Here is a 222,434-nt window from a genome sequence, read left to right as displayed (position 1 = left end):
GTCGGCCAGGCCGTCGACGAAGGGCTTGATCGGACCCTCGCCGCCGTTGTCGGCCACGAAGGCATCGATGTCAGCGAACCAGCTCATGATCGCGCGGCCGCCCTGCGACGGCAGTTTGCGGCCGACGAGGTCCAGCGCCTGGATGCCGTTGGTGCCCTCGTAGATCATGGTGATCCGCGCATCGCGCAGATACTGGCTGGCCTGGAAATGCTCGGTGTAGCCGGAGCCGCCGTGCACCTGCATGCCCAGCGAGGCGACGTGGAAACCTTTGTCGGTCAGATAGGCTTTCAGCACGGGGGTCAGCAGACCCATGTAGTCCTTGGCCTTCTGGGCCGTGGCCTCGTCGGCGGATTTCTCCAGGTCGGCCTGGAGCGCGGTCCACAGAATGAAGGCCTGGCCACCTTCCACGAAGGCCTTGGCCTCCAGCAGCATGCGGCGGACGTCCGGATGGACCATGATCGAGTCAGCCGGGCCGTCGGGGTTCTTGGGTCCCGTCAGGCTGCGGCCCTGGAGACGGTCGTGGGCGAACTCCACGGCGGCCTGATAGGCGGCGGCGCCGATGGCCAGACCCTGAAGGCCGGTGCCGAGGCGGGCCTCGTTCATGACCACGAACATGTTGTTCATGCCCCGGCCCTCTTCGCCGATCAGCCAGCCCGTGGCGTCGTCGTAGGACATGACGCAGGTGGCGTTGCCGTGGATGCCCATCTTGTGCTCGAGGCCGGCGCACTGGACGCCGTTGCGCTCGCCGATCGACCCGTCGTCGCCGACCATGAACTTGGGCACGAGGAACAGCGACAGGCCCTTGATGCCGGCCGGAGCGCCTTCGACGCGGGCCAGGACGGTGTGGATGATGTTGTCGGCGAAGTCGTGCTCGCCGGCCGAAATCCAGATCTTCTGGCCGGTGATCCTGTAGGTCCCGTCGCCCTGGGGCACGGCCTTGGTCCGCACCATGCCCAGGTCGGTGCCGCACTGGGGCTCCGTCAGGTTCATGGTCCCGCCCCACTCGCCGGTGGCCATCTTCGGCAGGTATTTGGCTTTCAGCTCGTCCGAGGCGTTGGCGTGGATGCCGGCGTAGGCGCCAGCCGTCAGGCCCGGATACATGGAGAAGGCGGCCGAGGCGCCGGCGGTGAACTGGCCGAACGCCATGCCGACGACAGCGGGCATGCCCTGACCGCCGTAAGCGGGATCAGCCGACAGGGCGGGCCAACCGGCCGCGACCATGGCCTGATAGGCTTCCTTCCAGCCCTTCGGGCCGGTGACGACGCCATTGTCCCAGTGGCAGCCTTCCTTGTCGCCCGAGTGGTTGATCGGGGCGATCACTTCCTCGGCGAACTTCGCGCCTTCTTCCAGGATCTGGCCGACCAGGTCCGAGGAGATGTCCTCGAAGCCCGGCTGGTTCGTATAGCGGTCGATCTCCAGAACTTCGTTCAGGATGAAGGTCAGGTCGCGGACAGGCGCCTTGTAGGCCATGGGGTCAGGCTCTCAGCTTGAACGGATGATGGGCGTGTTGGTCGAGGTGCTGGCGCAGCACCGAGGCATATTCCTCGGCGCCGGGCAGAAGGTCGGGGCGCTGTTCGGACAGGCGGGATTCCATCGCCGCGCAGGCTTCCTCGGCCATCTCGATTGCGGCGTCGAGGTCTTCGCGCTGCTGCTTCAGGGTCTCGATCTGGGCGCGGTGGCGCGCCAGGGCGATGGCCATCTGATGGGTGTTGCCGTCGTTGCGATCATACAGATCCAGCATCTCCTGGATCTCGGTCAGGGTGAAACCGATGCGGCGGCCCCGCAGGATCAGTTTCAGCCGGGCGCGGTCGCGGGCGTCGTAAACCCGGGTCTGACCCTTGCGGGCCGGCGTCAGGAGACCCTTGTCCTCATAGAAACGCAGGGCGCGCGCAGTCGCGCCGAACTCCCGGCAGAGCTGGCGGATCGAATAGGTGCGATGATCGTCGGCGGTCGCCATGTCGACTGACATAGCTCAAACTTGACGCGCACGTAAAGGGAAGCTTTTCAGGACCAATGACCCGCAAACACGTCAACAAGGGCGCAGCGCCCGACAAGCGCGATTTGCCGCAGAAGACCTGCGTCTCCTGCGGCAAGCCGTTCGTGTGGCGGGCGAAGTGGGCCCGCGACTGGGGTCAGGTGAAGTTCTGTTCCGAGCGTTGTCGGCGGGCGGGGATCAGCGCCGGCCCAGCAGGACCGGGATCGTGATGGCCAGCAGGGCGAGGTTGGTCAGGGCCAGGCCGATGGCGAAGCTGAAGGCGTGCACCGAGAGCATGACGACTTCCAGCGCGGTCAGGCCGGCGGCCGAGATCAGCAGGGGCCAGCGGCCGAGCTTCCAGGACAGCAGCGGAGCCAGCATGCCGAGCGCCAGGACGACCTCGACGATGCCGACGCCGCGCACGAGGTTCTCCGAGACCAGGGCCGGCCAGTTCATCAGTGCGACCAGGTTGTCGAGCGGCTCGGTCAGCTTGGCGTAGCCCGCGGCGAAGAAGAACATCGCCGCCCAGCCCTGGAGCGTCCAGAGCGCAAGGTTGCGATACCCGGCGACCGCGCGAGCGCGGGCGGCGGAGACGGGGGCGGCGGCCGGGGTGAAGGTCGTGGACATCGGTTCGTTCGTTTCGTCGGGGAGGACGGGTGAATTGGTAACAGTGACTAGATCAGATCGAACTTCGGGTTCCGCAAGAGGTCGCAAACCACACCGTAACCGAAGGTGATGAAGAAGCTGTGCCGCAGCTACGGGGCAGTAGCGTGGCCGTATTCATACAAGTCGGTAATCCCCGGAGGACCACCGCCTTGGTGAGAGATATGGCAGAGCTCGCCTGCGATGTCATCAATCGTGGACATCAATTGATGACATCAAGTGATGACTTATTGTTTCGCGTGGCCGAAATGCCGCTATGACGGGATTCCGACGTCTTTGAATCAGATCGCCCCGGCGCGAGGGCCGGGGCGATTTTTCTTCAGTCTTCCTCGCCTTCGCCGGGCGGCTGAGGCCCCGGCGTATTGGCCAGCAACTGGCCGGGCTGGCAGTTCAGTTCGCGACACAGGGCGTCAAGGGTGGAGAAGCGGATGGCGCGCGCCTTGCCCGTCTTCAGGATGGAGAGGTTGGCGATGGTCACTCCGACCCGATCGCTGAGTTCCGTCAGCGACATGCGGCGTTCGACGAGCATCTGATCCAGTTGCACAATGATGGCCATTGGGCGCGCCTCAGACCGTCATCTGCTGGTCGTCGCGCATGGCCGAGCCCTGACGGAAGATCTCGGCGAGCATGAAGACGATCAGGATGCCCAGCCAGGCGCCGAGATCGACCGAATAGTCGAGGTCGTCGATGATTCCCTTCGGCACGGTCCAGGCGAGGATGAAGGCGCTGATCTGCACGCCGATCAGACCGACGCCGACGCCCTGCAGCCGCCCGACGTTGGCGCGCTCGAAGGCGTCGCCGTGATTCACGGCGAGGAACATCCGGCGCAGGCGGTTGAGGATCCACCAGGTGCTGAGCGTGGCGATGAACGCGGCGAGGAAGGTGGCGCGCTCATTGAGCATGAGCGTGCGCCAACCCGGTTCGTTGTCCGCGAGGCCGTCGATGAACCCGGCTCCGAAGTCGGGCGCGACCAGCGACGCCAGCAGCATCGCGCCCGTCGCGACGACGGCGAAGGTCACGAACACGTTCACGAACCCCAGCACCCAGCGCAGGGCGCTGGCGACAGAGCGACGACCGATGAGCTTCACTTGACTACCTCCCCGCCGCGATCTGCGGCCATGTCGATAGTCGATATGGGTTCATTGATTATCGATCAAGAGCATTCTCGATAAACGATATGAAACTTTCGTAAGGTTCAGGCGCGAGCGGCGCGGGTCGCTTCAAGCCGGGCCAGTTTGTCGTGCAGGGGCGACCAGTCGTCGGCGCCATCGATGGCGGCCCAGAGCGTTTCGACCTCCTCGATCAGCATTTCTTCCGGATCAGGGCGGGCGAAGACGGACTGCTCCAGCCGTTCGGGCCGGTCGGGCTCGTGCTCGAACAGGGCGAAGCGGAAGGCGTCGAAGGCTTCGCCCTGCCATTCGTTCGCGCGGGGACCGGCGAGGGCTCGGGCCGAGGACGAGAAGCCGGCGAACCAGTCATGGAACAGGGGCTCCCAGCGGATCGCTTCTCCCTTCTCACGCAGCAGCGCCAGGGTCGTGTCGAGCAGCCGCTGGTCGGCGGCTTCGCCGAGGCTCTTCACGCCCAGACGGTCGAGGAAGGCGGCGCGCAGTTCGCGGATATAGGCGGGGCCGAAGCCGTTGAGCGCCTCGGTCAGGGGCTCCGCCTCGGCGACCAGTTTGAGACAGCCTGCCAGCTGGGTCAGGTTCCAGAACACCGCCTCCGGCTGGCGTGCGAAAGCGTAGAGGCCGGTGGAGTCGAAATAGGCGGCGGTGAAGCCGGGCTCGTAGGAGGGCAGCCAGCGCCAAGGGCCATAGTCGAAGCTCTCGCCCGTGACGTTCAGATTGTCGGTGTTGAGGACGCCGTGAACGAAGCCGGCGGCGATCCAGCGGGCGGTCAGCCGGGCCGAGGCCATCACGATGGCGGCGAGCAGGCCGGGCGCGTCTCCGGGCGCGACGGCCGGGTGATAGAGGGCGCGGACATGCTCGACCAGGGTCTCGATCTGGTCGGCGCGGCCGAAGAAGGCGGCGCGCTGGAAGGTTCCGAAACGGACATGGCTGTGCTGCAGCCGGACGAGGACGGCCGAGCGGGTCGGGGAGGGTTCGTCGCCGCGCTCGAGTTGTTCCCCGGTCTCGATCAACGACAGGGCGCGACTGGTGGGGACGCCCTGCGCTTCCAGCATGGCGGCGGCCAGGACCTCGCGGACGCCACCCTTGAGCGTGAGGCGGCCGTCGCCTGAACGGGACCAGGGCGTCGTGCCTGAGCCCTTCGTGCCGAGATCAAGCAACCGACCGTCGTCCGCCCTGATCTGCGCCGCCAGGAAGCCGCGTCCATCGCCGAGGTCGGGGTTGTAGGTTCGGAACTGGTGCCCGTGATAGCGCATGGCGATCGGTCCGGGCTGGCCGGGGAGGGGCTGGAAGCGTCCGAAGTGGGCGATCCATTCGGCGTCGGTCAGGCTGTCGAGTCCCACGGTCGCGGCCGCGCGGTCGTTGCGGACGCGCAGGATCGTCTCGGGAAAGTCGGCGGAACGGACGGCGTCGCCATACGCCTCCCCCAGATCGGAGAAGCGGGGTTCGGGGCGATAGGCGGGACCGACGGGCATGAAGGCCAGATGCAGCCTGCAAAGCCGAGGCGCAACCGGGCGCGGACCGGAAACGGTTGCCGCCAGCGCCGTCACGGCTATTCTACACCGCAGAGATCAGGCCCTTGCGGCCAGGCTGGCGTCGCCCACCCCTGCGAAGGCGGGAGCGACGAACCCGGTCCGGCGTCCGTCGATAACCGGACGCCACGGAACAGACCCTTCCAGACCGGAGGCCGCCGTGGCGCGCAAATTGACTCTCGATTTCCTCAAGACCGAGGCCGCCTCGGGCGCCGCGCTCGGGCTGGCCGCCGTCGCCGCCCTGATCGTCGCCAACTCCCCCCTGTCGGAGGCCTATTTCTACTGGCTGAAGAGCGAGCACCTGTTTCAGGCCGGGCCGCTGCAGCTGGAACTGTCCGTCTCGGAGTGGATCAAGGAAGGCCTGATGGCCATCTTCTTCCTCGTGGTCGGGCTGGAGATCAAATACGAGATTCGCCAGGGCGAGTTGAGCGATCCCAGGAAGCTGGTGACCCCGGTCGTTGCCGCCCTGGGCGGGATGCTGGCGCCCGCCGGCGTCTATCTGCTGTTTTCCGGCTCCCTGGGAGGCCCGCATCAGGGCTGGCCCATTCCGCTGGCCACGGATATCGCCTTTGCACTCGCTGTCTTCGCCCTGGTGGGCAAGGGGCTGCCGTCATCGCTTCGGGTCTTCCTGCTCACGTTGGCCATCGTAGATGACCTCGGCGCGATCGCCCTGATCGCCGTTCTGTTCAGCACCGGCGTGGACTGGATGCTGGTTGGCGTGGCCGGAGCACTGCTGCTGGCGGGTTCAGTGATGTCCTTGCGCCGGATTCCCGCTCCGTTCTGGGTCCTCGGCTTCGCCCTCGTCTGGTGGCTGAGCGTAAAGGCCGGGCTCAGCACATCGCTTGCGGCCGTCGCCTTCGCCGCCATCGTGCCGGTGTCCCCGCGCGCCGACGATCAGCAGAGTCCGCTGAAGGAAGCGATGCACGACCTGCATCCCTATGTGGCCTACCTGGTCCTTCCGCTGTTCGCCTTCGCCAAGGCCGGGGTGTCATTCGCGGGGCTGTCGCTCGACCAGATGCTGGCGCCGCTCGTCCTCGGCATCGCCGCAGGCCTGTTTGTCGGCAAGCAGATCGGCGTCATGGGCGCCGCCTGGCTGGTTACCGCGCTGAAACTGGGCGCTCGCCCGAGTGGGGCCAGCTGGCTGCAAGTCTATGGCGTCTCTCTTCTTTGCGGAGTCGGTTTCACCATGAGCCTGTTCATCGGCGCACTGGCGTTTCCAGGCGCGGTGGACTCCCCTCAGCAGGTGGAGGTCAAGCTGGGCGTGATCCTGGGCTCGGTGCTTTCGGCCGTATTGGGCGGCATCGTTCTCTCCATCGCATCCGGCCGTTCGCGAGATTCCAAGGCTTCTTCCGGGCCGATTACTGAATCTTGAGGCGCGAATATTGACCTAAGGTCATCGCATTCTGTCGCTTTCGCGTCACACAGGGCGCTGTCGCAAGGCTGAAACATGGCGTGAGCACAGGCTCTGGCTTGTCCCAAAGTGCGGCTTGCCCTACGCAAAACCTACAAGAATCCGACGCTCCGCAAGAAGGGCGCGGGTTGGGAATCAGGAAACGCCGCGATGCTCTCCAAGAGGAGGCGTCGGGCCATGAGCCGGGAGCCGTCCATGCGTCTTACTCAAATTCTTCGTTGCACTGCGTCCGTCGCCGTCGTCGGCGCCGTCGCCTTCGGCTTTGCCGGGACCGCTTCGGCCCAAGATGGCCAGGCCTCCTCGGTCGACGACATCATCGTCACGGCCCAGAAGCGCGAGCAGAGCCTCCAGGACGTGCCGATCGTGGTCACCTCCCTGTCGGCCGAGGCGCTGGAAGACGCCGGCGTCAAGGACATCAAGGATCTGCAGATCCTGACCCCCGGCCTGACCGTCACATCGACGACCTCGGAAGCCTCGACCACCGCCCGTATCCGCGGCGTCGGCACCGTCGGCGACAACCCCGGTCTGGAAAGCTCGGTCGGCGTCGTGATCGACGGCGTTTATCGCTCGCGCAACGGCGTCGGCTTCGGCGACATCGGCGAACTGAGCCGCATCGAAGTTCTGAAGGGTCCCCAAGGCACGCTGTTCGGCAAGAACACCTCGGCCGGCGTCATCAACATCATTACTGAGGCTCCGTCGTTCACGCCGGGCTACAATGCCGAGTTTACGGCCGGCAACTACGGCGATCTGGGCGTCTCCGGATCGATCACCGGCCCGATCAGCGACCAGGTCGCCATGCGCCTGTACGCCGCCCGTCGCGTGCGCGACGGCTTCTACAATGTCGACACCGGCGATGGCCCGCGCGTCGAGACCGACGACGCGAACCGGGACTTCTACACGGTGCGCGGCCAGCTGCTTTTCCTGCCGAACGACTCGGCCTCGATCCGCATCATCGCCGACTACACCAGCCGCGATGAATACTGCTGCACCGGCGTCCAGGTCCGCACCGGCCCGACCTATCCGTTCATCGACGGCGCCTCGGTCGGCACCGGTCAGCGTCCGCCTGCCGCCGGCTTCGGCTTCCTGCCCTTCTCGCGCAACGCCTTCACCAACCGTGCGACCAGTCAGGAGATCGAAGACAAGGGCCTTTCGGCCGAAGCCAACATCGATATCGATGCCTGGAACGCCACCTTCACCTCGATCACCTCGTGGCGCGACTGGGGCGTTCAGAACGGTCAGGACGCCGACTTCACCGGCGCTGACATCGCCTACCGTCTGAACGACGGCCAGTTCGGCGCCCAGGTCGACAACCTGACCCAGGAATTCCGCCTGGCTGGCGCCACGGACAACCTCGACTGGCTGGTCGGCTTCTTCGCCACCCGCGAGAACGTCGACCGTCAGGACAGCTTCTTCCTGGGCGCCGACTACGCTCCGGTCCTGTCGCTTCAACTGACGGCGCCGTTCGCCGCCCTGGGCATTCCGACCAGCGGCACGTCGATCGGCTGCTTCACCCGCGCCGGCCAGACGGTTCTGCAGATGCAGCAGTGCCTTGGCACGTCGGGCGCCCTGTTCGGCAACGGCCCGACGCCGGGCGCCGGTCAGGCTCTGGCCGACAGGTACGAGCAGACCTCTGACTCGGTCGCCATCTTCACCAACAACAGCTGGCAGGTCACCGACCAGTTCGATGTGACCCTGGGCCTGCGCTACACCTACGACAAGAAGTCGCTGGACGGCGTGCAGACCAACGTCGGCACGTCTTCGGCCACCTGCGCCGGCGCCCTGGGCAACTTCACGACCCTGGCGACCCTGGCCGGCAACGGTAATGCGGCCGCTGGTCAGGCCGCGGCCGGCGGCATCACCGCCCGCCTGTGCCTGCCCTGGACCAACCCGTTCTTCGCCAACCGCGCCGTCAGCGAGAGCGTCAATGACGGCACCCTCAGCGGCACGATCAAGGCGGCCTACCGCCTGAACGAATCCGTGATGGTCTATGGCTCGTTCGCGCGCGGCTACAAGAGCTTCGGCTATAATCAGGACCGCGTGCAGGGAACGGTTCCGCCGACCCCGCAAGCCTCGCTGTTCTTCCCGTCGGAAGACGTCGACAGCTACGAACTGGGCATCAAGTCCACCCTGTTCGATCGGTCCATGCTGCTGAACGTCACCTACTTCGACCAGCGGTTCGAGAACTTCCAGCTCAACACCTTCCTCGGCACCGCCTTCGTGGTGGAGTCGATCCCCGAGCTGACCTCGCGCGGCGTCGATGCCGACTTCATGTGGTTCACCCCGGTCGAGGGTCTGACCCTCACGGGCGGCGTGACCTACACCCAGGCCGAGTACGGCAGCTTCGTCGCCGCCAACCTGGCCAACCCGGCCAACTTCCCGGGTCTGTCGCTGCTGCCGGGCGCCACCCCGTCGTTCGCGCCGGAATGGTCCTACGTCGGCGCCATCAACTTCAACCGGTCGCTCGGCAATGGCCTGGCCATGGGCTTCAGCCTGCAAGGCAAGTACATGACCGAGTACAACACCGGCTCCGACCTGCTGCCCTTCAAGATGCAGGAAGGCTTCGGCACCGTGAACGGCCGTATCTCCATCGGTTCGGAAGACGAGCGCTGGACGCTGGAGGCCTGGGCCCAGAACCTGACTGACGAAGAGTATGTCCAGGTCGCCTACAACGGCTTCCTGCAAGGCAGCGGCTTCCAGACCACGGTGCAGCCGAACGGAACCTTCTACAGCCCGGCCGGCGACACGCAGACGATCGACGCCTTCCTCGGCGCCCCGCGCACCTTCGGCGCGACGCTCCGCCTCAAGTACTGATCCCGGCGACATCCGGAACGACCAGGCCGGCCGGGGGCAACCCCGGCCGGCTTTTTCTTGGGTGGATTCCGTCGGCCGTGGGTGATGACCCCTGACGGGAGCTGGACGCCGTTCGTGCGGTCTGCTCGTCCCGGGGCCCGGTCGACCCAAAGACAGGATCGGCTATCGGACGCCCTTGGCTTTGCGCCGCGCAGGCCGGGGAGCGCCTTCAGTTCCGGCTCTCGCAAGCGGCCAGCGGGAGCCCACGCCTTCCGGCGTCCGTCGCCTGGAAGCCCTTACAGGCCGCCCACGGATCGCGGTCGCGCCGCTGCGGAGTGTTGCAGGGGCTGCCGCAGCGTGTCCGGCTCCCGGCCGATCGCGCTGCGGTCGCGCCGCCGACTATTCGGCGGGTGCGGTCTCGCCACCATGGGTCTGGTGCTGGCCCGCGAACATCCCGCCCATCCGGCGCCGGATCCAGCCCGAAATGTCGTCCACGATGGTGAAGATCGGCGGGATGAACAGCAGGGACAGGAAGGTCGAGGAGATCAGCCCGCCCACGACCGCGATGGCCATCGGCTGACGGAACTCGACGTCCGCGCCCCAGCCGACGGCGACCGGGATCATGCCGGCGCCCATGGCGAAGGTGGTCATCAGGATCGGGCGCGCGCGCTTGTGCGCCGCGTCCATGATCGCGTCGATCCGCTTCATGCCCTCCTGCTCGGCGATGACGATATAGTCGACCAGCAGGATGGAGTTCTTGGCCGCGATCCCCATCAGCATCAGCACCCCGATCAGGGACGAGATGGAGAAGCTGGACCCGCCGATCATCAGCGCCACGAAGGCACCGCCGATGGCGAGCGGCAGGGAGGCCATGATGGTGACCGGATAGGCGAAGCTGCGGAACAGCAGAACCAGAACGGCGTACATCAGAAGGATGCCGGTCATGAAGGCGATGGCGAACCCGTTGATCATCTCGGTGATGAACTCCTGGTCGCCTGCGGGAACCTGGCGGACGCCTTCGGGCAGGTTCTGAACCGAAGGCAGTTTCTGCACCAGCACGCCGGCCTCGCCCGAACGAATGCCGTCCAGTTCCGCCGTAATCGAGGCGATCCGCGAACGGTCCTGACGAAGCACCTGCGAAGGACCGGCGCCGAACTGGATGTCGGCGACGGCGCTCAGCGGCACCGCCCCGCCGGTGGCCGTCGGAACCCGGAGGTTCTCGATCACCGACAGGTCCTCGCGGGCGTCGCGGGTCAGGCGCAGACGGATCGGCACCTGACGGTCGCCGAGATTGTATTTCGGCAGGTTCTGATCGACGTCGCCGATGGTGGCGACGCGCACGGCCTGAGAGATGGCGCTGGTCGAGACGCCCATCAGGGCGGCCTGATCGGGACGCGGGGTGACCAGGATCTCGGGCCGGGCGATCGAGGCCGTGTTGACCACATTGGCCAGACCCGGAACGGTCCGCATCTCGGCCTCGACCTGGCGCGCTGCGGCCTGCAGGGCCTCGCCGCTGTCGCTCAGGATGGAGAAGGTGTAGCTGGTGCCGTCCGATGGTCCGCCGCCCTGATTGGCGATGCCGGCGCCGATACGGGCGCCCGGAATGTTCTTCCAGCTGTCGACCATGGCGCGAGCGAACTCCTGCTGGCTCAGGTCGCGGTCACCCTTGGGCAGCAGGTCGGCATAGAGGTTGGCCTGGTTGACCTCCTGGCCGCCGACGGAGGCGTAGACCGAGATCACTTCCGGCCGCGCGCGCAGGTCGCGGGTCAGGCGCTGAACGATGGCGTCGGTCTGGGCCAGGGTCGCGCCCGGCGGCAGTTCGACGGAGAATCCGGCCCGGGCGACGTCGCCCGAGGGCTGGAACTCGAAAGGCACCCGGGGCGCGATCAACAGGGCTGTGGCGAGGAAAAGGGCCGTGCCGATGCCGAAGACCTTCCAGCGGTTCTTCAGGCTCCAGCTCAGCGACTTGAGGTAACCGGCCATCCAGAAGGGATCGCGGTCCTCATGCTTCTGGTGCTTGAGCAGATAGGCGGCCATCAGGGGCGTGAGCGTTCGCGCCACGACGAGGGAGAAGGCCACCGAGACGCAGGCGGCCAGGGCGAAGGCCTTGAAGAACTGGCCGATGATGCCCGGCATGAAGCCGACCGGCGCGAAGACTGCGATAATGGTCGCGGTGGTCGCCACGACCGCCAGGCCGATCTCGTCGGCGGCTTCCATCGAGGCGTTGTAGGGCGACTTCCCGTCCCGCATGTGCCGGACGATGTTCTCGATCTCCACGATGGCGTCGTCGACGAGGATGCCGATGGTCAGGGACAGGGCCAGCAGGCTGACCACGTTCAGCGACTGCCCCATCGGTCCCAGCACGGCGAAGGCGGGGATCAGCGACAACGGCATGGCCATGGCGGTGATGAAGGTCGCCCGCCAGTCGCGCAGGAAGATGAAGACCACGATCACGGCCAGAACGGCGCCCAGCAGCAGGGCTTCCAGCGAGGCGATGTAGCTTTCCTCGATCTGTTCGACGCTGGCGGTGACCTGCTGGATCTCAAGCTCGGGATGGTCCTCGTCGATCTTTGCAACGGCCTCGCGCACCTTTTCGGCGATGCGGACTTCCGAGGCGGTGCGAGAGCGCAGGAAGTTGAAGGTGATGGCTTCCTGGCCGTTGTAGCGGGCGAGGCGACGCGGCTCCGACCAGTGGTCCTCCACCGTGCCGAGATCACCCAGCCGCACAGTGCGACCGCCGCCCAGCGGCACCAGGGTCTCGCGCAGGCCATCGATCGAGGTCGCGGCCCCCAGGGTGCGGATTGACCGTTCGGAGCCGGAAATGGTGACCCGTCCGCCCGGCTGGTCGGAGTTCACGCCGGTCAGGGACTGGCTGACAGCCGCCGCCGTCAGGCCATAGGAGGCCAGACGATCGGGATCCAGCGCGACGGCGATCTCGCGATCCACGCCGCCCGAGCGGTTCACCTCGCCGACGCCCTTGATGGCCAGCAGGGTGCGGCTGATGTCGTTGTCGACGAACCAGCTGATCTCTTCCGGCGTCATGGTCGACGAACGGACGACCCAGGTGATCAGGGCGTCGCCGGTGATGTCGATGCGCTGGACGCCCGGCTCCTGCATGTCCTGCGGCAGGTCAGCACGCAGGCCGCTCATCGCGTTGCGGACGTCGTTAGTGGCGCGCTCGGTATCGGTGCCCAGCTCGAACTCGATGGTCGTCGAGGAGACGCCGTCCATGACCTGGGAGTTGATGTGGCGCACGCCCGACAGGCCGGAGAGGGAGTCCTCGATCAGCCGGGTGACCTGAACCTCCATCTCGCTGGGCGCCGCGCCTGGCCGCACGGCCGTGACCGCCACCAGCGGGAAGTCGATGTCCGGATTGTTGTTGATCCGCATGTTGTTGAAGCTGAGCAGACCGGCGATGGTCAGCAGCGTGAACAGCAGGATGATCGGGATCGGGTTCTTGATCGACCAGGAGGAGATGTTCTTCATGGTCAGGCTCTAGCGCGCGGCCGGAGCAGCGGCAGGTGAGGTCGCGGGAGCCGCGGCGGCGGGAGCGCGCGCGGCGACGACGTTGACCCGATCCCCGTCGCCGAGGAAGCCGGCGCCGTCGACCACGACCTGGGCGCCGGCGTTCAGCCCGGTGACCGAAGTGCGCTCCGCGGCCCGGGACAGCACCGTCACCTGCTGGAAGCGGACGTGGTTGTTGGTCATCAGGACGTACACGCCCGCCCGGTTCTCGCGGTACAGGACAGCGGCCGTAGGCACCGTGATCGTGGGCTGGGCGCCGACGTCGATCTCGGCCCTGGCGAACATGCCGGGGCGGAAGCCGCCGCTACCCGACAGGGCGATGCGAGCCGTGCCGAGCCGGTTTGCGGCGTCGACCTCGGGCGTCACGATACGGACGCGGCCGGTCGTCTGGCCAATCTGATCGGAGGAAATGGTCGCGGTCTGACCCGCACGAATGAGGGCCAGTTCGGTCTCCGGAATCTGGGCGTCCAGCTCGAGGCGACCGTCACGGACCATGCGGAACATTTCGGTCCCGGCCTGGACGATCTGGCCGCGGGTCACACTGCGGCTGATGATCAGCCCGGCGACCGGCGCCCGCAGGGTGGCCTGCGACAGCCGGGTCTGGGTCTCGGACAGGGAGGCGCGCGCCGACGCGAGGTTGGCGGTCGAGGCGCGCTGATTGGCCAGGGCCGTATCCAGCGACGCCTGGCTCAGGAAGCCGCGCTCCTTCAGCTCCTGCGAGCGGGCGAGAGCGGCGTCATCGCGGGACAGGTTGGCCTCGGCGGTCTGGACGCCCGCCTGTTGCTGGCGCAGCTGGGCGCGCAGCAGGGCGTCGTTCAACTGGACCAGCGGCTGGCCCTGACGGACGTAGGTTCCCTCGTCGACATAGACGGCCGTGGCGACCAGGCCGCCGGTTTCTGCGCCGACCGGCACCTCTTCCCAGGCCGAGACGCTGCCCGAGGCCGTGATGATGCGGGGTAGGCTGGTCAGGGCGGCGGGCGCGACGGTGACGGTCGGTCCGGAGGCGGCGGGCGCATCGGACGTCTCACCCTTCTTCTCCTCGCCTCCGCCCCCGCAGGCGGCGATGGTCAGGCCCAGCCCGAGGACGAGCGCGAGGGCGGAGGCGCGGAGAAGGCGGGTCGAGGACGTGGGGGCCACGGAGCGATCCTGTATGTCTGGGCGGCGAAGCGGCGCCGGCAGGGGAGGTCAACCGGCGATGACATATCCGCCGAGCGGGGCCTCATACCGCGTTCAGGCCTCACCCTCAAACGGCAAGCGCGGCCATTACTACGAAGTAATCCGCGCCGAACGCCGGTGCGACAGGGATGTGAGGCCTGCTGCGTTGGCGCTGACGCGCCACCCATGCTAACCGCGCCGCACCATGACGACGCCCCCCATCGAACGCATCCGAAACTTCTCAGTGGTCGCCCACATCGACCATGGCAAATCGACCCTGTCGGATCGCCTGATCCAGGTGACCGGAGGTCTGACTGCGCGCGAGATGTCGGCGCAGGTTCTCGATAATATGGACATCGAGAAAGAGCGGGGGATCACGATCAAGGCGCAGACGGTGCGTCTGAACTACAAGGCCCGGGACGGGCTGGAGTATGTCCTGAACCTGATGGACACGCCGGGGCATGTGGACTTCGCCTATGAGGTCTCGCGTAGCCTGGCCGCATGCGAGGGATCGCTGCTGGTCGTCGACGCCAGTCAGGGAGTCGAGGCCCAGACCCTGGCCAATGTCTATCAGGCCATCGACAACAACCACGAAATCGTCCCGGTCCTGAACAAGATCGACCTGCCGGCGGCGGAGCCGGAGCGGGTTCGCCAGCAGATCGAGGACGTCATCGGGATTGATGCGAGCGATGCGGTGCTGTGCTCGGCCAAGTCCGGCATCGGCATCGAGGACGTGCTGGAAGCCATCGTCACCCGCCTGCCGGCGCCCAAGGGCGACCCGGACGCGCCGCTGAAGGCCCTGCTGGTCGACGCCTGGTACGACCCCTATCTGGGCGTCGTCGTGCTGGTCCGCGTCTTCGACGGCACCCTGAAGGCCGGGATGCGCGTCAAGATGATGCAGAACGGCTCGACCCACCTGATCGACCGGGTCGGCGTCTTCCTGCCCAAGAACACCCCGGTCGAGAGCCTCGGCCCCGGCGAGGTCGGCTTCATCACCGCCCAGATCAAGGAAGTCGCCCACGCGGCCGTCGGCGACACCATCACCGACGAACGCAAGCCCACGGCCGAGCCGCTGAAGGGGTTCAAGGAGGTCCAGTCGGTGGTCTTCTGCGGCCTGTTCCCGGTCGACGCCGCCGACTTCGAGGACCTGCGCGCCGCCATCGGCCGGCTGCGGCTGAACGACGCTTCCTTCACCTTCGAGATGGAATCCAGCGCCGCCCTCGGCTTCGGCTTCCGCTGCGGCTTCCTGGGTCTGCTGCATCTGGAGATCATCCAGGAGCGCCTCTCCCGCGAGTTCAACCTCGACCTGATCGCGACGGCGCCCTCGGTGGTCTACAAGATCGGCCTGCGCGACGGGCGCGAGATCGACCTGCACAACCCCGCCGACCTGCCCGACGTGATGCAGATCGAGACGATCTCGGAGCCGTGGATCAAGGCCACCATCCTGACCCCCGACGAATACCTCGGCAGCGTCATCAAGCTGTGTCAGGACCGGCGCGGCTCACAGGTCGAACTGTCCTACGTCGGGTCGCGGGCTCTGGTGGTCTATGAGCTGCCGCTGAACGAGGTCGTGTTCGACTTCTACGACCGGCTGAAGTCGATCTCGAAGGGCTATGCCTCGTTCGACTACGAGATCACGGACTACAAGGTCGGCGATCTGGTCAAGATGAGCATCCTGGTCAATGCCGAGCCCGTCGACGCCCTGTCGATGCTGGTCCACCGCGCCCGCGCCGAGACGCGCGGCCGGGGCATGGTCGAGAAGATGAAGGAGCTGATCCCGCCCCACATGTTCGTCATCCCGATCCAGGCCGCCATCGGCGGCAAGATCATCGCGCGGGAAACCGTGCGGGCGCTGCGCAAGGACGTGACGTCGAAATGCTACGGCGGCGACGCGACCCGCAAGAAGAAGCTGCTGGAGAAGCAGAAGGCCGGCAAGAAGCGCATGCGCCAGTTCGGCAAGGTCGAGATCCCGCAGGAGGCGTTCATCGCCGCGCTGAAGATGGACGAGGATTGAGGGCTTCTTGGTGCGCTAGCGCTCGGCGCGCGGCGCCTCGCTGCTTGAGCGCGGTTTGGTGCGGTAGTGCTTCATGGCGCGAGCGCGGCCTCAGCGGCGGCGATCAGGGCCGGTAGTCGGTCCGCCTCAGAAGGCATGGACCGCGTCACGCTCGGCGCTGGGCCGGACGTGGGGCCTCAGCGCCTTGCGTTCCGAGACGTCGACCTTGATGGGGAACAGATCGCTGATGAAATGCGTGATGCCCACATAGTCCCAAAGACCGACCTCGGCCGCCGGGTCGAGCTCGACCATGATGTCGATGTCGCTGTCGGGGCCGGCCTCGCCGCGGGAGAGGGATCCGAACAGCGCCGCGTGGGCCACGCCCTTCAGACGCAGCGCCGCCTCATTGGCGCGCAGGACGGCGATGACAGCGTCGCGGGTCATGGCCGGAGAATAGTGCGGAAAGGTCCGGGTGGCGAGTGCGCGGCCATCGGCAGCAAGATCATCGCGAGGTCGCCCGGTTCGGTCTCAAGGCGAGATGTGCCAGGATATGGGCATGAGCGACCTGCTGTCCCGCATCAGCATCCGTCCCGAAACCTGTGGCGGGCGCCCCTGCATCCGGGGCCTGCGGACGCCTGTCAGCGACGTGTTAGGCATGCTGGCGGCGGGCGGAACCCCGGCCTCCATTCTGGAATACCACCCCGATCTGCAGGCCGAGGACATCTCGGCCTGTCTGGCCTATGCGGCGCGCAAGGTCGATCACGCAGTCATCCTCGCCGCGTGAGGATCAGAAGGCCGGCACGACGCGGGTGCGCCAGTTCGGCAAGGTCGAGATTCCGCAGGAGGCCTTGATCGCTGCGCTGAAGATGGTCGGGGACTGAGCGCTACATGCCTGCGCGCCGACGAAGGACTGCGGCATCTGTCTTGGGAGCATTCCTTAGATCGCCCAAGAAGTAGGTGCGCTTCTTCGAGCCGGCGTAGCCGTCTGGGCCGAAAGCTGTGGGATCAATCCAAATTGACCCGGCGTGTTTCGGGTTGAGAAGACGGTCAGAGAGGTTATCAAATAGCTCAAAATGCTCGGCTAATTCTTTCATTCGCGCGCCGTGTCGACCAATTACGCAGTTATAATACAGAACTAGGAGCTCCTGATTTGATAGTTGAGCTCTGTATAGCTGGAGATAAGGTCTATCTTTATCACTATCTTTGATGAAGCGAAGCGTATTGTAAACTATACGGAAATAGTGAGCCAGTTCAGGTTGGTGTTCTTTGTATAGTTCTTGGTAAGATAGGGCTATCAGTGCGGCATCTGGCTTTGTGGTTCCAAAGCGTTCTCTTTTTTGACGGTATAATCGTCTGAGTTTGCTGTAAAAAATCCTGAAGCAGTCTCGCCCTTGTCCTGTTGATTTCGAAATCGGGTCTGTGGCCCTCATCTCCGAGACAACTTCTCCATGCAGTGACATAAGCTGAAAAAAGGATGCTTCAAATCGCTGCGCCTTTTGGGTATCGTGCTGATCGGTAAGCGCTTTGGCAGATTTCTTAAATTGTGCGTTGCTGGCCCCAAGTTCCTTCTGCTGAAGGACTATTGTTAGAAGTAGCGCGATGAAGGCGAGAAAAGTTAGAACCGGATTCAACACCCCGCCCATGAAGTCTCCGAACTCGCCCATGGTGGCTCTGGTCGGCGGAGATATTTGATCCGGTCCAAATAGAGCGAACAAGTCCGGAATTGCGCTAGCCATAAGCGCCCCGAGGATCACGGTGGCGGCAATGGCTAGCAGCAAGTCTAGCGTTCTGGCCGTCTTCTGCGCCGTCTGTTCGGATATACGTTCGAAGATGGAAGGCAGCTTCATGATTCGCGTCCGAGTTGCTGCGGCAGCGTCGCAGATTTCGCTCGGCCTGCAACGGCCCGCGTGGTGATCGACTGTCTTTCAATCCCCGCCGGCTGTGAATGTATGCCTTACATTCGCGCAAGTGGCGTTCATCGTCGCGCTGAATATGGACGAGGACCAAGTAGGGCTAGTTGCGATTGAGCCGATCAGCCTCTCTGGCGAACGCACTCCGGGCAACCAGCGATTAAAATGACGCCCGCCAAGTGTCCGCGGTCAGCCGGACAACTCCTTCAAGTGGCGGCTTGATGCAGAATAGGCCAGGTGCCTTGTCCAGATCATGCAGTCTGTAGAGCCGCCAAATATCAGGCTCCTCTTCGCAAACCGCTCGCTCTGTCCGGGTTAGAAAGAATGGGGTGGTCTTGGAGCCATTGGTCGTTTTGACCTCGATTTTCCGCCGCTCCCCATCGGGGCTGAAGCTAAGGATGTCGTAGCCGACGCCATCACCCTTTTCCTGTGAGGTCCACTCGACCTTTTCCGCGAACTTGGAGCCGGCCTCCGTGAGGAGCCTTTTTTCGCGGTGATAGACGAGCTTCTCGCCAAGATAGCCAAGGCGGCGGTTCTGATAGTCTCGCTCAGCGTGATTGTACTTGCGGGCAATGCGCTCCATCGCTGCTTTCGGCGGAGCGGGCGGCGGCCCCAATGGCGGCGGAGAGTCCTCTGCTAACGGCGCGTCTATGTCGATGAGTTTTGCTGCAACAGTGTCATCAAGCCATTCGGGATGGCGATCTAGGTAGCGCTGAACCGCATCGGCGAGCGGGATTTGGAAATGATCGTTAGGCGCGAAGCCTTCCATCCATTCCATGTCGAGTCCCTCGAGCACCCCCGAGATGTTCATCCGCTTCCGCTCGATGGATCCCTTGGTTCTTCCTGTGAGGGTCTGGAGTTCCCGGTTTCGTTCGAGGCGGTTGATCTTTTCGCCTGCCGAAAGCCTGCCAAACATATCGAAGTAGTCGGCGACGATCAGGTCGTTCTGCCAGTCGGTCCAATCGATGCGAGGTTCCGGCGCAGTCGTCATTCAGGCTCTCCGTGCCAGCAACGGCCGAGGCTAGCCTGTAAGCGGCTCACAACGGAAGGTTCTTGCTAAACATCCAGATGGTCGCTGCGACCTGGCCGATGAAACAGAGAACCAACGCAGCGATCAAGAGACCTTCCACCAAATCCCGCTTCATCTCAGTTCATCGATCCACAGAAGGATTATGCAACCTATCCTGGCATTTTCTTAGGCGCTATGGGGCAACTTGCGCTTCGCTGCGGATTCGCCGCAGCGCGCTAGGGACGTGACGGCGTGGCATTTGACGGAATCGGAGGGCGGGGCTCGGGCATGCGGGTCCTCGTCGCTTGTGAATACAGCGGCACGGTCCGCAACGCGTTTCTGGCGCTGGGCCACGACGCTTGGTCGTGTGACCTCCTGCCGAGCGAGGACGGGTCGAACCGCCACATAATCGGCGATGCGCGGGACCTATTGAACGACGGCTGGGACCTGCTGATGGTCGCACACCCGCCTTGCACGCGGCTGTGCAATTCGGGCGTGCGTTGGCTGACCGCGCCGCCGCGCGGCAAGACCATTGAGGACATGTGGGCGGAGTTGGATGAAGGGGCGGCGTTGTTCTCCGACTTCTGGAACGCCCCTATTGATCGCGTAGCGATCGAGAATCCGGTGATGCACAAGCATGCCAAGGCTCGGATCGTGAACTTTGAAGAGTTCGCGCAAAGCATTCAGCCTTGGCAGTTCGGTCACGGTGAAACGAAGCGGACCTGTCTCTGGCTCAGAAACCTTCCGCCGCTGACACCGACAGACATCGTTGAAGGTCGTGCGCCTCGGGTTCACCACATGCCCCCGTCGCCGGATCGGTGGAAGGAGCGGTCGCGGTTCTTCCCCGGTATCGCGAAGGCGATGGCGGAGCAGTGGGGGTCAGTCGGCTGAGGGCGAGGCTGCGGCAGTCCCCCTCCACCGCTTCGCGGTCCCCCTCCCCCAAGGGGGGAGGATCCTCATACCCATCAACACATCCCCCGATTTCGCCTTACCGATCAAAGGCCGGGATTATTTAGGGGCTTTATCCGCGCATACCCTCGCCGCGCCCGCACACTGTCGGCATGACCAGAGCCCGTGCAGAAGCCCCCGCAACCCATTTCCGTCTGAAGCCCGAGACCTGGGAGATCATCGCCGAGGAGTACAAGAACGGGGCGATGGCCAGGGATCTGGGGGCCAAGTGGAAGGTCTCGCCGACGACCATCTATCGCTATGCCTGCCGGGACGGCTGGACCAAGAAGTCGATGGGCGACGCGCGGGCGCGGGCCCATGCGCGGATGGTCGAGGAGGAGGAGGCGGCGCACCGGTCGCTGAACCCCGTGGGGTCGCGGGCGCTGAAGGCCCTGTTCGTTCCGGCGCCCGTCGACGATCCCGATTCCTCGGATCCGGCGGCGCTGGCGAAGGCGGCGATCCTGGCCTCGGGCCGGGCGATGAAGGGGCGGCTGTGGTCCGAGGCCAGGGCTCTGGCCGGGCTGGCGGAAAGCTATGGCCGGCTGGCGGACCGGGCGACGGCGGTGGGGATGACCGCCTATAACGTGCCGCTGAGGGTGGTGGCCGAGGTGCTGGACGATGCGGGCGGGACGGTGTCCGACCGGCTGAGGATCGGTCCCAACGATGTCTATGATCCCGATCTGCCGGTGAAGACCCTGTGGCGCGACCGGCGGCTGAAAGTCGAGGAGAGGGTCATCGCAGGACAGGCGGCGGGCCTGTCCGAAGACGAGGCCTGGACCCGGGCGCTGGCGCAGGAGCCGCCGCCCGGACGGCGGAAGCGAAGCTGACGCGCCGCCGCGACGCGGGGGGACGCGCCGGCGGGCATGAGGATTTCCGCAAGCCGCTTGCCCCGGGGCGGGGCCGGGGCCTAGTCTGGATTGTGGCCGAAAAGCGCTGCGGCGGGAATGAGCGGGCGTGAGGCTGGTGTTCGGTATCCTTGCGGCCCTGATGACGGGTCTGATCGCCGGACAGGCTCTCGCCCAGACTCCCGCAGCCCGGACTCCGGGCGGATCACCCCCGATCTTCCAGCCCGGCGCGCCCGGACAGCCGTCGCGGATCGTGACGCCGGAACAGGCGATGGCCCTGGGGCGGACGACCTTCACCGAGGCGGACGCCGGCTTCATGCAGCATATGATCGTCCATCACGCCCAGGCGGTGGAGATGGTCGAACTGCTGGACACGCGCGGGTCGGACCGGCGGGTGAAACTGCTGGGGCGTCGCATCGCCCTGAGCCAGGAGGCCGAGATGGCCGTGATGCGCGGGTGGCTGCAGGAGCGCGGCCGGCCCGTGGAGATGCCGGGCATGGGTCATGCCGGGATGGATCATTCGGCGATGGGGCACGGGGGGCATGCGGGCATGAGCCACGGGCCGGATCCCGACGACACGCCGGTGATGGCCGGGATGCTGACGCCGCGCCAGATGCGGACGCTGGCGGCGGCGAGCGGGACGGACTTCGACCGGCTGTTCCTGGCCGGGATGATCCAGCATCATCAGGGAGCGATCGACATGGTCGGCGCCCTGATGCAGACGCCCGACGCCGCACAGGACACCCTGTTGTCCGACTTCACCAATGCGGTCGTCGCCGATCAGTCGACCGAGATCCTGCGCATGCAGTCCCTGTCCGCCGAACTCTGAACCCGTCGCATTTCATCCTTCGAACGAGGCCCGCCATGACCGTCCGTCGCACCCTGCTTTCCTCCGTCGCCGCATTGGGTCTGTTGCTTGGTGCGACCGTCGCCGCGGCGCAGGAGTCGTCGGCGGGAGGGGCGGTCCAGGTCATCGGGACCGACGCGCGCTCCGGCCTGTCGGCCGGGTTCGACAACGCCGGACAGGCGGCGGTGGGCCTGTCGTTGGTCAGCCACACGCCGCATCCGCCGGGGTTCGGCACGAGCGAGACGATGTTCTCGCCGCCGAAGACCGACGAGGAGCGGGCCGCGGCGCGTGAGGCGAGGCGGGCGAACCCGAACCTCAGCAGGCTGGGCATGGCCAACTCCGACCTGGCGATGTCGAATGGCCGGCTGTTCGTCGGCAACTTCAACGGCTTCAACGCCTATGACGTCTCGGGCGACGCGCCCCGGCTGGTGATGTCTGTGGTCTGCCCGGGCGGTCAGGGCGACGTCTCGGTCAAGGGCGACCTGCTGTTCATGTCGGTCGAGGAGAACCGCGGGCGGCTGGACTGCAGCGGCGCCGGCAATGAGGGCGAGGTCAGCGCCGAACGGTTCCGCGGCGTGCGTATCTTCGACATCTCTGACCTGAACAATCCGCGCCAGATCGCGGCGGTCCAGACCTGCCGCGGGTCGCACACCCATACGCTGGTTCCGGATCCGTCGGACCCGAACGTCCTGTATGTCTACGGCCAGGGCACGGCCGACGTGCGCGAGACGGGCGAGCTGGACATCTGCACCGACGGCGAGCCGGACGAGAACCCGGAGACGGCCCTGTTCTCGATCGACGTGATCAAGGTGCCTCTGGATCATCCGGAGAACGCGGAACTGGTGAACCGGCCGCGCATCTTCGCCGATGCGACCACCGGCCGGGTCGCAGGCCTGTGGCGCGGCGGACGGGCCGGCATCGCCACCCAGGACACGGCCCAGACCAACCAGTGCCATGACATCACCGTCTATCCCGAGATCGGGCTGGCGGGCGGCGCCTGCAGCGGCAACGGCATCCTGCTGGACATCACCGACCCGGTGAACCCGCGCCGGACCTCGGACATCTTCGATCCGGACATGGCCTACTGGCACTCGGCGACGTTCAACAACGCCGGCGACAAGGTGGTCTTTACCGACGAGTGGGGCGGCGGCATCGGCGCGCGCTGCCGGGCCGAGGATCCGGCCACCTGGGGCGCCAATATGATCGCCACCATCGCCGACCGCACCCTGACCGGCCGCAGCTTCCACAAGCTGCCGACGGCGCAGGGGGCGACCGAGAACTGCGTGGCCCACAACGGCAACATCATCCCCGTCCCGGGCCGCGATCTGATGGTCCAGTCCTGGTACCAGGGCGGGGTCTCGATCATGGACTTCACCGACCCGGCCCACGCCGTCGAGATCGCCTATTTCGACCGGGGCCCGATCAGCGCCGAGCGGCTGTACGTCGGCGGGTCGTGGTCGGCCTACTGGTTCAACGGGCGCATCTATTCCAGCGAGATCGCGCGCGGGCTGGACGTGCTGAAGCTGCTGCCGTCGGACCAGCTGTCGGCGGCGGAGATCGCGGCGGCCGAGGCCATCATGGCGGAGGAGATCAATCCGCAGACCCAGACGAAGATCGAATGGGCCGACAGCCCGGACGTGGCGGCCTCCTACGTCGATCAGCTGGCCCGCACCGACGCGATCGAGGACGGCGTCGAGGCGCGTGTCCGCACCGTGATCGCGGGCTGGCGCTCGGGGTCTGCCGACAAGGCGGCGGCGGGCGAACTGGCGACGGCTATGGCGACGGCTCCGGACGGCGCGACCGATGCCACGAAGGCGCGAATGGCCTCGCTGGCGGCCCTGCTGCAGCGGCTGGCGGGCTAGGCATCGTCAGGGTTCGGACAATCGGGCGGCGGGAGCGATCCCGCCGCCTTTTTGCCTGGTCCGATCATAACCGCAGTCAATCCTCAGCATCAGTTTAATCGACTTAATCTCACGGCCGCGCTCTGTTACCCATTGGACATCCAACTCGGACCCTGATCGGAGAAGAACGATGCCCATGGACGGAAACGACCTCGTCGAGCCCACCACCCAGTGCCCGCTGCGCCACGGCGTGCGGTTCCACACCAGCTTCGGCGGCCGCTCTAACCGCGACTGGTGGCCGAACCAGCTGAACCTGAAGATCCTGTCCCAGCATTCGTCGCTGACCAGCCCGTTCGCGCCGACCTTCAAATACAGCGACGAGGTCACCAAACTGGACATCGAGGCGCTGAAGGCCGATCTGCGGGCGCTGCAGACGGACAGCCAGGACTGGTGGCCAGCCGACTACGGCCACTATGGGCCGTTCTTCGTGCGCATGGCCTGGCACTCGGCCGGCACCTATCGCACGGGCGACGGTCGCGGCGGATCGGGCTCGGGCACGCAAAGGTTCGCGCCGCTGAACTCCTGGCCTGACAACGGCAACCTCGACAAGGCGCGCCGCCTGCTGTGGCCGATCAAGCAGAAATACGGCAACCAGGTCAGCTGGGCCGACCTGATGATCCTGGCCGCCGACGTCGGCATGGAGACGATGGGCTTCGAGACCTTCGGCTTCGGCTTCGGCCGCGAGGACGTGTGGGAGCCGTCGGAGGACGTGCACTGGGGCGCCGAGGACACCTGGCTGGCCGACGACCGTTACCAGGGCGAGCGCGAACTCGACAAGCCTCTGGCCGCTGTCCAGATGGGGCTGATCTACGTCAATCCGGAAGGGCCGAACGGCAAGGCTGACCCGCTGGCCTCGGCCCGCGACATCCGCGAGACCTTCGCCCGGATGGCGATGAACGACGAGGAGACCGTCGCCCTGATCGCCGGGGGCCATACCTTCGGCAAGGCCCATGGCGCGGGCGATGCGAAGCATGTCGGCGTCGAGCCGGAAGGCGCCGGCATCCTGGAACAGGGCTTCGGCTGGAAGAACAGCTGGGAAAGCGGCAAGGGCGTTCACACCATCACCTCGGGTCTGGAAGGCGCCTGGACGCCCAACCCGATCCAGTGGGACAACGGCTATTTCGACACCCTGTTCGGCCACGAGTGGGAGCTGACCAGGAGCCCCGCCGGCGCCCAGCAATGGCGGCCGGTAGACCGCGCCGCCGATACCCTGGTGCCCGACGCCCATGACCCGTCGCGCCGTCATGCGCCGATGATGGCGACCACCGACATCGCCCTGCGCACAGACCCCGCCTATCTGGCAATCTCAAAGCGGTTCCATGCCAACCCCGAACAGTTCCGCGATGCCTTCGCGCGCGCCTGGTTCAAGCTGACCCACCGCGACATGGGGCCGAAGGAACGCTATCTCGGCCCGCTCGTCCCGCAGGAGGAACTGCTGTGGCAGGACCCGATCCCGGCGGTCGATCATCCGCTGATCGATGCGGCGGACGTCGGCGTGCTGAAGGAGAAGATCCTGTCGTCGGGGCTCAGCGTCACCGAACTGGTGGCGACGGCCTGGGCCTCGGCCTCGACCTTCCGGGGTTCGGACAAGCGGGGCGGCGCCAACGGCGCGCGCATTCGGCTCGAGCCGCAACGCAACTGGCCGGTCAACCAGCCGGCGCAGCTTTCGAAGGTGCTGGCCGTGCTGGAAGGCATCCGGTCCGACTTCAACGCGACCGGCAAGACGGTGTCGCTGGCCGACCTGATCGTGCTGGCCGGTTCGGTCGGGGTGCAGCAGGCGGCCCGGGCGGCGGGCCATGACGTCGAGGTCCCGTTCATCCCGGGCCGGGCGGACGCCTCGCAGGAACAGACCGACGTCGAATCCTTCGCCGTGCTGGAGCCCGAGGCCGACGCCTTCCGAAACTATCAGCGCGGCCAGTTCACCCTGACCGCCGAGGAGATGATGATCGACCGTGCCCAGCTGCTGACCCTGACGGCGCCGGAGATGACCGTGCTGTGGGGCGGGCTGCGGGCGCTGAACGCCAACACCGACGGCGTCCAGCACGGGGTCTTCACCAAACGCCCCGGCCAGCTGACCAACGACGTCTTCGTCAACCTGCTCGACATGGGCACGGTCTGGACCGCGACGTCCGACGAGGAGGTCCAGTTCGAGGGCCGCGACCGGGCGACCGGCGAGCTGAAGTGGACGGCGACCCGCGTCGATCTGGTGTTCGGTTCGAACTCGCAGCTGCGGGCACTGGCCGAGGTCTATGGCCAGTCCGACAATGCCGGGAAGTTCGTGACGGACTTCGTGGCGGCCTGGACCAAGCTGATGAACGCGGACCGCTTCGACCTGGTCTGACGTCGGCGTGAGATGACCGGGCGCGGCTGGACACGGCCGCGCCCGGTTTCAATTCCGGATCCGCTCAGCGCGCGCCGGTGAGGTCCGACCAGCGCCATTGGCTCTGCCCGAGGGCGAGGCGCGGGCTGTCGGCGCCGTCGGCGAGGGTCAGCAGGACGAGGCCGCGCATCGACTGGCTGCGGCATTCGCGTGGGGCGAAGGCGATGGCCACCGCTATGGCCTGACGCAGGCCGGCGAGGCCGCGGCCTTCCTCGCCCGGGTTCATGACCCAGTCGCCGTCCCAGACCAGCAGGGCGCGCCGGGAGGCCGGCAGGGACCGGTGGGCGCGAGCGGCGGCCGCGACCACGCCGGGGTTGTCGCGGAGCGCATCCTGCACCCGCCGGATCATGTCGCAGCGGCCGGCGCCCGAGCCCGTGCCACCCCCGCCGCCCGGCGTTCCGGTTCCATCCGCGCCCGAGCCCGTACCGGCGGTGGCCGCGCCGGCGAGCTGGGCCTGGGTCAGGCCGGCGGGGGGAGGCGCGGGCGCCGGCCCGGGCGGTGCGGCGGCCACGGGCAGGGGCTCGACCTCGGGCGGGGCGGGACGAGGGGTCCGCGGCGCTGCGGGCGGGCGGGGTCTCGGCGGGGTCGGCGCCACGGTCGCCGGAGCGGGCGGTTCGGCGGCCTGTGAGAGCTCGGCGGGGCCCGGCGGCGGGTCGGGTTCGGCGACCGGAAGGGGCGGCGGCGGAGGGGTCAGGGAGACGATGACCGGCTCTGGCGGGGGCTCGACGGAAAAAATCGTCGGCTCGGGCGCGACCGTCAGGAAGGCCGCGAGAAGGCCGATGTGGAGCGCCGTGCTGACCGCCACGCCGGGCAGCCAGGCCCGTTTCGACCGCCGCGTCGCAGCGGTTTGCGAGGACGGTTTTTGCGTTTGGCTCTCGGCGGTTGGAGGCAACGAAGGGCCTGAAAAGGCGACGCGTCGGGCGCCGGACAGGCCCCCAGAGACCACCCGGCCGCGTCAGGAACGTGGCCGCGGAACGGCCCCGCTCCGCCCCATTCCTTACGGTTACGCTGCCGGAATCATGCCCCATGCCGGTCATGCCAAGGCCTTCCCGCCTCGTCCACATCGCCCGGCGCGACGTTCGGAAGTGGCGCACCGGCCCCTCAGGAGATCGCCTTGATCCAGTCCCCCCTCGCTTCGATGACCCTTTCCCTCCCGCGCGCCAACCTGCGCCCCGTCCTTCTGACCGGCGCCGTCCTTGCCGCCGGCCTGCTTGCCAGCGGCTGTGTCGCGACCCGCGGCTTCGTCCGCGAGGAGGTCGCCGTGGTCGACCAGCGGGTCACCGCCACCGACACCCGGCTGGGCGTTGTCGAAGGTACGGCCAACGACGCCCTGCAGCGCGCCACGGCGGCGCAGCAGCTGGCCGAGGGCAAGTTCATGTACGAGGTCGTCCTGTCGGATGACTCGGTGAAATTCCCGTCCGACCGCGACGCCCTGTCGCCCGAGGCCGAGGCTCGTCTGACCGAGCTGGCGACCCGGCTGAAGGCCGAGAACGTCAACGTCTACCTGGAGATCCAGGGCCATACCGACGCCGCAGGCCCCGAGGCCTATAACGACCAGTTGGGCGCCGCGCGGGCCGAGGCCGTCCGTCGCTCCCTCAGCCGCCAGGGCATCGCCCTGAACCGCATGGCCACCATCAGCTACGGTGAAGAGGCGCCCGTCGCCGACAACACCACCCCCGAAGGTCGCGCCCAGAACCGGCGCGTGGCCATCGTGGTCCTGAGCTAGGCCTTACCGGCGCGGAAGGCGGCGACGGCGTCGACGGCGCCCCGGACCGAGGTCTCGATCCCGGCCCAGTCGCCCGCCTTCACCGCCGCGTCGGTGACGAGCTTCGAACCCATGCCCGCCGCCACGATCCCGGCGCCGAACCATTTCGCGATGGAGCCGGCGTCGGGGTCAACGCCGCCGGTCGGCATGATCTTCGTCCAGGGCATGGGCCCCAGAACCGCCTTGACGAAGTCCGGCCCGCCGACCGAGGCGCCGGGGAACAGTTTGATGATGTCGCAGCCCAGGGCATGGGCCTCGGTGATGTCGCGCACCGACCCGCAGCCGGGGAAATACGCCACCATCCGCCGGTTGCAGACCGTCGCCACCTCGGGAACCAGCGCCGGCGAGACTACGAACCGCGCCGCGCGGTTCAGATACAGGGCCGCGGTCCCGGCATCGAGCACCGAGCCGATGCCCAGGACGATGTGCGGATCCGTCCGGCCCAGTTCCATGGCGATCTCGGCGAACAGGTCGACGGCGAAGTCGCCCCGGTTGGTGAACTCGATCACCGGCGCCCCGCCGCGCGCGCAGGCCCGGATCACGTTCATCGCGACCTCGGGGTCGGGATTGTAGAAGACCGGGCAGACGCCCTGGGCTTCGAGGGCTTTCAGGACGGAAACGCGGTCGATCGGCATGGGTCTGGCTCCGGGGTCTGGCTTGGGATCGCGGATCGCGGGGCCTTCCGTCAAGCCACTTCGGGTTTCAGGGGTCGGTGGGGCGGGGCGGCGTTGAATCCGTTCGCGGATGCAGACGATGTGTTGATGGGGTTAGGCCTCAAGCCCTCTCCCGGCGGGAGAGGGCTTGAGGCTCGGCAAGCCTAGCGAGCGGCAGCGCGCCGGCTTCTAAACCTTCACCTCCACCACACTCCCCCCCGCCCGGAACTTCGCCGACATCTCGGCCATGCCGGCCTCGGCGTCCTCCAGCGACCCGCCCGCGTCGTTCTGCGCCGCCGCATCCCGGCGGATGTCCTGGCTGATCTTCATCGAGCAGAATTTCGGGCCGCACATGGAGCAGAAGTGGGCGGTCTTGTGGGCCTCCTTGGGCAGGGTGGCGTCGTGGTATTTGCGGGCGGTCTCGGGGTCGAGGCCGAGGTTGAACTGGTCCTCCCAGCGGAACTCGAACCTCGCGCGTGACAAAGCATCATCATGCAGGCGGGCGGCGGGGTGGCCCTTGGCGAGGTCGGCGGCGTGGGCGGCGATCTTGTAGGTGATGACGCCGTCCTTGACGTCCTGACGGTCGGGCAGGCCCAGATGCTCCTTGGGCGTGACGTAGCAGAGCATGGCCGTGCCGAACCAGCCGATCATGGCCGCCCCGATGGCGCTGGTGATGTGGTCGTAGCCGGGGGCGATGTCGGTGGTCAGCGGCCCGAGCGTATAGAAGGGCGCCTCGTGGCAGTGTTTCAGCTGCTCATCCATATTGGCCTTGATCTTGTGCATCGGCACGTGGCCGGGGCCCTCGATCATGACCTGACAGCCCCTGGCCCAGGCGATCTTCGTCAGTTCGCCGAGGGTGCGGAGTTCGGCGAACTGGGCCTCGTCATTGGCGTCGGCGATGGAGCCGGGACGCAGGCCGTCGCCGAGGGAGAAGGAGACATCGTAGGCCCGCATGATGTCGCAGATGTCCTCGAAATGCTCGTAGAGGAAGCTCTCGCGGTGATGGCTGAGGCACCATTTGGCCATGATGGAGCCGCCGCGTGAGACGATGCCGGTGACGCGTTTGGCCGTCATGGGGATGAAGGGCAGGCGGACGCCCGCGTGGATGGTGAAATAGTCGACGCCCTGTTCGGCCTGTTCGATCAGGGTGTCGCGATAGACCTCCCAGGTCAGGTCCTCGGCGACGCCGTTCACCTTCTCCAGCGCCTGGTAGATGGGGACGGTGCCGATGGGGACGCTGGAGTTGCGGATGATCCAGTCGCGGATGTTGTGGATGTTGCGGCCCGTCGACAGGTCCATGACGTTGTCGGCGCCCCAGCGGGTGGCCCAGACCAGTTTGTCGACCTCGTCGTCCACTGACGAGAGGACGGCCGAGTTGCCGATGTTGGCGTTGATCTTCACCAGGAAGTTGCGGCCGATGATCATCGGCTCGACCTCGGGGTGGTTGATGTTGTGCGGGATGATGGCGCGGCCGCGGGCGATCTCCTGACGCACGAACTCGGGGGTGACGAAGTCGGGGATGCTGGCGCCGAAGTCCTCGCCGTCACGGATGCAGGGGGCGGACTGTTCGCGGCGCAGGTTCTCGCGGATGGCGACATATTCCATCTCGGGCGTGATGATCCCGGCCTTGGCGTATTCGTACTGGGTGACGGGGCGGCCCTCGACGCCCTTGAACACCTTGTGGTTCGACACGTCGAAGCGGGGGGCGAGGTGGCGGCCGGAGGCGTGGCCGTTGTCCTCGGGCTTGACCTCGCGCGGGTTGAGGACGGGCGCGATGTCGCCGCGATCCAGCTGCCAGCTGGATTTGACCAGGGGCAGGCCGCGCTTGATGTCGATGGTCACGGTCGGGTCGGTGTAGGGGCCGGAGGAGTCGTAGATCGTCACCGGCGGCTCGTTGGCGCTGGGGTGGACGGCGACTTCGCGGAAGGGGACGCGGATGTCGGGGTAGAGTTCGCCGGCGACATAGACCTTGCGGGAGCCTGCGCGCTCGCCGGTGGGGATGGTGCCGGTCTCGCGCATGACCTCTTCACGAGCGTCCTTCAGCGCGAGCTCGACGTTGGGCTCGTGGGGTTGCTCGGCGGGGGTGACGTGAACGTTCATGGCGGCCTCTGTGGTTTCAGAGGGTCGCGCCGACGCCGGGCGTGATCGCTCTTCTGTCCGTGCATCCCGGCGAAGGCCGGGATCCAGGACCGCGCCCCGATCGGTCGAGACCGGGTCCGTGATCTGGACCCCGGCCTGCGCCGGGGTGCACGGATGGAAAAGACATTCCCATCCCTTCGCCGGCATGACCCGGATCAGGTTCGGCCGGTCAGGCGCTTACGCCTATCTCAGCGGCTCAGGCGCCGCCCCCGGGAGAACGCGGCGACGATAGGCCGATGGCCGGCGGCGGGCAATCCTCGGGCTCGCGGGCGGGTGAAGGGGCTTCGATGCGGGCGACTGTGTCGGGAATCGGACGTTTCCGGGTTGATATCGGCTGTTTACGGCTCGGATACAGGTCGAGGCGCACAGGTTGCAGAAGATCTGTGGAGTGAGTGATGCCGCACCTTGAACGCCTGCTCTACGCCAGCACGGCCACAGGACGGACCGACAGCCTGTTGAACATGGCGACGATCCTTGGCGAGTCGCAGCGCAACAACGCGCGCGACGGCCTGACCGGGGCGCTCGCGGCCCACGACGGCCGGTTCATCCAGGTCATCGAGGGGACGTCCGGGGCGCTGGACGCCCTGCTGCGGCGGCTGGCGCCCGATCCCCGGCACCGGGACATCGTCATTCTGGATCGGCGGCCGATCGCCGAGCGGCGTTTCACGGACTGGACGATGGCCAGTTCGCGCATCGGGCCGGAGACGGCCCCGGTGCTGGAGCGACTGATGGCGACGCCGGATGAGTCGGCGGCCGGGATCGTCGCCCTGATGCACGAAGCGCTCGAGGTCGGTCAGTCGCGCGCCGCCTGAGGCTTCGCACGGAAGGCGGGGCGCGATAGGAGAGGGACGAACCCGAAAGGCCGTCCCCATGCATCTCGCCCGTTTCCCTCGCGTGCGCCTCGCCCATCTGCCGACGCCGCTGGAGCCCGCGCCCGGCCTGTCGCAGGCGCTGGGCATCGACCTGTGGATCAAGCGCGACGACTGCACGGGGCTGGCCGGCGGCGGCAACAAGACGCGCAAGCTCGAGTTCCTGCTGGGCGACGCCTTCGAGCAGGATGCGGATACGCTGGTGACCCAGGGCGCCGTGCAGTCGAACCATGTGCGCCAGACGGCCGCCGCCGCCGCGACCATGGGGCTGAAGTGCGAGGTCATCCTCGAGGAGCGGACCGGGTCGAAGGCGGTCGATTATACGCGTAACGGCAACGTCCTGATGGACCGGCTGTTCGGCGCGGTCATTCGCTCCGTACCCGGAGGATCGGACATGCCGGCCGAGCTGGAGAAGACGGCGGCCGAGATCCGGGCGCGCGGCGGAAAGCCCTATGTCATCCCCGGCGGCGGCTCGAATCCGGTCGGGGCGCTGGGCTATGTCGACTGCGCGCGCGAGATCGTGATCCAGGCCGACGAACTGGATCTGGCCATCGACCGGATCGTGACGGCGACGGGCAGCGCCGGGACCCATGCGGGTCTGGTCGCCGGTCTGGCCGTGCTGGGGGCCGATATTCCGGTGCTGGGCATCGGGGTGCGGGCGCCGAAGGAGAAACAGGAAGCCAATGTCCTGAAGCTGGCGAAGGAGACCGCCGCCCTGCTGGGGCATCCGGACCGGGTGACCGACGACATGGTGGTGGCCGACTGCGACTATGTCGGGGAGGGCTACGGCCTGATCGACCAGGGCGTGGCCGACGCCCTGATGCTGGCGGCGCGGACAGACGGGCTGGTTCTGGACCCCGTCTATTCGGCCAAGGCGATGAAGGGGCTGATCGCGCTCGCGAAGGCGGGCCGGTTCGAGGGCGAACGGATCGTCTTCCTGCACACCGGCGGGGCGCAGGGGATGTTCGGCTATCAGGGCGAGCTGGAGCCGATGTTCGGATGAGCAAGGTTCTGGGCGTTCTCGGCGGGATGGGTCCCGCCGCGACGGTGGCCTTTCTGGCGCGGGTGCAGGCGCTGACGCCGGCGGAGGGGGATGCGGATCACATCCGGGTCGTGATGGACATGAACCCCCAGGTGCCGGACCGGAACACGCGGCCGGGCGAGGCCGAGGCCGAGCTGGGGCGGATGGCGATGCGGCTGAAGGCGGCGGGGGCCGAGGTGCTGGCCATGCCGTGCAACACGGCGCATGCGCAGAAGCCGGGGATCGTGGCGGCGGGCCTGCCCTTCATCGACATGATCGCGGCGACGGTGGCGGCGGCGAAGGGATATGACGCGCGCTCTATCGGCATCCTGGCGACGCCGGGTGGAGAGGCGCTGTACGTCGCGGCGCTGACGGCGGCCGGGGTGAAGCCGGTGGTTCTGCAGGGCGACGACCGCGCCGCCTTCATGGCCTGCGTCTATGGCGTGAAGCGGGGCGACGTGAGTGTGGACAATCGTGCGGCCATGGCGCGACTGGCCGAGGCGCTCAACGTCGCGGGCGCCGATGCGGTGATTGCCGGGTGTACGGAGGTTCCGCTGTTGCTCGACGCGCCCGATGTCTCTGTTCCGCTTGTGGATTCAGCAGAGGTCCTAGCCGAAGCCTGTGTCAGGGCCTGTATCGACTGATCCGATACATGATCCGGTCGCGGATCAGCTGTAATCGCCTTGTATTGTGCGACTTGTTCGCAATATAAAACGGCAATATTTCGGACACGAACTCCACAAGCACGGTCGCTACCGCTGCGCCCCAGACATTCCGGGGAGCACACCATGTCCGAGATCCACCTGACCGGCCGCCATGACGACGGCGACATCGAGCTGAACACCTCGTCCAACCCGACCTTCGGTTCGATCCTGGTAGAGCGCCAGTCGCGCCGCGGCGTCATGGGCGGCATGGCCTCGGTCGCCGCCCTGTTCGGCCTGGCCGGCTGCGATATCGGTGACACCCCGACGACGGACTCCACGGTGTCTGCCGGAGCCTCCGGCGCGACGACCTCGGGCAAGACGGTCACCCTGACCGGTTCTTCGACGGGCGCGACAGGCGTGCTGTGGACGCAGGTGTCGGGGCCGACCGTAACCCTTACGAACGCCAACTCCACCACGGCCACCTTCACCGCACCGAGCGTGGCCGCCGCCACGCCGCTCGTGTTCGCGTTCAACTCTTCCGGTGCGAACAGCGTCGTCTCGATCGCCCAGACGACCGTGACGGTCAGCCCGGCGGTGCTCGGATTCAACGCCGTCGCCAAGAACCTGCTGGACGTCGTCACCGTGCCGGCCGGCTATTCGGTCTCGGTCCTGTATCGCCTGGGCGATCCGATCAACGCGACGACCCCCGCCTATGCCAACAACGGCACCGACACGAACTTTGCTGGCCGTGCGGGCGATCACCACGACGCCCTGTATTTCTTCGGCCTGGGCGCGACGACCGGTCTGCGCGACGACAACTCTTCGGCGCGCGGCCTTCTGGCCATGAACCACGAGAACATCACGGCCGCCTATCTGCACCCGAACGGTCCGACCTCGGTCGGCGGCGTCCGCCCCGAAGCCGAGGCCATCAAGGAGATCGAGGCCCACGGCGTGGCCGTGATCGAGGTCCTGAAGGGGACGTCGGGCTGGAACTACGTCCAGAACTCGACCTTCAACCGCCGCATCACCCCGAACACGCCGATGGACATTCGCGGCCCGGCGCGCGGCGACGCGCAGATGCGCACCGTCTTCTCGCCGACGGGCGTGGCGGGTCGCGGCACCGTCAACAACTGCGCCAACGGCTACACGCCCTGGGGCTCCTACCTGACCTGCGAAGAGAACTGGGCCGGCTATTTCCGTCGTTCGTCCACGGACAATGCGGCGCGGACCGCGAAGGAAGTCGTCGCCCTGAACCGGTACGGCGTGTCGCAGGGCGCGGGCGGCGCCAACGGCTGGGCCTCGGTGGTTCCAACCGTTCCCGGTTCGACCGTCTTCGCCAAGTGGAACGCCTCGGCCACCGGCTCTGGCGCGACGGCGGACTTCCGCAATGAACCGAACCAGTACGGCTGGGTGGTCGAGATCGACCCCTATGACGCCGCCTCGACGCCGAGGAAGCGCACGGCGCTGGGCCGCATGGGCCACGAGGGCGCCTGGCCCGCAAACTTCGTCGCCGGCCGTCGTCCGGTCTTCTACATGGGCGACGATTCGCGCGGCGAGTATTTCTACAAGTTCGTCTCGGCCACCCCCTGGGTCGCCGCCGACGCGCAGAGCGCCGACCGCCTCGCGATCGGCGACAAGTATCTGGACAACGGCACCCTCTACGTCGCCCGTTATGACGCGACGGGCCGGGGCGTCTGGTTGCCGCTGATCTTCGGCACGGGCGCAGTCACGGCCGCCAACCCGACCTATGCCTTCGCCAACCAGGCCGACGTCCTGATCAACGCCCGCCTCGCCGCCGACGCCGTCGGCGCGACCAAGATGGACCGTCCCGAATGGGCCGCCGTCAATCCGGTCAATGGCGAGGTCTACCTGACCCTGACCAACACCAACGCAGGCAGCCGCCCGCTCAACGCCACGGACGCCGCCAATCCGCGCCACTACAACGACCCGCGCGGCGCCACCAACACGGCCCAGTTCGGCAATCCGAACGGCCACATCATCCGTCTGCGCGAGACGGGCGACAATCCTGAGGCGACCACCTTCCAGTGGGACATCTACGCCTTCGGCGCCGACTCGGACCTGAACGCGGCCAACATCAACCTGTCGGGCCTCGACGCGACCAACGACTTCTCGTCGCCGGACGGCCTGTGGTTCGGCCGGCCGCAGAACGCCTCCGGCCTGGTCAATCCGCTGCTGTGGATCCAGACCGACGACGGCGCCCTGACCGACAAGACCAACTGCATGATGCTGGTCGCCCAGCCGGGCAACGTCGGCGACGGCGGCGCGCGGACGATCACCAACACGGACGCGACCGGCGCCACCCGCACCCAGTCGACTTTCGTCGGCAAGGCTCCGGGAATGTCGCTGCGTCGTTTCCTGGTCGGACCGAAGGAATGCGAACTGACCGGCATCGACTCGACGCCGGACGGCAAGACCATCTTCGTCAACATCCAGCACCCGGGCGAGAACGGCTCGGCGACGACGCCGTCCTCGTTCTGGCCCGCAAGCCAGACCGGCGGCACGGGCTCGCGCCCGCGCTCGGCGACGATCGTGATCACCAAGGACGACGGCGGCGTGGTCGGCCTGTAGGACCAGCCTTTCCAACCGGATGAGGGGGCGCGCCGGAGACGGCGCGCCCCTTTTTCGTTGCGGGGATGCGCGAGCGGTCGCATTCAGGGAGGGTGAAAAGACAGGGCTTGATCATTGATTGCGACCCGGGCGTGGACGACGCCGTCGGGTTGCTGCTGGCCTTCGCCTCGCCGGAGCTGGAGTTGCTGGCCGTCACGACGGTGGGCGGAAACGTGCCGGTCGAAAAGACGACGCGGAACGCCCGGATCATCCGGCAGGTGTCGGGGCGGGACGAGGTGCCCGTGTATGCGGGGGCGGCGCGGCCGCTGAGGCGCGAACCGGCGGGGGCGGGCGAGTTCCACGGGGCCGAGGGGCTTGGCGATCTGGAGGCCGTCGATCCGGATGCTCCGGCGGCGGAGGGTTCGGCGGTCGACGCCATCGTGCGGATCGTCATGGAGGCGCCGCCGAAGTCGGTGGCCTTGGCCGTCATGGGGCCGATGACCAATGTCGCCCTGGCCCTGAGGGCCGAGCCGCGTCTGGCCGAACGGCTGGGGCCGGTGGTGGTCATGGGCGGTGCGCGGTCGGAGGGCGGCAATATCACCGCCTCGGCGGAGTTCAACATCTGGGCCGATCCGGACGCGGCGGCGGAGGTCTTCGCCAGCGCTTGCGAGATGGTTGTGTTCGGGCTGGACGCCACGCATCAGGTGCGCGGGACCGAGGAACGGATCCGGGCGCTGGAAGCGGTGGGCAACGGGCCGGCGCTGACAGCGGCGTCGATGGTGCGGTTCTCGCAGCGGATCGAGCGGGACATCGTCGGCTGGGACGCAGCCCCCCTGCATGATCCGTGTACGGTAGCGTGGCTGTTGAAGCCCGAACTGTTCCGGCTGCAACCCTGCCGGATCGAGGTCGAGACCGACAGCGAACTGACTCGCGGCCATACGGCGGTGGATTTCCGGGTCGATCCGGCGAGCGCGCGGCATCTGTGGGCCGTCGAGGCGGATGGGCAGGGGGTGTTCGACCTGATCACCGAACGGTTGGGGGCGACTCGATGAACATCACCGTGGTCGGATCGATCAACCTGGATCTGGTGGCCTCGGCGCCGGCCTTGCCGGCGGCGGGGGAGACGGTGACGGGGGCGACCCTGGCGCGGCATCCGGGCGGCAAGGGCGCGAACCAGGCGCTGGCGGCCGAGAAGCTGGGCGCCGAGGTCAATCTGATCGGGCGGGTCGGAGACGACGCCATGGCGCAGGAGGCCCTCGCGTTGATGGAGGGTTTCGGGGTCGATCTGTCGGGGGTCGTGGTCGATATCGCGGCTCCGACGGGGGTGGCCCTGATCGCGGTCGATCCGATGGGTGAGAACCAGATCGTGGTGGCGGCAGGGGCGAACCATCTGGTGACGCCGGAACAGCTGCCGGCGCGGATCGAAAGCCCGCTGATCGTGCAGCTGGAACTGCCCATCGAGACGGTGGAGGCGGCGGTGGGCCGGGCGGTCGGGTTCGTCTGCGCCAATCTGGCGCCCGCCCAGCCGGTGTCGGAGGCGCTGCTGAAACGCTGCGACCTGATCGTGGTCAACGAAGTCGAGGCGGCCTTCTACGGCGACCTGCTGCACCGTGGCGGGGGTCGGGTGGTGATCACCCAGGGCGCGCGGGGGGCCGAGATGTATCACCGGGGCGTCAAGATGGCCTGGGCCACGCCGCCCGCCGTGACGGCAATCGATGCGACGGGGGCGGGCGACGCCTTTGTGGGCGCTATCGTCGTGGCGCTGCTGGACGGGATGGAGCCGAAGGACGCCCTGACCTTCGCCTGCGCCGCCGGAGCGCTGGCGGCGACGCGGGCCGGGGCCCAGCCGTCGCTGCCGACACGCGACGAGGTCGAGGCGCTGCTGGGGCGCGCCTAGCGCTTCGTCAGGCCGTTGGAGAACCAGGCCATGTAGAGGCGAAACAGCCAGCCGCCCGGCCGGGTTCCGTCGCGGACGTTGAGGATGGCGCGGCGACCCCGGCCCTTGAACTGTTTGACGACCACGCGACCGAACTCTTCCGTAAACTGACGGTACGGGAAGTGTCGGGGCCGACGATGGTTCCTGTGTCGGCCGCCGTACCCTGTCAGCCCGGCGCGCCCATGAAGTCGCGCTTGCCGATCGGCACGCCTGCGCCGCGCAGCAGGTCGTAGGCGGTCGTCAGGTGGAAGTAGAAGTTCGGCATGGCGAAGCCGGTGGCATAGGGCTGGCCCAGGAACTTCATCTCGCCGCCGGGGAAGGTCAGGGTGACTTCCTTGCCCTCCTGGCCATCGACCTTGTCGCGCGGGACCGAGGTCAGATACGCGAGGGTGTCGGCAATCCGCTGCTGCAGTTCGGCGATGGTCGTCTCACTGTCGTCGTTGACCGGGGCGGCGACGCCGGACAGGCGGGCGACGCAGAGCTTGGGGCTGTCGCAGGCGGTCTGAACCTGTTTCACCAAGGGGTTCATGTCGTCGATGATGCGCAGCGACAGGTACGATTCAGGATCGACGCCTGTCGCCTTCGCATGGGCGACGGCCTTGTCGAGCAGGCCGGACAGGGCGCGCAGGCCGCGCGAGAAGGGCGGGACGGTCAGGTCGTAGAGTTCGGTCGCCATAGGTGGGTTTCCTTTGAGAACTTTGGGTCGCTCCAGCCCTGCCTTAGCCGATTGTCACGCCTTGGCGAAACAGCCCTTCGAGGCCTAGGGTTAATTCGCCGTCGGGGGGACGGTGAGTGAGAGACGACCCTATGATCCGCACCCTGTCCGTCGTCGCCATCGCGCTGACCCTTGCGGCCTGCCAGCCGTCCGGCCAGGGCGAAACCGGGACGTCCGGCCAGGCGACCCTGCCCTCGGGCGACGCCATGCCGGCGACCTGGGACTGGCATTTCACGCCGCACGGCGGGACCGGCGAACTGGACTTCGGCGACGGCGACTGGGCCGAGGGGGTCAGCGTGTTCGGGATGTCGTGTCTGCCGGAAACGAAAACGGTGCAGATGAACTGGGGCTTTGAGGAGGAGGCGGTGCTGACCTCCGGCACGGCGACCGGGACCTTCCGACCCTCGACGTCCGTGCCGACCGACCATCCGGTGCTGACCGCGTTGAAATCCAGCGGCGCGATCGACGTTGGACTGAGCGGGGCCGACATGCGGCTGGTCGCCAAGGATGCAGGCAAGTCCGAGATCACCGACTTCTTCGACTACTGCGACAAGGGTATCAACCCGATGTTTTCGCCCGAGGCGATGGCCGCGGCCGAGGCCGAGGAGGCCAGGGCTGCGGCTGCGGCTGCGGCTGCGCCGACCGCCGACGCGACGCCCGCCACAGGAGCGGCGGCTCCTTCCCCGGACGCTGCAGCCGCGCCCAAGACCTAGAAGGTCACCACCAGCCGGACGACCTCTCCGGCGTGGAGACGGTCGAAGCCTGCGTTGATGTCGTCGAGTGCGATGGTCCCGCTCATCAGCCGGTCCACCGGCAGGCGGCCTTGACGATAGAGGGCGACGTAGCGGGGGATGTCGCGGCTGGGCACGCAGGTCCCGATATAGGAGCCCTTCAGGGTGCGCTCCTCGCCGACCAGCGACACGACATTGACCGGAAGGGCGGCGTCGGGCGGCGGCAGGCCGGCGGTGATGGTCGTGCCGCCGCGACGGGTCATCTTCCACGCGGCCTCGAGGGCGCGGACCGAGCCTGCCATCTCGAACACGAAGTCGGCGCCGCCGTTGGTCAGGGCACGGACTTGGTCGACCGCGTCGGGGTCCGAGGCGTTGACGGTCTGGACGGCCCCCAGGGTGCGGGCGAGGGCCAGCTTGTCCTCGGACAGGTCGACGGCGATGACGGGCGAGGCGCCCGAGGCGAGGGCGCCCAGCACGCTGGCCAGACCGACGCCGCCGAGGCCGACGATCGCCGCGCTCTGGCCCGCCTTGATCCGGGCCGTGTTCACGACCGCGCCGACGCCGGTCAGGACCGCGCAGCCGAACAGGGCGGCCTCCTCGAATGACAGGGCCGCATCGATCTTCACGAGCGAACGGCGGGAGACGATGGCGTGGTCTGCGAAGGCGGAGCAGCCGAGGTGGTGGTTCAGGGTCTCCTCGTTGTGATGGATGCGCTTGCCGCCGGTCAGGAGTTCGCCCTTGCCGTTGGCGGCGGCGCCGGGCTCGCACAGGGCGGGGCGACCCTCTGCACACGGATTGCAGTGGCCGCAGGAGGGCATGAACACCATGGCGACGTGGTCGCCGACGGCCAGGTCTGTGACGCCTTGGCCGAGTTCCTCGACGACGCCGGCGGCCTCGTGGCCCAGGGCCATGGGCATGGGCCGGGGGCGGTCCCCGTTGATGACGCTGAGGTCGGAATGGCAGAGGCCCGCCGCCTTGATGGCGACGCGGACTTCTCCCGGGCCGGGCGGGTCGAGGGTCACGGTCTCGATCGAGAGCGGACGGCTGTCGGCATAGGGGCGGGCGGCGCCCATGGCGCGCAGGACGGCGGCGCGGGTGGTGGTCCGGGTCATGAGCAGCCTCGTCGGAAACGCGCAGGTGACCTTCGATAGGCGCTTGACGCGACGGAGGCCAAGCCCGAGCGTCTTATCAGGATCGGCGATCAAGCCGGCGCTGCGAGGGACGAAATCAGAATGCCGAAACGCGACGAGGGGCCGCTGGCCGACCGGGCGACCTACAAGGCCTACCACACGGTCTCGACGCGCTGGGCGGACAACGACCAGTACGGCCACATCAACAACGCCAAATTCTACGAGTTCGTCGACTCGGCGGTGAACGCCCACCTGATCATCGGCGGGGCGCTGAAAGAATCGATCGGCCTCGTGGTCGATTCAGGCTGCCGCTACACCTCGTCCCTGGCCTTCCCGGACGTCATCGAGGTCGGGATCAAGGTCGACCATATCGGAACGTCGAGCGTGAAATACGGATTCGCCGTCTTCCGCCGGGGTGTGGCCGAGCCGGCCGCCATCGGCCATTTCGTGCACGTCTATGTCGACGCCGAAACGCGCCGGCCCAAGCCTTTGCCGGCGGTGCTGAGGGGTGTGGTCGAGAACCTGAAGGCGGGGTGACCCCTCAGTCCTCGTCCATATAGCCGAGCAGGGCCAGGGCGCCGACGGCGGTGAGAACGCCGATGGCGAAGGCGGCGACGATGGAACCGGTGGCGACGGCGGTCGAGACGGTCACCGGACGGCTTTCGTACCATTCGACGATGTCGGCGTCGTCGAGGTCATCCTCGAGATAGGCGTCGGCGTCGTGCAGGGGATTGTCTGACATGGTCAAGCTCCGTCGGTGGCTGGTCTAATCCCCGGCAGGGTCGCCGGTTCCGGCGACCGATTGGTGACAGATCAACGCGGGCGGGCTAGACGGCCCGAACCCACGCACGGACCGCGCTCAAGCAGCGAGATCCGCGCTCAAGTAGCGAGCGACCGCGTCGCGAGCGATAGCGCCCTTCAAGAGACAAACATGGCCGGCCATTCCAAGTTCAAGAACATCATGCACCGCAAGGGTCGCGCCGATGCGGTGCGCTCCAAACTGTTCTCCAAGCTGTCGCGCGACATCACGGTGGCGGCCAAGTCGGGCATGCCCGACCCGGCCCTGAACCCGCGCCTGCGCCTGGCAATCAACAACGCCAAGGCCGAGAGCCTGCCCAAGGACGTAATCCAGCGGGCCATCAACAAGGCCGCCGGCGGAGACGTCGATACGATGGAAGAGGTCCGCTACGAGGGCCGGGGCCCCGGCGGCGTCGGCATCATTGTCGAGGCCCTGACGGACAACCGGAACCGCGCCAACTCCAACATCGGCACGGCGTTCAAGAAGAACGGCGGGGCGCTGGGCGAGATGAACTCGGTCGCCTTCATGTGGGACAAGGTCGGCAAGATCACCTACCCCGCCGAGGCCGGCACCGAGGACGCCGTCATGGAGGCCGCCATCGAGGCGGGCGCCCAGGACGTCGAATCCGATCTGGTGAAGCCGGACATCTATGAGGATGCGCCGGGGCACGTGATCTGGACCGCCTTCGAGGACCTGAACGAAGTGGCCGAGGCCATGTCGAAAATCCTGGGAGACGCCAAATCCACCGCCATCGTCTGGAAGCCCCAGACGGAGGTGCCGGTCACCGGCGACGCGGTCGGCACGCTGATGAAGCTGCTGGACGCGCTGGACGCCGAGGACGACGTCTCGATGGTTTATTCCAACGAGGACATCTCCGACGCGGACATGGCGAAGTTCGCAGGCTGAGCGACGGATCGCCCACAGGAGCGGGACCGTACAGTATCGACTCGTCCGCCGACGCCCATTAATCTTTCTGAACGGGAAGGGTGGACGGCTCGATTCGAGCCCGCCGATGTCAGGCTCCATCCGTCCGTCTACGGGGGCGTTATGACGATGTTGTCCAGGATCGACCGGGTTCTGTCGCGGAATGGCAAGGGCAGCCAGACCGGCGCCTCGGCCGAGGAGCGCGAGAACGGCGACGCCGCCGGCGTGATCGGCGAGCGCTTTGAAACCATTCAGGACAGCCTCGATCAGCTGACCGACATGGCGCGCCGGTTCGGGACGTTCGAGAGCCTGCTGGGCCAACTTCGTGAGCCGCTTGAGGCCGAGTTCAAGTCGCGGCGGGACAGCCATGTCGAACTGATCAACCTGCGCGCCGCGAACATCGATTCGGGCGGACGGCTGGACGACCTGACCGCCGAGGCGCGCCGTCTGGCCGACGCCCTGGCCGAGAGCGAGGCGCGCGCCGACGAGCTTTCCGCAAAACTGGGTGAACAGACTGCGGCCTCGCAGGAGGCGCGCGTCGAAACTGATCGCCTGCGCAGCGAGTTGTCGATCGCCACCGGGAAGATCGAGGCCCTTGAAGCCACCGACCGGGCGTCGGCACAGCGCATCAAGGAGCTGGAGCAGGACCAGGAGGCTCTGCGCACCCAGCTGAAGCAGGCCGAGGCGCTCAGGACCGAGTCCGAGAGCGGCCGCGCCCAGATCCAGCGCGACCACGCCCTGGCGTCGGAAGAAAACACGGTCCTGCGTCGCCGCGTGGACGAAATCTCGGCCGAGATCGCCGCCCTCGCCCGCGCTTCGGCGGCCAGCGAAGGCCAGCTGGCGACCGAACGCGCCCGCGCGGCCTCGGAACAGAGTGAATCGGCCCGGAGCCTGCGCGCGCTGGAGAACCAGACCGAGACGGCGCGGGCGGAGATCGCCTCCCTGACCTCGCGGCTCGACACGGCCACGGCCCGCGCCAACGGGCTTGAGGTGCTGAATACAGAACAGGCCTCGCGCCTGAGCGAACTGCAGGCCGGATCGCACGGGTCGGAGCGCAAGGCCGAACAGCTGCAGATCAGCCTGGACCGCGCCATGGAGCGGATCCGGGGTCTGGAGGCCGAGACCGAGGACACGCGTCAGCGTCTCGCTGGAATGGAAGTGGCCCGTCTGGCCGCCGTCGATCGCGCCGAGACCTTGGCCAAGGCCGCCTCGACGCACGAGAAGGCGATCGCCCGCGCCGAGGACCGGATGCTGAAGATCCAGGCCAAGCTGACCGCCGTGCAGGACGAGCATCAGGCGAAGGTCCAGGCCGCCAGCCAGCAGGCTTCGGCCCTGCGCGCCGAGCTGGAAGGCGTCCGCGCCGAGGCCGCGATGTCGGCGGCGGCGCTGGAGGCTGCGCGTCGCGAGCGCGGCGGTCGGCCCGCGCCGGTCGAGAGCGGGTCGGTCCAGCCCATCGTCGCCTGAGTTTGGCGACCGTCAGGGGCGGTGGTAGCATCGTCCCATGACCGTGCACGTGACCATCGAGATGGATGAGGCCGTGAAGGCGAAGCTGGATGCCGTCTCGACGTCTCGGGGGCTGCCGTCCGGCGATCTTCTCGTGGAAGCCGCTGAACGTATTGCTCGCGAGCATGACGCCCTGGAAACCGCGATCGCAGAGGCCGAAGCTTCACTGGAGGCCGGCAAAGGCAGTTCACACGATGATGTGGTCGCGCGACTGCATGCCCGGCGAATCCTTTGGACGAGTGCGGCTTGAGGCTGATCTGGACGCCGGAAGCGGAAGCTGATCTGGAAGAGGGCGTCACCTACATCGCACGGGACAATGTCTCCGCCGCCATCGCGACCGAGGACCGCGTGCTGGAGGCAGTGAATGGTCTGCGTGACTTTCCGAACAAGGGGCGGGCTCGTCCGGACGGAAGGCGAGAGTTGATCGTCACGGGAACGCCCTTCTTGCTGATCTACCGGACCGAGCCTGAAAGCATTCTGGTTTTGCGGGTCTGGCACATGAGCCGCGAACCCTTCTGAGCCCGCGCGAGTCGTTCGCACGGAACCTGCGGGGGCAGCAGGCGTATCGAGGCTTCACCATTCGCGCCGGAGCCGCCCCATGGACATCACCCAGTTGATCCTCGACGACCACGCCGAGCAACGGCGGCTGTTCTCGATCATCGAGCAGATCGATCCGAAGGACACGGAGGCGCTGACGGCGGTCTGGTCGCGGCTGAAGGCCTTCCTGGACGTCCACGCCGAGGCCGAGGAGCGGTTCTTCTATCCGGAACTGCTGAAGCTGGGCGAGGGCGCCAATGACGCCGAGGACGGCACGGTCGAGGGCGAGACCGAGGACGCCATCGAGGACCACAACAAGCTGCGCGACGCGGTCAAGGCGGTCGAGAAATACCCTGTCGGCACCGGCGCCTGGATCGAGGCGGTGGGCAAGGCGAACGTCGTCAACTCCAAACATATGGGCGAGGAGGAACGGCAGGGGCTGACCGACTTCCGCCGCCATGCGCCGCTGGCGACGCGGCACGCGCTGGCCGTGAAGTTCGCGGCCTTCGAGGCCGATCACATCACGGGTGTGAAGCCGGTCAACAAGGATCCCGACGCCTATATCGAGGCCAATGGCTGAGCCGGCTCAGTCCTGCATGGCGTAGCGTTTGACGATCTCGAACAGGAAGTCGCGGCCCTCGTAGAGGGAGCGGACGCGGATGCGTTCGTTGAGGCCGTGGGCGCCGCCGCCGTCGGGGTCGCCAAACATGCCGGTGACGCCATAGGTCGGGATGCCCGCGGCATTGGTGAAGCGGCCGTCCGTCGCGCCTGTGGTCATGGTCGGCAGGATCGGCACGTTCGGCCACATCTCGCCCGCGACCTCGCGGATCGGGCCCATGATGGCGTCCGACAGCACCGGCGGGGGCGCGGTCGGGCTGGGGCGGCCCACCGGGGTGATGGAAATGGCGGCGTCAGCCATCAGCCGGGTCAGTTGGACCTGAGTCTCCGCCACCGTGTGGCCGGGCAGGATGCGGCAGTTGATGTTGGCTGTGACCTTCTGGGGCTGGGCGTTGGGGGCGTGGCCTCCGTCGATCAGGGTCGGGATGCAGGTGGTGCGCAGGGTCGCGTTCCACGACGGATTGGCGGCCGAGATGCGCGCCGCGGCCTCGGCGTCCGGGGTGCTGCCTGAGGTCAGGGCGCGCATGTCGGCGGCGTGCTGCGGCTGGGTGTCGGCGAGGGCTGCGAAGTAGGCGCGGGTGACCGGGTTCAGCTCCAGCGGAAAGTCATAAGCGCCGACGCGGGCGAGACCGGCCGCCATCGCGACGATGGCGTTGTCCTTCCTCGGACGAGACGAGTGGCCGCCGGGGTTGGTCAGCTCCAGCGTATAGTCCTGATAGATCTTCTCGCCCGCCTGGACGGCGAGGGCGACGCGATTGCCCTGATCGTCCAGCAGGCCGCCGGCGCCCTCGTTGAGAGCGAAGCCGGCCTGGAGGGTTTCGGGGTGTTCGGCCAGCAGCCATTCGACGCCGTTGTGGACGTCGGCGGTCTCCTCGCCGCAGGTCAGGGCGATCCTGATGTCGCGGGTCGGGGTGAAGCCCTCGGCCTTGAGGCGGACCAGGGTGTCGACCCAGACGGCGGCCTGGGCTTTGTCGTCGGAGGAACCGCGCGCGTAGAAATAGCCGCCTTCCTCGATCAGGGTGAAGGGGTCGCGGGTCCAGTCAGACGGGTTGGCCTCGACCACGTCGATGTGGGCCAGCAGCAGGAGGGCCGGGGCCGAGGCGTCGGAGCCGTGCAGGGTGGCGACGAGGTTACCGTCCTTTGGCCGATCCGCAGGGGCGAGGACGCGGACGTCGGCGGCGGGATAGCCGGCGGCGGTCAGGCGGGCGCCCATCCGCTCGGCGGCCAGGGTGCAACTGCCTTCGGACAGGGTGGTGTTGGTCTCGACCAGTTCCTCGTAGAGGGCGCGGAAGGCGAGCTGGTCGGGGCGGGGCGCCGGCGTGGTCTGGGCCTTCGATGAGGTCGCGATGGCGATGGCCACGCCGAAGACGACGGCGATGACGCCGACGCCGATCAGCATCCGCTGGCGGCTCTTGCGGACGGCTGCGTAGACCGGCTCGTCAAGGTAGTAGAAGCCGGCCTGGGCCTGACGGATGGCGTTCTGGCGGAGCAGGCCGCGCAGGGCGAGCCGGGCCAGGTTCCTGTCGGGGGCCAGGGGAATGGCCTTGTCGGGCGAGAAGGCTTCGGCGGCTTTCAGGGCCTCGATCATCCGGCGCTCGGCCTGCATCCTCTGGGCCGCGATGACGGCGCCCGCGCTGTTGCTCATGGACCGATCCCTTTGTTCGGCGTCCAAACTAGCGCGAAGCATGAGGCTTGTCCCGCTCCGGATCGTGCCGGGACTTGCCGACGCCGATGCTTGGGGACTAGCGTGAAGATTCGTCAGTTCCCGGAGCGTATTTTGGCATTCGATGTGAATCTTCTTTGGCCCGTTCTGGCGGCCATGACGGCCGGCGGGCTGATCGGGGTGGAGCGGACCTATCACGGTCATCCGGCCGGGTTTCGCACCCATATTCTCGTCTGTCTGACCTCCTGCCTGCTGATGCTGGCGGCCATGCATCAGTCGACCTGGGCTTTCACGGCCTTGCCGGGGCAGACGGTGGTGATCGACCCGACGCGGATGTCGCACGGACTGCTGACCGGCATCGGTTTCCTTTGCGCAGGCGTGATCTTCCGGGAAGGCTTCTCGGTTCATGGGCTGACGACGGCGGCGTCGCTGTGGGTCACCTCGGCGATCGGGGTGCTGTTCGGGGTCGGGATGCTGAACTTGGCGCTGCTGGGGGCCGGGGCGACCCTGGGGGTGCTGGGGATCCTGCGCGTGCTGGACGCGAGGCTGCCGCATGTCGGGGTGATGGACGTGACCCTGCACTGGAAGCGTGGCGAGGCCCCCAGCGGCGTGGACGTGCGCGAACTGCTGCGCATCAGGGGGGTGAAGGTCGTGCGTCTGGGCCATGTCATGAGCCACGACGGCGCGATCCATGAGCATCATCTCAAGGTGAAGGGGCATGTGCCGATCGACATCGACGGCCTGGTGACCCAGCTCAGCGCCGAGGACGGCCTGGCGGGCTTCTCGATCCTGCCGCGCGAGGAGTGACGGCGGTCATTGTCCGTCAACCTTGTTTGAGGCATGACTGGAACGAATGACGAACGTTATGATTCAGAACGGGCCGACCCGAATCCTGGGGCTGGACCCCGGCCTGCGCCGCACCGGATGGGGCGTGGTCGTGGCCGAGGGGTCGCGTCTGCGCTGGGTCGCGCACGGGGTGGTCGCGCCGCCGGAAACGTTGGCCCTGTCCGAACGGCTGTTGTGGCTGCTGGAGAAGGTGGGCGAGGTCTGCGCCGCCCATGACTGTGACGAGGCGGCGATCGAGGAGGTTTTCGTCAATGTGAACCCGTCCTCGACCCTGAAGCTGGGGCATGCGCGGGCGGCGGTGATGCTGGCCCCGGCGCGGGCCGGGCTGTCGGTCGCGGAATATTCGCCAAACCTGATCAAGAAGGCGGTGGTCGGCTCGGGCCATGCCGACAAGGGGCAGATCGCCTTCATGGTGAAGCGGCTGCTGCCGGCGTGTGGCGAGGTGAAGGCGGATGCGGCCGATGCGCTGGCCGTGGCCATCACCCATGCGCAGCTGCGCAAGCGGGCCCTGCTGGAGGCCGTGGCATGATCGGACGTCTCAGAGGCGTGCTGGCAGAGGTCGAGGAGGGGCATTGCCTGATCGACTGCGCGGGGGTGGGCTATGTGGTGGCGTGCGGGGCGCGGACCCTCGGGCGGCTGCCGGCGCCGGGGGACGAGGCGACGGTGCATGTGCATTCGCAGTGGAGCGAAGACGCGGGGCCGCGACTTTACGGCTTCCTGACACGGGACGAGCGGCGGGCGTTCACGACCCTTCTGGCTATTCAGGGGGTGGGACCGAAGGCGGCGCTGTCGGTGCTGGACGTGCTGCCGCCGGGCGAACTGGCGAGCGCCGTGGCGCGGGACGACAAGGCGGCGGTGGGCCGGGCCAACGGCGTGGGGCCGAAGCTGGCGCTGCGGATCGTCACCGAGCTGAAGGGCAAGTCGCTGGGCGATGTGTCGTTCACGCCGTCGGCGGCGGGCGTCCATGCCGAGGTCATCGCGCCGGTTCCGAGCGTGACGGGCGAGGCCGTGTCGGCGTTGCTGGGTCTGGGCATGGCCGAGGTGAATGCGCGGCGGGCCGTGGATCATGCGCTGATCCGGCTGGGTGAGGATGCCGAACTGTCGGCCGTGATCCGGGCGGCGTTGCAGGAGCTGGGGCGGTGACCGACGACCGCATCATTTCCCCCGAGCCCGCCCCCGGCGAAACCTATGACCGCGCGTTGCGGCCGCAGACCCTGTCGGAGTTCGTCGGGCAGGAGCAGGCCAAGGGCAATCTGAAGGTCTTCATCGACGCGGCGCGGGGGCGGAACGAGGCGCTGGACCACGTGCTGCTGTTCGGACCTCCGGGGCTGGGCAAGACGACGCTGGCGCAGATCGTGGCGCGGGAGCTGGGCGTGGGTTTCCGGGCGACCTCGGGACCGATCCTGGCCAAGGCGGGGGATCTGGCCGCCATCCTGACCAATCTCGAACCGCGCGACGTCCTGTTCATCGACGAGATCCACCGGCTGGCCCCGACGGTGGAGGAGATCCTCTATCCGGCGATGGAGGACCATGTGCTGGACCTGATTATCGGCGAGGGGCCTTCTGCCCGCTCGGTGCGGATCGATCTGGCGCCCTTCACCCTGGTCGGGGCCACGACGCGGGCGGGTTTGCTGGCGACGCCGCTACGGGACCGGTTCGGGATTCCGCTCAGGCTGGAATTCTACACCCCCGACGAACTGGTACGGGTCATCACCGGGGCGGCGCGCAAGATGGGGGCGGCGATCAACGATGAGGGGGCGCGGGAGATCGCGTCGCGGGCGCGGGGCACGCCGCGCGTGGCCGGGCGGTTGCTGCGCCGGGTGCGGGATTTCGCCGAGGCCGAGGGCGCGGCGGTGATCGACAGGCTGGCAGCCGCTCGAGCACTCAGTCGCCTTGAGATCGACGAGGTCGGGCTGGATTCCAACGACAGGCGGTTCCTGAAGGCCCTCATCGAAAACTACGGCGGCGGGCCGGTCGGGATGGATACGCTGGCGGCCGCGATCGCCGAGGCGCGCGACGCGGTCGAGGACGTGATCGAGCCCTATCTGCTGCAACAGGGGTTCATCCAGCGGACGCCGCGCGGGCGGATGGCCTGTGCAAAGGCCTATGCGCACCTGGGCCTGACCGAGCCGCCGAAGATCGTGACACAGGCCGGCGATCTGTTCGGGGATCGCTGAGCTTCACCTGATCGCCAAAGCCGGTCATGCTGGCGGCGATGGCGCGCAACCGTTTCACCGTCAGAACCCTGGTTCCCGTGCTGGGGATCGCTGTCCTCATTCTGGGGGGGCTGAGTGCGTGGGTGTTCGTCCGTGAGCGGGCGGCGCGATCCGCCGAGACGCCTTTTGCGAGGGCTGAACGACAGGTGCGCGAGCAGCGGGGACCCGACTGGGAGGTTCGCTACGTCGAGGCCGGCGCCGAGCCGGCGGTGTGCGGCTATGCGGCCCCGCGCAATCGCCGCGGCGGCGCGACCCATGAGCCGGTGGCTTTCGTTTCGCGCATCGGCCGTATCCTGTTCGCCGACGAGCCGCTGCCGACCGAGTTCCGCGACCTGACGGAACAGTTCTGTCCCGCCTTCGCCCGTTCGCCCCGGCCGCCCGTCTGATGACCCATCCCGACGCTCCCACCGCAGGCCGTTTCGAAGGCCGGGCGCACCTGTTGCCGGTGCGGGTCTATTACGAGGACACCGACTTCACCGGGGTGGTCTATCACGCCAACTACGTCCGCTATTTCGAGCGCGGGCGGTCGGACTTCCTGAGACTGGCGGGCATCGGCCATGCGCAGCTGCTGGAGATCGATCCGCCGCTGGCCTTCGTGGTGGCCGAGATGACGCTGCATTTCGTCAAGCCCGCGCGGATCGACGACGCGCTTGTGGTGCGCACGACCTATGACGCGGTGAAGGGGGTGCGGCTGCTGATCTCCCAGGTCATCGAGCGGGACGGCGAGGCGCTGTGCCGGGCCGATGTCACCGCCGTCTGCATCCATCTGGACGGCCGGCCCCGTCGACCGACCAAGGCCCTGGTCGAGGCGGTGACACCCTGGCTGGCCAGCGACTGACGGATTGGTAACTTGCTGGAACCCCCGGCGCGGCTAGACTCGCGCGCCGTATCGTCAGGAATGGACGGCCGGCCAATCCGCCCCTAGGCCATAGAACCGCCACGCCGCGTGGCTCGATAGACTTCGACTATTCTTCCAGGACCTGCCCATGACCGTCGCCGCCACCGCCGCTGAAGTCTCGATGCTGAACCCGGTGACGCTGTTCATGACCGCCGACTGGGTGGTGAAGAGCGTGATGGTCGGTCTGGCCGTCGCCTCGGTGTGGTCGTGGACGGTCATCATCGACAAGGCGTTCCGCTTCACCGCCCTGAACAATCAGGCCAACGCCTTCGAAAAGGCTATCGCCTCGGGGCGGTCGCTGGAGGATGTGGCGGCCCAAGCCGGGCCGGAGCCGGCGCACGCCCTGCCGCGCATGCTGGTCATCGCCCTGTCGGACTGGCGCGAGACCCGTCGCAAGGGCCCGCTGACCGACACCGAAGGCAATATGCTTATTTCGCGGATCGACCGCAGCCTCGACTCCCTGATTGCGCGCGAGGGTCAGCGCATCGAAGAGGGTCTGGGCGTGCTGTCGGTGGTCGCCACGGCGTCTCCCTTCATCGGCCTGTTCGGCACGGTCTGGGGTATCATGAACGCCTTCGGACGGATCGCCGCGGCGGGGAACACCAATCTGACGACTGTGGCGCCGGCCATCGCCGAGGCCCTGTTCGCCACGGCCGTGGGTCTGGCGGCGGCCATCCCGGCCTATATCGCCTACAACAAGTTCTCGATCGACGCGGGCAAGTTCACCGGCCGTCTGGAAAGTTTCGCCGACGACCTGCAGGCCGCCGTGGCGCGCCGTCTGGGCGGAGGATCGGCCCCGGTCGCTCCGCCGCCCCCGCCGCCGGCTCCGTCCTCGGACCTGAACTTCCGCCGGAGCGTCTGAGCCATGGCGATGGGTGGAGGCGGGGGCGGAGGCCACGTCCGGGGTCGACGCCGCGCCCGGAAACGGCCGCTGAGCGAGATCAACGTCACCCCCCTGGTGGACGTGATGCTGGTGCTGCTGATCATCTTCATGATCTCGGCGCCGCTGCTGACCGTGGGCGTTCCGGTGGAACTGCCCAAGACCGAGGCCAGCGCGGTCGAGACCGACAAGCCGCCGGTGACGGTGTCGATCGACCGCGAGGGCGCGATCTTCGTCCAGCGCGACGAGACGGCCTATGACGCCCTGACGGACCGGGTGGCCGAGGCTGCCGAGGGCGCCGACCGTGAGGATCTGTCGATCTTCGTGCGGGCCGACGGGCGCGCGCCCTATCAGGCCGTGGCGCGGGTGATGGCGCGGCTGTCGGCGGCGGGCTTCACCAAGCTGAACCTGATCACGGACACGGCGGAAGCCGCCCCGGCCTCCTCATCTCAAGAGCCCGAGGCCTGAGCGCGTGACGAAGTCGCGGCCATCCCCGGCGATCCTCGGCGCGATCCTGGTGCATGCCGCCGTCGCGGCGATGTTCCTGATCCGCTGGCCCGAAAGCGAGGCCGAGATCATGCCGACCGTGTCGTCGGTGCCTGTGTCGATCATCTCCTCGGCGGTGGTCGAGGCGGCCGCACCCGACAATCCGTCGGAAGAGCTGGTGACGGAAGAGGCCGCGACGGCGCCCGTCGAAACGCCGCCTGAACCAGTCCCGCCGGCGCCCACGCCGCCGGCTCCGACACCGCGTCCCACGCCGACGCCGACCCCAAGGCCAACCCCGCCCCGGCCAACGCCGCCGAGGCCGACGCCTCCGCGCCCGACGCCGCCTCGCCCGGCGCCGGCCCAGCCGCAGCCGTCGCTGGATCTCGACGCGCTCGCGGGGCCGCGTCGCCCCGCGCCGACGCCGGGACCGCGTCCGGCCACCGGCCAGCAGGGACGGGGACAGGCGGCCCAGGCGACCGGGCCGCAGCTGACCGCCATCTTCAACCAGGTCTATCCGAACTGGACCCTGCCCTGCGATATCCCCGGCGCGAACCAGCTGCGGATCGAGATGGACCTGACGCTGTCGGCGGACGGGCGGATCACGGCCGGGCCGACGCTGCGCAATGCGCGCTCCGACGCCGTCTATCGCGCGGCGGCTGACGGTGCGTTGAGGGCGATTCGCCAGACGGCGCCCTTTGACGTGCCCGCAGGCTTCCCGGGCGGCGCGTACCGGCCGACGTTCAACACCGAACGGGCCTGCCGGAACCGTTGAGGCGAGCCCTGACGATCCCTGACGGCCCGCCCGGCAAAGGTTGCCGTCCCGAAAGTCGCCCCATTCGCCGCCATGCTGGCGTTTGTCACACGGTCTGGCGATAAGGACCGGGACATCTCGCTACGCCTTGAGGAGACACCGATGCGTCTGAACCTGCTTCTGAGCACCGTGGCCGCCATCGGCATCGCCGCGACCTCGATGGCGCAGGCCCAGTCGGCGCGCGATCTGAACGGTCCCTCGCGCCAGCAGACCCAAGCCCAGCCGGCCCAGACGGGCGAACCGATCGAGGTCGAGATCGACCAGGGCGTGCTGCGGCCGTTCCAGATCGCCGTCGCCCCGTTCAGCGGCCAGAACGGAACCTCGATCGCCGAGGTCCTGTCGGGCGACCTGCGCCGCTCGGGCTTCTTCGAGCCGATCAATCCGGCCAGCTTCATCGAGACCAATCTGAGCCTGGCCAATGCGCCGAACTTCCCGCAGTGGACCCAGATCGGGGCCCAGGCGGTGCTGTACGGCTCGGTCACGCCGCGTCCGGACGGCCGGAACGACTTCGGCTTCCGACTGTATGACCCGTACCGTCAGTGCCAGCTGGTCAGCTACAACTTCACCGCCACGCCCGAGCAATGGCGCCGGATCGCGCACAAGATCGCCGACGTCGTCTACGCCCGGATGACCGGCGAGACCGGCATCTTCGACACCCGCATCATCTATGTCGCCGAGAGCGGGACCGAGCTGAACCGCCTGAGCCGCCTCGCGATCGTGGATCAGGACGGCTACAACCCCGTCTTCCTGACCGACGGCTCGGAGATCATCCTGACGCCGCGCTTCTCGTCCAACTCGGACGAGATCACCTATATGGCGCTGGGCGAGGACTACTCGCGCATCTACCTCTACAACCTGACCACGGGCCGTCGCGAAAGCCTGGGCGAGTTCGACGGGCAAGCCTTTGCGCCGCGCTATTCGCCGGATGGGTCGAAGGTCGCCTTCTCGATCATCCGGGGCGGCAACACCGACGTCTATGTGATGAACCTGAGGACGCGGCAGCTGTCGCGCCTGACCTCGGATCCCGGCATCGACACCTCGCCGTCGTTTTCGCCCGACGCCTCGCGCATCGTGTTCAACTCCGACCGGACGGGGACGCCGCGCCTCTACGTCATGAATGCCGACGGCTCGAACCAGCGGCCGATCTCGCGGGGCGGCGGCAGCTATACGGCCCCGGCCTGGAGCCCGCGTGGCGACCTGATCGCCTTCACCAAGTCCGGCGGCGGCCAGTTCGGCATCGGGGTGATGGGGGTCGACGGCTCCGGCGAGCGGATGCTGTCGCGCTCCTATTTCGAGGAAGGCCCGTCCTGGGCGCCCAACGGCCGGTACCTGATGTTCTCGCGCCAGACGCGCGGCGGGAACACCAATCTGTGGATGGTCGACCTGTCGGGCCGCGTCATCGCCCAGTCGGGCTATCAGGGCCGGGGTTCGGACCCCGCCTGGTCGCCCCTGCTGGACGAAAGCCCCAACAATCTCGGCGTCGGTCAGGGGGCCGACAGCTGCTCTTCGTAAACAGCCGTTCGGGGGACCCGCCCGAACAACAGTGCGTTATCGCCGGAGACGGCACAGACAAAAGCCACGGTTTGCGACCTATGCTCAAGCTTCGCAGGACCGCCAGGATCAAGGAGACGACCCGATGATGACCGTATCCACACTGAACAAGCTGGCCGTGGTCGGTCTTGTCGCCCTGTCCATGGCCGCCTGCGCCCCGCGCCGCCCGGTGACGGGCGTGGCAGACGGATCGACCGGCGGTCCGGCGATCGACAACCCCGCCTATCCCGGCCCGGGCAATGGCGGCATCGAGGGCGGCAATATGGGCGCCGGCGCTCCGGGCTCGGAACAGGACTTCGTCGTCAACGTCGGCGACCGGATCTATTTCGACCTGGATTCCTTCTCGGTCAGCCCCGAAGCCTATCCTCGCCTGGACGCCCAGGCGGCCTGGCTGGCGCGCTATCCGGGCGTCACCGTTCGCATCGAGGGCAATGCCGACGAACGCGGCACCCGCGAATACAATCTGGCCCTCGGCGCCCGCCGCGCCGAATCGATCCGCAACTATCTGATCGAGCGCGGCGTCTCGGCCGGACGCATCGACACGATCAGCTTCGGCAAGGAACGCCCGATCGCCGTGGGCTCCAACGAGGACTCCTGGGCCCGCAACCGCAACGGCCACACGGCGATCGCCTCGGGCGCCCAATAGGTCAAGGGCGCTACCGCTCGCGACACGGTCGCTTGCTGCCTGAGCGTGGTCGGTCTGTGATTTTGGGAGGGCGTTCGCTGTGGCGGACGCCCTTTCCTTTTGACCGGCTTGGCGCCGCACTGCACATAGGGCCGACGCAGCGCCGGAGGGGGCCATGGTGGATATCGATGCGGCGGGCGGTCTGGCGACCGGCGGCCTGATCGCGGGAGCGGTCGAAAAGCCGACGGGCAAGGCCGGCGAGCACCACGCCGACGCCTGCAGCGACTGCGGCGAGCCGACGACCGGGAATTTCTGCGCCAACTGCGGCCAGCCGACCCATGTGCACCGCAGCCTGCTGCACCTCGGCGAAGAGGTGCTGCACGGCGTCATGCATTTCGACGCCCGCATCTGGCGCACCCTGCCGCTGCTGATCGCCAATCCCGGCAGGCTGACGCGCGAGTGGATCGAGGGCAAGCGGACCCGCTACGTCTCGCCGCTGGCCATCTTCCTGTTCACCGTCTTCCTGATGTTCTTCCTCCTGAGCTTCGGCGCCGGATCGGCCGCGATCCAGATGCCCTCGCTTGATGAGAGGATCGCGGCCTCTCGGGAAGGCGTGGCAGAGGCCCGGGCCGAACTGGCGAAGGCTGAGGCGCAGGTCGCCGCCGACACCCCGGGCGCGGGCGGAATGGTCATCGGCCTGCGGGCTGCGGTCGAGGGCGCCGAGGGCAGCCTGCGCGCCCTGGAGGAGGCCAAGGCCGCCGGCCCGCGCGCGGACGGACTGTCTCCGGGCAGCTGGCAAGCCGGTCTCGCGGACGCGGCGCACGATGGAAACATCACGGTCGGGCTAGGCGACAAGAAGATGCAGGAGAAGGTGATTCACAAGCTCGCGAACCCCGACTTCGCCGTCTATAAAATCCAGCAGACGGCCTATAAATTCGCCTTCCTGCTCGTGCCGCTGTCGATCCCCTTCGTGTGGCTGCTGTTCGTCTGGAAGCGGGGCTTCACCTGGTACGATCATGGGGTGTTCGTGCTTTACTCCCTGACCTTCATGTCCATCCTGACCATGGTGGTCATGGGGCTGGGGCGGCTGGATGGGTGGTTCGCCGGGACGGTGGGCAGCCTGCTTTGCCTTTCGGTGCCCGTGCACATGTTCGCCCAGTTGAAGGGAACCTACGGCCTGTCGGTTTTCTCGGCGCTGTGGCGGACCGTCTTCCTGCTGATCTTCTGCACCATTGCGATCTCGCTGTTTGTCACGGCGATCATATTGCTGGGACTGACCGGCTAGGATCGTTCGGACGACGCGGCGGCCTTGCGGCGGCCTCAAAACGATGAAAGCTGTAGCGTCATGAAGAGCCCATTCTCGTTCCGGAACATCGCGCTCGCCGCCGTCGGCCTCGGCCTGATCGGCGGCGCGGTCATCGCCCAGACCCAGCCCCTGCCCGCCATCCAGTGGGATGTGCGCCGGCTGGACAATCTGGACCGCAACGTCCGCCGGCTGGAGCGCGCCCTGATCCAGCGCAACAATCAGGTCGGCGAGCCTCTGCTGGTCGAATCCGATCCCGAACTGATCGCATTGCAGGGCCGGGTGTCACAGATGGATCGCCGGCTGCAGGACATGGAGCAGACCGTCCAGCGGGTGAATGCGGACCTGGAGCGGCTGACCTTCCAGCTGGACGAGAGCGAACGCGACAACGCCGCCCTTCGCACCCGACTGACGGACGCGGACAACCGCGTCGAACGGCTGGAGAACGCTGCTGAAGCGGCCCGGCGCGCTGCCGAGGAAGCCGCTGAGGAGGCCGCGCGCGGACCGCGCTCGCCGACCGGGGACGCCGTCTCCGATCTGGCCGCCGCGCGCGCCCTGACCGATCCTGCCGCGTCGCGCGCCGCGCTCGAGGCCGTGACGATCAACTGGCCCGACACGCCGTCCGGCAAGGAAGCCGTCTGGCGTATCGGCGACATGATCCGCGCCACGGGAGACCAGGCCGGCGCCGTGCAGCAGTATGCGACCGCCCTGTCCGGCTGGCCGACCCTGCCGTGGGCGGGAGAGGTGACGCTGAAGCTCGCGCGCGGGCTGGAGGCGACGAACCGGGACGCCCAGGCCTGTGCGGCCCTGAGCGAATACGTCCGTCGTTATGAGCGCACCTCGACGCCGGCCCTGCGCGCCATAGCCGCCGACACGCGGACCCGGGCGGCCTGCCGCTGAGCCCCGCCGACGCGGCCGGGCTGGAAGGCCGGGTCGCGGCGCGGCTGGAGACACGGCTTCAGAAGGGCGTCGATCATCCTGTAGCGCTGGCCCTGTCCGGCGGCGGGGATTCCATGGCGCTGCTGGCGATCGCGGCCGTGTGGGCGAAGCGCGTCGGGCGACGGGTGCTGGCGATCACTGTCGATCATCGGCTCAACCCGGACAGTGGGGACTGGAGCCGGCGCTGCGAGGCGGCGGCGCGAGCGGTCGGGGCGGACTGGATCGAGCGACGCTGGGAAGAGGAGAAGCCGGCCACAGGCCTGCCCGCCGCGGCGCGCCGGGCGCGGCATGGTCTGATCGCGGATGCGGCGCGGGACGCGGGGGCGAAGGTGGTGCTGTTCGCCCACACCGCCGACGACATCGCCGAGAGCGACTGGATGCGGGAGCGGGGTTCGACACTGGGGCGGCTGAGGGAATGGTCGCCCAGTCCGGCCTGGCCAGAGGGGCGGGGGCTGATGTTGCTGCGGCCGATGCTGGAGGAGCGGCGTGAGGGGTTGCGGGGCTGGCTGCGTGAGGTCGGGCGGGACTGGATCGAGGATCCGGGGAATGCTGGGTTCGGCCGGGGCGCGGCGCGCAAGGCGTTGGCCCCTCTCCCGTCGGGAGAGGGCTTGAGGCTCGCAGAGCGTAGCGATGCGTCCAGCCGAAAGGGTGAGGGGTCAAGCCTTCACCGGTTGGCGCCAACCCCTCACCCTTTCGCGCAAGAACGACGGCAAGCCGCCGTGCGCTCAAGCCCTCTCCCTCTGGGAGAGGGTTTTGAGATGGATAGGTCGATCCACTCAGCTGAACTGGCGGCGGTGCTGCTATGCGCCTCGGGGACCGAAACGCCGCCGCGCGGGGATCGGCTCGAGAGGCTGGCGGAACGACTGAAAGAGGGCGAGGACTTCACGGCCACCCTTGCCGGCGCGCGGATCGAGGCGCGCGGCGCAACGGTCCTCATCGGCCGGGAGGCGGGAGAGCTGCGCCGCCATGCCGCCGCCGACATCGCGCTTCAGCCCGGCGTGCCCGCCGTCTGGGACGGCCGCTATGAGATCACCGCTCGCGAGCCTGGCTTGTCAGTGACGGCGGCATTGGGTCGCCTCAACACCCTCCCGAAGGCGGATCGCGCCATCGTGAACAGGGTTCCGGCCTGGGCGCGCGCGGCCCTGCCGGTCCTGATCCGGGACGGCTCGGATGCCCCGGTTCTTGCATGGAGGGCGGCGGAGGTTCGCGCACTTGCACCGCGCCGTCTGGTGCTCGCGCTTGCCGAGGCCTTGGGCGAAACGACGCAGGAAAGCGACCTCATGGGAACCATCCATGGCGAAACGCCGCCGCCTGACCTATTTTGACGACAACGACATAACATCTGCCGGCCCCCGCGGTCGGCGACGAGGATTTCAGACCGATGAACCTGCGTAACCTGGCGATCTGGGGCGTGATCATACTGGGCCTTCTGGCCGTCTATGCCGCCATCAGCCAGAACGGCGGCGCGACGCTGCCCGGACAAGCCGCCGGAGCCCAGGCTCGGCCGGTGACGATCAGCTATTCCGAGCTCAACGACCGTGTCGCGGCCGGCGAGGTCAAGTCGGTGGTTATCTCGGGCGATCAGGTCACCGGGGTCTACAAGAACGACAGCCGCTTCACCGCCGTCGTGCCGATTTCGGACAATCAGCTGGCCGCCCGTCTGGACGCCGCAGGCGTCGATGTGGGCGCCAAGACGATCCGGCAGTCGATCTGGATGAACGCCCTGCTGGGCCTCTTGCCGATCCTGCTGCTGGTCGGCGTCTGGATCTTCTTCATGCGCCAGATGCAGGGCGGGGCGCGCGGGGCCATGGGCTTCGGCAAGTCCAAGGCCAAGCTGTTGACCGAGCACAAGGGCCGCAAGACCTTCGACGACGTCGCCGGCGTGGACGAGGCCAAGGAGGAGCTGCAGGAGGTCGTCGACTTCCTCAAGGACCCGGCCAAGTTCCAGCGTCTGGGCGGCAAGATCCCCAAGGGCGCCCTGCTGGTGGGCCCTCCGGGTACAGGTAAAACCCTGCTGGCCCGCGCCGTCGCGGGCGAGGCGGGCGTGCCCTTCTTCTCCATCTCGGGCTCCGACTTCGTCGAGATGTTCGTCGGCGTCGGCGCGTCGCGGGTCCGCGACATGTTCGAACAGGCCAAGAAGAACGCCCCCTGCATCATCTTCATCGATGAGATCGACGCCGTCGGTCGTCACCGCGGGGCGGGCCTCGGCGGCGGCAATGACGAGCGCGAGCAGACGCTGAACCAGCTGCTGGTCGAGATGGACGGGTTCGAGGCCAATGAGGGCATCATCCTGATCGCCGCCACCAACCGTCCCGACGTTCTGGACCCGGCCCTGCTGCGTCCCGGCCGCTTCGACCGTCAGGTCGTGGTGCCGAACCCCGACGTCGCCGGGCGTGAGCGTATTCTCCGCGTGCACATGAAGGACGTGCCCCTGGCCGCCGACGTGAACACCAAGACCATCGCGCGCGGCACGCCGGGCTTCTCCGGCGCCGACCTGGCCAATCTGGTCAACGAGGCGGCCCTGATGGCGGCCCGCAAGGACCGTCGCATGGTCACCCAGCGCGACTTTGAGGACGCCAAGGACAAGGTCATGATGGGCGCCGAGCGCAAATCCATGGCCATGAACGAGGAAGAACGCCGCCTGACCGCCTATCACGAGGGCGGCCACGCCATCGTGGCGATGAACGTCAAGATGGCCGACCCGGTGCACAAGGCGACCATCGTCCCGCGCGGACAGGCCCTGGGCATGGTGATGCAGCTGCCGGAAGGCGACCGCTATTCGATGAAGTACCAGCAGATGATCGACCGGATCGCCATCATGGCCGGCGGCCGCGTGGCTGAGGAGATCATCTTCGGCAAGGAAAACATCACCTCCGGAGCGTCCTCGGACATCCAGCAGGCGACCAAGCTGGCCCGCCGCATGGTGACGCAATGGGGCTTCTCCGACGTTCTGGGCACGGTGGCCTATGGCGAGAACGAGCAGGAGGTCTTCCTGGGACACTCGGTCGCGCGCAGCCAGAACATCTCGGAAGAGACCGCCCGCACGATCGACGCCGAGGTCCGCAAGCTGGTCACCTCCGGGTGGGACGAGGCGCGCCAGATCCTGACCGACAAGGCCGCGGATCTGGAGACCCTGGCCCAGGCCCTGCTCGAGTACGAGACCCTGTCGGGTGAGGAGATCAAGGATCTGCTGGAGAAGGGCGCCGCGCCGAACCGCGACGAGAACAACTTCCCCAATGCCGGTCCGTCGGTGTCCGTCCCGGTCACCCCCGTGTCGGACGGCGTCAGCGTCGTGGCGGCGGACCAGCACCCGACCGTCCACTGAGGCGATCGCGCTTCGAACTCAACAAAGGCCCCGTCGGCGACGACGGGGCCTTTTCCTTGGGCGGCGCGTCGCAAACCGTACCAAAAGTGTCCAGTGGACGATGCGCGTTCGATCGGCGACAGGCTGAAGGGTTAACGCGGCGGGGGCCGTCCGGGATTGGCGCACGAGGAGCATGTTCGGTTCGGCCGCATCGGCGGTTGGGGCGGACGGCGCCGGTCGATGGCCAGCTCCCGGCCTGTCCTGCCGGTGAAGCCTTCTCCAGCCCGAACGGACCCTCTGATGGCCCTGAAATCTTTCGCTGTTTCCGCCGTTCTGGCAGCCGTTCTCGCCCCGACCGCCGCGCTGGCCGATCCAGTGCTCTGGACTCTCAGCGGCGTGAACTTCAACGACGGTGGAGCCGCCAGCGGCTCGTTCGTCTATGACGAGGACACCGCTACCTATTCGGCCATCAACATCACCACGACAGCGGGAACGATCCATCCCGGAGCGGTCTATGTGCAACGCCACACCGGTACCTTCCTGGTCGCCAACGCCTCGGTAGCCTACTTCGATAGCGCCGGTGGAACGGGCGGTGGGCTGCCTATTGCGCTCTTGCAGACGGCTTCACCGCGCACCGATGCCGGTGGGACCCTGACGCTGGTGCAGGCCAATTCCGAAGCGATCTGTGCGGGAGCCGACTGCTCCGGGCCCGCCACCAGCGTGAGGCGGATCACGGCCGGCTCCCTGATCGGCGGCGCTGTGACTCCCGTCCCGACGATGACGGAATGGGCCATGATCCTGCTCGGCCTGCTGCTGGCCGGCGGAGCGGCGGTGACGATCCAGCGGCGACACCCGACCGTCCCCTAAGCCTGCCGCAACCCGTCCGGATTTCCATGGCAGGGCGATTCCCGACGAACAAGTTTGCAATTCAAACAAGTCTGTGAGAAATGAACCCCGAACGAGGGGAGAACCATCATGACCACCGACATCGACCGGCCCGAACGCCTGCACGGACTGGACGCTTTGAGAGCGGGAGCCCTGCTGCTGGGCGTCGTCCTGCACGCCACCCTCGCCTTCTTTCCGGAGCAGATCTGGATCGTCGCCGACGACAGCAGATCGATCGGCGCGGCCGGGCTGTTCTTCGCCATCCACCTGTTCCGGATGACGGCCTTCTTCCTGATCGCCGGCCTGTTCGCCCATATGATGCTGGCGCGCCGGGGGTGGCTGGGCTTCGCGAAGGATCGAATCATGCGGATCACGGGGCCGCTGGCGGCCTTCTGGTTCCCGGTCATGGTCGGCATCGTCGGGTCCCTGATCTGGACCGCGCACATGAACGGCCTGATCGTGCCGGGCGCGCCGCCGCCCCCGCCGCCGACCTATGACTGGACCAACTTCCCGCTGACCCACCTGTGGTTCCTCTATGTGCTGACGATCTTCTATGCGGCGGTTCTGATCCTGCGCGCGCCGTTCGCGATGCTCGACAGGGACGGCGGCTGGGGCCGAATCGTAGACAAGCTCACAGGCGCCCTGATCGGGCCGTGGACTCCGGCCCTGCTGGCCGCGCCCCTGGCCCTGGCCCTGTATCTGGACCCGAAATGGATCGCCTTCTTCGCCGTGCCGACGCCGGATGCGGGAGTGGTTCCGCACACCGCATCGCTGGTCGGGTTCGGCCTGGCGTTCGGCCTGGGCTTCCTGATTGACCGTCGGCGCGACCTGCTGAACCGGATCGCCGCCTGGACGCCCTTGTTCCTGGCCGTCGCTGTGGTCTCCGGCGTCGCCGCCTGGAGCCTGTCGGGCGGACCGAAGATCACCCCCATGGTCGAACTGACGGACGAGAAGGCGATCGCGGCGGCGGTGACGGCGCTGGCGGTCTACAGCTCCGCCTTCACGGCGATGGGTCTGTGCCTGCGCTTCCTGTCGGGACACAGCGCCATCCGCCGGTACCTCGCCGACGCCTCCTACTGGGTCTACATCCTGCACCTGCCGCTGGTGATGCTGGCCCAGGTCTGGGTCCAGGACTGGGCCGGGCCGTGGTGGCTCAAGCTGGCGGGCGTGTCGCTGGGCGTCTTCGCGGTCTGCCTGGTCACCTATGAGTTGCTGGTCCGGCATACGGTCATGGGCAAATGGCTCAACGGACGGCGCGTGCCGTGGCGCGGGACGCCGACGGCCGCGACCGTTCCCGCCGAATAGCTTGCCCCCGAAGCTTGCCAAGACCGACCGGCTCGTCCACCCCGGACGGGCCGGTCGCAGATGAGAATCGCCCCCATGCCCGCCAAGCCCGCCAGCCCCGCCAAGCCGTCCGCGCCTCGATCGGCTGAGGCCGATCTGGCCTTCCTGCGCTCGATCGTCGAGGGCGGAGGCAAGCCGTCGATCACCCTGGCCATCTGCTATCTGGCGGGCGGGCTGCTTTATGGCCTTCAGTGCCTGTTCCACATCGGCCAGATGGTCGGGCTGATCCGCTGGCCGGCTCTGGCGAACCTGACCTTCGTCATCGGCGTCACCGTGGCGGTATGCGGCTTCATCACCTGGGCGGCGATCCGCGACATGCGGGAGGCCGGGGGCGGCAACCACGGGCCGCTGGCGACGCGGACGCTGAACGCCGCCTTCTCCAGCGCCGGCATGGTCAACCTGGCCATGATCATCATCTTCGGCGTCGGGGCGTGGCGGGACGGCGATTTCGCCCTCTGGTTCTACTACCCGGCGGTGGTGTTCGGGCTGCAGGCGGCGGCCTGGCTGGTCGCCTGGGGTCTGAAGAAGAAGGTCTGGATGCTGGCGACCTCGGCCGGGGGTTGGTTGACGGCGGTCGCCCTGGGTCTGCTGATCCGTCAGCCGGATCAGTATCTCTACGTCTGCACGGTCGCCCTGTTCCTGCTGTTCGCCCTGCCGGGCTGGATCATGCTGCGCGAAGCCCGGGCAAAGGCCGCCTGACCCATGGCTCTGGGCGATCTGGGCAAGATCGACGAGGTCATCCACGGTCGCATGCGGCTGGGGATCATGGTCTATCTGGCCGATGTCGAGACCGCCGACTTCACCGAGCTGAAGACCGTTCTCGAGGCGACCCAGGGCAATCTGTCGGTCCATCTGAAGAAGCTGGAAGAGGCGGGCCATGTCGCCATCGACAAGAGCTTCCAGAACAACAAGCCGTTGACCCGCGTGACCCTCACGCCCTCTGGCCGAAAGGCGTTCGTCGCCTATCTTGAGGCCTTGGGCGGACTGATCGGAAAGAGGGACTGATGGCGCCGATGGTCGTCGATCCGAAGCGGGTGCGCGAGTTTCCGCACGCCGACGACTTCCACGACTGGCTGAAGTCACACCACGCCGGCGAGCCGGAGGTCTGGATCCGCGTATTCAAGGTCGGATCGGGCACACCCAGCGTCAGCTGGAAGGAGGCCATCCCGGTCGCCCTCGCCTGGGGCTGGATCGACGGGGTGAGGAAGAGCCTCGACGAGGTCAGCTTCCTGCAACGGTTCACGCCGCGCGGGCCCAAGAGCAGCTGGAGCGAGATCAATGTCGCCCACGCCGAGCGGATGATCGTCGACGGGACGATGCAGGCGTCGGGCCTGAAGCACGTCGAGGCGGCGAAGGCGGACGGGCGGTGGGAGAAGACCTATCGGGTCAGCGGCGCCGAGATCCCCGAGGATCTGCAGGCCGCGATCGACGCGGAGCCCGAGGCGAAGGCGCTGCTCGAGACCCTGACCTCCCAGAACCGTTTCGCCCTGATCCACCGGACCAACGCCCTGAAAACCGAGGCGGGGCGCAGGAAGAAGATAGGGGACCTGGTCGCCATGCTGAAACGGGGCGAGACCTTCTATCCGCAGAAGCGCGCATGAGGGCCGTCGTGCGTCCACGGGTGATGGGCATCCTGAATGTGACGCCGGACAGTTTCTCCGACGGCGGGATGCATGCCTCTGTCGAGGCGGGGCTGGCGCAGGCGATGCGGCTGATCGGGGACGGGGCGGACATCCTCGACATCGGCGGGGAGTCGACGCGGCCGGGGGCGGAACCCGTCGATGTCCACGAGGAGATCGCGCGGACCGCGCCCGTCATTGCGGCCGTGCATGCGCGCTGGAACGGGCCGATCAGCATCGACACGATGAAGCCCGAGGTGGCGAGGGCCGCCGTGGCGGCGGGAGCGACGATCTGGAACGACGTCACCGCGCTGACCTTCGCCCCCGATGCGCCGGAGGCGGCGGCCGAACTGGGCTGCGAGGTCGTCCTGATGCATATGCTGGGCGAGCCGCGCAGCATGCAGGTGGAGCCGCGCTATCAGGATGTGGTCGCCGAGGTGCGCGACTATCTGGCCAGCCGGGCCGAGGCAGCGATGGCGGCGGGGGTGTTGCGCGAGCGGATCACGCTCGATCCGGGCATCGGCTTCGGCAAGACGATCGAGCACAATCTGGCGCTGATCGCCGGGCTGGGGACGCTGGCGGAGCTGGGATATCCCGTGCTGCTGGGGGCCAGCCGGAAACGGATGATCCGCAACATCGACCCCTCGGCGACCGAGGCGGGGGACCGTCTGGGCGGCTCGATCGCCCTGGCGCTTGAGGCGGCACGGCGCGGGGCGGCCATCGTCCGCGTCCACGACGTGCGCGAGACGGTGCAGGCGCTTGCGGTTCAGGAGGCGGTTATTTCCGCCGACCAAACTGATCAGAATACAGCCAACAAGATCGCCAGACCGACCAACCTGACCAACGGCTGAAGACGGTCATTCTCGCCGGTCGCGGGTAGCGCAAAAGAGACGGCTTGCCGATCGCGGCGCGGCGCCGCATCCAGCGGCATGACATCGACCGAGACCCAAGCGCGTGGGCGCGTCCTGATCATCGCCGGCTCGGATTCCGGCGGCGGCGCGGGCATCCAGGCGGATATCAAGTCGGTGACCGCGATGGGCGGTTATGCGGCCACGGCGATCACCGCGATCACGGTGCAGAACACGCTCGGCGTCCACGGGGTGCACCCCCTGCCGCTCGACCTGATCGAGGCTCAGGCGCGGGCGGTGCTGGACGATATCGGCGCCGACGCGATCAAGACCGGCATGCTGGGCTCGGTCGCGGTTGTGGAGCGTGTCGCGGCCATTCTGGACACGTCGCGCGCGCCGGCCGTGGTCGATCCGGTCATGGTGGCCAAGGGCGGGGCGGCGCTACTGGACGACGACGCGGTGCAGGCGGTGCGGACCCTGATGATCCCTCGCGCGGCCCTGCTGACGCCCAATGCGCCGGAGGCCGAGGCTTTGACGGGGATCGCGGTGGAGGATCTGGACGGGCAGCGTCGGGCGGGGGCGGCCCTGCTGGAACTGGGGGCCCGGGCTGTATTGATGAAGGGCGGTCATGTGCCGGGCGCGACGGTGATCGACCTGCTGGTCACGTCTTCGGGCGAGACCCTGCTGGAGGGGCCGCGCATCGAGACGACCTCGACGCACGGCACCGGCTGCACGCTTGCCAGCGCCATCGCGGCCGGGCTGGCGCTGGGCCATCCTCTGGAGGTCGCGGTGGCGGAGGCCTGGGCCTATGTGTCCGAGGCGATCCGGCGCGCTCCCGGCCTGGGTCATGGGCACGGACCGCTGGATCACGGCTGGCCGCTGAAGGATGCGCGATGAGCGACCTCGAGGCGCGGCTGGTCGAGATCGTCAGGGCGGACACCGACCTGATGCATGTGCTGACCACGGTGCGCGGGCTGGACCTGCCGGATTGGCGAGTGTTCTCGGGCGCGGTCTATCAGTCGGTGTGGAACGCGGTGACGGGGCGGCCGGTCGGCTATGGCCGCAAGGATTTCGACCTCGGCTATTTCGACCCGGACACCTCATGGGACGCCGAGGACGTGGTGATCAAACGGGTGGCGGCGGCGTTTGAAGAGCCGTTCCGGACGGACGTCGAGGTGCGCAACCAGGCGCGGGTGCATCTGTGGTTCATGGATCGTTTCGGCGAGGACTACGAAGCGCTGCCGGACACCGATGCAGCCCTCGCGCGGTTCGTGGCGCCGGCTTTCGCAATCGGCGTGCGACTGGAGCCCGACGATACGATCAGCGTCGCCGCGCCCTTCGGGCTTCACGACGTGTTCGACATGGTCATCCGGCCCAACCCGAACCGGCCGTTGGCGAAGGGCTGGGACAAGGTCGTCGCCAGCGCCCGCTCGCGCTGGCCAGAGCTTCAGGTCGTGGGCGGCGGCGACAGCACCGGATAGATGTCGCGGTCGACCCACTCCATATGGCGCAGAGGGTCGGCGGCCTCGAAGCCGTATTGCGAATAGAGCCCGTGGGCGTCGGCGGTGGCGAGGCCCCAGCGGCGCAGACCCTGAAGCCGGACGTCGGCGAGGATGTCCTGCATCAGCTGTTTGCCCAGTCCCCGACCGCGCGCCTTGTCGTCGACGAAGACATCGCACAGCCAGGCGAAAGTGGCCTGGTCCGTGACGACCCGGGCGAAGGCGAGCAGGTCTCCGTCCTCGACCAGACCAAAGCAGAGCGACCCGGCGCAGGCGCGCGAGAAGGTCTCCCACGGGATCCGGGCGCCCCAGTAGCTTTCCTCGGCGATCCAGCGCCACGCCGTCCGCAGTTGGGCCTCGTCGAACTCGGTGGTCAGGGCGGCGGTCATCGCGGGTCCGGCTGGTCTGGAGCCAAGTCGTAGCTTAAGCCGTCGGCCATGCGCCAGTGGACCGTCGACGCCTTCGCCGAACGCCCGTTCATGGGCAACCCCGCCGCCGTGCTCCAGCCGCTGGACGCCTGGCCGGACGCCGGGTGGATGCAGTCGCTGGCGGCGGAGAACAATCATTCGGAGACGGCCTTCCTGAGAAAGACGGCGAGTCGCTCGCGGTTCGACCTGCGCTGGTTCACGCCCTCGACCGAGGTCTCCCTGTGCGGCCACGCCACCCTGGCGGCGGCCCATGTGCTGTGGCGCGAACTGGGGGTGGAGGCGCGCCGGCTGACTTTCGACACCGCGTCGGGTCCGCTGACCGTCGATCGGTTCGGCGAGGGGTATGAGATGGACTTTCCCGCCGACCCGCTGACACGGGTCGAGACGCCGAAGGGGCTGGCGGAGGCCCTGGGCGCCGAGCCGCTTGAGGTGTGGGCCAGTCGATATCTGATTGCGATCATGGCGGATGCGGCCACGGTGCGAGGCCTGACGCCGGATATCCCCGCGCTGATGGCGTTCGGGGACGGCGCGATGGAGAGGGGGCAGGTGATCGCCGCGGCCCTGTCGGACAAGAATGACGGAGGAGGGGGCGTCGATGTCGTGGACCGCTTCTTCGGGCCCGGCTGCGGGATCGCCGAGGATCCGGCGACCGGCTCGGCCAGGTGCGGTCTGGCGCCGTTGTTCGCGATGAAGCGCGACCGGACGAACGTCACCTTCGAACAGGCCTTTCCCGGCCGGGGCGCGCGGTTCGAGACCGAGCTGGCCGACGACCGGGTGCTGATCCGGGGGCGCGCGGTCACGGTGATGGGATCTGTGCTGAGGTTCTGACGAACGGAAGGGCGCGACCCTCGCGGATCGCGCCCTCCATTCAGTCAGTCACCGAAAAACCTAGTGGCGACGGTTGTCGCGGTCGCGGCGTTCCTCGCGGATCGAGGCCGATAGGCGGTCGAAGCGGCGGTCGAGATCGGACCGCTCCCAGGCCGTCAGGCCGCCACGACGGTAGCTGACTTCCAGACGAAGCAGGGCGTTGAACTCCGAGCGGACGCGGGTCGCTTCACGACGGCTAAGCTGACCGTTGCGGACGCCCTGGTCGATCCGGCGGTCCAGATTGGCCTGGCGGACGTTGATCGACTGCCAGCCGCCGTAGGTCTGGCTGTAGCCACGGTCGTCGTGACGGTCCTGGCCACGGTTGTAGGACTGGGCCGCGGCCGGGAGGGCGACGGCGGAGACCGACGCCAGGACAAGGGCGGGAACGAGCATCTTCTTCATCATCGGATCACTCCACTTTTAATCTCCACAACCGGACTGGCTGCGTTGACCTGATGAAAGCTGATTGCCGCTGAGCCGATCCTGAACGGCCCGGGTCAGGTTCCATTCATCCGCTGCGAGAGGCCCGTTTCCCCCAAGGTTAAACGTCCCTAAGCTGCACGTTCAGCCGCCGTTCAGAGCGCCGGCCTCATAAGACGCCCCATGACCCGCCTGTCCGTCCTTCTCCTGTCCGTCCTGATCGCCGCAGCGCCGCTGAGCGCCGCGAACGCGCAGGACCGCGGCAATCGTGGCAATGGTGATCGCGGCAACTCTGAATTCCAGCGTGAGCCGCGTCGCATCTCCGAGGCGGAGGCGCAGGGGATCGCCCAGTCACGCGCCCGCGGAGCCCGTTTCGTCGGGTCGCTGGGCCTGCGCGGCAACAGCTATGTCTTCCGCTTCGAGCGCGACGGTCAGATCATCGATATCTCCGTCGATTCGCGCGGCTGACGGATACGAAGGACCACACCATGCGAGTTCTCCTGGTCGAAGACGACGCCGACCTGTCGCGCCAGCTGAAACAGGCGCTGGGTGATGCCGGCTATGCCGTGGATCACGCGGCCGATGGCGAGGAGGCCCATTTCCTGGGCGATACCGAACCCTACGATGTCGTTGTGCTGGATCTCGGCCTGCCCAAGATCGACGGCGTGTCGGTGCTGGAACGCTGGCGCCGGGACGGCAAGGCGACGCCGGTCCTGATCCTGACGGCGCGCGGCGCCTGGTCGGACAAGGTGTCGGGCTTCGACGCCGGCGCCGACGACTATCTGACCAAGCCCTTCCATACCGAGGAGTTGCTGGCGCGCCTGCGGGCCCTGCTGCGACGTTCGGCGGGGATCGCCTCGGCGACCCTGGCGTGCGGCGGGCTCAGGCTGGATCCGCGCGCGGCCCGGGCGACGGTCAACGGCGAGCCCCTGCGGCTGACGTCGCTGGAGTACCGGCTGCTGCACTACATGATGATGCACCAGGGCCGGGTCATCAGCCGCACCGAGCTGGTCGAGCACCTGTACGACCAGGACTTCGACCGCGACTCGAACACCATCGAGGTCTTCATCGGCCGCCTGCGCAAGAAGGTCGGGTCCGACCGGATCGAGACTGTGCGCGGCCTGGGCTATCGTCTGACGCCTCTGGCCGGCGAGTCCGAAGCCGCGTGAGCGACGACGCACCAGCGCTTCAGCCTGTGACGAAACCGTCCTGGGGGCGCTGGTTCGGCCGGCCGGGGCGCAGTCTGACGCGCCGCCTAATCTGGCTGGCCTCGGCCTGGATCGTGGTCGCCCTGATGCTGACGGGCTGGATGCTGACGAGCCAGTATGAGGAGAGCGCGTTCCGGCGTCTGGGCAACTCCCTGGGCGGGGTCATCGACGACGTCGTCATCGCCAGCGTCATGACCCCCGAAGGCCTGCAGGTCGCCGAGATCAAGGATGCGCCCACCTTGCGCGGCCTGTCGGGCAAATACTGGATGGTGGGCGAGGTCGATTCCGAGGGCGGGTTCTTCGTGCTGGCGAAATCCCCGTCGCTGTCGGGCGAGAGCCTCTATGTCGACCCCGAATTGCCGGGGCGGCTGCAGGCGGCGATGGGTTCCACCCTCAGCTACAATGATCCCGGCATCCTGCCCGGCGGCGCCCAGCCGCTGCGGATCGCGGCCAGCATGAAGTCGCTCAACGGCCGTCCGCTGGTCTTCATGGCCGGCATCGACCGGTCCGAGATCGACATGGACACGCGCCAGTTCGCGACCTTCACCTGGACGGCCTTGCTGATCCTCGGCATCGGCCTGGTCATCGCCGTCTTCCTGCAGGTCCAGATCGGTCTGCGGCCCCTGTTCGATCTGCGGGTCGAGATCGCCAATGTGCGCAAGGGCAAGGCGGCGCGGATCGAGAAGGCCTATCCGACCGAGATCCAGCCCCTTGCCGAACAGGTCAACCGGCTGCTCGATCACAATCAGGAGGTGGTGGAGCGCCAGCGGACCCACGTCGGCAACCTGGCCCACGCCCTGAAGACGCCCCTATCCGTGATGCTGGCCGAGGCCGGCACCGATCAGGGGCAACTGGCTGACATCGTCCGACGCCAGTCCGAGGTGATGAAGGGGCAGGTCGATCACCACCTGCGCCGCGCCCGCGCCGCCGCCCGCGCGGCCCACGGTCTGGGCGAGAAGACGCCGGTGGGCGAGGTCGTCGACGAACTGGCGGTCATGCTGGAGCGGGTGTTCCAGTCGAAGGATGTGGAGATCGACTGGCGCGCGCCCGACGATCTGGCCTTCCTGGGCGAGCGTCAGGACCTGCAGGAGATCCTCGGCAATCTGATGGAGAACGCCTGCAAATGGTCGAAGCGGCGGGTGCGGGTCTCGGCCGGCGCCTCGGGCCTGGGCCAGATGATCGCCGTGATCGAGGACGACGGACCGGGCGTGCCGGCCGATCAGCGCGAGGGTATGCTGAAACGAGGCGCGCGTCTGGATGAGGATGCGCCGGGATCGGGGCTGGGTCTGGCGATCGTCGATGACCTGACCCGGGCTTACGGCGGACGGTTGACGCTGGCGGCCAGCGACCTCGGCGGGCTGAAGGCCGTGCTGGAACTGCCGGCTGCGGAAGCGTGAGAAGAATTGGGGGCTGTCCCTCCGCTTCCTGATTCTTAACCACCTGCCTTCACTGTGATTTCCGGCCGCCGTTCCGCGGTCGACGGAGTGTGGCATGGCCGAGCTATCGGTCGCGCAGCGTGCAGTGCTCGCCCAGATGCTGGAGCGGGTGCCCGACCGCGTGTTGAAAACTCTTTCGGGCGCCGTCGCCCAGATGCCCGGAGAGCGCGCGGCCGCGCTCAGCATCATGCTGGCCGACGAGACCATCGACCGCCGCCGCCGCGCCATCGCGTTCGCCCCCCTGCTGCCGATGTTCCAGCGTCGTCCCGACGGCGTCGAATCGCTGACCTTCCCGGCCGGCGTCCTGCCCCGACTGTGGAAGGCCGCGTCGAGCAAGGAGCCCGAACTGCTGCTCGTGCTCGACGACTATCGTCCGATCGAGGAGAATCCGAAGATGCGGGCGGTCGCCGACCGCATCTGTGTCGCGGCCGCCGCTGTGGTGCGTGACGAGCCCGACCTCGTCTGGCCGTCGAACGGCGGCGACGAGACGACCCGCATCAGGGGGCTGGATGAACTGGCCCTGTGCTTCGATCTGGCGGCCATGGCCCGGCGCGGCCTGCTCAACCTGCCCGACCTGATCCTGCGGCCGACCGGCGACCAGCTGGCGGAGCTGCGCCTGTTGATCCGCGACTGCGCCGAGATCACCGCCGACGGCGGACCGCGCATGCTGGAGATCATGTTCGCCCACCTGGGCGACGCCTCCCTGATCCTGCGGCTTGTGGTGCATTCGTCCAAGGCGTCGGCCAAGGAAGGCTTCCTGTCGGAATCGGAGATGGCCGGGTTCGTCAATCGCCTGATCGCCGAGGTCGAGGCGCGGGTGACGCGCATCGCCTCGCACAAGCCGGGGGCCAAGGCGGACCCCGGGCCTGGTCTGCGCGCCGACATCGCCTGGTGCGCCGAAACACTCGGCGAGCTCGACATCACCCTGCAGCTCGATCCCGAAGGGACCTGGGGCAAGCAGGCGCGAGAGGCGCGCGAGAGAATCAACAAGAGCCTGTCCGGCACCCTGCGGTCGCTGGACAAGACGATGGACAGGCTGATGCCGTCCAAGGCCGTCAAGACCGCCGGGCGGATGACGAAACAGGCGCCCGATCTGGACGCAGAGGCCGCGTCTCTGGAGGCGGTGCAGGCGGCGGTCCTGCAGCTGACCCTGCTGGGCGCCCTGCGGACCGCGGCCCAGGTGTTCGGTTGCGAAACGCTGAGGTCGCAGCTGGTGCAGTCGGTGACCGAGCGGATCACCTCCTGGGTCGACATGGTCATCGAGGCCGTGAACGCGGGCGAGGCCCCCGACCAGCGCAAGTCGCTGGCCATGGTCGAGACCCTGGCCAAATGCCTGCTCGTGATCGAGGCGACCGACGCGGCCCGCACCGTTCGACGCCGGGCCGGCGCGGCAGGCGCCCGCGCGTCGCTCGACGAGGAGCGCTCGCCCCGGGCCGCCTGATCGGCTAAACGGCGCGGATGATCGTTTTCTGGACTCTGGCCGGTCTCGCCACGGCGCTGGCCGGATTGCTGATGCTGAGCCTGGCAAGGCGCGGCGCCGACCGCGAGCAGCCCGTGTCGGACACGGGCGCGGCCGAGCTGGCCGAGCTGGATCGCCTGAAATCGCGCGGCCTGCTGGACGAGGACGCCTGGGCCGCCGCACGGGCCGAGGCCGGACGTCGTCTGCTGGCGACCAGCCAGCCGGACGCCGCGCCCCGCGTCGGCGGACGGGACCGGACGATCGTGCTGGCCGGACTGGTCGGAGCGGTCGCGGCGACACTGGGCCTGTATTTCGTCTTCGGCGCTCCGGGCTTGCCGGATCAGGCCTATGAGCGGCGCATCGACGACTGGGCCGCCAGCCCCGAGACGCTGGATGCGGAACAGATCGCCGCCGTCCTGAGCCGGGCGGTGAAGCGCGAGCCCGACAACCGCACCGCCCTGACCATGCTGGGCGCCGCCCGGTTCGAGGCCGGAGATCCGATCGGCGCAGCCTCGGCCTTCCGCCGGGCCGTGGCGCTGGATGAGAATGATGCGACCAGCTGGGCTCGTCTGGGCGAAAGCCTGGTGCGGGCGGCTGACGGGGACGTCGGCGTGGACGCCGAAGCGGCCTTCACCCGGGCGCTGGCGATTGATCCCGACCAGTTCGGCGCGCGCTACTTCCTGGGCGAGGCGGCGCTGGCGCGGGGCGATGCGGCCCGCGCCCGTGAGCTCTGGACGCCGTTGATCGCCGTGCTCGACCCGGCCGATCCGCGCCGGACTGATCTGGTCAGCCGGCTGGACGCGGCGGCATGACCCGTTGGAGCCGAACGGGAGTGGCGCTATACGGCGCGACCCCTCCGTTCCCGGAAACTGTCGTCCGCCCATGAGCTGGCTTCCCAAATCGCCGAAGGCGCGTCGTCGCCTGTGGGTCGTGGCCGCCGCTGCGCCCGTGCTGGCGCTCGCCGTCGGGCTTTCGCTGTGGGCCATGCAGGACAGCGTGACCTTCTTCTTCTCGCCATCGGAAGCGACCGCAGACGCCGCGCCCGCCGGCCGCGTCATCCGCCTGGGCGGACTGGTCGAGGCCGGCAGCGTGGAGCAGCACGGCACGACAGTCGCCTTCTCCGTCACTGACAACGCCGCGACCAGCCGGGTGATCTATGAGGGCGACCTGCCCGACCTGTTCCGCGAGGGGCAGGGGATCGTGGCGCAAGGGACGTTCGGTCCCGACCGGGTGTTCCACGCGGACACCGTCCTGGCCAAGCACGACGAGACCTATATGCCGCGCGAGGTCGCCGACCGTCTGAAGGAAAAGGGCGAGTGGCGGCCTGAGGGCGGCACGACGGCCCGGCCAGCGCAGAGCCAGACCCTGTGATCGTCGAATTCGGCGCCTTCGCGCTGATCCTCGCCCTGATGCTGTCGGTGCTGCAGACCGGTCTGGCGGCGACAGGTCGTCTGCGTCGCAGCCCCCTGTTGACGGGCGGCGCGGAGGGCGCGGCCGTGGCTGCGGCTCTGGCGACGGCGCTGGCCTTCGCGGCCCTGATCTTCGCCTTTGCGACCTCGGACTTCTCGGTCGCGAATGTCGCCAACAACAGCCACACCGACAAGCCGATGCTCTACAAGGTGGCCGCCGCATGGGGCAGCCACGAGGGGTCTCTGGTCCTGTGGTGTCTGGTCATGACCGGGTTCGGCGCGGCGCTCACGCGCGCGCGGGGCCTGCCGTTCGGGCTGAAGGCCTCGGCCGTGGGCGTGCAGGGCGGGCTGGGGGCGCTGTTCCTCGCCTTCGCCGTCTTCACCTCCAACCCCTTCGCGCGGATAGACCCGGCGCCGTTCCAGGGGTCGTCCCTGAACCCGTTGCTTCAGGACCCGGCCCTCGCGATCCATCCGCCCATGCTCTACGCGGGCTATGTCGGCTTCTCGGTGACCTTCTCTCTGGCGGTCGCCGCCCTGATCGAGGGCAAGGCCTTCTCCGGCTTCTGGCCTGCCTGGGGTCGCTGGGTGCGTCCGTGGGCCCTGGCGAGCTGGGTGTTTCTGACGGCCGGCATCACCCTGGGCGCCTTCTGGGCCTATTACGAACTGGGCTGGGGCGGCTGGTGGTTCTGGGATCCGGTCGAGAACGCCAGCTTCATGCCCTGGCTGGCGGGCGCGGCATTGCTGCACTCAGCGGTGGTGACCGAGCGGCGTGGAGCGCTGGCGGGCTGGACCGTCTTCCTGGCCCTTCTGGCCTTCACCTTCTCCATGCTGGGCGCCTTCCTCGTGCGATCCGGCGTCCTGACCAGCGTCCACGCCTTCGCCGTCGATCCTGAGCGGGGGCTGATGCTTCTGGGCATTCTCGGCTTCACGGCGGGATCGGCCTTCGCCCTGTTCGCCTGGCGCGCGCCGCAGTTGAAGGGCGGCGGCCTGTTCGCCCCGGTCAGTCGCGAGGGGGCCCTGGTGCTGAACAACCTGTTCCTGACCGTGGCGGCCGTCACTGTCCTGCTCGGCACCCTCTATCCGCTGATCCTTGAGGCGGCGACCGGCGCGACCATCTCGGTCGGCCCGCCCTATTTCGCCCTGACCTTCACGCCTTTGATGGTCGTGGCCTTCCTGATCCTGCCCGCCGGGCCTCTTCTGGCGTGGAAACGGGGCGACCTGAAGGGGGCGATTCAGAGGCTGGCGCTCGCGGGCGGTCTGGCCATCGCCTGTGGCTTCGTCGGCTGGCTGGCGTTCGAGCCGAAGAAGGCGTTCGCGGCTGCCGGGCTGGCGGTCGGGGCCTGGCTGATCTTCGGAGCCTTGGCCGAGGTGGTCGAGCGCGTGCGCCTGTTCCGCGCCCCACTCGCCGAGGTCGGCCGCCGGGCCAGGGGTCTGCCGCTCGGCGCCTGGGGCATGACGCTGGCGCATGCGGGTCTGGGCCTGTTCGTGCTCGGCGCCGTGGTCGAGACGGGCTTCAAGGTCGAGGCGGCGGCTCCCCTGCCCATCGGCGGCGAGGTCCATGCCGGTCGGTGGGCCGTGACGCTCGACAAGGTCGAGATCATCGAAGGCCCCAACTATCTGGCCGAGCGCGGGACGCTGACGGTGGCGTCGGTCGACGGCCGCGCCTTCCCGAAGACCGTCACCGCCGAACGCCGCTTCTTCCCCGCGGGCGGCCAGACGACGACCGAGGTCGGGCTCGATTTCCGGGGGCTGGACGACGTCTATGTCGTCATGGGCGAGCGTCGCTCGACGCCCGAGGCGGCCCAGGCCTGGACCGTGAGGGTCTATTACAATCCGTGGGCGCGACTGATCTTCCTCGGACCGTTCGTGATGGCGCTGGGCGGGGTGTTGTCCCTGTTCGACCGGCGGCTGAGGCTGGCGGTCAGTGGACGGAAGAGGGTCGTGGCCGCATGATCCGGTTCCTCCTCGCGCTGCTGGCCGTCCTGATTCTGTCCGGTCCCGCCCTCGCCCAGGAACCCGCCGCGCCGCCGGACCAGCCTCTGGTCTCGCCCGGTCAGGAAGCCCGGGCGCAGCGGATCTTCGAGGTCGTGCGCTGTGTGGTCTGCCAGCACGAATCCATCGCCGACAGCCCGGCCGGGATCGCCGGTGACATGCGCCGGCTGGTTCGCGAGGAGATCGCCTCCGGCGCCACGGATCAGCAGGTTCGCGACGACCTGGTCCGCCGCTACGGCGACTATGTCCTGTTCACCCCGCCTGTGCGGACCGGGACCTGGCTGCTGTGGTTCGGACCGGCCTTGCTCGTAGCTCTGGGCGGCATCGCCCTGTTCGGTTTCGCGCGGCGCAAGGCCGCCGAGACCGCGCCGCTTTCGCCCGATGAGGAACGTCGGCTGGCCGATCTTCTCCAAAGCGAAACAGTTCGCCCCGATCCTGACGCATCCGCGCCTCACGACGGGCGTTGAGGCGGCTCAAGCCTCGCGACGCGATGGTTGGCGAAAGCCGCTATCGCGCTATATCACAAGGCGAAACGGGTCCGTTCGGGCCCAAGAAGGATCGCAAGACACCGATGATGAAGCGCAAGGAATTCATCCTGGGGGCCACCGTCGGCCTCGTTTTCGCAGCCGCCGCGACCGCGGGTGGCGTGATCGACTGGCCGGGGGCCAACGCCGCCGAGGCCAGCGGGCGACTGATCCCGTCCGCCGGGGCCTCGGGCCTTGCCTTCGCCCCGCCGCAGGGCGCGCCGCTCAGCTTCGCCGACATCTTCGACCAGGTCTCGCCCGCCGTCGTCCAGATCGACGTCGAGACCCCGATCGAACGCCCGCGCGGCGGTCTGATTCCCATTCCCGGTCTGCCCGGCTTCGGCTTCCAGGCCCCGGAGACCCAGCAACCCGACGAGGAGGAGGAAGACGCTCCGACCGCCCAGGGAGCCGGCTCCGGCTTCTTCATCTCGGCCGACGGCTTCATCGTCACCAACAACCACGTCGTGGCCAACGCCACCAAGATCACCGTCAAGCTGTCGGACGGCCGTGAGCTGCCCGGCCGTCTGGTCGGCCGCGATCAGGACACTGACCTCGCCGTCATCAAGGTCGAGGGTTCGGACTTCAAGTTCGTCAGCTTCGAGGAAGCCGCCGAGCCCCGCGTGGGCGACTGGGTCATCGCGGTCGGCAACCCGTTCGGACTGGGCGGTACCGCCACGGCCGGGATCGTCTCGGCCCGGGCCCGCGAGATCGGCGACAGCTCGACGCCCTACACCGACTATCTGCAGATCGACGCCGCCATCAACCGGGGCAACTCGGGCGGCCCGACCTTCGACATCTATGGCCGAGTGATCGGCGTGAACTCGGCGATCTTCTCGCCGACGGGCGGCTCGGTCGGCATCGGCTTCGCCATCCCGGCCTCGATCGCCAAGTCGGTGACGGATCGCCTGATGAGCGGTCAGGCCATCGAGCGCGGCTATCTGGGGGTGTCGATCCAGAATCTGCTCGACGAGTATCGCGAACCGCTCGGCCTGCCTGACGATCAGGAAGGCGCCTACATCGCCGAGGTGACCCCGGGCGCTCCGGCTGAACAGGCCGGACTGCGGGCCGACGATATTGTCGTGGCCGTCAACGGGGAGTCGATCGAAAGCTCGACCGAGCTGACCCGCCGCGTCGGTCAGGCCAAACCCGGCGACATGCTGCGCCTCGAAATCATCCGCGAGGGCCGCCGTCAGACGATCAACGTCCGTTCGGGCACGCGCCCGGCCGATATTTCGGCCCTTCAGAACGGCGCCGGCGAGGATCCGGATGCCGCGCCGGGTCGGCCGGTCGCGCCGTCGGGCGAGGTTGTCGAAGGCATGACCCTGGCTCCGCTCAACGAGCAACTTCGGTCGCGCTACTCGATCGCGGAGACCGTTCGCGGCCTCGTCATCACGGGTGCGGCCGAAACATCGCGCGCCGGACGGGCGGGCGTGCAGCCCGGCTTCGTGATCATGAACGCCAATGGGCGGCCGATCTCGACCGTTGCTGAACTTCGCTCGGTGATCGACCAGGCGCGGGCTGCCAAGCGTGAGAGCGTCCTGCTTCTGATTCGTATCCCGCAGGGTAACCGGCCGTTCGTGCTGGAACTGTCGGACGCTCCTTAGTCCGCAGCCTGAACAAGGCTTAACTCCCTAAGTCGCCGCCGATGGGTTACCGTCGGCGGCGATTGTGATTCCGGAGGGGCTGGCTCGTGAAAATTCTTGTGGTCGAGGACGACGCCGAGGCGGCCCAGGCGATGGTGCGCGGTCTGTCCGAGGCGGGTCACATGGCCAGTCACGCCATCGACGGAGCCTACGGGCTGCTGGAGGCGCAAAAGGGCGACTACGACGTCTATGTCGTCGACCGGATGATGCCCCGGCTGGACGGCATCGGCATGGTCGAGACCCTGCGCAAGGACGGCGACCAGACGCCGGTCCTGTTCCTGTCCGCCATGGGCGAGGTCGAGGACCGGATCACGGGCCTGAAGGCCGGCGGCGACGACTATCTGGTCAAGCCCTACGCCTTCGCCGAGCTGATCGCCCGGGTGGAGGCCCTGTCGCGTCGTCGTGAGACCGGCGGGGTCCAGACCGTGCTGAAGGTCGGCGACCTGGAAATGAACCTGATCGCCCGCACCGTGCATCGCGGGACCAGTGAGATCGACCTGCAGCCGCGAGAGTTCCAGCTGCTGGAGTTCCTGATGCGCCACGCCGGCCAGTCGGTGACCCGCACCATGCTGCTGGAGAAGGTGTGGGAATATCATTTCGACCCCCAGACCAACGTCATCGACGTCCACATCAGCCGCCTGCGCTCCAAGATCGACAAGGGCTTCGACAAGGCGATGCTGCAGACGGTGCGCGGGGCGGGGTATCGGCTGGAGGCTTAAGAGGCCTCGATGAAGCTGCCCTCCCTCTTCCGCCGCACGCCCTTCCGGCTGACGCTGCTGTTCCTGGCGCTGTTCGCGGCGGCGGCCAGCGCCATCCTGGCCTATGTTTACATCGCCTCGGCGCAGGAGGCCCAGGCCCAGGCCGAGGCCGATGTGCGCGGCGAGCTGAAGACCCTGACCGGCGTCTATGACAGCCGGGGGCTGGATGCCCTGAACGTTGCGCTGATCGACAGGATCCTGACCCGCGACGCCTATGTCTATCAGCTGATCGACAAGGACGGAGCCCTGGGCACCGGCAGTCTCAATATGTCGCCGTTCGAAACCGCCCCAGGTGCGGAGGAATGGACCACGTCCATCATCACCGACACCGATCCGGACGGACGGGTGATCCGGCCCCAGGTGCGCGCCGTACAGGTACGGCTGTCGGGCGGCGAGGGGCTGATCGTCGGCCAATCGCTCGGCGACACCGAGGCCTATCTGGGCCGGCTGACCCAGGCGCTGTGGATGGCCATGGGCATGGTGCTGCTGCTCGGTCTCGGCGGCGGCCTGCTGATCAGCCGCAATCTGGAGCGGTCGATGGGGCGGCTGAACGCCGTGGTCGGGGCGGTGCAGGAGGGCGACCTCAAGGCGCGGGTGGCCGTGCGCGGGTCGGGCGACGAACTGGACGAGCTGGGCGCGGGGCTGAACGGGATGCTGGACCGGCTGGAGACGTCGATGGCCTCGATCCGCCATGCCGGCGACGCCATCGCCCACGATCTGCGCTCTCCGCTGACGCGGATGCGGGCCAGGCTGGAGGTCGCCCTGATCGACGCCGAGAGCGGCAGGATCGACGGCGCCGACGCGCTTCAGGTCGCGCTGGACGAGGCCGACACCCTGCTGAAGACCTTCAACACCGTGCTCGCCATCGCCCGGCTGCAGGCCGCGGCGGGCCGGGTGCCGGACGCCGCCGTGTTCGACGCGGCCGAACTGGCCGCCGACATGGCCGAGCTGTACGAGCCGGCGGCCGAGGACAAGGGGCTCGACTTCTCGGCCGAGATCGAGCGCGGCCTGATGATCGAGGGGGCCCGGCCCTTCCTGGCCCAGGCCCTGGCCAACGTCATCGACAACGCCATCAAATACACGCCGGTCGGCGGGGCGGTCATGCTGCGCGCGCGCCGGCGGTCGTCGGGCGAGATCGAATTCTCCGTCACTGACACCGGGCCGGGCGTGCCGGAAGAGGATCGCGGCCGGGTCATCGAACGGTTCGTCCGCCTCGACAACAGCCGCACCGAGGCCGGGTCGGGTCTGGGGCTGTCGCTGGTCGGGGCGGTGATGGAGGCGCATCTGGGTCGCATCCAGCTGGATGAAGGCCCCGGCGCCTATGGCGAGTCCGGGCCGGGCCTGCGCGTCGCCCTGGTCCTGCCGCCCGCGAGCGAGGGATGAGTTCGGCGTCGCTGGGCGAACGGCTGACGGCCTGCGGTCCCGTGGTCGATGCGGACGCCGCCGGACGCGCCCATAAGCGGTTGTCGGCCAGTGTGGCCGAGGGCGGCTTGGGCGTGACGCTGGACGCGGTCTGGCCTGCGCTGGCGCCGGTGTTCGCCGCATCGCCCTACCTCTTCGGTCTGGCGCGGCGCTGGCCGGACATGCTGGACGCCATCCTGGCCGACGCGCCCGATGCAAGGCTGGAGGACATCGCGGCCCGGACCATCGCCCTGACCGGAGGGGCGGACGACATGCGTTCGCCGCTGCGGAAGCTGAAGTCGGAGCTGCACCTGCTGACGGCTTTGGCCGATCTCGGCGGGGTCTGGGATCTGGATCAGGTGACCGGCGCGCTCAGCCGGTTTGCCGACGTCGCCTCGCGCGCGGCCTTGTCGGGCGTGGCGGAGGACCTGCGACGGCGCGGCAAGCTCAAGACCGCCGCCGATGACACGCGCGGTCCGATCCCGGGACTGTTCGGCCTGGCCATGGGCAAGCACGGCGCGTTCGAGCTGAACTATTCCTCCGACATCGACCTCAGCCTGTTCTTCGATCCGGACCGGCTGGCCCCCGTCCTCGCCGAGGGCACGGAGGCGCAGGGCCTGATGAACCGGGTGGCGCAGGGGGTGGCGTCCCTGCTGTCCGAGCGAACGGCCGACGGCTACGTCTTCCGCGTCGATCTGCGCCTGCGCCCCGATCCGTCCTCGACCCCGCCGGTCGTGGCCGTGCCGATGGCGCTCGACTACTACGAGAGCGTCGGCCAGAACTGGGAGCGGGCCGCCTTCATCAAGGCCCGCGCCATCTGTGGCGATTTCGGCGCGGCGACCGAGTTCCTCAAGGACATGGTCCCCTTTGTCTGGCGTCGGAGCCTCGACTACCAGGCCGTGCTGGATATCCAGTCGATCAAGCGACAGATACACGTCCACAAGACCGGCGAGGCGATGGAGGCGGCGGGCGCCAATCTGAAGCTGGGGCGCGGGGGCATCCGTGAGATCGAATTCTACGCCCAGACCCAGCAGCTGATCCTCGGCGGTCGTGATCCGTCGCTGCGCAGCCCTCGCACGATTGATGCGCTCGCGGCCCTCGTCGCCAAGGGCCACCTGCCCGCCGAGGTCGCCGCCGAGATGACCGGGGCCTATGTCGAGCTGCGGGGGCTCGAGCATCGGGCCCAGATGCTGGAGGACGAGCAGACACACATCCTTCCGGCCGATCCCCAGCGCCGCGCGGCCGTGGCGGCGCTGTCGGGGCAGGGCGATCTGGCCGCTTTCGACGCCGGGGTCGAGGCCATCCTGATCGGCGTGAACCAGCGCTACGGCGCCCTCTTCGAAGGGGAGGAGGAACTGTCCTCCCCATTCGGCAGCCTCGTCTTCACAGGTGTCGACAATGACCCCGAGACCCTGGCGACGCTGGAGCGGATGGGCTTCTCCGATCCGGGCGCGGTCGCCGACACGATCCGGTCCTGGCACCACGGCCGCATCTCCGCGACGCGTTCGGTGCGGGGGCGGGAGCTGTTCACCCGGCTGGCCCCGCGGCTGCTGACGGCGCTGGCGCGGACCGGCGCGGCCGATGCGGCCTTCAAACGGTTCTCGGTCTTCTTCGCCGGCCTGTCTGCGGGCGTGCAGGTCCAGGCCCTGTTCCTGAACCAGCCGGAGCTGTTCGAGCGGATCGTCGGCGTCATGGCCTTCGCCCCGCGTCTGGCGCGGACGCTGGGCCGCTATCCGGCGGCGCTGGATTCCATGCTGGACGCCCGGTTCGAGACCGAGCTGGGCGTCAACACCGGTCTGTTCGACCAGATGGCCGAGGAGGCCGGAGCCGCCGGCGATTTCGAGGGGGCCATGAACGCCGTGCGTCGCCTGCACCGCGAACAGGCCTTCCGAATCGGCATGCAGACCCTCAGCGGGCGGGTGGGGCCGGAAGCGGCGGGCAAGGGGTTCACCAACCTCGCCGACGCCGTCATGCGCACCCTGTCGGCGGCCGCACTGACCGAGACCGAACGGCTGGGCGGCGTGATGCCCGGCGCCGTGGCCGTCATCGCCCTCGGCAAGGCGGGGTCCCGCGAGATGACCGCGGGGTCGGACCTCGACCTGATGACCGTCTATGGCGCGCCTTCAGACGCCGTGTCGGCGACCAAGGGCTGGTCGCCTGACGTCTTCTACGTCCGTTTCACCCAGCGGCTGATCTCGGCCCTGTCGGCGCATACGGCCGAGGGCGGGCTCTACGAGGTCGACATGCGGCTGAGGCCCTCGGGGTCGAAGGGGCCGGTGTCTGTGCCGCTGTCGGGGTTCCAGGCCTATTATTCAGACGAGGCCACGACGTGGGAGTTCATGGCCCTGACCCGCGCCCGGGTCGCGTGGGCCAGCGATCCGGCGTTCGCCGCCGAGGTCACGGCGGCGATCGAGGCGGCGTTGCGGCGTCCGCGCCCCGGCGTGGACACAGCCGACGACGTGCGTGCCATGCGCGACTTGATGGACAGGGAACGGCCGGCCAGGGGGTTCTGGGATCTGAAGCTGGTTCCCGGCGGTCTGGTCGACGCAGAGTTCGTGGGTCAGTTCCGTCAACTGCAGGCGGCCGCCGAGGGCGGGGCGCTCAGTGTCTCGATCGTGGATCAGCTGGCGAAGGATCCGGCGCTGAAGGAGACATGGGTGATGCATCAGGCCCTGGCCCAGCTGCTCGCCTGCGCCTTCGACGACAAGGGTGATCCCGAGGCCGAATCGGAGACCTTCCGCACCCGCCTGGCCGAGGCGGCCGGAGCGGAGGATTTCCCGGCCCTGCGGCGTCGTCTTGAGACGGTTAGAGCGGACGCCCGCAAGGCCTTCGAGAATGCGCTTCCGAAAGCTCGCGACGGATAGTCCGCTCTCGCGCGTTTCACTTTCAAGACGGGGGTCTTGCGGGCCTGTCCGACGACCCGCCCATTCGGAGATGAACGCATGAGAAAATCCACTCTGGCCGCCAGCGCCGCTGCTGTTCTGGCCGTCCTCACCGCCGGTTCCGCCCTGGCCCAACAGGCTCCGCGAGCGGCTCGTGCAGATGCCGATGGCGACGGCCGCGTGAGCCGGGCCGAGTTTGTCGACGGCCGCATTGCGCGCCTGACCGCGATCGACGCCAACCGCGACGGCTCGATCACCGTCGAGGAGCGCCGGTCGGGCATCGACACCCGCCGCAACCAGCGCGTTTCGGCACGGTTTGAAGCGCTCGACACGGACGGCAACGGTGCGGTCAGCCGCGACGAATTCATTGCCGCCCGCGAGATGCGCGGCGACCGGGCCGATCGTGGCGCGCGTCACGGCATGCGAGGTCATCGTGGAGGCTGGCGCGGCGGTCGCGGTCACGGCGGTGGAGCAGCGCGTCAGGGCGCCGAGGCCCCCGGGCCTCTCGCTATCGCCAACGTCCAGACCCGTCTGACGACGCAGTTCGACCGGGTCGATGCTGACCACGACGGCTTCATCACCCCTGCCGAACGCGTCACGGCCCGTCAGGCGATGCGCGCGCATCGCCAGTCCCAACGGCAGGAGCGTCGCGCCGCCCGTCAGGCGTCGCCTTCGGCGCCCGCTTCGGAGTAAGAGGGTGGGGACGGTCGCGCTCGCATGGCCGTCCCGCCTGTCCGTCCGTCGGGAAAGTGACCGTTTGGCTTCTGTCGTCGACCCCGACGAGGATCTGGTGCGCCGCGTGGGTCAGGGCGATCCCGCGGCTATTCAGGCCATGGTGGCGCGCAAGCTTCCCCGCATGATGGCCCTGGCGCAGCGGATGCTGGGCGATCCGGTTGAGGCCGAGGACGTGGCCCAGGACGCCATGCTGAGGGCCTGGAAACAGGCCCCGCGCTGGACCCCGGGCAAGGCCAGGTTCGACACCTGGCTGCACCGGGTGGCTCTGAACCTCTGCTATGATCGCCTGCGTCGACGGCGCGAGGTTCCGACCGAGATTTCACCGGACCGGCCCGATGAGGGACCGCTTCCGGATCGCGGGATCATGACGGCCCAGCTGGGCGCGCAGGTGGACCGGGCGCTCGCCGCCCTGCCGCAGCGCCAGCGCGAGGCCATCGTGCTGTGCCACTATCAGGAGCTGACCAATATTGAGGCCGCCGGCCTGATGTCGGTCAGTATCGAGGCGTTGGAAAGCCTGCTGTCGCGGGGTCGCAGGACCCTGAGACAGACACTGGCGCATCTGGCCCCCGGCGCGGAGCCGGCGGCCGAAGGAGGACGAGGATGACACCCGAACGCATGGACGAGACGCGTTTCGGCGAACTGGCTGACGCCTTTGGCGGCGATGTCCGCCGCTGGCCCGAGAGCGAGCGCGAGGCTGCCCGCGCCTGGATCGACGCCCATCCGCTGGAGGCCGAACGCGCCCTGTTCGACGCGCGCCAGACCGACGCCGCCTTGTTCGCCTCGCCTAACCCCGTGGTGTCTATGGATCTGCGCGATCGGGTTATCGCCGCGGCCTCGGTCAAGGCGCGCGCCGCCTGGCCGTCGTTGAGGAAACTGTTGTGGATCGGCGGGGCGGGCTGGGCCGCCGCCGCCTGCGCCGGGGTCGTGTTCGGCGCGAATCTGGGCGGCCATCTGGCGACCCAGGCCCAGGCCGACGCCGTGCTGGATCAGGCCATGCTCAGCGGGTTCGACGAGACCGAGGTGCTGGGATGAATACGCGCACCCTCGCCATCGTTCTCGGCGTCGCCCTCGCCGCCTCGGTCGCAGTGAACCTGTTCGCCGCGACCGCCGCCTATACGGCCCTGACCGGTCAGCAGCGGATCGAAAGCCGCATGGACGGCAAGGACCGGGACGACCGTCACGCCTCCCCGCGCGAACTGGTCGCCGCCCTCAGCCCCGATGTGCGCGTCCGCGTGCGACAGTCATTGCGTGACGCCGGTCTCGCCGCCCGCCCGGACTTCCAGCAGGCGCGCGAGGCCCGTCGACAGGCGATCGCCGCCGCCGCCGCCGAGCCCTATGACGCGGCGCTCGTCGAACGGTTGCTGGACCAGTCGCGCGATGCGGAGATTCGCGGCCGGCGTCGTCTCGAGGCGGACACCCTGACCATCATGAGCACGCTGGAACCGACCGACCGCGCCGCCTTCGCCCAGATCCTCGGTCGCGGCAGGGGCAGCAGTCACAGCCACGACGACAAGGCCGGCGACAGTCACGCGAGATAGGCCTCCCCGATCAATCAGGGGTAGCTTTGCTGTAAAAATCATCGGAAAAGCCTGCGGGAAATCCGGGGGATGGATGCGCGTTTTCGCGTTGAGGAAGGGTTCTGGCTCGGCGTGATCGCCGTGGCTCTGGCGGTCATTGCCGTAGTGATCCTGGAGCCCTGGCTCCCGCTTCCGGGGCCTGAACCGACCGGAAGGTCGCTGGCGCTTTTCCGGGTCAGACCCCAGATTTGAGCGAGTGCACGATTCACGCTTCATGCCGGACCCGCGAAGCGGGTCCACCAGAAGATCATGCTCTAGGCGGCCCGGGCCTGTTCGACCGAGGCGCCGGGGCGTTTCATCGGGATGTCGAAGCTGACGGTGGTGCCGACGCCCGGCTCGCTCTCCATCAGCATCTGACCCTGGTGCAGCTCGATCAGGGCCTTGGTCAGCGACAGGCCGAGGCCGGTCCCTTGGGTCGTCTTGGAATGCTGGCCCTCGACCTGTTCGAAGGGCTGGGCCAGGCGGGCCAGGTCCTGGGCGGCGATGCCGATGCCGGTGTCGGTCACTGCAATCCGGACCCGGTCCCCGTTCAGCGCCTGCAGTGACACGGTGATCTCGCCGCCCTCCGGCGTGAACTTCACGGCGTTGGAGATCAGGTTCAGCATGACCTGTTTCAGCCCGCGATAGTCGGCGTCGATCTCGGGCAGGTCCGGCGCCTCCAGCGACAGGGTCAGGCCCGAGTCCTGCGCCTTGCCCCGCATCAGGCGGATGGCGTCTTCGCAGATTTCGGTCAGGGACACCGGCTCATAGTGCAGGGTCATCTTGCCCGCCTCGATCTTGGCCATGTCGAGGATGTCGTTGATCAGGCTGAGCAGGTGCTGGCCGGACTTCAGGATGTCGGCGGCGTAGCCCTTGTACTTCGGGTCTCCCAGAGGCCCGAACATCTCCCCGGCCATGATCTCCGAGAAACCGTTGATGGCGTTCAGCGGGGTGCGCAGCTCGTGGGACATATTGGCCAGGAACTCGGACTTGGCCTGGTTGGCGGCCTCTGCCCGAGTCATGGCGATCTCGTATTTGCGGGCCAGCAGGCTGAGTTTTTCCTGGCTGGTCTCCAACTGATCGACCGTGATCCGCAGACTGTCGGCGGCGCGCTGGCGCTCCAGTTCCTGACGGCGGATGGCCGTCACATCGGCGGCCGTGACCACCGTGCCCCCGTCGCCGGTGAACCGCTCGGACAGCTGCAACACCCGGCCGTCATGGAGTTCGACCTCGCGAGCCCCGGCGCGACCCTCGGCGGAGGGGCGCTCCTCCTTGATGGCGAGGGCGGCGATCCGGTTCAGCTCGTCCTTCATGGCGCCCTTGCGCACCGCCTCGTCGGCGAAGCCGAAGGCGTCCTTGAAGGCCTGGTTCCACAGGATCAGGCGGCCGTGCTTGTCGAACAGGACGAAGGCGTCCGACACGCTCTCGATGCCGTCGCGCAGCCGGTTTTCGGCGGCCTGGGCCTGGGCCTTGGCGCGGCGCGCCTCGGTGATGTCCAGGGCGACGCCCAGGATGATGCTGAATCCGTCCTCGCCCCGAACGCCCCGCGCCTGACCCCGGGCGTCGATCCAGCGCGCGCCGCCGGTCGACAGGGGAACAGGGAAGGTCACCTCGAACGCGCCGAAGGTCGCGGCCTGACGCAGGGCGTGTTCGACCAGATCCCGATAGCGGGGATGGATCCGCTCCATCACCGCTTCGGCGCTGACCGACCCGCCGGCGGGAAGGCCCAGCAGCTCGGCCATGAAGTCGGAAACGACGACCTCGTCGGCGTTGAGATCCCACTCCCAGACGCCGCAACGCGCCGCCTCGACAGCGACGCGGAAGCGGTGCTCGGTCTCCTGCCAGGCCTTGGACGCGCGCGCCTGTCGCCAGCGCTGCAGCAGGGCGAGGCCCAGAACCAGCACGCCGAGCCCCAGGGGCGCGATCAGCAGCCACAGATCGCTGATGATGGCCGCGGCGCCGGTCGTCTCGGGTCGCCAGGCGACAACCACCAGTCCGCTGTCGCCGACGGGCGCGGATGTCGCCTCGATGGCCTCGTCGGGGCGGGGGGCTCCGCGGACGGCGGCCTGCGTCGCCGTCAGGGCCGACAACTCGACGCCCAGTCTTTCCTTCAACGAGACCCCGGCGGCCCCCGCGATGAGGCCCTCGGTCGGCGACACCACGAGGGTGCGCAAGCCGGCCTCATCCGCGACCGGAGTCAGCGCAACCAGACCCGGGGCCTGTGATGCGGTCGACAGGATGGCCCTGCGATCCTGCGTCGCCCGGGGTGCGGCGGTGTCAGTGGCGGCCGCCAACGGGCGGAACTCGGCGGGACTGGCTCCGACTGCAGCGCTGGCGACCCCGGCGTCCATGACGGCGAAGGCGCTGTCCGGGGCGGCGACGCGGGCCGCCTCCAGGGCGTCCAGCGGGCGGCTCGGACTGGTTCTGAGACGCTGGCTGGCGACGTTCAGCCCGATTTTGGCCTTGGCCAGTTTGGCGTCCAGCAGGGCTGCGCCCAGATCGGCGTCGCGCCGCAGGGCCTCGACCTTCAGTACCGCCGCCTCGCGCGCGGGACGCGTGCTCTCACGCGCGAACAGGACGACGTAGATCGCGAGGCCGAGCGTCAGGGCGAGAACCAGCACCCGCCCCCACGCAGGCAAGCCTTCGGGACGGTCCTGAGCCCGTCGTCCCGGCTGCTGAATGCGGCGCTCTGTGCCCCGCAAGGCGTTCTCCCGGACATGCTCGCGGCGTCCCGGCCGGGGCGGCTGGGTCAGGCGTTGGGCGATTCGACGACACCCCGGAATCTAGGCTGCGTCGCGGAATCCTGTCGAGGTTTGGTTAACGAATCTCTTTTACGCGGCGTGCGCGCGTGGCGCCGGCGCAGAGGCCTCCGGGGCGGGGGCCAGAACTTCGGTTACGGATTTCAGGACTTCGCGGGCCTGACGGGCCAGGGCGAGGGTCTCCGGCGGGGCGTCTTCGGGGCTTTCCGCGACCGTATCGACCAGCTTCTGCGCGAGATCCATCAGGCGCGGCGCGGCGGCGATCAGGCGCGCCTGGAACTCGATCTTCTGGGGATCGCGGTCGTATTCGGCGCCGGGCACGCGCCAGCCGCCCCAGTCGGCCGGATCGGTGACCACGACGGGATAGGTGCCGGGATAGGGGTGGTGCGGCACGTCCTCGGCCTGCTGCCACTTGTTGCGCGCGCGCAGCAGCCGCCAGTCCCCGGCATCCGAGCCGGCCTCGTCCTCGGCCGGCAGCATCAGTTCGGTCGCCTGGAACTCGCGGCCCAGGCCGACGTCATAGGTGACCTTGACCGGTTCTTCGAAACCCTTGGCCCAGACAGGCTGGACCTTTTCGATCTGGGCCCAGGCGCCGACACACTCGACCCAGACTTTCTGGCCCTTCTGGAATTGCGCGCGCGCCATCGTGACCCCTGCTTGTGACCCCGCATCTTGACGGATGGCCCGTTGACACGGGGTTCAGAGACAGGGTGACGCGCGCGTTAACCGCATCCGATCAGTGAGGCTGGGAAATCGTCTCCAGCGCCGCGCCGGCGTAGCGCTCCTTCACGCGCGTCGACAGGTCGCCCAGCGACACGACGCCGACCAACTTGCCGTGCTTGTCGATCACCGGCAGGCGGCGGATCTTGCCCCCACCCATCAGCTCGAGCGCCGACTTCAGGTCGTCTGTGTCCAGCACCGTGGTCGCGCCGCTGGTCATGACTTCGGTTACGGGCGTGGAAGACGGCTTGCCCTGGGCCACCGCGCGCACCGCAATGTCCCGATCGGTGATCGTGCCCGTCAGGCTGTCGCCGTCCGCGACCGGCAGGAAGCCGAAATCGCCGGCGGCCATCCGAGCCGCAACCTGCTGGATGGTGTCGCCGGCCTGGGCGACCTGGACGTCCTTGCTCATCACGTCACGGATTTTCACGACGGAAATCTCCTGCTTGCTGCGTTGAACCCATCGAACCCGCCGGAGCCGGCGACGTTCCCCCCAGCCGGTGACGGGCCCCGCAAGCGTAGCCGTTCATCAACCTGACTGTTTGACAACAGCGGGCTCAGACGCGTGTCAGCTTCACCGTGCTTTTCTTCTCCTCGCAGCCCACCCCCGGGCCGAGATGAAGGAAGAAGATCATGACGACCGCCCTGACGAAGAAAGCTCTGCTTTCTCTGCTGGCCGCGTCGGCGGTCGCGATCGCGACCCCGACGCTGGCGCAAGATTACGGCCGAGGTCACGGTGACCGCGGCGGCGGCTACGGCCAGAACCATAACGGCGGCTACAACGGCGGCTACAATGGCGGCTGGAACGGCGGCGGCCTGAACGGCGATCAGGCCCGTCTGGCCCAGCGCATCGACCGCGCCGCCTACAACGGCCGCATCAGCCGCCGTGAAGCCCACAGCCTGCGTTCGCAGTTGGCGGACTACCAGCGCCTGGAGTGGCGCTATCGCCGCGACGGCCTGTCGAACTGGGAACGCCGCGACCTGCAGGACCGCCTCGACCGGATCGAGCGCAACCTGCGCGAGGAACGCCGCGACCGCGACGGTCGTCGCTGGTAACCTCCCACCGGCGTTGACCGGGGGCCGCTTCCGAAAGGAGGCGGCCCTTTCGCTTTTCCGGTCGTGCGGCTAAGCCGCCGACATGACCGCAGCCCAGAACGCCCAAGCCATCCTGACCCGCCTCGGCGTATCCGATGCGCCCTTCGATCCGGCCGGCCTCCCGACCCGTTCGCCCATCGACGGCTCGACGGGAAAGGCTGTGCGCGTCGCCGATGCGGCGGCGACCGGGGCCGCCATCGCGGCCGCGACCTCCGCCTTCGACGCCTGGCGCCGGATCCCCGCGCCGCGCCGGGGCGAGCTGGTCCGGCTGCTGGGTGAGGAACTGCGCGTGGCCAGGGACGACCTCGCCATGCTGGTCACCCTCGAGGCGGGCAAGATCACCTCGGAGGGCCTCGGCGAGGTCCAGGAGATGATCGACATCTGCGACTTCGCCGTCGGTCTGTCGCGCCAGCTCTATGGCCTGACCCTGCCCAGCGAACGTCCCGGCCACCACATGCGCGAGACCTGGCAGCCGCTGGGGCCGGTCGTGGTCATCTCCGCCTTCAACTTCCCGGTCGCGGTCTGGGCCTGGAACGCGGCGCTCGCGCTTGTCTGCGGCGATCCGGTGATCTGGAAGCCATCGGAGAAGACGCCGCTCACCGCCGTCGCCACCCATGCGGCGATGCAGCGCGCCCTGACCCGCTTCGGCGATGCGCCTGACGGCCTCGTTCAGCTTCTCGTCGGAGGCCGCGAGGTCGGCGAGACCCTCGCCGCCGATCCCCGCGTGGCCCTGGTTTCCGCCACCGGTTCGACCCGGATGGGCAAGGCGGTCGCCACGACCGTCGCCGGGCGTCTGGGCCGGTCGCTGCTGGAACTGGGCGGCAACAACGCCATGATCGTCACGCCCAGCGCTGATATGGACATGGCGGTGCGCGCCATCGCCTTCTCCGCCGTCGGCACCTGCGGCCAGCGCTGCACCACCCTGCGTCGCCTCCTGGTGCACGAGGATGTGGCCGAAGCCCTGATCGAGCGTCTGGCGAAGGCCTACGCCACCCTGCCCATCGGCGATCCGCGCGAGGACGGGGTTCTCGTCGGCCCGCTGATCGACGAAGACGCCGCGAAGGGCTTCGACCGCGCGCTCGCTCAGGCCGTGGAGCAGGGCGGCCAGATCGTCGTCGGCGGAACCCGCGACGGGGCCTATGTCCGCCCCGCCATCGTCCGCATGCCGGCCCAGAGTTCGGTGGTGCAGCACGAGACCTTCGCCCCCATCCTCTACGTCCTGACCTGGCGGGAGTTCGACGAGGCCGTGGCGATGCAGAACGCTGTGCCCCAGGGACTGTCGAGCTGCGTCTTCACCGACAGCGTGCGCGAGGCCGAGGCCTTCCTGTCCGCCTGGGGCTCGGACTGCGGCATCGCCAACGTCAACATCGGCCCCTCGGGCGCAGAGATCGGCGGAGCCTTCGGCGGCGAGAAGGAAACGGGCGGCGGCCGCGAGTCAGGCTCCGACGCCTGGAAATCCTACATGCGCCGCCAGACCCAGACGGTGAACTTCTCCTCCGCCCTGCCTCTGGCCCAGGGCGTGCGGTTCGAGGTGTAAGGAACATTCCCTCTCCCGGCGGGAGAGGGCTTGAGGCCCGCAGAGCGAAGCGATGCGTCTTGGCCGAAAGGGTGAGGGGCAGCGCTCACCGGTTGGCTCCAGCCCCTCACCCTTTCGCGTTTCCAATCGCTGCGCTCTTGGACGCTCAAGCCCTCTCCCGCCGGGAGAGGGAAGATGCCCCATACCCATCAACACATCCCCGGAATCCGCCAACGATTCCAATGCTCGGTCCTGACCAGAGCCCTTTTGCCCTTCACCCCCTGAAAAGCCCCTATACTGGTCCCTTTCGCGCGGAGAGGACGACCATGGGCGAACGCTTCGGACCCATCGGACACATCGGACGGCGTTTTTGAGACCGGCCCCATGGGACTCTACGGACTATCTGGACTCTGAATTCTGGGTACGGCCGGGCGCCGTGCTCCGGCGACGCGGAAGGGCGATTGCGACCCTGCTGCGCCTCGACAGCGCCGCAACCCGTCCCCACTGTCACCGAATGAACCGCCGCGCCCTCCTGACCCGCGTCGCCCTCGTCGCCGCCGGCCTCGGCGGGGCGTGGTGGCTGAGGGACCATGTGCTGTGGCGCGATCCCGGGGTCGCCTTCGGTCCGGAGGGATCGAGCGGCTGGCTGCCCTATGACGAACGCCGCGCCTCGGTGCCGACCGTCCGGGTCACCGTCGGCGGCCAGCCGGTGCGCGCCCTCGTTGATTCCGGGGCCCAGTACTCCGTCATTGATCGCGGCCTGTTCCAGCGACTGGGCCTGACCCAGGCCTTCGATATTCCACTCGTGGCCTATGGCGTCGGCGGCGGGGCCCAGATGGGACGGGGGGTGACGCTGGATGTTTCCGTGGGCGCAATGCGGATCGACGCCTTGCGCGCCGCCATCCTGTCGCTGGGGCCGCTGGCCGTGGGGGAGGGGCTGGGAGCGCCTCTGATCCTCGGTCAGGACCTGTTGGGCGAGACGGTGCTGGAACTGGACACGGAGGAACGCCGCGTGCGGTTCCTGCCTCGCGAGGGCCATGTCCTGCCTGCGGACGTCGCCGCCATACCCGTCTCGAAGTCGCGTGGCGCCCTGACGACCGAGGTCACGGTCGAAGGTGCGACCATCCAGGCTGTGGTCGACACGGGCGCCTCGGCCCTGCTGGCCCTGTCGCGAGAAGCGGCCGGGTCCGCCGGCCTGCTGGACGGCCGACCGTCGCAGCGCGGGGCCAGCATCGTGCTGGGCGGGGCGATCGACTCGCAGATCGTCCGGTCACGGACCATCACCGTCGGCGACCAGATTTATCGCGACGCCGACACGCCCATCTATGCCGACGTGCCCCTGCCGGGCTTCCCTGCGGCCCTCGTCGGGATGGAGGCCTTCGCGGGGCGACGACTGGTGCTCGATCTCGGCGGCGGACGGCTGCACGCCTCGCGGCCGCTGGACCTGACCATCGGTCAGGGCCGGATCTGACCGGTCCCGCGCACGAGGTATTTGTAGCTGGTCAGCTGTTCCGCCCCGACCGGCCCGCGCGCATGCAGGCGCGAGGTGGAGATGCCGATCTCTCCGCCGAAGCCGAACTCGCCCCCGTCCGCGAACTGGGTCGAGGCGTTCCACAGGACGATGGCGCTGTCGACGCGGTTCAGGAACCCGGCCGCCGCCGCCTCGTCCCCGGCCACGATCGCGTCGGTGTGGCCCGAGCCGTGCTGTCGAATATGCTCCACCGCCGCGTCCAGCCCATCGACGACCTTCACCGCCAGGATCGGCGCCAGGAACTCATGCCCCCAGTCGTCATCGCTCGCCGCGTGGATCGCCGGGACCAGGGCTCGGGCTTCCGCATCGCCCCGCAACTCGCACCCCGCCGCGATCAGGGCCTCAGCCACAGGCGGCAACAGCCGTTCCGCACCCGCCCGATCGACCAGCAGGGTCTCCGTCGATCCGCACACAGACACCCGCCGCATCTTGGCGTTGACGACGATATCGCAGGCCATCCCGACCTCGGCAGAGACGTGCAGATAGGTGTGGTTGATCCCCTCCAGATGGCCCAGCACAGGAACCCGCGCCTCGGCCTGCACCCGGGCGACCAGGCTCTTGCCGCCGCGCGGGATCAGCAGGTCGATGGAGCCCTCCAGCCCGGTCATTAGCGCCCCGACCGCCGCCCGGTCCGGCGTGCCGACCAGCTGCACCGCGTCGGCCGGCAACCCCTCCGCCGCCAGTCCCTCGACCACGGCCGCATGGATGGCCAGCGAACTGTCGAGGCAGTCCGATCCGCAGCGCAGGATGGCGACATTGCCCGACCGAATGGACAGGGCCGCCGCGTCGGCGGTCACATTGGGCCGGCTCTCGTAGATGATGGCCAGCACGCCGATGGGCGTCCGCACCCGGGCGAAGTCGAGCCCATTCGGCCGGGTCCAGCGCGCCGTCTCGACGCCCAGAGGATCGGGAAAGGCCGCGACCTCGTCCACCGCCGCCGCCATGGCCTCGACGCGGGCGGGCGTCAGGGCCAGCCGGTCGATCTGGGCCTCCGCCATGCCGTTCGTCCGGGCCCGGTCGATGTCGCGGGCGTTGGCCTGAAGGATCGCACCGGCCCGCGCCCGCAAGGCCGCCGCCATCGTGGTCAACGCCGCAGACCGCGTCTCGGCCGGAGCCAGTCGCACGGCGTCCGCCGCCGCCCGTGCGCGCCGTCCCATTGCCAGCATTGCGGCATTCAGAGCGTTCATGCGTGCAACACGAGGTCGTCGCGGTGAATCGCGACGCCCGGTCCCTTGTAACCGACCAGGTCCTCGATCTCACCGGAGTGCCGACCCCGGATGCGCTCCATCTCGTCGGCGGCATAGGCGGCCAGGCCGACGCCCAGAACCCCGCCTGCGGCGCCCACCACGCGCACGCAGTCGCCCCGGTCGAACCGGCCCTCGACCTGTTTCACGCCGGACGCCAGCAGGCTGCGCCCGCTCGCCAGAGCCTGCGCGGCCCCGTCATCGACCGTCAGCGATCCTGCGGGATCGAGACTTCCCGCGATCCATGACTTGTAGGCCTGCAGGGGCGTCGCGGTCGCCGTGATCAGGCTGGCCCGCGCGCCCGCCGCCACCGCGCTCAACGGCCGCGCCTCCAGTCCCGAGACGATCAGGGTGGCGCACCCGGCCGAGCGGGCGATCCGTGCCGCCTCCAGCTTGGTCGCCATGCCTCCTGTGCCGACGTCGGCGTCGGCATTGGCTCCGCCGGCCATGGCCAGCACATCCGGCCCGAGGTTTTCGATCAGCGGCAGATGCTCGGCTGCCGGATCGCAACGCGGATCGGCCGTGTACAGACCATCGACGTCCGAAAGAAGGATCAGCAGGTCCGCCCGCACCAGCTGCGCCGTCCGCGCCGCCAGCCGGTCGTTGTCGCCATAGCGGATTTCCTCGGTCGCAACGGTGTCGTTCTCGTTGACCACGGGCACGACGCCGAGCTTCAGCAGGGCCTCCAGCGTCGCCCGGGCGTTGAGCCACCGACGACGGCGCTCGGTGTCGTCGCGGGTCAGCAGGACCTGGCCGGGCGTCAGGCCTGCACCGGCCAGCGCCGCCTCCCAGGCCTGCATCAACAGGGATTGTCCGACGGCGGCGGCGGCCTGTTTCTCGTCCAGCCGCGCATTCTTCTCCAGCCCGAGGCGGCCCCGGCCGAGCGCGACGGCGCCCGACGAGACCACGACGACCTGACGCCCCTGTGCCCGCAAGGCGGCGATGTCGGCGGCCAGCCCCGCCAGCCAGACGGTCGCCGGCGCCCTGGCGTCCACGACCAGCGACGACCCGACCTTGACCACGATCCGTCGCGCCGCACGCAGACTGGCGGCGGGGGAGGCGGTTTCAGGCGTGGTCAGGGCAGGGGCGGTCACGGCGCGACCATGCCGCGCCGTGTGCGATGCAACAAGCGGTCTCTAGAGACCCTGGAAGGTATCGCAGCTCGCCGGGTCGCCCGACTGATAGCCGCGTTGCAGCCATTCCATCCGCTGCGCCGACGAGCCGTGGGTGAAGCTTTCCGGGCTGACCTGACCGCCCGAGCGGCGTTGCAGCGTGTCGTCTCCGATGGCCGAGGCGGTGCGCAGACCTTCTTCCAGGTCACCCTGTTCGACCGCGACCTCACCGCCGGAGACGGAGGCGGCGTTGGCGGCCCAGACCCCGGCGTAGCAGTCGGCCTGAAGCTCCAGCGCCACGGAGTAGCGGTTGCCTTCGGCCTCGGACGAGGCGCTCTGCTGCGCCCGCTGCACCTGTTCCGACGCCCCGGTCAGGGTCTGGACGTGGTGGCCGATCTCATGGGCCAGGACATAGGCGCGGGCGAAGTCGGCGCCGGAGGCCCCGAGCTGGGTCTCCATCTCCTGCCAGAAGCTGAGGTCCAGATAGACCTGACGATCGGCCGGGCAATAGAAGGGACCCATCGCCGACTGGCCGAACCCGCAGCCCGTCGGGGTGCCCTGTTCATAGAGGACGGTGTTGTCCGGCGGCCGATAGCCGTCGAGTTTCGTCGCCCAGACGTCATTGATGTTGCGGCCGACGACATCGACGAACAACCCGGCCTGGTCCTCCGGCGTCCCCTGACGGCCCTCCTGAGAGGCTCCGGCCTGTCCGAACTGGCTTGCGACCTGCTGCGTCGTGGAGGGATCAATGCCGAAGACGAGATAGATGATCAGGCCGACAACGGCGACGCCGATGCCGCCCCCTGTGACCGCGCCGCCACCCATGCCGCGGCGATCCTCGATCCCTCCGCCCCTCTGTCCGCCCTGCCACCGCATCGTCGTCTCCCGGATGTCCCGCTCAAGCTAGGCCGGAACGCAGGCGGAGGGGAAGGGATGCAATCCTGTCGCAGTCCCTTATCGCGGGGAACGCGCCAGCCAGTCGTCGATCTGGGCCACGCCGGACGAAACGGCCTCTCGCCTCGCGGTCGCCGCCTCGCGCGCCCTCCGCTGGGCGTCGGGGGACGGCGGGACATCGACGAGGGGGATGTAGGGCTCCGGCTGCCGCTGAGCGCGGATTTCGGCCTCGGTCATGCGGGTGTTCAGCTGATGCTGGCTAGTATAGGCGGCCTGCCGTTCGGACTGAAGGCGCTGGGTCTCCATGCGATAGCGCAGCCGGTCGGCCATCGGGGCGCCGATCCAGGGCTGGCCCGGCGCATAGACCTGGGCGGAGGCGGTCCCGGCGGACAGGACGGCGATCAAGGTCGGGACGGCGGCTTTCATGCTGTGAAGATGGGGCCGTCCGCCGCTACGGCCAAGCGTGGCCGCGATCAATCCAGCGAGAAGACCGAACTGCGCTTGATGGCGAAATCCTCCAGCTCGCGGGTCGTCGGCACCTGATACTCGGCCAGATGGGTCAGGCCTTCGGTGCGGAAATAGGTCCGGTGCGGGTCGCCGATGAAGACCTGCGATCCCTGTAGCCGCGCCTGCTTCAGCCAGGTCATGACCCGTTCGGTCATCGGCTTTTCGTAGCAGACGTCGCCGGCGCAGATCAGGTCGACCTCGGGCGGGGCGGCGTCCAGCAGGTTCGCGTCGGTAAAGGACAGGGTCACCCCGTTCGCCTCGGCGTTCAGCCTCACCGCCGCTTCGCAGAAGGGGTCGATGTCGGCGCACAGCACGCCGGCCGCGCCCGCCTTCATCGCCGCCACACCGACCAGCCCTGACCCGGTCGCGAAGTCGACGACCGTCTTGCCCGCGAACCTCTGCGGATTGTCCAGCACCCACCGGGCCAGACCCTGGCCGCCGGACCAGGCGAAGGCCCAGAACGGCGGCGGCAGACCGAGCTCGCCCAGCTCCTCCTCCGTCAGCTTCCAGATCGGGGTGATTTCGTCGGCCAGCCATAGCGAGATTTCCGGCGCATGCGGCACGGCCTGGAGCCGGGTGTTGGCCAGGATGAAGGCGGCGGGATCGGTGATGGTCACGCGGTCAGAGCTGTTCGATCTCGGCGTCGAACTTGAAGCCTTCGCCCGCATCCAGCCCGCGGACGAAATAGTCGTGGATCCAGGCGGCGATGGTCTCGGGCTCGCGGGGCGCCAAGGTTACGGTCAAGTGCTGACGGGGCTGGAAGGAAATGATCACGGCCGATCCCAGTTCGGCGACCAGGGCATCGGGCTGGCTGTCAGCGAACGACGCCATGTTGACCTGATCGTCGACGAACTGAAGCCAACGATTGGCGTCGCCCTCGACGGTGAAGGTAACGCAAAGCCCTTCAGGCCCCTCCATGACAGGGGCCAGGACTTCGACCATTCCGGCGATGATGTCCGCCCTGGCGTCACTCATGCTTGTTCCGCTCCACTGGCCTGCCTCAACACGCTGACATAGCCCGGCGCGACCTCCATCCGTGCGCCCGGCTCCGTCGCCCGGATCGCCTTGTGCAGGCGCGGCAGGTTCCAGCAGGCGACGTGCATGAACAGGTGGTGCTCGGCGTGGAAATTGACCCAGTAGGGAGCGATCAGGGCGCGCTCCCACCACGATGCGCGGGTCGTCCGGGCAGCGCGGAAGGGGTCGATCGCGGAGCCCTCCACGCAGGCGTGTTCGGCGATATTGCGCAGCCGTGTGACCAGCGGGAACCAGGTCGCCATCGGAAGCAGCCACAGGGCGAAATACGCCCACCAGACGCCGGCGAGGCTGAAGCCCAACAACATGGCGGCGTTGACCAGCAGGAAGGCAGCGACCGAGCGGCCGGTGACGATGGCGTCGTAGTCGTGCGCCTCTGCGCTCGCCGAGCGTTGGCGCAGCACGGCCAGCGGCAACAGAACCCGCTGTTTGAAGAAGGTCTGGCCGGTCAGGTCGCGGATCATCTTGCGTCGCAGGGAGGCGCCCGAGACGGGGAAGGGGGCCGACAGCACCAGATCCGGGTCCTCGGGCTGCTGGGCGAACCGGTGGTGGGACAGATGATAGGGGCGATAGGCGTCCAGAGACGCCCCGATCGGCACCGCGCACAGCCAGTGGCCAAGGAAGTCGTTGAACTTCAAATTCTTCGCCAGCGCTCCGTGGGCCGCCTCATGCATCAGGATGGCGAGCCCAAGCTGGCGCGTGCCGACGATCATGACGCAGATCGGAATCAGGATCGGCTGCCAGATCCCCGCCGCGACGGCCAGGGCGATGATGCCCCAGGCGTGGGCGACCAGCAGAGGCCCCTTCCACGCCGAGCGCGCCTGGAACGGCGCCCACTGCTCTGGGGCGAACACCTCGGCGGGCGATATGCGCGGGGCTGCGGGCATGGAGCCGATGATAGGCCGCCACTGGCTCGGGACCAAGCGCCGGGCTGCGTGTCAGCATCACCTGACAAAAGTCATGTTGACCTGACAAAACGGTCGTGTAAGGTGCGCCTTACAAAGGAGATGTCTCATGGCTTCGTGGAAGACACTGGATCCGGCGCACAAACGCTATGTGATCCGTACCAATATGTTCATGGCCGGCTATGTCCTAGTCAATGTGGCGGCCATCTTCGGCGCCTTCGACGAGATCATCGGCAAGGCGGCGGGCGTGGCTCTTGGCCTGTGCGTGGCGGCCCCGATCGCCGGGCAGCTCTGGGCCACGCTGTCGCTGATGAACGAGGCCGATGAGTTCGTGCGGGCCCTTACCGCCAAGCGTTTCGTCATTGCGTCCGGTCTGGCCATGGCCCTCTTCAGCGGCTGGGGTTTTGCCGAGAGCTACGGCGGTGCGCCGCATGCGCCGGGCTGGATCATCTACCCGCTGTTCTGGGGCCTGTTCGGTCTGATCAGCCCGTTCGTGAAGAGCACCGGCCGATGAAGAACTCTCTGCGCGAACTCCGCACCGGCAAGGGCTGGACCCAGGAACAGCTGGGTCAGGCGCTGGGCGTCTCACGCCAGGCCGTCAACGCCCTGGAGACCGAGAAGCACGACCCTTCGCTCGACCTCGCCTATCGCATCGCCGCCCTGTTCGAACGGCCCGTGGAAGACGTCTTCGACAACCCGCACGCCTGACGTTTCGTCAGGATAACCTTACAAGGACATCGTCATGCTGCATCTCCGCCACCTCGTCGGGCGTTCGACCCTGCGCGCCCTGTTCCTGGCCTCGGCGGCCGCCCTGGCGGTCGGCGGGACTGTCTTGGCAACCCAGGCGCTCGCCGAGCCGGTCACCGCGATCCAGACCGCGCCCTTCGCTTCCGACCGGCTGTCGGTCGAGGTGATCGGTTCAGGCCCCGACGTCATCCTGATCCCCGGCCTGGCCTCCTCGCGGGAGGTCTGGCGTCCGCTGGCCACCCGTCTGGCCGCCACCCACCGCGTCCATCTGGTCCAGCTGGCGGGCTTCGCCGGCGAACCCTGGAGCCACGGCGACGGCCCCTTCGTCGCTCCCGAGGTCGAGGAACTGGCCCGCTACGTCGCTGAAGCCGGTCTGGAGAAACCCGCCGTCATCGGACATTCCATGGGAGGTCTCAGCGGCCTTCTGCTGGCCCAGTTGCATCCTGATCGGGTCGGCCGGCTGATGATCGTCGACGCCCTACCGTTCTTCTCCGCCCTGTACGGTCCCACCGCCACGGTCGAGACGGCGCGTCCGTTCGCCGAACAGGCGCGGGCCGCAATGATCGCCAACACCGATCCCGAAGCGCGTCGCCGTCAGGGCGAGGCGACGGCGGCCAGCATGGCGCGCGCTGTGGCCTTCCGTCCTCGGATCGTCGAATGGACCATGACCAGCGACGTTCGCGCCGTCGCGTCGGCCATGGCGGACGTCATGACCACCGACGCCCGCCCTGGTCTGGCCGCCATGATCACTCCGGTCACTGCCCTCTATGCGACCGACGCCGATGGCGGTCCGCCGCCCGCGATGGCTCAGGCAATGTGGGAGCGTGAGTACGCCGCACTACCGGGCGTCCAGGTTATCCGCGTGGACGACAGCCGCCACTTTATCATGGCCGATCAGCCGGAACGGTTCGCAGAACTGGTGGACGCCTTCCTGAAATAGATCAGGCGGCGGGCCCAGGTTTGGGCTCGCCGGCGAACTCGTCGGCATAGGCGGGGGCCAGCAGGGCGCGGAAGGCGCTTTGCGGCACGGTCACCTCGTATGATCCGTCGGAGTAGGGACCGACCTGATACGGTCCGATCAGGAAGACCAGACCACCGGCCTTCCCGGGCCGGGTCCCCTGGGCCAGCACGAACGGAATGCTCGCCGCGCGCGGGCATTTCCACATGTCGCTACCGGTCAGGGATACGGTCTCGGCCTGCGGGTCACGCTTCTTCTTTTCGGCATTGATGGCGGCGCACAGGGCGATGTCCAGGGCCGACAGATCGCCGGTCTTGGTGAACAGGTCGGCGGCGGCCACCTCGCGCTTCAGCGCCTTGTCCCACAGGATCGCGGCGAAGGACGAGTTGGGGTGGGCCCCGCCCGTGTATTCGGAATCCGTGCGGATCAGGCTGAACAGCTTGCCGGTCTCGGCGCCGGTCGTGATCTCGATCGACTTGTCGTAGGCGCCCATCCCCTCGTCCCCGCCGGCCTCGGTGCGGTCGGCCTGGGCGCCTTCGGAGAACTCGCGCAGGTCGCGGACGGCGGCGGCGTAGAGCCGGGCGTGCAGGTCCGGCTGGGCCTTGATCGCGACCGGCAGGGTCAGGCTGACCTCCGCGAAGGCGGTCTTGGACTCGAAGGCCATGGGGGCGGCGGCATCGGCGGGGGTGACCACTGCGCCGGTTCCGGCGGTCGCGGCCGGGGGCGCGGACTTTTCCTCCGCCTTGTCGCGGTTACAGCCGGCCAGGGTCGCGGCAACGGCGAGGCTCAGGACAGCGAGGCGGAACGGCGTGGACATGGACGCGATCATGAGGCGATCTCCGGACTAGAAGGGCAGTGATACGGCGCCGAGGGCGATGGCCGCCAGCAGGATCAGCCCCGCTTCGCGGTTGGATTTGAACAGCTTCAGCGCCAGGGCGCCGTCTTCGGGCTTCAGCGTGCGCACCTGCCACGCCAGATGCGCGGCGTAGGCGATGAGGCCGAGATAGAACAGGGGCGACAGGGCCGCGGCCCAGCCGATCACCGCGACCAGCAGGACTGACACGCCATAGAAGACGGCGACTCCGGATTGAACCCGGCCGCCCAGCCGCCGCGCCGAGGACTTCACCCCGACCATGGCGTCGTCCTCGATGTCCTGCAGGGCGTAGACGGTGTCGTAACCGAGGGTCCAGAACACCCCGCCGAGCCACAGCCATAGTCCGCCCCAGAGAAGCGCCGAGAACGGCCCGATAAACCAGCTGGCGATCACGGACGCTGCAAAGCCTCCGGCCGCCGCATAGCCCATCAGTGCGCCCCAGTTGAACGTGAGGCCGAGCCACGCCTGCGGCCACCATGTGATCCGCTTCATAAAGGGATAAGCCGCCACCAGCGCCAGCGATCCGACGCCGAGCAGGATGGCAGACAGGTTGAGCGTCAGCAGGATCAGCAGGCTGACGAGGCTGCATCCCACCACGAAGGCCCAGGCCTGTTTCACGCTGATACGGCCGGACGGGATGGGCCGCTCGGCGGTGCGGGCCACCTTCAGGTCGATGTCGCGGTCGACGATGTCGTTGAAGGCGCAGCCCGCCGCCCGCATCAGACAGGCCCCGATCGCGAACCCGGCGAACAGCCACAGATCATGGAGGTCGGGCGTCTTGTGCAACTGAACCAGGGCCAGCGCTATCCCCTGCCACCCCGGCAAGAGCAGCAGCCAGATCCCGATCGGCCGGTCGAACCGCCCCAGCTTCAGCCAGGGCTTCAGGCCCTCGGGCGCACGGGCGTCGACCCAGTTTCGGCCGGCATCGGGAAGGGGGACGGACATGAAGGCTCGATAGCACCCCGTCCGGTCCACGTCACAGGTCGAGCCGCTCCCGCGCGTCGAGGAACAGATAGAGGCAGATGGCCAGAAGGCCGACGTCCTTGGCGAGGAACTGACCGGTCGAGCCGAGGGCCGGGAAGCCGTAGCCGTCCTGCCAGACACCCGGAGCGGTGAAAAAGAAGCTCAGCGTCACGAGGAAAGTCGCCACCCCCATCAGGGCTCCGGCCAGCCCGGCCCAGGGGAAGCGGCCGCCGACGGCGATCAGGATACCGGCCGTCAACTCCAGCACGCCGATCACGGCTGACGCGCCGCCGACGCCGACCAGCGGATAGAGCCAGCCGAACAGCCAGTAGTGTTCAGCGATGCCGCGAACGCCTTCCGCCTCGTAGGGCAGGAACTTCATGTAGCCGAACCACAGGAGGATCAGCGCGATGCCGAACCGCAGGGCGGCGCGACCGTCGAGACGGGGCGGGGACAGGGATTTGATCATGGAGGCTCCGGTGAAGGTTCGCCTCCGCTTCGCCGCCAGACGTGAAACGGTTACAGCGCGCCTAGCTCCGGCGCACGAGAATGACCCCGCCGATGACCAGGGCCACTCCGGCGATCCGACCCAGATTGACCGGGGCGCGCGGCACGCCGAACGCGCCGAAATGGTCGAGCGCCAGGCTGATGATCAACTGGCCTGCGACCATCAGGGTGATGGTCATGGCCACGCCCAGCCGGGGCACCGCCCAAGTCGCGGCGACCACGAAGATCGCGCCGTACAGGCCTCCGATCCAGGCGTACCAGGGCAGGCCCTTGGCCGCCGTGATGTCGGGCCGTGTGTGCAGGATGGCCGCGAGGATGCCCAGCGCGGCGGCGCCAACGGCGAAGGAGACGAAGGCGGCATTGACGGAACTGCCGACGGCCGTCGCCATCCGGGCGTTGGTCGGGGCCTGAAGGGCGGTGGCGCCGCCGGCGAGGACGACCGCCGTCATGGCCAGAAGGGGAGCAATCCCGGGTGCGAAGTTCATACGTCAGTCTCTACCAGCGCGAATCGACGGGCGCACCGCCGAACATTTCTGCGAGCCGCGACCGCGTCGAACGGTGCGCGTCATCGGGCAGGTCGGCGGGATCGAACCAGCCGGTCTCGGCGATCTCTCCGTGGTGGGTGAGGTCGCCGTGCTCGAAGGCGTCGAAACGATAGACCAGCACATGGTCGCCCCTGAAGAACCGCTCGTTAGAATGCACCGAGACCAGCCGGCCGGGCGAAGTCGCCCTCAGCCCCGTCTCCTCGAACAGTTCGCGCGCCGCCGCATCGCCGGTGGCCTCGCCGCGATCGACCCCGCCGCCGGGCAGCCACCAGCCGGCCAGATAGGTGTGTTTGACCAGCATGACGCGTCCCTGCGCATCGACCGCCACCGACCGGACGCCCAGCGTCATGCCGCGCTGCAGCCGGGACACCGCGAAAAAGACTGGCCGGGTGAAGGGCTCGATTCGGACGCGCCAGTTCATCTGGCGACGCTACAGGACGACAATCTCGCCGTCCTCTTTCACAAACCGCTCGGGTCGGCGGTCCAGCACCTCGAACACCCGTTCCGACGGCCGGGCCATCACGACGCCGAGAGGAGTCTGCACGATCGGCCGGTTCACGAGGATCGGATGCTCGACCATGGCCTCGATCAGGGTTTCGTTGGACACCGCCGGATCAAGCAGGCCCAGGGCTTCAGCGGGCGTGCCCTTCTCGCGCAGGACGGTGCGGGCCGGAACCCCCATGCGGTCGATCAGGTCGGCCAGTTGCGGCGCGGTCCAGCCGTGTTCCACATAGTGGACGACCTTCGGCGCATAACCCTGATCGAGAATGGCGCGGAGCACGTTGCGCGACGTGCCGCAGTCGGGGTTGTGAAAGATGGTCACTGGAAAGTCGGTCATGTCGCCTTGTCCGACACCAGGGGAACCCGATCAACAGCCGCCGCTTGAACCTTCGCGCCCGCCCCTCTATTCCGACGCCTGAAACAGGAGCTCCCCATGACAGCCCTCTACATTATCCTCGGCTTCGTCGCCGTCGTTGGCGCCTTCAACATCTTCGAGTTCGGCCGGGTTGACTGAATCCCGCCCCGGCGCGGCGCTCGTCACGGGCGGGGCGCGCCGGATCGGTCGCGCCATTGTACTGGCCCTGGCCGCGCGCGGCCATGACGTCGCCATCCATCATCGAGACTCGGCCGAGGACGCGGCAAGCCTCGCCGAAGAGGTGCGTGCGCTCGGTCGCCGCGCCGCGGTCCTGTCCGCCGACCTGACCGACGAGACAGAGACCCGCGCCCTGGTCCCGGCGGCGGTCGAGGCGCTCGGGCCGCTCTCCATCCTGATCAACAACGCCTCGGTGTTCGAGGACGACCGCGTCGGCGGTCTGTCGCGCGAGACCTGGGACCTGCATATCGAGACCAATCTGCGGGCGCCCGTCGTTCTGGCCGAGGCCTTCGCCGAACAGGCCCCCGAGGGCGCCTGTATCGTCAACCTGCTGGACCAGCGGGTGCTCAAGCCGGATCCGCGCTTCTTCTCCTACGCCCTGTCGCGCAACGGCCTGTGGTGGGCGACGCGGACCCTGGCCCAGGCGCTGGCGCCGCGCATCCGGGTCAATGGCGTCGGACCCGGCCCGACGCTTGCCTCCATCCACCAGTCCGAAGCCGAGTTCGCGGCCGAACAGGCCGCCATGCCGCTCGGCCACGGCCCGAGCCCCGAGGACATCGCCGAAGCCGTCGTCTATCTCGTTGACGCCCGCTCGGTCACCGGCCAGATGATCGCCGTGGACGGCGGCCAGCATCTGGCCTGGCAGACCCCCGACATCGCCGAGTGAGCCTGTGACCTCTGTTTCTGCGCCCCGGCGGGAAAACCTGACCGTCTTCGTCAAGGGCCTGCGGGTCGAGGCGGGCATCGGCGTCTATGACCACGAGCATGGCCGGCTGCAGACCCTGGTCATCGACGTGACCCTCGATCTCGGCCCGGCCGAGGTTTACGGCCTGTCGGACACCATCAACTACGAGACCGTCGCCGCCTCCGCCCGTCGCATCATCGCCGAGGGCCATGTCGGTCTGGTCGAGACCTTCGCCGAACGCCTGGCCCTGCACTGTCTGGAGGATGCCCGCGTGCTGGGCGTCACCGTCCGGGTCGACAAGCCCGGCGCGCTTGAGGCCGCCGACGGGGCCGGCTGCGAGTTGACCTACAGACGCTGAAGGTTCTCGTCCGGAGGACGAGGGGGCTGCTGATTCGGCTCCAGCCTTGCCTTTGCCGGCTTTCGGCACGACATGTCGCCGCGCAATGCCCCAGGTTCGCTTCACCCGCCGTTTCTCGATGGCCCACCGTCTGCTCTTCGACCCCGCGTCGCGGTGCGCGGTGCCGCATGGCCACAACGAGTTCGTGCACGTCGTCCTGGCCACGGACGCCGAGATGGATTTCGGCGCCTCGAACTATGTCGCCTCGTTCGAGACCCTGAAGGGCCGCTGGCACGGTTTCATCGACAAGGCCGTGGATCACGCGTTCCAGCTGAACCGCGCCGATCCCATGCTGGCCTGGTTCCAGCAGAATGAGCCCCAGCGCGTGCCACGCCTGATGGTGTTCGATGGCGATCCGACGACGGAGGCCTTCGCGGTCGCCCTGCGGAGGAAGCTGGACGCCATCCTGGCTGCCGACGGGTCGCCCTATCGCTGCGTCGAACTGACCCTGGAAGAGACCCCGACCAACGCCATCATCATCGGCGAACACCTGAGCCCGGCCGAGCGCAGCTGGATGGCCGGAAGCTGGATTGACCGGCCCGATCTGTCGATCAACGAACTGACGGCGTAAGGTTACGCCCGGTTCGGCTTGCCTCAGACCGGCCGCCCCGCCATTGTCCCACCCATGAACGCGAGGACCCCGATGGCCGAGCCCGGCGATCCCAATGCGCCCCAGACCGCGGAGTCTGAACCGCCCCATGACGTCGACCACGATGATCTGATCGGCTTCGCCTCGCCCGCCGCTTTGCAAGGCCAGACGCGTGCGCCCGCGCCGGTCGAGCCGGAGCCTGAATCGCCTCCGCCTCCCGAACCCGAGCCAGAGCTGTTCGCCCCGGAGCCTGGCCCTGTCGTCGCCCCGGTCTCGGAGATCGTCACCCCGACCCCGACCCCGACGCCAGAGCCGATTCCGCAGTGGGCCCGTGAGACGCCCGTTTCCGAACAGCCCGTCGGCCGCTTCGCGCGTCGCCGGGACCAGCCCGCTGCGATCGACGGCGCCATGGGCATCTACTCCGTCTACGCCCTGATCCTGTTCGCCGTGCCGACCCTTGGGGTCTCGGCCCTGATCGCCCTCGTGGCCGTGACCGGCCGGGCGGTTCCGCAGGGCGATGTGGCGGCCAGCCACTTCATCTTCCAGCAGCGCACCCTGTGGGCCGGCGCCGTCGTCGCCCTGCTCGGCGCCATCCTGATCGCCGTGGGACTTGGCGTCTTCGTCCTGTTCGTCCTGGCGGTCTGGCTGATCCTTCGCGGGGCCGGCGGCGTTATGAAACTCAAGGCAGGGCGTCCGATCGACCGTCCCCGCGCCTGGCTGTTCTAGGAGACACCATGTCCGACGCGCCCCAACCCCGTCTCGAGGCCGGCCATGAGGCCGAGGGCAAGCCCGCGGCCCTGATCGCCTGGGGCCTCTACATTCTGTCCATCCCCTCGGCCAATGTTCTGGTTCTGGTCGGACTGGTCGTCGCCTATGCCGCGCGCAGCTCGGCCACAGGCCTTCCGCGCCAGCACATCGAGGCCCAGATCGCGCTGTTCTGGTCCGTCTTCTGGTGGACCATCGCCCTGTGGGTCCTGATCGCCATCAGCATGGCGGCCTCGATCATCCTGATCGGCATTCCATTCCTGTTGCTGTTCGGCGCCCTGTGGTTCCTGCTCAGCATCTGGTTCACGGTGAAGAGCATCCTCGGCGTCGTGAACCTGGTCTCCGACAAGCCCGCCTGACGAGACGTGACCGTAAGGAACGGCTTTTCGGCATCGGGGTTCTGACCTCAGTGCCGAGGGGACCTTCATGACCGACTTCCGCGACGTCACAGCCGAGCAACGCTACGAACAGGGCTTTACGGACACCGGGGGGCAGATGCGACGCGTCTGGGCCGACTACTCGGTTCAGGGCAATCGCCGCGCCATCCTGCACGTCGAGGCTGACGACGAGCTGCGCGGCTCGGGCGCTGCGAGCAGGTTCATGCAGAGCCTCGCCGACCACGCCCGCACCGAGGGGCACAAGCTGACGCCGGTGTGCAGTTACGCCGTCGCCTGGTTTCGGCGGCACAGGGATCAGGCTGACGTGGTCGAGTGACATGAACGGCGGACTCCGGGCCGGTTCCGGGGCATTATCTCGTTCGCTGGGCTTAAGCCCGGCAGAGGAGCGCTGAATGGACGGTTTCGATCTTCAGGGCGTGCGCGACGGCGTCGGAGCGGCGGCCGGTCCCTTACAGACCTGGGTCCTTCCAGCCCTGCTGGGTCTGGGCCTTGCCTCGGCGACGGGCCTGCGGACCTTCCTGCCGCTCTTGATGCTCGCCCTCGCCGCGCGGTTCGGCCTGTTCGGCATCGCCCTGAACGAACAGATGAGCTGGCTCGCCGACTGGCCTGCCATTGCCGCCCTGGGCGTCGCGGCCGTGGTGGAGTTCGCCGGCGACAAGATCCCGGTCGTCGATCACGGCCTCAATGTCCTGGGCGCCTTCACGCGGCCGGTAGCGGGCGCGGTCGCGGCAGGCAGCGTTTTCGTCGGTCTGGACCCGACCACGGCCGCCATCGCCGGGGTCATCGTCGGCGCCCCTGCGGCCTTCGCTTTCAATGCGGCGCAAGGGGGAGCGCGACTGACATCCACCGCCACGACCGGCGGCGTTGGTAACCCGATCCTGTCCCTTATCGAGGACGTCCTGGCCTTCTTCACGGTGATCCTGGCCTTCCTGGCCCCGATCCTGGTCCCGGTGGTGCTGATCGTCCTGGCGGTGCTGGTCTTCCGCCTGGCAAGGCGGCTGCGGGAAAAACTCTACACGCGCGACGGGCTTACGGCAGACGCGACACGATTGCCTTGATGGTCTCCGCCTTGGCCGGCAGGTCTTCGGCCAGACGCGAGGCGAGCTCGCGGGCCCCGACGGGATAGGCGTCCCCGCCGGCAGAGATTTCCCGGGCGAGGGCTGCCGCTTCGTTCAGTCGACGTTCCAGTTCCTCGACCTGTTCGATGGCCAGGGCGCGGGCCTCGGCCTGCAGCTGTTTGACACGGTCGGCGGTCGTTTGCGGACCGCGCATCAGATCATAGACTTCGCTCTCGACGACGAGGCGCAGGTCAGGCTTCGAGCGGTTTCTGGTGGTCTTGGGCATGAGGTTCTCCTGACGACTGGAAACGTCAGGCCACGGTGAAGTTTCCCCGATCCGGCGACCTGTCGCGCGATCCTGCCAGCCTGTGGCCGCCGCGCATCACTCCGTTCGACGGTCTCAGGCCTCTTCCTGCTGCCGCTCTTCCTCTTCGGCGGACATGACCTCGGCCGTGTCCTCGTTCAGGGCCTGAGCCTCGCGACGCGGCTTCACATAGGGTTCCGGCTGAGGCGTCGAGGTGTTGTTGCGCCACAGGCTGCGGCCGGCCTGCAGGCCTCCGGTGACCTGAAGCAGCAGCCGCTCCTCGTCGCGACGGCGAACGTCCTCGATGGTTTCGGTCGCCTCGTCCCCGGAGAAGCCGAGATCCTTCAGCACATGTTCGCTGAAGGCCAGGGCGCTCTCGAAGGTCTCGCGGATGTGGAACTCGACCCCCGCGTTGATCAGCCGGATCGAGTGGCCGCGGTCATAGGCGCGCACGAACAGCTTGGTCAGGGGGAACTCGGCCTTGACCAGTTCCACGATCCGGTCGGCGATTTCCGGCTTGTCGACGCAGACCAGGATGGTCTCGGCCGTCTCGGCGCCCGAGGCCCTCAGCACGTCCAGCCGGGAGCCGTCCCCGTAATAGACCTTGAAGCCGAAGTTTCCGGCCGCCTGGATCATCTCCACGTCCATGTCGATGATCGACACGTCCACGTCGCGCGCCAGCAGCGGCTGACAGACCACCTGGGCGAACCGTCCGAAGCCGATGACCAGCACCCGCTCGCGCAGGTTCGCCGCCCTGTCCACGCCGTCCGCCGTGTCCGGGTCCAGCGCCTCGTCCGGCCGCAATTTGTCGGCGACGAACAGGCGCAGCGGCGTCAGGGCCATCGACAGGATCACGATCGCCGACAGGATCGCCGCCGTGCGCGGATCGAAAAGGCCGGCCGCCCCCGCCGTCGCATACAGGACGAAGGCGAACTCCCCGCCCTCGCCCATCAGGGCGGCGCGCAACAGGCCCTCGCCGTGGCTCTGTTTCAGCCGGGCGACAGCGTAGACGCCGATCATCTTCAGCGCCGAGAAGGCCACGACCCCGCCCAGCACCCAGGCCCAGTCCCGCACGACCACGGCGAGGTCCAGCGACATGCCGATGGCGAGAAAGAACAGGCCCAGAAGGATGCCCCGGAACGGCTCCACATCGGCCTCCAGCTGGTGCCGGAACGTCGATTCCGACAGCAGCACCCCGGCAAGGAAGGCGCCCATGGCCATCGACAGTCCGCCGAGGCTGACCGCGAAGGCGGACCCCAGCACGACGACCAGGGCGCCCATGGTCATCACCTCTCGCCCGCCGTACTGCGCGAGCAGGCGGAACAGCGGGTTCACCAGCCAGCGACCGGCGACATAGACCCCGGCCACGGCCGCGACCGCCGAACCGATGGTGATCCAGACCGGCCTGGCGGCCTCCACGGCGGTCCCGTATGCCCCGGCCAGCGCGGCGACGATCGCCAGCAGCGGCACAATGGAAATGTCCTCGAACAGCAGCACCGACACGACCCGCTGGCCGGCGGGCTCCGACTGCTCGTTCCGCTCGTCCAGCAGCTGCATGACGATGGCCGTCGACGACAGGGCGAAGCCGAACCCGGCGATCACCGCGGCATACCAGGGCAGACCGGCCAGCAAGGCGGCGCCGGTCAGCAGGACGGCGCAGGTCATGACCTGCACGGCGCCGAGGCCGAAGATTTCCCGCCTCAGGCTCCACAGCCGCGCCGGCCGCATCTCCAGACCGATGATGAACAGGAACAGCACGATGCCGATCTCGGCGACATGCAGCATGGTCTCGGGCTCGCGCACCACGCCCAGCGCCGACGGGCCGAGGATCAGACCGGCGGCCAGATAGCCGAGCACGGCGCCCAGGCCGAACCGCTTGAACAGGGGCACGGCGACGACCGCCGCCGCCAGCAGCGCCACCGCGTGGCCCAGACCCATTCCCGTCGGTTCCGCCATGATCCGTCCTGTGTCGCGAGCCCCTATTGTGGCGACGCTTTGCTGCGATTGCGAGGGGGCGTCAGGCTTTCGCCAGCTCCACAATCCGTTTCACCAGCCCGCTGTCCGTATCGGCCAGCGGGTCCAGCACGGTGAAATGGTTCAGGCCGGGCAGGGCCTCGAACCGCGTCTCCACCCCCTTGCCGCCCCAGAAGTCCGCCATGTCCCGCGACTGGCGCACGAATCCGCTCGTCTCATCCGCCCCGACCACGCAGTCCAGCACCGTCCCGCCCGGCGTCGATCCGTTCGGCACGGGCCAGTGCACCGGCGACAGCGCCGCCGCCTCGCGCGCATCCAGCCCGAGCGCATCGTTCAGCGACGTGGGGATCAGCGGCTCCAGATCGAACAGGCCCGAGATTGCGACGGCCGCCGAAGCTCGCCCTTCCGACAGCATGCAGGCAGCCAGATGCCCGCCCGCCGAATGACCGAACACGACCGGCCGCTTGCCGGTGCGCGACCGGATCAGCTCCACCGCATCCCGCGTCTGGCTGATGATCCGCCCCAGCCGCACGTTCGGGCACAGGTCATAGGACGGCAGGGCCAGGCTGACGCCGTGTTTCAGGAACGCCGGCGCGACCCAGCTGAACCACGACCGATCCAGCGCCTGCCAGTATCCGCCGTGGATGAAGACGGCGACCGGCGCGTCCGGCCCCGACTCGAACAGGTCCATGACCTCGCGCTCGCCGGTCCCATAGGACAGGGCGGTCGGCGGATGGGCCGCCCGCGCCGCCTCCGCATCCGCCTTCCACCGCGCCATGACGACGGGGTGATCGGGCACGGCCGCGCGGTTGTTGTATTCCGCTTCGAGATCGAGGGGCTTATCCGTCACGTCCGCATCCGCTACTCAAGCCCGCGAACACCGGAGCCCACGACCATGATGACCGCCATCTTCGTCTTCATCAAATGCGAGCTGGGCCACGCCAACGACGTCGCCGCCGACATGGTCGACAATGTCGAGCACGTCTCGGAGGTCTATTCCACCTCGGGCCAGTACGACCTGCTCGCCAAGTTCCAGCTGCCGAAAGAGATGGACATCGGCACCTTCGTCACGAAGTCGGTCCAGACCCGGCCGCATATCCGCGACACCTTCACGGTGATCACTTTCTCGCCGTTCCTGCCTTCGCGCGTCTGACAGGGCGGCCGGACTCGAGCCGATCGGCGTCGTCCTCCGCCTCGTCGTCGTCGCCGACCTTCTCCTCGACCGTCGCCGAAAGTCGCTGGAAGATGCCCAGACCGATGAGGACGAACACGGACGCGGCCACGAGTGCGGTGGGATATCCCATCTGGGTCACGTCCTCTCGCGCCGTCTTGAACACGAGCACCAGCGCCTCCAGGAACAGGGCGATGATGATCGTCGACAGGAACTTGGTAAGGCTGCGTCGGGCCTCCGCGGCGCTGCGCTTCTCGTTGCCGCGCTTCACCTCGTCCTCGAACAGGTATTTGGCCACGTCGAAGACGGCGATGGCGACGATGACATAGCCCAGGACGTCCAGGATCGCGTCGGCGCCCGAAGAGTCCGGATTGACGAAGCCCTGCCACGCCTCCCGCAGTCCCAGCACGACCAGCGCCACCGCCAGCAGCATAAGCAGCAGGCTGGCGAGAGCGAACACGCCTCGGGTCAGATAGGTCATGGCGAAGCGTCCCCGGTTATGCACCCACTAACGCGCGAGCCGCGTCGATGTTGCTCCGATGACAGCGTAGCCAAACGCAACTGATCGCTGCTAACCTGTCCGCCAGAGACGCAGGCACAGGCGTCAGGGAGCGAACCATATGACCGATCTGGCTGCCTTCCGCGCCGAGACGCGCGCCTGGCTGGAGGCGAACTGCCCGGCCGAGTGTCGCGGTCCGCTCGACAATGAGGAAGACCGCGTCTGGGGCGGCCGCAACCCGACCTTCAAGACCCCGGCCCACAAGCAATGGATGGACGTCATGGCCGCGCGCGGCTGGACGGCGCCGCAGTGGCCCACGGAATACGGCGGCGGCGGTCTCGACCGCGAACAGGCCAAGGTGCTGGCCTCCGAGATGCGCCGCATCGACGCCCAGATGCCCCTGTCGTCCTTCGGCATCTGGATGCTGGGCCCGGCCCTCCTGCAATTCGGCACCGAGGAACAGAAGAAGCGCTTCCTGCCCGAGATCGTTCGCGGCGAGATCCGCTGGTGCCAGGGCTATTCCGAACCCGGAGCCGGCTCCGACCTGGCCGCTGTCCAGACCCGCGCTGTCGACCAGGGCGACCACTGGATCATCAACGGCCAGAAGATCTGGACCTCCTATGCCGACAAGGCCGACTGGATCTTTTGCCTGATCCGCACCGATACAGAGGCCCCCAAACACCTCGGCATCTCCTTCGTCCTGTTCGACATGGCCACGCCCGGGGTGACGACGAAGCCGATCGAGCTGATTTCGGGCAAGTCGGCCTTCTGCGAGACCTTCTTCGACGACGTCCGCGTCGAGAAGGAGAACCTGATCGGGACGCTGAACCGCGGCTGGGACGTCGCCAAGGCCCTGCTGGCCCACGAGCGCACCATGATCGGGGCCATCGGCGACATGGGCCGCCCGATCAGCCAGGTCGCCGTCGATTCCGTCGGTCTCGATGACGCGGGCCGCCTCGACGAACCCATGCTGCGCACGAAGATCGCCGAGCTGGAGATCGACGCCGCCGCCTTCCGCCTGTCGATGGAGCGGGTCGGCGATCAGGTGAAGGCCAGACAGGTCTCGCCCGCCATCGCCTCCATGCTGAAATACTACGGCTCGGAGCTGAACAAGCGCCGCCACGAACTGGCCATGGCCGCCGGCGGCTCCGACGCCCTGGAGTGGGAAAGCGAGCGCTCGCAACAGGGTACTTCCGCCCGCGAATGGCTGCGCACCAAGGCCAATTCCATTGAGGGGGGGACGTCCGAGGTCCAGCTCAACATCATCGCCAAACACCTGCTGCAGCTGCCGGGAGCCTAGTCCATGCCCCTGATCCTGACCGAAGAGCAGACCATGCTGAAGGACGCCGCCGACGGCTTCCTCAGCGAGAACGCGCCCATCGCCCACTTCCGCAAACTGCGGGACGCGCAGGACGCCGACGGCGTCTCCCGCGACCTGTGGAAGGCGTTCGGCGAGATGGGCTTCGCCGGCGTCATCATCCCCGAGGAACACGGCGGCTCCGGCCTGGGCGCCGTCGAGGCGGGCATCGTGGCCGAGGGTCTGGGCCGCACCCTGACCCCGTCGCCCTTCTTCGGATCGTCCATCCTGGCCGCCCGCGTCCTGATCGACGCCGCCTCGGCCGACCAGCAGGCCGCCTGGTTGCCCAGGATCGCGGCGGGCGAGGCCATCCTGGCACTGGCCCTCGACGAAGGTCCCAAGCACCAGCCCTCGCGCATCGCCACCACGGCCGAGCGCAGCGGCAACGGCTTCAAGCTGAACGGGGCCAAGGGCTTCGTGCTCGACGGCCATATCGCCGACGCCCTGATCGTGGCGGCGAAGACGGATGCGGGCGTGACCTTGTTCCTCGTCGATCCGAAGACGTCGGGCGTCGAGATTGAGCGCACGGTCATGGTCGACGCCCACAACGCCGCCCGTATCACCCTGACCGATGTCCAGGTCGATTCTGACGCCGTCATCGGCGACGTCGATGCGGGCGAGGCGGCCCTCGAAGGCGCGCTGAACCTGGGCCGCGCCTGCGCCGCCGCCTGCCTGACCGGCGCCGGCGACCAGGCCTTCCTGACCACGGTCGAATACCTCCGGACCCGCAAACAGTTCGGCAAGGCCATCGGCGAGTTCCAGGCGCTGCAGCACCGCGCCGCCCATCTGTTCACCGAGCTGGAACTGGCCAAGGCGGCGGTTCTGGGCGCCCTGCAACGGCTCGACGCCGGCGCGCCCAAGGCCGATCTCGCCGTCTCGGTCGCCAAGGCCAAGGCGGGGAGGGTCGCCGAACTGGCGGTCCAGGAGGCGGTCCAGATGCACGGCGGCGTCGGCATGACCGACGCGTTCGATGTCGGCCTGTATATGAAGCGTGTGCGGGTCCTGAACGAACTGCTCGGCGACGCCGGTTTCCATGCGGAGAAACTGGCGCGGGCGGGGGGATACTAAACCCTCTCCCGCCGGGAGAGGGTGACGGGATCGGTCACCCCCGCTAAACCTCCCGCCACGGGAGACTCTGCATGACGCTGAACAGCGCAACCTATCTGACCGGCTTCGGCAACCATTTCGCCACCGAGGCCGTCCCCGGCGCCCTGCCGGTCGGGCGTAACTCGCCGCAGAAGACGCCGATGGGCCTCTATGCCGAGCAGCTCAGCGGCACAGCCTTCACCGCCCCGCGCGCCGAGAACCGCCGCAGCTGGCTCTACCGCCTGCGCCCCTCGGCCCAGCACCCGGCCTATCAGCCGTTCGCCCAGGGCAGCGTCCGGTCCGGCCCGTTCCACGACGCGCCGCCCAGCCCCAACCGCATGCGGTGGGACCCTCTGCCGCTGCCGACCACGCCGACCGACTGGGTCGAGGGCCTCATCACCTACGGCGGCAATGGCGATACCGACAGCCAGGTCGGCGTCGGCATCCACCTGTACGCCGCAAACCGGTCGATGACCGACCGCGTCTTCTACAACGCCGACGGCGAGCTGCTCATCGTGCCGCAGGAGGGTGACCACGCCTTCATCACCGAGTTCGGCCGCATCGAGGCCAGCGCCGGCCACATCGTCGTCATCCCGCGCGGCGTGCGCTTCCGCGTCGAGTGCGACGGACCGGTCCGCGGCTATGTCTGCGAGAACTACGGCGCGCCGTTCCGCCTGCCGGACCTGGGCCCCATCGGCTCCAACGGCCTGGCCAATCCGCGCGACTTCGAGGCTCCCGTCGCGGCCTTCGAGGACATCTCCCGCCCCACCGAATGCGTTCAGAAGTATGCCGGCCGCCTGTGGGTCACGACCTTCGACCACTCGCCGCTCGACGTCGTCGCATGGCACGGCAACCTCACCCCGTATCGTTGGGACACGGCCCGGTTCAATACGATCGGCACGGTCAGCTTCGACCACCCTGACCCGTCGATCTTCACCGTCCTGACCTCGCCGTCTGACACGGTGGGCACGGCCAACTGTGACTTCGTCATCTTCCCGCCGCGCTGGATGGTGGCTGAGGACACCTTCCGCCCGCCGTGGTTCCACCGGAACGTCATGAGCGAGTTCATGGGGCTGGTGACCGGGGCCTATGACGCCAAGGAGGGTGGCTTCGCCCCTGGCGGCGCCTCGCTGCACAACTGCATGAGCGGCCACGGCCCGGATCAGGCCAGCTACGACAAGGCGGTGTCCGCCGACCTCAAACCGCACAAGCTCGAGAACACCCTGGCCTTCATGTTCGAGACCCGTTTCCCCATCCGCACCACGGAATGGGCGCAGACCACCCCGACGATGCAGCTCGACTACGACGACGTCTGGACCGGCTTCACAAGCGGCGACGTCTCTCAAAAAGGATAAACCATGCGCCTTCTGTTCACCGCTGCCCTGGCCGTCGCCGCCCTGTTGTCGGGCAGCTGCGCGCCGTCCGTCCCCAACGAGGCCGACCTGCCGCCGATGGCCCGCGCCGACCACGATCTGGCCCAGGTCTGCGAGGAGGACGGGGGCGAACTCATGCGCGTCGGCCGGATGCAGACCGAACGGTGCGTCGTGCCGTTCGCGGATGCGGGCAAGGTCTGCCGCGATGGCGACGACTGCCTGGGCGACTGCCGCGCCGCCTCGGCCGGACCCAACGCCCAGACCACCACGGGGGTCTGCGCTCCCAACGACCTGCCGTTCGGCTGCAACACGCCGATCGAAAACGGCCGCGCCGGCCCGACGCTTTGCGTCGACTGATGCGGATCCTCGTCGCCCTCTTCGCGGCGACGCTGCTGGCAGGCTGCGCCCCAACGACGCCTCTGCCTGCGCCGTCCGCACCGCAGGAAGATCTGTCGGTCGGGCCGAACGAAACACCGACCGCCCCGCAGACGTCGGCCTGCACCGCGCGGGGCGGAGAGTTCCGCCGTTCGGGTCTTGCCGGCTTCTGGCTCTGCGTCGTCCCCTACGCCGACGCGGGCAAACCGTGTTCGGACACCAGCGACTGCCGGGGCGGCTGTATCGCGCCTCCGAACCAGACGCCCGTTCGCGGCCAGGCCCCCGGCGTCTGCGCCGCCTCGAACAGCCAGTTCGGCTGCTATTCGCGGGTCGAGAAGGGTGTTGTGGGGCCGGGTCTCTGCGTCGACTGACTGTTCGGCGGAGGGCGACGCATCCGTGCGGGTCATGCTAGCGTTGCTGTCCCATGATCCTCTCTGAACTCGCCGCCCTGCTGGGCCTGAACCTGGCTCTGCTCGTCGTTGTGATGCTGGCCCTGTGGGGACTGGCGCTGCGGCTCAAGGACGTCAGCTTCATCGACGGCGTCTGGCCACTGGGGATGCTGTTCCTCGCCCTGATCACCTTCCCGAGGACGGACGGGGATCAGACGCGAAAATTCCTTCTGCTGTGGCTCTGCGCCGTCTGGGCCATCCGCCTGGGCTGGCACCTGCTGCATCGCTGGCGCGAGAAGGGCGTCGACGGCCGCTACGCCGAGATCGTCGAGACTCAGGAGAGGGAGCACGGCTGGAGCTTCGGCAAGACGGCCCTGCTGTTCGTCTTCCTTCCCCAGGCGGTGCTGGGCTGGCTGACTTCGCTGCCGGTGCAGCTGGGCCAGGTCCAGCACAGCCCGCCCATCGGCTGGATCGGCTGGATCGGAGCCGCGATCGTCGTGATCGGCATCGCCTTCGAGAGCATCGGCGACGCCCAGCTGGCGGCTTTCCGCAAGGATCCCACGACCAAGGGCAAGGTGCTGGATACCGGCCTGTGGCGCTATACGCGCCACCCCAACTATTTTGGTGACGCCTGCGTCTGGTGGGGGCTGTGGCTGATCGCAGCGGAGACGGGCTGGGTGGGCATAGCCTCGATCGTCGGACCGATCTTCCTGACCTTCACCCTGACGAAATGGTCGGGCATCGGCATCACCGAGAAGGCCATCGGCAAGACCAAGCCGAAATACGCCGACTACATCCGCCGCACGAGCGCCTTCATCCCCATGCCGCCGAAGAAGGTCTGACAAACAAAACCCCCGCCGCTTTCGCGACGGGGGCTCGTTAGTGTCCGAAGGACGAAGTCCTTACTGGGCCGGGGCCATCGCGCCTTCCGGAGCCGACGGCGAGGTGTTCGGCGTGTTGGCGGTGGTCATGCCGCCGTCAGCGTTGCCGGCCTGTTGCTCGATGCGGTCGGCCTCGGCGTTCAGGGCGGTTTCCTGCTGTTCGGTCGGAGCGGCGGCGGCTTGCTGCTCCAGAGCGTCCGCCTGGACTTCGGCTTGCTTGTCGGCAGCCGATTCGCCGCAGGCGGCGAGCGAGGCGGCCAGAGCCAGCGAGGCGGAGGCGATGATCAGTTTACGCATAGGGAATTCCCTTCCTTGTTGAGCCGGAAAAATGCGGCGGCTCACGGAAGGTTCACGCGCTCGTGACGAAAAATAAGAACGGCGTTATCCGACCTCCGCAAAAGCGACCCTCGCCGCACCCAGCAGGGCCGCGTGTTTGTGGGTGATCACCCAGGTCGGAATGTCGGCCATATAGTCCTGGAACCGGCCCTTGCGTTCGAACCGCTCGCGGAACGGGCTGGCCTTCAGGAAGGGCAGGATCCGGGGTGCGATACCGCCGGCGATATAGACCCCACCGCGAGAGCCCATGGTCAGGGCGACGTCTCCGGCTACGGCTCCCAGGATGGCGCAGAACCGGGCGAGGGTCGCGCCGCACGCACTGTTCGGGTTCTCCAGCGCCTCGGTGGTGATCTGGGCCGGGTCTTCGATATGGCTCTCGCGGCCTTCGATGCGGGCGAGCGCCCGGTGCATGTTCAGCAGGCCCGGGCCGCAGATCAGCCGCTCAATCGAAACCCGGTCATAGCGCTCGCGCAGGATGCGCAGGATCTCGTCCTCGATCGGATCGCCTGGCGCGAAACAGGCGTGACCGCCCTCCGAGGGCATGGCCACCTCAAGGCCGTGGATGTCACGCGCAAGGGCGGAGACGCCGAAGCCTGTGCCGGGCCCCAGCACCGCGATGGCCGAATGCGGATCGCCCGCCTCGGGCCCGCCGAGGTGGGCGAGATCGGCAGACGGGACCACGGGCGCGCCCCAGGCCAGGGCTTCGAAATCGTTGATCAGCCGCACGGGGTTGAGGCCCAGCGTCTGCAACTCCGCCTCCGACACGGCCCAGGGGCTGTTCGTCAGGTCGATGGCGCCGTCCGTCACAGGCCCGGCCACAGCGATCACCCCGCCGGTCGGCTTGACCTCGCAGCCGTCCACGAAGGCCGCAACCCCCTTCAGGAAGGTCGGATACTGCTCGGCCGGGAAACTCTCGTGGTGGTCCAGCGCGATCTCGCCGTCGACCATGCGGGCGAGTGCGAAGCGGGCATTGGTGCCGCCGACGTCGCCGACCAGGAGGGTGTGTTCAGTCATGCGTCCACCGCCCGGTTCTGCACATTGGGGTCCGTCACGTCGCGGAGTTCAGGTTGTTGCTGCGACGGCTCGGCCACGAAACAGACCGAGGCGCCGCGTTCGGCCGAGGACACGATCGACCGGAACGCCCCGAACAGTTCGCGGCCATAGCCCCAGCTCTGCACCGAGTTCGGTCGCGCCCGCTCGCGCGTGGTCAGGTCGGCGTCGATGGTCAGCACGCCAGCCTCGGCGTCCAGCCTCACGATGTCGCCATCCAGCACATAGGCCAGCGGCCCGCCCTCGAGGGCTTCGGGCGTCACATGGATGGCGGCCGGGGTCTTGCCCGAGGCGCCCGACATGCGGCCGTCGGTGACCAGGGCGATGGGGACTCCGCGATCCTGCAGCACGCTCATCAGGGGCGACAGCGAATGCAGTTCCGGCATGCCGTTGGCCTTGGGCCCCTGGAAGCGCAGAACGATGATCCCGCCCGCATCCAGCTCGCCACGCTGGAAAGCCGCCAGCACATCCTCCTGCGCATCGAACACGCGCGCCGGGCCTTCGACGGCGCGGTGCTGCGTTTTGACGGCCGAGATCTTGATCACGGCCCGGCCGAGATTCCCCTTCACCAGACGCAGGCCGCCCTCGCTGTCGAACGGGTCCGACGCGGGCCTCAGGATGTCGCGGTCGAGACTCTCGACGACCCCGTCCTTCCAGACCAATTGGCCGTCGATCATCGCCGGCTCCTGGAAATAGTGATGGATGCCCCGGCCCATGATGGTGGTCACATCGGAATGGATATGGCCGGCCTGGGCCAGTTCGTGCGCCACGAAGGCCACGCCGCCCGCCGCCTGGAAGGCGTTCACGTCCGCCGATCCGTTCGGATAGACCCGCGCCAGCAGCGGCGTCACGGACGACAGCTGGTCCATGTCGGTCCAGTCGATCAGAACCCCGGCCGCCCGCGCCATGGCGACCAGGTGGATGGCGTGGTTGGTCGATCCGCCGGTGGCCAGCAGCGCCACGATCATGTTCACGATCGACTTCTCGTCGACCACATCGGCCATCCGGCATTCGCCGCTGACGGCCAGTTCGACCGCCCGCTTGGCCGCCGCCGCCGTCAGGGCGTCGCGCAGGCCCGTCTCCGGATGGACGAAGGCGGTCGACGGCATGTGCAGTCCGCCGAGTTCCATCATCATCTGGTTGGAATTGGCCGTGCCGTAGAAGGTGCAGGTGCCCGGCGAGTGGTAGGAGCCGATCTCGCTTTCCAGCAGGGTCTGGCGGTCGACCTTGCCCTGCGCATACTCGGCCCGCACCCGCGCCTTCTCGGCATTGGGAATGCCCGAGGGCATGGGCCCGGCGGGGGCGAAGATCACGGGCAGATGCCCGAACGCGAGCGCGCCCATGAACAGGCCCGGCACGATCTTGTCGCAGACGCCCAGCATCATGGCCGCGTCGAAGGCGTCGTGGGTCAGGGCGACCCCGACCGACATGGCGATGACGTCGCGGCTGAACAGCGACAGCTCCATGCCCGGCCGGCCTTGCGTGACGCCGTCGCACATGGCGGGCGTGCCGCCGGCGACCTGGGCCGTCGCCCCGACCTCACGCGTTGCGGCGCGGATCACTTCGGGGAAGCGCTCGAACGGCTGATGGGCCGACAGCATGTCGTTGTAGGCGGTGACGATGCCGACGTTGGGCGTCTTGCCGTCCATGACCTTCAGCTTGTCGGCGATGGTCTGGCCCGCGAAGGCGTGGGCCCAGTTGGCGCAACTCAGCTTGGCCCGACCGATGCCGCTATCCCGCGCTGCGTCGATGCGGCGGAGATAGTCGGCGCGCGTCTCTTTCGAGCGTTCGACGATGCGGGCTGTGACCTCCGCGACAACAGGATGCAGCGCCATCAGTTCGCCTCCGTCCAGACGATTTCGAGCGGGACCTTGGCGGCGATCATCGCCGCGATCGGTTGCACGGCCGGATCACCCTGCGCCTCCCGCTCGAACACCGAACGCTTGACCGCGCCTTTCAGGCCAAGGATCACCCGATCCGCCGCCATCAGATACGGCAGGTTGATCGAGATCCGCTCCAGGCTCGGCGCCATGCCGTCGCGCCCGCGCGGCACGCCCAGCACCGCGGGCTTCAGCGTCGGCGACAGCAGGGTCTTCAGGGTCGGGCTGCCGGGGAACATCGAACAGATGTGCCCGTCCTCGCCCATCCCCAGCAGCACGGCGTCGAACCGCCCGCCGGCCTGCGCAAGCGCACGCGCCGCGACCGCCGCCGCCCGGTCCACGGTGACCTCGGAATGATAGAGCGGGATGAAGGCCGCCTTCGCCGCCGGACCCTGCAGCAGTACATCCCTGATCAGCCGCGCGTTCGATTCGGGATCCGTCTCGGGCACATAACGCTCGTCCACGAGGGTGACCGCGACCCTGTCCCAGCCGATGTCGGCCTGCGCCAGCCGCGCATAGACCGGCGACGGCGTCGATCCTCCGGGACCGGCGAACAGGGCCTTGCCGTTCGCGATCACAGCCGCGCCCAGGGTTTCCTCGATCCGCCCGGCGATGGTCTGGGCCCAGCTCTCGATGGTGGGGAAGGTTTCGAGTTCGACCGTCATTCGCTCACTCCTACTTTCGTCATCCTCCGGCAAGCCGCGCCTTCGCGGCGCAGACCGGGGGACGCAGCGGCGCCGAAGGCGATCTGTTCAGGCACAATGTAGGAAGCGCCGTACCTCGCGGCAGGTTCGCGCTCTCGCGCGCCGCTGCGTCCCCCGGTCTCGCGTAGCCTGTCCTCGGGCCGAGCGTAGCTCGGACCCGGGGGCTCGCCGGAGGATGACGAAAGAAAGGAAGTCATGCCTGCGTGTTCCAGTCCCGGCCCGTGCGCGCGACCAGCATGTCGGCGGCGTCCGGACCCCAGGTGCCGGCGCGATAGGGCTGGGGTTTCACCTTGCCGTCGACCCAGGCCTGAGACACCCCGTCGACCCATTCCCAGGCCTTCTCGGCCTCGTCGCGGCGCACGAACAGGGTCGAGTCCCCGTTCAGCGCATCGAGCAGCAATCGCTCATAGGCGATCCGGCGACGCGGCGGCTTGTCGCCCTTGCCGCCGACTCCCCAGGACAGGCTCATCTTGATCGGCTGGAGCTGCATACGCTGGTCCAGCCCCGGCTTCTTGTTCATCACCGTCAGGGAGATGTCCTCCTCGGGCTGCAACTCGATGACCATCCGGTTGGCGGTGTCCTCATCGCGCGCGTCCTGGCCGAAGATCGAGTGGGGGACGGGCTTGAACTGGATGACGATCTCGGTCCGCTTCTCCGGCAGCCGCTTTCCCGTCCGCATGAAGAAGGGCACACCCGCCCAACGCCAGTTGTCGATGTCGGCGCGGATGGCGACGAAGGTCTCGGTGTCTGAGTCCGCCCCGCGTTCCTCGTCGTAGCCCTTGACCCTTTCGCCCTCGACCGTGCCCGAGACATACTGGCCGCGCACCGTGACCCGCTCGGCGTCTTCGTCGGTGACGTGACGCAGGGACCGCAGCACCTTCACCTTCTCGTTGCGCACCGAGTCCGGATCGAGGTCGCTCGGCGGCTCCATCGCCACCAGGCAGAGCAGCTGCAGCATGTGGTTCTGCAACATGTCCCGAAGCGCGCCGTACTCGTCGTAGTAGGGCCAGCGGTCGCCGACCCCGACGGTCTCGCCGACCGTGATCTGGACGTGGTCGATCGACAGGTTGTTCCACAGCGGCTCGAAGATGACGTTGCCAAACCGAAGCGCGATCAGATTCTGCACCGTCTCCTTGCCGAGGTAGTGGTCGATGCGGAACACCTGGTTCTCGCTGAACGCATCGGCGACCGCGTCGTCGATGGCGCGGAAGCTCTCCAGATCGCGTCCGACCGGTTTCTCCAGCACGACCCGGTCCTCGGGTTCGGCCAGACCCGCCGCCCGCATGGCCGTGACGATCTTCGCATAGAGGGAGGGCGAGACAGCGAGGAAGGAGGTGCACGACCCGTCGCCGACCTTGTCCTTCAGCGGCTTCAGGCTCTCGGCCGAGGTGGCGTCGACGGCGAGGTAGTCGAGGCGCGCCTCCATCCGGCTCCAGCTCGCATCGTCCCAGGCGTCGTCGGCCTTGGCCTTGCCTTCCACCGCGGCGCGGACCTTCTCGACATACTCATCGCGGCTCTCTTCCGAACGCGCCGCGCCGATGATCTTCAGCCCGTCCGGCAGCAGGCCGTCGTGCTCCAGGAAATAGAGCGAGGGCAGCAGCATCCGCATCGCCAGATCGCCGCCGCCGCCGAACAGCACCAGAGCCGTCATGCCCGCTTCCTCGTTTCCCGACGGGCGGAGGCTCCGCCCGTCTAGTGTTCGTGTGTGGCCGGTCGCGCCCGGGACGCCAACACGCCCAGCACATCCTGAAACGACATTTGACGCGACCGTAACAGGACCAGCAGATGATAGACCAAATCCGCGGCCTCGCTGGCGAGTTCCTCGGGCGGGCCTGCCGCGCCGGCCAGCGCCGTCTCAACGCCCTCTTCGCCGACCTTCTGCGCCGCTCGTTTCGCGCCCTGGGCCAGCAGTTTGGCGGTCCAGCTCGACTCCGGGTCAGCGTTCGCTCTCTCGGCGATAGTCGCCTCCAGCCGCGCGATCCGGCCAAGACCGGGTGCATCCACGTCCCCGAAACAACTCGTCGTGCCCAGGTGACAGGCCGGTCCCATCGGCCGCACCGACAGGACCAAGGCATCCCCGTCGCAATCCGGGGTGATGGCCACGACCGTCAGCCGGTTGCCCGAGGTCTCGCCCTTCCGCCACCGCCCACCGCGCGAGCGCGAGAAGAAGGTCGCCTCGCCGCTGTCGATCGTCTCCTCCAGCGCCGCCCGGTCCATATAGGCCAGCGTCAGCACCTGCAGGGTGTCGGCGTCCTGCACCACGGCGGGGATCAGGCCGTTCCCTTTGGCGAAATCGAGATCGTCCGGGTTCACAGTCATTGCCTCACCTCAATACCCGCGCCCGCAAGGAACGCCTTCAGATCCGGCACGGCGATCTGGCCCGAGTGAAATACGCTGGCCGCCAAGGCGCCGGACACATTCGCCCGGTCGAACACGTCGAGGAAATGCGACGCCGCCCCCGCGCCGCCCGAAGCCACCAGCGGGATGGTCAGCCGCGACCGCGCATCGGCCAACTGCGCCGTGTCATACCCTTTGCGCACCCCGTCCTGATCGATGCAGTTCAGCACGATCTCGCCGGCGCCACGCTCCTGCGCCTCGACGATCCAGTCCATCGTCCGGCGGCCGGCCAGCCGTCGCGCATCCGGATCGCCGGTGTATTTGTGCACAACATAGTCGCCCTCCTCGCGTCGGCTGTCGACGCCGACGACGACGCATTGAGACCCCAGCCGCGCCGCCATCTCGGAGATCAGCTCGGGCCGCTCCAGCGCCGGCGAGTTGATCGAGACCTTGTCCGCCCCGTTGTCGAGACAGGCCGCCGCCTGATCAACGCTGCGGATGCCGCCGGCGACGCAGAACGGAATGTCGAGCAGTTTCGCGATATCCCGCACCCAGCCGTAGTCCAGCGTCCGGCCCTCGGGCGAGGCGGTGATGTCGTAGAAAACCAGTTCGTCGGCCCCCTCGTCGCGATAGCGCGCCGCCAGCTCCGAGGCGTCGCCCATGTCGACATGCCCCTCGAACCGCACGCCCTTCACGACCCGGCCGTCCTTGACGTCGAGGCAGGGGATGATGCGCCTGGCCGTCACTGGACAGCCTCAATGGCCTGTCGGGCCGTGAATCGGCCTTCGTAGATCGCGCGGCCGACGATGGCGCCGTCACAGCCGATGGCCTTCGCAGCCAGAATGTCCTCGATCGAGGAGACGCCGCCCGAGGCCTGTACCTCCAGCTCCGGACGCCGCCTCAGCACCTCGGCCAGCAGCTCCAGGTTGGGTCCGGTCAGCGCTCCGTCGCGACCCACGTCGGTGATCAGCACATGCTTCAATGTCCCGACCGGATACCGCTCCAGCGCCGCCCACAGGTCGACGCCCGCCGCCTCTGTCCAGCCCTTCAGCGCCGGCGTCGGAACCCCGTCCGCACCGACCTTCACGTCGAATGCCAGTGTGATCCGCTCGGGGCTGAAATGCTCGAGCCAACCCGCGACCACGACAGGATTGCTGACCGCCAGCGACCCGACCACGACGCGCGACACGCCCGCGTTCAGCAGGGCCTCGACATCGTCGACGTCCCGCACCCCTCCGCCGGACTGAATCTTCACATCGATGCTGCCGGCCAGTTCGCCGATCAGCGCGTGCTGCATTGCGCGCCCGGCCTCGGCCCCGTCCAGATCGACGACATGGACCCAGGTCGCGCCCTCGGCTGCGAAGGCCGCCAGCCGCGCCGCCGGGACCTGGTCATACTCCGTTACCTGGTCGAACCGCCCGTGCATCAGCCGCACGCACACGCCGTTCCGCAGATCGATGGCGGGATAGACGATCATGCGGCGAGCTCCAGGAAGTTCTTCAATATGCGCGCGCCGGCCTTGGCCGACCGCTCCGGATGGAACTGACAGCCCCAGCGGTTTCCGCTGCGCACCATGGCTGGCACCTCGGCGCCGTAGGCGGCGCAGGCGATGGTCGCCTCGGTATCGGGGCAGACGTAGGAGTGAACGAAATAGGCGTAGTCGCCCTCGCCAACGCCCTCCAGCAACGGATCGTCCGCCAGACCGTGCAATTGCGACCAGCCCATGTGCGGCACCGGAAGGTCATCGCGCACCGGCATTCGGGTGACACGTCCGGGGATGAAGCCGAGCATCGTCGCCCCGCCGTTCTCCTCGCTTTCGGCGAACAGCAGCTGTTGGCCCAGACACAGCCCCAGCAACGGCCGCTCAAAGCTCTTGATGATATCGGTCAGGCCCAGGGCGCCCATCCGTTCCATGGCGTAGCCGGCCGCCCCCACGCCCGGGAGGACGACCCGCTCGGCGCCCGCGATTACGGCCGCATCCGAGGTGACGACGACATCGGCCCCCAGCCGCTGCAGCGCGAACTGGACCGAGGCCGTGTTGCCCGCGCCGAGGTGAACGATGGCGACGGTCACAGCACCCCCTTGGTGCTTGGCACCGCGTCGCCCTCGACCCGGATCGCCTGACGCAGCGCGCGGCCGAAGCCCTTGTAGACGGCCTCGGTCTTGTGGTGGTCGTCGTCGCCGGTGACCGAGATATGCACCGCCGCCCCCATGGCCTCGGCCAGAGAGCGGAAGACGTGGGCCGTCAGGTCGGTTCGGTATTCACCGATGAAGGGCGTCGCGAACGTACCCTCGAACAATGGATAGGGCCGGCCCGACAGGTCGATGGCGACATTGGCCTGGGCCTCGTCCATGGCCAGAACGAAGCCGTAGCGCGCAATCCCGCGCCGCTCTCCCAGCGCCTGTTTCAGCGCCTGACCCAAGGCGATGGCGGAGTCCTCGATCGTGTGGTGCGGATCCGTGTGCAGGTCGCCTTCGCATTGCAGACGCAGGGAGAAGCCGCCGTGCGCCGCCACCTGTTCCAGCATGTGGTCGAAGAAGCCGACGCCGGTCTCGATCCGGATCGGCCCGGTCGCGTCGAGATCGACGGCGCAGACGATGCGCGTCTCCTTCGTATCGCGCACGGCCTGTCCGATGCGGTGCGGCCGCGTCTTGGCCGGCGCCAGACCCAGCGCCGTCAGCAGCCGGTCGTTGACCTCGGCCTTGATTGACACGGGCAGCCTCAGCCTGTCGCCCGACCGGTCCGCCGCCACGCCGTATTTTGTCAGCTCGGCCAGGGTCGCTTCGATGTCCGACGGCCGCGCCATCAGGATCGGCCCGACGCCTTGTTCGACCACCATCGTCCGACCGATCTCGCGCACCAGCCGCTCGCGTTCGCGACGCACCCCCGCGATCCGCTCCGCCGTCTCGATCATCCGCGACGGATCCAGCGCCTGCATCGCCAGCCGAACCAGAGGCTCGGGCAGGGCATAGAGTTCGACCACCTCGGCCAGCCGCGCCAGAGTGCCGGCTTGAGCGAGGGCCGCCCCGACCCGCGCCCCGGCCAGGCCGTAGGCCAGCGACAGGCTGCGCAGGACGATCAGATTGGCGTGGCCCCCGATCAGCGTCGCCGCCGATGCGACGTCCGCAAACTCGACCAGTCCCTCGTCCACGACCAGCACGGCGGGCGCGACCCGCTCCGCCATCTCGGCCACGGCCTCGGGCGAGCCCAGAGCCCGGATGACCACGGCCGCCCGTTCGCCGTCGTTCGCCCGATAAATCCGGCCCAGCCCTGCATAGGGCTCCGCATCCGGCGCCTCGACCGACCGGCCGTCGCGCGCCGCCAGTCGCCAGACCAGCTCCAGCCCGTGCGTCAGGCCGCGCACCGCCAGCACCTGATCGGACGCGACGCCATAGACCTGCGCCATCCGAGCCTGCAGCGCCCACGCCTCGCCGGGATATTTCTCGAGGCCCTCGCCGCCGGAGACGAGGGGGGAATAAGGGGCAGGCAGGGTCAAGGCACGCTCCTGAGGTCCGCCGCCCGGGCGTGGGCCTCCAGCCCCTCCAGTCGCGCCAGCCGAGCCGCAATCGGCCCCAGCCGTTCGGCCCCGGCCTCGGTCACAGTCTGCACCGACATCGACGTCATGAAGCTGGACGTGGTGATCCCGCCGAGCGTCCGGGCCCCGCCGTCGGTCGGCAGGACGTGGCTGGGTCCCGCCGCATAGTCGCCCAGCGTCTCGGCCGCCCAGCGTCCGACGAACACCGCGCCCGCCGCCCGGATCCTGGGCACCAGCTTTTCCGCGTCCTCGATATGCAGAGCCAGGTGTTCGGGGCCGTATAGGTTGGACACCGCGACGGCCTCGGCCAGGTCCGCGACCAGCACCGCCCGCGCCTCGGCCAGAGATGCCCGGGCGATGGCCTCGCGGGGCAGGGTGGAGACCTGCTCCTCCACGGCTTCCAGCACCGCGTCGATGGTCGTCGCCCGGTCGGCGACCAGCACCACCTGGGCATCCGCATCGTGCTCGGCCTGGCTCAGCAGGTCGGCGGCGACCAGCTCCGGGTCGCAGTCCCGGTCGGCGATGACCAGCAGTTCCGACGGCCCCGCCGGCATGTCCGCCGAGGGTCCGCCGGGCAGGGACGATGCATAGCGCTTGGCCTCGGCCACATAGGCGTTGCCCGGCCCGAACAGCTTGTCGCAAGCCGGGATTTCGCCGTCCTCCAGCGTCACGCCGAACGTCATCGCCGCGATCGCCTGAGCGCCGCCCAGCAGCCATAGCGCGTCGAGTCCTGCTTCCGCCGCTGCCAAAATCATGGCCGGATGGGCGGTTCCGTCCTTGGACGGCGGCGTCACTGCGACGCGCGTCGACACGCCCGCGACGCCCGCGGGAATCGCCAGCATCAACAGGGACGAGAACAGGGGCGCCGTCCCGCCGGGCACATACAGTCCAGCCGCCCCAATGGGCCGCCAGACGATCCGCGAGGTCACGCCGGGCGTCGTCTCGACCAGTTTCGAGTCTTCCGGAACCGTCGCCTGATGGAAGACGCGCACATTCTCCGCCGCGACCCTCAGGGCCCGCGTGTCAGCAGGCGGCAAGGCGTCGCGCGCCTCCGCCACCACCGCATCCGTGATCGCGATCCGCCGGGGCTGGGCGCCGTCCAGCTTGATTGCCCACTCCATCACGGCCGCGCCGCCGCGAGCCTGCACATCGTCGAAGATCTCACGCACCACGTCGCCGACACTCGTCTCGGAGCGCCGCTTCGGCCGGGCCAGCGCCTCGCGCCGCCCGACCGCATCCTGCGATGACCAGTCGATGCGCCGCATCACATCATCTTCTCGATGGGCAGGACCAGGATCGCCGAGGCGCCCGCGCGCTTGAGCTTCTCCAGAGTTTCCCAGAAGACCGCTTCCTGACAGACGGCGTGAACCGCGACCGCGTCGTCGCGCCCCATCAGCGGCATGACCGTCGGCGCCCCTGCGCCCGGCAGAATGGCCGTGATCTCGTCCAGCGCCGAGCGCGGGGCGTTCAGCATCACGTATTTCGCGCCCTGTGAACTGACCACGCCAGCCATCCGCTCGATGATAGAATCCAGCAGGTGCTGCAGACCCGGCTCCGGCGCGACCGGCGACTGGATCAGCACGGCCTGGCTCTCGAACACCGTCTCCTTGGCGACGAGACCGTTGGCTTCCAGCGTCGCGCCGGTCGACACCAGGTCGCAGATCGCCGCCGCCAGCTTCAGCCGCGGCGCGACCTCGACGGCGCCGCGCATGACCACGGTGTCGGCGCTGACGCCGCGCTCACTCAGAAAGCGCTTGAGGATCTTCGGATAGGAGGTCGCGATCCTCAGCCCCTCCAGCGAGGCCGGTCCGGCGTAGTCGAGCGTCGGCGGGCAGGCGAGCTTCAGGGTGCATTTCCCGAACCCCAGCGGCATGATCACCGAGGCGTTGGCCCCGCCGTTCTTGCCCTCTTCCAGCACGTTCTCGCCGACGATGCCCAGGTCGCAGACCCCGTCCGCCACGAAGGTGGGAATGTCGTCGTCGCGCACCCGCAGCAGGTCGATCGGATAGTTCTCGACCCTGTAGAGCAGGTCGTTGGCCCCCTTCACGACGCGAAGCCCGGCGTCGCGGACGAGGTCGAGGCTGCGGTCGGCGAGGCGGCCGGATTTCTGCACGGCGATGCGCAGTCGCCCCTGTACGGTACTCATGGGAAGATCAGGCTTTCTTGTTCGTTCGGTCCAGCACCAGGCGGTAGCCCTGATGCGGCATCTCTTTCAGGAACCGCGCGACGCGCACGACGGTGGTCGGGCTGGCCCCGGCCTCGTGGGCGATCTCGCGATAGGATTTGGTCTTCTGGTCCAGCAGCCGCGCCACGGCCCAGCGCTCGGCGAAGGCCCGCAGTTCCGCGGGGGTGCACAGGTCGTTCAGAAAGACGTGCAGTTCGTCCCGCGTCTTCAGCGACAGCAGGGCGTCGTACAGCGCCGCCCGATCCGCCGTCTGGCGTTCAGGTGCGAGCGGCGCGGGATTAAGAGGGCTGATCTCGGACATCTGCGCGTTCCACTATGCTGTAACAGTGGAACGGTCAAGGGGCCCCTTCGGCGCGTGGCTGCTGGCTGGTGATTGGCGATGTGTGGTTTCGGTGATCTCGGTGACGGAGCAACGCTCCAGCCACCAGCCGCCAGCCGGCCCTTTAAGCCGCCACGCTCTTCGCCTCGACCGCCGGCTTCTCCAGCCGCTCGATCAGTCCGGCCAACGGCAACGGCCTGGCGATCAGATAGCCCTGGGCGTTGTCGCACCCCATGCCGCGCAGCAGGGCCAGCGCCGTCGGCGTCTCCACCCCCTCGGCCGTGACCTTCAGTCCCAGCGAGTGGGCCAGGTCGATGGTCGACTTGACCAGCAGGGCGTCGCGAGAGCTTTCGTCCAGCGACAACACGAAGGCCTTGTCGATCTTCAGCTCATCGGCCTTGATCCGCTTCAGATAGGCCAGGGATGACAGGCCGGAGCCGTAGTCGTCGATCGACACCGCCACGCCCGCCGCCGAGAACCGCTCGATGATGCCGAGCGCGATCTCGGGATTGTCGATGACCGCCGTCTCGGTGATCTCGAAACACAGGTCGGCGCCCGAGGCCGCGACGGCCTCCAGGGCGAAGTCGGCGAAGCTTTCGTCCGACAACAGGCGGCCTGAGATGTTGACCGACATCGTCACAGTGTGGCCGGCCTCGGCCAGCACCCTCTGGTCCGTGATCGACTGCCGCACGGCCCATTCGGTCAGGGCGCGGATCTGGCCGGTCTCCTCGGCCATGATGATGAACAGATCCGGCGAGACGAAACCTCGGCGCGGATGGTTCCAGCGCATCAGCGCCTCGACGCCGGTGATGGCGTCGGCGCGCAGGTCGTATTTCGGCTGATAGGCCATCCAGACCTGGGCCGTTTCCAGCGCGGTCATCAACTCGCCGATCAGGCTGAGGTTGCCCACGGGGTCGCCATAGGCCGTGGCGTCGAACAGGGCGGCCTTGCGATGGGCGGCGCGCGCCTGATCCAGACCGATGCCGGCCCGATCGACGACGGAGTCCACCCCGCCATTATCGCCGCGCGCGCGACCGATGCCGGCGCTGAGCGCCGCGTCCACCGTGGCGCCGATCAGCTTCACCGGCACTTCGGCGACGGAGCAGAACCGGAGCGCCTGTTCGATGGCGTCGGCGTCGTTTTCGGCATCCAGGATCATGCCGACCGCGCCGGCGGCGACCCGGGCCACGCGCCCGCCGCCCGCCGCCGCCGACAGGCGCGACCCCAGCGCTCCGACCAGCTGGGCCATGGAGTCATAGCCGATAGCGTTGCGCACGATCTCGAACCGGTCGACGCCGAACAGGACGACATAGCCCTCGCTCGACCGGCTGGCCTCGCGTTCCAGCCAGAGCCGGTTGGGCAGACCCGTCTCCTGGTCATGCAGGGCCATATGGGTCAGACGCAGTTCGCGGTCGCGGATGTCTCCGGCCATGGCGTTGAAGCTGGCGGCGAGGCGGCCGATCTCGTCGGAGGAGGTGACCTCCACCTCGGCGTGTTCGCCGTTCTGCAGACGGTGCACCGCTTCGTCGAGTTCGGTGATCGGCCGCGTCAGACCGCGCGACAACATCCAGGTCCCGACCATCAGGATGGCCAGGCCGATCAGGGCGATGGCGCCCAGCGCCCAGAACATCGCCTCGAATGGTTTCATCGCCCGCGCCATGGGATAGCTCAGGGTCAGGACGGCGGGAGCGGCGACGTCGAAGCTGGGCAGGGGGCGGGCCAGGACCATTGCCTCGCCCTGGGGCGTGCGGGTGGTCTCGGGCCTTTCGTCGCCGGCGGCCAGGACACTGTCGATGGCGCCGCCGAGCGCACTCGTCGGGCCGGCCATGTCGCGCCAGCCGTCAGCCGAGGATGTAAGAACCGAGGCCGACAGCGGAATGGCCGACAGCCCTTCCAGATTGCGCATCTGCGCCTGGTCCAGCCGCTCGACGAACACGACCCAGCCGATCAGCACCGGCGCCATCACCGGCGCCGACACCGCCTGATAGGGCTGGCCGTTGATGCTCAGGACGCCGGCGTCGATGTCTCCGCCGTTCAGGCCCTTCCACAGGGTGTCGGTCGTCGCCTCGTCCAGATCGACACCGGCGGCGGTGACATATCCGTCCACGCCCAGAATCAGGGCGCCGTCCACCTTCTGGCGGGCGCGCAGATTGTCGAGCGCCGACCGAACCGTCGGCTCGTCGTTGGTCGCGATGGCTTCGCGGAACCCGTAGTCCTGGGCAAGGACGGATGCGCCCTGGCGCAGCTGCGCAGACTGCGAGGCCCAGATCTGTCCGTACACGGCGCCGGTCGCGCCCAGCTGGTCCCGAACCAGGCTGCGCGCGCTGCCGGTGATGGCGGTGAACACCGCCAGCGCCACAAGGATCAGGGCGACGCCGAACATCCCCATGTAGAGGACGGTCAGGCGCGTCCTCAGATTCGTGAAGCGGGCGACGATCATCGCACGGCCGCCCGTGCGGAGAAGTCGCCGGTCGCTGTCTGGCGCCCCGCGCCGGCGCCGATGGTCAGGGTGTAGGCCTGTTCGTTGCCGCGCACGTTCAGCTGCGGATGCCAGACGACCAGTCGCGCGGCGCCCGCCGGGATCGCCGGAATGACGACATCGCCCGACGCATTGGTCTTGCCCGCGTAGGGGGTGTCGACGACCCGCACATAGGCCAGCATCTGGTCATGAATGTTGCAGCCCAACGCTGCGACTCCAGCGGCGGCGAACACATGGGTGCGGGTCTGGTCGCGGCCGAACAGCTCGATCTCGAACCGGTTGCCGCGCGAGAACGAATAGATGTGGTGCCTCACCCGATCGAGGTTGGGGAAGGAGACCGTCGCCCCGACTGGCGCGATCAGCACATAGGGCTGGAACTGGACGTCCTGCTGCACGACGCGAAGCGGCCAGGAAAAGCGGATGGGACCGCGCGGGACGCCGGCGTTGGGCGTGACCGTCACCACCGCATCACGGACCGGCCGCCCGGCGTTGTCGCGGACGCTGACGGTCAGGTCGCCCGCGAACGCGGGACCGCAAATGAAAGCCAGGATAATCGCGAGAAGAAGACGCATCAGATGTCTGTAGAGTGACGGAATGAAAGTCGAGTAAATCGAAATGCAACCAATGATAGTGCCGGTTTGCATGATAAAGCCTGGTGTTTTGTTCGGTTACCGGCGTTCGCTTTACTCGGGTTTAACCACGAACATCCTAGGTCGAGAGAAACTGCGCTCCCTCTAGAAGGCCTTTCCGTGAACCTCTCCACCGGCGTTTTCGCCGCCCTGGCCATCCTCGGCGGTCTCGCGGCGCCCACCGCAGCCTCGGCCCAGGCCTTCGACTGGATCCCGGAAAGCCGCACGGGCGGCAAGCTTCTGCTGACTGGCGGCGTCTCGACTATCGAGGGCTCGGGCGGCGGCGGCCTGGCGACCTGGGCTGTCACGACCGGCTATGGCGACGAGGACGGCATCGGCGGCAATGTCCACGCCACATACGTCAATGTCCCCGACTATGAGCTGCGGTCCTGGGGCGCCGCCGTGGGCCTGTGGGACCGGGTCGAGCTGTCGGTCGCGCGTCAGGAGTTCGACACCGGCGACACGGGCGCCGCCCTCAGCATCGGTCGGGGCTTCACCTTCACCCAGGATATCGTCGGCGTGAAGGTCAAGCTGATCGGCGACGCCGTCTATGATCAGAATACCTGGCTGCCCCAGGTCGCCGTCGGCCTGCAGCACAAGTCCAACGACCAGGGCGCGATCATCCGCGCTGTCGGCGGTCATGACGACGAGGGCACGGAATACTATGTCGCCGCGACCAAGCTATTCCTGGCCAACAGCCTGTTGCTCTCCGGCGCGGTCCGCTTCACCGACGCCAACCAGACGGGCCTTCTGGGCTTCGGCGGCGACCGCAACACCGACATGGAGCCTCAGTTCGAGGGCTCGGTCGGCTATCTGCTGAGCCGCAACCTTGTCGTCGGCGCCGAATACCGGACCAAGCCCGACAACCTCGGCTTCGCGAAAGAGGACGACTGGGTCGACGTCTATGCCGCCTGGGCCCTGAACCGCCATCTGTCCGTCACCGCCGCATACGTCGACCTGGGATCCATCGCGACCTTCCAGGACCAGCGCGGCTTCTACCTTTCGCTCCAGGCCGGGTTCTGACCATGCGCATCCTGCTTCTCGCCTCGGCCGCCAGCCTGCTGGCCGCCTCCGCCTATGCTCAGGACGCGGCCCAGGACGACTTCGCGGTCCCGCCCGTCGTCATGTCGACCGAGCATCCGGCCGAGGAAGCCGTCGAACCTTATGAGCGCGCCAACGCCCACGCCGGCGCGACGCCGTTCGAAGGTACGGCCATGTGGGAGGCCTTCCACGGCGCCGAGGGCGTGTCGCGCATTGTCGACGCCCTGGTCGACCGCAGCGTCGCCGACACCCGCATCGCCGGCGCCTTCGTCAGCCACGACCTCATCCGTCTGCGCCGCACCCTGAAGGAACAGTTCGGCTACATCCTCGGCGGCCCGACGACCTACAGCGGCCGCGACATGGAAACCGCCCACCGCGATCTCGGGCTCCAGCCCTCCGACATGGGCGCCCTGGTCGAGAACCTGCAGATCGCCATGTCGGAAGAGGGCGTCGCCTTCCCGGCCCAGAACCGCTTCCTGGCAAAACTCGCCCCCATGCGCCGGGATGTCGTGACCCGGTAGGGTTCAAAGCCGGAAAACCTATTCCGCACCGCAACAAAACTGTTGCGCATCGGTTGTCGCCCGGTCCACGCTGCCCATTCATCAAAGTGGCCACAAGCGCGGGAGCGACCGTCACGTTCGACGAAATGTCAGGCCACGCCGGATCGAAAGAGGTCCGAAAGAGCTACCGGACGCTCGCCCGGTGGCTCGAAACCGCGCCGGCCGACCTGCTCCAGGCCCGGTCGCGTCAGGCGGAACTGTTCTTCCGCCGCATGGGCGTGACCTTCGCCGTCTACGGCGATGTCGAATCCAACGAGCGCCTGATCCCCTTCGACGTGGTGCCCCGCATCATCGGCAAGACCGAATGGGATGAGCTGGAAAAGGGGTTGAAGCAGCGTGTCAGCGCGATCAACGCCTTCCTCAAGGACATCTACGGCCCGCAGGAGTGCATCAAGGCCGGCATCGTCCCGGCCGAGCTGATCTTCACCAACCCCCACTACCGGCCCGAGATGCAGGGCCGCCGTCCTCCCGGCGACATCTGGACCCACATCTGCGGCGTCGATCTGGTCCGCACGGGTGAGGACGGGTTTGTGGTGCTGGAGGACAACTGCCGCACCCCCTCGGGCGTCTCCTACATGCTGGAGAACCGCGAGATGATGATGCGGCTCTTCCCCGACCTGTTCGCCGAACACCGCATCCGCCCGGTCGAGACCTATACCGACATGCTGCTGGCCTCGCTGCGGGCCAGCGCGCCCGAGCACGCCGGCGCCGATCCGAACATCGTCGTCCTGACGCCCGGCCCGTTCAACTCGGCCTACTACGAGCACAGCTTCCTGGCCGACAAGCTGGGGGTCGAGCTGGTCGAGGGCGGGGACCTGTTCGTCAACGACGACATCGTCTTCATGCGCACGACCGAGGGGCCCAAGCGTGTGGACGTCATCTATCGTCGCGTCGACGACGACTGGATTGACCCGCTGACCTTCCGCCCGGACTCGACCGTCGGCGTTCCTGGCCTGATGGCGGCCTACACCGCCGGCAACGTCACCCTGTCGAACGCGGTCGGAACCGGCGTCGCCGACGACAAGGCCGTCTACACCTACATGCCTGAGATCATCAGGTTCTTCTCAGGCGGGGATGCGATTCTCGGCAACGTCCCGACCTGGCGCTGCCGCGAACCGGATGCACTGAAAGAGGTGCTCCACAAACTCCCCGAGCTGGTCGTCAAGGAGGTCGGAGGTTCCGGCGGCTACGGCATGCTGGTCGGCCCGGCCTCGACCAAGGCCGAGATCGAGGCCTTCCGGAAGAAGCTGATCGCCGACCCCGACGACTTCATCGCCCAGCCGACCCTTGCCCTGTCGACCGCGCCGACGCTGGACAGTTCGGGCGCCCTGTCGCCGCGCCACGTCGACCTGCGCCCCTTCGTCCTGTCGAGCCCCGCCGGCATCCGCGTCGCACCGGGCGGCCTGACGCGGGTGGCGTTGAAACAGGGCTCGCTGGTCGTAAACTCCAGCCAGGGCGGCGGAACCAAGGATACCTGGGTGTTGGACGACTGATGCTGAGCCGCACCGCAGAGAGCCTGTACTGGACCGGCCGCTATATGGAGCGCGCCGACTTCCTCGCGCGCATCCTCGAGGCGGCCGTGCGTCTGGCCGCCTTGCCGGCGCGCGACGGCGCCGCCGCCACCGCCTGGGCCAGCGCCATCGCCTCGGCCGGCGTATCCCGCCAGTTCGCCGCCAGCGCCCGCACGCCGTCGGAGAAGTCGGTCCGCGAATACCTGGCCTTCGCCCCCGACAATCCCTCCTCGATCCGCGCCTGCATCACGGCGGCCCGCACCAACGCCCGCTCGGTCCGCACCGCCCTGACCATCGAGCTCTGGGAAGCCATCAACGGCGCCTGGAACGGTCTCAACGAGTTCGGCGAACCGACCAAACGCGATGACTTCGTCCGCTTCCTCGAATGGGTGAAGAACGTCAGCCTGGCCGTCGAGGGCGCCTCGTCCCGGACCATGTTGCGGAATGATGCGTACTGGTTCCTGCGTCTCGGCATGGCGATCGAGCGGGCCGACAACACCGCCCGCCTGCTGGACGTCAAATACCACCTGCTGCTTCCGGCCGGAGAGCGGGTCGGCGGCCAGCTCGACTATTTCCAGTGGACCACCCTGCTGCGCGAAGTGTCCGCCCTGACCGCCTACCGCTGGGTCTATCGCGAGAGCGTCCGACCCTGGCTGGTCGCCGACCTGATGGTCCTGAACCGCCAGATGCCGCGTTCGCTGGCCAGCTGTCAGGGGATGATCGTCTCCTACCTCGACCGTCTGGCCACCGACTACGGCCGGCGCGGCCCGGCCCAGCGCATCGCCTCAGCCCGCCTGACCCGGTTCAACGAGACCAATATCGAAGAGATCTTCCAGTCCGGCCTGCACGAATACATCCTGGCCTTCCTCAGCGAGAACAACGCCCTGGCCGCCGCCATCCAAGACCAGTACCTCGTCTGATGCGTATCCGGATCGATCACGAAACCCGCTACGCCTATGACCGCGCCGCGCGGTTCATCGTCCAGGTCCTGCGCCTGACGCCGCGCTCGACCGAGGGCCAGCAGGTCCGGGACTGGCGTATTGAGACCGACGTCGACGCCCACCTGCGTCGCTCGGAGGACGCCTTCGGCAACATCGTCCACACCCTCTATACCGAGCGCCCGACCGAGAGCCTGATGGTCCGGGTGACCGGAGAGGTCGCCACGGTGGACACCGGCGGGGTCCTGCGCGGTTCGCCCGAGCGCCTTTCGCCCCTGGTCTTCCTGCGCGACACCCCTCTGACCCACGCCGACGAGGCTCTGCGCCAGCTCGCGGTCGAGGTGGGGGAGGGGGGCGATACGCTCGCCCGCCTGCATCGGCTGATGGCCGCGATCCACGCGCAGGTCGCCTTCATGGTCGGCTCGACCACCGCCGACCACACGGCCGCCGACGCCTGGGCCCAGCGTCAGGGCGTCTGCCAGGACCACGCCCAGATCTTCATCTCGGCCGCCCGCCGCATGGGCATTCCGGCCCGCTACATCTCTGGCCACCTGCACCGGTCCGACGGGATCGAGAACCAGGACGCCGCCCACGCCTGGGCCGAGGCCTGGGTCGAGGATCTGGGCTGGGTCGGCTTCGACGCCGCCAACGGCATCAGTCCGACGGAACACTATGTCCGCGTCGCGTCCGGCCTCGACGCCCTGGGCGCCTCGCCCATTCGCGGCACCAGCTACGGCGGCGGCCGCGAGACCATGACGGTCGCCCTGCGTGTGCGTCAGATGCAACAGACCCAGCAGCAACAGCAGTCGCAGGGCTGGTCATGAACGCTGTTAACCTCGTCTTGATTCCCGAATCTGTTAACGTGACTGTTCCAGTCGGATGGAGGCCCTCGCTAGGGGCCGGTCTTTCTCTATGACTTACTGCGTCGGCATGATGGTGGATGAGGGTCTGGCGATGATCGCCGACACCCGCACGAACGCCGGTGTGGACAACATCTCCTCCTACAAGAAGCTGCACGTCACCGAGATCACCGGCGACCGCGTCATCTCCATCGCCACCGCCGGTAACCTGTCGGTCACCCAGACGGCCCTCGCCATGCTGGCAGAGGGCGTGCGCATGCCCGGCCACGACGTGCCGGAAACGCTCGAGACCTGCCCGACCCTGTTCCGTGCGGCCCAGCTGGTCGGCTATTGCCTCAACCAGGTGCGTCAGGATCTGCAGCCGACCGTCGAGGCGGACGCGCTCAAGATCACCGCCTCCATGCTGCTGGGCGGACAGGTCCGGGGCGGCAAGATGGGTCTCTACCTGATCTACGCCCAGGGCAATTTCATCGAGTGCGGGACCGACACCCCCTACCTCCAGATCGGCGAGCTCAAATACGGCAAGCCCATCCTGGACCGCGCCCTGCGTCCCGACACGCCGATGTCCGAGGCAGTCAAGCTGGGGCTGATCAGCTTCGATTCGACCATCCGCTCGAACATCGCCGTCGGTCCGCCGTTCGACATGATCGTCATCCCGCGCGACGCCCTGCACGGCGACCAGCGCCGCATCGAAGCCGACGACCCCTATTTCAAGGACCTCGGCCGTCGCTGGTCCGAAGCCCTGGCCCAGGCGCATCGGGCCATGCCGGATCCGCCGTGGTTGGAACCGGCGCCGGCGGCTCGTCCGAGCATCTCGGTGGTCGGATAGGGCTCGGCCCTCTCCCCCTGCGGGAGAGGGAGCTCGCCCACCGGCGGCGCAGCCGTCGTTCCGGCGCGATCGGGTGAGAGGTCGCACCGGCCGTGCCCTTGAGCCCCGCCTGCCCTCCAACCGCCGGTACGACCCCTCATCCGTCAGCCTTCCGCCGCCATCTTCACCCGCAAGGGGGGAAGGACGCCGCAGGCCGCTGTTCTGCGAATGAAAATGCGACCAATTCGCAAATTGGCTTGCTCGCCCCGGCCAAGCTGCTATTGCGACCGCATCGCAGTTTCAACACCGGATCGCCGCATTGTCTCTCCCCAACGCCAACGCTCTCCGCGCCCTTCTCGGCGCCTCGACCGCCGCCGGAATGCTGTGCGCCGCGCCCGCCTTCGCCGCCGAACCCGAGGTCATAGTCACCGCTGATCCGGCGACCGATGCGCAGCAGGCCCAGGCCACGTCCACCCTGGAGACCGTCGATGTCGAGGGCCGTCGCGTGCGCCGCGAGCCGGCGTCGCCCCGGTTCACCGCCGACGTCATCGACACGCCCCGCGCCGTCACCGTGATCCCGCAGCGGATCATCGAGCAGACCGGCGCCACCTCGCTGCAGGACCTGCTGCGCACCTCGCCCGGCATCACCTTCGGCGCGGGCGAGGGCGGCCAGCCCCTGGCCGACCGTCCTTTCATCCGCGGTCAGTCGTCGGGCAACAACATTTTCCTGGACGGAATTCGCGACACCGGCGGCCAGCAGCGCGAGGTCTTCGCCCTGGAGCAGGTCGAGGTCATCAAGGGGCCGGACTCGGTCTATTCGGGCCGCGGCTCGGGCGGCGGATCGATCAACCTGTCGAGCAAGCAGCCGCGCCTCGAACGCTTCACCACCGTCTCGCTGGGCGGGGGCACGGACTCCTATGCGCGCGCCGCCGTCGACTGGAACGCGCCGCTGGGAGAGACTTCGGCCCTGCGCATCAACCTGATGGGCGCCCAGGCTGACGTCGCCGGCCGCGACGCCGTCGACTACGACAAATGGGGCGTGCTGGTCTCGGCCGGCATCGGTCTGGGCACGGACACCAGCCTGACGGCCAGCTACTATCATGTGACGTCCAACCAGATGCCCGACTACGGCATCCCGCTCTTCACCAAGATCGGCATTCGCACGACCGACAGCGGCATCCTCGATGTCCCCTACGACAGCTTCTACGGCCTGACCGCGCGCGACTACCTGGTCAGCGAACAGGACGCCGTCACTCTGGACTTCCGCAAGCAGCTTTCGGACTCGATCACCATTCGCAACGTCACCCGCTATTCCGAGAGCCTGAGCGACTATGTCGTCACCAATCCGGGCGACGGCGGCAACATCACCAACAACGGCGTCGCCCTGATCAACGGCGTCTACTGGATGAAGCGGGGCACCAAGTCGCGCTGGAACCCGACCCGGACCCTGTCGAACGTCACCGACATCTTCGGCACGGTCTCCTCGGGCGGCCTGGCCCACTCCTATGACGTCGGCCTCGAGCTGACGCGCGAGCGCAACAACAATGCGTCGTACACCGTCACCACGCTGTCGGGCTCGGCCTGCCCCGCGCCCCTGACCGGTTTCGACTGCACTCAACTGTACAACCCGAACCCGTCCGATCCCTGGACCGGCACGATCGTCAAGGGTGCGGTCTCGAGCAACCTGACCGAAACGACCGGCCTGTACGCCTTCGATTCGATCTCGATCGGCGAGCAGTGGATCCTGAATCTGGGCGTGCGCTACGACGACTACAGCGTCGAGAATCCGCTGGCGACCGGCACGACGCCGCGTCAGGCCAGCTGGGACTTCTTCAACTACCAGGCCGGCGTGACCTGGAAGCCCACGCGCAACACCAGCGTCTACGCCTCTTACGCCACCTCCTCGACGCCGCCGACCATCTCGAGCGGCGACCAGAACGCGGCCCCGGCGAACGGCGCAGGCAACCTCGCGACCCGGGTGCTCGATCCCGAGGAAACCACCAGCTTCGAGCTTGGAGCAAAGGCCAGCCTGTTCCGCCAGCAGCTGCAGCTGAGCGCGACGCTGTTTCGCCTCGAACGCACGAACGCCGCCATCCTGGTCGGGCCCGGGCCGGCCGACTTCGCCCAGGCCGGCGAGATCGAGGTTCAGGGAGTCGAACTGGGCGTCTCCGGCAACATCACACCGAAGTGGCAGGTGTTCGGCGGCTACACCTTCATGGACTCCGAACTGGTTCGCGGCGCGGTGACCATCGTCAACGGCGTGGTGGTGCCCAACCCGCTCTTGGGTCTGGAGCTGGCCAACACGCCGAAGCACAGCGCCAGCCTGTTCTCGACCTACAACATCACCGACCGTTTCTCGGCCGGCGGCGGGGTCTATTATGTGTCGGACAGCAACGGCGGCAACCAGGGCGGCGCGGGCGGCGGCGCCAACCGCATCTACGCCCCGGCCTATACCCGCGTGGATCTGTTCGCGTCCTGGGACATGAACGATCGCGCCAGCCTGCAACTGAACGTTCAGAACGCAGGCGATGAAACGTATATCCTGCGCACCAACGGCGTTCACCACGCCGACCCCGCGCCGGGTCGTTCGGCTACGCTCGCGCTGAACCTGCGCTTCTAGAGACTCGCTGGAGAGGAGTTCGTCCTTGCTGCTGCACATCCCCGACATCTTCAGCAAGGACGAGGTCTCCCGCCTCCGCGCCATCCTCGACGCCGGTCCCTGGACCGACGGCAACGTCACCTCGGGCCACCAGTCGGCTCGCGCCAAGAACAACGCCCAGCTGCCCGAGGACTCGCCCGCCGCCCGCGAGGTCGGCGCCCTGATTGAACAGGCGTTGGCCGCCAATCCGATGTTCGTCTCGGCGGCTCTTCCGCACACGGTCTTTCCGCCCCTGTTCAACCGCTACGAGGGCGGCCAGGCGTTCGCCGCCCACGTCGACAACGCCATCCGCGTGCATCCCTCCGGCCTGCGCATCCGCTCTGACCTGTCGGCGACCCTCTTCCTGTCGGAGCCCTCGGACTACGACGGGGGCGAACTGACCATCGAGACCGCCTATGGGCCCCAGACAGTGAAACTGCCCGCCGGCGACATGGTCCTCTATCCGTCGCGCAGCCTGCACCGTGTGACCCCGGTCACCCGGGGCGCCCGGGTCTCAAGCTTCTTCTGGATCCAGTCCCTGATCGCCGACGATCACGACCGCGAGACCCTGTTCCAGCTCGACATCGCCACCCAGCGCGTCGCCGTCGACAAGGGGCCTTCAGACCGGGCCGTCCTCGAACTGACCGGCGTCTATCACAACCTGCTGCGCCGCTGGTCCGAGGTCTGACGTCCTCAAAATTCCCCGTGCACCCCGGCGAAGGCCGGGGTCCAGATGGAAAATTCAGTCGGACGACTTGAGGCGCGGTGCGCCATCCGCCCCACCTCGTCCGTGATCTGGACCCCGGCCTTCGCCGGGGTGCACGGATGAAGTGAACGGGCAAATCACCAGCTCAGCGACAGCCCGGCCCGCACAGTCCTCGGCGGCCCAAATCCCGCCACCCCGTCGCCGGTCTCCGAGACCTCGACATCGGCGTCGAGCAGGTTGTCAGTGGCGACATAAGCGATAACGCCGGTTCGGACCTCGAACTCGGCCCGCGCATCCAGTGTCGTCGCCGCGCCCAGCACCCGGGTGTTCAGATCGTCCTCGAACCGCGCACTCTCATGGCGAACCCGCGCGACCAGCGTCAGTCGATCCACGACGCGCCAGTCCGCCCCCACCGAGGCGCTCCATTCCGGCGCCTGGGCCGGTCGCAGTCCCGTCAGTTGGGCCGCCGAGGTCCCGCCATCGACCTCCGCATTCGTCCAAGATAGGGCGCCGTCGAACGACAGCCGCTCGCCGATCCGATGCCTCGCGGTCAGCTCGACGCCCACCGCCTCGATCGTCCCCGCGTTCTGGCGCTGGCGCAGAACCCCGCCCGCCGGCACGAAGCCCGCCCTCGGGAAGGTCCCCGGTCCGACGCCGATGGTGACGTTGACGATGGCGTCGTCGATGCGGTTCCAGAAGACCGTTCCGCCTACGGATGTTGCGTCGGTTTCCCAGTTCAACCCCGCCTCGACGCCCTGCAACTCCTCGGGGACCAGGGCCGCATTCGCCTCGGTCAGATCGTTGCCGACCCGGAACGGTCGGTGCAGTTCGTTCAGCGTCGCCGGCCGGAACCCGGAATAGGCCGCCGCCCGCGCCGCCAGGCCGCCGCCGAGCTCGCGTCTCGCTGCCAGCCGCGCTGAGACGACCTCGCCCGACCGCTCCGGATCGCTCTCGTTCAGAGCCGGCAGGCCCGTCGCGAGGTCGCGCTCGATCCGCCGCCCGTCCGCATTCTGCCAGCCGTCGAGCCGCAAGCCCCCCGCGACCAGCCACGGCCCGGCCGTCCACGACGCCTCGCCGTAAGCGCCGATCACAGACGTCTCGCCGCCTGCGACACGATCCCGCGTGAAGGCTTCGGCCATGTAGCGGAACAGCTCCTGCGTCTCGCCCTCGTTGAAACGGGCGTCCGCGCCCAGCTCCCACTCGAGCAACCCGCCGACCACATCGACCGCAACGCGCCGCAACGCGAGATTGGCGCCCCAGCCCTCGGCCGGAGTCGCGAACTGATTGTTGGCCGGCGTGGTCGATCCACGACCCGCCGCCACCGCAACCGAGGTATTTGAGAAGTCGCTCTCGCGCCGCCACACCTGCGCCCGCCAGCCCATCCGCCCGGCCGAGGGCGTGCGCGACACGGTCGCCGCATAGCTCTGGCCCGTCGCCGACGACCGCGCCCCCGCCAGCCCGGACCCGCGATCCTCCTCATAGGCCGAGGCCCGCAACGACAGGGCCGTCATATCGCTCAGCGCCACGTCCGCCCGCATCGACCCGCTCAGCGTCGCCAGATCCAGCGGCGCATCGGCCGCGCCCGCCGCCGGTCCGCGCACGGGCAAATAGCCGTCGCTCACCTCCCGCTGCACCGCTCCGGTCAGGGCGAAGCGGCCGGCGCTCAGGGTCGTCGCGGCGGCCAGTCTCTGGCCGCCATATTCGCCGCCCGACACATCCAGAGCCCCGCCATCGCCGTCCCGTTCACGCAGCTGGATCACGCCCGTCAGCGCGCCCGCGCCGTATGGCCCGGCCCCGGCGCCGCGAATGATATCCAGCCCCGACAGGCTCTCCGGGGCCGCCTGCGACCACAGCACCCAGCCCCCGAACGGGTCGTTCAGCGGCACGCCGTCCAAAGTCACCAGCGTCCGCCCCGCGCCCGACGGCGCGATGGCCCGCAGAGAAATCCCCTGGGTCGTCGGATTGGCCGCCAGGCTTGAGGTGCGCCGGAACAGGCTCACCGCCGGCACGGTCTGCAAGGCCTCGTCCAGCCGCGTCGCCCGACCCAGCACTCGCTCGTCCAGCCGGATCACGGAAAAGGCGGCGTCCCCGGCGGCCGGCGGCAGGCGAGCTGCGGTGACGACGATGTCAGAAAGGTCGGCGGGGGCGTCCTGGAACATGCCCGATCGAATACTCCGCAACCGCTACGGTTGCTTGCTCAAAGCGAACTTTCCCTCGCCTGCGCTTTCAGGTCACAGGCGGCCCAGCAGCTCCGCCGCAAAGGTCGACAGCGTGTCGTCCCGCGCGCCCATGACGATGATCCGGTCGCCCGGCTTCGCCAGTTCCACGATCCGGTCGCCGCAGGCCGCACGGTCGTGCAGGGCCTCGGCGTTCCGGCCCTCGGCGCGCACGCCCGCGGCGATGTCTTCCGACCCCACGCTGCGATCCGTGGTGCCGCCGTAGTAGACGGGCTCGGGCATCAGCAGCAGGTCGTCGGGCTTCAGCAGTCCGGAGAAGGTCTCGATGAACTCCCGTTTCATCAGCTTCAGCGGCCCGAACCCGTGCGGCTGGAACAGGATCAGCAGCCGCCCGTCGAAGGCGTGCAGCGTCTTCACTGTCGCGGCGATCTTGTCCGGGTTGTGAGCGAAGTCGTCCAGTACAGTGATCCCGTTCGCGACGCCCACCACCTCCATCCGCCTCTTGATTCCGGCGAAGGTCTCCAGCGACTTCACCGCCTCCGCCAGCGGCACGGCCAGCGCCCGCACGGCCCCGAGCGCCGCCAGCGCATTGGCCACATTGTGTGCGCCCGGCACGTTCAGGGTCGCCGCGATCCGCACGCCGCTGGAGCGCTCCGTCAGGTCGAAGGTCATGCCGGCCGGCAGGGGCTTCAGATCGTGCGCCGCATAGTCCGCCGCCTCGTTCCCGAGCGCGAACGTCAGGACCGCCTCCGCCCGGCCGTCGTCGACCATGGTCTGCGCGAGGGCCGCCGTCTCGATGTTGTCGAGGTTCAGCACTGCGGTCCGCGCGCGGCCGGTGAAGCCGCCGAACAGGTCGCGCAACTCCTCCATCGACTTGTGATCGAGCGAGATGTTCGACACCACCGCCACCGTCGGATCGTAGCGGGCGATGGAGCCGTCGCTCTCGTCCACCTCGGCCACGAACAGGTCGGCCCCGCCGACAAGGGCGCTGGCGAACGGATGGTCGGCGTCGGCGAAGTTCCGCATCACCGCCCCGTTCATCACGGTCGGCGCCTTGCCCGCCTCACTCAAAATCCAGGCGATCATGCCGGTGATCGTCGACTTGCCGCTGGTCCCGGCCACGCCCACCGAGGTCGGCGCCGCATTGAAGATCTGGCTCAGCAGCTCGGGCCGGGTGACGATCTCCGCGCCCACGCGCCTCGCCGCCCCGATGTCCGGCACCGTGTCCTCGACCGCTCCGGTGGCGACCACCGTCTGTCCGCTGCGCACGCCCGATCCGTCCTGCGGATGCAGCACCACGCCATGCGCCCGCAGCCAGTCGAACTTCTCCGGCGTCCGGCCCTGATCCAGCGCCCGGTCCGAGCCCTCGATCGCCGCGCCGCGCGCCTGGACGATCATGGCCAGCGGGAGCATGCCCGACCCGCCGATGCCGCAGAAGAAATAGGATGGTTCGCTCATGGTCCGGTGACTAAAGAGGAGAAGCCGGGGAGGGAACACAAGAATGAAGATCGGGGTCGTCGCCGTCTCGTCCCGCTTCGCGAAGGAGCGCGGCGAAGCCATCCAGGCATGGTTCGACCTGCAGTTCCCGCTGGGCGAGGTCACCGTCGCCTTCCATCCCAACAGCTTCGACAAGTCCGGCCATTTCGCCGGCGACGACGCCGCCCGCGCCGACGCCTTCGTGGAGTTCGCCAACGACCCGCGACTGGATCACATCTGGTTCGCGCGCGGCGGCTATGGCTCATGCCGCATCGCAGAAGCGGTCATGCCGCGCCTGACCGATGTGGCGAAGGCCAAGCGCTACCTCGGCTATTCCGACGTCGGCTCGATGCTGGCCATCCTGTACAAGAACGGCTTCGACGTCGCCCACGGCCCGATGGCGTCCGACGGCGTTCGCAACGATGCGACCGGCTTCCGGTCCCTGAACTGGCTGCGCAAGGGCGAGACCGAGGGGCTCGAACCCTCGCTGCTGACCGACCCGCGCCCCGCCGTCGCCTTCAACCTGACCGTCCTCGACCAGCTGCTGGGCACGCCGCTGGAGCCCGACCTGACCGGCCATGTCCTGATGCTGGAGGACGTGTCCGAGGCCGCCTACCGGATCGACCGGATGATGTTCCACCTGACCAGCCAGCCCTCGATCCGTCGCGTCGCCGGCATCCGCGCAGGCCGGTTCACCGACGTCACCGTCAACGAGCCTGACTTCGGCCTGACCGGCGAACAGATCGTCCAGTTCTGGTGCGAGCGCTCGGGCATCCCCTACCTCGGCCCCGCCGACATCGCCCACGATCGTGAGAACAAGGTCGTGCCGTTCGGGCCACGCTCTTAACCCTATCGCTCCCGTCACCGGCGAACCCTGTCGACATCGAACGCGGGTGTGCGTCACATGCGCCGCGATGGGGCGTAACGGACTTCTGACCCTGCCGGCATGGACACGGGCGGCCATGGTCGGCGTGCTTGGCGGAGCCGTTCTCGCGAGTGCGACGGCCGTATCGGGGGGTACGGTCGAGGCGGCTGAGAGCCGCACCTTCATCACTTCCGACGGGGCCCGCCTTCACTATCTGGAGGCGGGTCCTTCGGAGGCCCGGACCGTGGTCTTCGTCCCCGGCTGGACCATGCCCGCGTGGATATTCCAGGGCCAGATCGATGCTCTTGACGACCGCTATCACGTCGTTGCGCTGGACCCGCGCGGCCAGGGCGAGAGCGAAGTGACCCGCTTCGGCTACACCCGGGAGCGACGTGGCCGCGACATCGGCGAACTGATAGCTCACATCGGCAACGGCAGTGTCGTTCTGGTCGGCTGGTCGCTGGGCGTGCTCGACAGTCTGGCCTGGATCGCCGACGCCGGAATCCATGCCCGGGTCGCGGGCCTCGTCCTGATCGACAATTCCATCGGCGAAGGACCGCCCCCCGCCGCTCCGGCCCAGCGCCGGTCCGCCGCCGCGCCGCCCGAGCCGACGCCGTCCGAACGTCGCGAACGCCGGGCCGCCTTCGTTGCCTCCATGTTCGCTCATGATCCGGGTGCGGACTATCGCGCCAGACTCACCGATCAGGCCCTGCGCATGTCGGTCGAAGACGAGCGTCGCCTGCTGGCCTACGACGCGCCCCGCGAATACTGGTCGGCGGCCGTGCATTCGATCGGAGTCCCGACCCTCTACGTGGTCCGCCCTCGCTGGCGCGAGCAGGGCCGCATCCTGATGCGCACCCACGAACGGGCCTCGATGGAGGTTTTTGAGGACGCCGGCCACGCCCTGTTCGTCGACGAGCCCGAGCGGTTCAACGCCCTGCTGATCGACTTCATCGAGCATCAGGTCGGGCCGAGGCCTATCGAATGACCGCCGCCCCCGATCTGACCGGCAAGACCCGCGCGGCCCTGATCCCGCTGTTCCTGATCGCCATGGGCGTGGTCGGGATCGAGAACGCCCTGACCCGCTATTTCGCCGTCGCGAAATGGTCGGAGTACGGCTACTGGATCATTTCCATCGTCATGGCCGGGTTCGCCCTGTCTGGCGTGGTCGTCGCCCTGTTCCGCGACAGCGTCGCCCGCCACGGCGTGATCCTCCGGACCGTCCTGCCTGCCGCCATGGTGATCGCCGCGGCGGTCGGCTACCAGCAGGTGACGGCCAACCCGTTCAATCCGCTACAGCTCCAGAACCCCACCACCTGGCCCGACCAGGTGGCCAACATCGGCCTCTACTACGCGGCACTCTTGCCGTTCTTCTTCCTTGCCGGCCTCTACATCAGCTTGGTCTTCGTTCTGAACCACCGGGAGATCGGCCGGGTCTACGGCTACGACCTGATCGGCGCAGGGCTCGGCGCGGCCCTCGCGCTCGGCCTGATGTTCGTCGTCCACCCCTTCCTGCTGGCCCCCGTCCTGTTGATCCCCTTGGCCCTGGCTCCCCTATTCCAGCCAGGCCGGTTCCGTGGGCTGGGCATCGGGCTGGCCGGGGCGGCGCTGATCGGGGGCGAGGCCATCCTCTTCCTGGGCGTGCCCCCCGCCTTCTCCGAGTTCAAGGCCATCTACGCCCCGTTGAATACGCCGGGCGCGGCCGCCGTGGCCGAGATCCGCCAGCCGCGCGGCCACTATCTGCTGCTCGAGAACTTCACCGAGCGGGTCGACGCCGACGTCTCCAACAACGCCGGCCTGATGGGGATCGCCGGTCCGCCCTCGACCTATGGCCTGTATCGTGACGGCAACCGCATCGCCTCCCTGCCCAAGGCCGGCCCGCTCGACGCCGCCTATGCGCCCAGCGCCCTCAGCGCCGCCCCCTATGCCCTGCGCCCGTCTCCGACCGTCCTGCTCGTCGGCCTGTCCGGCGGCTACCGCGTCGCCGAGGCCCTGACGCTGGGCGCCGCCCGCGTCGACGGCGTCGAGGGCGAGCCCGTCCTGCGCCACGCCCTCGCCGCCGGTCTCGGTCCGTCCCCGGCGCTGGCCTCGGACGCCCGGGTCACCCTGCTGGACGGAGGCCCCATCGCTGCCGCCTGGCGCGCCGGTCCGGACGCCTACGACATCATCGACCTCTCCGCCGACTTCGTGGACGCTGCCCCGGCCAATGTCACCGGCGTCACCGGGGAGGCGCTGGCCGCCTATCTCGCCGCGCTGAAGCCGGGCGGGGCGGTGTCGATCTCCGTCTCCATCCGCGATTTCCCGGTCTATGCTCTGAGGGTCCTGTCGACCGCCCGAGCGGCCCTCCTCGCCAAGGGCATCACCGACCCGTCAGCCCACGTCCTGATCTACCGTTCCGCCTGGAACGCCCGCATCCTGATCAGCCCGACCGCCTGGTCCTCCGCCGATGTCGCCGTGCTCCAGGCCTGGTGCGCCGAACGGTCGTTCGACGTCTCGTGGCGTCCCGGCATGGATGTCGTGGCGGCGCGCGCGACCCTGTTCAACGACCTGCCCAGCGTCTCGTTCGACACCGGCCAGATGACTTCGAACGGCCCCGACGACGCCATCGCCAACGAGGTCGCCGCCGTCCTCGCCGGCCAACCCTCGCCATCGTCGAACGCTTTCCACGTCCGCCCCGCGACGCTGGATCGCCCCGCCTTCTATTCCTCCCTGCGCCTCGAACGCCTCGACACATTGATCAAGCGGCTCGAGGTCCTGCCCCAGGCCGAGATTGGCGCCCTGGTGAACATCGCCGTCCTGGGTCAGGCCATCCTCATCGCCCTTCTGGTGCTGGCCGCCCCCGCCCTGTTCCGCCGTCGTGCGGGCGGGGTGAAGGAGAAGTCTAAACTCTGGCCCGCCCTCTATTTCCCGGCGCTGGGCCTCGGCTTCCTGCTGGTCGAGATCTTCCTGATCGACAAGGCGGCCTTCTATCTGAACGACTATTCGTCCGCCTTCGCCCTGGTCCTGACGGCCATGCTGATCTTCTCGGGCCTCGGCAGTATGATCGCGGGACACTGCGCGCGCCTGCCCAAGGTCGCCTCCCTGATCGGCCTGATCGCGGTCCTCGGCTGGATCGGCGCCATGCTGGTCGGCGCCGAGGACTTCATGATGCGCACCCTCGACCAATCCTGGGCGATCAAGGCCGGCCTCGTCGTCCTCGCCGCCGCGCCCGTGTCGCTGGCGCTCGGCCTGCCGTTCCCGCTCGGCCTGATCCGGGTCGGCGACGGCCGGGCGCTTCCGTGGGCCTGGGGGCTGAACGGCGCCTTCTCCGTCGTCGCCACGCCGCTCGCGAATCTGATGAGCCGCGATGTCGGCTTCTCGTCCCTGCTGATCGTTGCGGCCGGCCTCTACGCGCTCGCCTTCCTCGTCCTGCCGGTCGGCGCGGCTGTCCGAAAGACCGTCCCGGTGTTCGAGCCCGCCGTGCCGATCGATCCTTTCGCCGACCTGCCCACGCCCGAACCCGCCCGCCTTGACCCCTTCCCGGACCAGACTGGCCCCGGCCAGTCCGTCCAGAGCCAGACGAGCCCTGCATGACCGTGAATCGCCGCACCCTGTTGACCGCGGCCGGCGCCGCATCCCTGACCGGCCTCGCCGCCTGCGACGAGAACACGATGAAGACCGTCCAGGCCCGCCTCAATCCGACGCAAGCCGCCGGAGGGGCAGTGGCCCCCGCACCGGCCGCTCCCACGCAGGCCGCCGCTGGCGAAGCCTCGGCCGTTTCGCCGACCGTCCGTATGCCGACGGAACCCTGGACCTACGCTCGTTTCAACGCCGCCATGTCCGCGTCCGGCCGCCCGCACGCCATCACCGAGGCCCAGTTCGCCGAGATCCAGGCCCGCAAGCCCGCCGCCATCGAACGCATCAGGACCTATCTCGACGGCCGCTTCGGCGCCCACGACCCGAACGTGATCCAGGCCTTCGAAAGCCTGCCGCGCGAGTATTTCCACTACGCCTACGCCTCGGACGCCTCGACCGCGTATCAGGCCTGGGAGGCCAACCCGAAGCCCTGGGCTATCGGCCATGGCTCTGTGCTCTCCGACTATCTGGGTCAGGCCTATATGACCCAGCTGGCGGCGCCCAAGCCGACTGACGTGACGCTGGAAATCGGCACCGGATCGGGCTTCCAGTCGTCGCTTCTCAGCCGCGTCGTCCGCGACAGCTACACCATCGAGATCATCCAGCCGATCGGCGAGGCGGTCGGCAAGATCTGGGCCCCGCTCGGCTACGACAACGTCCATGGCAAGGTCGGCGACGGCTATTTCGGCTGGCCTGAGGTGACCGAGGGTTTCGACACCATCATGCTGACCTGCGTCGCCCAGTACGCTCCGCCCGAGCTGTTCCGCCAGCTCAAGCCCGGCGGCAAGCTGATCATCCCGATCGGCCAGCCCTTCCGGCGTGGTCAGGTCCTCTACGTTTACACCAAGGACGCTGACGGCCGGGTCCGCAGCCGCCGCGACGTCGGGGTCTTCTTCATTCCCATGACCGGCGCGATGCAGAACCGTCCACAGCCCGCGTAACGGCGGTTGAATCCATTTCGCGGGTCAGGCGTTCAGCGTTCGGACACCAACGCCAGGAGCGCGAAATGCCCCAAGCCGCCCGTTACGTCGCCCACACCGATACCGGTCATTGCCACATCCTCGAAGCCCGCAGTTTCGAGGATGCGGCGCTTCATTTCGCCGAGGCACATGCGCCCTGGGCCGAGGACGACGAACTTCGCGTCATGGTCCAGTCCGAGGACGGCGGCCCGGAGCACTGCTTCGTCGTCCACCTCCACGCCGAGGCGGTGGAGGCCTGCGCTTAAGCCTCGCAAGCGTTTCGGTTCGGGCCTAAGGCATCGGGGTCAACCGGATAACGCCCATGCCCTCCCCCCGTCCCGTCGCCTGGCCCATGCTGGCGCGTCAGATTCACACGGTTCTCGGCATGGTCATCGCGCCCTCGATCCTGATGTTCGCGGTGACCGGAGGGCTGTAGATCTTCCGCCTCCAGGAGAGCCAGCCCGGCTATACGCCCGCGCCGGTGATCGAGAAGCTGGGCCGGGTTCACAAGGATCAGGTCTTCGCCATGCGCGCGCCCCGGGCGCCCCGGCCCGAGCCGGCGCGCCCGGCTGGCCCCGCCGCGCCTGAGGAGGCCGGGACGCCCGCGACGCCGCTTTCGAAGAGCCTGCTCCAGTGGTTCTTCGTCCTGGTCTCGGTCGGCCTCTTCCTGTCGACCCTGCTGGGCGTCTGGATGGGTGTGACGATGGGGCGGCTGAAGATCGTCGCGCGCTGGGCGCTGCTCGCCGGAACGGTCATCCCGGTCGCGATCCTGCTTCTGCCCTAGAGTCCGCACGACCCGGGAGGCTGCCCCTCGGGTTCCGTCCCGGGAATCAGAGAAATAATTCCTGCAGCGGGCTTCTGCGGCTCCAGTTCGGACCCATGTCTCAGCCCGCTCTCTGAAACGGCGAGAGACGACCACCGACGGTGCAACAAGACACCAAGAAGACCGGAGAATTTTCTCTCTCTAGCACAGCAAGATAGCCTGCCTTCCTTTGAGGGCCCCACAGGAGTTGGACTCTCTGGACTCGGTTCTTTGGAGTCCAGTCAGGCCGCTTCCGCCCGCACCTCCGCCAGCGCATCCAGGGCCTGCACCAGATCCGCGATCAGGTCGTCCTCGTGCTCCAGGCCGACCGACAGCCGCAGCAATCCGTCGGTGATCCCGGCGACGACGCGGGCCTCCGGCGTCATGGCCGCGTGGGTCATGGTCGCCGGGTGGGCGACCAAGCTTTCGACCCCGCCCAGCGACTCGGCCAGGGTGAAGGTCTCCAGCGTCTCGACGAACTGACGCACAGCCTCGACCCCGCCGGCCAGTTCGAAGCTCAGCATGGCGCCCGGCCCCTGCTGCTGGCGCGCGGCCAGATCATGGTTCGGGTGCGACTTCAGCCCCGGATAGTGGACGGCCGACACCGCCGGGTGGGCCTCCAGCAGTTCGGCAACCTTCCCGGCCGTGGTCTGCTGCCGTTCGATCCGTGCAAAGAGCGTCCGCACCCCGCGCAGGGTCAGATAGGCGTCGAACGGCGAGCCGGTGACGCCCAGACAGTTGGCCCACCAGGCCAGCGCCGCATGATCCGACGGATCGGCCGCGATCACCGCTCCGCCGACCACGTCGGAATGGCCGTTGATGTATTTCGTCGTCGAGTGGACCACGATGTCCGCGCCCAGTTCGATCGGCCGCTGCAGGGCCGGCGACAGGAAGGTGTTGTCGGCCACCACCTTGGCCCCGACCCGGTGAGCGCGGGTGCAGATGTCGGCGATGTCCACGACCCGCAGCAGCGGGTTCGACGGCGTCTCGACCAGCACCAGTTTGGGGTTCAAGGCCAGGGCGGCGTCCAGCGCGACGGGGTCGCCTTGGTCGACCCAAAGCACCTCGAAATGCCCCTTCTTCGCCCGGGCGCACAGCAGGCGGTGGGTCCCGCCGTAACAGTCGTGGGGCGCGATCAGCAGGTCGCCGGGTTCCAGCAACGACAGCGGCAGGTCGACCGCCGCCATCCCGGTCGCTGTGACCACGCAGCCGGCGCCGCCTTCCAGCTCCGCCAGCGTCTCGGCCAGGACGTCGCGGGTGGGATTGCCCGAGCGCGAGTAGTCGTATTTCCGCTTCTGCTCGAAGCCCGCGAACGAAAAGTTCGAGGACAGATACAGCGGCGGCATGACCGATCCGTGGGCCGTGTCCGTATCGACGCCGGAGCGGGCACAGGTGGTGCGGACGTCGTGGGGACGCTTGCGGGTCATTGGTCGATCTCCTTGAGTGCGGAACGGAGGATGGCGGCGACCGCCTCGTCCTCCTTCAGAAAGGCGTCGTGGCCGTACAGGGACGGGGCCTCGACCAGCCGCCACAGGGTCGGCAGCCGGGCGGCCAGTTCACGAATGTCGTCGATCGGCACCAGCCGGTCGGAGGTGAAGCCGACCAGTGTCACCGGCGTCTTGATGGCCTCGGGCGTGACGCTGTGGCGGTCGATCGAGTCCGACAGCGACAGCCAGCGCGCGGGGGTCGTGTGGGTCCGGTAGGCCTTGCCCCGCGCCGTCAGATATTCGCAGACCGGATAGGCCTGGCCCGCCGAGGCGGGGGCCGTGGTCTCGAACCGATCGGAGAATTCCTCGGCCGTGCGATAGGTGGTCATGGCCAGTTCGCGGGCCAGGGCGACCCCGTCCTCGGGACGCCCGGCCGCGTCGGCCAGCTGAAGGATCCGGCGCTGGATGCCACGCCAGGCGGTCGCCTGCGGATGGGCGCGGTGGGCGGCCGAGACAACGATCAGCTGCTCGACCCGCTCGGGGAACAGCTCGCCAAAGGCCAGGGCGATCATCCCGCCGTAGGAGCAGCCGACGAAGGCCGAGACGACCGGATCGCCGATCTCGTCCAGGATCAGTCCCAGCAGCCGGGCCTGGTCGTGGGTGGTGATGGTGACCGGCTTCGAGCCCTCGGCGGCCTCCGGCGCATAGTCGAAGGCCAGGACCTGGAACCGGGAGAGGTCGATCGGACCGCGGATGGACACCGCGCCCGACCACCAGCCCAGGCCGTTGGTCTCGGTCCGGTGCACGAACCGACCAGCCGAGATGCCGCCGGCCACCACGACCAGTGGCGCGCCGGCCCGGCCGTGCAGCCGCCCGACGATCTTCCGCTGGCCCAGCCGCTCGCCGGACTGAAGCCGGAAATCGGTGGGGATATCGACGGCGATATCGACCGCGCCGCCGCCCTTGCGGGCGAGGATCGCAGCCGAACGCACAGTCGGGCGACAGACGGGGTCGGTGGAAAGGGTCTGGGTGTCGAAAGCCATGGCGTCGTCTGCATCGTCCCGCCCAGCAAGGCTCCGGATGCGATGACAGATCGTGGAGACGTCGCCTCGCCGACGCTCCACTCATCTCTCGCGGAACCACCGAAGTGGGTCCTCGCAGGAGTTGGCACCGTTCGGCTGGAAACCGATGGTTGCCCCGACGTCAAAGGGCCTATCCCTCGGTCGGTCTTGATGAGTGACTTTACGTTGCGGGTGCGAAGACCGCCGGTCAAGAGAAAAAATCTACCCCATTGCCCTCGCCTGGAGAGCGTGATGTGGCCAAAAGGTCTCGCAGGGCCCAAAGTGCGCAAAAAAGATGCACGAACCGGGTTGACGGCGGTCATTTGCGCCGACACCCTGAGATCAACGATTTTCTAGAGGTTCTGCCTGTGTCCCGTCTCGGCCGCATCGCCGTTTCGACCTCGACCGCCGCATTCGCGGGCCGGTCGATGACGCTCGCCACCCTCATTACGACCACCACCGGCATGACCACCACCGGCCCCTCGCGGGCGGGAACAGGTTAGCGCGGAGGTCGAAAGACACCCAGCCAACCCAGACCCGCCCGGCCCCGGCCAGGCGGGTTTTCTATTGCCCAAATCCCAACTCCCTATCTCCGAACGGACCTCCCCAATGCCCCACTCCAACGCCCGCCTCGCCGTCGTCGAGAAACCGGTCGCCGAAGCTTCGCCCGCCGCCGAAGTGGTGGTCCTGAAGTTCGGCTCCTCGATCCTTCAGGACCAGTCCTGCGCTCCCGCAGTCGCCTCGGAGGTCTACGGCCACGTCCGCGCAGGCCGGAAGGTCATCGCCGTTGTCTCGGCCCTCGGCGGCCACACCGACCGACTTCTGGCCGATGCCCGCGCGCTCGGTCTCGATCACGAGAACGACCTCCTCCCCGGCTATGTGGCGCTGGGCGAGGAGAAGGCGGCGGCGCTGGTGGCCATCGCCTGCGACCGGATCGGGCTCGATGCGGCGGCATTGTCAGTGCGCGAACTGGGCATCGTCGCCGAGGGGCCGTCGGAACACGCGCACCCGGTTTCACTGCGCAGCGATGCCCTGTGGAAGGCGCTGGCGGATCATCAGGTGGTTGTCGTTCCAGGCTTCGGCGCTGTCGGCCAGAACGGCAAGGTCGTGCTGCTCGGACGCGGTGGATCGGACCTGACGGCGGTCTTCCTCGCGGCCGAACTGGGTCTCAGCCGGGTGCGTCTGGTGAAGGACGTTGACGGCCTCTACGACCGCGATCCGGCCTCGGCCTCGGGCAAGCCGCTGCGCTATCGCCGGGCCAACTGGGACGACGCGCGTCGCCACGGCGGGGCCCTGGTCCAGCACGACGCGATCGATCTGGGCCAGCACCGCTCGGTGGAGATCGAAGTCGCCGCGCTCGGCAGGGCCGACTGCACGGTGGTTGGAGACCACTCGGCGCCTCCGGGACCGTCCGTGCCGGATGCGCCATTGAAGGTCGCGATCGCCGGCTGCGGCGTGGTCGGCGGCGGCCTGCTTGAGAGGCTGCAGAAGGACAGCCGGTTCGAGGTCGTCGGCGTGCTGGTGCGCGATCCCTCCAAGCCGCGCGATGTCGAGGCTCCGGCCGAACTGTTCACCGCCGACCGGGAAGCGTTGCTGGCGCTTCAGCCCGACATCCTGCTGGAAGCCCTGTCGGAGGGGGGAGCTGGCCACGACCTGATCCGCGCCGCTCTGGAACGGGGCATCGATGTCGCCAGCGCCAACAAGCAGGCGATCAGCCGCGACCCCGCTGGCCTCGCCGACGCCGCTCGTGCTCATGGATCGCAACTGGCCTATTCGGCGGCGGTCGGGGGCGGTGCGCCGATGATCGAGACCCTGCGCGCGGCCAAGGCGGCCGGGCCTGTGAAGGGGTTCGAGGCGGTGCTGAACGGCACGGTCAACTTCATGCTGACGCGTCTGCAGGCCGGGGCGGACTTTGCGGACGCCTTGGCCGACGCGAGGGTCGCGGGCTTCGCCGAGGAGGATCCGTCATCGGACCTCGAAGGCCGCGACTCGGCCGCCAAGGTCCGCCTGCTCGCCTTCGAGGCGTTCGGCCGCACGCCGGCCGAGGCCGACGTGCCCTGCGCCATCCTGTCGGAGGCGTTCAAGCCGGCCGGGCCGGTGCGCCAGATCGGAGCCTGTGTACGGGACGGCGACGGCCTGAAGGCGTCGGTTTCGCTTGACGTCGGCCTCGACGATCCGCTCTTCCAGAGCCTGGACGGGGAGCGCAATGCCTTGAAGGTCTACGGCGAGGATGGACGAGTCTGGTCTTGCAAGGGCCGCGGCGCGGGCCGTTGGCCGACGACCGAGAGCGTGCTGGCGGACCTCGCAGACATCGTTCGCGCGCGCCACGCGTCGCTGGGTCACCATTAGCCCTTGGCCGTCTTCACTCCGGTTTCTGACGAACAGGCGCGATTGTTCCTCGCGGGCTATCCGCTGGGCGCGTTCGCGTCCCTGCATCCCATCGCCGAGGGGGTGGAGAACACCAACTATCGGCTCGAGACCGAGGGCGGGCGGCATGTCCTTACCTTGTTCGAGGCCCGGACGGATGCGGCCTCGCTGCCGTTCTGTCTGGGGCTGACCGACCATCTTGCGGGCGGAGGCTTTCCGGCGCCGAGACCCGTTTCGAACAAGGACGGGGTCTGGGTCGGGAGGCTGAACGGCCGGCCGGCGGCTGTGATCGAATGGCTTCCCGGAGCGTGGCTGCGGGACCCGTCTTCGACCGAGGTCGAGGCGGCGGGCGGAATGCTGGCGCGACTGCATCTGGAGGCCAGGAGTTTCCCGGTGGAGCGGGCCAATCCGGTCGGGCCGGTCGTCTGGCGGGCGCTGGCGGACCGGTCGGCGACGGCGGCAAATGGTGAGGACCGGGACATCCTGGAGGGGGTTGAGGCGACGCTGGCGAGACTGGGCGATCCGTGGGCGGAGGATCTGCCGCGAGGACCGATCCACGCCGACTATTTCCCAGATAATATCCTGTTCGAGAACGGGCGGGTGTCGGGCGTCATCGACTTCTATTTCGGCTGTACGGACCTGCTGGCCTACGACCTCGCGATCGCCCTGAGCGCGTGGGGTTTCGACGGTTCGGGCGTCGTGATCCCCGGCGCGGTCGAAGCCTTCCGGCGCGGCTATGAGGCCGTGCGACCCCTGACCTCCGCCGAGGCCGCCGCCCTGCCGCGTCTCGGCGAAGCGGCCGCGATCCGTTTCACCCTGACCCGTCTGCACGACCGCATATTCCACGACCCGACCAAGTTGGTGACGCCCAAGGATCCCGGCGCCTTCTTCCGTCGCGCCGCCTGGTGGCGCGAGGCGGCCTGATCGTTTCGACACGTACCCGGCGTACAACACTTGGCGAATCCGCTTCGCCGACCGAACCAGAATGACGATGGCCCAGACTTCCGACCGATATGTTTCGACCCGCGGCGACGCCTCCGGCAGCGATTTCGCCGAGGCCCTGCTGAGGGGGATGGCGCCAGACGGCGGCCTCTACATGCCCGCCGCCTGGCCGAAGTTGGCTTCCGACGCCTGGGCCGCCGGACGTGGCTATGCAGAGATCGCGTCGCGGGCGATGGCGCCCTTCATCGGCGATGCCCTGCCTTCCGGGGCCCTGGATCGGGCGCTGGCGAGGCTGACCTCGGGGTTCGAGCCCGCCGAGGTGACGCCGCTGCGCCCGCTAGAGGACGGCCTCTATATGCTGGAGCTGTTCCACGGCCCGACCGCCGCCTTCAAGGATCTGGCGATGCAACTCGCGGCGGCCCTGTCCTCGGAGGCGCTCGCGGCTTCGGGCGAGCGGCTGACTTTGGTCACCGCGACCAGCGGCGACACCGGCGCCGCCGCCGTCGCCGCCTTCGCCAACACCGACCGGGTCCGCCTGATCGTGCTCCATCCGCACGAGCGGGTCTCGGCCGTGCAGCGCCGCCAGATGACCACGGTCGATGCGCCCAACGTGCTGAACCTCGCGGTTCGCGGGGACTTCGATGATTGCCAGCGGCTGGTGAAGGGGTTGCTGGCGGACGAGAGCCTGCGCCACGGCGGGCGGTTCTCCAGCGTCAATTCTATCAACTGGGCCCGGCTGGCGGGACAGGTTCCCTACTACCTCTCGGCCGTGTCGCAGCTGGCGGCGCTGGGCGAGACGCGGCCGCCGGTCTTCGTCGTGCCGACCGGAAACTTCGGCGACGCCTTCGCCGGGATCGCGGCCTCGCGGATGGGACTGCCGGTCGTCGGCCTCGTCGCCGCCGTGAACCGCAACGACGCCCTGGCCCGCGCCATCAATGACGGCGTCTATGCCAGGAAGGCCGCCGTCGAGACCGCCTCGGTCAGCATGGACGTCCAGGCGCCGTCCAATTTCGAGAGGCTGGTGTTCGAGGCCTCGGGACGTGATGCAGAGCGGACCCGAACCCTGTTCGAGACCTTCGCCCGAGAGGGATCAGTAAACCTGCCAGCATCCCTGCTCGACGCCATCCGCGCCGAGGTGTCGGCGGTGTCGGTCAGCGAGGCGACGACGCGCGAACAGATCGCGCACGCCCATGCGACCTGGGGTCAGGTCGTCTGTCCCCACACCGCCGTCGCCCTGTCGGCCGCGCGCGGCGTGGACCGGGCGCGAGGACCGGTCGTGGCCCTGTCCACGGCCCACCCGGCCAAGTTCGGCAAGGACGTCGCGCCGGTGCTCGGCTTCGACCCGGACCCACCGCGTGTCATCCGCGAACTGGGCGACCGGGCGGAGCGGTTCGAGATCATCGACGCCGACGCCTCGGCGGCCCTGGCGGCGGTGCGGGCCTTCTCAAGCTAGGCCGACGTCACGGGATGCGCGCAGCCACGGTTGTTGCTATCGACGGGTGTGACCGATCCGACGCCCTCCGCCCGCCTGTCCCACCTCCAGTCGCTGGAGGCCGAGGCCATCCATATCCTCCGCGAGGTGGCGGCCGAGATCGAGCGGCCGGTGATGCTGTATTCGATCGGCAAGGATTCCGCCGTGATGCTGCATCTGGCGCGCAAGGCCTTCTTCCCTGGGCCCATCCCGTTCCCGCTGATGCACGTCGATACGACGTGGAAGTTCCGGGACATGTACGCCCTGCGCGACCAGGTCGCTGCGGCGGATGACGTCGATCTGAAGATCTGGGTCAACGAGGACGCGCGGGCGCGGGGGATCAATCCGTTCGATCACGGCTCCATACACACCGACCTGTGGAAGACCGAGGGTCTGAAACAGGCGCTGGATCATTACGGCTTTCAGGCGGCCTTCGGCGGGGCGCGGCGCGACGAGGAAAAGTCGCGGGCCAAGGAGAGAATCTTCTCCTTCCGCTCGGCCGGGCATCGCTGGGACCCGAAGAACCAGAGGCCGGAACTCTGGAGGATCTACAACACGCGAATCGGGGCGGGGGAGTCGATCCGCGTCTTCCCGATCTCGAACTGGACCGAGCTGGATGTGTGGCAATACATCGAGCAGGAGGCGATCCCGGTCGTGCCGCTGTATTTCGCTCAGCCGAGGCCAGTGGTCGAACGCGATGGCGCGTTGATCATGGTCGACGACGCGCGGATGCGACTGCGGCCCGGCGAAACGCCACAGGTGCGGTCGGTGCGGTTCCGGACCCTGGGCTGTTATCCGCTGACCGGGGCGGTCGAGAGCGAGGCGACCAGCGTCGCTGACATCATCGCGGAGATGAAGGCCTCCACGACTTCCGAACGGCAGGGGCGGGTCATCGATCATGACCAGGCCGCCTCGATGGAGAAGAAGAAGGCGGAGGGATATTTCTGATGAAGTCCTTGCTTCGCTTCATCACCTGCGGCTCGGTGGACGACGGCAAGTCGACCCTGATCGGGCGGCTGCTCTACGACACCAAGACGATCCTCGACGACCAGATGTCGGCGCTGGAGGCGGACTCGAAGAAGGTTGGGACGCAGGGGGCGAACATCGACTTCGCCCTGCTGGTCGACGGGCTGGCGGCCGAGCGGGAACAGGGCATCACCATCGACGTGGCCTACCGGTTCTTCGCGACCGAGCGGCGGAAATTCATCGTCGCCGATACGCCGGGGCACGAGCAGTACACGCGCAACATGGTCACCGGCGCCTCGACCGCCGACGCGGCCGTGATCCTGATCGACGCACGCAAAGGAGTGCTGGTCCAGACGCGCCGGCATTCGTACCTCTGCGCGCTGCTGGGCATCCGCAAAGTCGTGCTGGCGATCAACAAGATGGATCTGGTCGGCTGGGATCCCGCAGTGTTCGCCGGGATCGTCGCCGAATATCGCGCCTTCGCTGACAGCATCGGTCTGACCGATGTGACTCCTGTCGCCCTGTCGGGGCTGACAGGAGAGGGCGTCGTAGCGGCCGCACCAGGGTTCGATCAACCGACCCTGCTGGAGTGGCTGGAAGCCGTGGAGATCGGGGACGATGCGGCCGCCCGGCCTTTCCGGATGCCGGTCCAGTGGGTCAATCGTCCGAACCCGGAGTTTCGGGGCTACGCCGGGCTGATCGCGGCGGGGACGGTGCTGCCGGGCGATCGCGTGCGGGTTCTGCCGGCCGGGCGCGAGAGCCGGGTCGCACGGATCGTGGCCCTGCCGGGCGACCTCGTCGAGGCGGCGGCAGGCCAGTCGGTGACCCTGACGCTGGAAGACGAGATCGACGTCTCGCGCGGCGACGTGATCGCGGCGGCCGAGGCGCCGCCCGAGGTCGCGGATCAGTTTGAGGCGACCGTCGTCTGGATGGACGAGGAGACCCTGTCTCCAGGCCGGTCCTATCTCCTCAAGATCGGCGCCCGCACGGCGACGGCCCAGGTCACGGCGATCCGGCACCGGGTCAACGTCAACACCCTGGAGAAGCTGGCGGCCAAGCGGCTGGAGCTCAACGACATCGCGGTCTGCAACCTGTCGCTGGACCGGTCGATCCCCTTCGATCCCTATGAGATGAACCGGGATTTGGGCGGCTTCATCCTGATCGACCGGATTACCAACCGGACGGTGGGGGCGGGGATGATCCGCTATGCCCTGCGGCGCGCTGATAACATCCACTGGCAGGCCATCGATGTGGACCGCGACGCCCGGGCGGCGATGAAGGGCCAGAAGGGGGCCGTCATCTGGCTGACTGGATTGTCCGGAGCCGGAAAATCGACCATCGCCAACCTGGTCGACAAGCGGCTGCATGTGCTGGGGCGGCATACCTATCTGCTGGACGGGGACAACGTCCGTCATGGCCTGAACCGCGACCTGGGCTTCACCGAAGAGGACCGGGTCGAGAACATCCGCCGGGTCGCCGAGGTGGCCAAACTGATGGCGGATGCGGGCCTGATCGTCATCACCGCCTTCATCTCTCCGTTCCGGGCCGAGCGCCGGATGGCGCGCGAGATGATGACCGAGGGGGAGTTCCTGGAGGTGTTCGTCGATGCGCCGCTGGGGGTCGCCGAGGCGCGAGACGTGAAGGGACTGTACGCCAAGGCGCGGGCAGGCGACCTGAAGAACTTCACCGGGATCGACAGTCCATATGAGGCGCCCGAGGCCGCGGAGATCGTCATCGACACCACGGCGATGAGCGCCGTCGAGGCGGCGGAGGCCATTGTGAAGCGGCTGGGGCTGGGCTGACTTTCGGGCGTCATCCGCGTATGGGGTCGCCGACGATGACCCATCCCGCCCACAGACTGTCCGTCGCACCGATGATGGACTGGACCGACCGGCACTGCCGGGCGTTTCACCGCGCCCTGTCGACGCGGGCGCTGCTCTATACCGAGATGGTCACGGCGCCGGCGGTGATACACGGCGACCGGGAGCGGCTTCTGGGGTTCGATGCGGTCGAACATCCGGTGGCGTTGCAGCTCGGCGGGTCCGATCCGGCGCAACTGGCCGAGGCCGCCAGGGTCGGCGCCGCCATGGGATACAACGAGATCAATCTGAACGTCGGCTGCCCGTCGGACCGGGTGCAGTCGGGGCGGTTCGGGGCGTGTCTGATGCGCGAGCCGGAGCTGGTGGCCGAGTGCATGGCCGCGATCCGCGAGGCGGTGGACCTGCCGGCGACGATCAAGTGCCGGATCGGGGTGGACGATCAGGATCCGGATGTCAGCCTGTTCGCCACGGTGGATGCCTCGGCGGCCGTCGGGGTGACGACCTTCATCGTCCATGCGCGCAAGGCCTGGCTGAGCGGCCTGTCGCCCAAGGAGAACCGCGACGTGCCGCCGCTGGACTATGCGCTGGTGCGCAGGCTGAAGCGGGAACGGCCGCATCTGACCGTCTGCATCAACGGGGGTATCGGGTCGCTGGACGAGGCGGAGGCGCATCTGGACGCCGCCGACGGGGTCCAGCTGGACGGCGTCATGCTGGGCCGTGCGGCCTATCATGAGCCGGCCCTTCTGGGGCAGGTCGACCGGCGGCTGTTCGGCGCGGCGGGCGCCGACGTCGATCCGTTCGAGGCCATAGAGCGGTACAAGCCCTATCTGGGCGCGCGGCTGGAGGAGGGCTGGGGCCTGCATTCCATGACGCGGCACATGCTGGGCGTGATGCACGGACGGCCGGGCGCGCGGGCCTTCCGCCGTATCCTGACGGTCGAGGCGATCAAGCCCGTCGCTGGTCTGGAGGTCGTCGATCGGGCGGTCGAGGCTGTGCGCGAAGCCGAGGCGCGGCGCGACCGGGTCGAGGAAGCGGCCTGACACGGTCAACGGTCCGTTAAGCGTAACCGGGACAAGGCTGCGGGCATGACCCGCGCCCTCCTGCTGACCACCACACTTCTCATGCTGTCGGCGGGCGCCGCCGAGGCGCAGAGCCGACATCCGCGCTCGCCGATCACCGCCGCCCTGAACGCCGGGACGACCGGGGTGGGCGCCGAGGTGCAGCTGTCGCTCGGGCCGGTTTTCGTCCTGCGGGGAGGGATCGATACGCTGGGGTATGACTTCGACGAGACATACAGCGATGTCGACTATTCGGGGCGGTTCGACTTCGACACGGTGTCGGGGTTTGTCGATCTGCATCCGTTCCTGAATGGCTTCCTCATCTCCGGCGGAGCCTATGTGGGAAACCGGACGATCAATCTCAACGGGCAACCGACGGCGCCGGTCGATATCGGCGGGGCGACCTTTACCCCGGCCCAGGTCGGGACGCTGAGCGGACGGATCAAGCTGTCGGAGACCGCGCCCTTCGTCGGCATCGGCTATGACGACAGCTTCTATCGCGAGGGGACCTGGGGCTTCCGAGGCATGGTCGGCGTGGCCTGGAGCCAGGAGCCGGAGGTTGGCCTGTCGTCGAGCGGCGGAACCCTGTCCAACGACCCGGCCTTCCGGGCGCGGCTGGAGCAGGAAGCCCGCGACATCCAGCAAGACGCCGAGGACAAGGCCTTCTTCCCTGTCGTGCAACTGGGCCTCACCGCACGCTTCTAGCGGCCGGCGGCGTGGGCTAAAGCCCGTCGGTGACCTCCCTTCCCCTGAATGAACTGGCCCTGCTGGCCGCTGCGGTGCTCGCGGCCGGGCTGGCGGGCGGACTGATCGCAGGCCTGTTTGGCGTCGGCGGCGGGACGGTGCTGGTGCCGGCGTTGTTCTATGCCTTCTCGGTGCTGGGGCTGGGCGGGGAGAGCAACCTGCATGTCGCCATCGGCACCTCCCTGCTGACCATCGTCGCGACGTCCTGGCGCTCACTGGGGGCGCACAGGGCGCACGGGGCGGTGGACGAAGAGGTTCTCAAGACCTGGACGCCGTGGGTCGGGGCGGGGGCGCTGGTCGGAGCGGCTATCGCCGGCCTGACCTCGATGGAGGGGCTGGCGATCGTCTACGGCGTCTGCCTGGCCGTGGTGGCGGCGCAGATGGGGCTGTTGCCCGAAAAGGTTCACGTCCGGGAGGACCTGCCGATGGGCTGGTGGCGGCGCGGGATCGGCGGGCTGATCGGACTTTTGTCGGCGATGATGGGGGTGGGCGGCGGCAGTTTCGGCGGCATGTTGATGACCCTGTGCGGGCGACCGATCCATCAGGCCGTGGCGACGGCGTCGGGGTTCGGCATCGCCATCGGTGCGGCGGCGACGCTCGGCTTCATCGTGTTCGGATTTGGCGCAGATGGCAGGCCGCCGCTGAGCCTGGGTTACGTCAATGTGCCGGCGGCCGTTGCGATGGGCGTGCTGACGACGCTGGTGGCGCCCTATGGAGCCAGGCTGGCCCACAGGCTGGATCGCACGGTGCTGAGGAGGGCGTTCGCGATCTACCTGTTGCTCACCGCGATCTCAGTGGTGGTGAAGGCGCTGTAGCCGGCGAATTGCAGCTTTTGCGGTCGCCGGTGAGTTCGCGGCGATTTCGGCCAGTCAGATCCTGCAAAATCCGACGACTTCGGTGAGGGGGACTATGCAATTGCTGCAGAAAAACTGCAGGAAATGTACAGTTGAAGCCTCTCCGTCGGGTCCGCTTTCTGGAGTCAGGTCAATGACCGCTCTCGACCCGTTTCGGACCTTCGTGGGGTCCGCTTTCCTGCCCGGAGGGCGGTCTCGCCCGATGGGCGAACGGAACGCCTTCCATACCCGGGATCAGGAACGGCGGATTGACTAAGGCCAAGCTTTCTATAACCGGCAAACATCTTTCCCTTTCCGAGACTTGAAGCATGACTGGCAGGCCCAATCTTCGTGCCTTAGGGCTCATTATGATCGCCTGCTTCGGGATCGCTCTCGCGGCCCCGGCATCCGCTCAGACGATTTCGGCGAACCTGACGGAAAGCGGAAACAACGGCCTCCGGACGTTTGTCGGGCAGTCCTTTACAGCGACGGTCACTGGATCCGTGACGCAGATCCGGGTCGCGCCCAACGTCTTGAGCACCGGCGTTCCAACGACGATCCGGCTCTACAACGGCGCGGGTACAGGGCAGGCAGGCGGACCCGGCACGCCGCTTTACAGCCAGGCGGGGGTGCTCTTGACGAACACTACACCGGCCCGCAACACCATATCGCTTTCAACACCACTGCCGATCGTGGCAGGCAATGTTTACAGTTTCGCGTTCGACCAGGCCGCCCTGACCGGTGGCGCGGACACGTATCCGGGTGGCGTGGTCTTCCATTCGGGCACGACCAATCAAGCTGGCATCGACCTGAATTTCGAAGTCGTGCAGGTCGCTGGCCCGGTCCCGGTTCCAACCCTGTCGGAATGGGCGCTGATCCTGTTCGGCCTGATCCTGGCGGGTGGAGCGGCGCTCTACATCCAGCGGCGACAGATGGCAGCCTAAACGACGTCTCCCCACGGTTTGGAACGGCTCCGCTGGCAACGGCGGGGCCGTTCTCATGTCTGGTATCCACCCATAGCGGACCTTTCCGAGGGCCGTTGATGGGGGAGGGCGAGGCCTTATGGCCGCAGCGTCAGACCGGTCGGACGCGCCTCGAAGGCGGAGAGGCGGCCGAGGTAGCTCATGCCCAGCAGGGAGTGGGGCAGGCCCTCCTCGACGACCAGGGCGCGGACCTTGTTCACGCGGGCGCCGGCGACGGCGACGTGATCCAGTTCGACGGCGGCGGCTTTCACGGGGCCCGAGGCGGTCTCGACCGTCCGGGTGAAGTCGGCGGGGGTCAGGCGCAGACCGAGACGCAGGGCATCCTGACGGGTCAGGGCGACGACCGAGGCGCCGGTGTCGACCAGAACCCGAATGGCGCGGCCGTCGATGTCGGCCTCGGCCCAGTAGTGGCCGTCGGCGGAGCGGGCGATCCGGGCGGGTTGTCCGGGGGCGGCGCGAACCTTGGCGGGGGCCTCGGCGGGGACGACCATGACGGCCGCCTCGGCCGTGCGAGGCTCCTGGTGCGTCAGCCACCAGGCGACGCTCAGCGAGGAGACGGTCGCGATGGCCATGACGATCGCGGACTGGATATCTAGACGCAACGCGGGACACCTTCGCGACTGACCGCTTCTGCGGCTGATCACACCCTGCACGCGCCGCGTTGGGATGCGGTGAAGCGACGTGGCTGACGAAGGGTTAAGGCTCAGAGACCCAGTTTGGCCGGGTCGATCTTCGCCTCGCGGGCCGGAAGTTCGGTCATGATTTCAGCGCGTTGCTGGTCGGTCAGCCGGGACCAGCCGCCGATCTCCTGAAGGGTCCGGTAGCAGCCCAGACAGAGGCCGGAGGGGCCGTCGACGATGCACACCTGGATGCAGGGCGTGGCGATCGAGCGTGGCGGCGGTGCTGCATTTGAAGACATGATTGCGAAAACTGATCCGAAGCCGGACTAAAAAACTTGCAAAATGACGTAGGTGGGGCGATATAGGTTGTGACGCGAAACGACTGAGAGGGTGAAAACCCCTGCGAGCACGACGCGTCTCTTTTCATCGTTCAGCGAAAGGAGACGCCAGGATGAACGACAAGGAGAAAAACCTCCAGCACGCCATGATGTCCTTTGCCCTCTGGGGTGGGATGTTGGTGGGCAATCGACCGTCCCGCCAAAGCGAGCGGGTGGTCAGCCACCCGTCCAACTTCGTGCCCTTCCGGTACGAGAAGAAGAGCTGAATACGAAAAAGCCCCGGCCATCGGCCGGGGCTTTTGTCTTTCTGGTCTCCTCCCTGTCGCGCAGCGATGGGGAGGTGGCTCGAAGCGCAGCGGAGAGACGGAGGGGGCGAGGCCGCGTTGAAGGCTGGACTCCCGCGTCGTCGAAATCGTGTCGCCCCCTCCGTCTGCTCGCAAGGGCTCGCATCCACCTCCCCATTCGCCAGGCGGCGAACAGGGAGGAGACGCGAATGACTAGCCCGCCGCTCTCGCTTCCGGCGTCTGCATCGAGCGGGTGGCGGGGACGCCGACGGTCGGGGTGCGGGCGGCGCCGGCGGCCTGGCCGGGCTTCATGAACTTCACCAGCACGCGCTGACCGATCAGCAGGGGGGCGTCGCCGGCGGTGACGACCACCTCGACGACGCGTTCGTCGGAGCGTTGCGACGGGTCGTCGGAGGCCAGCTTGCGGGCGCCGAAGACGGCGGCGCGACGCAGGACGGTGCCGACATAGACCTTGGACGGATCGCCCTCGGGGGTGATCTCGACGGCCTGACCGGTGGTGACGTTGGGGATGTCGGACTCGACGATCTCGGCACGGGCGATACGGGGCGCGTTCGGCTCCAGGTCGAACATGTTCGACACGTTCAGGGTCGAGGCGCCGGCGCCGGGGTTGGCGTAGCGACGCACGATACGGCCGTCAGCCGGAGAACGGATCACCGTCAGTTCGACATTGTAGGCGGCCTGGTCGCGGCGGGCGCGGGCGGTCTGGACCGCAGCCTGCTGTGAGCCGAGGCGGGCCTGGGCCTGGGCGATCTGATCCCGGGCCTGGTCGAGACGCTGGGCGGCGACGAAGTTGGTGGAGACCAGACGCTCCAGACGGTCGTACTCGCGCTGGGCGGTGCGGATGTCGACCTGGATCAGGTTGAGCTGGCTCTGGGCCGAGGCGAGGTCGGCGTTGGACGTCTGCAGCGCCAGACGCGACTCGTCGTCTTCCTGACGGGCCAGGATCTGGCCGGCGACGACCTGATCGCCTTCCTGGACCAGAACTTCGCGCACGATGCCGCCGCGACGGGCCGCGATCTGGATGATGCCGCCCTCGATATCGACCTTGCCGTTGGCGATGGCCGCATAGGGGCTCTCGACCTTCTCGGCCTCGGCCTTCTCGGCTTCCGCCTTCTTGGTCGCGTTGGCGCCCTGCATCATGGTGAAGCCCACCACGATCACGATGATCAGCACGATGCCGATCCAGAGCCATTTGTTCTTCAGGAAGGCGGGCATGAGAGAGGTCCTCGGGACGAAGTCTTAGTGATGGGACGCCAGGGTGGCGTTCGGATTGGGCGTGCGGCGTTCATCGGAGATGATGATGCCGTCCTCGATCTTGATGACCCGGTCGGCCCATTCCTCGAGCCGGGGGTCGTGGGTGACGCAGATGACGGCCGCGCCGTATTCGTCCGCCGCGCGACGGAGCAGACGGATGACGATCTGGCCGTTCTCGCCGTCGAGGGCGGAGGTCGGTTCGTCGGCGAACAGGATCTTGGGGTCCTTGGCCAGGGCCCGGGCGATGGCGACACGCTGTTTCTCGCCGCCGGACAGGGCGGCGGGACGCTGATGCAGGCGCGGGCCGAGGCCCACCTCTTCCAGCGCCTGGGTGGCGCGCTTCTTCGCCTGGCCGGGCGTCAGGCCCTGGAACTTCAGGACCACCTCGACCTGTTGCAGCGCCGTCAGGGCCGGGAACAGGTTGAAGCCCTGGAAGATGAAGCCGCAATGGTCGAGGCGGAACTTGTCGATCCGGCCGTGCGACAGCTTCCACAGGTCATCGACGTCGAGCGCGTCGACGCGGCCTTCCTCGGGTCGGAGCAGGCCGGACAGGGCGGCGATCAGGGTCGACTTGCCGGAGCCCGACGGGCCCATGACCATGGTCAGGTCGCCGTGGCGGGCATCGAAATCCACGCCCTTCAGCACCTCGACGAAGGCCTTTCCGGACTTGAACCGTTTGACCAGTCCCTTGGCTTCGATGGCGAAATCGCCGTGCTTGCCGTGGACCTTGGTGTGCTGGACGAAATCGGTCATCGCAGCAGGTCCGCGGGTTGGCTGTTCTTGAGGATGCCGAGCGACAGCAGGCCCGACAGCATGGCGATGATGATCAGGCCGCCGCCGACCACGATCAGCAGGATCGGCGGCAGGGCGATGATCACGGCCCCGGCCAGGGCGAGGGCCTGGATGCCGAGGGTCAGAAGGATGGCCGCGATCACGCCGACGCACCCGACCCAGAAGCTGAGCTCCATGACGATGCGGTTCAGCGAGCCCATGCCGACGCCGAGCGCGCGCAGTGAGGCGAACTCCTTGATGTTGGCCATGATGGCGCCGCGCAGGGTCTGCCAGGTGATGGCCACGCCGATGATGGTGCCCAGCACCACGCAGCCGCCGATGATGATGACCAGAATGCCTTCCTCGAACATGGCGCCGGCGTTGGCGTCAGCCAGTTCCTGACGCGTCCAGGCCTTCCACTGACCGTTGCCGGAGGCGTTGAGCTCGGCGGCGACGCGGACGGCCTGGGTCGGATCGCGCAGCTTGACCATCAGGGGGCCGACGCGCGGGCCGGTGTCAGCCTGACCTACCATGCGCAGTGTGTCGCGCGACATGATGACGGTGGCCTGCATCATGTTGGGGTAGCCACGGGTGACGCCGACCACGGTGACCGTCTGGCCGTTGTAAAGGGCGCGGTCGCCCAGTTTGACGCCCAGTTTGCCGATGGCCGTTTCGTCGATGGCGACGGTGTAGGGCTGGCGCAGGGCGTCGACCAGTTCCTGGGAGTAGTCGGTCGGGATCGTGACCGAACCGGGCGTGGTGTCGATGATGGAGGCCTGGACGAACTGCTGGCGCGGGGCGCCCATCTTGGCACGCTCGGCCTGGGACATCGTCGGATCAACGTCCTTGATCGACTGGAAGGAGCCGCCGGCGCCGTCCAGCGGCTGGACCTCGACGACCTCGGGATTGTTGTAGACCTGGGGGATGAAGCGGCGCGGCACGCCCGATGGGCCGCCGATCAGCGACTTGGCGCCCGGCTGCATCACGATGACGTCGGCGCTTGAGCGCTCGATGGTCGCGGTGAAGCCCTTGCCGATGCCGATGAAGACACCGGTCATGGCGAGCACGAGCAGGCCGGACAGGGCCAGCGCCATGACGGCGGCCATGTAGCGGCGCCACTCGAAGAGCAGCGTTGAAAGCGCGAGCGACATAGTCTTTGAAACACCCCTGACTTGCAGCGTTATCTGACGCGCTGTCGGGTTCCCTCCAAGTTAAATCGGGGTAAGGGGAATCGCCTTGTTATGGCCACGCTTGCTGCGCCGTCGGCGGGAGGCCTAGCTAATCGCCACAAAAGATCGCCGGGTCGCCGGCGCACCGGGAAGAAACCAGATGACCTATCGTTCGCTCGCCACCGCCGTTTCGATGGCGGCTCTCGTCTGCGCCGCCGCTCCGGCCTCCGCTGAAGAAGGGATGTGGACCTTCGACAACTTCCCCATCGCGCGGGCCAACGAGACCCTGGGCACTTCGATCGATCAGGCGTGGCTGGATCGAGTAAGGCTGTCGTCGGTCAAGTTCGGCGGCTGTTCGGCCGGGATCGTGTCGGGCGAAGGCCTGGTCATGACCAACAACCACTGCGTCGCGACCTGCGTGGCCAATCTGTCGACCCAGGCCGTGAACTATGCCGAGACCGGCTTCACCCCGCGCGCCCGTGAGGACGAGCTGAAATGCCCGGGTGGCACGGCCGAGATCCTGACCGACATTTCGGACGTCACCGAGCGGGTTCGGGCGGCGGCGGCGGGCCTGACGGGGCAGGCCTTCAACCGGGCGCGCGATGCCGAGATCGGCAGGATCGAGACCGAGGCCTGCGGCGACGCCACTGACAAGCGGTGTCAGGTCGTGACACTTTACCGGGGCGGCCAGTTCAAGCTCTACACCTACAAGAAATACAGCGACGTCCGCCTGGCCTTCGCGCCGGAGGACCGGGCGGCGACCTTCGGCGGCGATCTGGACAACTTCTCCTTCCCGCGTTTCGCCATCGATGCGGCCTTCATCCGGCTGTACGAGAACGACTCCCCGGCGGCGACGCCCACCCATTTCGTCTGGAACGCCGATCAGCCGGTCGAAGGGACGCCCGTCTTCGTCACCGGCAGCCCGGGCGCGACCCAGCGCCTGCTGACCCAAGACCAGCTGTTCACCGTGCGTGATGTGGTCCTGCCGCTGGACCAGCTGATCGCCTCGGAACTGCGCGGTCGGTTGATCCGGTTCTCGGAGGAGTCCGAGGAGAACGCCTTCATCGCCATGGATCCGATCGTGGGACTGGAGAACACCTACAAGCGCGGACTGGGCCGGATGCGCGCCCTGACCGATCCGGGTTTCATGGCGACGCGGGCGGAGGGCGAGGCTGATTTCCGCCGCCGGGTCGCGGCCGATGCCGCGATCGCCCAGGCCGCCGCCGATCCGTGGGGCGCGCTGTCGACCGTCCAGCCGATCGCGCGTGAGCTCTATTCCGCCTACGCCCTGCTCGAAGGCGGAACGGGCATCGGGACGACGCCGGTGGCCGGCGGGTCGCAGCTGTTCCTGTGGGCGCGGACCCTGGTGAGGGGCGCGCAGGAGCGGGCCAAACCTTCAGCGGAGCGCCTGCCTGAGTTCGGTGATGCGCGTCTGTCGGCGCTGCAGTCGGCCCTGTTCGCCGCGCGTCCGACCTATCCTGCGCTGGAGCAGGTGCGGATGGAGTGGTGGCTGTCGAAGACGCGTGAGTGGCTGACGGTCGACAATGCGGCGGTGCGCGGTCTGCTGGGGCGTGAGAGCCCGGAACAGCTGTCCGCGCGCCTGATCGAAGGCACGACCCTGGCCGATCCGGCCGTGCGCCGCGCCCTGTGGGAAGGCGGACTGGCGGCAGTCGAGGCCTCCGACGATCCGATGATCAAATACCTGCTGTCGATCCAGGACGAGACCCGCGCGATCCGCACGGACTGGGAAACACGGGTGCAGGCGCCGACCGATCAGGCGGCCGAACGCTTGGCCGCCGCGCGGTTCGCGGCCTATGGCGACACCGTCTATCCGGATGCGACGGGCACCCTGCGCCTGACCTACGGCAAGATCGAAGGGTCGGACGTGCCCGGCCAGCGTTGGGGTCCGTTCACGACCTTCGGCGGCCTGTGGGACCGGGCGACGGGCGCGGCGCCGTTCGATGTCGCGCCGAAGCTTCTGGCTGCGCGCGAGCGGATCGACGCCGACACGGTGCTGAACATGACGCTGTCGTCGGACACGATCGGTGGTTCGTCCGGGTCGCCGGTGGTCAATGCCGCGGGCGAGATTCTGGGGGCGAACTTCGACTCTACCGTCCTGACCCAGCGCAACGCCTATGGCTACGATCGCAATGTGAACCGCAGCGTGATCGTGACCACGGGCGCGGTGACCGTGGCGCTGCGCGACGTCTACGACATGGGTCGGCTGGTCCGGGAGCTGGGGGTCGACTGACCCCCGGGCCTCAGCGCCGGTCGTCGGGGGAGGGCAGGTCCAGCGAGTGGTCTTCGTCCTCCGGCGCCGGAGCGGCGTGGATGATGCGCGGCTCGCGCGGGGCCCGTTTGACCGGAGCGGGCGCAAGACCTTGATCCGGCTCGGCCAGCGAACGGCGGGCGGTGTCGAAATACTGCCAGCCGGTCCAGACCGTAGCGATGGCCGCGAACCAGATCAGGCTGTCGGCGAAGAGCTGGAACCAGGGCAGGTACTCGAAGTCGAGGCCGAAACCGTCCCAGTTGCGGGCGAACAGCTGGCAGCCCAGGGCGACCAGCTGGACGGTGGTCTTCCACTTGGCCAGCAGGGTGACTTCCAGGGTGACGCGGCCGGCGATGGTCTCGCGCAGGGCCGAGACGGCGAACTCGCGGAACAGGATCAGGCCGCAGGGGATGGCGATCTGGGGCACAGAGCCGGACGTCAGGACGCCCAGGATGGCGCCGGTGACCAGAACCTTGTCGGCGATGGGATCGAGAATGGCGCCCCAGCGCGTCTCGGCATGCCAGCGCCGCGCCAGATAGCCGTCGACCCAGTCGGTCGAGGCGGCGACGACGAAGATGTAGAAGGCCGCGCGATAGAGGCCGAACTGGTCCTCGGGGCTCAGATAGGACGACAGGATCGGCACCCCGCCGGTCGCGCCCGCCAGGATCAGGAACATCACGACCCCGGCCACGAGGCGCAGGCCGGTCAGGATATTGGGGATCGGGTTGACGTGATGGGTGGGCGACATGAGCGATTCCGTTGGCGAGCTGGGCTGGCTAGCAAAGAGGGGCCAGCATAGGCGGTCTTCTGCGAACGCGCGCCTAGCTTAGCGGTTCAAACCGCGGAGCGTCCGTCAGCTTTCTGAGCATGCCCTCGGCGATGCCGAAATGCAGGCCGGTCAGTTCCAGGGTCCCCGCCGCCTCGCGTTCGGCGATCCAGGGGAAGGTGCGCAGGTTTTCGATGGACAGGCGGACGACGCCCTCCTCGGTCGCCTGTTCGCGGTCGTCAGGCGCGCAGGCTTCCGCGATGCGTCGGACAACGGGCGTGCCTTGCGCGATCCAGGGGGCGACGAAGTCCTTCACCGTGTCCGGAGCACCGTCGCGCATGGCCGCGACGCCGCCGCAGTGGGCGTGGCCCATGACGACGATGCGGTGAACGTTCAACACCTTGACGCCGAACTCCAGCGCGGCGGAGACGCCGTGGAGCTGGCCGTCCGGTTCATAGGGCGGGACCAGGTTGGCGACGTTGCGGACCACGAACAGCTGGCCCGGGGCGGCGTCGAAGATCAGGGCCGGATCGGCGCGGCTGTCGGAACAGGCGACGATCAACGTGTGCGGCGTCTGGCCGTCGGCGGCCAGCGCCTCATACTCCGCCTTGGCTGCGGGCCAGTGGTCGGCGCGGAACCGGCGGTAGCCGGAGATCAGGGGATCGCGAGATTCGAGGGTCATGCGGGTCCGTATAGGCAATCTGTCCTCGTGGGGGGAGAGGCAGACGGGCCCGGCCCCGGATGGCCTGCCCCTACATCCGGGCCAATTCCTCGGCCAGAATCGTCTGGACCATGCGAATGCGGGGGCTGGACTGCAGTTCCTGATGGGTGATCAGCCAGATCGGGACGGAAATCGGCGTCATGTCCGGCAAGAGGTTCACCACGCCCGGCGTTCGATCCGCAATCTCGCGCAACATCGTCGCCACGCCGATTCCGCGTTTGACCATTTCCCAGATCGCGACCGAGGAATCCGAGAGGATGCGGAAGTCAGCGACGTCAACGGGAATGCCGATCTCGCGCAGGAAGTCGGAAAAGCGCTTTCCGTCGTCGAATCCCATCAGCCCCGCCCTGGCGAGATCGGCCGGGCCGTTCGGCAGGCCGTTCCGGGCGACCCAGTCTTCCGAGGCATAGAAGTGCGCCTCCGTATCGCGAATATGCTGGCCGACCAGACCGGGACGATCGGGACGCACATGGCGGACGGCGATGTCCGCCTCCCTGCGATGCAGATCGCTGAGCTCGTTCGATGCGACGATCACGACCGTGATCTGCGGCGCTTCTGATCTGATGCGCTCGATGATCCCGGGAAGAATATAGGCGGCGTAGGTGTCTGTGACGGAGATGGAGACCCGCCCGCCGATCTCCTGAATCCGACCGCTGGCGGCCAGGGCCACGTTGTCCGCCGCATCGCCCATGATGCGAGTATGCTCGAGCAGATCCATGCCGATCTGTGTCAGCACCAGTTTGCGGCCTCGCCGTTCAAACAAGGCCACGCCCAGATCAGCCTCGAGCGCCAGAACCTGTCGCGATAGTGTGGGTTGCGTCAGACCAAGCCGGCGCGCCGCGGCCGACAGCGAACCGGTCGCCGCCGTGGCGTGAAACGCGCGAACATGGTTCCAGTCCATTGTCTTCATGCATTTACGTATGTTGCGGCCACGGATTTCGAAGATTTATCTCTTGTGCGCATATGTTAGTCGGCATTGCAAAGGAGCTCCCACCATGAGTCCAGCAAGCGACGCCCGATTCTGGGACAGGATTTCGCGAAAGTATGCGGCGGACAAGATTGCGGACCAGGCCGGCTATGAGCGCACCCTGGACCGGACCCGCACCCTGCTGAAACGGGACGACCGGGTCCTGGAGCTGGGCTGCGGAACGGGAACGACGGCGCTCCGGCTTGCCGGCGATGTGCAGAGCTATCTGGCGACGGATATCTCCGCGGGGATGATCGCGATCGCCAGGGAGAAGCTATCCGCCAACCCGATCTCTGCGCTGTCCTTCCACATCGGAACGGCAGAGGCCCCGATGCTTGAGGCAGGGCAGTTCAACGTGGTCCTGGGATTCAACTATCTCCACATGGTCCGCGACGTGCCAGGCACCCTGCGTCGCATCCATGCCCTGCTCGCAGCGGAGGGGCTGTTCATATCCAAGACGCCCTGCCTCGGGGATATGAACCCGCTCATCCGCACCGTCCTGCTGCCGGGGATGCGCGCGATCGGCAAGGCACCCTATGTCAGCGTGTTCCGGCAGGCCGAGCTTTGTCAGCTTGCAAGCGCCGCCGGCTTCGACATCCTCGCCACAGAAAACCACGCAACCCGGGGAAACGACCGCCGGCCCTTCATCGTGGCGCGCAAGCGGTGACCTGAGCCGACGAAGCCTTTGGAAAAGCGGCCTACCGTTGCCCGGCGGGGTGGAAGAAGCCGTGGATGCGTTCGGCCAGCGCCCGGTTGATGCCCTCGACCTTTTCCAGATCGACGACGGCGGCGCGGCCGACGCCCTTGGCTGATCCGAAGGCGTGCAGCAGGGCCTTCTTGCGGCCGGGACCGACGCCCTCGATCTCGTCGAGCGGGTTCTTCTTGATGTCCATCGAACGGCGCGTGCGGTGGGCGCCGTTGGCGAAGCGGTGGGCCTCGTCGCGCAGTCGCTGGATGTAATAGAGGGCCGGCGATTTCAGCGGCAGCATGAAGGGCGGCTTGCCGGGCACGAAGAACCGCTCCATCCCCGCGTCCCGGTCCGGTCCCTTGGCCACGCCGACGGCCAGGATGTCGTCCAGACCCAGGTCGGCCAGCACGGCCTGGACCTCGGCCAGTTGTCCGGCGCCGCCGTCGATCAGCAGCAGGTCGGGGCGGACCACTTCCTCGGCGCCTTCTTCCTCGTCCTTGACCAGACGGGAGAAGCGGCGGCGCATGACCTCGCGCATCATGCCATAGTCGTCGCCGGGGGTCAGATCGACGCCGCGGATGTTGAACTTGCGGTACTGAGACTTCTGGAAGCCTTCGGGACCGGCCACGATCATGCCGCCGACGGCGTTGGTGCCCTGGATGTGGGCGTTGTCGTAGACCTCGATCCGCTCGGGCGTTCCCTCCAGCCCGAAGGCTTCGCAGACCTCGGCGAGGATTTTGCCCTGGGCCGAGCCCTCGGCCATCTTGCGGCCGAGCGCCTCGCGGGCGTTGGTGTGGGCGTGGTCGACGAGCGCCTTCTTGTCGCCGCGCAGCGGCCGTTCGATGGAGACGACGCGGCGGCCGTCCGTCTCCTTCGCCTTCATCGAGAAGGCCTCCTCCAGCAGTTCCTTCTCGAACGGGACGACGTTGGACAGGATCAGGCGCGCAACCGGCTTGTCCTCGTAGAACTGGCCGAGGAAGGCCGACAGGATCTCGGGGTCGGTGTCCGACTTGTCGACGCGCGGGAAGTAGGCGCGGCCGCCCCAGTTCTGGCCGCCGCGATAGAAGAAGACCTGGACACAGGCCTGGCCGCCCTCGGAGAACAGGGCGAAGACGTCGGCCTCGGCCACGCTGTCGGCGCTGACGGAGTTCTCCATCGTGATGGCGGACAGGGCCCGGATGCGGTCGCGGACGCGGGCGGCCTGTTCGAAGTCCATCGCCTCGGCGGCCGTGGTCATCTCCTGCGACAGGCGTCCGATCACGGCGCGCGACTTGCCGCGCAGGAACAGCGACGCCTCCTCGACCAGGTCGCCGTAGTCCCCCAGCGAAATCAGGCCGGTGCAGGGGGCCGAGCAGCGCTTGATCTGGTGCAGCATACAGGGGCGGGTACGGGTCTCGTAGACGCTGTCGGAACAGGATCGCAGAAGGAAGGCCTTCTGCAGGGTGTTCAGGGTCCGGTTCACAGCCCAGGTCGAGGCGAACGGGCCGAAATATTCGCCGTCGGTGGTGTGGGCGCCGCGATGTTTCCGGACCTGGGGCGCGCGGTGGTCCTTGCGGATCATCAGCTCTGCGAAGGACTTGTCGTCGCGCAGGACGACGTTGAAGCGGGGCTTCAGCTTCTTGATGAAGTTGGATTCCAGAAGCAGCGCCTCGGTCTCCGACGCCGTGACCACCAGCTCCATCGAGCGGGTGAGGCTGACCATCAGGCCGATGCGCTGGGTGTGGAATCGGCCCTGCGCATACTGGAGGATGCGCTTCTTGATGGAGCGCGCCTTGCCGACATAGAGGCAGGTCCCGTCCTCGCCGTACATGCGATAGACCCCCGGCTTGTCCGGCGCGCGCCGGGCCTCGTCGCGGATCAGATCGGCGGCGACGAGCGGCGTCGACTGGGGCGGCGTCGAATCAGGGGCGGGGGTCTCCACGGTCATCCCGGCGAATATAGGCGTCGCGCGGCGATCTGTCAGAGCGGGTTGATCGGCTTCGGAGAATGGAGGAGCCTCTCCGTGACCGGGGGCATGTCTCCGGTTTCGGGGAGCTTCATCATGCAGCGCATCGTCATCGCGGTCCTCCTGTCAGGCCTTCTGGCCGGGTGCGGGCAACAGGCGCCGGCCGGCGGGGAGTCGGGCGCCCCGGTCGCTGAACTCGATTTCATCGAAGCCGTGCCGATCGACGAGGATGCCCCCGCGCCGGTAGCCCAGCCCCAGCCTGCCACGAAGAAGGAAGAGCCGATGACCGAGGCCGCCACGGAGGACAAGGCGCCCGACGCCGAGGCCCGGAGCGCCCCCCCGGCGCCCGAACCGGCGGCCGACGATGCCGCCTCTGCGACGAGGCGGGCGAACGAGACAACCGCAACGCCCGATGCCGGCGCGACGACCGAGACGCCCTATCGGCCGAACTAGAGCCTGATCGGCTAAGAGGACTCGCTTCGCGATTCCGCTGAAGCCGTGAATCAGGCTCCAGATTCAAGCGGGAGCATGAGTCACGCTTCATGTCGGACCCGCGACGCGGGTCCACCAAACGATCATGCTTTAGGCGTTCAGCCGGCCCTTGATGTGAGCGGCGTCGAAGACGACGTCCTTGTCGACATGGCCGATCTTCGCGCCGGGGCGACCGAGGCGGTGAAGGATGTGACGGATGATGTTCAGGCGCGCGGTCTTCTTGTCGTCGGTGGCGATGATGACCCAGGGCGCGTCGCGGTGGTGGGTCTCGGCCAGCATGCGGTCGCGGGCGGCGGTGTAGGCGTCCCAGCGGGTCTGGGCCTCGGCGTCCAGCGACGAGACCTTGAACTTCTTCAGCGGGTCTTCCATCCGCTCGGCGAGGCGTTTCGCCTGCTCGTCCTTCGAGATGTCGAGCCAGAGCTTGATCAGGATGATGCCTGAGCTGGTCAGCAGCCGCTCGAACCGCGGCGCGTCGTCCAGGAAGGCCTCATGTTGTTCCGGGGTGCAGAAGCCCATGACCGGCTCGACCCCGCCGCGATTGTACCAGGACCGGTTCAAGAGCACGAGTTCAGCCGCCGACGGCAGATGCGGCACATACCGCTGGAAATACCACTGGCCGGCCTCCCGTTCGGTCGGCTTGGGCAAGGCGACGACGCGTGTCTGGCGCGGCGAGGCGTATTCGGTGATCCGCTTGATGGCGCCGTCCTTGCCGGCCGTGTCGCGCCCCTCGAACACGACCAGCACCTTCAGGCCCTGTTCTATCGCCCAGTGCTGGGTCTCGACCAGCTCGATCTGGAGCGCCTCCAGCGTCTTGTCGTAGTCCTTGGTCCTGGCCATGCGTCTCGTCTCCGTGTCACGCCACGTTGCGATTTATTAACTGGCGCGTCGAGAGACCCAAACTAGGTTCGTCTTCATGATGATGACCCGCAGACAGATGATGGCTGCCGTGACAGCCGTCGGCTTGACCACAGCCTCTGGCGCGAGGGCCAGCGACGCGGCCGGTTTCGACGCCGCCCTTCAGGCCGTGTTCGACAGCGCCGGGACACCTGCGCTCGGCGGCATGGTGGTGGGACCGGACGGCGCGATCTGGACCGGCGTGAAGGGGATCAGGCATGCCGACGGCGCGGCCGTCGGGCCTGACGACCTGTGGCACCTGGGGTCGAACACCAAGGCGATGACGGCGGCTCTCTACGGCCGGTTGGTCGACAAGGGTCAGGCGTCCTGGACCGCGACTTTGGGCGAGGCCCTGCCTGACATGACCATGGACGCGGTCTGGAAGGACGTGCCGGTCAAACAGGTCATGACCCATCGCGCGGGTCTGTCGGACGCGACGGCGCTCGGACAGGCCTGGCTGATGACGGCCAGGGCCGATCCGGCGTCGATGCAGGACCAGAGACGGACCCTGGCGACGACGATGCTGGCCTCGCCGCCGGCCGGGACGCCGGGAGCCTTCGGCTACGCCAACAGCAACTACATCCTGATCGGCGCCATCATCGAGCGGATCACGGGGGCGTCCTGGGAGGACGCGATGCGGACCGAACTGTTCGGACCGCTGGGCATCACGACCGGCGGCTTCGGCGCGCCTGAGGGCGACCAGCCCTGGGGCCACGGCGGCGGTCAGGCCATCGATCCGTCGGGCCCGGTGACCGACAACCCGGCGGCGCTGGGGCCCGCGGGCACCGTCCACATGAGCCTGCAGGACTACGGCCGCTTCCTGCGGGTGTTCCTGACCGCCGACGCCGGATGGCTGACGCCGGAAACGCTGGCGGTGCTGATGCAGCCGGTCGGCGAGGGGCAACCGCCCTATGCCGGAGGCTGGATCGTCCCGCCGGGCCAGCCCTGGGCGCAGGGTGTGTGTCTGACCCACGATGGATCCAACACCATGTGGTACGCCTCGACCTGGGTCGCCCCTGGCATCGGCAAGGCCTTCGTGGCGGTCTCGAACGACGCGCAACGGGGCGGGCCGGCCTGTCAGGCCCTCATCCCCGGCCTCATTCAGGCGATCTGACGCAAGCGGTCTGGTGGATCGAGTTCGGCCCCGTCATGTTGATGGGGCATGAAGCGTGATTTCGCCGATTTCTGGAACCTGATGTGGGAGCTGGCGCTGGGCGTCTGCGCGGCCTTCGCGCTGATGAACGCGCTCGCTCCGGCTCAGGATCTGCCGTGGAAGCCGCTGGACCTGAACGCCCCCATGGGTCAGGCGACGGAGGCCAAGGTCGCCGACTTCCAGGTCTCTTTCTCCGCGCCGCCGGAAGAGGTGGAGGGGGCGACCGACGCCTGTATCCAGACCCTGCGCGACGCCGGCGTTGAGGTCCGCCGCGCCGACGACCGGGACGACGGCGGCTTCTGTCAGGTGCGGGGCGCAGTGACCATCACGGGCGGGGCGGTGACCGCGCTGAAGCCCGGTGGCCTGATCATGCAGTGCCCGCTGGCAGTCCGCTATGTGATCTGGGATCGGCAAGTTCTGCAGCCGGCGGCGGAGGCGATCTACGGCTCCCGCGCCGTCGCTGTGAACAATTACGGCACCTATTCCTGCCGCCGGATCTACGGTTCGACAGAGGTTTCGGACCGACCCAGCGAGCATGCCCGCGCCAACGCCCTGGACGTCGCATCGGTGACCCTGGCGGATGGTCGGACGGTTTCGGTGGCGGCGGACTGGGACGGGCAAGGTCCAAACGGAACAGAGGGTTCCGGCCTGTTGCGACGCTTGCGGGACGGGGCCTGCCGGGTGTTCTCGACGGTCCTGACGCCCGACTACAATGATGCGCACAAGGATCATCTTCACCTCGATGGCGCCCCACGCGGTCTCTGCGCGTAAAATCCTTCCGTAGACGCTCGCCTGACGCACGAATCGTTTCCAGTTGACCGGGCTTTGCGGCTGAGGGAAAACGCCTCTGCAATCCGGATTTCGCGTGGGGTCCAAACCCGCGTTTCGCTCCTTCGCCTGAACGAGCTGTCCAGATGGATTGTCGGACCCCCTCGACAGGGCGTCCGCCTGGAAAAGCGCGTTTATGGAGACGCAACAATGGCGACCGGTACGGTCAAGTGGTTCAACCCCACGAAGGGCTTCGGCTTCATCCAGCCCGAAAGCGGCGGCGCCGATGTGTTCGTTCACATCACCGCCGTGCAAAAGGCTGGCCTGACGGGCCTCGATGAGAACGCCAAGGTGTCCTACGAGCTGGAATCCCAGCGCGGCAAGACCTCGGCCGTGGACCTGAAGCTCCTCTGATCCACACGGATCGGGGTCGCTGAAGCGATACTCAGGCGGGCGCGGTTCCTTCGGGAGCCGCGCCCGTTTTGCTTTTGGCCCGGGTCGACCACTGGGCCAGGACTACGGCGGCGAGGACGAGGGCGCCGCCCAGGGCCTGGATCGGCGCCAGGGTCTCGCCGAAGATGATCCAGCCGAGGGCTGCGGCCACGATCGGCTGGATCAGGATGGTCACGGCGGTGATCGAGGCGGGCAGCTTGCCCAAGGCCCAGGCGACGCCGCCCTGGCCCGCGACGTGCATCACGCCCATTGCGACGCACGCCGCCCAGCCCGCGGCTGTGGCGGGGACCATGTCCTCGCCGAGCAGCAAGGCCGCCGCCGCCATGACTGGAATGCCCGCTACCGTGGCCCAGAAGGTGACGCGCAGGGCGCCGGCCGTGGTCCGCGCCTGTTTCACCGTCAGGAAATAACCCGAGTACCAGAGGGCCACGGACAGGGAGAATATGTCGCCGAGGATGGGGTTGGTCCCTTGACCCGGCGCAGCGCCCGCCGCCATGGCGAAGGCGCCGCCCATCGCGAGCGCCAGCGCCAGGATGAACAGCCGGGCGGGCCGTTCCTTGAAGAAGAACCAGCCGACCAGGGTGACCACGACGGGCGTCAGGTTGCAGAGCACCGTCGCATTCGCGACCGAGGTCATGACGATGCCGTAGTGCCAGAAGCTGAGGTCGAACGCGAAGAACAGCCCCGCCAGAAGCATCCATTTCGACGGCCGTCCGATGCCCTCGCCGCCGGGACGTCCGACGAGGATGAGCAGGAGTGGCAGGGCGAACAGCAGCCGCCAGAAGCCGGCGGCGGCCGGGCCGGTCTCGGTCAGGCGCACCAGGATCGGCGCGAGGCCGAGGATGCTGGCGGAGGCCAGCACCACGAGCAGCGGTATCAGGCGGGAGGGGGAGGCGGTCGGCATAGAGGTCGCATAAACCTTCCTCCGGCAGGACACGACCCTGTCCCGTCGCGCCAGGTATAAGGAAACTAGAAGCCAAGCTCCGCCTTCAACGCCTCCGCCGTCACCCCCGCCTCGCGCAGGGCGGCCAGGGTCACCGAGCCGTCCCGCTTTGCGTAGCGCTTGCCGTCAGGGCCGAGCAGCAGAGGGTGGTGACGATAGACGGGGGTGGGCAGGTCGAGGAGGGCCTGCAGAACGCGCTGGGTCGAGGTCGTCTCGATCAGGTCCTCGCCCCGGATGACATGGGTGACGTCCTGCAGCGCGTCGTCGACGACGGAGGCGATGACATAGCCGGCGCCGATGTCCTTTCGACCGAGGACCATGTCGCCGAGTGTCTCGGGTGTCGCGGTTTTCAGGCCGGGACCGGCGGCTTCTTCGATCCAGGTCAGGTGGTGGAAGTCGCCGACACGGTCGCGCGCCGCTGCGAGCGACAGACGCCAGGCGAAGGGCTGGCCGGAGGCGAGCTTTTCGGCTTCTTCCCCGGTGGAGAGGGGGCCGCCCGCGAAGGCGTGGACATCGGTCGGGTCGCCGGCGTGCGGCGCCATTCCAGCCAGGGCCATAAGTTCCTTGCGCGTGCGGAAGCAGCGATAGAGGACGCCCATCTGGCGCAACCGGTCGAGGGCGGCGTCGTAGTCCGCGCGATGCTCTGATTGACGACGGACGGGCTGTTCCCAGTCGAGGCCGAGCCAGGCGAGATCGTCGAGGATCGCGTCCTCATGCGCCGGGCGGCAGCGGGTGAAGTCGGTGTCCTCGATCCGCAGCAGGAAGCGACCGCCGGCCACCTTCGCCGCCGTCCAGGCGGTCAGTGCGGAAAAGGCGTGGCCGCGATGGAGCAGGCCTGTCGGCGACGGTGCGAACCGGGTGACGAAGCTCAAAGGCGGACCAGGGCGCCCGTGCGGACGGCGTCGTCGATCATGGCGCGTAGGTCCGCCTCGGGCACGAAATCGAACTGGGCGATCATGTCCTCCAGCGCCAGACGCGGCTGTTCCATGGCCCAGTCGAGAGCCGCCGCGACAGGGCCTGAGGCGGTCGGAGCCGGACCCTGGCCACGACCGTAGAGCGTCAGGATCGGGCGGCCGGGCAGGGCGTAGCCGGGCTCGCGCGGGATCAGCCGTTCCTGGGCCATGGCGATCTCGTCGGCAAAGAGGTCGCTGGAGGCGAGGGCAGACAGGCGGCGGCCCATGTCGACGAGCTGGGCTTTCAGGATCGGACCACCGGCGGGACGCAGGAAGTGGCGGAAGGTGGCGTCATCCTGTGTCAGCCGCTTCAGGACGTCGAAGACGGTGCGCCCGTCGGCAGGGGTGATCGAATAGGTGACGTGCAGCGATGCACCCTCGGTCGCCAGTGCGTCGTGATACCAGCCGCGCGGGAGGTAGAGGACATCGCCCGGCCGCATCCGCACCCGGGTCATGACCGGTCCCCTGTTCGCCGCCAGAGCCGCGCGGGTCTCGTCTGAGTCGATGGGGAAGGTCGTCGGGGCGTCGGCGCGGTTGGAATAGAGGGTCCAGACCTTCTCGCCCTCGCACTGGACTGCAAAGACGTGATGCAGGTCGAAATGGGTGCCGAAGGCCTGCACCCCGCCGAACGAACAGTAGAGGTTGGCGCTGACCTGACCGGCGAAGGCGCGGCCGAGCGCGGGGGTCAGGGCGCGGATCGAAGGGACGAGATCCTGCACCTCATCCAGCACCAGACTGGCGCCCTGGGCCAGCAGGACTTTCACCTTGGCGGGTGACGGGCGGTTCGCCGTGCCTGATCCGGTTGCGGCGTCGTGACAGTACCGGGGGGGCGGCACTCGCTGGCCGTTGTAGAGGACCTTCAGGTTCTGAGCCGTCCAGATCGCCGTCTGGTCCAGCAGGGCGTTGAACCGATCCCAGTCCAGCAGGGTCTGTTTCGGCGCGCCCGGCGCAGCCGGAATATGCAGCGGTTTCCGGTCGTCATAGTCGGCGTGGAACACCGAAGGCGTGATCGGGGCCAGAAGATCGTCCAGACTGAGCATGACCGGACGCTAGGGTTCGGCCCGCTGTTTGTCGACTGGACCGGAATGCCTCTTACGCCCGAAGATCTGGCCGTCGCCCGGGAGGCGCTGGTTCGCAGCGATCCGGCGCTGGAACGCGCCCATCAGCAGACCCCGCCGTTCGACTGGCGGGTCGGCGACAGAGGCTTCCTCGGCCTGTTCCGGATGATTGTGGATCAGCAGGTGTCGCTGGCCTCGGCCGCCTCGGTCTGGGCGAGGCTGCAGGCGGGACTGGGCGAGATCACGCCTGCGAACCTGCTGGCGCACGATCTGGACAGTCTGCGCGGCATGGGGCTGTCGCGGCAGAAGGCGACCTATGGTCAGGGCATAGCCCGGGCCCAGCTGGATGGGACGGTCGATCTCGAGCACCTGTCGACGCTCGACGACGAGGCTGCGATTGCGGCCCTGGTGTCGCTGAAGGGCGTGGGGTTGTGGACGGCGGAAGCCTATCTGCTGATCTGCGACGGGCGGCTTGATGTGTTTCCCGGCGGCGATATCGCCCTGCAGGAGGCGATCAAGTGGGCCGATCGGCTTGAGCATCGGCCGGATACGAAGGCCGCCTATGCGCGGGCCGAGGTGTGGCGGCCGCACCGGGGGCTGGCCAGCCATCTGTTGTGGGCCTGGTACGGCGGGGTGAAGAAGGGGCAGATCGTGCTAGACCATGCCCTCAAGTAGACGAGCGCCGCGCGCGAGACGGTAGGGAAACAAAGAAGTCCGTGAACGCACTGGTCGACCCCAACATTCTGAGTCCCGCACTCGCTCATCCGGAAACGGTGCTGGGCGCGCTCGATTTCGCGGGTGTCGCCGTGTTCGCCGCGACCGGCGCGCTGGCGGCGGCGCGAGAGAAGCACGACCTCGTCACCTTCGCCTTCTTCGGCGCCATTACCGGCGTGGGCGGCGGGACCCTGCGGGATCTGCTGATCGATGCGCCGGTCTTCTGGGTTCAGGACTGGAGATACATCGCTGTCTGCCTGGCTTCGGCGATGGCAGTGTGGCTGGTCGGGGCGGGAGCCTGGCGGTTCCGGGCGCTGTTGTGGCTCGATGCGATCGGGCTTGGGGCTTACGGCGTGCTCGGCGCGGCCAAGGCCGAGGCGTTCGGCGTGCCGCCCCTGATCTGCATCGTCATGGGGGCGCTGACGGCGTGCTTCGGGGGCATCGTGCGCGACATCCTGGCGGGGCAGCCGTCGATCCTGTTGAGGCGGGAGATCACTATTTCTGCGGCCCTGCTGGCGGCCACCCTCTATGTCGTGGCGCGCCAGCTGGGCCTGGATCACTGGCCGGCCGCATTGATCGCGGCGCCGGTCGGTTTCGGTCTCCGCGCCGGGGCCCTGGCCTGGGGCTGGAGCCTGCCGGCCTTCCCCGGCGGGCTGATCAGAAAGGGCACGTCATGAAACCGCTGCACGGCCGTCATGGCGGTGCGCACGAATCACGGATAGGCTGCCTTCACTAGAGAGAAGGAGAGACGTCTTCAGTCCGATTTCCTCGATTTCCGGCGTGAGCGGGAGGGTCTGATGCAGGTCCTTCACAAGCCGCCGTCCGGCTTTCCGGCCCTGGTGCTGAACGCCGACTTCCGCCCGCTGTCCTACTATCCGCTGTCGCTATGGCCGTGGGAAGAGGCGGTGAAGGCGGTCTATCAGGATCGCGTGGATGTCGTCTCCGTCTACGACAGGGTCGTGCGCAGCCCGTCGATGGAGATGCAGATCCCCAGCGTTATCGCGCTGAAGAGCTATGTCGATCAGAACCGCAGTCCGGCCTTCACCCGTTTCAACGTCTTCCTGCGCGACGGTTTCACCTGCCAGTACTGCGGCGACACCGCCGAACTGACGTTCGACCATGTCATTCCTCGCAGCCGGGGCGGGCGCACGACGTGGGAGAATATCGTCGCCGCCTGTTCGCCCTGTAACCTGAAGAAGGGCGGGCGGACGCCGCAGCAGGCCCACATGCCGATCCGCCGCGCGCCCAATCGGCCGAACGCCTTCCAGCTTCAGGATGCGGGGCGGCGCTTCCCGCCCCACTACCTGCACCAGAGCTGGCTCGACTACCTCTACTGGGACATCGAGCTGGAGCCCTAGAGGGGCGCCACTATCCTGCGCCGCATGACCTGCTAGAAGACATGACCCGATCCGGAACGGTCGTCGATACGCGACGTTGACGGCTCGCCCCTCACATCAGGTCGTCCATGAAAATCCGCGTCCGCGCCGAGCTCGTCTATCGCTTCGATCCCCCGACCGACGCGATCTACAAGATTCAGGTCGCGCACTGGCCGGGCCAGGACATCCTGGAGGAGCGGCTGACGATCACGCCGACCCAGGACCTGCACGAGGACGAGGACACGGAGTTCGGCGCTCGCACCCTGCGCGCCCGCCTGAGCGGCGAAGTCGCCCTGACCTATGAGGCGGTGGTCAACAATGGCTCCCTGCTGGGGCTTCCGCCGGGCGTGACCCAGCACGACTGGAACGACCTTCCGGCCGAGGTGCTGACCTATCTCTGGCCCAGCCGCTACTGCCCTTCGGATCAATTCGGCCGGTTCGTTGAGCGCCAGTTCGGCGAGACAACGGGAGGTGAGCGGGTGCTGGCGATCCTGAACTGGATCACGGAGAACATCGACTATGAGCGCGGTGTGTCGGATTCCGAGACCACGGCGTCCCGCACCTTCATCGACCGGGCGGGGGTGTGTCGCGACTTCACCCACATGGGCATCACCCTGTGCCGGGCTTCAGGTATTCCGGCGCGGGCGGTCAGCGCCTATGCGCACCAGCTGAACCCGCCCGACTTCCACGCCATCTTCGAGATCTGGCTGTCGAACGGCTGGTGGCTGGTCGATCCGACCGGTCTGGCGCCGATCGAGGGGCTGGTGCGGATCGCCTGCGGACGCGACGCCGCCGACATTGCTTTCCTGTCGACCCAGGGGACCTGTGAGATGGTGCGCCAGTCGATCACCGCAGAAGCGGTCGGGGCCTATTCCGTCGAGGCGCGATCGGACCTTCTGCGCGCCTGATAGGTCTCGATGAAGTCGAGGCGGCGCAGGACCTTGTTCTGCGGATCGATGACGACATGGGCGCCGGCAGGGACGCGGACCGAGCCCCGGCCGGCGGTCATGGCGACGGTCTCGACCCGGCCGTCGACGGAGACTTCCACCGGCATGGGGAAGTCGCCGCCGTCGCCGGTCGTCCATGACAGGTTCAGGGTCTCGCCCTCGCGCACCTCGTTCAGGGCCGGCAGGGCCGCCTGATAGAGATAGCCGCGGAAGAACCAGCTGTAGTCCTTGCCGGTGATGTCGTTGACGATGCGCAGGAAGTCCGGTGTCGAGCGGTAGATGGGCTCGAAATTGCCCGGGCGCGGATCGGGGCGGCCGTAGACCAGGGTCGTCACGGCGCGGAAGAAGGCCTCGTCGCCGATCAGCATGCGCAGCGAATGGGCGATCAGCGAACCCTTGGAATAGATGTCGTTGCCCGGCCCGACCTCGCCGTCATAGACCTCGCCCTCGCTCTTCAGTTCGCCCGAGACGACAGGGAAGCGGTTGATGAGGCCCTGCTGCTGTTCGGCCAGTTCGGTCTGCAGATAGCGGTCGCCGTGCAGCCAGGCGCCATAGAGGGGCTGCATGTAGGAGCCGAGCCCCTCGTGCAGCCACATGTCGTCGGCGTTCGAATTGGTCAACTGGTTGCCGAACCATTCGTGGGCCAGCTCATGCTGCAGCAGCCAGTCGTAGCCCTTGCCGTCCAGCCGGTAGCTGTTGCCGTAGGCGTTGATGGTCTGGTGCTCCATGCCCAGGTGCGGGGTCTCCACGACGCCCATCTTCTCGTCCGAGAAGGGGAAGGGGCCGACGGTGGCCTCGTAGAAGTCCATCTGCTGCGGGAACTCGGCGAACAGGGCGGCGGCGCGCGCCGGGTCGTCGGAATTCAGATGCCAGAAGGACATCGGGAAGCTGTTGCCGAACCGGCTACGATAGTCGGTCTTCAGCTCGGTATACGGGCCGATGTTGAGGGCGACGGCGTAGGTGTTGGGCTGTGCCGCCGACCAGTTCCAGGTCGTCCAGCCGTCGCCGTGGTCCTCGGTTCCGATGAGGCGGCCGTTCGACGGCGCGGACAGACCGGTGGGCACGGTGATGTGCAGGTCGACCCGGCCGGGCTCGGCCAGGGGGCTGTCGATACAGGGCCAGAACAGGTCGCAGCCCTCGCCCTGGACCGCTGTGGCGATCCAGGGCTCGCCACCGGGCGCTGTCGCCCAGACGAAGCCGCCGGACCAGGGCGCGCGGGGCGCCACCCGGGGATGCCCCGAATAGGCTATGCGCAGTGTCGTCGTCTGACCCGCGGCCAGCGGTCGGGGCAGGGGGACGGTCATCCGCCCCTCGGGATTGGACCAGTCGTTCACCGCCTGTCCGTCCACCGACACGGCGGAGATATCGAACACGGTGTCCAGTTCGACCACCAGCCTCGCGACCGGCGCCGTCGCGGTGAAGGTCAGGGCCGCCGTCGCGTCGATGGCCTTGTCGGCGGGGATCACCTTGATGGCCAGGTCTACGAGATCGATGCGCACGGCCTGCTGCTCCGGCGTGCGCGGCTGGTCGGTCATCAGGGTGAAGGCGGTCGTTGTGCGTTGCACCGCATCCTGCGCGAATGCGGGCCCCGCCAGCAGGGATGCGACGGCAAGGGCGGTCAGGGTGTTGCGCATGACGGGGCTCAACTGGCCGAGCGGGCGAGCCGTTCGGCGGCAGCCCGCTCGCGTTCAGCGCGGGTCCAGGCCTGGAAGTCGTCGATCACGTCGAGCTGACGCAGCAGCTTGTTCTGCGGATCGACCAGCAGGGTCGCGGCGGCGGGCACCGCGACGGTCGCACGGCCGTTCGGCATCGCCACGGTCTGGACCTGTCCGTCGATCTCGATCTCTACCGGCATAGGGAAGGCGCCGCCGTCACCCGTGGTCCAGGCCAGCGTCAGCTGATCGCCCTCGCGCGTCCGGGCGAGGACCGGCAGGGCGGCCTGGTACAGATAGGCGTCGAAGAACCAGTCGTAGTCCTGCCCCGTCACCGTGTTGACGATGGCGTTCATCTCCCGGGTCGAGGAGGTTTGCGGGACGAAATTTCCAGGGCGCGGATCCGGGCGACCGTACACCAGGCGGCGGATGACCTCGTAGAAGTCCTCATCGCCGATCGTCATGCGCAGGGTGTGGGCGATCAGCGAGCCCTTGCTGTAGATGTCGCCGCCGGGGCCCTCGGAGCCGCCATAGACCTGATTGACCGTGCGGTTGGTCCGGGAGACCACGGCGAAGCGGTTGACCAGACCCTCGCGCTGACGCTGCAACTCGCCCTGCATGTAGCGCTCGCCGTGCAGGTAGCGGGCGAACAGCGGCTGCATATAGGTGCCCAGACCCTCGTGCAGCCACATGTCGTCGGCGTTGCGGTTGGTCAGCTGGTTGGCGAACCACTCGTGTGAGAACTCGTGCTGAAGCAGGGTGTCGTAGCCCTCGCGCTCGACCTCGTAGTTGTTGCCGTAAGCATTGATCGTCTGGTGCTCCATGCCGAGGTAGGGCGTCTCGACCACCCCCATCTTGGAATCGCCGAACGGGTAGGGGCCGATGGTCGATTCGAAGAAGTCGAGCATGGGGGCGAACTCGGCGAACAGGCGCTGGACCTTGGCCGGGTCGTCGGACCGCAGGTGCCAGTAGTGCATCGGGATCGTATTGCCGAACCGGCTCTGATACGGCGCAGTGACTTCCTCATAGGGGCCGACGTTGATCATCCCGGCATAGATGTTCGGGTTCTTGATGCTCCAGCTCCAGGTCTTCGTCCCGTCGGCGTTCTCGGCCATACCGGTGAAGACGCCCGGTCCCGGCGCCGAGACATTGCCCGGGGTCGTGATGTGCATGTCCAGCTGGCCGGGCTCGGCGTTGGAGTTGTCGATGCAGGGCCAGACCAGGTCGCAGCCGTTCAGCTGGACCGCCGTGCCGATCCATGGCTCGCCCGTGGGTGCGGTAGACCAGACCCAGCCGCCGTTCCACGGCGCGCGCGGGGCGACGCGGGGGACGCCGGCATAGGTGATGGTGAGGGTCGGGGTGGCCCCGGTCGCCAGACCCGCCGGAACCTCGACGGTCACTCGCCCCTCGGGGTTCGACCAGCGACCGGCGGGCACCACTTCGCCGTCCAGCCGGATCTCGGAGATGGTGAACAGAGTGTCCAGCTCGACGGCCAGCCGCTGGATGGGCGACAGGACGGTGAAGTTCAGCACCGTTGTTCCTTCGATCGACTTCGTTTCCGGCAGGACCTTGATGGAGACATCGGCCTTGTCGAGGCGGACGGCCTCCTGCTCGGGCGAGCGGGGCTTGTCGGTTTCAAGGGTGAAGGCCGTCGGCTGACGCGCCGTGGCGTCCTGGGCCATCGCCGGGATGGCGGACAGAAGGACGAGCGCGGAAGCGGCGCAGGCGAACTTGATCATGACAGGCCCCGGTGAGTTCGGAGCCAACCTACCGAACAGGCGACACGGAGCAACAGGCAAAGAAAAAGGCCGGTGTCTCCACCGGCCTCGTTCAAATGCTTTGTTCGTCAGGACTCAGGCGGCGGCTTGTTCAGCCAGCTTGGCCTTGATCTGGCGCTTGATGCGCTGGGCCGTGACCGACAGCTGCTCGTCCTTGGCCTTGACGATGAAGGGGTCCAGGCCGCCCTTGAAGTCGAGGGTGCGCAGCGCGGCGTTCGAGATGCGCAGCGAATAGGACTGGCCCAGGGCTTCCGAAGCCAGCTTGACCTTCTTGAGCGACGGCAGGAAGCGGCGCTTGGTCTTGATGTTCGAGTGGCTGACCGAGTGGCCGACCATCGGCCCGACACCGGTAAGTTCGCAACGACGCGACATCGTCTAATCCTTGAGGTGGCGCGGCTCCGAACGGTGGAGAGCGCATGAAACGAATGCGCGCGAGGGTGGACCCCCGCGCGAGAGGGGGCCGTATAGAGGAACCGATCCCGCGCCGTCAAGGCTTTGGAGGCCAGATTGGACTCCGGAACCGAGTCACGGCGATCAGGCGTTCATGCGTCGTTCAATCGCCGCGTTTCAATGCTTAAGCTCACGGGACTGTCCCGAGGATGAGATCCACGATGACCCTGCCTTCCTTCCTGATGCGCACCGTCGCCGTCGCGGCGCCCGCTCTGGCCGGTGCGATCCTGCTGGCCGCGCCGTCTTCCTCGCTGCATGCGCAGGCCGCAGCGACCGAGGTCCTGCCGGGCTACTGGGAGTACACGACCAGCGCCGTGGGCATCCGCTCGACCGAAACGAAATGCGTGCGGCCCAGCGAAATCAACCGCTTCTTCGGGGGGCTGTCGACGCGCCGCTGGCAGTGCGTCTATCCGACCCGCGTCGTCGGCGGCGGCACAGCCCGCTTTGAGGGAACCTGCACCGACCATCGCGGCCGTCGCGTGAACGTGCGTCTCGGCGGTTCGTACCAGCAGGAGAGTTTCCGCTTCACCGGCGGGGCGCAGCTGGCGCGCGGTACGCCCTACCTCCCGGCCTCGATCACGGCGCGCCGTGTGGCGGCGGTCTGCCCGGCGGGCGCGGAGTATTTCTGAGCCACGCTGTCAGGCGTGAGAACCGCCGACCTCCCAGACGAAGCTCTGGGCGCCCAGTTGCCGGCATGCCGTCTCGGTGTCGCTCGCCAACCGCGTAAGGATCTGAAGTCGGCGGGTTTTCGTCTTGGAGAACATGCCCAGGTCCAGGCCGACGACGATCCGCCAGCGATCGTCGAGCGCGCTTCCGTCCGGCGCGGCTTCGTCCAACTCGGGGCAGGTCACCAACGACACGCCGATGGTCTTGCCGTCATCGAAAATGGCGGCCTCCGAATGCCAGCCATGGTCTTCGGCGAAGGCGTCACCGAAATTCCACCCTCGCGATGCGAGCTGGGGGTGCAGCTTCTTCTGAAGAGATGCGCCGACCAGGCCGTTGATCGATTGCGCGACTTCGTCGGAGCTGTCCCGCAGACCAGGAAGCGTGAAGACAGCCGTCCACGTGACAAGTCCCATCTCTTTCCTCCGTTGGCGCCGTTGCTTTGCCAGTGGACGATTAACGACGGGTCCCCCAAACGAAAAGGCCCGGTGTCGCCACCGGGCCTCGTTCAGATCAGCAGCGTCGCCGTGATTATGCGGCTTCGGCTTCTTCTTCGGCCTCGGCGGCTTCGGCGGCGGCGATGACGGCCTTCTTGGCGCTCAGCGACTTGGACAGCAGCTGGACGGCGGCGTCCTTGTCGATGCGGTTGGCGGCGGCGACTTCGCGGGCCATCCGGTCCAGGGCCGATTCATAGAGCTGACGCTCCGAGTAGGACTGTTCCGGCTGCGAATCGGCGCGGTGCAGGTCGCGGACCACTTCGGCGATGGAGACCAGGTCGCCCGAGTTGATCTTGGCTTCGTATTCTTGGGCGCGGCGGCTCCACATCGTGCGCTTGATGCGGGCGCGGCCTTTCAGCGTCGTCAGGGCCTTGGTCACGACGTCATCGGCGGCGAGCGAACGCAGGCCGGCGGTCTTCGCCTTCTTGGTCGGGACGCGCAGGGTCATCTTCTCGTGGTCGAAGGTCACGACATAGACCTCCAGCGACATGCCGGCGATTTCCTGGGTCTCGACCGCCGCGACCTTGCCGACGCCGTGCGCCGGATAGACGACTGCATCGCCAACCTTGAATTCCAGAACGCTCTTGGTGGTCATGTCATTCCTTTCCCGGACGCAGGGGGAGGGCATCGAAGGCGCGACGGACAATTGCTCCCGGACCGGCGACGGGGGTCGCCGATCGGAATGATGCAGTCGTCAATCGTGGAAACGGATCACCCAACCTCTGGCCGACCCCGTCTTCATGGACGAGGTTCTGTCGCAAACGCGGGCGGCGCGCATGAAACGCATACCGCCCGACCCAATGTGAAGGAACATATCACAAAACGAGGCAATTTCAAAACGTCGCAAGCGTCCCTTGCGAAACCGGCGCTATTCCTGACCCCGGAGCCTCGCCTGAGGTCGAAACCGTTCAGGAGCCCTTGCCGGGCGCGGGCGAGAAATACTTCTCGAACTTGCCGGTCTCGCGTTCGAACTGCTCGCGGTCCGCCGGGGGCGTGCCCTTGACCGTGATGTTGGGCCAGGACTTTGCGTATTCCGCGTTGACCTGAAGCCATTTGCCGTCGGGCTCATCCTCGGTGTCGGGCACGATGGCGTCGACGGGGCACTCGGGTTCGCAGACGCCACAGTCGATGCATTCGTCGGGCGCGATGACGAGGAAGTTCTCGCCCTCGTAGAAGCAATCAACGGGGCAGACCTCGACGCAGTCCATGAACTTACATTTCACGCAGGCGTCGGTGACGATGTAGGTCATGGGCGGGCGGGACTGACGGTCAGGTTGGGGCGGGAGAGGCCCGGCAGATGACCCCGCGAGGGGCCCCTGTCAACAGAGCGCTGCTAATCGGGGCTTGCAGGAATACTCTCGTCTTCGGCCAGATCGACATAGAGGGCGCGGGCCTCGGCCGGAGGGCCGCGCCGTTCACCCAGCGCCTCAATCCGCACAGAGGTGACGCGGCCGTTCACGGCGAAGGTCAGCTCGTCTCCCGGGTGGACACAGCGGCTGGGCTTGTCGAGCCGGACCTGTTTACCGTGATGCGTCAACCGCACCGCACCCCGCTCGACGAGGTCAGCGGCGACGCCGCGCGTTTTGGCGAACCGGGCGCGCCAGAGCCAGATATCGACACGGACGCTGTCGTCGCTCATTGGCGGCGAATGGCAGTCATTGCTGCGCCAGAAAAATCAGGTCGATTGCCCGCATTGCGGAAATGGCGGACGGCAAAAATAGAGCGCCGTCGACCGCAAACACCGCCAAACCCCTCGCCGATACTGCGAAGGCGGCCGTCGAGAAGCGACCAGGCCGGGCTCACAACGCCGCCTTCTTTCGCTTCGGCCGCTTGCGGCGGGCCGGTTGGGGCGGGGCTGTCAGTTCGGCCAGTTTGGCGAAGGGCGAGTCCTTGATGACAACGGGCGCCTTGCCCTCGCGGTCGGGGAGTTGGGCGCGGACGGTCTTGAGGGCGGTCCAGATGGATTTGGCGTCGCCGGCCGTCCAGCCGAGGGTTTTCAGGGCGTCGTCGGACAGGTTCCCCTTGCTCTCGCGGCGCAGGTCCCAGGCGCGTTCGAGGTCCTCGACGGGGACGGCCCAGCGGCCCGCGGCGCGGACACCGAAGGCGGACAGGGCGCGCATCGACGGGGCGGGGGTGGGCAGCAGGGTCAGGCCCCCGGGTTTGGCGCGGAAGGGTTCGGCGGCGGCGAAGGCCTGGGACAGGAGGCGGCCGCGCGGTTTCAGCGCGCCGGGCAGCCAGACGGAATGGGTCCCGACGCGGATGGCGAAGGTCTTGATCGTGCGTCGCTCGACCTGGCTGAGGGCGGCGAGGTCGCGCTCCACGTCGCGTCGGTCGATGACGCCGCCGGCCTCCAGCAGGCGGAAGGCGATGCCGCGGGGGAGGCCTTTCAGGGCTCCGGATTCGACGGCCTGTTTCAGGCGGCGCAGGTCGCGCAGGGCACGGCCCGCTTCGGAGGCCAGCCAGGCCTCGATGCGGCGCTGGGCCCGGTCACGCGCGGCCTGGGGGCCGAGGTCGCCGATCAGGCGCACGCGGGGGCTGAAGGGTTCGGTGTTGATGATCTTCGCTGCGAGGGCGCCGGACCACAGGACGTCGCCGTCCGGCGTGACGGAGAAGGCCTGATCGCCGTCGCTCGCCAGCTTGCCGAGGCGGCGCGCGATCTCCGGGCCCACGGCGCGCAGGGCGGCGGTCTTCAGCGTCCGGTCGGCGAGAGCGGAGCCGCCCGAGGCGACGGCGAACCGCACGCCTTCCAAGTGGCCGACCGCCTCGCCGTCGACTGTGACGACGCCGTCGTCGGCGACCTCGGCCATGGTCTCGGCATGATCGTGGAGGGACCGCATCAGGGCGGTGGTCTTGCGGTCGACGAAGCGGGCAGTGAGCCGCTCGTGCAGGACGTCGGACAGCCGGTCCTCAAGCGCGCGGGTGCGGTCGCGCCAGCCCTTGTTCCCCTCCAGCCAGTCGGGGCGGTTGGCGATGTAGGACAGGGTGCGGACGCCCGCGAGCCGGGCCGAGAGCTGGTCGATCTGGCCGTCGTCGCGGTCGACCTCGGCGAAGCGGGGCGCGAACCAGTCGTCGGTCAGCCGGCCGCGCTTGCCGGTCAGGGCGTGGAAGACGTCGCGCGACAGGCGGACATGCTCTTCCAGCGTCGTCTTCTGGAAGTCCGGCAGTTGGCAGGCTTCCCACAGCCGCATGATGGTCCCGCGCGAACGGCCGATCCGCTTGACCTCGTCATCCTGCATGGCGCGGCGCAGGAGGGTCTCGTCCAGCGCCTGTCCGGTCAGCTTCAGTCCGTGAACGTTCGGCGTCTGGACCAGCGACCGCAGCAGGTCGGGCAGGGTGTCGAAGTCGAGTCGGGCGTTGCGCCACTCGATGGCCTGGATGGGGTCGAAGCGATGCTCGACCACCTGTTCAACCAGGTCCTCGTCCAGCTCCTCGGCCTCGCCCGTGACGCCGAAGGTGCCGTCGCGGATGTGGCGGCCGGCGCGACCGGCGATCTGGGCGATCTCGTGGGCGTGGAGCCAGCGGGTGCGGCGGCCGTCGAACTTGCGCATCCCGGCGAAGGCGACATGGTCGACGTCCATGTTCAGCCCCATGCCGATGGCGTCGGTGGCGACGAGGAAGTCGACCTCGCCCGACTGGAACAGGGCGACCTGGGCGTTGCGGGTGCGCGGGCTCAGCGAGCCCATGACCACTGCCGCGCCGCCGCGCTGGCGCCGGATCAGTTCGGCGATGGCGTAGACCTGCTCGGTCGAGAAGGCGACGATGGCGCTGCGGCGGGGCAGGCGGGTCAGCTTCTTGGACCCCGCATAGGTCAGGTTCGACAGCCGCTCGCGGGTGACGACCTCCAGATGGGGGATCAGCCGGCGCATCAGGGGCGCCATGGTCGCGGCGCCGAGGAACATGGTCTCGAACCGGCCGCGTCCGTGGAGCAGTCGTTGCGTGAAGACGTGGCCGCGCTCCGGGTCGGCGGCCAGCTGGATCTCGTCGATGGCCAGGAACTCCACCTCGCGCTCCAGCGGCATGGCCTCGACGGTGCAGACCCAGAAATGCGGCCGGGTCGGGATGATCTTCTCTTCGCCGGTGATCAGGGCGACTGCGGCGGCGCCGCGCAGCTTGACGATCCGCTCGTAGATCTCGCGCGCCAGCAGCCGCAGCGGCAGGCCGATCATGCCCGAGGCGTGACCCAGCATCCGCTCGACCGCGAGGTGGGTCTTGCCGGTATTGGTCGGCCCCAGGACCGCGACGACGCGGGACGGGGCGAGGCCGGTGGGGCGGTCGCTCATGGTTTCAATAAGGTGGCGATTCGCCTGCGGTTCCTCAAGCGGAGCCGATCACACCCCGTTGATCAAAAACTCAATCTGGCCCAGCCGCTCCTTGCCGAAGAACATCTCGTCCCCGACGAAGAAGGTGGGGGCTCCGAAGGCGCCGCGTTCGACGGCGGCGGCGGTGTTGTCGGCCAACTTCGCCTTCACCGCATCGGTCTGGGCCAGGGCGATCAGACGTTCTGCGTCGAGGCCGGCCTCGGTCAGGACCGAGGCGAGCACGGCCGGGTCGCCCATCGGCAGGCCACGCTCCCAGAAACCGGCCAGGACCGCATCCAGATAACGGTCGAACTCGTCGCCGGGTTCGCAGGCGCACAGGCCCCGCATGGCCAGCAGGCTGTTGACCGGGAAGTGGGGGTTCATCTGGAAACCGGTGATGCCGTGGGCCGCGACGAAGCGGCGGATCTCCAGCATTTCGTAGTCAAGCTTGCCCCTGATCCCGGCGTAGGCGCTGAACGGCGCCTGGTTGCCGGTGGCCTTGAAGATGCCGCCCAGCAGGCAGGGGATGACATTGACCGTCGCTCCCGTCCGACCGACCAGCTCCGGCAGGGCGCGCTCGGCGAGGTAGGCGTTCAGGCTGGCGAAATCGAAGATGAAGTCGATGATCTTTCCAGGCGAGGATTGGGTCACCAGTTTTCCTTCCATGGGCGCAGGTCCAGTTCGAACGTCCAGGCGCTGCGTTGCTGATTGTGCAGCCAGACGTAGTTCTTGGCGATTTCGTCGGGCTTGAGGATCGCATCCTCGTCGAGCAGGGTCTGGATGTCGGGGGCGATGAAGCGGGCGAAGGTCCCGTCGATCATGCCGTCGACGACGACGTGGGCGACGTGAATACCCTGCGGCCCCATCTCGCGGGCGAGGCTCTGGGCCAGCTGGCGCAGGGCCGCCTTGGCCCCGGCGAAGGCGGAGAAGCCCGCCCCGCCCCGGGTCGAGGCCGTGGCGCCGGTGAACAGGATCGAGCCCTTGCCGCGCGGACCCATGACGCGGGCGGCCTCGCGCCCCGTGAAGAAGCCGGCCAAGGCCGCCATCTCCCAGACCTTGGAATAGACCTGGGCGGTGGTGTCGACGACCGGGAAGCGGACGTTCGCGCCGATGTTGAAGACCACGACCTGCAGCGGTCCGACCTCGGCCTCGATCCGGTCGACCAGGGCGATCATTTCGGCCTCGTTCCGGGCGTCGACGCCAAAGGCGTGGGCCTGACCGCCGTCGGCGCGGATGGAGGCGGCGAGCGCTTCGAGCTGATCCAGATGACGGGGGCGACGGGTGACGCAGACGGCCAGACACTCGCGGGCAAAGGCGCGGGCGATGGCCGATCCGACCCCGTCTCCGGCGCCGATGATCAGACAGGACGGGGTGGACGACATGACGATCTCCCGGGAGGAGAAGACCGTTTCATATCAAAACTAAGTCGTCAACGCGCGATGGTCGCTCCGGGCAGGGCTGCGCTTAACGGCTGACGACAATGGGGTGGAACAGGCGCGAAACGAATCATGACCGAATCAGCGACACGGCCAGATTCGGGGTTTGTTCACCCCAAGATATTGTATCTTAAGACCGATTAACCACAAACAGATTTCGCCAGGACACGGCGACTGGCGCTGGACGGGTTTACGGAGCGGGGCGCAACCCGCTAGGGACAGCCCGCGTGGCCCCGTAGCTCAGCCGGATAGAGCAAGGCTTTCCTAAAGCAGAGGTCGGGGGTTCGAGTCCCTCCGGGGTCGCCAACCTCTCAGCCCGTTATCGCCACTTCGACCCCTCGCCGTGGCCGCCGATGCTTTCCCATTCGGGCGGGGCGGCCTTGTGGACGTATTGCTCGGACACCAGCCAGCCCTTGAAGGGTCGCAGGACCAGCAGGCAGGCGGCCGCGATCAGGGGGAAGGTGAAGGCGAAATGGACCCAGATCGGCGGATGGACCGTGAACTCGAAGGCCATGAAGGCCATCATGCCGAGGATGCCGATGGCCGATATGGCGAAGAAGGCCGGGCCGTCGGCGGGTTCGGCGAATGAATAGTCCAGGCCGCAGGCGGGGCATGACGGGCGGATGGTCAGGTAGCCCTTGAGCAGGGGACCCTCGCCACAGCGCGGGCATCGGCAACGCAGACCGGTCGAAAGGGTCGACAGGCGGGGATAGGCGGGCACTTCGGGGGTGGACATGGCGGCTCCTGACACCGCTCAGGTCGGCGCTTTGATGCAACGCCGCAAGGGGGCGTTCGGTCACACCCCGTTAACCGCGCCTAAAGGGCGATCGCGCGAGTGTGCGCGCGAATGGCAGGCGCGCGCAACAGCACCGCGATCGGAAGGACCACGGCGGCGCTCGGCGCCGCGGGGACGATCGCGCTCGCCCCGATCGCAGGGTCCGTCTTGCCGGCCTTCGCCCAGGAAGCCGCCGCCGCCCTGGATCCCATCACAATCCGCGTCGGGGCAAATGATGGCTTCACCCGGGTCGAGTTCGCCGGGATCGTCGGATCGCGGTCGCGGGTGCGTCGGGACGGCCAGACCGTCGTCGTGCGCATCGGCTCGACCGCCGCCCCGGACGTCACCCGGCTGAAGGTCGATCCGCCCCCGGGCGTGGTAAAGGTCGAGACCCGCGCGGCGCTGGACGCCACCGAACTGGTCATCACCCTGGCCGAGGGGGCGGACGCCCGCACCGGCGCCGACGACGGCGCGGTATGGCTGAACCTCTATCCCGCCGGAGCGGCGCCTGCCGCGCCCGCCGGCGCCGCCGTCCCTGCCAGTGGCGCGGTGCCGGTCGTGGCGACGAAGACCGCCGAACAGGTCAGCCTGTCCTTCGCCTGGGGCGCGCCGGTGGGCGCAGCCGTCTTCCGGCGCGGGGACGCGGTCTGGGTCGTGTTCGACACCGCCGCCCGGATGGACATGTCGAAGGCGGGCGACCTCGGTCCCGCCGGCCAGGCGCGCTGGGCCATGGGGCCCGACTATACGGCCATTCGCATCCCGGCTCCCGAAGGCCTCGCGGTCTCGGCGGTCGGAGAAGGCGCGACCTGGAGGATCGTCATCGGCGGTCCGACGGCGGCGCCGCAGAGCGTCCAGGTCGATCGTGACGACACGGCCGAGGCCAGTCTGGTCGCAAACATGGCCGGGGCGACCAAGACTGTCTGGCTGACCGACCCGATGGTCGGCGACCGGTTCGCGGCCGTCACGGCCCTGGCGCCCGGCAAGGGATTCGCCGACACTCGCCGGACCGTGGATCTGACCCTGTTGCCGACGGCTCAGGGGCTGGCGGTCGAGACTCCGACCGACGACCTGTCGATCAAGGCAGAGGGCGACCTCGTCACCCTGACGCGGCCCGGCGGTCTGACGATGTCGCCGCCGTCGATGGCGCTCGAGGCGGCCGCGCCGCCCGAGGACCATGCTCCGAGGAAGGCCGAATTCCCGGCCCTGATCCTGACCGAATGGGCCGATCCGGGCGAGGAGGGCTTCTCCGCCCGCTATCGCAAGCTTCAGGACGCGGCGGCGCAGGAATCCATCGCCGCCTCCGACAATCCGCGCGCCCCGATCGAGGCGCGCCTGGCCCTGACGCGCTTCCTGGTCGGATCCGGTCTGGGGTTCGAGGCCATCGGCGTAGTCAACTCGATGTTCACGGAGACGCCGTCCCTGCAGGGCGAGCCGGAACTGCGCGGCCTGCGCGGCGCGGCGCGGGCCTCCATCGGCCGGCTGGAAGAGGCCACCCTGGACTTCTCGTCCGGCGCGCTCGCGGGCGATCCCTCGACCAGGGTCTGGCAGGGCTGGCTGGCCGCCGAACAGGGCGACTGGGAAGAGGCGCGCCGATCCTTCGCGGGAGGGGCCGCCGCCATCGACGGCTTCCCGCCGGTCTGGCGCGCACGGTTCGGCGCCGCGCATGCCATGGCCGCGCTGGAGACCGGCGATCTGAACGCCGCAAAGTCCCTTCTGGCCTACAGTTTCTCGCAGGATGCGCCCGCCGCCGATCAGCTGACGGCCCGTCTGGTGCAGGCGCGGCTGTTCGAGCTGGAGGGCGCGACCGATCGCGCGCTGGCCGTCTACAAGGCCGTCGGCCGGGCGCCGCTGGACGGGATCGCCACCCCGGCCAAGCTGGGCGTGATCCGCATCGAACTGGCCAAGGGCACGATGACGCCGACGGCGGCCGCGGCCCTGCTGGAGCAGCTGAAGTGGCGCTGGCGCGGGGATGCCACCGAGCTGTCTGTGATCCGCACCTTGGGCGGCCTGTATCTGTCGCAGGGTCGCTATCGCGAAGCGCTCGACACCCTTCGCGGGGCCGGCAAGCGGCTGGGCGACCTGCCGGGGGCGGTGGAACTGCAGTCCGACCTGTCGAACGCCTTCAAGGCTCTGTTCCTCGACGGCGCGGCCGACGGCCTGCAGCCGGTGCAGGCCCTGGCCCTGTTCTACGACTTCCGGGACCTGACGCCCGTGGGCGCTGACGGGGACGAGATGGTGCGCCGTCTGGCCCGTCGTCTGGTCGACGTCGACCTGCTGGACCAGGCCGCAGAGCTGCTGAAATACCAGGTCGACAACCGGCTTGAGGGCGTGGCCAAGGCCCAGGTGGCGACCACCCTGGCGACAGTGCTGCTGATGGATCGCCAGCCGGAGCCGGCGCTGCAGGCCCTGTGGTCATCGCGCACGACGCTTCTGCCGACCGCGCTCAGCGCCGAACGTCGGGCGCTGGAGGCGCGGGCCCTGATGGACCTGGGCCGTTACGACCACGCTCTGGAAACGGTTGACGGCGATCGCAGCCCGGAAGCGCAACAGGTCCGCGCCGACATCTTCTGGAAGCAGGAGAACTGGGCGGGGGCGGCGGCGCTTTATGAAGCGCGGCTCGGCGATCGCTACAAGGACACGGCCACGGCCCTGACCCCGGACGAGGAGAGCCGGGTGATCCGGGCCGGCGTCGGCTATTCGCTGGCGCGCGACGCGGGCGCGCTTTCGCGGCTGTCGCAGAACTATGCGCCGTTCAAGGATCGGGCGCGGTCGGGGGCGGCATTGCGCATCGCCCTGGACGGTCTGGATGGAATGGAAGGGGCGGCGAACGCCCAGGACTTCGCCGGACTGACCGCCGGCGCCGACACCTTCACCGGCTGGGTCAACCAGATGAAGACCCAGCTCAGAGAAAGAACGGGCGGGAACCGCGCTGCCGCGACGCCCGCCCGTCCCACTGCTCCAGCCGCCGCGGCTCCCGCGGCAGGCTAAAGAGCTACAGCCTTACTTGTTGACCGCATCCTTGAGCGGCTTCGACACGCGGAAGCGCACGGCCTTCGACGCGGCGATCTTGATGGTCGCGCCCGTGGCCGGGTTGCGGCCTTCGCGAGCGGCGCGGGCGGCGGTGTCGAAAACACCCAGGTTGGAGATGCGGACATCGCCGCCGCCGGTCAGCGACGAATGGATGTTCTTGACGATGGCTTCCAGCACGCGGCCGGCGTCGGCCTGGCTGACACCGGCATCCTTGGCGACGGCGGCGATGAGTTCAGCTTGAGTGGTCATTATGGGTCGTTTCCCGAAAAGCTCGCCCCGATTCCCGGGGCGACGACCGGGGGATCAACACGCCTTTTGGGCGACTTGGCAAGCGCCAATGGCTCGCAAAGCCTTTGAGGGTGGGAACCTAGCCCGCGCCGGACGCTTGCCGGAAGCTCTCGACCAGGCTTCCGGCGACCAGTCTCCAGCCGTCCACGAGCACGAAAAAGATCAGCTTGAACGGCAGGGAAATCACCACCGGAGGCAGCATCATCATACCCATGGACATGAGCACGCTGGCGACCACCAGATCGATCACAAGAAACGGAATAAACAGAAGAAATCCGATTTCGAAGGCTTTCTTCAGCTCGCTGATCATGAAGCTGGGAACGATGACCCTCAGAGGCAGTTCGGCGGCCGTGGTCGGGGCCTCCAGACGGCTCAGTCGGGTGAACAGGGCGAGGTCCCCCTGGTCCACCTGGGCGAGCATGAAAGTCTTCACAGGTTCCGACGCCAGATCGAACGCCTGGGGCAGCTCCATCTGCTGATCCATCAGGGGTCGGATGCCCGAATCATAGGCGTCCTGCCACGTCGGAGCCATGACGATGGCGCTCAGGAACAGGGCCAGCGACACCAGAACGGCGTTCGGCGGCGACTGCTGCATGCCCAGAGCGGTGCGCAGCAGAGACAGCACCACGATGATGCGCACGAAGCTGGTGGTCATGATGACGATCGACGGCGCCAGCGACAGGACGGTCATCAGGCCGACCAGCTGGACGACCCGCTCGGTCAGGCCGGCCCCGGTGCCGAGATCGACATTGATTGCAGCGCCCGCGCCGCCGGCGGCCGCCGCGTCCTGGGCGAAGGCGGCCAGCGGCCACATCAGGCAGAGCAGGGTGGTGATCGCGGACAGCTTGAGAGCGCTGATGAACTCCGCGCGGGTGGGGACGGCGAAAAGCTTCTCCCTTGTCCGCCGTGTGCGGGCGGCGACCGGGCGGCTCATTTCTCGACGCCCCGCGGTTCGATCAGCTCGCGGCCTTCGCCGAGCAGGAGCAGACGTTCCTCGTCGTCGATCTTGACCAGGACCAGGCGGCGTGCGGGGTCGAGGACCAGGGTCTCGACGACCTTGAGCCGGCGCTCGCCGCGCTCGGCGTTCAGTTTCGCCATCAGCTGCGGCGCATAGCGACGCGCGGCCCAGGCGGCCAGGCCGATCAGACCCAGGGTGAAGGCGAGGCCGAAGATGGCGCGCGCGAGATCGAGGAAGTTCATTCTGAAGGGCCCCGGGAAGACCCCGGGACATTTAACCAACGTGGTTAACGTCGCGTTTAGATAAGCCCTCGTTAACCATACAGGCGGCATTTTCTGCCCATTCGTGAACGAGGACGATCCCGATGGGCGTCGCCGACATCCCCCTTCTGAGCCAGATCAAGGGCCGCATGACGTGGCTGGACGAGCGCCAGCGCCTTATCGCCCAGAACGTCGCCAACTCGGACACGCCGGGCTACGTCGGCCGTGATCTGAGGGCGCCGACGGACTTCGCCGCCGCGATGCGGGACGGGGGCGGGCTGCGCATGGTCCAGACCTCAGCCGGCCACATGCCCGTCGGCGGCCCGAACGGCGCGCCCGTGGCCCGTTTCACCTCCGAGGCCTCGCCCGATTCCGAGACCACGCTGGATGGCAACGCGGTGGTGGTCGAGGAGCAGATGCTGAAGATGGCCGAGAGCCGCATGGCCTATGACGCCGCGATCGGCCTCTACACCAAGTCGATGGCCATGATCGGCCTGGCCGCCAAGGTTCCGGGTCGATGAGCTGTAAGGGAAGCGTCCGATGACGGATCCGATCAACGGCCGCAACGGCGCGCCGCGCAACAGCGCCATGGCCGTCGCCGCCTCCGCCCTGACCGCGCAGCAGTCGCGCATGCGGATCATCGCCGAGAACATCGCCAACGCGGACTCGACGGCGCCGACGGCGGGGGGGAATCCCTATCGCCGCCAGATTCCGGTCTTCGAGGCGCGGGGCATCGATGGCGCCACCGGCGTCTCCCTGGCTGAGGTGCGCCCCGACCAGAGCGACTTCCGCCGCGAATACGACCCGACCCATCCAGCCGCCGACGGCGAAGGCTATGTCCTGCGGCCCAATGTCGACACCCTGATCGAGGCCATGGACATGCGCGAGGCGCAGCGGGCCTACGAAGCCAACCTGAACGTCATCGAGACGGCGCGGTCGATGGAAAGCCGCACCCTCGATATCCTGAAACGATAGGGCCTGACCGATGTCGATGAACCCGTTGATGGCGGCCCGCGCCTACGCCCAGGCGCAGGGAACCGGCGGAGCGACGGCCGGCGCGGCGGCGGCCGGCGGCGGGCCTGAGTTCTCGCAATTGCTGTCGAACGTCATGGGCGACATGACCCAGCAGACGCGGGCGGCCGAAACCAACATGACCCAGGCTGTCCAGGATCAGGGCTCGATGATCGACGTGGTCACCTCGATTTCCAGCGCCGAGGCCTCGCTGCAGACCGTCATCGCGGTGCGCGACCAGGTGATCTCGGCGTATCAGGAAATCATGCGGATGCCCATTTAAGGGCGTTACCGCTCGGCTCGCGGAGCCTCGCTGCTTGAGCGCATCTTTGGCGCGCTACCGCTCGCGACGCGGTCGCTCGCTGCTTGAGCGCGGGTGCGGCGCGAGGGCTACCTCGGCTGGACGTCGAAGGCGACGGTCAGTCGCTCGCCGCCGCCGGTGAACGGCTCGGTGCCGTGCCACATCCAGGAGGGGAACAGCGCCACGCGGCCGGGCGTCGGCTCGATCCAGTGCTCCGGCGGCAACTCCAGCCCGACACCCAGGCGACAGGCCCCGAACCGCAACCAGCCCGCCCTGGGTTGATCCGGCGACGGCTCCGGCGTCTCGACATAGAGAGCGGACGACACCCAGCCCTTGGGATGGATATGGTCGCTGTGACGGCCGCCGGCCGTCAGGCGCACGGACCATGCGCCGATGATCTCGAAGCCTTCACCCGCACGGCGGCTCATCGGATCGTCCCGACCGGCCATGGCGCCGATGAAGCGCTCTATGGGGTCGGTCAAGGCGTCGAAGATCGCGTCAACGGCCGGATCGCCGGCGAAACGCGGGTCCAGCGCCGCCTGCGCGCCCGAGCGGATCGACTGGCCGAACGGCTGAGCCTGGAAGGGATGCAAACCGCGCAGACCGGCTGCGGCCCTGGCCAGCCAGGTCTCCCGGTCCTGGCCAGTGGGCGTGGCCAGATCGAACGCGGCGGTCAGCCGCCGATAGTCCTCTGCGGACAGGGCGCGCGGGTCGCCGACCACCCGCCAGGCGGCGTAGCGCAGGGCCAGGGCGTACTGATCGACCGGCGCCGCCGCCAGATGGGCGTCCAGCCCCGGCAGGGCCTCGCCGGATCGCCCGCAGGCCATCAGGGCCGCCAGCTGCGCCACCCGCGCCTCGGCGTCGTCCGGCGCGGCGGCCGCCGCAGCATCGGCGTGCTTCAGGGCCAACGCCGGATCGAAACCCGAAGCGGCGGCCGAAGCGATCGCATCGAGGAAGGCGGGGTGAGGCCCGTTCAGCCACGGTTCCAGCCCGCGATAGGCCGCCTCGTCGCCCACGATGTCTCGCACGATGCTCGAGCGCAGGCCAACCAGCGGCGCGGTCGGCACGGACTGGAGGCGGGCGTCGATCGCCGCAAGGGCCGCACGGGCGTCACCGCTCCGCATCCAGATGAGCTGGGCCTGGTCCCGCAGCGCGTCGGCATAGTCCGGGCGACGCATCAGGGTCTGGCGCAGGGCCTCTTCGGCCTCCGCGAGTCGGCTTGATGACATGAGGGCGCGGGCGAACACCAGCCAGGTCTCGGGCGCGTCGCCGCCCTTGGCGAAGGCGCGCCGGACAGCCGCCAGGGCCCCCTCGGCGTCACCCATGTCGCCGAGGGCGGCGGCGAGATTGTGCTCAGCCACGGCGCTCGCGGGCCGGGCCTCGACGGCCTGTGTCAGGATCTGAAGGCGCGCCGCTGATTCGGGACCATGAGGCTTCACGGCTTTGGTGGCGCGCTCAGCGCTCGCGACGGGCGCGGACAGACCGGGCCCCGCCCACGCTCAACAGAAAGCTGCCCACCGCGCCTTGGCGAATGCGCACCGACGCCCCGGGGGCGACGCGACTGGTGATGCGCTCCATGTCAATCTGACGCCAGGTCGAACCGTCGGCCAGAACGAAGGTCCATTGGCCTCGTCCATCCTGTCGCCCGCTGGTCAGGGTCGTCTCGATCGCCTCCACCGGGTCATCCTGCCGCAGCCGCCCGAACAGGTTGGCCGTGTCGAGGTCCAGACCGAACAGCCGGGTGCGGGTCTCGCGCGCCTGCACCCTGTCAATCACCGTGACCTCGCCCTGCTGTTCGGCTGTGTCGAACGCGGCTGCAGCGGCGTCGAAACAGGCCAGCCGTGCGTCGGTCGCCGTGATCGTCCGACAGGACAGCAAACCCTCCAGCAGCGGGGGTCTGGAGGGCGCTGCGTCCTGCGCATGGACACTCATCGGAGCTGCGAAAGCGGCTGCGGCCAGGGCGAGCGCCGGCAGCCCCGGAAACGATGATTTTTTACGCATGTTCCGTATCCTCAAGAAGAGCGGTGGCCCGCTTCTTACGCGATATTTTACTCGTTGCGGCAATGGGGCCGGGGCGTGGTCTGAATGTGACATTCTTTCACGAAAGCGTCGCGTTGCGGCCATCCTCATTGACCCGTCCACCGTGTGCGGTAACGCTTTCGCCCAAGTTCCAGATCTGCATCCGCGCGGGTCGGGAACGGGCGGGCCAAAGGTCCGACCTGAAAACAGACTGCTCATGGAGAAGCCCCTTTGACCGACACCACCTATCGCCGCCGACTTCTCGGCACCTCGATGTTCGCCGGCGCGGCCCTGGTCGCCGCCGCTTCTCTGATGGCCGCGCCCGTCATGGCGCAGGACGCCCAGGAAGACGACGCCGTTGACGACATCGTCGTCACCGGTTCGCGCATCGCCCGTCAGGACTATGTCGCCAACTCGCCGATCGTCACTGTCACTGCCGAAGACTTCCAGGCGACCGGTTCGGTCAACATCGACACCCTGATCAACGACCTGCCGCAGTTCACGCCCGCCGCGAACGCCACGTCGAACAACCCGTCCAACGGCGGCCAGGCCAACGTGCAGCTGCGCGGCCTGGGCACGACCCGCACCCTGGTGCTGATGAACGGCCGCCGTCTGGTGGCCTCCAACGCCTCGTCGGTCGTCGACCTCAACATCCTGCCGACCGCGCTGATCTCCAGCATCGAAACGATCACGGGCGGCGCCTCGTCGACCTACGGTTCGGACGCCGTCGCCGGCGTGCTGAACTTCCTGCTCGACGACGATTTCGAGGGTCTCCGCCTGGACGTCCAGTACGGCGAATCCGACCGTAACGACGCCGACTCGAACTCGGTCAACCTGACCGTCGGCGGCAAGTTCGGCGACCGCGGCCACGCCGTGCTGTCGTTCGACTACTCGCACCGTTCGCCGCTCTTCAACGCCGCGCGTCCGTTCTCGGCCGTCTCGGGCTTCTCGGGCGCCTCGCCCCTGGGTTCGACCGTCTTTGACGCCCAGAACCTGCCGACCACGGCCGTGGTCGCCGGCTTCATCACCGGCGGCACGAACGCCAACACCTTCGGCTTCAACAACAACGGCACGCTGTTCACGTATCAGAACGCCCGCGACTACGTTTCGCCGGGCGGCATCGACTACGAGGGCTTCCGCACCGCCGGTCCGCTGCAACAGGCCGACTTCGCCTACAACACCGGCCCGCTGAACTACGGCGTGCTGCCGCAGAACCGCTACAACGTGTTCGGCACCGCGACCTACGAGATCAACCCGGCGGCCGAGGTCTACACCGAGTTCCTGTTCTCGCAGTACGAGACCTCCAACCTGCTGGCCGCCTCGCCTGCCGCCGCCGGCACCGGTTTCCGCGTTCCGTCGACCAACCCGTTCATCTCGTCCGAGCTGCGCTCGGTCCTGAACAGCCGCCCGAACCCGGCCGGCACCTTCCGCCTGGACAAGCGCTTCAGCGCCCTGGGTGCGCGCGTCGGCAACGAGGCCGTCAGCGTCTATCAGATCACCACGGGTATCCGCGGCGACCTGGAGGGCACGCGCGACTGGACCTATGACGCCTACCTGTCCTACGGCCGCGTCGACGACACCACGACCCAGACGGGCAACGTCTCGCGTTCGGCGGTTCAGCGTCTGCTGGACGCCGCAGACGGCGGCGCCTCGCTCTGCGCCGGCGGCTTCAACCCGTTCGGTGAATCCACGCTGAGCGCTGCCTGCCAAGCCTACATCGGCCGGACGTCGAAGAACACGACCGTCAACGACCAGCGCGTCTTTGAAGTCAACCTTCAGGGCGGCATGTTCGATCTGCCGGCCGGTGAAGTCCGCGTCGCTCTCGGCGGCACCTATCGCGAGCAGAACTACAACTTCGTCGCTGACGCCTCGCTGTCGGCCACGGCCCTGCTGCCGTCGTTCAACGGCACGACGACCGTCCTGACGGTTCAGAACGACATCGCCGGCTTCAACGCGGTGAACTCGCTCTCCGGTTCCGACCAGGTGTACGAAGGCTACGGTGAAATCCTGATCCCGCTGCTGCGCGATCTGCCCTTGATCCAGAGCCTGGAAACCAACATCGGCTACCGCGTCTCCAGCTATGACTCGGTCGGCGTGGTCGAATCCTACAAGGCTGACGCCAACTGGGTCATCGTCGACGCCCTGACGGTTCGCGGCGGCATCCAGCGCGCTGTTCGCGCCCCGTCGATCGGTGAACTGTTCGGCGCGCAGAACACGAACTTCCCCTCGATCGGTTCGCCGACGGGCGGAACGCCGGTCGCCCCGCAGTTCTCGGGCGATCCCTGCGACATCCGCAGCGCCTATCGCGCTCCGGGCGCCGCCGGCGCCGCCGCCGTTCGGGCCCTCTGCCTGACGCAAGGCGTCCCGTCGCAGGTCATCGACAGCTACACCTACCCGAACCAGCAGGTTCAGGGTCTGTCGGGCGGCAACCCGAACCTGTTCGAGGAAACCGCCGACTCCTACACCGTCGGCCTGGTCTTCCAGTCGCCCTTCTCGAACCCCTGGCTCTCGGGCTTCTCGGGTTCGCTCGACTACTACACGATCGAGATCGCCGACGTCGTTGGCACTGTCGCGGTGACCGAACAGTTCCGTCGCTGCTTCAACGCCGACGGTGCGTCGAACACCACCTACGATCCGAACAACTTCTACTGCTCGCTGTTCAGCCGCGACCGCGGGTCTGGCCAGGTTACGAACACGTTCGAAACCAACGCCAACCTGGGCGCCCTGCAAACCTCGGGTATCGACTTCCAGGTCGACTGGAACGCCGCTCTGGTTGACCTCGGTCTGCCGGACTGGGGTTCGCTGCGCGTGAACGTCACCGGCACCAAGCTGGAAGAGTACAAGCGCCAGGACCTGCCGGGCGGCACCTTCACCGACCGCACGGGCACCCTGTCGAACTCGTTCGGCCTGACCCTGCCTGAGTGGAAATCGCTCACCTCGGTCAACTGGAACATGGGTCCGGTCGGCCTCGGCATGCGCTGGCGCTACCAGGGTTCGGCGTTGAACTTCAACAACCGCGCCCAGGTCATCGACGCGATCGACTACTTCGATCTGAACGCCTCGTGGGCCGTCAACGACACCGTCGCCCTGCGCGCCGGTGTGAATAACCTCACCGACGAAATGGCCCCGGTCTACAGCCCGGCCGTCGCGGCCAACACCGATCCGTCCGCCTATGACGTGCTCGGCCGCCGCTACTACGTCGGCCTGACCGCCCGCTTCTAAGGCGCGTCAAAGCTAAGAAGTTGGGGGCGGCCGATCTCGTATCGGCCGCCCCTTTCTTTTGCGCGAAAGACTGGAAAAAGCCCCGGTGGATCAGGGCGCTGGCGTCGTTCAGCCCGGCTCGGCGAGCAGGGCCAGAAGCGCGAAACTGGCCAGCCAGTGCTCGCCCATATAGTCGCCGGTGACGTGGGGCAGGGCGGCGTCGAGGTGGTCCCCGGCCGCCTTCAGGGCGACGGCCCGACGGGGGTCATCGGACGCCAGGGCAGAGGCTATGCCCCGCCAGCACCAGGCCCGGCTGAGGTTCAGACCGTCCAGATGGGCGATCTTGCCGTCCGACCGGTCGCTGACCGTGGCGGGGGCGAACAGGGTCGCGGGCTCGCGCTGTTCGAGTCGCGGAAGATAGAGATCGAACCAGGATCCGAAGTCTTGATCGTCGCTCACGCGACGCATCATTTCTGACACCATCAGGGTCGGCGACAGGAACTCGTCCTGCGACGGTTCCCAGGCCTGGCAGTCGCGGTCGGCGGAATGCCAGCGCAAGGCGGCGGAGCGGCACAGTTCGGCCAGCTCCGTGTCACCGGCGCCCTCAGCGTAGTCGAGCGTCAGGCGGAGAGCGAAGGCGGTGTTGTAGTGGGCGCCAGTCCGCACCGGATAGGTCGAGATCGGCAGAAAGGCCTTGAACCGGTCGGCGAAGGCGACGGCCAGGGGACGCAGGGTCTCGGCCCAGGCTCGGCCGCGCGGGTCCGAGTGGCGGTCCAGCTCCGCCTGCAGCATCAGCAACCAGGCCCAGCCGTAGGGGCGTTCGAAGCCCCGACTGGAGGGTGTGGCCAGATAGGCCAACTCGACCCCGACATTGGCCGGGGTGAACAGTTCGTCCGCCAGACCGGCGATTGCGGCGGCCTCGGCCATGTCCGGATACAGGCGGCGCAGGGTGAAGAGTGTCCACCAGCCGTGGACGCAGGAGTGCCAGTCGAAACTGCCGAAGAAGATCGGGTGAAGGGCGCGGGGGCCGAGCGCGTCCTCGGGCCCGTTCAGGACGTGATCCAGCTTGTTGGGATACTCCCGCGTCACATGGCCGAGCGCGGCCCGGGCGAAACGGGCGGCTGTGGCGGCGTCGAGGGCGTGAGGCATGTCAGAACCGGAAGGCTAGGAAATACATCAGGGCGATGTTGACCCCGAGAAGGATCAGGGCGGTCGGGGCCTGGGCGCGGATGACACCGTTGAGGGCGGCATTACGGTCGGGCAATTCCAGAAGGTTCGCCGGCACCACATTGAAGTTGGCGGCCATGGGCGTCAGCAGGGTGCCGCAGAAACCGGCCAGCATGCCGATGGCGCAGACGATGGCCGGGTCGCCGCCGAACTGACCGACGACGAAGGGCAGGCCGATGGCCGCCGTCATGACCGGGAAGGCGGCGAAGGCGTTGCCCATGATGACGGTGAACAGCGCCATTCCGAGGCAGTAGGCGACCACGGCGACCAGAGACGAACTCATCGGCACGGCCTGGGTCACGACCTCGCCGACCACGCCGCCGACATTGGAGGCAAGGAAGATGGCGCCGAGCGCCGCCAGCATCTGGGGCAGGAGGACGGCCCAGCCGATGGAATCGATCAGCCGGCGACCCTCGTGCAGCGGCGCGGTCGCGGGCGGCCGGAGCCAGGCCATGGCGGCGCCGAGAGCGATCAGACAACCGAGCGCGAGCGCGATCAGGGTCGTCTGGGTCGGGGAGAACAGGGCCTCGCCCCAGCCGGTGTGTTTGGCGGCGAGGGTCCCGCCGACGGCGACGACCGGCACGATCAGGGCGGGCAGGAACAGGGCATTGCCGCGCCGGGACGCGCTCTCGCGTCGCTGGTCGGGCGTGGTGCTCCCGGGTTTGCCGACGCCGAGCTTCGACAGGCCGCCGAGCGCCACGAGAGCCACGACCAGAAGGCCGTTGCCGAGGCCTCCGAGATACGACCCGAACAACATTGACCCGGCGAGGAGACCCCAGAACAGGGCGCTGCGGATCCGCGTCGGGTGGCTGGCGTCGCGCAGGGTCAGGATGGCGAAGGCCAGGAACATCAGCCCGACGAGGAGGTAGACCTGATCGAGGGTGATCATTGGCCGGCCTCCGAGGGGGCGTCAGAGATCGCCTTGCGGACCTCGCGGTCGAACATCAGCAGACGCGCGCCGTGGATGAGGAAGGCGGCGATGGCGGTCGGAATGGCCCAGACCGATAGCTGCAGAGGCTCGACGATGATGCCGGCCTGTTCGAGGAAGCCGACCATGAGGATGATGGAGCCGATGGCGATGAAGATGTCCTCGCCGAAGAAGAGGCCGATGTTGTCGGTCGCGGCCGACATGCCCCGGATTCGATAGCGGACGGCATCGGGCAGGGTCCCGCCGGCCTCGATCTCCGCCGCGCCTTCGGCCATGGGGGCGACGAGCGGGCGAACCATCTGGGGGTGACCGCCGAGCGAGGTCAGGCCCAGCGCAGAGGTCCCCTGACGGATCAGGAGATAGACGAGGAGGAGGCGACCGGCGGAGGCGGCCTTGACCCTGGCGATCAGCATGCGGGCGCGCTCCTGCAGACCCGCGCGTTCGAGCAGGCCGATGACGGGCAGGATCAGCCAGACGACATGGAAATAGCGGTTGTCGTTGAAGGCGTCGCCGAAGGCGGTGAGGGTGGCGACGGCCGCCTGCCACAGGGCGGCGAGGCTGACGCCAGGGACGATGGCGGCGCAGATCCCGGTGACGATGGCCGCGGCCAGGATGACCAGTAACGGATTGATCCGGGCCACGAAGCCCGCGACGACGACCAGTATTCCGAGCAGCACGAGCATTGGCAGTTCCCCCTCGATTCAATTCACACCGTGCACCCCGGCGAAGGCCGGGGTCCAGATAGAAGACGTTCTGCTGATGAGAGACCGAAGGCGCATCCCATGGACCGCATCCCTGAACTGGACCCCGGCCTTCGCCGGGGTGCACGGCGGTGGGTTCAGGGCTTGCCGAACCCGCCGCCTCCCGGCGTCTGGATGACGAAGACGTCGCCGGGGGCCATGGAGGTTTCCGCGGTCGAGCCGAGGGTTTCCGTCGATCCGTCCGCCCGCTCGATGCTGTTCGCCCCGACCTCGCCGGGTTCGCCCCCCGCCACGCCGAACGGCGCGATCCTGCGGTGACCGGAGAGGATGGCCGCCGTCATCGGTTCGAGGAAGCGCACCCGCCGCGTCGCTCCGTCGCCGCCTCTGGCCGCGCCCGCGCCGCCGGAGCCCCGGCGGATCGAGAACTCTTCCAGCAGGACGGGGAAGCGTGTTTCCAGAACCTCGGGGTCAGTCAGGCGGCTGTTGGTCATGTGGCTCTGGACCGCGCTTGCGCCGGGCGCGTCCGGGCCGGCGCCCGCGCCGCCGGCGATGGTCTCGTAGTACTGGCGGGTCGCGTCGCCGAAGGTGAAGTTGTTCATCGTGCCCTGGCTGGCGGCCAGGATGCCGAGGGCGCCGTACAGGGTGTCGACCACGGCCTGGCTCGTCTCGACGTTGCCGGCCACGACCGCCGCCGGATAGCGGGGGTTCAGCATCGATCCCTCCGGGACGATGAGGGTGATGGGCTTCATACAGCCCTCGTTCAGCGGGATGGCGTCGTCGACCAGGGTGCGGAAGACGTAGAGGGTCGCCGCCCGGGTGATCGAAAGCGGGGCGTTGAAGTTGGTCGGGCGCTGTTCGCTGGTCCCGGTGAAGTCGACGACGGCGGTGCGGGCTTTGGCGTCCACGTCGATGCGGACGCGGATGACGGCGCCGTCGTCCATCTCATATGCGAACTGGCCGGGTTTCAGGGCGGCGATGGCGCGGCGGACGACTTCCTCCGCGTTGGCCTGGACGTGGGCCATATAGGCCTCGACGACCGGGCGGCCGAACTCGACGACCATGCGGTTGAGTTCGTCGGCGCCGCGCTGGCAGGAGGCGACCTGGGCCTTCAGGTCGGCCATGTTCTGATCGACGTTGCGGGACGGGTAAGCGCCCGAGGCGAACAGGGCGCGGGTCTCGGTGTCGCGCAGACGACCGCTCTCGACCAGCAGGAAGTCATCGATCAGGACGCCCTCCTGTTCGACCGTGGTCGAGGAGGCGGGCATGGAGCCGGGCGTGATGCCGCCGACGTCGGCATGGTGACCGCGCGCGGCGACGAAGAAGGCGGGCGCCGGCTCGGCGTCGAGGAAGACCGGCATGATGACGGTGATGTCGGGCAGGTGGGTGCCGCCGTTATAGGGGGCGTTCAGCATGACGACGTCGCCGGGGCGCATCGGCTGTGCCGACTCCGGGCCGCGCGAGGCGATGACGACTCGGATGCTCTCGCCCATCGAGCCGAGGTGGACCGGGATGTGCGGGGCGTTGGCGATCAGGGCGCCCGCGCCGTCGAATATGGCGCAGGAGAAGTCGAGCCGCTCCTTGATGTTCACCGAGTATGCGGTGGCGCGCAGGGCCTCTCCCATCTGTTCGGCGCAGGCCATGAAGCGGCTGTTGAACACCTCCAGCAGGATGGGGTCGGCGTGGGTGCCGATGGGGGCGCGGCCGGCGAGCGCCGTGGTGCGCTCGAGGATCAGGTTGGCCGAGGCGTCGACGCGGGCGGACCAGCCGGGTTCGACGAGGGTCGTGCCGGTGGATTCGAGGATGACGGCCGGGCCGGGGATGCGGGCGTCGGGGGCGAGGATCTCGCGGCGATGCACGGGGGTGACGTGCTCGGCGCCGGCGAGGCGGACGGGGACGGATTCGATGTGAGGCGGATCCGCTGTCGGAGTGGCGTCAGTCCGGGTCGAAGGCGCCTCTACTGCGGAGATCGCCTCGACCTCCAGCGTTTCCACCACCAGCGCCTTGTCCTCGGCGAAGAAGCCGAAGCGCTGGCGGTGCAGGGTCTCGAAGGCTGAGGCCATGTCGGCGGCGCGGCCGAAGGGGACGGTCAGGGGGGTGTCACTGCCGGCGAACTTGATCTCGGCGCGGGCCTCGGTGCCGATGGAGGCGGCGGGCAGGTCCTGGGCCAGGAGGTCGGCGCGGGCCTCGACTTCGAGTGCGGTGACGCGGTCGGCGAAGGCGGCGTCGGAGGCGGGAGCGAGCGGTGCGGCGACCGTGGTCTGGCGGATCGTCCGGACGGAGGCCAGGCCCATTCCGTAGGCGGACAGAACCCCCGCGAACGGGTGCAGCATCACCGTCGTCATGCCCAGGGCATCGGCGACGAGGCAGGCGTGCTGGCCGCCCGCGCCGCCGAAACAGTTGAGGACATAGCCGGTCAGGTCGTGGCCGCGCTGGATGGAGATCGACTTGATCGCCTCGGCCATGTTCTGGACGGCGATGGCGACGAAGCCTTCGGCGAGGTCGAGGGGGTCGGTGGGGCGGCCGGTTGCGGCGGCGACCTCGGCCGCCAAGGCGCCAAATTTGGCGGCGACGGCGGCGTGGTCCAGCGGCTGGTCGCCGTCGGGGCCAAAGACGGCGGGAAAGAACTCGGGCCGCAACTTGCCCAGCAGGACGTTGCAGTCGGTCACCGTCAGGGGGCCGCCGCGACGGTAGGCGGCGGGGCCGGGCACGGCGCCGGCGGACTCTGGGCCGACGCGCAGGCGCGATCCGTCGAAGCGGCAGATGGAGCCGCCGCCGGCCGCCACGGTGTGGATCGACAGCATGGGGGCGCGCAGGCGGACGCCCGCGACCACGGCGTCCGAGGTGCGCTCGAACGAACCGGAATAGTGGGAGACGTCGGTCGAGGTGCCGCCCATGTCGAAGCCGATGACGCGGTCGAAACCGGCGGCCATCGCCGTCGCGGCCATGCCGACCACGCCCCCGGCCGGCCCGGACAGGATGGCGTCCTTGCCCCGGAAGGCGGAGGGGCTGGCGAGACCGCCCGACGACTGCATGAACATCAGGGGGACGTCGGGGCCGAGCGCCCGACCGACGCGGGCGACATAGGCGTCGAGCACGGGCGACAGATAGGCGTCGGCGACGGTGGTGTCGCCGCGCCCGATCAGCTTGATCAGGGCGCCGACCTCATGGCTGACAGAGATCTGGGTGAAGCCGATCTCGCGGGCGAGGGCGGCGAGGCGCATCTCGTGGTCGGTGAACCGCCAGCCGTGGACGAGGACGATGGCCAGGGCGCGGTACCCTTCGGCGAAGGCGGCGGTCAGGTCGGCGCGGGCGGTGGTCTCGTCCAGCGGGCGGTCCAGCCGTCCGTCGGCGCGGACGCGTTCGTCGATCTCGATGACCCGGTCGTGCAGGGGCTCGGGCAGGACGACGTGGCGGGCGAAGATGTCGGGGCGGGCCTGCCAGCCGATGCGCAACGCATCGCCGAAGCCGCGCGTGATGGCCAGGACGGTCGGCTCGCCCTTGCGTTCGAGCAGGGCGTTGGTGGCCACCGTCGTGCCCATGCGGATGTCGGCGACAAGACCGGCGGGCAGAGGGCCGGGCGCGGCCCCGAGGATGCGGCGCACCCCTTCGACGGCGGCGTCCTCATACTGGTCGGGATTGTCGGAGAGGAGTTTGGCTGTGGTCAGGGCGCCGTCGGGCGCGCGGGCGACGATGTCGGTGAAGGTGCCGCCCCGGTCGATCCAGAACCGCCAGCCGTCGATCGCCGCTTCCGTCATGCCAGCTCCGGCCCGCCGGTGGGATCGCGCGGATCGAGCGGCAGACCCGCTTCCTGACGCGCCTTCAGCACCCGCAGCCAGCCATGCATCGCCTCGCAGTCCAGCCCGTGCATCATCAGCCGGAACCCCGCCTGCAGCGTCGACAGGGTCACCAGGGGGTGGCCGTTCTTGACGAAATGCATGTGGTAGTCGGTGCCGAGAATCCGCCCGATATAGATGCCGACGATCTCGTCCAGCTGCAGCGAATGGCTGGCCCGCATGAAGTCGGCGCGGGGCAGCATCAGGGCATACAGAGGGGTGTAGAACTCCACCGCCGTCTGGATATCGATGCGGTTCAGCGGACCGGTCGGGAAGGTCTCGAAGTCCGGCTCGATGTCCGACAGCATGGAGAAGTCGACCCGGTCGGGCGGGGTGATCTCCTTGCCGGCGGCCCGCAGCGCCATGTTCAGCTCGATGATGAAGTTGAAGATGTTCAGGTCGTGCTGGAGGAAGACATTGTCCTCCAGATCCTTCAGCGTCAGCGGCTTCAACGGCACGGTCTTGACCAGGGCCGGATCGATCCCGGCATTGGCCTTCATGAAGGCTAGCAGCTCCGTCCCTACGTGGAAGTGGCGCAGGATCAGGGTGTTGCACTCGGGCGAGCCGAAGGTGCGCAGGCCCCAGTGGATGGACTTGTGCAGCAGGCCGTTAAGGTTCGGATAGCGCGGCGAGATCGCCCGCAGCACCTTCACCAGGCCGAAGAACAGGAAGACGAGCGGGCGGCTGACCGGGAACAGCCAGCGCCGCGACCACGACCGGGCGCCGAGCAACAGGGCCCGCTTCGCCTGCGGATCGATGGGCAGGGAGTGGTCGAGATACAGCGCCAGCCAAGGGTCCGGATCGTTGGCGTCATAGCGGCGCGCGTCGAACGGATCGGTCTTCCACTCCGTCGTATCGCCGCCGTCGGACAGGCTCACGCCACGATCTCCTCGATCTGCAGCGCATAGAGGCGGGCGGTGACTTTCGCGGTCATCACGATCCGTTCGGCGACTGCGGCGTCCGGCAGGACCATCCGCAGCATCTCCTCGAACTCCTGCATGTGTTCGGCGTCGTTCTCGCCGTGATAGAGCAGGAACCGCACGGCCTCGTCGGGCAGGTTCAGCCGCTCCTTGACCAGCCGCCCCCAGGGCGCGGCCTTGATCGAGCCCAGTCCCTCGATGATGAACATGGCGCCCAGCAGGCCGAAGGGGTCGGGCTTCGAGGCCTCGTGGAACATCCACGCCGAGATGGCCTCGGAGCCGACGTTCTTGGGGGCCGAACGGATGACCTCGACCTCGCCGCCGGAGCAGACGAAGTCGGCCTCGAGCAGGCGGAAGTCGCGATGCTCGGTCACGGCATGGCGCATCAGGGTCGAGCGCAGTTCGAGGTGTCCCTCGCCGACGTTCGACGCGGCGCGCGACATCCACAGAGCGCCGTCCTTCACCTGCTGGCGCAGGTTGATGAGGAACAGCTGATAGTCGGCCAGTTCGAACCGTCCGCGCGTCAACTTGCGGATCAGAGGCGTCGCCTCCAGCCGCTGTTCGAAATCGGCGAAGACCACCGCGAGTTTTCGCAGGGTGTCCGCGACCTGATCGTCCACGCGAGCGCCATCCGCCATCACACCACCTCGCACATCATGAATCCGACCATGGCCCGTCCGCTCTCGGGCACGATCAGCAGGACCTTCTCGCCCTTTTTCGCCCGTCCCGATTTCATGAACTCTTCCAGCATGACCCAGATCGAGGCCGCGCCGATGTTGCCGACTGTGGGCAGGTTCGAGAACCACTTTTCCTCGGGGATCATGGCGGCGGTGCTCTTCAGGACGGAGACGATCTCTTCCCGCAGCGACCGGGCCGAATAGTGACACAGCAGGTGGTCGACCTGATCCGGGACGATCCGCCCCTGATCCACCTTCTCCAGCCAGACCCCGATCCAGGCGCGGATAACGATCTTCAGCAGCTCGAAATCCTGCACCAGGGCGACGGATCCGGAGGCATGAGCTGCGACGGGACCCGCATGGCTCCACGCTGACTTCATGTCCGCCCGGTCGGCGAAGGTGGAGCCTGCCCACATACAGGGATCGAACCGCCCGGCCAGAGAGGTCAGGTCGATCCATTCCACCTTCAGCGACAGGTCGTCAGGCCGGGGTTTCGGCTCCATCACCACCGCGCCCGCCCCGTCCGACAGGGTGAAGCGCAGGAAGTCCGCCTCGACCCGCGCCCGGCCCTTGGCGTCGACCAGCGAGGTGCCCTCATAGAATTCCGGCCGGAACCAGCGGGACGAGAACTCCCCGGCCGCCGCCGCCGCGACCTCGGCTTCGCCGGCCCGGACCTGCAGCCAGGCGCCCTTGGCCGCCATCAGGGCGGAGGCGCAGACGGACTGGTAGCTGGCGATCTCGATGGGGCCGGCGCCGAGCTCCGCATGGACGGCGCTGGCGTGGCCGGGCACGATGTAGTCGCCCTGGGTCGTCGCCGTGGCCAGATGCTTCAGGTCGCCGATCGACAGGCCCGCATCCTCCAGCGCCGCCTGCGTCGCCGCCGCCGTCATCGAGGCGTTGGAGTGCAGCGGCCGGCCTTCGGGCGTCAGGGCGTAGTGGCGCGTCTCGACCCCGTTCCAGCGCAGGGCGCGGCGACCCACTGCGGAACTCCGCCCGCCGATCCGGCCGATGAAATCCTCCATCGTCTCAACACCCACCGGCGGACCGGGCAGGAAGGCGCCGGTCCCGGTGATGTAGACGTCGCGAAGCATACTCGATGGCATGGCGCTCAATGCGCACGATTGCCCCGGAGGGCAAGCGGACGAAGTCTGACGCGGACTGACTACCCCTCGATGGAGACCACCGCGCCCTGTTCGACCGGACGACGCTGGATACGACCGCGCGCCAGCCGGCGCTTGATCCAGGTCTGCATCGGATCGTCGATGACGGCATGGAAGGCGAAGGCGAAGCCGACGGCCGCCAGCACCCCCGCGCCCCAGATGGCCCACTGGACTTCAGTGGACAGGGCGTATTTCGCGATCAGGACATTGGCGACGCCGAACCAGGCGATGCGGACGACCTCGTTCGAGATGAACATCGAGAAGGAGACCACGCTGGCCCGTTCGACCAGTTTCGAGGGGCGCAGCACCGGGATCGCGCCGGCCGCGAGGATGATCAGGGAGATGAAGGTCAGGCTGATCAGGGCGTTCTTGCCGTAGAACTGGACCACGGCCAGACCTACCGCGGCCGAGACGCCGACGATCCGGGCCAGGCGCGGGGCCACGAAAACCTTCTCCGACACCACCGCCAGCGCCATGCCCAGCGCGAACAGCGGCAGGGCGCGCAGGAAGCCGAACTTCATCGGCATCTGATAGACGGGATAGCCGAGGAACTGATGGCAGGCCGCATTGGCCAGCAGATAGACCAGCACCGCCGAGGCCAGCGCCGTCCACGGTCCCATCCGCACCAGCGCCCGCAGGATATAGGGGAACAGGACGTAGCAGCCGACCAGGGCCGAGACGGACCAGCTCGGCGCGTTCCAGCCCAGACCACCGTGGATGCCGAAGGCCTGCGTCAAGGTCAGTTGCGCGGGCAGCTGGTCCCAGGCGAACCATTCGGGATTGCGCGGCGCGACGCCGATCGCGGCGCTCAACACCACCAGCGCAACCAGGGCCAGACCCATGATCAGATGGGCCGGATAGACGCGCAGGAACCGCTTGATGAAGAAGTCGCCCGGCGACAGGGCGCCGCGCCCGACCGCTCCGCCATAGACCCGCATCAGCACATAGCCGCTGTCGATCAGGAAGAAGTTGGTCAGCAGGAAGCCGCCGCGCTCGAACACCGGATGCAGGCTTTCCGCCAGCGGAACCGGGCCTGCCGCCTGGAAGTGATGCAGGATGATCATCGAGGCCACAATGAAACGGAGCGCATCCAGCCACCCGCCGCGCGCGATGGGCGGTGTCTCGTTTCGGGTCGAAATTGCTGTCCAGGCCATTGGAAATCTCTCTTCTGAGGGGAAATCCGCAAGGACCGGGCCGCTTTGCCGTCAGCGAACAACGGTCTAGTCTGCCGGCTTCAGGGGGCTGGATGACCGACGAAGATCCGCGCGAGGGACGCATCCGGCTTGGCCGGCGTCGTCAGCAGGCGACTGAAAGCCTCGACGCCATCGAGATGGCCGAGAACGCCATGGAGTCGACCGAGGAGACGATGGGTCCGCCCGACCCGGCCGTGCTTCTGGTCGAGGAACAGCGCCGCCTGATCAAGGCCCAGGTCTCCAACGAGCGGATGGGCTTCGTCCTGCGCGTCATGACCGCCCTGGTCGGGGTCGCCTTCGTGGTCGGGCTCGGCATGATGGTCTGGACCGCCGCGAATTCGCGCGCTGTGGTCGTGGATCCCTTCGATAGCCCCTACGGCCTGACGCGACGCGGACACACCGGACAGGTGATCGCCCGCAACGTGTCGGATGTGGTCCAGACCATCGGCGCCGACGCCCGGAATTCGTCGGAGAACCGCGCGGTCGCCCTCAACTGGACCCGCGACGTGGCGGTGGTCGTGCCCTCGACCGGCGTGTCGATCGGCGAGATCGACAAGCTGTTGCGCGGCTGGTTCGGCAAGGAGACCCATATCGGAGGCGCCCTGACGGTCAGCGTTGACGGCGAGGTGTCCCTGACCATCCGTGCCGACGGCGTGCGCGGCCGCACCTTCACGGGGCCGGAATCCGAGATGCCGCGGCTGATCACCGAGGCGGCGGAATACATCTACGGGCGGTTCGAACCCCAACTCTTCGCGAGCTATCTTCTGGCGACCCAGCGGTACGAGGATGCAGAGCGGTTCATTCCCGGCGCCTATGCCGGCCATGCCGGTTCGCGCGGCGAGCTCGCCTATGACTGGGGGCTTCTGCTGGCGACTCTGGGACGGCCCGCCGAGGCTGTGGAGAAGCTGCGGTTGGCTTTGCAGTACATGCCGGACGACCAGGAAGTCTGGGAGATGCTGATCGCCACCCTGTTCGACGCGGAGGGCGAGGAGGCCGCCGCGCGTGCGGGGCGGCAGATGAGCGCCAGCTCGCTCGAAAACGGGACGCCGATGGAGAGCTCCAACTACCTCCTGCTGCTTCAGGACTGGACCCGGGCGATCGAGATCGCCGAGGCCGATGTTGCCGAGACCGGCGGGGAGGGCGTCCTGGGCGGACAGGAGATCACCCTCGCCGACTCCGAGGGGCGCCGCCACGATTACGCCGGCGCCTTGCGGCATCTCGCGGGGGCGACGCCTGACGCCCCCCTGACCCTCGCGGCTCGCCGGATGATAGAGACCTACCGCGCCCTCAGCCTGAACGACCGCCCTGCAGCCCTCGCCGCCGCCCAGGCGCTCGATGTCCTCTGGCAGGCGGACGCCGACGTCGCCTTCACCTTCTACGAGGCGCCGTGTTTCCTCGGGCTCGCCGAGGGGCTGTCCGGTCGCTACGCCCAGGCCGAGGCCGCCTTCGTGCGCGGCGACCGCTATGTCGCCTGCGCCGCCTTCCGCGCCGACGTGCTGGAGGCGCGGGGGCTCCGCGCCGAGGCGGACCGCCAGTACGGCGTCGCCATCCGTCTCGCGCCCTCCCTGCCGTTCGCCTACCAGCGGCGGGGGCTGGCCCTGCTGGCGCGCGGCGACAGCGCGCGAGCCCTGACCCGTTTCCGCGACGCGGCCGCGCGAGGCCCTCGCTGGGCCGAGCCGCTCAAGGGCTGGGGCGACGCCCTCGCCGCGCAGGGGCTCTGGGCTCAGGCCGCCGCCAAATACGCCGAGGCGGAGGCGTTCGCGCCGAGGTGGTCTGAACTGCATCTCGCGCATGCGACGGCGCTGGAACGACTTGGCCGCCGCAGGGAGGCTGAAGAGCAGATCGAGAAGGCGGCGAGTTAAGGTCCTTCTCTCCCTGCGGGACAAGGTGGCTGAGCGAAGCGAGGTCGGATGAGGGGTTACGCTGACTTTTGAGGTCAGCGCTGCCAGCCCCTACTCCAGCCGACGGTGCGACCCCTCATCCGTCAGCCTTCGGCTGCCACCTTTCTCCCGCAAGGGGAGAAGGGAATTCTGTGTCAGCTCAGCGCCGCCGCTAACCCCCCGTTAACCACGCTCCCGGCATTTTCTGCCCAGTAGTTTCTGGGGTTGGACGATGAGCGGCGCGGAAGTTCTGGATGTGGGCCGCGACGCCCTGTGGCTGACGATCCAGCTGTGCGCGCCCGTGCTCCTCGTCGGCCTGGTCGTCGGCGTCGGCATCGGCCTGTTCCAGGCCC

Annotated in this window: 223 protein-coding genes, 1 tRNA gene, 2 pseudogenes and 2 riboswitches (2 of these 228 cut by a window edge); of the genes and pseudogenes, 129 read left to right on the top strand and 97 right to left on the bottom strand. The window is 68.1% G+C overall.

What is annotated here, in order from left to right; translation table 11 throughout:
• Both ACW17Y_RS13880 and ACW17Y_RS13875 read right to left on the bottom strand, forming a co-directional pair.
• Window positions 1-1,470: the 5' portion of an acyl-CoA dehydrogenase C-terminal domain-containing protein gene (locus tag ACW17Y_RS13880; RefSeq protein WP_492036270.1), read on the bottom strand. The gene continues 312 nt to the left of window position 1, outside the view; 1,470 of the gene's 1,782 nt are visible here — the first part of the coding sequence; its start codon is at window positions 1,468-1,470; its stop codon lies beyond the left edge, outside the window.
• A gap of 4 nt (window positions 1,471-1,474) precedes the next feature.
• A complete protein-coding gene (locus ACW17Y_RS13875; protein ID WP_492036269.1) occupies window positions 1,475-1,957 on the bottom strand; it encodes a MerR family transcriptional regulator in 483 nt (160 codons plus the stop codon).
• Window positions 1,958-2,013: 56 nt separating this feature from the next.
• Here ACW17Y_RS13875 and ACW17Y_RS13870 point away from each other — a divergent pair, with 56 nt between their 5' ends.
• Window positions 2,014-2,205 (top strand): DUF2256 domain-containing protein, encoded by a 192-nt coding sequence (locus ACW17Y_RS13870; RefSeq protein WP_492036268.1) that lies wholly within the window; start codon window positions 2,014-2,016, stop codon window positions 2,203-2,205.
• Here the strand turns inward: ACW17Y_RS13870 and ACW17Y_RS13865 are convergent.
• The 4 genes from ACW17Y_RS13865 to ACW17Y_RS13850 form a co-directional block, all read right to left on the bottom strand.
• Window positions 2,174-2,602, bottom strand: coding sequence for a DoxX family protein (locus tag ACW17Y_RS13865; RefSeq protein WP_492036267.1), 429 nt, complete (start codon window positions 2,600-2,602; stop codon window positions 2,174-2,176). The genes ACW17Y_RS13870 and ACW17Y_RS13865 overlap by 32 nt on opposite strands.
• A 355-nt stretch (window positions 2,603-2,957) precedes the next feature.
• A complete protein-coding gene (locus tag ACW17Y_RS13860) occupies window positions 2,958-3,194 on the bottom strand; it encodes a helix-turn-helix domain-containing protein (RefSeq protein ID WP_492036266.1) in 237 nt (78 codons plus the stop codon).
• 10 nt (window positions 3,195-3,204) lie between these two features.
• The gene (locus ACW17Y_RS13855; protein WP_492036265.1) at window positions 3,205-3,726 is read right to left on the bottom strand and encodes a DUF2975 domain-containing protein; all 522 of its coding nucleotides are present in this window, start codon (window positions 3,724-3,726) and stop codon (window positions 3,205-3,207) included.
• Between the two features lie 107 nt (window positions 3,727-3,833).
• On the bottom strand, window positions 3,834-5,237 hold the full coding sequence (locus tag ACW17Y_RS13850) for a protein adenylyltransferase SelO (protein WP_492036264.1): 1,404 nt from the start codon (window positions 5,235-5,237) through the stop codon (window positions 3,834-3,836).
• A 217-nt stretch (window positions 5,238-5,454) separates the two neighbouring features.
• Between ACW17Y_RS13850 and nhaA the strand changes: the two genes are divergently transcribed.
• Window positions 5,455-6,666, top strand: a complete 1,212-nt coding sequence (gene nhaA / locus ACW17Y_RS13845) for a Na+/H+ antiporter NhaA (RefSeq protein WP_492036263.1) — start codon at window positions 5,455-5,457, stop codon at window positions 6,664-6,666.
• 234 nt (window positions 6,667-6,900) lie between these two features.
• Complete coding sequence (locus ACW17Y_RS13840; RefSeq protein WP_492036262.1) at window positions 6,901-9,516, top strand: TonB-dependent receptor; 2,616 nt, start codon at window positions 6,901-6,903, stop codon at window positions 9,514-9,516.
• A gap of 378 nt (window positions 9,517-9,894) precedes the next feature.
• On the opposite strand, the gene ACW17Y_RS13835 is transcribed toward ACW17Y_RS13840, so the two are convergent.
• Both ACW17Y_RS13835 and ACW17Y_RS13830 read right to left on the bottom strand, forming a co-directional pair.
• A complete protein-coding gene (locus tag ACW17Y_RS13835; RefSeq protein ID WP_492036261.1) occupies window positions 9,895-12,981 on the bottom strand; it encodes an efflux RND transporter permease subunit in 3,087 nt (1,028 codons plus the stop codon).
• A 9-nt stretch (window positions 12,982-12,990) separates the two neighbouring features.
• On the bottom strand, window positions 12,991-14,157 hold the full coding sequence (locus ACW17Y_RS13830; RefSeq protein WP_492036260.1) for an efflux RND transporter periplasmic adaptor subunit: 1,167 nt from the start codon (window positions 14,155-14,157) through the stop codon (window positions 12,991-12,993).
• A gap of 223 nt (window positions 14,158-14,380) precedes the next feature.
• On the opposite strand from ACW17Y_RS13830, the gene lepA reads away from it, so the two are divergent.
• On the top strand, window positions 14,381-16,189 hold the full coding sequence (gene lepA, locus ACW17Y_RS13825) for a translation elongation factor 4 (RefSeq protein WP_492036259.1): 1,809 nt from the start codon (window positions 14,381-14,383) through the stop codon (window positions 16,187-16,189).
• A 126-nt stretch (window positions 16,190-16,315) separates the two neighbouring features.
• On the opposite strand, the gene ACW17Y_RS13820 is transcribed toward lepA, so the two are convergent.
• Complete coding sequence (locus ACW17Y_RS13820) at window positions 16,316-16,612, bottom strand: nucleotidyltransferase family protein (RefSeq protein ID WP_303694241.1); 297 nt, start codon at window positions 16,610-16,612, stop codon at window positions 16,316-16,318.
• Window positions 16,613-16,706: 94 nt separating this feature from the next.
• Between ACW17Y_RS13820 and ACW17Y_RS13815 the strand changes: the two genes are divergently transcribed.
• A complete protein-coding gene (locus ACW17Y_RS13815) occupies window positions 16,707-16,952 on the top strand; it encodes a DUF433 domain-containing protein (RefSeq protein WP_492036258.1) in 246 nt (81 codons plus the stop codon).
• Window positions 16,951-17,049 (top strand): annotated as a pseudogene (locus ACW17Y_RS13810) (hypothetical protein); the annotation flags it as partial. The gene ACW17Y_RS13815 and the pseudogene ACW17Y_RS13810, both read left to right, overlap by 2 nt.
• Window positions 17,050-17,052: 3 nt before the next feature.
• Here ACW17Y_RS13810 and ACW17Y_RS13805 read toward each other — a convergent pair.
• Both ACW17Y_RS13805 and ACW17Y_RS13800 read right to left on the bottom strand, forming a co-directional pair.
• Complete coding sequence (locus tag ACW17Y_RS13805; protein WP_492036257.1) at window positions 17,053-18,015, bottom strand: putative phage abortive infection protein; 963 nt, start codon at window positions 18,013-18,015, stop codon at window positions 17,053-17,055.
• A gap of 223 nt (window positions 18,016-18,238) precedes the next feature.
• Window positions 18,239-19,069 carry a protein NO VEIN domain-containing protein gene (locus tag ACW17Y_RS13800; RefSeq protein WP_492036256.1) on the bottom strand — a complete coding sequence of 277 codons (831 nt, stop codon included), beginning with the start codon at window positions 19,067-19,069 and terminating at the stop codon, window positions 18,239-18,241.
• A 306-nt stretch (window positions 19,070-19,375) separates the two neighbouring features.
• On the opposite strand from ACW17Y_RS13800, the gene ACW17Y_RS13795 reads away from it, so the two are divergent.
• From ACW17Y_RS13795 to katG, 5 genes are all read left to right on the top strand, one after another.
• Window positions 19,376-19,978, top strand: a complete 603-nt coding sequence (locus tag ACW17Y_RS13795; RefSeq protein WP_492036255.1) for a hypothetical protein — start codon at window positions 19,376-19,378, stop codon at window positions 19,976-19,978.
• A gap of 170 nt (window positions 19,979-20,148) precedes the next feature.
• A complete protein-coding gene (locus ACW17Y_RS13790; protein WP_492036254.1) occupies window positions 20,149-20,862 on the top strand; it encodes a hypothetical protein in 714 nt (237 codons plus the stop codon).
• A gap of 127 nt (window positions 20,863-20,989) precedes the next feature.
• A complete protein-coding gene (locus ACW17Y_RS13785) occupies window positions 20,990-21,709 on the top strand; it encodes a DUF305 domain-containing protein (RefSeq protein ID WP_492036253.1) in 720 nt (239 codons plus the stop codon).
• Between the two features lie 35 nt (window positions 21,710-21,744).
• Window positions 21,745-23,589 (top strand): LVIVD repeat-containing protein, encoded by a 1,845-nt coding sequence (locus ACW17Y_RS13780; RefSeq protein WP_492036252.1) that lies wholly within the window; start codon window positions 21,745-21,747, stop codon window positions 23,587-23,589.
• Window positions 23,590-23,764: 175 nt separating this feature from the next.
• Complete coding sequence (katG, locus tag ACW17Y_RS13775) at window positions 23,765-25,969, top strand: catalase/peroxidase HPI (RefSeq protein WP_492038306.1); 2,205 nt, start codon at window positions 23,765-23,767, stop codon at window positions 25,967-25,969.
• A gap of 64 nt (window positions 25,970-26,033) precedes the next feature.
• On the opposite strand, the gene ACW17Y_RS13770 is transcribed toward katG, so the two are convergent.
• Window positions 26,034-26,813 (bottom strand): hypothetical protein, encoded by a 780-nt coding sequence (locus ACW17Y_RS13770; protein ID WP_492036251.1) that lies wholly within the window; start codon window positions 26,811-26,813, stop codon window positions 26,034-26,036.
• A 333-nt stretch (window positions 26,814-27,146) separates the two neighbouring features.
• On the opposite strand from ACW17Y_RS13770, the gene ACW17Y_RS13765 reads away from it, so the two are divergent.
• Window positions 27,147-27,734 carry an OmpA family protein gene (locus ACW17Y_RS13765; protein WP_492038305.1) on the top strand — a complete coding sequence of 196 codons (588 nt, stop codon included), beginning with the start codon at window positions 27,147-27,149 and terminating at the stop codon, window positions 27,732-27,734.
• On the opposite strand, the gene ACW17Y_RS13760 is transcribed toward ACW17Y_RS13765, so the two are convergent.
• Together ACW17Y_RS13760 and thiC are read right to left on the bottom strand one after the other, a co-directional pair.
• On the bottom strand, window positions 27,731-28,408 hold the full coding sequence (locus ACW17Y_RS13760) for a bifunctional 4-hydroxy-2-oxoglutarate aldolase/2-dehydro-3-deoxy-phosphogluconate aldolase (RefSeq protein WP_492036250.1): 678 nt from the start codon (window positions 28,406-28,408) through the stop codon (window positions 27,731-27,733). The two genes, ACW17Y_RS13765 and ACW17Y_RS13760, sit on opposite strands and share 4 nt — an antisense overlap.
• Window positions 28,409-28,615: 207 nt before the next feature.
• Window positions 28,616-30,445, bottom strand: a complete 1,830-nt coding sequence (thiC, locus tag ACW17Y_RS13755) for a phosphomethylpyrimidine synthase ThiC (protein WP_492038304.1) — start codon at window positions 30,443-30,445, stop codon at window positions 28,616-28,618.
• A gap of 235 nt (window positions 30,446-30,680) precedes the next feature.
• Window positions 30,681-30,787, bottom strand: a riboswitch (TPP riboswitch).
• Between the two features lie 173 nt (window positions 30,788-30,960).
• Between thiC and ACW17Y_RS13750 the strand changes: the two genes are divergently transcribed.
• From ACW17Y_RS13750 to ACW17Y_RS13725, 6 genes are all read left to right on the top strand, one after another.
• Window positions 30,961-31,377 (top strand): BLUF domain-containing protein, encoded by a 417-nt coding sequence (locus tag ACW17Y_RS13750; protein ID WP_492036249.1) that lies wholly within the window; start codon window positions 30,961-30,963, stop codon window positions 31,375-31,377.
• 58 nt (window positions 31,378-31,435) lie between these two features.
• A complete protein-coding gene (cuyA, locus tag ACW17Y_RS13745) occupies window positions 31,436-32,437 on the top strand; it encodes a D-cysteate sulfo-lyase (protein WP_492036248.1) in 1,002 nt (333 codons plus the stop codon).
• Window positions 32,434-33,099 carry a cysteate racemase gene (cuyB, locus tag ACW17Y_RS13740; protein WP_492036247.1) on the top strand — a complete coding sequence of 222 codons (666 nt, stop codon included), beginning with the start codon at window positions 32,434-32,436 and terminating at the stop codon, window positions 33,097-33,099. Before cuyA ends, cuyB begins: the two co-directional genes overlap by 4 nt.
• Window positions 33,100-33,243: 144 nt before the next feature.
• On the top strand, window positions 33,244-35,688 hold the full coding sequence (locus tag ACW17Y_RS13735; protein WP_492036246.1) for a PhoX family protein: 2,445 nt from the start codon (window positions 33,244-33,246) through the stop codon (window positions 35,686-35,688).
• Between the two features lie 107 nt (window positions 35,689-35,795).
• Window positions 35,796-36,719: a nucleoside hydrolase gene (locus tag ACW17Y_RS13730; RefSeq protein ID WP_492036245.1), complete on the top strand. Its 924-nt coding sequence runs from the start codon at window positions 35,796-35,798 to the stop codon at window positions 36,717-36,719.
• Window positions 36,716-37,564 (top strand): ribokinase, encoded by an 849-nt coding sequence (locus ACW17Y_RS13725; RefSeq protein WP_492036244.1) that lies wholly within the window; start codon window positions 36,716-36,718, stop codon window positions 37,562-37,564. The genes ACW17Y_RS13730 and ACW17Y_RS13725 overlap by 4 nt, the downstream gene beginning before the upstream one ends.
• On the opposite strand, the gene ACW17Y_RS13720 is transcribed toward ACW17Y_RS13725, so the two are convergent.
• Both ACW17Y_RS13720 and ACW17Y_RS13715 read right to left on the bottom strand, forming a co-directional pair.
• Window positions 37,561-37,689 (bottom strand): hypothetical protein, encoded by a 129-nt coding sequence (locus ACW17Y_RS13720; protein ID WP_492036243.1) that lies wholly within the window; start codon window positions 37,687-37,689, stop codon window positions 37,561-37,563. The two genes, ACW17Y_RS13725 and ACW17Y_RS13720, sit on opposite strands and share 4 nt — an antisense overlap.
• 80 nt (window positions 37,690-37,769) lie before the next feature.
• Window positions 37,770-38,279 (bottom strand): DUF1993 domain-containing protein, encoded by a 510-nt coding sequence (locus ACW17Y_RS13715; RefSeq protein WP_492036242.1) that lies wholly within the window; start codon window positions 38,277-38,279, stop codon window positions 37,770-37,772.
• A gap of 131 nt (window positions 38,280-38,410) precedes the next feature.
• Here ACW17Y_RS13715 and ACW17Y_RS13710 point away from each other — a divergent pair, with 131 nt between their 5' ends.
• Window positions 38,411-39,031: a hypothetical protein gene (locus ACW17Y_RS13710; RefSeq protein ID WP_492036241.1), complete on the top strand. Its 621-nt coding sequence runs from the start codon at window positions 38,411-38,413 to the stop codon at window positions 39,029-39,031.
• Here the strand turns inward: ACW17Y_RS13710 and ACW17Y_RS13705 are convergent.
• Complete coding sequence (locus ACW17Y_RS13705; RefSeq protein WP_492036240.1) at window positions 39,028-40,161, bottom strand: zinc-dependent alcohol dehydrogenase family protein; 1,134 nt, start codon at window positions 40,159-40,161, stop codon at window positions 39,028-39,030. The genes ACW17Y_RS13710 and ACW17Y_RS13705 overlap by 4 nt on opposite strands.
• A 120-nt stretch (window positions 40,162-40,281) precedes the next feature.
• On the opposite strand from ACW17Y_RS13705, the gene ACW17Y_RS13700 reads away from it, so the two are divergent.
• Window positions 40,282-40,716 (top strand): acyl-CoA thioesterase, encoded by a 435-nt coding sequence (locus ACW17Y_RS13700; protein WP_492036239.1) that lies wholly within the window; start codon window positions 40,282-40,284, stop codon window positions 40,714-40,716.
• Between the two features lie 4 nt (window positions 40,717-40,720).
• Here ACW17Y_RS13700 and ACW17Y_RS13695 read toward each other — a convergent pair whose 3' ends face one another.
• Window positions 40,721-40,921, bottom strand: a complete 201-nt coding sequence (locus ACW17Y_RS13695) for a hypothetical protein (RefSeq protein ID WP_492036238.1) — start codon at window positions 40,919-40,921, stop codon at window positions 40,721-40,723.
• A 189-nt stretch (window positions 40,922-41,110) separates the two neighbouring features.
• On the opposite strand from ACW17Y_RS13695, the gene ACW17Y_RS13690 reads away from it, so the two are divergent.
• The 5 genes from ACW17Y_RS13690 to ACW17Y_RS13670 all read left to right on the top strand — a co-directional run bounded on the left by ACW17Y_RS13690 (window position 41,111) and on the right by ACW17Y_RS13670 (window position 44,522).
• Complete coding sequence (locus ACW17Y_RS13690; RefSeq protein WP_492036237.1) at window positions 41,111-41,884, top strand: YebC/PmpR family DNA-binding transcriptional regulator; 774 nt, start codon at window positions 41,111-41,113, stop codon at window positions 41,882-41,884.
• Window positions 41,885-42,025: 141 nt separating this feature from the next.
• Window positions 42,026-43,366: a hypothetical protein gene (locus ACW17Y_RS13685; RefSeq protein ID WP_492036236.1), complete on the top strand. Its 1,341-nt coding sequence runs from the start codon at window positions 42,026-42,028 to the stop codon at window positions 43,364-43,366.
• 37 nt (window positions 43,367-43,403) lie between these two features.
• Window positions 43,404-43,655, top strand: coding sequence for a hypothetical protein (locus tag ACW17Y_RS13680; RefSeq protein WP_492036235.1), 252 nt, complete (start codon window positions 43,404-43,406; stop codon window positions 43,653-43,655).
• Window positions 43,652-43,924 (top strand): type II toxin-antitoxin system RelE/ParE family toxin, encoded by a 273-nt coding sequence (locus ACW17Y_RS13675; RefSeq protein WP_492036234.1) that lies wholly within the window; start codon window positions 43,652-43,654, stop codon window positions 43,922-43,924. Before ACW17Y_RS13680 ends, ACW17Y_RS13675 begins: the two co-directional genes overlap by 4 nt.
• A gap of 79 nt (window positions 43,925-44,003) precedes the next feature.
• The gene (locus ACW17Y_RS13670) at window positions 44,004-44,522 is read left to right on the top strand and encodes a hemerythrin domain-containing protein (RefSeq protein ID WP_492036233.1); all 519 of its coding nucleotides are present in this window, start codon (window positions 44,004-44,006) and stop codon (window positions 44,520-44,522) included.
• A gap of 6 nt (window positions 44,523-44,528) precedes the next feature.
• On the opposite strand, the gene ACW17Y_RS13665 is transcribed toward ACW17Y_RS13670, so the two are convergent.
• Window positions 44,529-46,205, bottom strand: coding sequence for a M20/M25/M40 family metallo-hydrolase (locus tag ACW17Y_RS13665; protein WP_492036232.1), 1,677 nt, complete (start codon window positions 46,203-46,205; stop codon window positions 44,529-44,531).
• Window positions 46,206-46,307: 102 nt separating this feature from the next.
• Between ACW17Y_RS13665 and ACW17Y_RS13660 the strand changes: the two genes are divergently transcribed.
• The 23 genes from ACW17Y_RS13660 (at window position 46,308) to ACW17Y_RS13550 (ending at window position 66,259) form a co-directional block, all read left to right on the top strand.
• The gene (locus tag ACW17Y_RS13660; protein WP_492036231.1) at window positions 46,308-47,030 is read left to right on the top strand and encodes an MgtC/SapB family protein; all 723 of its coding nucleotides are present in this window, start codon (window positions 46,308-46,310) and stop codon (window positions 47,028-47,030) included.
• Window positions 47,031-47,076: 46 nt separating this feature from the next.
• On the top strand, window positions 47,077-47,598 hold the full coding sequence (ruvC, locus tag ACW17Y_RS13655; RefSeq protein ID WP_492036230.1) for a crossover junction endodeoxyribonuclease RuvC: 522 nt from the start codon (window positions 47,077-47,079) through the stop codon (window positions 47,596-47,598).
• Window positions 47,595-48,212 carry a Holliday junction branch migration protein RuvA gene (gene ruvA, locus ACW17Y_RS13650; protein WP_492036229.1) on the top strand — a complete coding sequence of 206 codons (618 nt, stop codon included), beginning with the start codon at window positions 47,595-47,597 and terminating at the stop codon, window positions 48,210-48,212. The genes ruvC and ruvA overlap by 4 nt, the downstream gene beginning before the upstream one ends.
• Entirely contained in the window at window positions 48,209-49,246 is a 1,038-nt protein-coding gene (ruvB, locus tag ACW17Y_RS13645) for a Holliday junction branch migration DNA helicase RuvB (protein WP_492036228.1), read from the top strand. Before ruvA ends, ruvB begins: the two co-directional genes overlap by 4 nt.
• Window positions 49,247-49,284: 38 nt before the next feature.
• On the top strand, window positions 49,285-49,671 hold the full coding sequence (locus ACW17Y_RS13640; protein ID WP_492036227.1) for a hypothetical protein: 387 nt from the start codon (window positions 49,285-49,287) through the stop codon (window positions 49,669-49,671).
• The gene (gene ybgC, locus ACW17Y_RS13635) at window positions 49,671-50,123 is read left to right on the top strand and encodes a tol-pal system-associated acyl-CoA thioesterase (protein WP_492036226.1); all 453 of its coding nucleotides are present in this window, start codon (window positions 49,671-49,673) and stop codon (window positions 50,121-50,123) included. The genes ACW17Y_RS13640 and ybgC overlap by 1 nt, the downstream gene beginning before the upstream one ends.
• A gap of 148 nt (window positions 50,124-50,271) precedes the next feature.
• Window positions 50,272-51,045: a protein TolQ gene (gene tolQ, locus ACW17Y_RS13630; protein ID WP_492036225.1), complete on the top strand. Its 774-nt coding sequence runs from the start codon at window positions 50,272-50,274 to the stop codon at window positions 51,043-51,045.
• 3 nt (window positions 51,046-51,048) lie between these two features.
• Entirely contained in the window at window positions 51,049-51,531 is a 483-nt protein-coding gene (locus tag ACW17Y_RS13625; protein WP_492036224.1) for an ExbD/TolR family protein, read from the top strand.
• Between the two features lie 4 nt (window positions 51,532-51,535).
• Entirely contained in the window at window positions 51,536-52,321 is a 786-nt protein-coding gene (locus ACW17Y_RS13620; protein ID WP_492036223.1) for a hypothetical protein, read from the top strand.
• A gap of 141 nt (window positions 52,322-52,462) precedes the next feature.
• Window positions 52,463-53,872 (top strand): Tol-Pal system beta propeller repeat protein TolB, encoded by a 1,410-nt coding sequence (gene tolB / locus ACW17Y_RS13615; RefSeq protein ID WP_492036222.1) that lies wholly within the window; start codon window positions 52,463-52,465, stop codon window positions 53,870-53,872.
• A 127-nt stretch (window positions 53,873-53,999) separates the two neighbouring features.
• Entirely contained in the window at window positions 54,000-54,557 is a 558-nt protein-coding gene (gene pal, locus ACW17Y_RS13610; RefSeq protein ID WP_492036221.1) for a peptidoglycan-associated lipoprotein Pal, read from the top strand.
• 154 nt (window positions 54,558-54,711) lie between these two features.
• On the top strand, window positions 54,712-55,821 hold the full coding sequence (locus tag ACW17Y_RS13605; RefSeq protein WP_492036220.1) for a DUF3667 domain-containing protein: 1,110 nt from the start codon (window positions 54,712-54,714) through the stop codon (window positions 55,819-55,821).
• A 60-nt stretch (window positions 55,822-55,881) separates the two neighbouring features.
• Complete coding sequence (locus ACW17Y_RS13600) at window positions 55,882-56,739, top strand: tol-pal system protein (RefSeq protein ID WP_492036219.1); 858 nt, start codon at window positions 55,882-55,884, stop codon at window positions 56,737-56,739.
• Window positions 56,730-58,103, top strand: a complete 1,374-nt coding sequence (gene tilS, locus ACW17Y_RS13595) for a tRNA lysidine(34) synthetase TilS (RefSeq protein WP_492038303.1) — start codon at window positions 56,730-56,732, stop codon at window positions 58,101-58,103. The genes ACW17Y_RS13600 and tilS overlap by 10 nt, the downstream gene beginning before the upstream one ends.
• 56 nt (window positions 58,104-58,159) lie before the next feature.
• Window positions 58,160-60,103, top strand: coding sequence for an ATP-dependent zinc metalloprotease FtsH (ftsH, locus tag ACW17Y_RS13590; RefSeq protein ID WP_492036218.1), 1,944 nt, complete (start codon window positions 58,160-58,162; stop codon window positions 60,101-60,103).
• Window positions 60,104-60,382: 279 nt separating this feature from the next.
• Window positions 60,383-60,949, top strand: coding sequence for an IPTL-CTERM sorting domain-containing protein (locus ACW17Y_RS13585; protein ID WP_492036217.1), 567 nt, complete (start codon window positions 60,383-60,385; stop codon window positions 60,947-60,949).
• A gap of 108 nt (window positions 60,950-61,057) precedes the next feature.
• Window positions 61,058-62,272, top strand: coding sequence for an acyltransferase family protein (locus ACW17Y_RS13580; protein ID WP_492036216.1), 1,215 nt, complete (start codon window positions 61,058-61,060; stop codon window positions 62,270-62,272).
• 75 nt (window positions 62,273-62,347) lie between these two features.
• Window positions 62,348-63,010 (top strand): hypothetical protein, encoded by a 663-nt coding sequence (locus tag ACW17Y_RS13575; protein WP_492036215.1) that lies wholly within the window; start codon window positions 62,348-62,350, stop codon window positions 63,008-63,010.
• 3 nt (window positions 63,011-63,013) lie between these two features.
• Window positions 63,014-63,316, top strand: a complete 303-nt coding sequence (locus tag ACW17Y_RS13570; RefSeq protein ID WP_492036214.1) for a winged helix-turn-helix domain-containing protein — start codon at window positions 63,014-63,016, stop codon at window positions 63,314-63,316.
• A complete protein-coding gene (locus ACW17Y_RS13565; RefSeq protein WP_492036213.1) occupies window positions 63,316-63,912 on the top strand; it encodes a YdeI/OmpD-associated family protein in 597 nt (198 codons plus the stop codon). The genes ACW17Y_RS13570 and ACW17Y_RS13565 overlap by 1 nt, the downstream gene beginning before the upstream one ends.
• The gene (gene folP / locus ACW17Y_RS13560; protein ID WP_492036212.1) at window positions 63,909-64,781 is read left to right on the top strand and encodes a dihydropteroate synthase; all 873 of its coding nucleotides are present in this window, start codon (window positions 63,909-63,911) and stop codon (window positions 64,779-64,781) included. The genes ACW17Y_RS13565 and folP overlap by 4 nt, the downstream gene beginning before the upstream one ends.
• Window positions 64,782-64,859: 78 nt before the next feature.
• Window positions 64,860-65,675, top strand: a complete 816-nt coding sequence (gene thiD, locus ACW17Y_RS13555; RefSeq protein ID WP_492036211.1) for a bifunctional hydroxymethylpyrimidine kinase/phosphomethylpyrimidine kinase — start codon at window positions 64,860-64,862, stop codon at window positions 65,673-65,675.
• On the top strand, window positions 65,672-66,259 hold the full coding sequence (locus ACW17Y_RS13550; protein WP_492036210.1) for a nucleotidyltransferase family protein: 588 nt from the start codon (window positions 65,672-65,674) through the stop codon (window positions 66,257-66,259). Before thiD ends, ACW17Y_RS13550 begins: the two co-directional genes overlap by 4 nt.
• On the opposite strand, the gene ACW17Y_RS13545 is transcribed toward ACW17Y_RS13550, so the two are convergent.
• Window positions 66,226-66,666: a GNAT family N-acetyltransferase gene (locus tag ACW17Y_RS13545; protein ID WP_492036209.1), complete on the bottom strand. Its 441-nt coding sequence runs from the start codon at window positions 66,664-66,666 to the stop codon at window positions 66,226-66,228. The two genes, ACW17Y_RS13550 and ACW17Y_RS13545, sit on opposite strands and share 34 nt — an antisense overlap.
• 48 nt (window positions 66,667-66,714) lie before the next feature.
• On the opposite strand from ACW17Y_RS13545, the gene ACW17Y_RS13540 reads away from it, so the two are divergent.
• Window positions 66,715-67,533 carry a PhzF family phenazine biosynthesis protein gene (locus tag ACW17Y_RS13540; protein ID WP_492036208.1) on the top strand — a complete coding sequence of 273 codons (819 nt, stop codon included), beginning with the start codon at window positions 66,715-66,717 and terminating at the stop codon, window positions 67,531-67,533.
• 60 nt (window positions 67,534-67,593) lie between these two features.
• On the opposite strand, the gene ACW17Y_RS13535 is transcribed toward ACW17Y_RS13540, so the two are convergent.
• Window positions 67,594-67,977, bottom strand: a complete 384-nt coding sequence (locus ACW17Y_RS13535) for a hypothetical protein (RefSeq protein WP_492036207.1) — start codon at window positions 67,975-67,977, stop codon at window positions 67,594-67,596.
• Between the two features lie 198 nt (window positions 67,978-68,175).
• On the opposite strand from ACW17Y_RS13535, the gene ACW17Y_RS13530 reads away from it, so the two are divergent.
• The 16 genes from ACW17Y_RS13530 (at window position 68,176) to ACW17Y_RS13455 (ending at window position 84,977) form a co-directional block, all read left to right on the top strand.
• Window positions 68,176-68,460, top strand: a complete 285-nt coding sequence (locus ACW17Y_RS13530; RefSeq protein WP_492036206.1) for a hypothetical protein — start codon at window positions 68,176-68,178, stop codon at window positions 68,458-68,460.
• A 20-nt stretch (window positions 68,461-68,480) separates the two neighbouring features.
• Window positions 68,481-69,161 carry a response regulator transcription factor gene (locus ACW17Y_RS13525; RefSeq protein ID WP_492036205.1) on the top strand — a complete coding sequence of 227 codons (681 nt, stop codon included), beginning with the start codon at window positions 68,481-68,483 and terminating at the stop codon, window positions 69,159-69,161.
• Window positions 69,158-70,597, top strand: coding sequence for a sensor histidine kinase (locus tag ACW17Y_RS13520; RefSeq protein ID WP_492036204.1), 1,440 nt, complete (start codon window positions 69,158-69,160; stop codon window positions 70,595-70,597). The genes ACW17Y_RS13525 and ACW17Y_RS13520 overlap by 4 nt, the downstream gene beginning before the upstream one ends.
• Before the next feature lie 94 nt (window positions 70,598-70,691).
• Window positions 70,692-72,077 (top strand): hypothetical protein, encoded by a 1,386-nt coding sequence (locus ACW17Y_RS13515; protein WP_492036203.1) that lies wholly within the window; start codon window positions 70,692-70,694, stop codon window positions 72,075-72,077.
• A gap of 17 nt (window positions 72,078-72,094) precedes the next feature.
• On the top strand, window positions 72,095-72,907 hold the full coding sequence (ccmI, locus tag ACW17Y_RS13510; RefSeq protein ID WP_492036202.1) for a c-type cytochrome biogenesis protein CcmI: 813 nt from the start codon (window positions 72,095-72,097) through the stop codon (window positions 72,905-72,907).
• A 70-nt stretch (window positions 72,908-72,977) separates the two neighbouring features.
• A complete protein-coding gene (gene ccmE / locus ACW17Y_RS13505; protein WP_492036201.1) occupies window positions 72,978-73,466 on the top strand; it encodes a cytochrome c maturation protein CcmE in 489 nt (162 codons plus the stop codon).
• Window positions 73,463-75,457, top strand: coding sequence for a heme lyase CcmF/NrfE family subunit (locus ACW17Y_RS13500; RefSeq protein ID WP_492036200.1), 1,995 nt, complete (start codon window positions 73,463-73,465; stop codon window positions 75,455-75,457). The genes ccmE and ACW17Y_RS13500 overlap by 4 nt, the downstream gene beginning before the upstream one ends.
• The gene (locus tag ACW17Y_RS13495) at window positions 75,454-75,963 is read left to right on the top strand and encodes a cytochrome c-type biogenesis protein (protein WP_492036199.1); all 510 of its coding nucleotides are present in this window, start codon (window positions 75,454-75,456) and stop codon (window positions 75,961-75,963) included. Before ACW17Y_RS13500 ends, ACW17Y_RS13495 begins: the two co-directional genes overlap by 4 nt.
• Window positions 75,964-76,067: 104 nt before the next feature.
• Window positions 76,068-77,624 (top strand): Do family serine endopeptidase, encoded by a 1,557-nt coding sequence (locus ACW17Y_RS13490; protein ID WP_492036198.1) that lies wholly within the window; start codon window positions 76,068-76,070, stop codon window positions 77,622-77,624.
• An 86-nt stretch (window positions 77,625-77,710) separates the two neighbouring features.
• Complete coding sequence (locus ACW17Y_RS13485) at window positions 77,711-78,382, top strand: response regulator transcription factor (protein ID WP_492036197.1); 672 nt, start codon at window positions 77,711-77,713, stop codon at window positions 78,380-78,382.
• 9 nt (window positions 78,383-78,391) lie between these two features.
• Window positions 78,392-79,804 (top strand): sensor histidine kinase, encoded by a 1,413-nt coding sequence (locus tag ACW17Y_RS13480; protein ID WP_492036196.1) that lies wholly within the window; start codon window positions 78,392-78,394, stop codon window positions 79,802-79,804.
• A complete protein-coding gene (locus tag ACW17Y_RS13475) occupies window positions 79,801-82,686 on the top strand; it encodes a bifunctional [glutamine synthetase] adenylyltransferase/[glutamine synthetase]-adenylyl-L-tyrosine phosphorylase (RefSeq protein WP_492036195.1) in 2,886 nt (961 codons plus the stop codon). The genes ACW17Y_RS13480 and ACW17Y_RS13475 overlap by 4 nt, the downstream gene beginning before the upstream one ends.
• Before the next feature lie 78 nt (window positions 82,687-82,764).
• Complete coding sequence (locus ACW17Y_RS13470; protein WP_492036194.1) at window positions 82,765-83,397, top strand: EF-hand domain-containing protein; 633 nt, start codon at window positions 82,765-82,767, stop codon at window positions 83,395-83,397.
• 64 nt (window positions 83,398-83,461) lie between these two features.
• Window positions 83,462-84,043: an RNA polymerase sigma factor gene (locus ACW17Y_RS13465; protein WP_492036193.1), complete on the top strand. Its 582-nt coding sequence runs from the start codon at window positions 83,462-83,464 to the stop codon at window positions 84,041-84,043.
• Window positions 84,040-84,471, top strand: a complete 432-nt coding sequence (locus ACW17Y_RS13460) for a hypothetical protein (RefSeq protein WP_492036192.1) — start codon at window positions 84,040-84,042, stop codon at window positions 84,469-84,471. The genes ACW17Y_RS13465 and ACW17Y_RS13460 overlap by 4 nt, the downstream gene beginning before the upstream one ends.
• Window positions 84,468-84,977 carry a periplasmic heavy metal sensor gene (locus ACW17Y_RS13455; RefSeq protein WP_492036191.1) on the top strand — a complete coding sequence of 170 codons (510 nt, stop codon included), beginning with the start codon at window positions 84,468-84,470 and terminating at the stop codon, window positions 84,975-84,977. Before ACW17Y_RS13460 ends, ACW17Y_RS13455 begins: the two co-directional genes overlap by 4 nt.
• A 293-nt stretch (window positions 84,978-85,270) precedes the next feature.
• On the opposite strand, the gene ACW17Y_RS13450 is transcribed toward ACW17Y_RS13455, so the two are convergent.
• The 3 genes from ACW17Y_RS13450 to ACW17Y_RS13440 all read right to left on the bottom strand — a co-directional run bounded on the left by ACW17Y_RS13450 (window position 85,271) and on the right by ACW17Y_RS13440 (window position 88,904).
• Complete coding sequence (locus ACW17Y_RS13450) at window positions 85,271-87,634, bottom strand: PAS domain-containing sensor histidine kinase (protein ID WP_492036190.1); 2,364 nt, start codon at window positions 87,632-87,634, stop codon at window positions 85,271-85,273.
• 192 nt (window positions 87,635-87,826) lie between these two features.
• Window positions 87,827-88,399, bottom strand: a complete 573-nt coding sequence (locus ACW17Y_RS13445; RefSeq protein WP_492036189.1) for a hypothetical protein — start codon at window positions 88,397-88,399, stop codon at window positions 87,827-87,829.
• A 91-nt stretch (window positions 88,400-88,490) separates the two neighbouring features.
• Window positions 88,491-88,904, bottom strand: a complete 414-nt coding sequence (locus ACW17Y_RS13440; protein ID WP_492036188.1) for a CBS domain-containing protein — start codon at window positions 88,902-88,904, stop codon at window positions 88,491-88,493.
• Between the two features lie 203 nt (window positions 88,905-89,107).
• On the opposite strand from ACW17Y_RS13440, the gene ACW17Y_RS13435 reads away from it, so the two are divergent.
• The 3 genes from ACW17Y_RS13435 (at window position 89,108) to ACW17Y_RS13425 (ending at window position 92,556) form a co-directional block, all read left to right on the top strand.
• The gene (locus ACW17Y_RS13435; RefSeq protein WP_492036187.1) at window positions 89,108-89,530 is read left to right on the top strand and encodes a hypothetical protein; all 423 of its coding nucleotides are present in this window, start codon (window positions 89,108-89,110) and stop codon (window positions 89,528-89,530) included.
• A gap of 82 nt (window positions 89,531-89,612) precedes the next feature.
• A complete protein-coding gene (gene amaB, locus ACW17Y_RS13430; RefSeq protein ID WP_492036186.1) occupies window positions 89,613-91,106 on the top strand; it encodes an L-piperidine-6-carboxylate dehydrogenase in 1,494 nt (497 codons plus the stop codon).
• Between the two features lie 493 nt (window positions 91,107-91,599).
• Window positions 91,600-92,556, top strand: a complete 957-nt coding sequence (locus ACW17Y_RS13425) for an aspartyl protease family protein (protein ID WP_492036185.1) — start codon at window positions 91,600-91,602, stop codon at window positions 92,554-92,556.
• Here ACW17Y_RS13425 and ACW17Y_RS13420 read toward each other — a convergent pair.
• From ACW17Y_RS13420 to ACW17Y_RS13390, 7 genes are all read right to left on the bottom strand, one after another.
• A complete protein-coding gene (locus ACW17Y_RS13420; protein ID WP_492036184.1) occupies window positions 92,541-93,803 on the bottom strand; it encodes a glutamate-5-semialdehyde dehydrogenase in 1,263 nt (420 codons plus the stop codon). The genes ACW17Y_RS13425 and ACW17Y_RS13420 overlap by 16 nt on opposite strands.
• A complete protein-coding gene (gene proB / locus ACW17Y_RS13415) occupies window positions 93,800-94,954 on the bottom strand; it encodes a glutamate 5-kinase (protein WP_492036183.1) in 1,155 nt (384 codons plus the stop codon). Before proB ends, ACW17Y_RS13420 begins: the two co-directional genes overlap by 4 nt.
• 42 nt (window positions 94,955-94,996) lie before the next feature.
• On the bottom strand, window positions 94,997-95,848 hold the full coding sequence (gene ypfJ, locus ACW17Y_RS13410; protein WP_492036182.1) for a KPN_02809 family neutral zinc metallopeptidase: 852 nt from the start codon (window positions 95,846-95,848) through the stop codon (window positions 94,997-94,999).
• A 78-nt stretch (window positions 95,849-95,926) separates the two neighbouring features.
• Window positions 95,927-96,292 (bottom strand): hypothetical protein, encoded by a 366-nt coding sequence (locus ACW17Y_RS13405; protein ID WP_492036181.1) that lies wholly within the window; start codon window positions 96,290-96,292, stop codon window positions 95,927-95,929.
• A 47-nt stretch (window positions 96,293-96,339) separates the two neighbouring features.
• A complete protein-coding gene (locus ACW17Y_RS13400) occupies window positions 96,340-96,990 on the bottom strand; it encodes a class I SAM-dependent methyltransferase (protein WP_492036180.1) in 651 nt (216 codons plus the stop codon).
• A 4-nt stretch (window positions 96,991-96,994) separates the two neighbouring features.
• Window positions 96,995-97,348: a hypothetical protein gene (locus tag ACW17Y_RS13395; protein WP_492036179.1), complete on the bottom strand. Its 354-nt coding sequence runs from the start codon at window positions 97,346-97,348 to the stop codon at window positions 96,995-96,997.
• Window positions 97,345-98,292 carry a fatty acid desaturase family protein gene (locus ACW17Y_RS13390; protein ID WP_492036178.1) on the bottom strand — a complete coding sequence of 316 codons (948 nt, stop codon included), beginning with the start codon at window positions 98,290-98,292 and terminating at the stop codon, window positions 97,345-97,347. The genes ACW17Y_RS13395 and ACW17Y_RS13390 overlap by 4 nt, the downstream gene beginning before the upstream one ends.
• Window positions 98,293-98,419: 127 nt before the next feature.
• Between ACW17Y_RS13390 and ACW17Y_RS13385 the strand changes: the two genes are divergently transcribed.
• The 3 genes from ACW17Y_RS13385 to ACW17Y_RS13375 are packed head-to-tail and all read left to right on the top strand — an operon-like array spanning window position 98,420 to window position 99,997.
• Complete coding sequence (locus ACW17Y_RS13385; protein WP_492036177.1) at window positions 98,420-98,824, top strand: hypothetical protein; 405 nt, start codon at window positions 98,420-98,422, stop codon at window positions 98,822-98,824.
• A complete protein-coding gene (locus ACW17Y_RS13380) occupies window positions 98,821-99,018 on the top strand; it encodes a helix-turn-helix transcriptional regulator (protein WP_492036176.1) in 198 nt (65 codons plus the stop codon). Before ACW17Y_RS13385 ends, ACW17Y_RS13380 begins: the two co-directional genes overlap by 4 nt.
• A gap of 34 nt (window positions 99,019-99,052) precedes the next feature.
• On the top strand, window positions 99,053-99,997 hold the full coding sequence (locus tag ACW17Y_RS13375) for an alpha/beta fold hydrolase (protein WP_492036175.1): 945 nt from the start codon (window positions 99,053-99,055) through the stop codon (window positions 99,995-99,997).
• Between the two features lies 1 nt (window position 99,998).
• Here ACW17Y_RS13375 and ACW17Y_RS13370 read toward each other — a convergent pair whose 3' ends face one another.
• From ACW17Y_RS13370 to arsC, 6 genes are all read right to left on the bottom strand, one after another.
• Window positions 99,999-100,844 carry a DUF3298 and DUF4163 domain-containing protein gene (locus tag ACW17Y_RS13370; protein WP_492036174.1) on the bottom strand — a complete coding sequence of 282 codons (846 nt, stop codon included), beginning with the start codon at window positions 100,842-100,844 and terminating at the stop codon, window positions 99,999-100,001.
• A gap of 15 nt (window positions 100,845-100,859) precedes the next feature.
• Window positions 100,860-101,834, bottom strand: a complete 975-nt coding sequence (ubiA, locus tag ACW17Y_RS13365) for a 4-hydroxybenzoate octaprenyltransferase (RefSeq protein ID WP_492036173.1) — start codon at window positions 101,832-101,834, stop codon at window positions 100,860-100,862.
• A 31-nt stretch (window positions 101,835-101,865) separates the two neighbouring features.
• Complete coding sequence (locus ACW17Y_RS13360) at window positions 101,866-102,321, bottom strand: YkgB family protein (RefSeq protein WP_492036172.1); 456 nt, start codon at window positions 102,319-102,321, stop codon at window positions 101,866-101,868.
• A gap of 61 nt (window positions 102,322-102,382) precedes the next feature.
• On the bottom strand, window positions 102,383-102,844 hold the full coding sequence (locus ACW17Y_RS13355; RefSeq protein WP_492036171.1) for a DMT family transporter: 462 nt from the start codon (window positions 102,842-102,844) through the stop codon (window positions 102,383-102,385).
• 10 nt (window positions 102,845-102,854) lie between these two features.
• A complete protein-coding gene (locus tag ACW17Y_RS13350; protein ID WP_492036170.1) occupies window positions 102,855-103,325 on the bottom strand; it encodes an NUDIX domain-containing protein in 471 nt (156 codons plus the stop codon).
• 9 nt (window positions 103,326-103,334) lie between these two features.
• Window positions 103,335-103,742, bottom strand: a complete 408-nt coding sequence (gene arsC / locus ACW17Y_RS13345; RefSeq protein WP_492036169.1) for an arsenate reductase (glutaredoxin) — start codon at window positions 103,740-103,742, stop codon at window positions 103,335-103,337.
• Window positions 103,743-103,911: 169 nt separating this feature from the next.
• Here arsC and ACW17Y_RS13340 point away from each other — a divergent pair, with 169 nt between their 5' ends.
• From ACW17Y_RS13340 to ACW17Y_RS13310, 7 genes are all read left to right on the top strand, one after another.
• On the top strand, window positions 103,912-104,664 hold the full coding sequence (locus ACW17Y_RS13340) for an SDR family oxidoreductase (protein WP_492036168.1): 753 nt from the start codon (window positions 103,912-103,914) through the stop codon (window positions 104,662-104,664).
• A gap of 4 nt (window positions 104,665-104,668) precedes the next feature.
• Entirely contained in the window at window positions 104,669-105,040 is a 372-nt protein-coding gene (gene folB / locus ACW17Y_RS13335; protein WP_492036167.1) for a dihydroneopterin aldolase, read from the top strand.
• Window positions 105,041-105,125: 85 nt separating this feature from the next.
• The gene (locus tag ACW17Y_RS13330) at window positions 105,126-105,650 is read left to right on the top strand and encodes a 6-pyruvoyl trahydropterin synthase family protein (protein ID WP_492036166.1); all 525 of its coding nucleotides are present in this window, start codon (window positions 105,126-105,128) and stop codon (window positions 105,648-105,650) included.
• 54 nt (window positions 105,651-105,704) lie between these two features.
• Window positions 105,705-106,394 (top strand): DUF4870 family protein, encoded by a 690-nt coding sequence (locus ACW17Y_RS13325; RefSeq protein ID WP_492036165.1) that lies wholly within the window; start codon window positions 105,705-105,707, stop codon window positions 106,392-106,394.
• Window positions 106,395-106,402: 8 nt separating this feature from the next.
• Entirely contained in the window at window positions 106,403-106,792 is a 390-nt protein-coding gene (locus ACW17Y_RS13320) for a hypothetical protein (RefSeq protein ID WP_492036164.1), read from the top strand.
• 67 nt (window positions 106,793-106,859) lie between these two features.
• On the top strand, window positions 106,860-107,147 hold the full coding sequence (locus ACW17Y_RS13315) for a GNAT family N-acetyltransferase (RefSeq protein ID WP_492036163.1): 288 nt from the start codon (window positions 106,860-106,862) through the stop codon (window positions 107,145-107,147).
• Window positions 107,148-107,223: 76 nt separating this feature from the next.
• Window positions 107,224-107,889: a DUF4126 domain-containing protein gene (locus ACW17Y_RS13310; RefSeq protein ID WP_492036162.1), complete on the top strand. Its 666-nt coding sequence runs from the start codon at window positions 107,224-107,226 to the stop codon at window positions 107,887-107,889.
• Here ACW17Y_RS13310 and ACW17Y_RS13305 read toward each other — a convergent pair.
• From ACW17Y_RS13305 to ACW17Y_RS13295, 3 genes are all read right to left on the bottom strand, one after another.
• Complete coding sequence (locus tag ACW17Y_RS13305; protein ID WP_492036161.1) at window positions 107,861-108,175, bottom strand: hypothetical protein; 315 nt, start codon at window positions 108,173-108,175, stop codon at window positions 107,861-107,863. The genes ACW17Y_RS13310 and ACW17Y_RS13305 overlap by 29 nt on opposite strands.
• Before the next feature lie 114 nt (window positions 108,176-108,289).
• Window positions 108,290-110,149 carry a monovalent cation:proton antiporter-2 (CPA2) family protein gene (locus ACW17Y_RS13300; RefSeq protein WP_492036160.1) on the bottom strand — a complete coding sequence of 620 codons (1,860 nt, stop codon included), beginning with the start codon at window positions 110,147-110,149 and terminating at the stop codon, window positions 108,290-108,292.
• A gap of 61 nt (window positions 110,150-110,210) precedes the next feature.
• Window positions 110,211-111,017 carry an alpha/beta hydrolase gene (locus ACW17Y_RS13295; RefSeq protein ID WP_492036159.1) on the bottom strand — a complete coding sequence of 269 codons (807 nt, stop codon included), beginning with the start codon at window positions 111,015-111,017 and terminating at the stop codon, window positions 110,211-110,213.
• Between the two features lie 45 nt (window positions 111,018-111,062).
• Between ACW17Y_RS13295 and ACW17Y_RS13290 the strand changes: the two genes are divergently transcribed.
• Window positions 111,063-111,320, top strand: coding sequence for an Lrp/AsnC ligand binding domain-containing protein (locus ACW17Y_RS13290; protein ID WP_492036158.1), 258 nt, complete (start codon window positions 111,063-111,065; stop codon window positions 111,318-111,320).
• Here ACW17Y_RS13290 and ACW17Y_RS13285 read toward each other — a convergent pair.
• Window positions 111,286-111,819 (bottom strand): GNAT family acetyltransferase, encoded by a 534-nt coding sequence (locus ACW17Y_RS13285; protein WP_492036157.1) that lies wholly within the window; start codon window positions 111,817-111,819, stop codon window positions 111,286-111,288. The two genes, ACW17Y_RS13290 and ACW17Y_RS13285, sit on opposite strands and share 35 nt — an antisense overlap.
• A 139-nt stretch (window positions 111,820-111,958) precedes the next feature.
• Between ACW17Y_RS13285 and ACW17Y_RS13280 the strand changes: the two genes are divergently transcribed.
• From ACW17Y_RS13280 to ACW17Y_RS13255, 6 genes are all read left to right on the top strand, one after another.
• Window positions 111,959-113,137: an acyl-CoA dehydrogenase family protein gene (locus ACW17Y_RS13280; RefSeq protein WP_492036156.1), complete on the top strand. Its 1,179-nt coding sequence runs from the start codon at window positions 111,959-111,961 to the stop codon at window positions 113,135-113,137.
• A gap of 3 nt (window positions 113,138-113,140) precedes the next feature.
• The gene (locus ACW17Y_RS13275; RefSeq protein WP_492036155.1) at window positions 113,141-114,262 is read left to right on the top strand and encodes an acyl-CoA dehydrogenase family protein; all 1,122 of its coding nucleotides are present in this window, start codon (window positions 113,141-113,143) and stop codon (window positions 114,260-114,262) included.
• Window positions 114,263-114,333: 71 nt separating this feature from the next.
• Window positions 114,334-115,635 carry a homogentisate 1,2-dioxygenase gene (gene hmgA, locus ACW17Y_RS13270; RefSeq protein WP_492036154.1) on the top strand — a complete coding sequence of 434 codons (1,302 nt, stop codon included), beginning with the start codon at window positions 114,334-114,336 and terminating at the stop codon, window positions 115,633-115,635.
• Window positions 115,636-115,638: 3 nt separating this feature from the next.
• Window positions 115,639-116,010, top strand: a complete 372-nt coding sequence (locus ACW17Y_RS13265) for a hypothetical protein (RefSeq protein WP_492036153.1) — start codon at window positions 115,639-115,641, stop codon at window positions 116,008-116,010.
• Complete coding sequence (locus tag ACW17Y_RS13260) at window positions 116,010-116,399, top strand: hypothetical protein (RefSeq protein WP_492036152.1); 390 nt, start codon at window positions 116,010-116,012, stop codon at window positions 116,397-116,399. The genes ACW17Y_RS13265 and ACW17Y_RS13260 overlap by 1 nt, the downstream gene beginning before the upstream one ends.
• A gap of 53 nt (window positions 116,400-116,452) precedes the next feature.
• Window positions 116,453-117,259, top strand: coding sequence for a DUF1295 domain-containing protein (locus ACW17Y_RS13255; RefSeq protein WP_492036151.1), 807 nt, complete (start codon window positions 116,453-116,455; stop codon window positions 117,257-117,259).
• 60 nt (window positions 117,260-117,319) lie between these two features.
• Here the strand turns inward: ACW17Y_RS13255 and ACW17Y_RS13250 are convergent, their stop codons facing one another.
• The 15 genes from ACW17Y_RS13250 to ACW17Y_RS13180 form a co-directional block, all read right to left on the bottom strand.
• On the bottom strand, window positions 117,320-117,595 hold the full coding sequence (locus ACW17Y_RS13250) for a hypothetical protein (protein ID WP_492036150.1): 276 nt from the start codon (window positions 117,593-117,595) through the stop codon (window positions 117,320-117,322).
• An 84-nt stretch (window positions 117,596-117,679) separates the two neighbouring features.
• A complete protein-coding gene (gene glk, locus ACW17Y_RS13245) occupies window positions 117,680-118,648 on the bottom strand; it encodes a glucokinase (RefSeq protein ID WP_492036149.1) in 969 nt (322 codons plus the stop codon).
• Entirely contained in the window at window positions 118,645-120,519 is a 1,875-nt protein-coding gene (gene edd / locus ACW17Y_RS13240) for a phosphogluconate dehydratase (protein ID WP_492036148.1), read from the bottom strand. Before edd ends, glk begins: the two co-directional genes overlap by 4 nt.
• Entirely contained in the window at window positions 120,519-121,229 is a 711-nt protein-coding gene (gene pgl, locus ACW17Y_RS13235; RefSeq protein WP_492036147.1) for a 6-phosphogluconolactonase, read from the bottom strand. Before pgl ends, edd begins: the two co-directional genes overlap by 1 nt.
• A 232-nt stretch (window positions 121,230-121,461) precedes the next feature.
• Entirely contained in the window at window positions 121,462-122,919 is a 1,458-nt protein-coding gene (gene zwf, locus ACW17Y_RS13230; protein ID WP_492036146.1) for a glucose-6-phosphate dehydrogenase, read from the bottom strand.
• A gap of 41 nt (window positions 122,920-122,960) precedes the next feature.
• Window positions 122,961-123,587: a bifunctional phosphoribosyl-AMP cyclohydrolase/phosphoribosyl-ATP diphosphatase HisIE gene (hisIE, locus tag ACW17Y_RS13225; protein WP_492036145.1), complete on the bottom strand. Its 627-nt coding sequence runs from the start codon at window positions 123,585-123,587 to the stop codon at window positions 122,961-122,963.
• Window positions 123,584-124,351, bottom strand: coding sequence for an imidazole glycerol phosphate synthase subunit HisF (hisF, locus tag ACW17Y_RS13220; protein WP_492036144.1), 768 nt, complete (start codon window positions 124,349-124,351; stop codon window positions 123,584-123,586). Before hisF ends, hisIE begins: the two co-directional genes overlap by 4 nt.
• Window positions 124,348-125,082, bottom strand: coding sequence for a 1-(5-phosphoribosyl)-5-[(5-phosphoribosylamino)methylideneamino]imidazole-4-carboxamide isomerase (hisA, locus tag ACW17Y_RS13215; protein WP_492036143.1), 735 nt, complete (start codon window positions 125,080-125,082; stop codon window positions 124,348-124,350). The genes hisF and hisA overlap by 4 nt, the downstream gene beginning before the upstream one ends.
• Entirely contained in the window at window positions 125,079-125,678 is a 600-nt protein-coding gene (gene hisH / locus ACW17Y_RS13210) for an imidazole glycerol phosphate synthase subunit HisH (protein ID WP_492036142.1), read from the bottom strand. Before hisH ends, hisA begins: the two co-directional genes overlap by 4 nt.
• Window positions 125,675-127,102, bottom strand: coding sequence for an imidazoleglycerol-phosphate dehydratase HisB (hisB, locus tag ACW17Y_RS13205; protein ID WP_492036141.1), 1,428 nt, complete (start codon window positions 127,100-127,102; stop codon window positions 125,675-125,677). Before hisB ends, hisH begins: the two co-directional genes overlap by 4 nt.
• Window positions 127,099-128,406, bottom strand: coding sequence for a histidinol dehydrogenase (gene hisD, locus ACW17Y_RS13200; RefSeq protein ID WP_492036140.1), 1,308 nt, complete (start codon window positions 128,404-128,406; stop codon window positions 127,099-127,101). The genes hisB and hisD overlap by 4 nt, the downstream gene beginning before the upstream one ends.
• Window positions 128,406-129,287, bottom strand: a complete 882-nt coding sequence (hisG, locus tag ACW17Y_RS13195; RefSeq protein ID WP_492036139.1) for an ATP phosphoribosyltransferase — start codon at window positions 129,285-129,287, stop codon at window positions 128,406-128,408. Before hisG ends, hisD begins: the two co-directional genes overlap by 1 nt.
• Window positions 129,288-129,294: 7 nt before the next feature.
• A complete protein-coding gene (locus ACW17Y_RS13190; protein ID WP_492036138.1) occupies window positions 129,295-129,627 on the bottom strand; it encodes a YerC/YecD family TrpR-related protein in 333 nt (110 codons plus the stop codon).
• A 142-nt stretch (window positions 129,628-129,769) separates the two neighbouring features.
• On the bottom strand, window positions 129,770-132,085 hold the full coding sequence (locus ACW17Y_RS13185) for a putative bifunctional diguanylate cyclase/phosphodiesterase (RefSeq protein ID WP_492036137.1): 2,316 nt from the start codon (window positions 132,083-132,085) through the stop codon (window positions 129,770-129,772).
• Complete coding sequence (locus ACW17Y_RS13180) at window positions 132,082-132,696, bottom strand: cupredoxin domain-containing protein (RefSeq protein WP_492036136.1); 615 nt, start codon at window positions 132,694-132,696, stop codon at window positions 132,082-132,084. Before ACW17Y_RS13180 ends, ACW17Y_RS13185 begins: the two co-directional genes overlap by 4 nt.
• Window positions 132,697-132,873: 177 nt before the next feature.
• Here ACW17Y_RS13180 and ACW17Y_RS13175 point away from each other — a divergent pair, with 177 nt between their 5' ends.
• The 8 genes from ACW17Y_RS13175 (at window position 132,874) to ACW17Y_RS13140 (ending at window position 141,797) form a co-directional block, all read left to right on the top strand.
• Window positions 132,874-133,776, top strand: coding sequence for a DUF3034 family protein (locus ACW17Y_RS13175; protein ID WP_492036135.1), 903 nt, complete (start codon window positions 132,874-132,876; stop codon window positions 133,774-133,776).
• Window positions 133,777-133,778: 2 nt separating this feature from the next.
• Window positions 133,779-134,315, top strand: coding sequence for a group I truncated hemoglobin (locus ACW17Y_RS13170; protein WP_492036134.1), 537 nt, complete (start codon window positions 133,779-133,781; stop codon window positions 134,313-134,315).
• A gap of 125 nt (window positions 134,316-134,440) precedes the next feature.
• Complete coding sequence (locus ACW17Y_RS13165) at window positions 134,441-135,847, top strand: circularly permuted type 2 ATP-grasp protein (RefSeq protein ID WP_492036133.1); 1,407 nt, start codon at window positions 134,441-134,443, stop codon at window positions 135,845-135,847.
• Window positions 135,847-136,785 (top strand): alpha-E domain-containing protein, encoded by a 939-nt coding sequence (locus ACW17Y_RS13160; RefSeq protein WP_492036132.1) that lies wholly within the window; start codon window positions 135,847-135,849, stop codon window positions 136,783-136,785. Before ACW17Y_RS13165 ends, ACW17Y_RS13160 begins: the two co-directional genes overlap by 1 nt.
• Window positions 136,785-137,627 (top strand): transglutaminase family protein, encoded by an 843-nt coding sequence (locus ACW17Y_RS13155; protein WP_492036131.1) that lies wholly within the window; start codon window positions 136,785-136,787, stop codon window positions 137,625-137,627. The genes ACW17Y_RS13160 and ACW17Y_RS13155 overlap by 1 nt, the downstream gene beginning before the upstream one ends.
• Before the next feature lie 88 nt (window positions 137,628-137,715).
• Entirely contained in the window at window positions 137,716-138,492 is a 777-nt protein-coding gene (locus ACW17Y_RS13150) for a proteasome-type protease (RefSeq protein WP_492036130.1), read from the top strand.
• A gap of 358 nt (window positions 138,493-138,850) precedes the next feature.
• Window positions 138,851-141,091 (top strand): TonB-dependent receptor, encoded by a 2,241-nt coding sequence (locus ACW17Y_RS13145; protein ID WP_492038302.1) that lies wholly within the window; start codon window positions 138,851-138,853, stop codon window positions 141,089-141,091.
• A 25-nt stretch (window positions 141,092-141,116) separates the two neighbouring features.
• Window positions 141,117-141,797: a Fe2+-dependent dioxygenase gene (locus tag ACW17Y_RS13140; RefSeq protein WP_492036129.1), complete on the top strand. Its 681-nt coding sequence runs from the start codon at window positions 141,117-141,119 to the stop codon at window positions 141,795-141,797.
• Between the two features lie 155 nt (window positions 141,798-141,952).
• Here ACW17Y_RS13140 and ACW17Y_RS13135 read toward each other — a convergent pair whose 3' ends face one another.
• A complete protein-coding gene (locus tag ACW17Y_RS13135) occupies window positions 141,953-143,974 on the bottom strand; it encodes a TonB-dependent receptor (protein ID WP_492036128.1) in 2,022 nt (673 codons plus the stop codon).
• Window positions 143,975-144,046: 72 nt separating this feature from the next.
• Window positions 144,047-145,450: a UDP-N-acetylmuramate--L-alanine ligase gene (locus ACW17Y_RS13130; RefSeq protein WP_492036127.1), complete on the bottom strand. Its 1,404-nt coding sequence runs from the start codon at window positions 145,448-145,450 to the stop codon at window positions 144,047-144,049.
• Window positions 145,451-145,493: 43 nt separating this feature from the next.
• On the opposite strand from ACW17Y_RS13130, the gene ACW17Y_RS13125 reads away from it, so the two are divergent.
• The 6 genes from ACW17Y_RS13125 to ACW17Y_RS13100 all read left to right on the top strand — a co-directional run bounded on the left by ACW17Y_RS13125 (window position 145,494) and on the right by ACW17Y_RS13100 (window position 151,691).
• The gene (locus tag ACW17Y_RS13125; protein ID WP_492036126.1) at window positions 145,494-146,315 is read left to right on the top strand and encodes an LD-carboxypeptidase; all 822 of its coding nucleotides are present in this window, start codon (window positions 145,494-145,496) and stop codon (window positions 146,313-146,315) included.
• Window positions 146,316-146,382: 67 nt separating this feature from the next.
• Entirely contained in the window at window positions 146,383-147,321 is a 939-nt protein-coding gene (locus ACW17Y_RS13120) for an alpha/beta fold hydrolase (protein WP_492036125.1), read from the top strand.
• Entirely contained in the window at window positions 147,318-149,906 is a 2,589-nt protein-coding gene (locus tag ACW17Y_RS13115) for a hypothetical protein (RefSeq protein WP_492036124.1), read from the top strand. Before ACW17Y_RS13120 ends, ACW17Y_RS13115 begins: the two co-directional genes overlap by 4 nt.
• Window positions 149,903-150,889 (top strand): protein-L-isoaspartate O-methyltransferase family protein, encoded by a 987-nt coding sequence (locus tag ACW17Y_RS13110; RefSeq protein WP_492036123.1) that lies wholly within the window; start codon window positions 149,903-149,905, stop codon window positions 150,887-150,889. The genes ACW17Y_RS13115 and ACW17Y_RS13110 overlap by 4 nt, the downstream gene beginning before the upstream one ends.
• A gap of 65 nt (window positions 150,890-150,954) precedes the next feature.
• Window positions 150,955-151,173 (top strand): DUF5961 family protein, encoded by a 219-nt coding sequence (locus ACW17Y_RS13105; RefSeq protein ID WP_492036122.1) that lies wholly within the window; start codon window positions 150,955-150,957, stop codon window positions 151,171-151,173.
• Between the two features lie 215 nt (window positions 151,174-151,388).
• Window positions 151,389-151,691: a hypothetical protein gene (locus ACW17Y_RS13100; protein WP_492036121.1), complete on the top strand. Its 303-nt coding sequence runs from the start codon at window positions 151,389-151,391 to the stop codon at window positions 151,689-151,691.
• Window positions 151,692-151,951: 260 nt separating this feature from the next.
• On the opposite strand, the gene metB is transcribed toward ACW17Y_RS13100, so the two are convergent.
• Window positions 151,952-153,136, bottom strand: coding sequence for a cystathionine gamma-synthase (gene metB / locus ACW17Y_RS13095; RefSeq protein WP_492036120.1), 1,185 nt, complete (start codon window positions 153,134-153,136; stop codon window positions 151,952-151,954).
• The gene (metX, locus tag ACW17Y_RS13090; RefSeq protein ID WP_492036119.1) at window positions 153,133-154,179 is read right to left on the bottom strand and encodes a homoserine O-succinyltransferase MetX; all 1,047 of its coding nucleotides are present in this window, start codon (window positions 154,177-154,179) and stop codon (window positions 153,133-153,135) included. Before metX ends, metB begins: the two co-directional genes overlap by 4 nt.
• Before the next feature lie 78 nt (window positions 154,180-154,257).
• Window positions 154,258-154,375: riboswitch (SAM riboswitch) on the bottom strand.
• Window positions 154,376-154,565: 190 nt separating this feature from the next.
• Here metX and ACW17Y_RS13085 point away from each other — a divergent pair.
• The 10 genes from ACW17Y_RS13085 to ACW17Y_RS13040 all read left to right on the top strand — a co-directional run bounded on the left by ACW17Y_RS13085 (window position 154,566) and on the right by ACW17Y_RS13040 (window position 165,342).
• Complete coding sequence (locus ACW17Y_RS13085; RefSeq protein WP_492036118.1) at window positions 154,566-154,700, top strand: hypothetical protein; 135 nt, start codon at window positions 154,566-154,568, stop codon at window positions 154,698-154,700.
• Between the two features lie 106 nt (window positions 154,701-154,806).
• The gene (locus ACW17Y_RS13080; RefSeq protein ID WP_492036117.1) at window positions 154,807-156,546 is read left to right on the top strand and encodes an amino acid kinase family protein; all 1,740 of its coding nucleotides are present in this window, start codon (window positions 154,807-154,809) and stop codon (window positions 156,544-156,546) included.
• Between the two features lie 3 nt (window positions 156,547-156,549).
• Window positions 156,550-157,488 (top strand): homoserine kinase, encoded by a 939-nt coding sequence (gene thrB, locus ACW17Y_RS13075; RefSeq protein ID WP_492036116.1) that lies wholly within the window; start codon window positions 156,550-156,552, stop codon window positions 157,486-157,488.
• A gap of 67 nt (window positions 157,489-157,555) precedes the next feature.
• Window positions 157,556-158,959: a threonine synthase gene (gene thrC / locus ACW17Y_RS13070; RefSeq protein WP_492036115.1), complete on the top strand. Its 1,404-nt coding sequence runs from the start codon at window positions 157,556-157,558 to the stop codon at window positions 158,957-158,959.
• Between the two features lie 30 nt (window positions 158,960-158,989).
• The gene (gene cysD / locus ACW17Y_RS13065) at window positions 158,990-159,925 is read left to right on the top strand and encodes a sulfate adenylyltransferase subunit CysD (RefSeq protein WP_492036114.1); all 936 of its coding nucleotides are present in this window, start codon (window positions 158,990-158,992) and stop codon (window positions 159,923-159,925) included.
• Window positions 159,925-161,745 (top strand): sulfate adenylyltransferase subunit CysN, encoded by a 1,821-nt coding sequence (gene cysN / locus ACW17Y_RS13060; RefSeq protein WP_492036113.1) that lies wholly within the window; start codon window positions 159,925-159,927, stop codon window positions 161,743-161,745. The genes cysD and cysN overlap by 1 nt, the downstream gene beginning before the upstream one ends.
• Before the next feature lie 35 nt (window positions 161,746-161,780).
• Window positions 161,781-162,803, top strand: coding sequence for a tRNA dihydrouridine(20/20a) synthase DusA (gene dusA / locus ACW17Y_RS13055; protein ID WP_492036112.1), 1,023 nt, complete (start codon window positions 161,781-161,783; stop codon window positions 162,801-162,803).
• Window positions 162,804-162,848: 45 nt separating this feature from the next.
• On the top strand, window positions 162,849-163,526 hold the full coding sequence (locus ACW17Y_RS13050) for a hypothetical protein (protein WP_492036111.1): 678 nt from the start codon (window positions 162,849-162,851) through the stop codon (window positions 163,524-163,526).
• A gap of 29 nt (window positions 163,527-163,555) precedes the next feature.
• Window positions 163,556-164,380: a sulfite exporter TauE/SafE family protein gene (locus ACW17Y_RS13045; protein ID WP_492036110.1), complete on the top strand. Its 825-nt coding sequence runs from the start codon at window positions 163,556-163,558 to the stop codon at window positions 164,378-164,380.
• A 386-nt stretch (window positions 164,381-164,766) separates the two neighbouring features.
• A complete protein-coding gene (locus ACW17Y_RS13040) occupies window positions 164,767-165,342 on the top strand; it encodes an IPTL-CTERM sorting domain-containing protein (RefSeq protein ID WP_492036109.1) in 576 nt (191 codons plus the stop codon).
• 116 nt (window positions 165,343-165,458) lie between these two features.
• On the opposite strand, the gene ACW17Y_RS13035 is transcribed toward ACW17Y_RS13040, so the two are convergent.
• The gene (locus tag ACW17Y_RS13035) at window positions 165,459-165,983 is read right to left on the bottom strand and encodes a TIGR02281 family clan AA aspartic protease (RefSeq protein WP_492036108.1); all 525 of its coding nucleotides are present in this window, start codon (window positions 165,981-165,983) and stop codon (window positions 165,459-165,461) included.
• A gap of 101 nt (window positions 165,984-166,084) precedes the next feature.
• Window positions 166,085-166,300: a DUF1289 domain-containing protein gene (locus ACW17Y_RS13030; protein WP_492036107.1), complete on the bottom strand. Its 216-nt coding sequence runs from the start codon at window positions 166,298-166,300 to the stop codon at window positions 166,085-166,087.
• A gap of 152 nt (window positions 166,301-166,452) precedes the next feature.
• On the opposite strand from ACW17Y_RS13030, the gene ACW17Y_RS13025 reads away from it, so the two are divergent.
• Entirely contained in the window at window positions 166,453-166,605 is a 153-nt protein-coding gene (locus tag ACW17Y_RS13025) for a hypothetical protein (RefSeq protein WP_309628006.1), read from the top strand.
• Between the two features lie 231 nt (window positions 166,606-166,836).
• Here the strand turns inward: ACW17Y_RS13025 and ACW17Y_RS13020 are convergent, their stop codons facing one another.
• Genes ACW17Y_RS13020 through ACW17Y_RS13010 form a run of 3 tightly spaced genes read right to left on the bottom strand, consistent with a single transcriptional unit; the run spans window position 166,837 to window position 169,820 of the window.
• A complete protein-coding gene (locus tag ACW17Y_RS13020; protein ID WP_492036106.1) occupies window positions 166,837-167,859 on the bottom strand; it encodes an HlyD family secretion protein in 1,023 nt (340 codons plus the stop codon).
• Window positions 167,860-167,883: 24 nt separating this feature from the next.
• Entirely contained in the window at window positions 167,884-168,651 is a 768-nt protein-coding gene (locus ACW17Y_RS13015; protein WP_492036105.1) for an ABC transporter ATP-binding protein, read from the bottom strand.
• Window positions 168,648-169,820 carry an ABC transporter permease gene (locus ACW17Y_RS13010; RefSeq protein ID WP_492036104.1) on the bottom strand — a complete coding sequence of 391 codons (1,173 nt, stop codon included), beginning with the start codon at window positions 169,818-169,820 and terminating at the stop codon, window positions 168,648-168,650. Before ACW17Y_RS13010 ends, ACW17Y_RS13015 begins: the two co-directional genes overlap by 4 nt.
• A gap of 178 nt (window positions 169,821-169,998) precedes the next feature.
• Between ACW17Y_RS13010 and ACW17Y_RS13005 the strand changes: the two genes are divergently transcribed.
• Window positions 169,999-172,089 carry a S46 family peptidase gene (locus tag ACW17Y_RS13005; RefSeq protein WP_492036103.1) on the top strand — a complete coding sequence of 697 codons (2,091 nt, stop codon included), beginning with the start codon at window positions 169,999-170,001 and terminating at the stop codon, window positions 172,087-172,089.
• A 139-nt stretch (window positions 172,090-172,228) separates the two neighbouring features.
• Here ACW17Y_RS13005 and pgsA read toward each other — a convergent pair.
• From pgsA to ACW17Y_RS12990, 3 genes and pseudogenes are all read right to left on the bottom strand, one after another.
• Window positions 172,229-172,855, bottom strand: a pseudogene (gene pgsA / locus ACW17Y_RS13000) (CDP-diacylglycerol--glycerol-3-phosphate 3-phosphatidyltransferase); the annotation flags it as partial.
• A 73-nt stretch (window positions 172,856-172,928) separates the two neighbouring features.
• Window positions 172,929-173,555 (bottom strand): carbonic anhydrase, encoded by a 627-nt coding sequence (locus ACW17Y_RS12995; RefSeq protein ID WP_492036102.1) that lies wholly within the window; start codon window positions 173,553-173,555, stop codon window positions 172,929-172,931.
• Window positions 173,556-173,625: 70 nt separating this feature from the next.
• Window positions 173,626-174,504, bottom strand: coding sequence for a LysR family transcriptional regulator (locus ACW17Y_RS12990; RefSeq protein WP_492036101.1), 879 nt, complete (start codon window positions 174,502-174,504; stop codon window positions 173,626-173,628).
• Window positions 174,505-174,589: 85 nt separating this feature from the next.
• Between ACW17Y_RS12990 and ACW17Y_RS12985 the strand changes: the two genes are divergently transcribed.
• Window positions 174,590-175,228 carry a class I SAM-dependent methyltransferase gene (locus tag ACW17Y_RS12985; RefSeq protein ID WP_492036100.1) on the top strand — a complete coding sequence of 213 codons (639 nt, stop codon included), beginning with the start codon at window positions 174,590-174,592 and terminating at the stop codon, window positions 175,226-175,228.
• A 31-nt stretch (window positions 175,229-175,259) separates the two neighbouring features.
• On the opposite strand, the gene uvrC is transcribed toward ACW17Y_RS12985, so the two are convergent.
• Complete coding sequence (gene uvrC, locus ACW17Y_RS12980; protein ID WP_492036099.1) at window positions 175,260-177,176, bottom strand: excinuclease ABC subunit UvrC; 1,917 nt, start codon at window positions 177,174-177,176, stop codon at window positions 175,260-175,262.
• Window positions 177,177-177,290: 114 nt separating this feature from the next.
• Between uvrC and ACW17Y_RS12975 the strand changes: the two genes are divergently transcribed.
• Complete coding sequence (locus tag ACW17Y_RS12975; RefSeq protein WP_492036098.1) at window positions 177,291-177,647, top strand: hypothetical protein; 357 nt, start codon at window positions 177,291-177,293, stop codon at window positions 177,645-177,647.
• 129 nt (window positions 177,648-177,776) lie between these two features.
• On the opposite strand, the gene ppk2 is transcribed toward ACW17Y_RS12975, so the two are convergent.
• Window positions 177,777-178,523, bottom strand: coding sequence for a polyphosphate kinase 2 (gene ppk2 / locus ACW17Y_RS12970; RefSeq protein WP_492036097.1), 747 nt, complete (start codon window positions 178,521-178,523; stop codon window positions 177,777-177,779).
• Window positions 178,524-178,647: 124 nt separating this feature from the next.
• Here ppk2 and ACW17Y_RS12965 point away from each other — a divergent pair, with 124 nt between their 5' ends.
• The 3 genes from ACW17Y_RS12965 to ACW17Y_RS12955 all read left to right on the top strand — a co-directional run bounded on the left by ACW17Y_RS12965 (window position 178,648) and on the right by ACW17Y_RS12955 (window position 180,915).
• Window positions 178,648-179,694 (top strand): serine hydrolase domain-containing protein, encoded by a 1,047-nt coding sequence (locus tag ACW17Y_RS12965; protein ID WP_492036096.1) that lies wholly within the window; start codon window positions 178,648-178,650, stop codon window positions 179,692-179,694.
• A 48-nt stretch (window positions 179,695-179,742) separates the two neighbouring features.
• Window positions 179,743-180,504: an extensin-like domain-containing protein gene (locus ACW17Y_RS12960; protein WP_492036095.1), complete on the top strand. Its 762-nt coding sequence runs from the start codon at window positions 179,743-179,745 to the stop codon at window positions 180,502-180,504.
• A gap of 207 nt (window positions 180,505-180,711) precedes the next feature.
• The gene (locus ACW17Y_RS12955) at window positions 180,712-180,915 is read left to right on the top strand and encodes a cold-shock protein (protein ID WP_077356590.1); all 204 of its coding nucleotides are present in this window, start codon (window positions 180,712-180,714) and stop codon (window positions 180,913-180,915) included.
• Between the two features lie 31 nt (window positions 180,916-180,946).
• Here ACW17Y_RS12955 and ACW17Y_RS12950 read toward each other — a convergent pair whose 3' ends face one another.
• From ACW17Y_RS12950 to ACW17Y_RS12940, 3 genes are all read right to left on the bottom strand, one after another.
• A complete protein-coding gene (locus ACW17Y_RS12950) occupies window positions 180,947-181,858 on the bottom strand; it encodes a DMT family transporter (protein WP_492036094.1) in 912 nt (303 codons plus the stop codon).
• Between the two features lie 65 nt (window positions 181,859-181,923).
• Complete coding sequence (gene gluQRS, locus ACW17Y_RS12945) at window positions 181,924-182,769, bottom strand: tRNA glutamyl-Q(34) synthetase GluQRS (RefSeq protein WP_492036093.1); 846 nt, start codon at window positions 182,767-182,769, stop codon at window positions 181,924-181,926.
• The gene (locus ACW17Y_RS12940; protein ID WP_492036092.1) at window positions 182,766-183,890 is read right to left on the bottom strand and encodes a JmjC domain-containing protein; all 1,125 of its coding nucleotides are present in this window, start codon (window positions 183,888-183,890) and stop codon (window positions 182,766-182,768) included. Before ACW17Y_RS12940 ends, gluQRS begins: the two co-directional genes overlap by 4 nt.
• Before the next feature lie 45 nt (window positions 183,891-183,935).
• On the opposite strand from ACW17Y_RS12940, the gene ACW17Y_RS12935 reads away from it, so the two are divergent.
• From ACW17Y_RS12935 to ACW17Y_RS12920, 4 genes are all read left to right on the top strand, one after another.
• The gene (locus tag ACW17Y_RS12935) at window positions 183,936-184,583 is read left to right on the top strand and encodes a DNA-3-methyladenine glycosylase family protein (protein ID WP_492036091.1); all 648 of its coding nucleotides are present in this window, start codon (window positions 183,936-183,938) and stop codon (window positions 184,581-184,583) included.
• Between the two features lie 41 nt (window positions 184,584-184,624).
• Entirely contained in the window at window positions 184,625-185,299 is a 675-nt protein-coding gene (locus tag ACW17Y_RS12930) for a trimeric intracellular cation channel family protein (RefSeq protein WP_492036090.1), read from the top strand.
• 120 nt (window positions 185,300-185,419) lie between these two features.
• Complete coding sequence (locus ACW17Y_RS12925) at window positions 185,420-185,980, top strand: HNH endonuclease (RefSeq protein ID WP_492023171.1); 561 nt, start codon at window positions 185,420-185,422, stop codon at window positions 185,978-185,980.
• 107 nt (window positions 185,981-186,087) lie between these two features.
• Window positions 186,088-186,906, top strand: a complete 819-nt coding sequence (locus tag ACW17Y_RS12920; RefSeq protein ID WP_492036089.1) for a transglutaminase-like domain-containing protein — start codon at window positions 186,088-186,090, stop codon at window positions 186,904-186,906.
• Here the strand turns inward: ACW17Y_RS12920 and ACW17Y_RS12915 are convergent.
• The 3 genes from ACW17Y_RS12915 to rpmB all read right to left on the bottom strand — a co-directional run bounded on the left by ACW17Y_RS12915 (window position 186,867) and on the right by rpmB (window position 190,747).
• Complete coding sequence (locus ACW17Y_RS12915) at window positions 186,867-188,579, bottom strand: M1 family metallopeptidase (RefSeq protein ID WP_492036088.1); 1,713 nt, start codon at window positions 188,577-188,579, stop codon at window positions 186,867-186,869. The genes ACW17Y_RS12920 and ACW17Y_RS12915 overlap by 40 nt on opposite strands.
• An 8-nt stretch (window positions 188,580-188,587) precedes the next feature.
• The gene (locus tag ACW17Y_RS12910; protein WP_492036087.1) at window positions 188,588-190,336 is read right to left on the bottom strand and encodes a M1 family metallopeptidase; all 1,749 of its coding nucleotides are present in this window, start codon (window positions 190,334-190,336) and stop codon (window positions 188,588-188,590) included.
• Window positions 190,337-190,450: 114 nt separating this feature from the next.
• Entirely contained in the window at window positions 190,451-190,747 is a 297-nt protein-coding gene (gene rpmB, locus ACW17Y_RS12905; RefSeq protein ID WP_298162364.1) for a 50S ribosomal protein L28, read from the bottom strand.
• A 239-nt stretch (window positions 190,748-190,986) separates the two neighbouring features.
• Between rpmB and ACW17Y_RS12900 the strand changes: the two genes are divergently transcribed.
• A complete protein-coding gene (locus tag ACW17Y_RS12900; RefSeq protein ID WP_492036086.1) occupies window positions 190,987-191,454 on the top strand; it encodes a DUF3617 domain-containing protein in 468 nt (155 codons plus the stop codon).
• Window positions 191,455-191,463: 9 nt separating this feature from the next.
• Here the strand turns inward: ACW17Y_RS12900 and ACW17Y_RS12895 are convergent, their stop codons facing one another.
• The 7 genes from ACW17Y_RS12895 to ACW17Y_RS12865 form a co-directional block, all read right to left on the bottom strand.
• Window positions 191,464-191,904 (bottom strand): hypothetical protein, encoded by a 441-nt coding sequence (locus ACW17Y_RS12895; RefSeq protein ID WP_492036085.1) that lies wholly within the window; start codon window positions 191,902-191,904, stop codon window positions 191,464-191,466.
• Window positions 191,905-192,019: 115 nt separating this feature from the next.
• Window positions 192,020-192,580, bottom strand: coding sequence for a CarD family transcriptional regulator (locus ACW17Y_RS12890; protein ID WP_309627973.1), 561 nt, complete (start codon window positions 192,578-192,580; stop codon window positions 192,020-192,022).
• A 313-nt stretch (window positions 192,581-192,893) separates the two neighbouring features.
• Complete coding sequence (gene fdxA, locus ACW17Y_RS12885; protein ID WP_428150406.1) at window positions 192,894-193,235, bottom strand: ferredoxin FdxA; 342 nt, start codon at window positions 193,233-193,235, stop codon at window positions 192,894-192,896.
• Window positions 193,236-193,318: 83 nt separating this feature from the next.
• Window positions 193,319-193,624 (bottom strand): RNA-binding S4 domain-containing protein, encoded by a 306-nt coding sequence (locus tag ACW17Y_RS12880; RefSeq protein ID WP_492036084.1) that lies wholly within the window; start codon window positions 193,622-193,624, stop codon window positions 193,319-193,321.
• A 160-nt stretch (window positions 193,625-193,784) separates the two neighbouring features.
• Complete coding sequence (locus tag ACW17Y_RS12875) at window positions 193,785-196,265, bottom strand: helicase-related protein (protein WP_492036083.1); 2,481 nt, start codon at window positions 196,263-196,265, stop codon at window positions 193,785-193,787.
• A 48-nt stretch (window positions 196,266-196,313) separates the two neighbouring features.
• Window positions 196,314-196,934: a 2-hydroxychromene-2-carboxylate isomerase gene (locus ACW17Y_RS12870; RefSeq protein WP_492036082.1), complete on the bottom strand. Its 621-nt coding sequence runs from the start codon at window positions 196,932-196,934 to the stop codon at window positions 196,314-196,316.
• Window positions 196,931-197,665, bottom strand: a complete 735-nt coding sequence (locus tag ACW17Y_RS12865; RefSeq protein WP_492036081.1) for an SDR family NAD(P)-dependent oxidoreductase — start codon at window positions 197,663-197,665, stop codon at window positions 196,931-196,933. Before ACW17Y_RS12865 ends, ACW17Y_RS12870 begins: the two co-directional genes overlap by 4 nt.
• 283 nt (window positions 197,666-197,948) lie before the next feature.
• Here ACW17Y_RS12865 and ACW17Y_RS12860 point away from each other — a divergent pair.
• A tRNA-Arg gene (locus ACW17Y_RS12860) sits at window positions 197,949-198,025 on the top strand.
• Window positions 198,026-198,038: 13 nt separating this feature from the next.
• On the opposite strand, the gene ACW17Y_RS12855 is transcribed toward ACW17Y_RS12860, so the two are convergent.
• Entirely contained in the window at window positions 198,039-198,455 is a 417-nt protein-coding gene (locus ACW17Y_RS12855) for a DUF983 domain-containing protein (RefSeq protein WP_492036080.1), read from the bottom strand.
• A 111-nt stretch (window positions 198,456-198,566) separates the two neighbouring features.
• On the opposite strand from ACW17Y_RS12855, the gene ACW17Y_RS12850 reads away from it, so the two are divergent.
• On the top strand, window positions 198,567-201,482 hold the full coding sequence (locus ACW17Y_RS12850; RefSeq protein ID WP_492036079.1) for a tetratricopeptide repeat protein: 2,916 nt from the start codon (window positions 198,567-198,569) through the stop codon (window positions 201,480-201,482).
• A gap of 12 nt (window positions 201,483-201,494) precedes the next feature.
• Here ACW17Y_RS12850 and ACW17Y_RS12845 read toward each other — a convergent pair whose 3' ends face one another.
• The 3 genes from ACW17Y_RS12845 to ACW17Y_RS12835 all read right to left on the bottom strand — a co-directional run bounded on the left by ACW17Y_RS12845 (window position 201,495) and on the right by ACW17Y_RS12835 (window position 203,012).
• Window positions 201,495-201,773 (bottom strand): HU family DNA-binding protein, encoded by a 279-nt coding sequence (locus ACW17Y_RS12845; protein ID WP_298162342.1) that lies wholly within the window; start codon window positions 201,771-201,773, stop codon window positions 201,495-201,497.
• 118 nt (window positions 201,774-201,891) lie between these two features.
• Window positions 201,892-202,746, bottom strand: a complete 855-nt coding sequence (gene fliP, locus ACW17Y_RS12840) for a flagellar type III secretion system pore protein FliP (RefSeq protein WP_492036078.1) — start codon at window positions 202,744-202,746, stop codon at window positions 201,892-201,894.
• On the bottom strand, window positions 202,743-203,012 hold the full coding sequence (locus ACW17Y_RS12835) for a flagellar biosynthetic protein FliO (protein ID WP_492036077.1): 270 nt from the start codon (window positions 203,010-203,012) through the stop codon (window positions 202,743-202,745). Before ACW17Y_RS12835 ends, fliP begins: the two co-directional genes overlap by 4 nt.
• Before the next feature lie 122 nt (window positions 203,013-203,134).
• Here ACW17Y_RS12835 and ACW17Y_RS12830 point away from each other — a divergent pair, with 122 nt between their 5' ends.
• From ACW17Y_RS12830 to fliE, 3 genes are read left to right on the top strand one after another with little or no spacing between them, the layout of a single operon-like run.
• Window positions 203,135-203,551: a flagellar basal body rod protein FlgB gene (locus ACW17Y_RS12830; RefSeq protein WP_425988070.1), complete on the top strand. Its 417-nt coding sequence runs from the start codon at window positions 203,135-203,137 to the stop codon at window positions 203,549-203,551.
• 19 nt (window positions 203,552-203,570) lie between these two features.
• Window positions 203,571-204,005, top strand: coding sequence for a flagellar basal body rod protein FlgC (gene flgC, locus ACW17Y_RS12825; protein WP_492036076.1), 435 nt, complete (start codon window positions 203,571-203,573; stop codon window positions 204,003-204,005).
• A gap of 16 nt (window positions 204,006-204,021) precedes the next feature.
• Window positions 204,022-204,324: a flagellar hook-basal body complex protein FliE gene (gene fliE, locus ACW17Y_RS12820; protein WP_492038301.1), complete on the top strand. Its 303-nt coding sequence runs from the start codon at window positions 204,022-204,024 to the stop codon at window positions 204,322-204,324.
• Window positions 204,325-204,431: 107 nt separating this feature from the next.
• On the opposite strand, the gene ACW17Y_RS12815 is transcribed toward fliE, so the two are convergent.
• Together ACW17Y_RS12815 and ACW17Y_RS12810 are read right to left on the bottom strand one after the other, a co-directional pair.
• Window positions 204,432-205,703: a putative 2OG-Fe(II) oxygenase gene (locus ACW17Y_RS12815; RefSeq protein ID WP_492036075.1), complete on the bottom strand. Its 1,272-nt coding sequence runs from the start codon at window positions 205,701-205,703 to the stop codon at window positions 204,432-204,434.
• Window positions 205,704-205,797: 94 nt separating this feature from the next.
• Window positions 205,798-206,343 carry a hypothetical protein gene (locus ACW17Y_RS12810; RefSeq protein ID WP_492036074.1) on the bottom strand — a complete coding sequence of 182 codons (546 nt, stop codon included), beginning with the start codon at window positions 206,341-206,343 and terminating at the stop codon, window positions 205,798-205,800.
• 249 nt (window positions 206,344-206,592) lie between these two features.
• Here ACW17Y_RS12810 and ACW17Y_RS12805 point away from each other — a divergent pair, with 249 nt between their 5' ends.
• The gene (locus tag ACW17Y_RS12805; protein ID WP_492036073.1) at window positions 206,593-209,583 is read left to right on the top strand and encodes a TonB-dependent receptor domain-containing protein; all 2,991 of its coding nucleotides are present in this window, start codon (window positions 206,593-206,595) and stop codon (window positions 209,581-209,583) included.
• Between the two features lie 108 nt (window positions 209,584-209,691).
• On the opposite strand, the gene ACW17Y_RS12800 is transcribed toward ACW17Y_RS12805, so the two are convergent.
• The 8 genes from ACW17Y_RS12800 to ACW17Y_RS12765 all read right to left on the bottom strand — a co-directional run bounded on the left by ACW17Y_RS12800 (window position 209,692) and on the right by ACW17Y_RS12765 (window position 220,162).
• Window positions 209,692-210,711, bottom strand: coding sequence for a DUF2891 domain-containing protein (locus ACW17Y_RS12800; RefSeq protein ID WP_492036072.1), 1,020 nt, complete (start codon window positions 210,709-210,711; stop codon window positions 209,692-209,694).
• Window position 210,712: 1 nt separating this feature from the next.
• On the bottom strand, window positions 210,713-211,678 hold the full coding sequence (locus ACW17Y_RS12795) for a DUF979 domain-containing protein (RefSeq protein ID WP_492036071.1): 966 nt from the start codon (window positions 211,676-211,678) through the stop codon (window positions 210,713-210,715).
• A complete protein-coding gene (locus tag ACW17Y_RS12790; protein ID WP_492036070.1) occupies window positions 211,675-212,400 on the bottom strand; it encodes a DUF969 domain-containing protein in 726 nt (241 codons plus the stop codon). Before ACW17Y_RS12790 ends, ACW17Y_RS12795 begins: the two co-directional genes overlap by 4 nt.
• A gap of 155 nt (window positions 212,401-212,555) precedes the next feature.
• The gene (locus ACW17Y_RS12785; protein ID WP_492036069.1) at window positions 212,556-216,173 is read right to left on the bottom strand and encodes a hydantoinase B/oxoprolinase family protein; all 3,618 of its coding nucleotides are present in this window, start codon (window positions 216,171-216,173) and stop codon (window positions 212,556-212,558) included.
• Window positions 216,170-217,129: a DUF6999 family protein gene (locus ACW17Y_RS12780; RefSeq protein ID WP_492036068.1), complete on the bottom strand. Its 960-nt coding sequence runs from the start codon at window positions 217,127-217,129 to the stop codon at window positions 216,170-216,172. The genes ACW17Y_RS12785 and ACW17Y_RS12780 overlap by 4 nt, the downstream gene beginning before the upstream one ends.
• Entirely contained in the window at window positions 217,126-217,809 is a 684-nt protein-coding gene (locus tag ACW17Y_RS12775) for an iron-containing redox enzyme family protein (protein ID WP_492036067.1), read from the bottom strand. The genes ACW17Y_RS12780 and ACW17Y_RS12775 overlap by 4 nt, the downstream gene beginning before the upstream one ends.
• Entirely contained in the window at window positions 217,809-218,939 is a 1,131-nt protein-coding gene (locus tag ACW17Y_RS12770) for a beta-ketoacyl-ACP synthase III (RefSeq protein ID WP_492036066.1), read from the bottom strand. Before ACW17Y_RS12770 ends, ACW17Y_RS12775 begins: the two co-directional genes overlap by 1 nt.
• Window positions 218,940-219,010: 71 nt before the next feature.
• Window positions 219,011-220,162: an acyltransferase family protein gene (locus ACW17Y_RS12765; RefSeq protein ID WP_492036065.1), complete on the bottom strand. Its 1,152-nt coding sequence runs from the start codon at window positions 220,160-220,162 to the stop codon at window positions 219,011-219,013.
• 92 nt (window positions 220,163-220,254) lie between these two features.
• Between ACW17Y_RS12765 and ACW17Y_RS12760 the strand changes: the two genes are divergently transcribed.
• Together ACW17Y_RS12760 and fliQ are read left to right on the top strand one after the other, a co-directional pair.
• Complete coding sequence (locus tag ACW17Y_RS12760; RefSeq protein WP_492036064.1) at window positions 220,255-222,063, top strand: hypothetical protein; 1,809 nt, start codon at window positions 220,255-220,257, stop codon at window positions 222,061-222,063.
• A 250-nt stretch (window positions 222,064-222,313) separates the two neighbouring features.
• A protein-coding gene (gene fliQ, locus ACW17Y_RS12755) for a flagellar biosynthesis protein FliQ (RefSeq protein WP_425987983.1) crosses the window boundary here: on the top strand, window positions 222,314-222,434 show its 5' portion. Its footprint extends 143 nt past the window's final position; 121 of the gene's 264 nt are visible here — the first part of the coding sequence; it begins with the start codon at window positions 222,314-222,316; the stop codon falls past the right edge of the window.

The sequence above is a fragment of the Brevundimonas sp. AVps7 genome, from assembly GCF_058681545.1.
The sequence above is the reverse complement of the archived record's forward strand: the minus strand, read 5'-3'. Positions and strand labels throughout refer to the sequence as shown.

Coding starts and splice junctions, on each gene's coding strand:
- ACW17Y_RS13875 (WP_492036269.1), bottom strand. CDS start 1,957: ATGGCGACCGCCGACGATCATCGCACCTATTCGATCCGCCAGCTCTGC.
- ACW17Y_RS13870 (WP_492036268.1), top strand. CDS start 2,014: ATGACCCGCAAACACGTCAACAAGGGCGCAGCGCCCGACAAGCGCGAT.
- ACW17Y_RS13865 (WP_492036267.1), bottom strand. CDS start 2,602: ATGTCCACGACCTTCACCCCGGCCGCCGCCCCCGTCTCCGCCGCCCGC.
- ACW17Y_RS13860 (WP_492036266.1), bottom strand. CDS start 3,194: ATGGCCATCATTGTGCAACTGGATCAGATGCTCGTCGAACGCCGCATG.
- ACW17Y_RS13850 (WP_492036264.1), bottom strand. CDS start 5,237: ATGCCCGTCGGTCCCGCCTATCGCCCCGAACCCCGCTTCTCCGATCTG.
- ACW17Y_RS13840 (WP_492036262.1), top strand. CDS start 6,901: ATGCGTCTTACTCAAATTCTTCGTTGCACTGCGTCCGTCGCCGTCGTC.
- ACW17Y_RS13835 (WP_492036261.1), bottom strand. CDS start 12,981: ATGAAGAACATCTCCTCCTGGTCGATCAAGAACCCGATCCCGATCATC.
- lepA (WP_492036259.1), top strand. CDS start 14,381: ATGACGACGCCCCCCATCGAACGCATCCGAAACTTCTCAGTGGTCGCC.
- ACW17Y_RS13820 (WP_303694241.1), bottom strand. CDS start 16,612: ATGACCCGCGACGCTGTCATCGCCGTCCTGCGCGCCAATGAGGCGGCG.
- ACW17Y_RS13815 (WP_492036258.1), top strand. CDS start 16,707: ATGTGCCAGGATATGGGCATGAGCGACCTGCTGTCCCGCATCAGCATC.
- ACW17Y_RS13805 (WP_492036257.1), bottom strand. CDS start 18,015: ATGAAGCTGCCTTCCATCTTCGAACGTATATCCGAACAGACGGCGCAG.
- ACW17Y_RS13800 (WP_492036256.1), bottom strand. CDS start 19,069: ATGACGACTGCGCCGGAACCTCGCATCGATTGGACCGACTGGCAGAAC.
- ACW17Y_RS13795 (WP_492036255.1), top strand. CDS start 19,376: ATGCGGGTCCTCGTCGCTTGTGAATACAGCGGCACGGTCCGCAACGCG.
- ACW17Y_RS13790 (WP_492036254.1), top strand. CDS start 20,149: ATGACCAGAGCCCGTGCAGAAGCCCCCGCAACCCATTTCCGTCTGAAG.
- ACW17Y_RS13780 (WP_492036252.1), top strand. CDS start 21,745: ATGACCGTCCGTCGCACCCTGCTTTCCTCCGTCGCCGCATTGGGTCTG.
- katG (WP_492038306.1), top strand. CDS start 23,765: ATGGACGGAAACGACCTCGTCGAGCCCACCACCCAGTGCCCGCTGCGC.
- ACW17Y_RS13765 (WP_492038305.1), top strand. CDS start 27,147: ATGACCCTTTCCCTCCCGCGCGCCAACCTGCGCCCCGTCCTTCTGACC.
- ACW17Y_RS13760 (WP_492036250.1), bottom strand. CDS start 28,408: ATGCCGATCGACCGCGTTTCCGTCCTGAAAGCCCTCGAAGCCCAGGGC.
- thiC (WP_492038304.1), bottom strand. CDS start 30,445: ATGCGCGAGACCGGCACCATCCCCACCGGCGAGCGCGCAGGCTCCCGC.
- ACW17Y_RS13750 (WP_492036249.1), top strand. CDS start 30,961: ATGCCGCACCTTGAACGCCTGCTCTACGCCAGCACGGCCACAGGACGG.
- cuyA (WP_492036248.1), top strand. CDS start 31,436: ATGCATCTCGCCCGTTTCCCTCGCGTGCGCCTCGCCCATCTGCCGACG.
- cuyB (WP_492036247.1), top strand. CDS start 32,434: ATGAGCAAGGTTCTGGGCGTTCTCGGCGGGATGGGTCCCGCCGCGACG.
- ACW17Y_RS13735 (WP_492036246.1), top strand. CDS start 33,244: ATGTCCGAGATCCACCTGACCGGCCGCCATGACGACGGCGACATCGAG.
- ACW17Y_RS13725 (WP_492036244.1), top strand. CDS start 36,716: ATGAACATCACCGTGGTCGGATCGATCAACCTGGATCTGGTGGCCTCG.
- ACW17Y_RS13715 (WP_492036242.1), bottom strand. CDS start 38,279: ATGGCGACCGAACTCTACGACCTGACCGTCCCGCCCTTCTCGCGCGGC.
- ACW17Y_RS13710 (WP_492036241.1), top strand. CDS start 38,411: ATGATCCGCACCCTGTCCGTCGTCGCCATCGCGCTGACCCTTGCGGCC.
- ACW17Y_RS13705 (WP_492036240.1), bottom strand. CDS start 40,161: ATGACCCGGACCACCACCCGCGCCGCCGTCCTGCGCGCCATGGGCGCC.
- ACW17Y_RS13700 (WP_492036239.1), top strand. CDS start 40,282: ATGCCGAAACGCGACGAGGGGCCGCTGGCCGACCGGGCGACCTACAAG.
- ACW17Y_RS13695 (WP_492036238.1), bottom strand. CDS start 40,921: ATGTCAGACAATCCCCTGCACGACGCCGACGCCTATCTCGAGGATGAC.
- ACW17Y_RS13690 (WP_492036237.1), top strand. CDS start 41,111: ATGGCCGGCCATTCCAAGTTCAAGAACATCATGCACCGCAAGGGTCGC.
- ACW17Y_RS13685 (WP_492036236.1), top strand. CDS start 42,026: ATGACGATGTTGTCCAGGATCGACCGGGTTCTGTCGCGGAATGGCAAG.
- ACW17Y_RS13680 (WP_492036235.1), top strand. CDS start 43,404: ATGACCGTGCACGTGACCATCGAGATGGATGAGGCCGTGAAGGCGAAG.
- ACW17Y_RS13670 (WP_492036233.1), top strand. CDS start 44,004: ATGGACATCACCCAGTTGATCCTCGACGACCACGCCGAGCAACGGCGG.
- ACW17Y_RS13665 (WP_492036232.1), bottom strand. CDS start 46,205: ATGAGCAACAGCGCGGGCGCCGTCATCGCGGCCCAGAGGATGCAGGCC.
- ruvC (WP_492036230.1), top strand. CDS start 47,077: ATGACGAACGTTATGATTCAGAACGGGCCGACCCGAATCCTGGGGCTG.
- ruvA (WP_492036229.1), top strand. CDS start 47,595: ATGATCGGACGTCTCAGAGGCGTGCTGGCAGAGGTCGAGGAGGGGCAT.
- ACW17Y_RS13640 (WP_492036227.1), top strand. CDS start 49,285: ATGGCGCGCAACCGTTTCACCGTCAGAACCCTGGTTCCCGTGCTGGGG.
- ybgC (WP_492036226.1), top strand. CDS start 49,671: ATGACCCATCCCGACGCTCCCACCGCAGGCCGTTTCGAAGGCCGGGCG.
- tolQ (WP_492036225.1), top strand. CDS start 50,272: ATGACCGTCGCCGCCACCGCCGCTGAAGTCTCGATGCTGAACCCGGTG.
- ACW17Y_RS13625 (WP_492036224.1), top strand. CDS start 51,049: ATGGCGATGGGTGGAGGCGGGGGCGGAGGCCACGTCCGGGGTCGACGC.
- tolB (WP_492036222.1), top strand. CDS start 52,463: ATGCGTCTGAACCTGCTTCTGAGCACCGTGGCCGCCATCGGCATCGCC.
- pal (WP_492036221.1), top strand. CDS start 54,000: ATGACCGTATCCACACTGAACAAGCTGGCCGTGGTCGGTCTTGTCGCC.
- ACW17Y_RS13605 (WP_492036220.1), top strand. CDS start 54,712: ATGGTGGATATCGATGCGGCGGGCGGTCTGGCGACCGGCGGCCTGATC.
- ACW17Y_RS13600 (WP_492036219.1), top strand. CDS start 55,882: ATGAAGAGCCCATTCTCGTTCCGGAACATCGCGCTCGCCGCCGTCGGC.
- ftsH (WP_492036218.1), top strand. CDS start 58,160: ATGAACCTGCGTAACCTGGCGATCTGGGGCGTGATCATACTGGGCCTT.
- ACW17Y_RS13585 (WP_492036217.1), top strand. CDS start 60,383: ATGGCCCTGAAATCTTTCGCTGTTTCCGCCGTTCTGGCAGCCGTTCTC.
- ACW17Y_RS13580 (WP_492036216.1), top strand. CDS start 61,058: ATGACCACCGACATCGACCGGCCCGAACGCCTGCACGGACTGGACGCT.
- ACW17Y_RS13575 (WP_492036215.1), top strand. CDS start 62,348: ATGCCCGCCAAGCCCGCCAGCCCCGCCAAGCCGTCCGCGCCTCGATCG.
- ACW17Y_RS13570 (WP_492036214.1), top strand. CDS start 63,014: ATGGCTCTGGGCGATCTGGGCAAGATCGACGAGGTCATCCACGGTCGC.
- ACW17Y_RS13565 (WP_492036213.1), top strand. CDS start 63,316: ATGGCGCCGATGGTCGTCGATCCGAAGCGGGTGCGCGAGTTTCCGCAC.
- folP (WP_492036212.1), top strand. CDS start 63,909: ATGAGGGCCGTCGTGCGTCCACGGGTGATGGGCATCCTGAATGTGACG.
- thiD (WP_492036211.1), top strand. CDS start 64,860: ATGACATCGACCGAGACCCAAGCGCGTGGGCGCGTCCTGATCATCGCC.
- ACW17Y_RS13550 (WP_492036210.1), top strand. CDS start 65,672: ATGAGCGACCTCGAGGCGCGGCTGGTCGAGATCGTCAGGGCGGACACC.
- ACW17Y_RS13545 (WP_492036209.1), bottom strand. CDS start 66,666: ATGACCGCCGCCCTGACCACCGAGTTCGACGAGGCCCAACTGCGGACG.
- ACW17Y_RS13540 (WP_492036208.1), top strand. CDS start 66,715: ATGCGCCAGTGGACCGTCGACGCCTTCGCCGAACGCCCGTTCATGGGC.
- ACW17Y_RS13535 (WP_492036207.1), bottom strand. CDS start 67,977: ATGATGAAGAAGATGCTCGTTCCCGCCCTTGTCCTGGCGTCGGTCTCC.
- ACW17Y_RS13530 (WP_492036206.1), top strand. CDS start 68,176: ATGACCCGCCTGTCCGTCCTTCTCCTGTCCGTCCTGATCGCCGCAGCG.
- ACW17Y_RS13525 (WP_492036205.1), top strand. CDS start 68,481: ATGCGAGTTCTCCTGGTCGAAGACGACGCCGACCTGTCGCGCCAGCTG.
- ACW17Y_RS13515 (WP_492036203.1), top strand. CDS start 70,692: ATGGCCGAGCTATCGGTCGCGCAGCGTGCAGTGCTCGCCCAGATGCTG.
- ccmI (WP_492036202.1), top strand. CDS start 72,095: ATGATCGTTTTCTGGACTCTGGCCGGTCTCGCCACGGCGCTGGCCGGA.
- ccmE (WP_492036201.1), top strand. CDS start 72,978: ATGAGCTGGCTTCCCAAATCGCCGAAGGCGCGTCGTCGCCTGTGGGTC.
- ACW17Y_RS13495 (WP_492036199.1), top strand. CDS start 75,454: ATGATCCGGTTCCTCCTCGCGCTGCTGGCCGTCCTGATTCTGTCCGGT.
- ACW17Y_RS13490 (WP_492036198.1), top strand. CDS start 76,068: ATGATGAAGCGCAAGGAATTCATCCTGGGGGCCACCGTCGGCCTCGTT.
- ACW17Y_RS13480 (WP_492036196.1), top strand. CDS start 78,392: ATGAAGCTGCCCTCCCTCTTCCGCCGCACGCCCTTCCGGCTGACGCTG.
- ACW17Y_RS13475 (WP_492036195.1), top strand. CDS start 79,801: ATGAGTTCGGCGTCGCTGGGCGAACGGCTGACGGCCTGCGGTCCCGTG.
- ACW17Y_RS13470 (WP_492036194.1), top strand. CDS start 82,765: ATGAGAAAATCCACTCTGGCCGCCAGCGCCGCTGCTGTTCTGGCCGTC.
- ACW17Y_RS13460 (WP_492036192.1), top strand. CDS start 84,040: ATGACACCCGAACGCATGGACGAGACGCGTTTCGGCGAACTGGCTGAC.
- ACW17Y_RS13455 (WP_492036191.1), top strand. CDS start 84,468: ATGAATACGCGCACCCTCGCCATCGTTCTCGGCGTCGCCCTCGCCGCC.
- ACW17Y_RS13445 (WP_492036189.1), bottom strand. CDS start 88,399: ATGGCGCGCGCGCAATTCCAGAAGGGCCAGAAAGTCTGGGTCGAGTGT.
- ACW17Y_RS13435 (WP_492036187.1), top strand. CDS start 89,108: ATGACGACCGCCCTGACGAAGAAAGCTCTGCTTTCTCTGCTGGCCGCG.
- amaB (WP_492036186.1), top strand. CDS start 89,613: ATGACCGCAGCCCAGAACGCCCAAGCCATCCTGACCCGCCTCGGCGTA.
- ACW17Y_RS13425 (WP_492036185.1), top strand. CDS start 91,600: ATGAACCGCCGCGCCCTCCTGACCCGCGTCGCCCTCGTCGCCGCCGGC.
- ACW17Y_RS13420 (WP_492036184.1), bottom strand. CDS start 93,803: ATGAACGCTCTGAATGCCGCAATGCTGGCAATGGGACGGCGCGCACGG.
- ypfJ (WP_492036182.1), bottom strand. CDS start 95,848: ATGCGGTGGCAGGGCGGACAGAGGGGCGGAGGGATCGAGGATCGCCGC.
- ACW17Y_RS13405 (WP_492036181.1), bottom strand. CDS start 96,292: ATGAAAGCCGCCGTCCCGACCTTGATCGCCGTCCTGTCCGCCGGGACC.
- ACW17Y_RS13395 (WP_492036179.1), bottom strand. CDS start 97,348: ATGAGTGACGCCAGGGCGGACATCATCGCCGGAATGGTCGAAGTCCTG.
- ACW17Y_RS13390 (WP_492036178.1), bottom strand. CDS start 98,292: ATGCCCGCAGCCCCGCGCATATCGCCCGCCGAGGTGTTCGCCCCAGAG.
- ACW17Y_RS13385 (WP_492036177.1), top strand. CDS start 98,420: ATGGCTTCGTGGAAGACACTGGATCCGGCGCACAAACGCTATGTGATC.
- ACW17Y_RS13380 (WP_492036176.1), top strand. CDS start 98,821: ATGAAGAACTCTCTGCGCGAACTCCGCACCGGCAAGGGCTGGACCCAG.
- ACW17Y_RS13375 (WP_492036175.1), top strand. CDS start 99,053: ATGCTGCATCTCCGCCACCTCGTCGGGCGTTCGACCCTGCGCGCCCTG.
- ACW17Y_RS13370 (WP_492036174.1), bottom strand. CDS start 100,844: ATGATCGCGTCCATGTCCACGCCGTTCCGCCTCGCTGTCCTGAGCCTC.
- ubiA (WP_492036173.1), bottom strand. CDS start 101,834: ATGTCCGTCCCCCTTCCCGATGCCGGCCGAAACTGGGTCGACGCCCGT.
- ACW17Y_RS13360 (WP_492036172.1), bottom strand. CDS start 102,321: ATGATCAAATCCCTGTCCCCGCCCCGTCTCGACGGTCGCGCCGCCCTG.
- ACW17Y_RS13355 (WP_492036171.1), bottom strand. CDS start 102,844: ATGAACTTCGCACCCGGGATTGCTCCCCTTCTGGCCATGACGGCGGTC.
- ACW17Y_RS13350 (WP_492036170.1), bottom strand. CDS start 103,325: ATGAACTGGCGCGTCCGAATCGAGCCCTTCACCCGGCCAGTCTTTTTC.
- arsC (WP_492036169.1), bottom strand. CDS start 103,742: ATGACCGACTTTCCAGTGACCATCTTTCACAACCCCGACTGCGGCACG.
- ACW17Y_RS13330 (WP_492036166.1), top strand. CDS start 105,126: ATGCCCCAGGTTCGCTTCACCCGCCGTTTCTCGATGGCCCACCGTCTG.
- ACW17Y_RS13325 (WP_492036165.1), top strand. CDS start 105,705: ATGAACGCGAGGACCCCGATGGCCGAGCCCGGCGATCCCAATGCGCCC.
- ACW17Y_RS13320 (WP_492036164.1), top strand. CDS start 106,403: ATGTCCGACGCGCCCCAACCCCGTCTCGAGGCCGGCCATGAGGCCGAG.
- ACW17Y_RS13315 (WP_492036163.1), top strand. CDS start 106,860: ATGACCGACTTCCGCGACGTCACAGCCGAGCAACGCTACGAACAGGGC.
- ACW17Y_RS13310 (WP_492036162.1), top strand. CDS start 107,224: ATGGACGGTTTCGATCTTCAGGGCGTGCGCGACGGCGTCGGAGCGGCG.
- ACW17Y_RS13305 (WP_492036161.1), bottom strand. CDS start 108,175: ATGCCCAAGACCACCAGAAACCGCTCGAAGCCTGACCTGCGCCTCGTC.
- ACW17Y_RS13300 (WP_492036160.1), bottom strand. CDS start 110,149: ATGGCGGAACCGACGGGAATGGGTCTGGGCCACGCGGTGGCGCTGCTG.
- ACW17Y_RS13290 (WP_492036158.1), top strand. CDS start 111,063: ATGATGACCGCCATCTTCGTCTTCATCAAATGCGAGCTGGGCCACGCC.
- ACW17Y_RS13285 (WP_492036157.1), bottom strand. CDS start 111,819: ATGACCTATCTGACCCGAGGCGTGTTCGCTCTCGCCAGCCTGCTGCTT.
- ACW17Y_RS13280 (WP_492036156.1), top strand. CDS start 111,959: ATGACCGATCTGGCTGCCTTCCGCGCCGAGACGCGCGCCTGGCTGGAG.
- ACW17Y_RS13275 (WP_492036155.1), top strand. CDS start 113,141: ATGCCCCTGATCCTGACCGAAGAGCAGACCATGCTGAAGGACGCCGCC.
- hmgA (WP_492036154.1), top strand. CDS start 114,334: ATGACGCTGAACAGCGCAACCTATCTGACCGGCTTCGGCAACCATTTC.
- ACW17Y_RS13265 (WP_492036153.1), top strand. CDS start 115,639: ATGCGCCTTCTGTTCACCGCTGCCCTGGCCGTCGCCGCCCTGTTGTCG.
- ACW17Y_RS13260 (WP_492036152.1), top strand. CDS start 116,010: ATGCGGATCCTCGTCGCCCTCTTCGCGGCGACGCTGCTGGCAGGCTGC.
- ACW17Y_RS13255 (WP_492036151.1), top strand. CDS start 116,453: ATGATCCTCTCTGAACTCGCCGCCCTGCTGGGCCTGAACCTGGCTCTG.
- ACW17Y_RS13250 (WP_492036150.1), bottom strand. CDS start 117,595: ATGCGTAAACTGATCATCGCCTCCGCCTCGCTGGCTCTGGCCGCCTCG.
- glk (WP_492036149.1), bottom strand. CDS start 118,648: ATGACTGAACACACCCTCCTGGTCGGCGACGTCGGCGGCACCAATGCC.
- edd (WP_492036148.1), bottom strand. CDS start 120,519: ATGGCGCTGCATCCTGTTGTCGCGGAGGTCACAGCCCGCATCGTCGAA.
- pgl (WP_492036147.1), bottom strand. CDS start 121,229: ATGACGGTCGAACTCGAAACCTTCCCCACCATCGAGAGCTGGGCCCAG.
- zwf (WP_492036146.1), bottom strand. CDS start 122,919: ATGACGGCTCTGGTGCTGTTCGGCGGCGGCGGCGATCTGGCGATGCGG.
- hisIE (WP_492036145.1), bottom strand. CDS start 123,587: ATGACTGTGAACCCGGACGATCTCGATTTCGCCAAAGGGAACGGCCTG.
- hisA (WP_492036143.1), bottom strand. CDS start 125,082: ATGATCGTCTATCCCGCCATCGATCTGCGGAACGGCGTGTGCGTGCGG.
- hisD (WP_492036140.1), bottom strand. CDS start 128,406: ATGCGGCGCATCGACTGGTCATCGCAGGATGCGGTCGGGCGGCGCGAG.
- hisG (WP_492036139.1), bottom strand. CDS start 129,287: ATGAGTACCGTACAGGGGCGACTGCGCATCGCCGTGCAGAAATCCGGC.
- ACW17Y_RS13190 (WP_492036138.1), bottom strand. CDS start 129,627: ATGTCCGAGATCAGCCCTCTTAATCCCGCGCCGCTCGCACCTGAACGC.
- ACW17Y_RS13185 (WP_492036137.1), bottom strand. CDS start 132,085: ATGATCGTCGCCCGCTTCACGAATCTGAGGACGCGCCTGACCGTCCTC.
- ACW17Y_RS13180 (WP_492036136.1), bottom strand. CDS start 132,696: ATGCGTCTTCTTCTCGCGATTATCCTGGCTTTCATTTGCGGTCCCGCG.
- ACW17Y_RS13170 (WP_492036134.1), top strand. CDS start 133,779: ATGCGCATCCTGCTTCTCGCCTCGGCCGCCAGCCTGCTGGCCGCCTCC.
- ACW17Y_RS13165 (WP_492036133.1), top strand. CDS start 134,441: ATGTCAGGCCACGCCGGATCGAAAGAGGTCCGAAAGAGCTACCGGACG.
- ACW17Y_RS13160 (WP_492036132.1), top strand. CDS start 135,847: ATGCTGAGCCGCACCGCAGAGAGCCTGTACTGGACCGGCCGCTATATG.
- ACW17Y_RS13155 (WP_492036131.1), top strand. CDS start 136,785: ATGCGTATCCGGATCGATCACGAAACCCGCTACGCCTATGACCGCGCC.
- ACW17Y_RS13150 (WP_492036130.1), top strand. CDS start 137,716: ATGACTTACTGCGTCGGCATGATGGTGGATGAGGGTCTGGCGATGATC.
- ACW17Y_RS13145 (WP_492038302.1), top strand. CDS start 138,851: ATGCTGTGCGCCGCGCCCGCCTTCGCCGCCGAACCCGAGGTCATAGTC.
- ACW17Y_RS13135 (WP_492036128.1), bottom strand. CDS start 143,974: ATGTTCCAGGACGCCCCCGCCGACCTTTCTGACATCGTCGTCACCGCA.
- ACW17Y_RS13130 (WP_492036127.1), bottom strand. CDS start 145,450: ATGAGCGAACCATCCTATTTCTTCTGCGGCATCGGCGGGTCGGGCATG.
- ACW17Y_RS13125 (WP_492036126.1), top strand. CDS start 145,494: ATGAAGATCGGGGTCGTCGCCGTCTCGTCCCGCTTCGCGAAGGAGCGC.
- ACW17Y_RS13120 (WP_492036125.1), top strand. CDS start 146,383: ATGGGGCGTAACGGACTTCTGACCCTGCCGGCATGGACACGGGCGGCC.
- ACW17Y_RS13115 (WP_492036124.1), top strand. CDS start 147,318: ATGACCGCCGCCCCCGATCTGACCGGCAAGACCCGCGCGGCCCTGATC.
- ACW17Y_RS13110 (WP_492036123.1), top strand. CDS start 149,903: ATGACCGTGAATCGCCGCACCCTGTTGACCGCGGCCGGCGCCGCATCC.
- ACW17Y_RS13105 (WP_492036122.1), top strand. CDS start 150,955: ATGCCCCAAGCCGCCCGTTACGTCGCCCACACCGATACCGGTCATTGC.
- metB (WP_492036120.1), bottom strand. CDS start 153,136: ATGACCCGCAAGCGTCCCCACGACGTCCGCACCACCTGTGCCCGCTCC.
- metX (WP_492036119.1), bottom strand. CDS start 154,179: ATGGCTTTCGACACCCAGACCCTTTCCACCGACCCCGTCTGTCGCCCG.
- ACW17Y_RS13080 (WP_492036117.1), top strand. CDS start 154,807: ATGCCCCACTCCAACGCCCGCCTCGCCGTCGTCGAGAAACCGGTCGCC.
- thrC (WP_492036115.1), top strand. CDS start 157,556: ATGGCCCAGACTTCCGACCGATATGTTTCGACCCGCGGCGACGCCTCC.
- cysN (WP_492036113.1), top strand. CDS start 159,925: ATGAAGTCCTTGCTTCGCTTCATCACCTGCGGCTCGGTGGACGACGGC.
- dusA (WP_492036112.1), top strand. CDS start 161,781: ATGACCCATCCCGCCCACAGACTGTCCGTCGCACCGATGATGGACTGG.
- ACW17Y_RS13050 (WP_492036111.1), top strand. CDS start 162,849: ATGACCCGCGCCCTCCTGCTGACCACCACACTTCTCATGCTGTCGGCG.
- ACW17Y_RS13040 (WP_492036109.1), top strand. CDS start 164,767: ATGATCGCCTGCTTCGGGATCGCTCTCGCGGCCCCGGCATCCGCTCAG.
- ACW17Y_RS13030 (WP_492036107.1), bottom strand. CDS start 166,300: ATGTCTTCAAATGCAGCACCGCCGCCACGCTCGATCGCCACGCCCTGC.
- ACW17Y_RS13025 (WP_309628006.1), top strand. CDS start 166,453: ATGAACGACAAGGAGAAAAACCTCCAGCACGCCATGATGTCCTTTGCC.
- ACW17Y_RS13020 (WP_492036106.1), bottom strand. CDS start 167,859: ATGCCCGCCTTCCTGAAGAACAAATGGCTCTGGATCGGCATCGTGCTG.
- ACW17Y_RS13015 (WP_492036105.1), bottom strand. CDS start 168,651: ATGACCGATTTCGTCCAGCACACCAAGGTCCACGGCAAGCACGGCGAT.
- ACW17Y_RS13010 (WP_492036104.1), bottom strand. CDS start 169,820: ATGTCGCTCGCGCTTTCAACGCTGCTCTTCGAGTGGCGCCGCTACATG.
- ACW17Y_RS13005 (WP_492036103.1), top strand. CDS start 169,999: ATGACCTATCGTTCGCTCGCCACCGCCGTTTCGATGGCGGCTCTCGTC.
- ACW17Y_RS12995 (WP_492036102.1), bottom strand. CDS start 173,555: ATGACCCTCGAATCTCGCGATCCCCTGATCTCCGGCTACCGCCGGTTC.
- ACW17Y_RS12990 (WP_492036101.1), bottom strand. CDS start 174,504: ATGAAGACAATGGACTGGAACCATGTTCGCGCGTTTCACGCCACGGCG.
- ACW17Y_RS12985 (WP_492036100.1), top strand. CDS start 174,590: ATGAGTCCAGCAAGCGACGCCCGATTCTGGGACAGGATTTCGCGAAAG.
- uvrC (WP_492036099.1), bottom strand. CDS start 177,176: ATGACCGTGGAGACCCCCGCCCCTGATTCGACGCCGCCCCAGTCGACG.
- ACW17Y_RS12975 (WP_492036098.1), top strand. CDS start 177,291: ATGCAGCGCATCGTCATCGCGGTCCTCCTGTCAGGCCTTCTGGCCGGG.
- ppk2 (WP_492036097.1), bottom strand. CDS start 178,523: ATGGCCAGGACCAAGGACTACGACAAGACGCTGGAGGCGCTCCAGATC.
- ACW17Y_RS12960 (WP_492036095.1), top strand. CDS start 179,743: ATGAAGCGTGATTTCGCCGATTTCTGGAACCTGATGTGGGAGCTGGCG.
- ACW17Y_RS12955 (WP_077356590.1), top strand. CDS start 180,712: ATGGCGACCGGTACGGTCAAGTGGTTCAACCCCACGAAGGGCTTCGGC.
- ACW17Y_RS12950 (WP_492036094.1), bottom strand. CDS start 181,858: ATGCCGACCGCCTCCCCCTCCCGCCTGATACCGCTGCTCGTGGTGCTG.
- ACW17Y_RS12940 (WP_492036092.1), bottom strand. CDS start 183,890: ATGCTCAGTCTGGACGATCTTCTGGCCCCGATCACGCCTTCGGTGTTC.
- ACW17Y_RS12935 (WP_492036091.1), top strand. CDS start 183,936: ATGCCTCTTACGCCCGAAGATCTGGCCGTCGCCCGGGAGGCGCTGGTT.
- ACW17Y_RS12925 (WP_492023171.1), top strand. CDS start 185,420: ATGCAGGTCCTTCACAAGCCGCCGTCCGGCTTTCCGGCCCTGGTGCTG.
- ACW17Y_RS12920 (WP_492036089.1), top strand. CDS start 186,088: ATGAAAATCCGCGTCCGCGCCGAGCTCGTCTATCGCTTCGATCCCCCG.
- ACW17Y_RS12915 (WP_492036088.1), bottom strand. CDS start 188,579: ATGCGCAACACCCTGACCGCCCTTGCCGTCGCATCCCTGCTGGCGGGG.
- ACW17Y_RS12910 (WP_492036087.1), bottom strand. CDS start 190,336: ATGATCAAGTTCGCCTGCGCCGCTTCCGCGCTCGTCCTTCTGTCCGCC.
- rpmB (WP_298162364.1), bottom strand. CDS start 190,747: ATGTCGCGTCGTTGCGAACTTACCGGTGTCGGGCCGATGGTCGGCCAC.
- ACW17Y_RS12900 (WP_492036086.1), top strand. CDS start 190,987: ATGACCCTGCCTTCCTTCCTGATGCGCACCGTCGCCGTCGCGGCGCCC.
- ACW17Y_RS12895 (WP_492036085.1), bottom strand. CDS start 191,904: ATGGGACTTGTCACGTGGACGGCTGTCTTCACGCTTCCTGGTCTGCGG.
- ACW17Y_RS12890 (WP_309627973.1), bottom strand. CDS start 192,580: ATGACCACCAAGAGCGTTCTGGAATTCAAGGTTGGCGATGCAGTCGTC.
- fdxA (WP_428150406.1), bottom strand. CDS start 193,235: ATGACCTACATCGTCACCGACGCCTGCGTGAAATGTAAGTTCATGGAC.
- ACW17Y_RS12880 (WP_492036084.1), bottom strand. CDS start 193,624: ATGAGCGACGACAGCGTCCGTGTCGATATCTGGCTCTGGCGCGCCCGG.
- ACW17Y_RS12875 (WP_492036083.1), bottom strand. CDS start 196,265: ATGAGCGACCGCCCCACCGGCCTCGCCCCGTCCCGCGTCGTCGCGGTC.
- ACW17Y_RS12865 (WP_492036081.1), bottom strand. CDS start 197,665: ATGTCGTCCACCCCGTCCTGTCTGATCATCGGCGCCGGAGACGGGGTC.
- ACW17Y_RS12855 (WP_492036080.1), bottom strand. CDS start 198,455: ATGTCCACCCCCGAAGTGCCCGCCTATCCCCGCCTGTCGACCCTTTCG.
- ACW17Y_RS12850 (WP_492036079.1), top strand. CDS start 198,567: ATGGCAGGCGCGCGCAACAGCACCGCGATCGGAAGGACCACGGCGGCG.
- ACW17Y_RS12845 (WP_298162342.1), bottom strand. CDS start 201,773: ATGACCACTCAAGCTGAACTCATCGCCGCCGTCGCCAAGGATGCCGGT.
- fliP (WP_492036078.1), bottom strand. CDS start 202,746: ATGAGCCGCCCGGTCGCCGCCCGCACACGGCGGACAAGGGAGAAGCTT.
- ACW17Y_RS12835 (WP_492036077.1), bottom strand. CDS start 203,012: ATGAACTTCCTCGATCTCGCGCGCGCCATCTTCGGCCTCGCCTTCACC.
- ACW17Y_RS12830 (WP_425988070.1), top strand. CDS start 203,135: ATGGGCGTCGCCGACATCCCCCTTCTGAGCCAGATCAAGGGCCGCATG.
- flgC (WP_492036076.1), top strand. CDS start 203,571: ATGACGGATCCGATCAACGGCCGCAACGGCGCGCCGCGCAACAGCGCC.
- fliE (WP_492038301.1), top strand. CDS start 204,022: ATGAACCCGTTGATGGCGGCCCGCGCCTACGCCCAGGCGCAGGGAACC.
- ACW17Y_RS12810 (WP_492036074.1), bottom strand. CDS start 206,343: ATGCGTAAAAAATCATCGTTTCCGGGGCTGCCGGCGCTCGCCCTGGCC.
- ACW17Y_RS12800 (WP_492036072.1), bottom strand. CDS start 210,711: ATGCCTCACGCCCTCGACGCCGCCACAGCCGCCCGTTTCGCCCGGGCC.
- ACW17Y_RS12795 (WP_492036071.1), bottom strand. CDS start 211,678: ATGATCACCCTCGATCAGGTCTACCTCCTCGTCGGGCTGATGTTCCTG.
- ACW17Y_RS12790 (WP_492036070.1), bottom strand. CDS start 212,400: ATGCTCGTGCTGCTCGGAATACTGGTCGTCGTCGCGGGCTTCGTGGCC.
- ACW17Y_RS12785 (WP_492036069.1), bottom strand. CDS start 216,173: ATGACGGAAGCGGCGATCGACGGCTGGCGGTTCTGGATCGACCGGGGC.
- ACW17Y_RS12775 (WP_492036067.1), bottom strand. CDS start 217,809: ATGGCGGATGGCGCTCGCGTGGACGATCAGGTCGCGGACACCCTGCGA.
- ACW17Y_RS12770 (WP_492036066.1), bottom strand. CDS start 218,939: ATGCTTCGCGACGTCTACATCACCGGGACCGGCGCCTTCCTGCCCGGT.
- ACW17Y_RS12765 (WP_492036065.1), bottom strand. CDS start 220,162: ATGGCCTGGACAGCAATTTCGACCCGAAACGAGACACCGCCCATCGCG.
- ACW17Y_RS12760 (WP_492036064.1), top strand. CDS start 220,255: ATGACCGACGAAGATCCGCGCGAGGGACGCATCCGGCTTGGCCGGCGT.